This is a genomic window from Pseudomonas sp. ADAK13, assembly GCF_012935715.1.
Taxonomy (GTDB): Bacteria; Pseudomonadota; Gammaproteobacteria; order Pseudomonadales; family Pseudomonadaceae; genus Aquipseudomonas.
Window position 1 is genome coordinate 5,304,413 of the sequence record NZ_CP052860.1, and the last position, 227,421, is coordinate 5,531,833.

A 227,421-nucleotide genomic window follows, 5' to 3' on the forward strand; every position below is an offset into this window, starting at 1 on the left:
CGCCGGCATCCAGGGCTTCGCGCATGTCCATCAGGGTCAGGCGCAGTTGCCCGACTTCCTTGCTGCTGATGGATTGGGCCACCAGGCCGACGATAAAGGGTTCGAGGGTGTAGCGCAGTTGCAGGATGTCTTCGAGGCTGGCCTCGGCCACGCCGCTGTCCTGGGCCTGGGATTCGTTGAGGGTGGTTTCCAGCACCACCACGCCCTTGCCGGGCATGGAGCGCACCAGGCCGAGGGTTTCGAGCACGATCACCGCTTCGCGCAGGCTCGGGCGGCTGATGCCCAGTTGCTCCGCCAGTTCACGCTGGCCGGGCAGCATCTCGCCGCGCCGCCACTGACCCCTCGCCAGGGCGGCGCGCAGTTTTTCTACCACTGAATTGACGACGGTTGAGGTGCTGATCACGTCTACGTCTCCTTGAAGTTGCAAATACGGTAGTGAATCCAGCGAAGATCTATTGTGGGAGCTGGCTTGCCTGCTCCCACATTGGATTTGTGCTGTCTTAGAACTCCTGGTGCGCCGGCAGCACCGGTTTCTTGGCCTGAAAGGCATACCCGTGTTGCCCGTCCAGTACCTTGTTGGCGCGCTGGATATCGATGTCTTTTTCCCAACGGGCGATGGCCACGGTGGCGACGCAGTTGCCGATCAGGTTGGTCAGCGCCCGGCCAATCCCCATGAACCAGTCCACTGCCAGCACCAGTACCAGGCCCACCACCGGAATCGCCGGGATCGCGGTCAGTGTCGCCGCCAGGATCACCAGCGCCGAGCCGGGAATCCCGTGGGCGCCCTTGGAGGTGATCAGCGACACCAGCAGGATGGTCAGCAGGTCGGTCATCGACAGCGGCGTGCCGGTGGCGTTGGCGATAAACACGATGGCCAGGGTCAGGTAGATCGAGAAACCGTCGAGGTTGAACGAGTACCCCGTCGGAATCACCAGGCCCACGGTAGAGCTGCCGATGCCGAGGTGCTCCAGTTTACGCATGATCTGGGGCAACACTGCATCGGAGGACGCGGTGCCCATCACGATCAACAGTTCTTCGCGCAGGTACTTGAGCAGCGGCAGCATCCGCAGGCCCGACAGGCGCATCACCAGGCCGAGAATCACCGCGACGAACAGGAAGCAGGTGAGGTAGAACAGGCCCACCAGGCTGCCCAGGTGTTGCAGGGAGTCCAGGCCGTAGGTGCTGGTGGTGAAGGCGATCGCGCCGAACACGCCGATGGGCGCCAGGCGCACGATCATGCCCATGATGCGGAAGATCACGTGGCTCAGTTCGTTGATCAATCGCGAGATGCCGGAGGCGGCTTCGCCCACCAGGTTCAGCGCGCTGCCGAACAACACCGAGAACAACAGCACTTGCAGCACGTTGTTGTCCGCGAAGGCGCCGATCACCGAGTTGGGGATCAGGTCCATCAGGAACTGGCTGGTGCCCTTGATGTGCTGGCCTTTGTCGGCCAGTTCATTCAGGCCGGCAGACGACAGTTGTTCCAGGTGGATATTGGCGCCAGTGCCGATCCCGGTGCTGAAGGCCATGATCAGGCCAATCACCAGGGCCACGGTGGTCAGCGCTTCGAAGTAGATCACCGACTTGAGGCCGATGCGCCCGACTTTCTTCAAGTCGCCGGCGCCGGAAATACCGCTGACCACCACGCAGAACACGATCAGGCCAATCAGCATCTTGATCAGCTTGATAAAGCCGTCACCCAGGGGTTTGAGTTGCGAGGAGAATTCGGGGAGGGCGAGGCCGCAGATTATGCCGATCACCAGGCCAATCACGACTTGCAGGAAAATCGAACGCGAGCACCATCTGAGCATGGGAAGGATCTCTATTCGGTGCCCTGGTGGGTCCAGGGCTTAATTGTTGTGGTCTGACCGGTATGTCCAGTGCGAAGCCAGTCTACGCTCGGTTTTTTTCCAGCTGCAAGTAAATATTACCGGGATGGCGGGTACCGGTCTGACCAGTTGGTTCGCAAGGTCGGAGCTTGAGCGGTTGGCGGCCCGGAATTTTTTTCGCTTATTATCCCGGGCTCGGTTCACAAGGTGAGTTATGGATATTCCAGGATTGATAACGGACGCGGCGGGCATCACGAGCTGCACGTGGCGCACGGCGGCGCCGGAGTACCCGCATTACCACGACCACGAGTGGGGCGTGCCGGTGGCCGAGGACATTGCGCTGTACGAGAAGATTTGCCTCGAGGGCTTTCAGGCGGGCATGGCGTGGATCACCATCCTGCGCAAGCGCGAGGCGTTTCGCCGGGCGTTCGAGGGCTTTGATTTTCGCCGGGTGGCGCAGTACACCGAGCAGGACATCGAGCGACTGATGGCTGACCCGGGCATCGTGCGCAATCGCGCCAAAATTGTGTCCACCATCAATAACGCCCGGCGCGCGTGTGAACTGGTGGATGAAACCGGTTCGCTGGCGGCGTGGCTGTGGTCGTTTGAACCGTCCGCCGATGAGCGCCCGGCGCAGGTCGACCTGGCGTACTGGACGGCCAACCCCACGTCAGCTGCGTCAACACGTTTGTCCAAGGCCCTGAAGAAACGCGGCTGGAGCTACGTGGGCCCGACCACGATGTATGCGTTCATGCAGGCGATGGGCATGGTCAACGACCACCTTGAAGGGTGCGTCTGCCGGCCTCGAATCGAACACCTGCGCCACCACTTCAAACGACCCTGAGCCCCTGACTGTGCGCGGTTAAAACTGTGGGAGCTGGCTTGCCTGCGATGGCGGTGGATCAGCAAACACAACTGTGTCTGATACACCGCCATCGCAGGCAAGCCAGCTCCCACAGGAGGGTGCGGTGGCGCGGGTTAGTGGGGCAGCGGCGTGAGCACGTCGGCCTTGTCATCCATCACCATCACCACCAGCAATTTCGCCGGTTGGGTCTGGCTGGCATTGCTGGATTCAAAGTGCCGCGAGCCGGCGGGTTCATAGAACGATTGGCCGACCGTGTAGGTGATCGCCTTTTCATCGTTGACCCGCGAGGTGATTGCACCTTCCAGCACATAGGCCACGGCCGTGCCGGTGTGGCTATGGGGCACGGTGGCCTGGCTCGGGGCGTAGTCCACGGTGAGCATGATGGTTTTCTTGCCCGGAACGTTGGTCAGGGCGTGCTCTTGCAATACGTTGATTTTCTCCTGGTTGTACACCGGGTCGTGGGCAAAGGCGCTTAACGAGGCCAGCAGCAGGGTGGTGCCGAGCAGTACTTTCATGGCGATGCTTCCGGGAAGTGTTAGACCTCTTCACCCTACGCGCAGGCCATGGAGCGACCAATAACCAATCCGCCGGAAAATCCCTCAGCCAATCTCTTGCAGGATGTCGCGCACCTTGTCCAGCGCCGGGTCGATATCCAGGGTTTCAATGGCGCCGAAACCAATGATCAACCCGTCGCGTACCGGGGCGTCATGGAAGAACACACTCAACGGGTACAGGCCGACTTCGACCTTGCGGGCCAACTCCATCAGCAGTGGGATATTCACCGGCACCTTGCACAGCGCGGCCATATGGAACCCGGCCACGGTGGGCACCGTTTCGAACCACGGCGACAGGTCACCGGCCAGGCGCTTGAGAATGCGCTCCCGGCGTCCCGCGTACACGGTATGGCAGCGACGAATATGCTTGAGCAGATAACCTTCGCTGATGAACTTGGCCAGGGCCCACTGCGGCAGGGTGGAGCTGTGTTGGTCGGTGAGTTGCTTGGCCTTGAGCACCGCGCCAAAAATCGCCGGAGGCAGCACGGCGTAGCCCAGGCGCAGTTCCGGCAACAGGGTTTTCGAGAAGGTCCCGACGTAGGTGACCACCCCCCGGGTGTCCATGCTTTGCAGCGAGTCCGTAGGGCGACCCTCGTAGCGGAATTCGCTGTCGTAGTCGTCTTCGATGATGATCGCGCCCAGCTCGAACGCCCGCGCCAGCAAGGCCTCGCGACGCGCCAGGCTCATGGGCATGCCGAGGGGGAACTGGTGGGACGGCGTCACATAGATCAGCCGGGTGCCGTCGGGAATCCGTTCAACCTGGATGCCCTGTTCGTCGACCGGCACGCCGACTACCGTGGCGCCCACGGCGTTGAACATCAGCCGCGCCGGGGTGTAGCCGGGGTCTTCCATGGCTACGATGCTTCCCGGTTCGAGTACCACGCGGGCGATCAGGTCCAGCGCCTGCTGGGCGCCGTTGGTGACCACGATGTCGGCATCCCGGCATTTGACCCCGCGGGAAAACGCAATATGCCCGGCGATCGCATTGCGCAAGGCCGGCAAGCCCTCAGGCTGGCTGTAGTAACCGCTGTTCTGGGCGATGCGGCGCAAGGCGTCCTGGGTGCAGCGGCGCCATTCTTCCTGGGGGAACTGGCTGCGGGTGGTGGCGCCCCCGATAAACTCACAACGCAAGGTGCCGTCCCGGGTCGGGTGGCGCATGGGGGAGGGCAGTGATTGCCACTTGGCGAGGTTGGCGGCACAGGCCAGGTCTGTAGCGGTTTGCAAACGCTCGGAGCGCGGCGCCCGGGCGTTGACGAAGGTGCCACGGCCGATCTTGCCCACCAGCAGGCCTTCGTAGGTCAGCGTGGCGTAGGTGTCGGACACCGTCTTGCGTGACACGCCCAATTGCTCGGCCAACAGCCGGCTGGGTGGCAGCTGCGCGCCGGCCGCCAGTTGTCCCGACTCAATGGCCGCGCGCAGTTGCTGGTAAAGCTGTTCGGCCAGATCCTTGCGGCCGTTGATGACGACGTGCAGTTCCATGTTTCATCCAGAGGCGATCGATCCCTGGCAAGGTTACCCGTAACCGTCGCGGCCCGGTATCGCCAAAATGGTCCCCTCATAAACCGGTCATTTGGCTATAGGCCTTATGCCGCGCGGCCTTTAGGCTGGGCCGTCATTGCATTTGCCACTGGGGCCATACCGATGGAAGCTCGCCTGGATTACTACACCGCCTCGCCACAAGCGCTCAAGGGTATGCTGATGCTGGAAGCGGCGACCTTTGGCTTGTCCATCGAAAAGCCCTTGCTGGAGCTGATCAGGATCCGCGTTTCGCAGCTCAATCAATGCGGATTCTGCACGGACATGCACTCGATGGCGGCTCGTCAGCGCGGGGAGAGTGAGCGGCGGCTGTTCGCATTGTGCGTGTGGCGAGACTCGCCGTTTTTTAACCCGAGGGAGAAGGCTGCCCTGGCCTGGAGCGAGTCGGTGGCTACGCTGCCGACCTCCCGTGTGCCGGACGAATTATTCGCGGCGATGCGCGTGGAATTCAGCGAGCAGGAGCTGGTGGACCTGACCATGGCGGTGTCCAGTATCAGTGCCTGGAACCGCCTGGCCGTAGGGTTTCGCCAGCAACCGCCGAACGATTGATCAGGACAGGAAACCACCGTCCACGTTCAGCGAAATGCCCGTGGTGTAGCTTGATGCGTCACTGGCCAGGTACAGCACCGCGCCGGCCATTTCGCTCGGGTCGGCCACGCGCTTGAGGGGAATCTGGGCCAGGGCCATTTTCAGGATCGAGTCGTTTTTCACCAGCGCCGAGGCGAACTTGGTGTCGGTCAGGCCCGGCAGCAGCGCGTTGCAACGAATGCCGAACGGCGCGCATTCCTTGGCGAAGACCTTGGTCATGTTGATCACGGCGGCTTTGGTCACCGAGTAGATGCCCTGGAACACGCCCGGCGAAATCCCGTTGATCGACGCCACGTTGATGATGCTGCCGCCGCCGTTCTCGCGCATCAGCTTGCCGGCTTCCACCGACATGAAGAAGTAGCCGCGAATGTTCACGTCGACGGTCTTCTGGAACGCGCCGAGGTCGGTGTCCAGCACGTTGCAGAACTGCGGGTTGGTGGCGGCGTTGTTGACCAGGATATCCAGGCGGCCGAACTGTTCGCGGATCGCGGCAAACACGCTGGTGATCTGCTCCATTTCACCAATGTGGCAGGCAATGGCCGTGGCCTTGCCGCCGTCGGCGATGATCGCGTCGGCCACGTGCTGGCAGCCGTCGATCTTGCGGCTCGACACGATCACGTGGGCGCCTTGCTGGGCGAGCAACTTGGCGATGGCCTCACCGATACCGCGGCTGGCGCCGGAAACGAAAGCGATCTTGCCGTCGAGGTCGAACAGTTGAGTCTTGGACATGGTTTTTCCTTGAAGAGGGTCAGAGGGAAGACTGTTTGATGACATTCAGGCTCATCTGCTCCAGCAGCTTGTTCATGTGAATGAACTGTGCAAAGCGTTTGTCCTGGGTCTGGCCATGGAAGAAGCGGTAGTAGATCTGCTGCACGATGCCGGCCAGGCGGAACAGGCCGTAGGTGTAGTAGAAGTCGAAGTTGTCGATCCGGATCCCGGAGCGCTCGGCGTAGTAGTCGACGAACTGGCGGCGGGTGAGCATGCCGGGGGCGTTGCTCGGCTGGCGCCGCATCAGTTGTACCGGCGCCGGGTCGGCCGCTTCGATCCAGTAGGCGAGGGTGTTGCCCAGGTCCATCAGCGGGTCGCCGAGGGTGGTCAGTTCCCAGTCCAGCACACCGATGATCTGCATCGGGTTATGCGGGTCGAGGATCACGTTGTCGAAGCGGTAGTCGTTGTGGACGATGCTCGAGGTGGGGTGATCGGCCGGCATCTTGTCGTTGAGCCAGGCACGTACCGCTTCCCAGCTTGGCGCGTCGGGGGTCAGGGCTTTCTCGTAGCGGTCGCTCCAGCCGCGAATCTGCCGTTCCACGTAGCCGTCAGGCTTGCCCAGGTCGGCCAGGCCGCAGGCGGTGTAGTCCACCTGGTGCAGCTCGACGAACTTGTCGATAAAGCTTTTGCACAGGGCTTCGGTTTTCGTCGCATCCAGGCCCAGCTCGGGCGGCAGGTCGGAGCGCAGGATGATGCCGTTGACGCGCTCCATCACATAGAACTCGGCACCGATCACCGACTCGTCGGTGCAGTGCACGTAGGCCTTGGGGCAGTACGGGAACCCGTCCTTGAGCTGGTTGAGAATCCGGTATTCGCGGCCCATGTCGTGGGCGGACTTGGCCTTGTGGCCAAAGGGTGGGCGACGCAGCACGAATTCCTGGCCGGGGTATTCCAGCAGATACGTGAGGTTGGAGGCGCCTCCCGGGAACTGGCTGATCTTGACGCTGCCGCTCAAGCCCGGAATATGGGCCTTGAGGTAGGGATCGATGAGGCTGGCATCAAGTTCTTCGCCGGGGCGAATCTGGGTCGATTGGTCATTAAGCGCCATGCTTATCCCTTCTGCTTATTCTTAAGGCCTTGGACTATTGGCTAATCTAATGCGCGCAGCCGCCACGCCACAAGGTTGAGGCGGCTTAATAGGTTAGCGTGTTGGCCGATGATCAGCGGGCTTGATGTGCTCAGATCACCAGAATTGCACGCCCGCTGGGGTTGCAGGACAGGTTGGCACCGATCTCGACTTTTGCCAGGTCGATGCCCAGGCCGGCGAGCAGGTTGTTGACCAGCGGGTCGAGGAGTGGGCTGAGCACGCTGGAGATAATGCCGGTGAGGAGATTGAGTACGCCCGTCACCAGGCCGACCACCAGGTTCAGCACCAACCCCAAAAGCCCGCCCTGCGTGGGTGGATGGTTGATCAGTTGGATGCCACTGAGGGTGTTGCTCAAGCTGCCGACCACGTTGCTGGAACTGAAACTGAAGTAGGCGGGGGGCTGCTTCACCTCGGGTGGCGACGCGTAGGTGTGGTTGCGGGTGGTCTTGGCCACGCTGCTGTCGACTCTCAGGCTGATGCCGCCGACGGCATAGGGTTGCCGAGGGTCGCAGACGCCCTTGCTGCAGGTTTGTATGCCCAGGTCGAGCAATGGGAACTCGTCGACGCTTAGCGGGACGCTGGAGGAGAACAGGTTTTTCGGGTCGATCTGGCCGACCATCAACCGTACGGCAGAAGTAGTGCCCACCACCGACAACGATTTGTCCGCAGGCCCATTGCAGCGATAGCCAGTCACCTCGCTGCTGCCGCTGGCTGCTTCCAGGGCCACGTCGAGCTTGGTACCGATTTTTGCGTCCAGGGAGCTGCCCAATAACAGCCCCAGCAGGCCTGTCACCCCGCCTACCACATCGTTCAGCACGCCGACCACGGGCAAGTTCACCGAGATCAACGTCCTGACTTGCGCGGTCCTGACATAGATCGGCTGGGTGGCGATCAGCTTGGGATTGCCAATGGCGGAAACCTGCGCCGGTTCAATCACCTTGGTCTTGACCGTGATATTCAGCAGGCCCAATACATCGATCGGCAACTCCACCGCCACGGCGTTGTACTTGTTCGACAGTTGCACAAACCCCTGAATCAGATTGAACAGTTGCAGGTTGACGTCCAGGGCGCTCTTGTCGGTGCCGTTCTGGATGGTCAGCAAGTCGCCCAGGTGCAGGATCTTCGTGCCGGGGGCAATCAGCTTGATTGCCTCCAGGTTATTGATCACCACCTTGACCGCATCGCCCCCCAGCTTGAGCACATCAATCGCGGCCTGGATCAAATCGCCGACGCTGGCGTCGGTCTTGAGCAGTTCGTCGTAATTGCCCGCGCTGACGTTAAGCCGAATCGCCAGGGCGTCCAGGTAACCGAGCAGGTTGATATTGGCCTTGATCAAACCCTCCCAGCCCAATGCGTCGAGCTGCAACTTGCCCCCCAGCAGCCCACCGATCAAGGCGTTGAGCGCTGCGGACTTGGTGCTGTCCACGGTCAATAGCGTGCTGCGGATGGTCAGCACGGCCACCGGTGGCGCGGGTACTGCGGCCACGGCCACGGCGCGCAATTGGATCGTCGGGTCGAACGCTCCCGGGGAGAACAACATGAAGAGGCCGTTGGCGATGCTGGTGGCCACGCGATGAGTGGCGATGACCTGAATCGCATCGGCCTTGGAGGGGTTGGGGCTGAAGGCACGCATGAAGTCAGCCCCGGTCACCAGGGTGCCACAGGCGGTGCTGAGGGAACGGTTGTTGTCGATCGGGAAGTCATTGCGGGCCGCGCTTTGGATGGCGAATTGTGCGGCGTTGGTATTCGGCGTGATGCAAGCGCCGCCGCGAGTCACCACCTCCAGCGCTGCGGTGTCGGCCACGCGTTGCAACTTGCGCTTTTCCAGGTACAGCCGGCCGCTGTCGACCACCAGCAACAAGAATAACAGCGCGATCCCGAGGGTCATCGCGCCCATCAGTCCTATCGCGCCGCGTTGGCGCGTTGGGCCGGGTCCATGGCAAACCATCCTGCGTTCCTTCGCCGGTCCAGTACCGGCGTCCTGAGCATCCCCGCAGGCAGTGTAGTCAGGATTTGGATGATTGCTGGCTACTGGCCATTATTTTTTGGGCGGCAATATCACGGGCGTCAGCACGGGGCGGCCAGCAAAGTATTCCAGCAGGTTGTCCGCTACGCGCTGCACAGTGTCATGGGCCGCCTCCGGTGACAGGCCGGCGACGTGGGGCGTGAGCACGGTGTTGCTGAGGTGCTTGAGGGCGTCCGGTACTTTGGGTTCATCGTCGAACACATCCAGTGCCGCGCCGCCGATGCGGCGTTGCTCCAGGGCGGTAATCAGGTCGGCGGTGACCACCACGCTGCCGCGGCCAATGTTCACCAGGAAGCCGTTGGGCCCCAGCGCGTCGAGGGCCTGGCGGTCGATCAAATGGCGCGTGCTGGCGCCGCCCGGCGTGGCCAGGATCAGAAAGTCCGAGGCCCGCGCCAGTTCTACGGCGGTGGCGCAGTAGGTGTAGTCCACATCATCGCGGGGCTGGCGGTTGTGATAACTCACCTCCATGCCAAACCCCAGGGCCGCGCGTTTGGCGATCTCCAGGCCCACGGCGCCCAGCCCGAGAATGCCCAACTGTTTGCCGGCCAGGGAAGGGCGCATCACCTTGGGCCATTCGCTGCGCCGTATCGCCGCGTCTGCCCGGGGAATGTCACGCACCAGCGAGAGCAACAGGGCCATGGCATGGTCGGCCACCGACGGCGCATTCACGCCGGCGCCATTGGTGACCACAATGCCCCGGTTGCTGGCGGCTTGCAGGTCTACATGTTCATAACCGGCGCCGATCACACAGATGATCTCCAGCGCCGGCAGCGCGGCGATTTCCTCGGCGTACAGGCCCAATGGGCCACGGGTCAGCACGGCCTGGATCTGCCCACCATGGGTCTTGATCGCCTTGGCGCGTTCGGCGGGGGTTGGCGCGAGGATCACGTGAAAGCCGTTGCCTTCGATGATCGGCAGGTAGTCGTTGATGGTTTCAACCAGGACCAGAACGGTAACGGGCATGCGAGGGCTCTTCCTGAAGGGTTTGAGGGATTCAGTATGCGACATTTTGCCGGTATGAATCCTGCGTCAGGTGAAGAAAAATCCGACGCCCGCCGGGGATTAGTGCTCCGGCGGCGCGCTACAGAGGGGACGTTAGAAGCAGATATCTGCCGCCTTCACACGCTTCACAAACGCCCCAGCCAACGTGGCGTTGTGATGCTCAATAATCGCCTTGGCCGGTAACGCCGGCGTGTCCATGCACGTGTGGCCATCCTCCGGCAGTACCACCGAGAACCCCAGTTCGACGGCAACCCGGCATGTTGTGTCGATGCAGTACTGGGTTTTCATCCCGACGATCACCAGCTCATTCACCTGTGCCGCCGCCAGTTGTTGCGCCAGCCCGGTGTCGAGGAAACAGCTGGGTCGAGATTTGTCGAACACCGTGTCGCGGGCTTCATCGACCTCCAGTGCCGGCCATAGCTGCCAGGACGGGCTGCCCGACTCGATGGGTGAACCCGCCGGGCCGGTGTGACGCGCGGCGAAAATCGGTACACCGCCGAGGCGGGCTCGCTGAATCAATGAGTTGATGGTGTCGAGTACGCGTTGGCGCTCGTAGGGTTTTTCCGGGCCATCGTACAGACCTGTCTGCATGTCGATGACCAGCAGGGCGGGGCGCTTGGCTTCAGGCATGGTGTTGCTCCTTGTAGTTGCCAGACGGGCGGAGCAATAAAAAGGCCCCGTCCATTGCTGGCGGGGCCTTGGGTAAATCCGGGTGGCTTAGTTTGCGCGCCACTCACAGCTACCACACGACCCGCCATAAGCGGTCGTGGTGGTGGTGCGGGTGAGGGCCTGCTGAATAAGGTTCATGGGCCGATCATGCTGGCGTTGGCGTTTGGCTGTCAACGCGTCAGCCGAGGTTTTTTTCCGGGATCAGGAGATTTCTTGCGGCATCCAGAAATTCATCGGACAGGCTGTTGCCCTTGGTCGCACGAGCCAGGGTCAGGGCGCCGACCATCATCGTGTACTGGGCAATGGCAGCCTGCCGGTCACCTTCGGGTGTTCCGGTCGCCTGGGTCGCGGCCAGGATCCCCATGGACGCTTCAAAGCCCTGGATAAAGCTGCGCTGCAGCGCGCTGTCGGGCGCTTCGTGGCACATTTCCCCGGCAAACGCTGCCACCGGGCAACTGGACCCGGGATTGTCACGGTTTGTGGCCGTGAGGTACGGATCGATCAGCGCCAGGCGCGCAGTCTCGGGGTCAGGGCTTTGCTCGACCCTGGCCTGCCAGCGCAGGCCCGATTGTTCGAACGCCCGGCTGCAGGCTTCCGTGGCCAGCGCCTCGCGGGACTCGAAGTGCCCGTAGAAACCGCCATGGGTCAGGCCGGCCGCTGCCATCACGTCCGATACGCTGATGCCATGGATGCCCCGTTCACGAAACAGCCGCGTGGCAGCCTCGACGATGATTTCGCGATTGAGTTCGGCTTGTTTGCGGGACACGCGTGGCATCGAAGGCTCTCTGGATCAGGTTGTGGCAGGAATGGGCGGCATCATAAAACGTTTAGCTGGCGTACTGCGCAATCCCGTTGCCGAACGACCAGTTTTCCTTCTTGACCTCCACCAGGCTGATAAACACGTCTTCCAGGCGTACCGCCAGTTCACGGTTCAGACTGTCGGCGATGGTCTTGTACAGCAGTTTTTTCTGCTCGGTGCTGCGGCCTTCGTTCAGGGTGATCTGGATGATCACCAGGTTGTCGGTGCGCTGGATGCCCAGGTACTCCGGGTCATAGATGAAGTGGTGTTCATCGTGCTCGGTGAGGATCTGGAAGTTGTCGTGTTCAGGCACGCCGATCGCCGTGTGCATGGCGTTGTAGATCAGCACACCGACGCGTTTGGCGTAGGTGACGTCGGGGTTTTTCCGCAGGTCGATGCGCACGATTGGCATGGCAGTGATTCCAGTGAGAGACGTGGCCTAAAAATACATGACGACAGGCATTTATAAAATAGATTTCTTATGAAATGTAAAACGCAGGGCGTAAAAATCACCTTCAAGCCTCTGCACCTCACAACCATTCCTCAGCTAAGTCTTTGCTTATTCAAGCGAATCCCGGACAATCGCGCCCCTGTTTCGGTCTGGGCGCTGCCTGTCAGGTTTTTCTGACTCGTCCAGGCCGAGTGAATGCGGAGATCCGAACGGATGAATGATCAGGCCAATAGCGTCGACGAACGCTACGCAACGACACCTGCAACCCTCACAAGCTGGAGCCGCCAGGACACCACCTGGATGCTCGGCCTGTTCGGTACGGCCATCGGCGCCGGCACCTTGTTCCTGCCTATCAACGCGGGCCTTGGCGGTTTCTGGCCGCTGCTGATCCTGGCGGTGCTGGCGTTCCCGATGACGTTTTTCGCTCACCGTGGCCTGACCCGCTTTGTACTCTCGGGCCGTGAAGGTTCGGACATCACCGACGTGGTCGAGGAACATTTCGGCCTCAAGGCCGGTGCCGCGATCACCTTGCTGTACTTCTTCGCGATCTTCCCGATCCTGCTGATCTACAGCGTGGCGCTGACCAATACCGTCGGCAGCTTCATGGAGCATCAACTGCACATTGCGCCGCCGCCCCGGGCGATCCTGTCGCTGGTGCTGATCCTCGGCCTGCTGGCCGTGGTGCGTTGCGGCGAGCAGGTGATCGTCAAGGCCATGAGCCTGATGGTGTATCCGTTTATCGTTGCCTTGCTGTTCCTCGCCGTGTACCTGGTGCCGCACTGGAACGGTGGCATCCTCAGCACCGCCAGTACCGTGCCGGCGCCTTCGGCACTGCTGCACACCCTGTGGCTGGCGATTCCGGTGATGGTGTTCTCGTTCAACCACTCGCCGATCATCTCGGCCTTTGCGGTGGACCAGAAGCGCCAGTACGGGGAACACGCCGAGGAGCGCAGCTCGCAGATCCTGTCCCGGGCGCACATCCTGATGGTGGTGATGGTGCTGTTCTTCGTGTTCAGCTGCGTGTTGACCCTGTCGCCCGCACAATTGGCCGAAGCCAAGGCGCAGAACCTGTCGATCCTGTCGTACCTGGCCAATCACTTCAGCAACCCGACCATCGCGTTCGCCGCGCCGCTGATCGCCTTTGTCGCGATTGCCAAGTCGTTCCTGGGCCATTACATCGGCGCCAGTGAAGGCCTCAAGGGCCTGGTGCTCAAAAGTGGCCGTCGCCCGGCGGCCAAGACCCTGGACCGCATGACCGCCGCATTCATGCTGGTGGTGTGCTGGATTGTCGCCACCCTGAACCCGAGCATCCTCGGCATGATCGAGACCCTGGGCGGGCCGATCATTGCGTCGATCCTGTTCCTGATGCCGATGTACGCGATCCGCAAGGTACCGGCCATGGCCAAGTACCGTGGCCAGGCGTCCAACGTGTTTGTGACGGCGGTGGGCCTGGTGGCGATTACCGCGCTGATTTACTCGTTGGTGTCCTGACAGCACCCCGTTTCAATGCAATGATCACGGCCAATTCGCAGACTGCGGATTGGCCGTTTTTTTTGCCAGGGAATTAAGGATTGATCACCACGCCTGAGAGCAACACCGCGCCGAACCGCGCACAAGACTTGCTGGCCGGCCTGTCCATCGCCGGCCTGCTGCTGCCTGAGGCCGTGGCCTATTCCAGCATCGCTGCGTTGCCGCCCCAGGCGGGCGTGATCGCCTTGTTTGCCGGGTTGCTGTGCTACGGCCTGTTTGGCACCAGCCGTTTTGCGATTGTCTCTGCCACATCGTCTTCGGCCGCTGTTCTGGCGGCGGCGACCGCGACGTTGGCCGGGGATGATCCGACGCTGCGGCTAAGCCTGGCGATGGGCCTGGTGCTGGTGACCGGAGCCTTTTTCCTGCTGGCCGGGTTGCTCAAGCTGGGCGGCCTGACCTCGTTTATCGCCAAGCCGGTGCTGCGTGGCTTTGCCTTCGGCCTGGCGCTGACGATCATCCTCAAACAGTTGGCCAGCGTGGTCGGTGTACACCTGACCGACAACAACCTGATTCGCTTCCTGCCCCAGCTACTGGAACAACTGCCTCACTGGAACTGGGCAGCGGCTGCCGTGGCGGGTGTCGCCTTGCTGCTGCTGTGGCTGTGCGCGCGTGTCCAGCGCTTGCCGGGCGGGTTGCTGGTGGTGGTTCTCGGGATTGCCGCCGGCCAGTGGCTGGACTTGCAAGCCCATGGCGTGGCGTTGATCGGCGTGATCGACTTGCGTCTGGAACTGGCAAGCCTGCCGGTGTTGCCGTTTGCCGACTGGCTGCGCCTGGGCGAGCTGGCGTTTGCCATGGTGATGATTCTTTACGCCGAGTCCTACGGCTCCATCAGCTCGTTCGCCCTCAAGCATGGCGACCGGGTGTCCTCCAACCGCGACTTGCTGGCGCTGGGGGCGGCCAACCTGCTGTCCGGGTTGTTTCAGGGCATGCCCACCGGAGCCGGTTATTCGGCGACATCGGCCAATGAAGCGGCGGGCGCCAACTCCCGGCTGGCGGGAGCGGTGGCGGCGCTGGTGGTGTTGGCCATCGTGCTGACAGTGCTGCCGCTGGTGGCATTGACGCCGGAACCGGTACTCGCGGCCATCGTCATCTATGCCTTGGGCCGTGGCTTGAGCCTGCAACCCCTGGGCCGCTATTTCTCCTGGCGCCGCGACCGATTGCTGGTGATCTGCGCGGTGGCCGCGGTATTGGTGCTTGGGGTGCTGGACGGGCTGTTGGTGGCGGTGGGGATCAGCGTAGTGTTGATGCTGCGCCAGATGTCGTCGGCGGATGTCCGTGAGCTGGGGCGCATCGATGGCGGGCATGATTTTGTCGACCTGCAACATCATCCCGGCGCCGAACGGATTTCGGGCGTGCTGATCGTACGGCCCAGCGAAGCGCTGTTTTTCGCGAATGCCGAGCGCGTGCTGGGCGCCGTGTTGCATCTGATGCGGCGGGTGTCGTCGCCGGTTCATACCGTGGTGCTGAGCCTGGAGGAATCACCGGACCTGGACGGCACCAGTATCGAGGCGCTGCAGGCGTTTTTCGTGCAGGTGCAAGGCGAGGGCAAGTGCCTGGTGCTGGCCCGCGTGCGGCATGAGGCGCAGGAAGTGTTGCAGACGCTGCCTGAAGCGTGCGCGCCCCAAGTGCTGATCAGCGGGTTGAGTGTGGATGGCGCGGTGCAGTTGGCCTTGCAGCCAACTGCTTGAGTTCGAAACTAAAACGTCTCGGCGCTGATCCCCACTTGGGCGAGGTAGCCTTGCAGTGCCTCAAGGCCGTCGTCCGTGACGATCGCACCGACATAGCCATCCGGGCGCACCAGCACCCATTCGCCACGGTCGAGGTTGTAAGCGTCATTGAACTGTCGTTGATCATCCACCAGGTCGGCGCCTGGCCCGAAGCGATGGATATGCAGGCCAGGACCAGGCTTCAACGACCCGCGCTTCACCTCGTAGCCCAGCAACGTCCAATGCGTGCCCTGGAACAGGTTGAATAGCCGGGACGAATGACCCGCGGCGTCCCGGACCGTTGCATCGGGTGCCCGGTCGCCGGCGAGCAAGCGGCCGTCACGTTCTGCCGGTTGCAGCGCAAGGCTGGAGTGGGGATACCCGATATCGAGTTGGTGCACCTCGCGGCCACGACGCATGTCGCCGTTTTTCATCCCGTCCAGCAGCTTGGTCGACAGGCCGAGCATCGACGCAGCCACAGGCCGCCGCTCTTCCTCATAGGTGTCGAGCAATGCGTCGGGCGCACCGGCAATGACCGCTGCCAGCTTCCAGCCCAGGTTGTAGGCATCCTGCACGCTGGTATTGAGGCCCTGGCCCCCGGTTGGCGGGTGAATGTGCGCGGCGTCCCCGATGAGAAACACCTGCCCGACGCGATAGCGGTCGGCGAGCCGCGCATTCATCGTGTAGGCCGACGCCCAGGAGACGGACTGGATGTGAATGTCCTGCCGACCTGTGCGCTGCGCCACCATGGTCATGAGCCCTTCGGCACTGAGGTCAACGTCTGCGTCCAGTGGAATCGGCGCCTGTATCTGAAACAGCTCGGTCCCCGCCAATGGGCAGATTGCGATCTGCGTTGTCATGCACTCATTGCTGAACCGGTGCCAGTAGTCCCGTGACAGGCCGGTCATTGCAACGTCGGCCACGATGGCGCGAACGCCGAGGGTTTGCCCGGGAAACCCGATATCCAGCGTGCGCCGTACCACACTGCGGCCACCGTCTGCGCCAACGAGCCAACGCGCGTGAAGGGTGTGTTCGCCGTCATGGCCGGCCAGATGTGCGGTCACGCCCTGGCTGTCCTGCTCGAAGCCCACCAGCTCGCAGCCAAACTCCGGGCGGTGCCCCAGTTCCAGCAGGCGATCGCGCATCAGCCCTTCGGTCAGGAACTGCGCCAGCATCAAGGGCTGCTGATAGGGCTCCGCTGGCGTCGGCTCGGACTGCTCGACCACCTTGGCGTCTGTGTGGCTGCCGTCTGCGTTGTATCGCCGCTCGGGCGGGTAGACGTCGCCCGCGTCGATGATGCGGTCGAGAATGCCGAGGTCTTCGAAGATTTCCTGGGTCCGGGGTTGAATGCCCTTGCCCCGTGAGCCATGGAACGGCGAGGGCGCTTTTTCGATCAGCCGGAAGGACACCCCCCGTCGCGCCAGCTCGATCGCCAGGGTCAAACCGGCTGCACCCGCACCACAAATCAGAACGTCGACTGCGCATTGCTGTTTCATCTGGATCGCCTTTATATGTAATATGCACATATATTTGAGCAAGGAAAAATCCGTGTCAACAGAAAACGTGCAAAATACACCTATTGGTCGTCAGATTCGCGAGCTTCACGGGGCGCTGATTGAAATTGTCGGCGCGATGAACCGCCCCCAGCGCGACGAAGTGATGGTCCGCGAGGCCGGGATAGCCCTCGATCGGGCCCTGTTTCCGCTGGTGGTGCTGGTGGAGCGGTTGGGGCCGATCGGCGTTGTGGAGTTGGCCGACCGCGTGGGGCGCGACTACACCACGGTCAGCCGCCAAGTGGCGAAGCTGGAGAGCCTTGGCCTGGTCGACCGCCAGGAAAGCGCCAAGGACCGCCGGGTGCGCGAGTCGGTTATCACCCCAGAGGGCAAGGCGATGACGGATCGGGTGGATGAGGCGCGGACCCGCATGGGCATGGCTATCTTCGCCAACTGGGAGCAGCAGGATATTGATGACCTGGTGCGGCTGATGGGCAAGTTTGCCGCCGACCTCAACGACGATGCGCTGGTCACGCTCAGTCTGGAGAGCGAATAGAAAACCCGGGCAAAAAAATACCCCTCAATGAGGGGTATTCAGACGGCTTCCAGCGGTTACCGGCGGCGGAACAACGGCAGCGGTTCATCCGTTGCAGCCTGGTACGTCACCGAGAAATCCTTGAGGCTTTCCAGTGCTTCGTACGGGTCTTTGTCGGCGCGCAAGGCGAAGGCATCGAACCCGCAGCGGCGCAGGTAGAACAGTTGGTCGCGCAGCACGTCGCCAATTGCCCGCAACTCGGCCTTGTAACCGTAGCGGTCACGCAGCAGGCGGGCATTGGAGTAGTTGCGACCGTCGGTGAAGGCCGGGAAGTTCAGGGCGATCACCTGGAAATGCTCCACGTCATCACCGATCTCTTCGGCTTCTTCATCGGCATCCAGCCACACGCCCAGGCCGCCGTCGCGGGCTTTCAGGGCGTGAGCGTGCTCGCGCCACAGGGCCAGCGGCACGATCAGGTCGTCGCAGTTGGAGATGCCATCGAAACTCGCATCCTTGGGCAGCAGGTGCCAGGTTTCGTCGACGACTTCGTTGTTCTTAATGATTCGCTGCATAGACGCGCTCCTTGAACAGGTCAATGCCGATGCGCTGGTAGGTGTCGATGAAACGCTCATCTTCGGTGCGCTGTTCAACGTACACGTCGATCAGCTTGCCGATCACGTCAGGCATGGCTTCCTGGGCGAAGGACGGGCCGAGGATCTTGCCCAGGCTCGCATCGCGGCTGGCGCTGCCACCCAGGGACACTTGGTAGAATTCTTCGCCTTTCTTGTCCACGCCCAGGATGCCGATGTGGCCGACGTGGTGGTGACCACAGGCGTTCATGCAACCGGAGATGTTCAGGTCCAGCTCGCCGATGTCGAACAGGTAGTCCAGGTCGTCGAAACGGCGCTGGATGGATTCGGCAATCGGGATCGACTTGGCGTTGGCCAGGGAGCAGAAGTCGCCACCCGGGCAGCAGATGATGTCGGTCAGCAGGCCGATGTTCGGCGTGGCAAAACCCTGCTCGCGCAGCTCGCCCCACAGGTTGAACAGTTGAGACTGTTCAACGTCGGCGAGGATGATGTTCTGCTCGTGGGAGGTGCGCAGTTGGCCGAAGCTGTAGCGCTCGGCCAGGTCGGCGACGCCGTCCAGTTGCTTGTCGGTGATGTCACCCGGTGCAACACCGGTAGGTTTCAGCGACAGGGTCACGGCCACATAGCCCGGCTTTTTGTGGGCCAGGGTGTTGCGGGTGCGCCAGCGGGCGAAACCTGGGTGCTGCTGGTCGAGTTCGGCCAACTCGGCGTCCTGATTGCTCAGCGCCTTGTAGTCCGGGTCGACGAAATGCTTGGCGACGCGATGCACTTCGGCGTCGGTCAGGGTGGTCTGGCCGCCGCGCAGGTGTTCCATCTCGGCGTCGACTTTCTGGGCGAACACCTCAGGGGTCAGCGCTTTCACCAGGATCTTGATCCGGGCCTTGTACTTGTTGTCACGACGGCCATAGCGGTTGTACACCCGCAGGATCGCGTCGAGGTAGCTCAACAGGTCCTGCCACGGCAGGAATTCGTTGATGAAGGCACCGACCACCGGCGTACGGCCAAGGCCACCGCCGACGAGCACACGGAAGCCCAGTTCGCCAGCGGCGTTATGCACCGGCTCCAGGCCGATGTCGTGCACTTCGATGGCGGCGCGGTCCGAGGTCGAGCCATTGATGGCGATCTTGAACTTGCGCGGCAGGTAGGCGAATTCCGGGTGGAAGGTGGTCCATTGACGGACGATTTCACACCACGGGCGCGGGTCGATCAGTTCGTCAGCGGCAACGCCGGCGAATTGGTCGGTGGTCACGTTGCGCAGGCAGTTACCGCTGGTCTGAATGGCGTGCATCTGCACGGTGGCCAATTCAGCCAGGATGTCCGGCACGTCTTCCAGGGCCGGCCAGTTGAACTGGACGTTCTGGCGGGTACTGATGTGGGCGTAGCCTTTGTCGAAGTCGCGGGCAATCTTGGCCATCATGCGCGTCTGACGGGAAGTCAGTTGGCCATAAGGCACGGCAACCCGCAGCATCGGTGCAAAGCGCTGAACATAAAGGCCATTTTGCAGGCGCAGAGGGCGGAACTCTTCTTCGCTCAGTTCACCTGCCAGATAGCGTCGGGTCTGATCACGGAACTGCTTGACGCGGTCCTCGATGATGCGCTGATCGTATTCGTCGTATACGTACATATAGGTCCTGTTCTCGGCAAATCTGCGCGCACGGCCGCGCACTCCCAACGGAGCCGGCGCACGATACCAGTTTGCGTTTATGCGCAAAAGTGATGTTTGAGTATATGCAAATAACCAAAACGCCTAATGAGAACCGTTATCGCGATACCCACATTTGTCATGCGGGCAATCATGAACTTTACTGTGCTCGTGTCTTTGTGCAATCACCTATAAAACCGACAAGAGGCGATGCTATGAGCAATCCGACCAAAGCCCGAAAAAGTGACAGCAGTGTCGATGCCTGGGCCATTTTGTTCCTGATTATCCTGGTGGTTTCCACTGCCGTGTTCTGGGTCAGCCATCAATAAAGGGGTGTTACCCGAGCTGGATTGTCCGACAATCGGCAATTAACCGAGATTGACCGGCCCGATGCCATTATCATGGGCTGTCATTCCGAAGGGCTCAGGCAACGATGTTGAAGGTTCTCTGCAAGTGCTTGCTGGTGCTGAGCATGCCGTTCTGGGCCATTGCCCAGGCGACATCGGTGGTGTTTCTCAACCCTGGCAATTCGACCGAGACCTTCTGGGTCAGCTACGCGCAATTCATGCAGGCCGCCGCCAGGGACCTCGGCCTGGATTTGCGTGTGCGCTATTCCGAGCGCAACCCCGAGACTACCCTTTCCCAAGCCCGCGAGGCGCTGCAGGGCAGTCAGCGCCCGGACTACCTGGTGCTGGTCAACGAGCAATACATCGCCCCGCAGATCCTGCGCCTGTCCGAGGGCAGTGGGGTCAAGCTGCTGATCGTCAATAACGCGCTGACGGCCGATCAGACCCAATTGCTCGGCGCGGGCAAGTACCCCAACTGGATCGGCAGCATGGTCGCCGACGACGAGGAGGCGGGCTACCTGATGCTCACGCAGCTGTTGCGCCTGCATGGCCCTGTCGCCCCTGGCCAGACCCTCGACCTGATTGCGTTCTCCGGCGCCAAGACCACACCTGCCGCTCAACTGCGTGAACGGGGTTTGCAGCGCGCCCTGGCCGACAACCCGCAGGTGCGCCTGCGCCAGTTGGTGTATGGCGAGTGGAGCCGCCAGCGGGCCTTCGACCAGGCCACACAGCTCTTCAAACGTTACCCACAGACAGCGTTGGTGTGGTCGGCCAATGACGAAATGGCGTTGGGGGCGATGGACGCACTCAAGGAGGCCGGGCGAGCGCCGGGCAGGGAAGTGTTATTCAGCGCGGTCAACAGCTCGCCTGAAGCGTTGCAGGCGCGTCTTGACGGACGCCTGAGTGTGCTGGTGGCCGGGCACTTTACCCTCGGCGGTTGGGCGATGGTGGTGCTGCATGACGATGCCCGTGGGCTGGACATGGCGCAGTACGGCGGGCGTGAGCGCAGGCTCGGGCTCTTTCGAATGATTGACCCACCACACGCCACGCGCCTTTTGCAGTTGCAGGGGCGCGAGGACTACGGTGTGGATTTTCGTGCGCTGTCGGCCCAGGGCAAGCCAGCCACCTACCGTTACCCGTTCAGCCTGCAATTGCTGATGCACTGACCGGGCTCAAACCCCGGCCAGGTGCAGCACCAGCTTGACGATACCAAACAGGGTCAAGGCAAAGACGGCAGTGAACAGAACGCCCAGCACCACAAAGTGACTGGGCTTGCCGTGGGTAAAGTCGCGGGCGCGGTTTTTGCCGCTTTGCACGCCGAAGGCGGCGGCCATGACGCTGTGAAGCATCTGCCAGAACGTCGGTGGCTTTTGGTTGGCTGGATCGTCCATACATCCCCCGGTAAAGGTGTGTATGGACAGCATAGTCAATCCCGCGATCAGTTGTCGTAACCCAGGTTTGGCGCCAGCCAGCGCTCGGTCACACTCAAGTCCTGATCCTTGCGCGCGGTGTAGCTCGCCACCTGATCCTTGTCGATCTTGCCCACGGCAAAGTACTGCGCCTGCGGGTGGGCGAAGTACCAGCCGCTGACCGCCGCTGCCGGGAACATCGCGTAGTGCTCGGTGAGGAACACGCCGCTGCGGCCGGCCTGCATTTCGCGGGCTTCAGGGTCCAGAAGTTGGAACAACTGGGCCTTCTCGGTGTGATCCGGGCACGCCGGGTAGCCTGGAGCAGGGCGGATGCCGCTGTACTGTTCCTTGATCAGCGCTTCGTTATCCAGTTGCTCGTCCTTGGCGTAGCCCCAGTGCTCTTTACGCACCTGCTGGTGCAGCCACTCGGCGCAGGCTTCGGCCAGGCGGTCGGCCAGGGCCTTGACCATGATCGAGTTGTAGTCGTCGCCAGCGTCCTGGTAGGCCTTGGCGACTTCTTCGGCGCCGATGCCGGCGGTGGTGATGAAACCGCCGATGTAGTCGGTCACGCCGCTGTCCTTGGGCGCCACGAAGTCGGCCAGGGAGAAGTTGGGCTTGCCGTCGGTCTTGATGATCTGCTGGCGCAGGTGGTGCAGTTTGGCAATCGGCTGGCCATCGTCGTCGTAGACTTCCAGGTCATCGTCCTGCACCTGGTTGGTCGGCCAGAAACCGACCACGGCGCGGGCGCTGATGAGCTTTTCGTCGATCAGCTTCTTGAGCATTTCCTGGGCATCGGCGTACAGCGCGGTGGCGGCTTCACCGACCACTTCGTCTTCAAGGATGCGCGGGAATTTGCCGGCCAGGTCCCAGGAAATGAAGAACGGCGTCCAGTCGATGTACTCGGCCAGGACGTTAAGGTCGATATTGTCCAGCACTTTGGAACCGGTAAAGGTCGGCTTGACCGGCGTGTACGTGCTCCAGTCGAACTGCGGCTTCTTGGCAATCGCCGCCGGGTAGCTCAGTCGCTCGGTGCGGGCGCTGCGGTTGGAGGTGCGCTCGCGCACGTCGATGTATTCCAGGCGGGTTTTCTCGACAAAACCGGCCTTCAATTCCTTGGACAACAACTGGGTGGCCACGCCCACGGCGCGGGACGCGTCGGTGACGTAGATCACGGCGTCATTGCTGTACTTCGGTTCGATCTTCACCGCCGTGTGGGCCTTGGAGGTGGTGGCGCCACCGATCATCAGCGGCAGGTGGAAATCCTGGCGCTGCATCTCGCGGGCGACGTGCACCATCTCGTCAAGGGAAGGCGTGATCAGGCCGGACAGGCCGATGATGTCGCACTTCTGTTCCTTGGCCACTTGCAGGATCTTCTCGGCCGGCACCATTACGCCCAGGTCGACAATGTCGTAGCCGTTGCAACCCAGCACCACGCCGACGATGTTCTTGCCGATGTCGTGCACGTCGCCCTTGACGGTGGCCATCAGGATCTTGCCCTTGGCTTCCGGCTTGTCGCCTTTTTCCAGCTCGATGAAGGGGATCAAGTGGGCCACGGCCTGCTTCATCACCCGGGCGGATTTCACCACCTGGGGCAGGAACATTTTGCCGGCGCCGAACAGGTCGCCGACGATGTTCATGCCGGACATCAGCGGGCCTTCGATCACCTCGATCGGGCGCGCGAACGACTGCCGGGATTCTTCGGTGTCTTCGACGATGTGGGTGGTGATGCCCTTGACCAGCGCGTGTTCCAGGCGTTTGTTGACGTCCCAGCCACGCCACTCTTCGGTCTCGGCTTCCTTGACGCTGCCGTCGCCCTTGTACTTGTCGGCGATGGCGAGGAGGGCGTCGGTGCCTTCCGGCGTGCGGTTGAGCACCACGTCTTCCACGGCGTCGCGCAGCTCGACCGGGATCTGGTCGTAGATTTCCAGTTGGCCGGCGTTGACGATACCCATGCTCAGGCCATTGCGGATCGCATACAGCAGGAACACCGAGTGGATCGCCTCGCGCACCGGGTTGTTGCCCCGGAACGAGAACGACACGTTGGACACGCCGCCCGAGGTCAGTGCATACGGCAGCTCGTCGCGGATGTAGGCACAGGCGTTGATGAAGTCGACGGCGTAGTTGTTGTGCTCTTCGATACCGGTGGCCACCGCGAAGATGTTCGGGTCGAAGATGATGTCTTCCGGAGGGAAGCCGACTTCGTTCACCAGGATGTCGTAGGAGCGTTTGCAGATCTCTTTCTTGCGCGCCTCGGTGTCGGCCTGGCCGGCTTCGTCGAAGGCCATCACCACCACTGCAGCGCCGTAGCGCTTGCACAGCTTGGCGTGGTGAATGAACTGCTCGACGCCTTCCTTCATGCTGATGGAGTTGACGATGCCCTTGCCCTGGATGCATTTCAGGCCGGCTTCGATCACTTCCCACTTGGAGGAGTCGATCATGATCGGTACGCGGGAGATGTCCGGTTCGCCGGCAATCAGGTTGAGGAAGGTCACCATGGCCTTCTTCGAATCCAGCATGCCTTCGTCCATGTTGATGTCGATCACCTGGGCGCCGGCTTCCACCTGCTGCAGGGCGACTTCCAGGGCTTCGGTGTAGTTGTCTTCGCGGATCAGGCGGGCGAAGCGGGCGGAGCCGGTGATATTGGTGCGCTCGCCGACGTTGACGAACAACGAGCGGCGATCAATCGTGAACGGTTCCAGGCCCGACAGGCGGCACGCCTTGGGGATGTCCGGGATCGGACGCGGGGCGTAACCGGCCACGGCCTTGGCGATGGCTTCGATGTGGCCCGGCGTGGTACCGCAGCAGCCGCCGACGATGTTGAGGAAGCCGCTCTGGGCGAACTCTTCGATGACCTTGGCAGTTTGCGACGGCAGTTCGTCGTACTCGCCGAATTCGTTGGGCAGGCCGGCGTTCGGGTGCGCGGAAACGTGGGTGTTGGCCTTGTTCGACAACTCTTCCAGGTACGGGCGCAACTCGCTGGCGCCCAGGGCGCAGTTCAGGCCCACCGACAGCGGCTTGGCGTGGCTGACCGAGTTCCAGAAGGCTTCGGTGGTCTGGCCCGACAACGTACGGCCGGAGGCGTCGGTGATGGTGCCGGAGATCATGATCGGCAGTTCTACGTTCAGCGCCTCGAACACGCCCTGCACGGCGAAGATCGCAGCCTTGGCGTTGAGGGTGTCGAAGATGGTCTCGATCAGGATCAGGTCGGCGCCGCCCTCGATCAGGCCCTTGGTGGCCTCGGTGTAGTTTTCCACCAGCTCATCGAAGGTCACGTTGCGGTAGCCGGGGTTGTTCACGTCGGGCGACAGCGAGCAGGTGCGGCTGGTCGGGCCGAGCACGCCGGCGACGAAACGCGGCTTGGCCGGGTTTTCAAGGGTCTTGGCGTCGGCGATCTTGCGGGCCAGGCGTGCGCCTTCTACGTTTAACTCGTAGGCCAGCTCCTCCATGCCATAGTCGGCCATGGAAATGCGCGTGGCGTTGAAGGTGTTGGTTTCCAGGATGTCGGCGCCGGCATCCAGGTAGGCTTTTTCGATGCCGCCGATCACGTCCGGACGGGTGATCACCAGCAGGTCGTTATTGCCCTTGACATCGCTCGGCCAGTCAGCGAAGCGTTTGCCACGGTAGTCTTGCTCTTCCAGCTTATAGCTCTGGATCATCGTGCCCATGCCGCCGTCGAGGATCAGGATGCGTTCCTTGAGGGTTTGGTGGAGGGCTTGCAGACGAGCGCTACGATCGGGCATGGGACTACTCTGGTCAGGTATTACGGAGGGCGAAGATCATAGCAAACCTGTGCGCTTTTAGAGCATGCACCGGTTTTGCATGAATATCGCTCATGTTGTCGAGGATGTTACATCGGTAGAATCGCCGGGTTTTTCACTGTACGCATTGAATCGGGACCGGGAACATGTCACTTCGCCTTATCGCCAGCGCCGCGTTTGCGCTGTTCGCTCTCACCGCACAGGCAGAAGGTCCCGCCCCGGCGATCTCTTATACCCGTGATATCCAGCCAATCTTCACCGAGAAATGCGTGGCCTGCCACGCCTGTTATGACTCGGCCTGCCAGCTCAACCTGGGCAGTGCCGAAGGCGCGGCCCGCGGCGCCACCAAAGTGCCGGTGTACGACGGCGAGCGCAGCCAGGCCAGCCAACCTACGCGCCTGTTCTATGACGCCTTCGGCAAGGCCGCCTGGCAGCAGAAGGGCTTCTACTCGGTGCTGGATGCCCAGGGCAGCCAGGCCGCACTGATGGCACGGATGCTGGAGCTGGGGCATAACGCGCCGTTGCAGCCCAACGCCAAGCTGCCGGATGACATTGTGCTGGGCCTGAACCGCGAAAACACGTGCCCGATGCCGGGCGAATTCAATGCCTACGCCGGTTCGCACCCCAAAGAAGGCATGCCGCTGGCGGTCACCGGCCTGACCGACCAGCAGTACCAGACCTTGCAGCGCTGGCTGGCCTCCGGTGCGCCGATCGACGAACAAGGCCTGGCGCCGAGTGCCCAGGAAGCCCTGCAAGTACAGCAGTGGGAAAACCTGTTCAACTAGCCCGGCGCCCGGGAAAGCCTGGTAGCGCGCTGGTTGTTCGAGCACCTGTTTCTCGCCCACATCTACTTTGAAGGCGGCGAGCCGGGGCATTTCTTCCAGTGGGTACGCTCTCGTACGCCCAGTGGCCAGCCGATCGACCTGATCAACACCCGCCGTCCCAACGACGACCCCGGCACCCAGATTTACTACCGCCTGTGGCCAGTACAGGGCGTGATCGTGCACAAGACCCACATCACCTATCCGTTCAGCGCCGAGAAAATGGCCCGGATCAAGTCGCTGTTCTATACCGATGACTGGCAGGTGCACGCGTTGCCGGGTTACGGGCCGGGCCGCCGGGCCAACCCGTTCGAGACCTTCGAGGCGATTCCGGCCAAGGCGCGTTACCAGTTCATGCTGGATAACGCTGAATACTTCGTGCGCACCTTTATTCGCGGGCCGGTGTGCCGGGGCCAAATCGCCACGGACGTGATCCGTGACAACTTCTGGACCCTGTTCCAGGACCCAGACCACGACTTGTACATCACCGATGCCCGTTACCGCGGCCAGGCCACGCCGTTGCTGGCGATGCCGGGGCAGATTGATGATGTGGGCAGCGTGCTCAGCCTCTGGATCAAATACCGCGACAAGCGTAATGAGTACGAGGCGTTGCGCCGGGACAGCTATGCCGACGTGCCGCCGCCGAGTTGGTCGAGCCTGTGGGCCGGCAATGACAACGCGCTGCTGACGATCTTCCGCCACTTTGACAGTGCGTCGGTGACCAAGGGCTTGATCGGCGAAGTGCCGCAAACGATGTGGCTGTTCGACTATCCGTTGCTGGAGCGCACCTATTACCAGTTGGCGGTGAATTTCGATGTGTTCGGCAACGTCTCCCATCAGGCCCAGACGCGTCTGTATTTCGACCTGATCCGCAATGGCGCCGAGCAGAACTTCCTGCGGTTGATGCCGGCCGATTCCCGCGATGACTTCCTCGACGATTGGTACCAGAACAGCGGCAAGGTCAAGCTGTGGCTGGACTATGAGGCCATCGACGATGACAAGCCCACGGGCCTAAAGCTCGATGAAAAAGACCCCAAGCGTGACTTTGCCAACCAGTTGCTGGCCCGTTACGGCGACCTGAACGCCAGCCCGGACCCGATCAACCGCTGCGTCAGCGCCTATTGCTCGCGCCCTGGCATCGACCCGGCGTTGCAGGACGCCGAGCAGGCCCTCAGCCGCCTGACCAACCGCCCGGCGGCGGGGCTCAAGGTGATCGACCAGTTGCCGGAAGCCACGATGCTGCGCATCGAAACCCACAGCGGCAAACGCGAGGTCTACAGTCTGTTGCGCAACCGCGCCCACAGCAACGTGGCCTTCATGCTGGGTGAGGCTTATCGTTACCAGCCGGGCCTGGACACGGCGACCGTCTATCCCGGGGTGCTGAGCAGCTACCCGAACTTCATGTTCAACATTCCTGCGGAGCAAGTGCCGGAGTTTGTCGCCGCCCTGGAGAACGCCAAGGACGCCAATCGTTTCGAGAAGATTGTCGACCGCTGGGGCATCCGTCGCAGTCACCCGTTGTTCTGGCAGTATTTCCACGACCTGTCGCAGTACATCCGCGAAACCACACCGGTGGAAGAGGGTGTGCTGGACATGAACCGTTATGAAAACCTTTGATCGGGGGCGAAAGTCTTTTCCGACAAAATTACTAGGACTTTGTACCTCGGTAATAATTTGGCGTAAACTGCCGGCAAGCCTGTGAGGAGTTTCCATGACTGCCATAACCATTACCGACGCCGCCCACGATTACCTGGCTGACCTGCTGTCGAAGCAGAACACCCCGGGTATCGGCATCCGCGTCTTTATCACCCAGCCCGGCACCCAGTACGCCGAGACGTGCATTGCCTACTGCAAGCCGGGTGAAGAAAAACCTGAAGACACGGCGCTGGGGCTGAAAAGCTTCACGGCGTATATCGATGCGTTCAGTGAAGCGTTCCTTGACGATGCCGTGGTGGATTACGCCACTGATCGCATGGGTGGCCAACTGACCATCAAGGCGCCGAACGCCAAGGTGCCGAATGTTAATGCGGACAGCCCGATCAACGAGCGCATCAACTATTACCTGCAAACCGAGATCAACCCGGGGCTGGCCAGCCACGGCGGTCAGGTAAGCCTGATCGATGTGGTGGATGACGGGATCGCCGTGCTGAAGTTTGGTGGCGGTTGCCAGGGCTGCGGCCAGGCAGACGTGACCTTGCGTGAAGGCATCGAGCGCACCTTGCTGGAGCGCGTTCCAGAGCTTAAGGGCGTGCGTGATGTGACTGACCATACGCAGAAAGAAAACGCCTACTACTAAGTAAGGTGTTCACTGCGGACATAAAAAACGGCGCCCCGTGAGCGCCGTTTTTTTATGCTTGTTATTCAGTTTGTTACACAATCTTCTTAACGAAGAAGATCAAGTGTGGGAGCGGGCTTGCTCGCGAACGCGGTGGATCAGTCGACACCTATATTGACTGGCCCGACGCATTCGCGAGCAAGCCCGCTCCCACATTTGGTTCTATGCTCCTTCAGGGGCGGTAGAGGTGGGCATGGCCGGCGCGATACAGCGAGGACTCGCTGAAGCTGTCACTGGCCAGCACCCGGCCTACCAGAATCAGCGCCGTACGCCGAAAGCCCTTGGCCGCGACTTTCCCGGCAATATCGGCCAGGGTGCCGACAGCCCAATCCTGATCCGGCCAGGTCGCCCGATGCACCACGGCAATCGGGCAGTCCGCGCCATAGTGAGGCAACAACTCAGCCACGATCTTCTCCAGGTGATTCACGCCCAGGTGGATCGCCATCGTCGTGCCATGCTGCGCCAGGCTGGCGAACGCTTCACCTGCCGGCATTGCGGTCTTGTCGGCATAACGCGTCAGGATCACGCTTTGAGCGATGTCCGGCAGCGTCAGCTCAGCCTCCAGCAACGCCGCACAGGCCGCCACGGCCGTCACCCCGGGAATGATCTGGAACGCAATCCCCAGCTCGCGCAACACGCGAATCTGCTCGCCGATCGCCCCATACAGACTCGGATCCCCGGAATGCACCCGCGCCACATCCTGGCCTTTTCCGTGGGCGGTCTTGATCAGCTCGATGATCTGCTCCAGATGCAATTCAGCGCTGTTGACCACGACTTCCGCCTGATGGCCCTCAAGCACCGCCGCCGGAACCAGCGAACCGGCATAGATGATCACCGGGCAACTGCGAATCAGCCGCTGGCCCTTGACGGTAATCAGTTCCGGGTCGCCTGGACCTGCGCCGATGAAAAAGACAGTCATGGATATGTTCCTGTGAAAAAAGCACGCGAGCAGGGCTTCAGATGAAGAATGCTCATGATGGAAGCTGATGATTATCGGGAATTCAGCCGGCGCAAGCCAATGCAAAGGTGGCCTGGGCGGTTTTTTGGCGGGTGACCAATAAGGTGGCGGGGCGTCGGGACAGCTGTTCAGCCAACGCCAAGGCAGCACTTTCGGCGATGCCGTAGCAGCCGGTATGGGCAAATACAGTCTCTGACTTATGGCTCAATCGATCTTCGTAAGGCACCAGTTGCGCCGCACTGAAAAACGTCAAAGGCAGTTCCAGCGCCTGGGCGAGTGCGAGCAGCCCCGGCTCATCCTGCTTGCGATCAAGACTGGCCAGCGCGGTAATTCGCTGGCGCTCAATGCCACCCTCGGCAAGGGCGGCATTGAACAGGTCGAGCAGGGCGTCGACAGGACAACCCCGCTGGCAACCCAGGCCAACTGCCAGGATCATGCCGCGTACTGATCATCACGGTTACGGCGGAACAACCAGGCACTGATCAGGCCCAGCGCCAGCCAGAAGGCCACGTTGGTCAGTTGCGAGGCAATCTTGAACTGAGCTTCCAGGGCTTCCGGCGCCAGCATCGAGTGGACTTCCGGCTGTGGCGCGCCGATCACGTGGGGCACCGCCAGGATCGCCACGCCCAGCACTTTCAGCAGCCAGTTGCGACCAAACACGATCAGCGCGATACCGGCCGCGGTGGAGGCCGCAGTGCCGATCCACCAGATTTGCCGTTGTGCCAGGTCTGCCGCAGCGGTACCCGGCAGTTCAGGCGGCAAACCGAGGGTTGGCGCCAGCACGAACGTGGCGTAACCGGCCAGGCCCCAAAGCAGGCCTTGAGCCGTGCGGGTCGGGGCGCGCAGGGTGTACAGGCCGGCAAGCATCAGGGCAAAACCTACCGCGACCACCAAATTGCCGCCCGTGGTAGACAGCACGCGCTGCCAGCCGTCTTCCGGCTCCCAGGCTTCGGCGTCGTGGGTGTGAGCGGCAGCGCCGGCGTGTTCATGCACTTCGGTAGCGGCCGGGGCGTTTTCGTAGGTTTCCGCCTGCAAAATCAGCGGGGCGACCCAAAAGCTTTGCAGCAACGTCAGCAACAAGGCGGCCAGAAGACCGGTGAAACCTGCGGTTTGAGCGATACGCTTGATCATGTCGGCAGGTCTCAGTGGCACGGGAACGCAGCGCTGTGGCGGGTATCGTGGGCGGCGTTGTGCACCGCTTCGATGTGCGAGAAACCGGCGAAATACACCAGGCACGCGCCAAGAATCGACGCACCGATGGCGGCGGTCAGGCGTTGGCTCAAAGTGGCAGTGGTGCTGGCGGTAGAGGCAGTGCTGCTGATGATCGACATGGCGCGTCCCTTCTGGGTTTCAGGGTGACACGAGCGCATGAAAACCCCGCGAGCCAGGCACGCAGGGTTCCGAACAGCGCCCGCCCACCGCGGGTTTGTTATCTGATTTTTTCGGGCCGGTCTCCGGGCTTGCGAGGGGCCTGGGCCTTAAAACATCACCTTCCCATGCCGTACAGGCACAGTGGATTTGATGTTTCACTCGCTTACCGTTGCGGGGGCAGCACCGGACTCGTCACGCCCTTGAGTAAGGGCACATGACTCACCGGTTTCCCGTTTCACCCTGTGAAGGGCACCCGAAACAAGATGTGTAGGAGAGCATGGGCGGGCGATGGGCGTCAAATCGCCGGTTTACTGCCAGCGCTTGAACAGCACACTGGCATTCACGCCACCAAACCCGAACCCGTTGGAAATCGCGTATTCAATCGGCAGCGGCCGGGCCTGGCCACGCACCAGATTCAGCCCGGCGGCGGCCGGGTCCGGGTTGTCCAGGTTGAGGGTGGCCGGGGCTATCTGGTCACGCAGGGCAAGCACGGTGAAGATCGCTTCAATCCCGCCCGCAGCGCCCAACAGATGGCCGGTCGCCGATTTTGTGGCACTGATAGCGACACTCGAATCGGCGCCGAACAGCGTATTGATCGCCGCCAGCTCACCGTTGTCGCCGACAGGTGTGGAGGTGGCATGGGCGTTCAAATGCTGGATCTGTGCCGGGGTGATCCCCGCTTGGGCAATCGCCGCCTCCATTGCACGACGTGCGCCGGAGCCGTCTTCGGGCCCTGAAGTCATGTGATAGGCATCGGCACTGGTGCCGTATCCCACCAGCTCCGCAATCGGCGTCGCGCCCCGGGCCAGCGCATGCTCCAGTTCTTCGATCACCAGTAACCCGGCACCTTCGCCCATCACAAACCCGTCGCGGCCTTGATCAAATGGGCGGGAAGCGAGCGCCGGCGTGTCGTTGTAATCGCTGGACAGCGCCCGCGCCGCGGCAAAGCCGCCCAGGCTGACGCGGTGGATGCAAGCTTCGGCGCCGCCACACACGGCGATGTCGATTTCGCCGGCGCGGATCATGCGCGCGGCATCACCAATGGCTTGTACGCCGGCGGCGCACGCGGTGACGGGGGAGCCAAGCGGGCCTTTCAGCTGATGCTGGATCGACACATGCCCGGCGGCCATGTTGCCGAGGAATGACGGGATCGTGAACGGCGACAGGCGGCGCGGCCCTTTGCTGTCAGCGGTGCGCACCGCCTCGGCAATCGCCGGGAAACCACCGACGCCGGAAGCAATAATCGTCGCGGTGCGTTCTTGCTGGGATGCGGTTTGCGGCGCCCAGCCCGCCTGCGCCAGGGCTTCCTGCGCTGCGGCGAGGGCGAACACGATGAACCGATCCATCTTGCGTTGCTCTTTGGCGGGGATCACGCTGTCGGAGTCAAACCCGGCGTGCGGGTCCTGATCCCGGCCCAGCACCTGGCCGCCAATGCTGATTGCCAAGTCACCGACCAAGGCCTCGGGTAGCCTGCGGATCCCGGATTCACCTGCCAACAGGCGTTTCCAGGTCTGCTCCACGCCGGTTGCCAGCGGGGTGACTGCACCCATGCCGGTCACAACAATTCGCTTATTCATGATCGCTTAGCTCCGCCATTTCAGTTTGGTAGCAATGCTGCGACGAAACTATCATTATGAAAGTAACATCGAACAGCTTAAATTTTCGGGGCCGCCCCACAGAGGAACTGCAATGCAACGTAAGTCACTGGTAAATGCCGAATGCCCGGTAGCCCGTGGAGTGGAAAGGGTAGGCGAGTGGTGGAGCATCCTGATCATGCGCGATGCGCTGCAAGGCTTGCGGCGCTTTGACGAGTTCTCCCAGAGCCTGGAGATTGCCCCCAACATGCTCACGCGCCGGCTTAACAGCCTGGTGGATGCCGGCCTGCTGGAGCGCCGGCAATACAGCGAGCGGCCGCCGCGTTTCGAGTACGTGCCGACGCCGGTGGGCGAGGATTTCCGGGTGGTGATCATGGCGTTTATCGGCTGGGGCAACCGCCACTTCGCCACCGAAGGTGAAAGCCTGCAGTTGGTCGACCGGGAAACCCGGCGCCCAGTGGAAGTGGCGGTGGTGGAAGCCGGTAGCGGGGCGCGTGTGCCCGTTGAACAATGCAGCGTGCAAGCCGGGCCGGCAGCGAGCGAGGGCATGCTGGAGCGCCTGGCGCTGCTTCGCGCCAAGCGCTCGGACATTGACCCGTCCCCGCGCACTGCGTAGCCTTGCACGTTCGAGGTTCTTCGGCCCAGGCCGAAGCTAAGAAGGGAACGCGGTCGATGCCGCGGCTGCCCCCGCAACTGTAAAGGGTTTATCTGACTGCCACGCCACTGCCTGAACAAGGCGGGAAGGCGCAGCCAGCGCCGGCCACACCGTCGGCAAGCCCCAAGCCAGGAGACCTGCCTCGCAACCGATTTTCTACTTCAACCGGGCGGGGTGATCCGGTGGCGAATTCTGCTTCTGCGCACCCGCGCAGGGCCACTCGTCCCGTATGCCCGCCCCAAAGGGCATCCGATGAAAACACTGGCCAAACTCCCCGTCACCATCGTTACCGGCTTCCTCGGCTCGGGCAAGACCACCTTGCTGCGCCACATGCTGGACAACGCCCAGGGGCGCCGCATTGCGGTGATCGTCAACGAGTTCGGCGAGCTGGGCATTGACGGTGAAATCCTCAAGCAATGCTCCATCGGCTGCACCGAGGAAGAAGCCAACGGCCGCGTCTACGAGCTGGCCAACGGCTGCCTGTGCTGCACCGTCCAGGAAGAGTTCTTCCCGGTGATGCGCGAACTGGTGGCCCGTCGCGGCGACCTCGACCATATCCTCATCGAAACTTCAGGCCTGGCCCTGCCAAAACCGTTGGTCCAGGCGTTCCAGTGGCCGGAAATCCGCAGTGCCTGCACCGTTGACGCGGTGATCACCGTGGTCGACAGCCCGGCTGTGGCCGCTGGCACTTTCGCCGCTTTCCCGGACCAGGTTGACGCTCAGCGCAAACTCGACCCGAACCTGGACCACGAATCCCCACTGCACGAGCTGTTCGCCGACCAACTGGCCAGCGCCGACTTGGTGATCCTCAACAAGTGCGACCTGATCAGCCCTGAAGACCTGGCCCGTGTGCGCCTGGAAGTGGCTGAAGAGCTGCCGCCCGCGGTAAAAATCATCGAAGCCAGCAGCGGTCGCCTGCCGCTGGACGTGCTGATCGGCTTGGGCGCTGGCTCCGAAGAGCACATCGACGGTCGCCACAGCCACCATGATCATCACCACGAAGGTGAAGACGACCACGACCACGACGCCTTCGATTCGATCTCCATCGAACTGCCCCAGGCAGACGAAAGCCTGCTGCTCGACGCCCTGACCCAACTGGTGGTCCAGCACGGCATCCTGCGGGTCAAGGGTTTCGCGGCGATCCCGAACAAGCCGATGCGCCTGCTGATCCAGGGCGTGGGCACGCGTTTCGACAAGCACTTCGACCGCGCCTGGCGCGCCGATGAGCCGCGCGCCACGCACCTGGTGCTGATCGGCCAGGAACTGGACGCCGCCTTGCTCGAAGCGCAATTGCGCGCTGCCCTCAGCGTTTAAATCATGCACCTGCTCAGGACCCAGCCCGGCGGTTTCGTCTCGGATGACAACATTGCCGACCTTGGCCAAACCCCCGCCGAGCTGGTGATCCTGTGCAGCGGTGACTCCAGCCTGGCGCTGCTGGCAGAAGCGGCCCAGCAGTTGCCCGAGGATTACCCGAGCCTGCGCCTGGCCAACCCGATGCAGGTGCAGAACCACGCCTCGGTCGACTTGTACGTGGACGAGGTACTGCGCCACGCCAAGGTCATCCTGATTTCGCTGCACGGCGGTATCGGCTATTGGCGGTACGGTATCGAGCGCCTCGTTGAGCTGGCCGAGCGCGGTGTGCAGCTGATCCTGGTGCCGGGGGATGATCGCCCGGACCCGGAACTCAGTGGCCTGAGTACCGTGGGCGTGGAGGAGCGTGACCGGCTTTGGCACTTCCTGCGCCAGGGCGGCCTGGGCAATGCGCTGGATTTCTATCGTTGCCTGGCGGCCGGCTACCTGGGCCGCGATTACGCCTGGGACGAGCCACAAACCCTGCCGCGTACCGCGATTTATCACCCGCACAAAGCCAATGCCCGTCTCAACGATTGGCAAGCCGACTGGCAACCTGGTGTTCCGGTGGCGGCGGTGCTGTTCTACCGCTCCCATTTGCAGGCGGCCAATACCGGTTTTATCGATGTGTTTTGCCAGCGCTTGCAGGCGGCGGGCCTTAATCCGTTGCCGATGGCGGTGGCCAGTTTGAAAGAACCCGGCTGCCTGACGGTGGTCGAGGACCTGCTGGACGAAGTGCACGCCTCGGTGATTCTCAACACCACCGGCTTTGCCCAATCCAGCCCCGAAGCGCCGCACCTGCGGCCGTTTCGCCGCAACATCCCGGTGATCCAGGCGATTTGCGCCCAGGACAACGAGCCCGGCTGGCAGGCCAGCGAACAAGGCCTCGGCCCGCGCGACCTGGCGATGCACATTGCCTTGCCGGAACTGGACGGGCGCATCATCAGCCGGCCCATCAGCTTCAAGGACCTGGCCTGGCGCAGCGAGCGCAGTCAGTCGGATGTCGTGTGCTACCGCGCGCAGCCTGAGCGTATGGACTTTGTCGCCGAGCTTGCGCGGCGCTGGGTCGATCTGGCGCGGGTACCGAATGGCGAAAAGCGTATCGCGCTGATCCTCGCCAACTACCCGACCCGGGACGGACGTATCGGCAATGGTGTGGGGCTGGACACGCCGGCCGCCGCGCTGAATATCCTGCGGGCCTTGAAGATCGAAGGTTATCCGTTGCCGGACGTGCTGCCGGAGAGCGGCACGGCGTTGATTCAGGAGCTGTTGGGCGGCGTCAGCAATGACCTCGACAGCCTTGACCTGCGTCCCTGTCATCAAAGCCTCGCGCTCGATGACTATGAAGCGATGTTCAACCGCTTGCCCGAATCCAATCGCCAGGCGGTGTTGGCACGCTGGGGCACGCCCCATAACGACCCGATGTTCCGCGACGGCCGCATGATGATCGCCGGCCTGCGCTTTGGCCTGACCTTCGTTGGCATCCAGCCAGCCCGGGGTTATCAAGTGGACGCCAGCGCGGTTTATCACGATCCCGACCTGGTGCCGCCCCATGGCTACCTGGCGTTCTACTTCTGGTTGCGCCAGACCTACGGCGCCCACGGCGTGATCCACGTCGGCAAGCACGGCAACCTGGAGTGGCTGCCGGGCAAGGGCGTCGGGCTTTCGGAAAATTGCTGGCCTGACGCACTGCTGGGGCCGTTGCCGAACATCTCCCCGTTTATCGTCAACGACCCGGGCGAGGGCGCCCAGGCCAAGCGCCGTACACAGGCGGTGATCATCGACCACCTGATGCCGCCGCTGACGCGCGCCGAAACCTACGGGCCGCTGCGCGACCTGGAGCTGTTGGCCGACGAATATTATGAAGCCCAACTGCTCGACCCACGGCGCGCCCGCGAGCTGCAAAAAGATATCCTCAAGCTGGTGCGGGAAACCCGTATCGACCAAGAGTTGGCTCTCGACGAAAACCTCGACAACGATGCCGACGCCGCCATCTGGCTGCCACGCCTGGACACTTACCTGTGTGACTTGAAGGAGTCGCAGATTCGCGATGGCCTGCACATCTTCGGTGAGTCGCCCGAGGGCCGGTTGCGCATCGACACCTTGCTGGCGTTGCTGCGCATTCCGCGTGGCGATGGTCGTGGGCCGCAGTCGAGCCTGCTGCGGGTACTGGCCAAGGCCTTTGAGTTGGGCTTCGACCCGCTGGATTGTGCCCTGGCCGAGCCGTGGACCGGGCGTCGTCCCGAGGTGTTGCAGAAGATCGATACGCAATTGTGGCGCACCGCAGGCGACACCCGCGAACGCCTCGAACTGTACGCCGCCCGCCTGATCGAGCAGGCGCTGGAAGGGCCGGTGGAGCAGCTTGAAGAGCGCGGCTGGGAAGACGTCAAGTCGGTGATCGAGAGCTTGCGCATCGTCGTCGCGCCGCGCCTGGATGCTTGCGGCCCGGCGGAAATGCGTGGCTTGCTGGATGCCCTGAGCGGGCGTTTCGTGCCGGCTGGCCCCAGTGGCGCGCCGAGCCGGGGCCGTCTGGACGTACTGCCTACCGGGCGTAACTTTTTCTCGGTGGATGTGCGCAATCTGCCGACCACCACCGCGTGGCGCATCGGCTTCCAGTCGGCGAACCTGATTCTTGAGCGTCACCTGCAAGACCACGGCGACCACCTGCGCCAACTCGGCCTGTCGGTGTGGGGCACTGCCACCATGCGCACCGGCGGCGACGACATCGCCCAGGCCATGGCGCTGATGGGCGTGCGCCCGGTGTGGGCCACGGGCAGCCAGCGGGTGGATGACTTTGAAATCCTGCCGATCAGCCTGCTGGACCGGCCACGAGTGGATGTGACGTTGCGCGTGTCGGGGTTCTTCCGCGATGCGTTCGCCAACCTGATCCGCCTGTTCGACGCGGCGGTGCAAGCCGTGGCCGCGCTGGACGAGCCCGACGACCTGAACCCGCTGGCGGCCAAGGTGCGCAGCGAGCGTGAGGCCTTGCGCCTGTCGGGCCTGGACGAGGAGGCCGCCGCGAAACAGGCGGGCTGGCGGATCTTCGGCGCCAAGCCCGGTGCCTACGGTGCCGGTGTGCAGGGCGCAATCGACGGGCGCCTGTGGCAGAGCCGTGAAGACCTGGCCGAGGTTTACCTGAACTGGGGCGGCTACGCCTATGGCGGCTCCGATGACGGCACCGCCGCCCGCGAACAGTTTGCCCAGCGCTTGAGCCAGGTGCAGGCGGTGTTGCAGAACCAGGACAACCGCGAGCATGACTTGCTCGACTCTAATGATTACTACCAATTCCAGGGCGGTATGCTTGCCGCCGTGGAAACCCTGAGCGGCGACAAGGCCGCCAGCTATCATGGCGACCACAGCCAGCCGGACCTGCCGAAGGTCCGCACACTGAAGGAAGAGTTGAACCGGGTGATTCGTGCCCGGGCGGCCAACCCGAAGTGGATCGAAGGGGTGAAGCGCCACGGCTACAAAGGCGCGTTCGAGATGGCGGCCACCGTGGACAATCTGTTCGCGTTCGACGCCACCACCGCGCTGATCGACGATCATCAGTACGCGTTGCTGGCCGACGCCTATCTGCTCGACCCGGACACCCGGGCCTTTGTGCAGCAGCACAACCCGGATGCCCTGCGGGACATGACCGAGCGCATGCTCGAAGCCCAGCAGCGCGGCCTGTGGCAGGAGCCCGGGGCGTACCGTGAGGCGTTGGAAAACCTGTTGTTGGATATAGAAGAAGGCAGTTGATGACCGACCTCCCGCATTTCCCGCTGTCTGCCGTTGTCGGCGCCGATGACCTGAAACTGGCCCTGTGCCTGACCGCCATCGACCCGAAAATTGGCGGCGTGCTGATCGAAGGCCCGCGCGGCATGGCCAAGTCCACCCTGGCGCGCGGCCTGGCAGACCTGCTCGCCAGTGGTCAGTTCGTCACGCTGCCCTTGGGCGCTACCGAGGAACGGCTGGTGGGTACCCTCGATCTGGACGCGGCGCTCGGCGAGGGCCGCGCACAGTTTTCCCCGGGCGTGCTGGCCAAGGCTGACGGTGGCGTGCTCTATGTCGATGAAGTCAACTTGCTGCCCGACCATCTGGTGGACCTGCTGCTGGACGTGGCCGCCAGCGGCACCAACCTGATCGAGCGCGACGGGATTTCCCACCGGCATTCGGCGCGCTTTGTGTTGATCGGCACCATGAACCCGGAAGAGGGCGAGTTGCGCCCGCAATTGCTCGACCGGTTTGGTTTCAACGTGGCGCTGAGCGGGCACACCCAGCCCGCCGAGCGTGGGCAGATCATCCGTCGCCGCCTGGATTTCGACAACGATCCCCAGGGTTTCTGCGAGCAATGGGCCGATCAGCAGGCCGCGTTGCGCGAGCGCTGCACCCAGGCACGGGCGCTGTTGGAGAGCATCCCGCTGGATGACCAGGCGCTGGCGCAGATTACCGAGCGCTGCTTTGCCGCTGGTGTGGACGGCTTGCGCGCAGACCTGGTCTGGCTGCGTGGCGCCCGTGCCCATGCGGCTTGGCGGGGCGCTACGGCCATCAGCGAAGAAGATATCGAAGCCGTCGCGGAATTTGCCCTGCGCCATCGCCGCCAGGAGCAATCCCCGCCTGCAACGCCGCCCGCTGGCGGTCAATCACCCAAGCCCAATGATGCACCTGAAGGCCAGGGCCAATGGGGCGACATGCCCGCACCCGCACTGCCGACAGGCGCTCGCCGAGCCGTGCCCACCTGGCCAAAAAAGCCCTAGGCATTCGCCCCAAGCCTGATGCGGGGGCGGATGCGCGGCCCAAGGCGGGTCGACTGAACAAGGGCCGGCGAGGCCAGGCGCGCAGCGCGGCGCAAGGTTCGATCAACTGGCCGGGCACGCTGCTCGGCGGGCGACCGCAACGCCGTGAAGACCTGTTGTATCAACTGCGCAGCCGCACGCCCCATGAGCTGTGGCTGGTAATTGTCGATGCATCGGCCTCCACCCGGCGGCATCAGTCGTTGAGCGATGCCAAGGGGTTGCTGGCCCAGCTGTTTGACGATGCCTATCGGCAGCGGGCGCGCATGGCGTTGCTCACTGCGAGCGGGCAGTCGCCGAAATGGCAGGTGCAGGGATTAAAGGCAGCCAAGGGGCTCAATCACTGGCTTGATGGCCTCGGCGCAGGCGGCGGCACGCCATTGTTGGCAGCGCTGAACGAAGCGGGGCAGTGGTTGGCGGCCAGACACACGCGTTATCCGGCGGAGCAGCAGCGGTTGCTGGTGATCACCGATGGACGGCTGAAGGATGTGACGGGGCTGCCGCCACTGGGCTGCCCGGGCTTGCTGGTGGACATCGAGCGCGGCCCGATTCGGTTGGGGCGCGCGAGGCAGCTGGCTACGGAGTTACAGATTGATTATCGGCATATCGATAACCTGTAAGCGCCGGCACATTCGGCCAGAGATCCGCCACCAGGAACAAGCGTTCGGCCTCTTCCCACTCGCCTTCGCTGTTTTCCACCAGGCGCACCAGCAATTGAGCGGGCGCCATGGGGTCCAGTTCGGTTAGCCAGTGCTGCATCCGGGCCGCGTCCCAGGCTTCGTCCGCCGGGTAGTGTGCCGGCGCCAGCCACGCGTGGCGGGGCAGCGGTTGCCAGCGACCGGCGGGGCTTTGTTCGATAAACCTCGACCAGTCGCGCTGATGCAGCCAGCGCCCATTTAAATGCTGCGGATGCGCGCCCACCGGCGCGTGCGCCATGCCGGGCCAGGGGTAGAGCAAATACCCGCCCAGCCATAGATGGGCATCAAAGTCCTGGATATCCAGGGCCGCCAGCACTTCACGGCTCTCCGGCCGGGCGGAGATCGGCAGTTGATGCTGGGCCAGATGGGCCAGCTTGCGGTCCAGCCGGTCGTGGCAGCCCGGGCCCAGCCATTGGGCGGCGTCCCGGCCGTCGCCGTCCTGGGGGCCGAGGTAGAGTTTGATCGCCAGTTCCAGATGGTGCACGCCGTCTCGGTCACGCAGCAGCATGTCGAGCTCGCCCAGGGTATGCCCGGCCTGGCGGATCGGCAGGTTGGCCGCGAGCAATTCCACGCCCGGCGCATGCTGCACAGCAAATTGCCACAACCGTTCGTAATACAACCCCAGCCGCCGGGTGCGTGCCTGGCTCAGCCAGTGCAGCAGGGCGCTGCTGTCCCGGTCCAGTTGGCGCAGCCAGTGCTCCAGCAAATGCGGGGCCTGCACCCAGTCGCTGCCGGTCAGCGGGTGACGTTGCGGCCAGGGCGTTTGCGCGAGCATCGGCGGGGCGAGCATCACCCACGCGAGGTCGCGCACCTCGGGGTGACGCAGTTGGCGGGGCAAGTGCTGTAAATCAGGGAACAGGGTCATGGTCCGAGCATAGCCTTTTACAGCCGGGAAGGGGGCTGAGAACCGTTGTCGTCTGGGGTTTGCGGCGACAAAGGATTTTGTGTAACGCCGGCTTTCGCCCATAATCGTTCTTTTTTGCAGAACCCGAACCCCGCAGGAGCCCCATGGAGCAATTTCGCAATATCGGCATTATCGGTCGCCTGGGCAGTACCCAGGTGTTGGACACCGTCCGCCGGCTGAAAAAGTTTCTGCTCGAGCGCCACCTGCATGTGATCCTCGAAGACACCATCGCTGAAATCCTCCCGGGCCACGGCCTGCAAACCTCGTCGCGCAAAATGCTCGGTGAAGTCTGCGACATGGTGATCGTGGTGGGCGGCGACGGCAGCCTGCTGGGCGCCGCCCGTGCGCTGGCGCGGCATAACGTGCCGGTGCTGGGGATCAACCGTGGGAGCCTGGGGTTCCTCACCGATATTCGCCCCGACGAGCTGGAAGTCGAAGTGGCCAAGGTGCTGGACGGTCACTACCTGGTGGAAAACCGTTTCCTGCTGCAGGCTGAAGTGCGCCGCCACGGTGAAGCCATCGGCCAGGGCGATGCCCTCAACGACGTGGTGCTGCACCCTGGCAAATCGACGCGGATGATCGAGTTCGAGCTGTACATCGACGGCCAGTTCGTGTGCAGCCAGAAGGCCGACGGCCTGATCGTCGCCACACCGACCGGCTCTACCGCGTACGCGCTGTCTGCCGGCGGGCCGATCATGCATCCCAAGCTGGATGCCATTGTGATCGTGCCGATGTACCCCCATATGTTGTCCAGCAGACCGATTGTGGTCGACGGCAACAGTGAGTTGAAAATCGTGGTCTCCAAAGACATGCAGATCTACCCGCAAGTCTCCTGCGACGGGCAGAACCATTTCACCTGCGCCCCCGGTGACACCATCACCGTGAGCAAAAAGGCGCAGAAGCTGCGGTTGATCCATCCGCTGGACCACAACTACTACGAAGTGTGCCGGACCAAGCTGGGCTGGGGCAGCCGCTTGGGGGGTGGAGGCGACTGATGCTCGATCCCGCGCGTAGCTACGACCTGATTGGTGACGTGCACGGTTGCGCTCATACCCTTGAGCACTTGCTCGACCAATTGGGTTACCACAAGCAGGGCGGCACCTGGCGCCACCCGTCGCGAATGGCCGTGTTCCTCGGCGATATCATCGACCGCGGGCCGCGTATCCGCGAGGCGCTGCACATCGTCCACGACATGACCGAGGCCGGCCAGGCGCTGTGCATCATGGGTAACCATGAGTTCAACGCGCTGGGCTGGAGCACGCCGGCCACCCCGGGCAGCGGCAAGCAATTCGTGCGCGAGCACACGCCACGCCATGCGCGGTTGATCCAGGAAACCCTGACCCAGTTCGAACAGCACCCGGCGGACTGGCACGACTTCCTCGGCTGGTTCTACGAGATGCCGCTGTTTGTCGATGCCGGGCGGTTCCGCGTGGTGCACGCGTGCTGGGACAACTGCTTTATCGAACCCCTGCGCGCGCATTTCCCGGACGGCTGCATCGACCAGCACTTCCTGCAAGCCGCCGCCGTGCCCGGCAGTTTCGCCAGCAATGCCTTCGACCGCCTGCTGCGCGGCACCGACATGCGCCTGCCGGACGGCCTGACCCTGACCGGTGGCGACGGCCTGACGCGCTCGTTTTTCCGCACCAAATTCTGGGAAGACGACCCGAAGACCTACGGCGACATCGTGTTCCAGCCCGATGCGCTTCCGGAGCCGGTGGCCGCCACGCCACTCTCGTCCAGCGAGAAAAATTCCCTGCTGCGCTATGGCGTCGACGAACCGTTGCTGTTCGTCGGCCACTACTGGCGCAGCGGCAAACCGGCGCCGATCCGCCCGAACCTGGCCTGTCTGGACTACAGCGCAGTGCTGTACGGCAAGCTGGTGGCCTACCGGCTGGATCAGGAAACCCGCCTGGACCCGCGTAAATTCGTTTGGGTCGACGTCGAGCGCCCTGAGGTTATTTCATGAGTACCGTGGCTGTTTTACGTTTGCCGCTGGCGGTGGATTTGAGTGGTTTCGTCAAACTGCTGCAACGCATGCAAGTGCCCCATCGCGTGAGCGAGGAAGCCGGGGAACAGGTGTTGTGGGTGCCCGATGCCATCAGTGAAGACGTGAAGGTCTTGTACCAGCGTTTTCCTGCCGGGGACCCGGACCAGCAACTGGATATTCCGGACCAGGCACCGCCGGCCCGGCGCCCCGGGTTTGTCCAGCAGTTGCGCCACAGCCCGGTCACCGGGCTGGTGCTGCTGCTGAGCATCATTGTCGGTGCGGTCACGCTGTTGGGGGATAACCTGCAGGCGATGAGCTGGCTGACTTTCCTGCCGTTCAGCGTGGTCGGTGAGTACATCCGTTTTACGCCATTGACCGACAGCCTGGCGTCCGGGCAGTGGTGGCGTTTGGTCACGCCGATGCTGATCCACTTCGGCATCCTGCACCTGGCCATGAACGGCATGTGGTACTGGGAGCTGGGGCGGCGTATCGAGCTGCGCCAGGGCAGTGTCAACCTGCTGGGCCTGACGCTGTTGTTCAGCCTGGTGTCCAACTACGCTCAATATTATTTTGGTGGTCCCGGCCTGTTTGGCGGGTTGTCCGGCGTGCTGTACGGCTTGCTCGGGCATTGCTGGATCTATCAATTGTTGTCGCCCAATCCGGTGTATCGCCTGCCTCGCGGGGTGTTGGTGATGATGCTGGTGTGGCTGGTGCTCTGCCTGTCGGGCCTGGTCTCGATGATCGGCTTCGGCGAAATCGCCAACGCGGCCCACGTGGGCGGCCTGGTGATCGGGTGCCTGACCGGCTTGCTGGGTGGCTTGTACAGCCGCCGCAAAATGTCTCCTATTTAGTTAAGGAAGAGTCTTATGTCCTCTTTTGTCGAAATGATCGAAAACATCACCCCGGACATCTACGAGAGCCTCAAGCTCGCCGTGGAAATCGGCAAATGGTCCGATGGCCGCAAGCTCACCGCCGAGCAGCGTGAACTGTCGCTGCAGGCGGTGATCGCCTGGGAACTGCAGAACCTGCCGGAAGACCAGCGCACCGGCTACATGGGCCCGCAGGAATGCGCCTCGAAGTCGGCACCGGTGCCGAACATCCTGTTCAAGTCGGATGCCATCCATTGATTGAGATTGGCCGTGGTGCAGTCAGCAAAATGTCGGCGCAGTTGGGTGAGTCGACCGTTCAATACGCGTTTCGCCTCGGCGACACCGAGGTGCCGGTCAACCCGTTGATCGGCACCACCGTGCGCCTGGAATACCTCGGCGCGATTCATTGCACCCATTGCGGTCGCAAGACCAAGACCAGTTTCAGCCAGGGTTACTGCTACCCGTGCATGACCAAACTGGCCCAGTGCGACCTGTGCATCATGAGCCCCGAGCGCTGCCATTACGACGCTGGCACCTGCCGCGATCCGGCCTGGGGTGAAAAATTCTGCATGACCGACCACGTGGTGTACCTGGCGAATTCGTCGGGGATCAAGGTCGGCATCACGCGCGCCAGCCAGTTGCCAACCCGCTGGCTGGACCAGGGCGCCAGCCAGGCGCTGCCGATCATGCGTGTTGCCACGCGCCAGCAATCGGGTTTCGTCGAAGACCTGTTCCGCAGCCAGGTGGCCGACAAGACCAACTGGCGCGCGCTGCTCAAGGGCGATGCCCAGGCAGTCGACCTTGCGCAGGTGCGCGATGAACTGTTCGCCAGCTGTGCCGAAGGCTTGCTCGGTTTGCAGGAACGCTTTGGCCTGCAGGCCATCCAACCGGTGACCGACATCGAACCGATCGAAATCCGCTACCCGATCGAGCACTATCCGACCAAGATCGTCAGCTTCAACCTGGACAAGAACCCGATTGCCGAAGGCACGCTGATGGGGATCAAGGGCCAATACCTGATCTTCGACACCGGCGTGATCAACATTCGTAAATACACGGCCTACCAGCTCGCCGTGCATCAGTAGAAGGACGACAGACATGCGCACCGAACAGCCGAAGATGATTTACCTGAAGGACTATCAGGCGCCGGACTACCTGATCGACGAGACGCACCTGACCTTCGAGTTGTTCGAGGACCACAGCCTGGTCCACGCGCAACTGGTGATGCGCCGCAACCCCGAGCGCGGCGCCGGCTTGCCGCCGCTGGTGCTGGACGGGCAACAGCTTGAGCTGGTGTCGGTAAACCTGGCCGATCAGGAACTGACCGACGCAGACTATCAGTTGAGCGACAGCCACCTGACCGTGCACCCCACCAGCGCGACCTTCACCCTCGACACCACGGTGAAGATCCACCCGGAAACCAACACCGCCCTGGAAGGCCTGTACAAATCCGGCGGCATGTTCTGCACCCAGTGCGAGGCCGAAGGCTTCCGCAAGATCACCTATTACCTCGACCGCCCGGACGTGATGAGCGTCTTCACCACCACGGTGATCGCCGAACAACACAGCTACCCGGTGCTGCTGTCCAACGGCAACCCGATTGCGTCCGGCCCCGGCGAAGACGGCCGGCACTGGGCGACCTGGGAAGACCCGTTCAAGAAACCGGCTTACCTGTTCGCACTGGTGGCCGGTGATTTGTGGTGCGTTGAAGACACTTTCACCACCATGACCGAGCGCACCGTGGCGCTGCGCATTTATGTCGAGCCAGAAAATATCGACAAGTGCCAGCACGCCATGAACAGTCTGAAGAAGTCCATGCGCTGGGACGAAGAAGTCTATGGCCGTGAGTACGACCTCGACATTTTCATGATCGTCGCGGTCAACGACTTCAACATGGGCGCCATGGAGAACAAGGGCCTCAACATCTTCAACTCCAGCGCCGTGCTGGCCCGTGCCGAAACCGCCACCGACGCCGCTCACCAGCGTGTCGAGGCGATCGTCGCCCACGAATACTTCCACAACTGGTCGGGCAACCGCGTGACCTGCCGCGACTGGTTCCAGTTGTCGCTGAAGGAAGGCTTCACGGTGTTCCGTGATTCGCAATTCTCTGCCGACATGAACTCGGCGACGGTCAAGCGTATCCAGGACGTGGCCTACTTGCGCACGCACCAGTTCGCCGAAGACGCCGGTCCCATGGCTCACGCCGTACGTCCGGACGGCTTTATCGAAATCTCCAACTTCTACACCCTGACCGTGTACGAAAAGGGCTCGGAAGTCGTCCGCATGATCCAAACCCTGCTCGGCGCCGAAGGCTTCCGCAAGGGCAGCGACCTGTACTTCGAACGCCACGACGGCCAGGCCGTGACCTGCGATGACTTTATCAAGGCCATGGAAGACGCTAACGGCGCCGACCTGACCCAGTTCAAGCGCTGGTACAGCCAAGCCGGCACGCCACGCCTGGCGGTGAGCGAGTCCTACGACGCAGTCGCAAAAACCTACAGCCTGACCTTCCGTCAAAGCTGCCCGGAAACCCCGGATAAGGTGGAAAAACTGCCGTTCGTGATTCCGGTCGAACTGGGCCTGCTGGACGGGAAGGGCGCGGGTATCGCCCTGCGCCTGGCCGGCGAAGCGACGGCTGGCGCCACGTCCCGGGTGATCTCGGTGACCGAAGCTGAACAGACCTTCACCTTTGTCGACATCGCCGAACACCCGCTGCCTTCGCTGCTGCGTGGCTTCTCGGCACCGGTGAAGCTGAGCTTCCCGTACAACCGTGACCAACTGATGTTCCTGATGCAGCACGACAGCGATGGTTTCAATCGCTGGGACGCCGGCCAGCAACTGTCGGTGCAGGTGTTGCAGGAACTGATCGCCCAGCATCAGCGGGGTGAGGCGCTGGCGCTGGATCAGCGCCTGATCACCGCGCTGCGCACGGTGCTCAGCGACCAGAGCCTGGACCAGGCGATGGTTGCCGAGATGCTCTCGCTGCCGAGCGAGGCCTACCTGACTGAAATCAGCGAAGTCGCGGATGTCGACGCCATCCACGCGGCCCGCGAGTTTGCCCGCGAGCAACTGGCGGATCACCTGTTCGAAGGCCTGTGGCTGCGTTACCAGGCCAATCGCGACCTGTCGAAGAAAACCCCGTACGTGGCCGAGGCGGAACACTTTGCCCGTCGCGCCCTGCAGAACATCGCACTGTCGTACCTGATGCTCAGCGGCAAGCCTGAAGTACTGGCGGCGACCCTTGAGCAGTTTGACGCGTGCGACAACATGACCGAGCGCCTCACCGCCCTGGCGGTGTTGGTCAACTCGCCGTTCGAAGAAGAGAAGGCCAAGGCCCTGGCGGTGTTTGCCGAGAACTTCAAGGACAACCCGCTGGTCATGGACCAGTGGTTCAGCGTGCAGGCCGGCAGCGGTTTGCCGGGCGCGCTGGAGCGGGTCAAGACGTTGATGCAGCACCCGGCGTTCAACATCAAGAACCCGAACAAGGTGCGGGCATTGGTGGGCGCGTTTGCCGGGCAGAACCTGATCAACTTCCATGCGGCCGATGGCTCGGGTTACCGCTTCCTGGCGGACCTGGTGATCCAGTTGAACGGCTTCAACCCGCAGATTGCCTCGCGGCAGTTGGCGCCGTTGACCCGCTGGCGCAAGTACGACAGCGCCCGGCAGGCGCTGATGAAGGGTGAGCTGGAGCGGATTCGCGCTTCGGGCGAGCTGTCCAGTGATGTGTTTGAGGTGGTGAGCAAGAGCCTCGCGTAACTGAGGCGATTGTTTACTGAAGGCCGAACACCGTCCTGTGGTGAGGGTGCTTGCCTCTGGTGAGGGGACTTGCCTCTGGTGAGGGGACTTGCCTGTGGTGAGAGGGCTTGTCTGTGGTGAGGGGGCTTGCCTGTGGTGAGAGGGCTTGTCTGTGGTGAGGGGGCTTGTCCCCCGCTGGAGTGCGCAGCGCTCCCGCTTTTTTTGGGGGCCGCTACGCAGCCCAACGGGGAGCAAGCCCCTCACCACAACTGGCCTTAGATAACCGGCGGCCAGCGCAAGTCTTGGGCGTCATCACCGGCGTATCGCGGGAAGCGCTCGGCGATCATCTCGTGGGGCACACCCAGCGCAATCGCGCTGGCAGCGTCCAGGCGGGCCACTTGCTCGGCCGAAAGTTGCACCGTCAGCGCACCCAGGGTGCCATCCAGTTGCTCGCGGGTGCGCGGCCCCAGGATCGGGATCAGCGCGGTGGTCGAACGACGGGCTTTTTCCCGCAGCCAGGCGATGGCGATGTGAGTCGGCGTGGCATTCAGTTCGCCGGCAACCGCCAGCAGGGTGTCGAGCACGGCGGTTTCCCGTGCACTTTTCTCGGCGTGAACCAAAATCCCCAGCTTGCTGGCACGGGTATCGTCCTGGCTGTTGCGGTACTTGCCGGTGAGGAAGCCACCGCCCAGGGGCGACCATAACGTGGCGGCCAGGCCCAGCGCTTCGGCCATGGGCAGCAGCTCACGGTCGGCGGTGCGTTCGGCCAGGCTGTATTCCGTCTGGATCGCCACCAGCGGCGCAAAGCCGCGCACTTCGGCGAGCAGGTCGGCGCGGGCAATGCGCCAGGCCGGGAAGTTCGACAAGCCGGCGTAGTGGATCTTGCCGGCACGCACCAGGTCATCAAAGCCCCGCAGGATTTCTTCCATCGGCGTGACGTTGTCGCTGATATGGGCCCAGAACAGGTCAATGTGATCGGTGTTCAGGCGTTTCAGGCTTTCTTCGACGGCGCGCACCATGTTCTTGCGGTTATTGCCGAGCTTGAGGGTGCCTTCGTCTTGCGGCTGGGTGCGCAGGGTGTACTTGGTCGCGATCACCAGGCGGTCCCGTTCCGAGGCAATGAACTCGCCGAGCAGCACTTCCGATTGGCCGAACTGGTAGCCGTTGGCGGTATCCAGGAAATTACCGCCGGCTTCCAGGTAACCGTCGTAGATCCGCTTGGACTCTTCGCGCTCGGCGCCATGGCCCCAACCCGTGCCGAAGTTGGCGGTGCCCAAGGCCAGCTCTGAAACCCGCAGGCCGCTACGACGGCCGAAGACTTTATTGCGCATACGAGAACTCCTGACGCTGTGATTGATTTAAATGTTTATCAACATCTATTTAATATGATGTGAGTCATATTTTTCGTCAAGCGGCTTTTTTGCGGGCTGAAGGGAAGGGCGCTTGCTCCTGACACTTTCTGACAGAGGCCTCTGCTAAGCTGCGCGACTTTCCTTTTTCGAGCGTGATCAACGTGTCGCGTACCAGTCGTCTGCTGACCTTGTTGCAAGTCCTGCGGGGCAAAAAACGCCCGGTGACCGCCGCCGTGCTGGCAGCGGAGCTGGAGATATCCGAACGCACCCTGTACCGCGACATGGCCGAGCTGACCGCCCTGGGCGCGCCGATCTACGGCGAGGCGGGCGTGGGCTACGTGCTGCGTGCAGGGCTGTTCCTGCCGCCGCTGATGCTCAATGCCGACGAGACCGAGGCCATCGTGCTGGGCTTGCGGTATGTCGATCAGCGTGGCGACGAAGTGTTGAGCCAGGCGGCTGCCAACGCGCTGGCAAAGATTGCGGATGTGCTCGACCCGGCCGCGCAGGAAGCGTTGCGCAATCCCACGTTGCTGCCGGGCCCGCCAGGCTTCGGCTACCCGGAAAATCGCGTGCCGCTGAATGTGTTTCGCGAAGCCATTCGCGGCCAGGCCAAACTGCATATCGACTACGCGGATGCGAGCCAGACCGCCAGCCAACGCTTGATCTGGCCCCTGGCCCTGGGCTTTCTCAACGAAGTGCGGGTGATCGTCGCGTGGTGCGAGTTGCGCGGTGCCTATCGCACCTTCCGCACCGACCGTGTGGCCGCTGCGCGCCTGCAAGGCGAGCGTTATCCGGGGCGGCGCAGTGACTGGTTGCGGGGCTGGCGCAAGCTGATGGAACAGAACGAATCCGGGCCATTCACTCCTGACAAGAACTGACACAACGCTGCTTTAGCATGGCTCCATAAATCACTAACAAGGAGCTGTCACCATGTCCCAACCCATCCCTGAACTGGCCCCGGCGATCGCGACCTACATTGCCGCCGCGAATACCGGCGACACCTCGCTGGTGGTCGACTGCTTTGCCGAGGATGCCAACGTGTTCGACGAAGGTGAGCACCAGGTCGGTACCGCCGCCATTGCCCGCTGGATGGAAGACACCGGGCGCCGTTATCAGCCCAAGGTCCAGGTGCTCAATGTGCAGCACCGCACGGGCAAGGTGCTGGTCAGCAACCTGATCACCGGCAGCTTTCCCGGCAGCCCGCTGGAGCTGCGCTATACCTTCCGCCTCAATGAGCAGGGCAAGATTTCCCGATTGGACATTTCCCTGTAGCCGTCATGGCATACTGCCGGGCATGACTTTCGACTCGCCACTCGCCGCCTACCAGCACGCCATCACCGAACAGGGTTTCGTCCCCGACGACGCCCAGCGCGAGGCGGTGCAAGCCCTGCAAGACTGCCACCAGGCCCTGCACCACGGTGACAGGCCGATCACCGGCGTGTACTTGTGGGGCCCGGTCGGGCGCGGCAAGACCTGGCTGATGGACCAGTTCTACCAGAGCCTGCGGGTGCCTGCGCGGCGCCAGCATTTCCATCACTTCATGGGGTGGGTGCATCAGCGCTCGTTCCAGCTGACCGGTACCCACGACCCCTTGCAGGCCCTCGCTCGGGAACTGAGCCGGGAAGTGCGGGTGCTGTGTTTTGACGAGTTGTTCGTCAATGACATCGGTGACGCCATCATCCTTGGCCGGCTGTTCCAGGTGATGTTCGAGGAAGGCGTGGTGATGGTCTGCACGTCCAATCAACCTCCGGATCAACTGTATGCGGACGGTTTCAACCGTGATCGCTTCCTGCCGGGCATCGAGGCCATCAAGCAGCATATGCGCGTGGTGGCGGTTGACGGTGGGGAAGACCATCGCCTGCATCCAGGAACCGCGCTGCAGCGCTACTGGGTTGATCAGCCGGGTGCGCTGGCCGAGGTGTTTCGCCAGTTGAGCGACGGGCAGGCTGTCAGCAGTGCACCTGTTGCGGTCGGCTATCGCTCCATCGTCGCGGTGAAGTCCAGTGAAACGGTGCTGTGGTGCCGCTATGCCGACCTGTGCGAACAGCCCCTGGCCGCCATGGATTTCATGCTGCTGTGTGATCGTTTCAAGGCCATCTTGCTGGGGGAGGTGCCCAACCTCAGCGCGCAAAAGCGTCCGGGGCGCATTGCCCGCGGCACGGAAGACGCCGCCCAGCGGGTAGATGCCGGTGACCGGGAACTGCCGGAGCTGTCGGTGCATGATGACAGCGTCCGGCGCTTCATCGCCCTGGTAGACGAGTGCTACGACCGCAAGGTGCCGTTGTACATCGAGGCCAAGGTGCCATTGGAAAGCCTCTACACCGAGGGTTACCTGGAGTTTCCATTTCGCCGTACCCTGAGTCGCTTGCAGGAGATGCAACTGGCGCGCTTTGGTGAGCCTGACGCGCTTTCACGCGGGAAAATGTAGTTAATCTCCTTCAGCTAATGCCCGCTCCACGCTTACAATCGAGCCCTTTTATGGGGACCGAGTCCCTGTTGCACCGTTAATGAGGAAGGAAATGGACAGCGCAGACATCCTGGTGCTGCAAGCCAGCTACACCAATCCGGTTCACGCCGAGGCCATTGGCCTGTTGCTCAACCATTACGCAGAAGACCCGATGGGCGGCGGCCACAGCCTGCCGGCCGATCGCCTGGAACAATTGCCGGCGGAGCTGGCCAAGCGTGCGCATGCATTCAGCGTGCTGGCGTTTGTCGGCGGTGCGCCTGCCGGGCTGGTGAATTGCTTTGAAGGGTTTTCCACCTTTGCCTGCCGCCCGCTGGTCAATGTGCACGACGTGGTGGTGATGGATAAATTCCGTGGCCTGGGGTTGAGCCAGAAGATGCTGCAAAAGGTCGAGGAAATCGCTCGCCAGCGTGGCTGCTGCAAAATTACCCTTGAGGTGCTCGAAGGCAATGCGGTGGCACAGTCGGCTTATCGCAAGTTCGGTTTTGATGATTCGGTGTTTGACCCGGAGCATGGCCGGATGTTGTTTTGGAATAAGCCGCTTTAATTAATGTTTATTTAATTAAAGGCGAAAAAAAGGCGCCAGCAAGTGGCGCCAAGTTGACCTTAGCTATCAGAGCGGAATAGCACAGGGTATTACGGGTAAATCAGCTGTTTGGTGTGTTGGTAGTTTGATCGGCAGTTGCGGGCTTTGCAGTCTTGCCGTCAGCCATTGCTGTTTGCTGAGCGGCGCCGTGGACTTGTTCCTGGACGAAGGTGAAGTTGTTGTAAAACTCCTTCGAGCGCTCGGAACCGCCCTCTGCGAAGGCGGCTACGGAAGTCATGGTCATCAGGCCGGCAAGGATAACAGTCGAAATTTTCATGGCAGTGTCTCATTTAAGTGTGTTGGGTTCCGCGCGTTGTGGTCAGCGGCGGGATGGGGAGACTGTGGGCCAATCATATTAAGTAAGGGTTAACCTCGGGCTGACCGGAAGTTAACGATTTCGTTAACTTCCAATCTGTCGCAGCTATGAAATCAGAGCTTCCAATCAAGTGCAACGCTGATGGAACGCGGGTCTCCCCAATACACGCCATTGTAAAAGCCGACGCGCTCGTAATATTTTTTATCAAATAGGTTGTTGATATTAAGTGACGCCGACAAATGGTCGTCGAACTGGTAGCGGGACATCAAGTTGACCACGGTATAGGCCTGCTGGGTGATCCGTGTGCGCTCCCTGATCAGTGTTCCACTGGTGTCCCGGCCCACCGGGCGGTAGGCAAAGTCGTAGAAGTCGCTCTGCCAGTTCACCGCGCCGCCGACGGTGAGGGCGTGCCATTCGCCGGGCAGGCGATAGGCCGTGGAAACGCGTAGCAGGTTCATCGGCAGGTTGGTGTTGTTGCGCTGTTTCTCACCATTCAGGGAATGGGTGTAGGTGTAGCCGGCGGTCAGGTTCCAGTCGGGGCGCACCTCTCCGGAGACTTCTACCTCGAAGCCTTGCACTTTGTTGCCTTTGCCGCCGGATTTGTAAAACTGCTCGCCGGTCTCCGTGTCCGGTTGCGCGGTGCTGTCCAGTTCCGCGACGTTGTCTTGTTTGCTCCAGAAGTACGCGGCCGCCAGGTTCAGGCGTTCCTCCAGCAGGCTGCCCTTGAGGCCCACCTCGTAGTTGCTGCCCACCACCGGCTCCAGGTATTTCTTGCTGGCGTCGCGTTCGCTTTGCGGGTTGAAGATATCGGTGTAGCTGGCGTAGACGGTGTACTCCGGGGTCAGGTCGTAGAGCAGGCCGGCGTAAGGGGTCCACATGTCATTGTGGGTCTGGCTGGACTTTGTCGCGCCGAGGTACTGGTCGGTGTCCTTGTCATAGTTATACGTGGTGCTTTCGATCTCCCAACTGCCATAGCGACTGCCCAGTACGGCATGCAAGCGGTCGGTCAGGCTCAGGCGGGTGGCCAGGTAACCGGCCTTTTGCCGGGTGCTGCCTTGTTCGCCCTTGAGGCCGGTATTGGCGTCAGGGAATTTGCCGATCCCGCCCAGGTGCTTCCAGTCGTCGATGCTGGTGTAGCCCTTGGGCACCGGCCCGTCGCGCAGGTGTGGCGAAGAATCACGTTGCTCGGATTCGCCGTAACCCACCATCAACTCGTGTTCACGGCCCAGCAGGGAATAGGAACCCGCCAGGTTCACGTCCACCACGTCCATTTTCGAGGTGCCCAGCATGTGGCTGGTCCAGGCAGTCATGCCACTGCGGTCGGCGTTGGGAAAGCCTGAGCCGCCGTAGTAGACCTTGCCGTCGGTGTCGCTTTCGCGGTGGGTGTAGGCGGCCTTCAGGTGCCAGTCGCCGGCCAGCCGGTGGTCGAGGGTGGCGAAGGTGGTTTCATCTTTCAGCGGCCAGGAACTCCAGTTGGCCGCGATGTTGGCGGAGCGGGGCAACTTGGCTTTGCTGCCATCGCTGTTCCAGTAGGGCAAGGTGCCCCACGCGGTGCCCTGCACGTGTTTGTTCTGGTAATCGAAGCCCACCGCCAGCACCGTGTCGTCGGTGAGGTCGCCCTCGAGGATGCCGTAGCCGACTTCCCGTTGCAGCGCGTAGTTGTCGCGATAGGACTGGCTGTCGCGGTAGGCGAGCACCGTACGGCCCCGCAGGCGCCCATCAAACGCCAGGGGCCCGCCAACGTCCAGGTAGCTGTAGTAATCGTCATGGGAGGCACCACTGACACCCGCCTTGGCCTGCCACTGGGCGGTCGGGCGTTTGCGCACCATGTTCACGGTGGCCGAGGGATCGCCGGCGCCGGTCGTCAGGCCGGTGGCGCCGCGTACCACCTCGACCCGGTCATAGATGATGGTGTCGGCGTCGGACTTCATACGGCCGAAGGTGTTGAGCATGCCGTCAACCTGGAAATTGTTGATCTCGTAGCCGCGGGAGGAGTAGCTGACCCGGTCGGAGTCCAGGTGCTGTACCGCCACGCCGGTGGTCTGGCGCATGACCTCGGTCAGGGTGTTGAGGTTGAAATCATCCATCTGTTGGCGGGTGATCACCGAGACCGACTGCGGTGTTTCCTTGATGGACAGGTTCAACTTGGTGGCCGTGCTCATCGCGCCGGTGGTGTAGGCGCCGGTGTGCTCGGTGGTGGCGCCCAGGCCCTGGGCGGTGATGCTGGTGCTGCCCAGCTCCAGGGCTTTGGCCGGTGTGTGTGATTCCTGTTCGGGATCGTTTTCAGCCAGCAGGTCCGGGCTCAGCACCACGCTGAAAAGGCCCAGGGTCAAGGTCATGGAACGGGTAATAGGCGCAAACATCGCGGCGAACTCCTTGTCGTCTATGAAAAATGCCATTGGCTCAAAGACGAAAAGAGGCGAGGAAGTTTAGCGCTAAACGAGAATAACTATTATCTTGGCGTTGCTGGCAAGTCGGGTTTCACCGCGTTGCACGGATGAAACCCGGGGCTATTCAAGCTACTTGACGACCACGTTGGCGGCGTCCGTTTGCTTGGGCTTGATCAGGCTGAAGTCAATCAGGGGCTTTTGCTGGCGCGCATACGGATCGCCAATCAAACGCGGTCGAGGCTTGAAGCTGTCACTGACCAGGCTCTTGCTGTGGTCCAGTTCGTCAAAGCTCAACCCTGCCATGTCGGCCCAGGTATGAATCAGCTGCGAGCTGCTGTAAGGCCGCTGCAAGTCACCGGCAAAACTCCAGTCATGGCTTTCGCGCCACTTGGGCGAGGCGTAGGCCATGAACGGAATGGTGTACATCGGTGCTGTCGGCTTGGCTTCGTTGCGGCCCAGGGTGCTGTGGCCGGCCGAGTCGAACACGTCTTCACCGTGGTCGGAGAGGTACAGCAGGAAGCCGTTAGGGTCAGTCTTGGCGTAGTCCTTGATCAGGCTCGACACCACGAAATCGTTGTACAGCACCGCATTGTCGTAGCTGTTGTAGGTCGGCAACTGCGCGTCGCTGACCCCGTCAGGCACGCCCTGGCGATCGGTGAACTTGTCGAAGGTCGGCGGGTAGCGGTACTGGTAGCTCATGTGGGTGCCCAGCAGGTGCACCACGATGAATTTGCGTTCGGCGGTGTCAGACATCGCCTTGGCGAACGGCTCCAGCACGTCGCCGTCGTACTGGCGGGCGTTCTGGTTGCGGTTGTTGTTGAGGTACACCTGTTCGTCGGCCTGTTCGGAAAAGGTCGTGAGCATGGTGTTGCGCTTGGTCATGGTCTGCTGGTTGGTGATCCAGAAGGTCTTGTAGCCGGCCTGCTTCATCACGCTGACGATGGACGGAGTCTTGAGGTACAGGTCGGGGTTTTCTTCGTCGGCAAAGGTCAGCACCTGTTGCAGCGCTTCGATGGTGTAGGGGCGCGGGGTGATCACGTTGTCGAACACCGCCAGTTGGTCGCGCAGTTTGTCCAGTTCCGGCGTGGTGTTGCGCGGGTAGCCGTACAGGCTCATGCGCTGACGGTTGGTGGACTCACCAATCACCAGCACCAGGGTCGATGGCTGGCCGGCCATGCTGTCCTTGAGGTTGGTCAGGGGCGGGATCTTGCTGGCGCTGGTCAGCATGCCTTGCATGTTGTCCAGTTGTTCGGTGTAGCGGCGGTAGGCAACGATCATCTGCCATGGCACGGCCGGCTCGATGCGGGTTTCGAAGCGGTCGATGGCCAGTTCCATGGTCTCGCTCTTGGCGATCTGCTTGACCAACGGGTAACCGACGATGGCAATCACAATCGCCGTGGCCGCAAGCATCGCCTGGCCGCGTGGCAGGTACACCGGGCGTACGCGGGTCCACAGGAAAACGGCCATGGCAGTGTGGGCAATGAACGCCAACACGATCCACCAGGCAAAGTATTGAGTGGCGTATTCACCGGCTTCAGAGATGTTCGACTCGAACATGATGAAGATGACGCTTTGGGAGAATTCCTGCTGGTAGATGAAGAAATAACCCAGGCTGGCCATGGAGCAGGCCCACAGCACCACGCCAATCACCGCTGCCACCAGGCGCGCGCGACGGGGAAACAACAGCATCGGCGCCAGCCACAGGGCGCTCATGAAAAATGCCTGGCGGAAACCGCTGAAGCCGGAGGTGCCGGTCAGTTGGATCAGCAGTTGGGTAATACCCGAGAAGTACCAGAAGAACAGGAACATCCAGCCGAGGCCGGCCCAATCAAAACCTTTCGCAGACGTAGTGCTGCGTTTGAACATCGCCATCCAGCGCTCCAACCCGGTAAATGTCAGTCGACGCGCAGGGACGCACGCAACAGAGGGCCTGCGCACGTGGCGCGGCCCTATTCGGCGGGAGTATCGGGAGGGGGATGTGAAAACTTCGTGAGTTATTCCTGAACGGTTCGTTCAGCTCACGTTCAGCAAAGGGCGGGCTGGGTGCCGGACGGCTGATTGAGCTGCCCTTGCAAGTGCGAGCGCAGACGCATGACTTCCTGTTGCAGTTGGTCGCGCTCGTCTTTCAACTGGCGTAATTCATCGCGGCGGATGCTGACATAGAGGGTCTGTGGCGGGCGGGTCATGTGTGCAGTGCTCATTGCTTACCTCGCAAATGGCGGGTGTATCGCGCTGCCAGAGCGCTTGATTCGAGGCTCTCGGCAACAGTCGGTGCAATTCTGAATTCTTTTTTTAACGAAGGGAACTTTTTTATTTTTGATGGTCGTTGTGACTTTTTTCCCACTGAAGGCTAAAGCATGGCCACTTTTTGTCATGAAACTATGCCAATCCGCTCTGGACTAACCCTCATTAGCCTCATTGCGCTATAAACTGTGACACACATTTATTCGTAGTAAGGAGCATCAGCACATGCAACTGGGGATTATTGGACTAGGCCGCATGGGTGGCAACATTGCGCGGCGCCTGATGCTCAATGGGCATACCACCGTGGTTTACGACCGCAATGAAGCATTCGTAAAAGGGCTGGCAGGCGAGGGCGCCACCGGCGTTGCGGATCTGAAGGGCCTGGTGGCCGGGCTGCAAAAACCCCGGGCGATCTGGGTGATGCTGCCGGCGGGCGACCCGACCGAGCACACCATTGAAGAATTGAGCCAATTGCTGGAAGACGGTGACGTGATCATCGACGGCGGCAACACTTTCTATAAGGATGACATCCGCCGGGCCAAGACCTTGTCGGAAAAAGGCCTGCACTATGTCGACGTCGGCACGTCCGGCGGCGTCTGGGGCCTGGAGCGCGGCTACTGCATGATGATCGGTGGCGACGCCGAGACCGTTCAGCGCCTGGACCCGATCTTCGAAAGCCTGGCACCTGGCCTGGGCAACATCCCGCGCACCAAAGACCGTTCTGCCACAGCGGACAGCCGTGCCGAGCGTGGTTACATCCACGCGGGCCCAGCCGGTTCCGGGCACTTCGTCAAGATGATCCATAACGGTATCGAATACGGGATGATGCAGGCCTTCGCCGAAGGCTTCGACATCCTCAAGACCAAGAATTCGGAAAACCTGCCGGAAGACCAGCGGTTCGACCTCAACGTTGCCGATATCGCCGAAGTCTGGCGCCGTGGCAGCGTGGTGTCGTCCTGGCTGCTGGACCTGACCGCCGATGCACTGGCTACCGATCCGAAGCTCGACGGTTATTCCGGCTCGGTTGCCGACAGTGGCGAAGGCCGCTGGACCATCGAAGCCGCGATGGAGCAATCGGTGCCGGTACCGGTGCTGTCGAACTCGCTGTTCGCGCGTTTCCGCTCGCGCCAGCAAAGCACCTACGGTGACAAAATGCTTTCTGCCATGCGCTTCGGCTTTGGCGGCCATGTGGAGACTCCCAAAAAATGACCGCTAACGGCAAGAAACCCAAGGCCGAACCTGCTCCGCCCACCACACTGTTTCTGTTTGGTGCCCATGGTGATTTGGTCAAGCGCCTGCTGATGCCGGCGCTGTACAACCTCAGTCGCGACGGGCTGCTGGGCAACGGTTTGCGCATTGTGGGCGTTGATCACAACGCCATCAGCGACGCCGATTTCGCCAAGAAACTCGAGGACTTCATTCGCACCGAGGCCGCCAGCAAGGTCAAGGGTAATGCCGAGAATGCGCTGGACCCTGTGTTGTGGGACCAGTTGGCCAAAGGCATCAGCTACGTCGAGGGAGACTTCCTCGACGACAGCACCTACGCCGATATCGGCAAGAAGATTGCCGACAGCGGCACCGGCAACGCGGTGTTCTACCTCGCCACGGCGCCGCGCTTCTTCGCCGAAGTGGTGCAGCGCCTCGGCGCGGCCGGCTTGCTGGAAGAAACCCCGGAGGCGTTCCGCCGGGTGGTGATCGAGAAGCCGTTCGGCTCCGACCTCGCCACCGCCGAAGCGCTGAACGCCTGCCTGCTCAAGGTGATGAGCGAGAAGCAGATCTATCGCATCGACCATTACCTGGGCAAGGAAACCGTCCAGAACATCCTGATCAGCCGTTTTTCCAACGTGCTGTTCGAGGCGTTCTGGAACAACCACTACATCGACCACGTGCAGATTACCGCTGCCGAAACCGTTGGCGTGGAAACCCGGGGCAGCTTCTTCGAACACACCGGCACCTTGCGGGACATGGTGCCCAACCACCTGTTCCAGTTGCTGGCGATGATCGCCATGGAACCGCCGGCCGCCTTTGGCGCCGATGCGGTGCGGGGTGAGAAGGCCAAGGTGATCGGGGCCATACGGCCCTGGTCGCTGGAAGACGCACGCGCCAACTCGGTTCGCGGCCAGTACACCGCCGGTGAAGTCGCCGGCAAGCAACTGCCGGGGTACCGTGAAGAGGCCAACGTTGCGCCAGACAGCAGCACCGAGACCTTCGTCGCCCTCAAGGTACTGATCGACAACTGGCGCTGGGTCGGCGTGCCGTTCTACCTGCGCACCGGCAAACGGATGAGCATCCGCGACACTGAGATCATCATCTGCTTCAAGCCGGCGCCTTACGCGCAGTTCCGGGATACCGAGGTCGATGAACTCAAGCCGACGTACCTGAAGATCCAGATCCAGCCCAATGAAGGCATGTGGTTCGACCTGTTGGCGAAAAAGCCCGGGCCGACCCTGGACATGGCCAACGTCGAGTTGGGTTTTGCCTACAAGGACTTCTTCGAGATGCAGCCGTCGACGGGTTACGAAACCCTGATCTACGACTGCATGACCGGCGACCAGACCTTGTTCCAGCGCGCCGACAACATCGAAAACGGCTGGCGTGCGGTGCAACCATTCCTCGATGCGTGGAAGCAGGATGACGGTATCCAGGCCTACAAGGCGGGTGAAGATGGCCCGGCGGCGGCTGATGCGTTGCTGGCCCGCGATGGCCGAACGTGGCACAGCCTCGGATGAGTGACTTGCCGAGCCAACCCATCCGGTTTGTCCTGAGTGATATGGACGGCACGTTGCTGCATCCCGATCACAGCCTCAGCCAACGCACCATCGATACGGTTCGCGCCTTGCGCGCTGCCGGAGTGTTTTTCAGCCTGGCCAGCGGGCGGCCGCCGAAGGCCATGCGTCAGCAGGTCGAGGCGCTGGGTGTTGATGTGCCCATTGCCGGCTTTAATGGCGGCACGCTGGTCAACCCGGACGGCAGTATTCTGGTGGCGCATCACTTGCCGGCCGAAGCCGCGCTGGTGGCCTTGGCCTTGTTTACGCCGCAGCCGGACGTGGAAGTCTGGCTGTTTGCCGACGGTGACTGGCTGCGCCGTGATCCTGGCGGACCGATGGCGGTTCGCGAGGAACACGGCCTGGGCTACGGGCCGATCGTGGTGGAGAGTTTCGAGCCGTTTCTGGATCGGGTCGACAAAATTGTGGCAGCCAGCACCAACACCCCACTGCTGATGGAGCTTGAAGCGCAGTTGCAGCCGAGAGTCGAAGGATTGGCGCAGGTCTCACGCTCGCAGCCGGTATTTCTGGACGTGACGGCGATGAAGGCCAACAAGGGCGAAGCCTTGAAAACCCTGGCGGCGCACCTGGGTGTGCCGCTGGAGCAGACGGCAGTGATTGGTGATGGAGGCAACGATCCGGCGATGTTTCACGTGGCCGGGTTGTCGATTGCCATGGGCCAGGCCGAAGAAGTGGTCAAGCGCCAGGCCAGCGTCGTCACGGGCAGTAATGTCGATGACGGCGCGGCGGAAGCCATAGAGCGGTTTATTCTCTCGGCCTATTGATTGGCAAACACAGTAATAAGTAGTCAGCTATGCAAAGTTGCAACTTGCATGGCTGGCTGCGCATCCCTGTTATTTCCAGTCAATATACTGCGTCGTCGGGCGGCATACTTTCTTGTGCCGCCCAACGCCAGTTTCAGTTACTTGGGCATCGCCCAGGATTGCAACTGATAGCCATCTTTGTCGAGTTCGGCGCGGGCTTGCAACAGCAAGTTCTCAAGCTGCGCCGGATCGGAATAAGTGCTGGAAGACAGCTGCTTGCTGCCGATGCGGGTATTGGTGCGGTCGATGACGCTCAGGCTCAGGGCGCCGTTGCCGTCGTGCCAGGCCACACATTGAAAGGGCTGGAAGGCACGGTCTGCGATCAAAAGAGCTTCGTTGATGCGGAGCGGGGCGTTCATGGGGTCTTCTCTCTAAATGCCCATTCAAGTGAAGTCGTTGGTTGGGCGTGCCTGACGACTGGTTACTTGTACTGATGCACGATCACCGGGTACGGGTCACATGTTAGAAGAAGATTTTTCAACTTTCCCTGATTAATGTCATGTAAGGGGCTATTTTGAAAGCTTCATGAAAGTTACGCCGCGACAATTGACCGCAGGGCCGTAACGGAAAAGCGCGGTTTGCCCACGACTTATAGCGAATCGATACAAAGGCCGCGTCAAGATCTTGCTAGGGTTACCAACAGACTTTCCAAATAGCTGTTTTTAAATAACTTTAACGATTTTGACGCCAAGGAATAGTCATGATTGTTACACCTGCCCAGCGCCGCCTGCTTGTGGTCGATCCCTGTGATGACTGCCATCGGCTGTTGCCCGGTTTGCGCGCGGCGGGGTGGGACGTGGACAGCTGTGCCCTGGAGGCCGTGGGTGAGCGCTCCTGTGACGTGGGATTGTTGCGCCTGCAGCCGTTTCACCTGGAACGCCCCGAAGCGGTCAAGGAGCTGATCAGCCGCAGCGGCACCGAGTGGATTGCCGTGCTTAACCAGGAAGTGCTGCGGCTGCAGAATGTCGGCGATTTTGTCTGCGAATGGTTTTTCGATTTCCATACCCTGCCGTTTGATGTGTCACGGGTGCAGGTCACCCTGGGCCGCGCCTTCGGCATGGCGCGCCTACGGGGCAAAGGCAACAACGCGCCAGCCGGCCAGCCGGAACACGAACTGCTGGGCGACAGCCGCCCCATCCGCGAACTGCGCAAACTGCTCGCCAAACTGGCGCCCACTGAATCCCCGGTGTTGATTCGTGGCGACAGCGGCACCGGCAAGGAATTGGTCGCCCGCACCTTGCACCGCCAGTCCCAGCGCCATGCCAAGCCGTTTGTGGCGATCAATTGCGGGGCGATCCCTGAGCACCTGATCCAGTCCGAACTGTTTGGCCATGAGAAAGGCGCCTTTACCGGCGCCCATCAGCGCAAGGTCGGGCGGATCGAGGCGGCGCATGGCGGCACGTTGTTTCTCGATGAAATCGGCGACTTGCCCATGGAGCTGCAAGCCAACCTGCTGCGCTTTCTCCAGGAGAAACAGATCGAGCGCGTCGGCGGCAGCCAACCGATTCCCGTGGACGTACGGGTGCTGGCCGCCACCCACGTGGACCTGGAAGCTGCGGTTGAAAAGGGCACCTTTCGTGAAGACTTGTATTACCGGCTCAACGTCCTGCAAGTGGTGACCGCGCCGTTGCGCGAGCGCCATGGCGATGTGGCGATGCTGGCCAACCATTTCTCACACTTCTACAGCCAGGAAACCGGCCGCCGCCCGCGCAGCTTCAGCGAAGACGCGCTGGTGGCCATGGGCGAGCACGGCTGGCCGGGCAATGTGCGGGAATTGGCCAACCGCGTGCGGCGTGGCCTGGTACTGGCTGAAGGGCGGCAGATCGAGGCCGTTGATCTGGGACTGCAAAGCCAGCAGGCAATCGCGCTGCCGATGGCTACACTGGAAGATTACAAGCACCGCGCCGAACGTCAGGCGCTGTGCGATGTGCTCAACCGGCACAGCGACAACCTGAGTGTCGCGGCCCGTGTGCTGGGGGTTTCCCGGCCAACGTTCTACCGGTTGCTGCACAAACACCAGATCCGCTAGGGCGGGTAAACCGAAAAGCCCCGCAACGACCCTTATCGTTGCGGGGCTTTTCCCGTTGTCATGCCTTAAAAGTAATACGGGAACTTCAGGCTGAAGCTGAACGACGGTGCATCCGGTGTGATCCCGATCGCCAGGTTCGGCACGATCGTCAGGTTGTCGGATGCCGCAATCGTCATGCCGACGTTGAAGTAACCCGCGTTGGCGTCGCTGGAAACCACCGACTGCCAGTCGCCGCCATCCGGCTTGAGCTTGCTCCTGCGTTGCACCAGGTCGGACACCGAGAACGACATACTCATCTTCTCGTTCAACGCAAACGCCACGCCTGCGCCGATCTGGAAGCTGTCGCCCAACTGCACTTTGCCGGGGGTTTTCTGGCCAACCTGAGAGCTGATATCGCTGAACGAGTCCTCGAAGTTGTGGGTATACGACAGCGAGCCAAACAGTACCGCCGGGTCGAAAGTCTTGACCAGCGAGATCCCCGGCGTGATCGACCATACGCCGTTGCCGGTCGGCAGGCTTTCCGGTACGAAGAGGTTGGTATTGCTTGATGATTGGACCAGCTTGATGCCGAATGGGTCTTCGCCGGTGGGCGCCTTGACCCGCACCGACACCACCGCATCCGGCAGGTTGACGCTTTCGTCGAGGAACTTGTAGGCAATCCCGAAGTTGATGTCGCCGATAGTCGGGTCGCGGGTGACCGACTGTTCCGAGGTCGCCGTGCCGCTGCCGCCGTTGGCGCCGCCGGACTGGTAAGTCGACTCGCGGTACACCACCGGCACGTTCACGTCGAATTGCCAGCGGTTGTCGAGGTTGTAGCGGCCCGTGAGGTCGAGGGTCCAGTTATCCGACTTGATCCGGTCCAGGTTGATGTTGCCAAGGAAGATCGAGTCCAGTGCCAGAAAGCCGTTGAGGGTCAACTGGCGAGCGTCGTAGCGCGAATAGGTGACGCCGGTTTCAAAGCTGAACTTGCCGTTGCCAAAGAAGCCGCTGGCCTCGTTGTACAGGTTGCTCACGCTTTGCGCCGGGGCCGAATCATCCTTGAGGGATTGGCCGTAGGAGGCGCCACCGGCTGCACCGCCCGAGGCCGCAGCGGCGCCGGTACGCGGCGTGTTGCCGGCCACGGTAGTGCCGCCTTTCTGGAAGTCCGCCGGGGATTTGGCCAGGCGTTTGGGGGGCGGGGCCACCGGCTGCTCCTCAACCTGGCGCACCCGTTGTTCCAGCACCGCCAGTGCTTTTTGCTGCACTTCGTAGCGTTGCTTGAGCTCCAGCAATTCCTTTTTCAACGTGTCTATATCGGTGTCCGGCGCGGCATACAACATAGATGCGGGCAGGAGCGTGCTTAAACAAATTACGGCACGTAACGATAGCGATCGATGCATGAAATAAGCCGTCCCTTTCTATTGCACTAGTGTCGAGGCACAGCGTAGTTCAATAACCGTTAGCGCGTAGGCCCCTGAGTTGATTCAGGTTGAGGTTCTGCCCCAAATTGTTCAAACCGTTATTGCCCAGTACCACGTTGAGCTGCGTCATGTTGCTGACAAAGTTGCTGTTACCCTGCAAAACCGTGCCCTGCAGAACATTCCCGCCGCCAATCTGCTGCAAGGCATTGCCCTGGTTGTTGTTGGCCAGGATCGCCATTTGCAGCCCGCCATTGGCCGCCGAAACGGTAACCTGACCGGCACCGGTGCTGCCGGTAATCGGTTGGCCTGCCACCAGCGCTTGCCCGGATTGCACGACGTTGGCCGGTGACAAACCGTTCTGGTTCACGTTGATATTGACGTTGTTGCTGGCGGTGTTGCCGTCGCCGGCAGCGCGCACACTTTGTGTCACGCCCTGGCCAGAGCCCAGTCCGGCACCACCGACGACGGTGCCCGTGCCATTGGGCTGGTTGGGCGAGACTTTAGTGGGGCTGTCGGTGACCTGCACATAAAACTGCGGAGTGATGGTCGAGGCGTTGACGTTCATGCTGGCCGAGCCGGTGACGCTGTCGCCGGCGGCATTGGTCCAGGTACTGCTCATTACAATCCCGAAACTGATGATCCGGCCCGGCATCACATAGCGACCACGCAAGTCAGCCAGTTCCGAGTCCTTTATTTCAATCGGCTTGAACACCGATGACGCATAAGCGGGCATTGAGGCTGCCAGGCACATGACCGTCAGCCAACGGTAAGTGTTCATCGTTTGCTCCTGGAGCATCCTGCCCCTTATTGCGCTTCTAGAAGAAGTCGCTCTGGATAAAACCGAAATCCATCAATTCACTGTCCCGGACCGGACTGAATTCATTGATCCTGTTTTTCGCGGTCAGCGGGGTGGGCGGATCAAGCAGCACGTTGGTCTTGTCGTAGCCTTCGCCCAGTACGGCGAAGACGATGCCATTCCAGCCTTTGACGAAGTCATCACGGGCGTAACGCTTGTGGCCCAGCACCGGATCGCCGATGTAGACCCAGTCTTTGTCGGCGCGCTGCATCACCACGAAGTGCTTGTAGCCGCGGATCTCCAGCAGCACCACCACCGGGATTTTCACCGTGAGCAGGGTGTCTGCGTTAATCCGGTAACCCCGGGCGCGCATGCCGATGCTTTCCAGGTAGCGCTTCATGTCCAGCATGGAGAAGCCCTGGGTGCGTACCAGGTCCTGATCGGCGTTGACCAGCATGCCCTTGATGATGTGGTCTTCATCCACATCCATCCAGTAGGCCTGGCGCAGGATGGTGGCCAGGGCGGCGGCACCGCAGCTGAAATCGGTTTTCTGTTCCACCAGGTTGGCGAACTTGCGTTCACGGATGCTCTCGACCTTCTTGAAGATCACGCCACCGCCGGGCATGGCAGCAATCGCCATTTGCCCTGCCCAAGTCGGGCCGGTGAGCAGTAACAGGAAGGTGAGGGTGATGATCCGCATGATCGAATGGCCTGGAGGACACTGGAATAAAAAGGGGCCTTGTTGCCAAGGCCCCGTTGAATCAGAAGCGCACGCCAGAGGAGATCACAGTGGTGTTGCCTTGCTGATTGCCCACACCTGCAGAAATGTTGGCGCCCAGGTTGCCCGAAGAGCCATTAAGCGAGTTGTTGGCGCTGGCGTTGTTCACGACAGGCAGGTAGGTGTGGCTACCCCATGGGCCAGACTGAGTGGCCACGGTGTTCAGGTAGGCGTTGTCCACGCTGGTTTGCGTGGTGTTGCTCGATGCGGCAGCAGCAGCACCCTTGGCCGAGGAAATAGCCAGTTGGTTTTTCTGTTGGTTGAAGTTGCCTGCGGTCGCGTTCACGCCCAGGTTGCCGGAGCTGCCGTTGGCCGAGTTGTTGAGCGAAGCGTTGTTGTGGGTAGCCACTTGCACCGAGATGTTGTTGTGGTTGTCTTGGGTAATGGTACCCAGGGCAAACACGGCATCTGCGTCACCGGCCGCGATGGCGGTCTGGTTGTCTTGTTGGTTGCCATCACCGGCTGCGATGTTGGCCTGGGCGTTGCCGCTGCTGCCGTTCAACGAGTTGTTGGCCGATGCGTTGTTCTGGGTGCCCAGGTTGAGCACGCCATTGTGGTTGCTCGATTGCGCGTCGGAAACGGCGGCTACCACGGCAGTAGGTGGGTTGGCATGTGCGGCGGCAGCCATGATTGCAGCGAGAGCGAACGCCAGTGGTTTAAGAGCCATTGTAGTTTTCATGGTATTTCCCCTTGCTTCTAATTAGTTGGTTAAGTGTTGGTACGGTCCAGCTTCTAGCTCCAATGAATCATTGGATTTGCACATTCAGGGCGTTAGCCATGCGGTTCCCCACCCCGGCACTCTGATTCACCTGTACCACTCCACGGCTGCCGGTGAAGGCCTGGTCGCTTGTGACGACCTGGCGGCTGCCAGTGGTAGAGGTGAACCCTGAGTTTGGTGACAGCGCCACGTTCTGTTGCGACATGACGCTGTCGTCGATGCTTTGCGGGCCAGCATTCACGCTGATCCGCACCGCATTGATCATCTGGTTGTTGGCCCCGGCCGACTGGTTGACGCCCAGTACACCGTTGCCATTGCTGAAAGAGTTGCCCTGGATCGCCACCTTGGCGTTCTGGGAGCGGTCGGCAGGTGCGCCGCCGATGGTCTGGCTGATGGAGCCGCCAGCCTGGGTGTTGGTGCCGGCTGAAATCGCGCGGCTGTTGATTTGCTGCTGCTGATCACCGGCTGCCTGGTTGATCGAGATAATTCCGTTGTATTGGGTGCCGGAGTTGTCGATCACTGCGCTGTTGTCAGCCATGGCTGCTGAGCTGGCCAGGATCGCGAGGAACAACCAGGAATGGTTCATCTCACTGGCCTCCCATCATGGCGCCGATATTGTTCAAGGGAGCCATGCCACGGGAGATTGAGCCGTTGATCTGGCCGGAGAGGCTGGAACCGCCACCATGGCCGGCTGCTGCGCCTGCACCGAGGCCCACGCCGCCGCCGTTGTTGGTCAAGCCGGGAAGGTTGCCGCCAGGCAAAATGGCGCGAGTGATACTGGAGCCGCTGCTGATGTTCGCGTAGTCGTTATCGCTCAGCTCATTGGTGGCACGCAGAATCTGTGGCGCCGCATTGGCATTGACGGTGACGGGGTTGGGATCGACGCCGGCAGTGCGGCCCGCCATGTGGCCCTGGACGGTGCGCTGAATCACGATCACACCGTCGCCTGCCGCGAGCACTGGAAGGCTCATGCTGGTACTCAATACGCAGCTGATCAGCAGAAGGCTCAATGAGCCTGGATTAAGTGTCTTCACGACGGCGTTCCTTATTCTTGGCGCTGACCCTAAACAGCGCTGTCAGGAAGAGAGCAGGAGCTGTGCCGCTTTTGATTTTATGAACGGATTCAACACGTTATGAACGCAGCGAAGGCTGTGCAGGCAGGATGTGTTCCAGAAGTGAGACAACCGGCACGTGTGCAACCCGCTCGGCAGGTGTCTCAGGGATGAAACAGCGGGCGTCACAAACCCGGCAGTCCGCAGCCGGCTGTCAGCTCAGCCGGTGCAAGTGTTTCAAAAGTGGACAGTTAAAGGCGCAGGGTGCCAGGGGAGGAGGGCGCAGTCCCCTGGAGCGAAGGTCAGCTTTTCGGGGTTTTACGCGGAATGGAATTGAGCACGGGGTTGCCGTCCTGGTTCTGGGTCAGGTAGACCGGCAGCACCTTGGGCAGGGAGGGGACGAGGTTGGACACCTCGTTGATGTTGTAGATGCCGCCAATGCGAATCGCGCCGGTGCCGGCGTCGGCCAACATCACGGGTTTGCTCAGGTAGCGGTTGATCAGCGGCAACGCGTCGGCCAGGGCCAGGTTGTCGAGGATCAGTTTGCCGTCACGCCAGGCCAGGGCGGTGTCGCCCGGGGCAATCGGCTGGGCCTGGGGGCTGGCGTCACCGTGGCTGTAACTGGCCTGCATCCCGGGGGACAGGCGCAGGCCGCTGTGGACGTCGTCACTGGTCACCAGCACCGAGCCTTGCAGCAGCATGACCCGTACGTGGTCTTCGTATTTCCAGACGTTGAACTGGGTGCCGGTCACCCGAACCTGGCCGTCGCCGGCGTGCACGATAAACGGGTGTTGCGGGTCATGGCTGACGTTGAAAAACGCCTCGCCCTTTTTCAGGATGACCCGGCGCTGGTCCTTGTAATTGCTGTAGACCAGTTCGGTGCCCAGGTTCAGCTCCACCTGGCTGCCATCGTCCAGGATGACCTGGCGCAGGGTGTTTTCGGCTTCGTAATGTTTGTATGAGCTGGGCAGCCAACCGGCTTCCCAGCCGGTGAAGGCCGCCAGTGGCAACGCCACCAGGCAGATTGCTGCGGCCACCGCGTAATGGTTTAAACGGCTGCGAGGCTTCAACTGCACCACCACAGGCGCCGGCGCACTGCGTGGCAGGTGATCGGCAACGTCCCAGATTTCCAGCATGGCCGCATATTCGAAGGCGTGCAGTGGGTGCGCATCGTGCCACTGCTCGAAGGCCTGGCGCTCGACCGTCGTGCAGTCACCCGCATGCATGCGCATGCACCAGTGCGCAGCGGCATCGGTGATGGCGTCGTATTCGGCTTCTGAAAGGGACTTATCTGTCATTAACTCATCCTGATTTCGCACATTCTAACCTCCACAGCAGGACCGGGAGAACAGCCATCATGGCGAATGAACATCAATTGGAACTAATTCTCGTCTGCAAGGCCCTAAAAATCAGGACAGGTCACATTCTTTCCCTCAATGGAGTACGAAAATGTTGAAGAAAACGTTAGCCGCCCTCGTTGCAACCTCTGCCTTGCTCAGTGCCGGTGCTGCCTTGGCCGACAAGCCCGGTGCGGGCTGGATCACCATCGAAAAAGCCATCGAGACCGCCAAGACGAAGGCCGGTTATATCGAGATCTACAAAATCGAAGCCGACAACGATGGCTACTGGGAAGGGGAAGGGCGCAAGTCCGATGGCATCGTCTATGAGTTCCGCATCGACGGCGCCTCAGGCAACGTGTTGCGCGACCAGAAAGACTGATACGCGTTGATTGAACCTGCGCAGACCCGGTCCGGGCCTGCGCAGGACTGTGCTTCAGGGCGTTTGGTGCGCCATCGACGGTATCGGGTCCAGCTGACGTCCCAGGGTGGTAATCAGCAGGGTCAATGAGTCGGCGTTGTCTATCTGGGTATTGAAACGCCGGGTCAGGTTGGTTTTGAAAATCCCTCTCGCATTGCTCAAGTCCACGCCTCCGGTGGTCTGCAGAATCTGCTCCTTGATGTAGTCGTCGTCAGGATCTGTGCCTACGTCAGGGCCGATCACGCCCATGGCATCCATTGATTTGAACAAGTGCCCAATGGGCGTGCTCACCGAGTAGGCGTTTTCTTGCACGTCTTGCAGCCAGTCCCGCAGGTCGCGGCCGGTCTGGGTCTGGACTTCGATCAGGTCGGAAAACGGCGATACCGTATTGAGGTACACCGCGTCGACAGTGTTGCGCACGATGTGGGTCAGTTCGTGGATAAGCGTCGTGGCGCGAGCATGGACCGGTTGGTCGAAGTAGCCGATCAAGTGGCTGTCATACAGCGACGCAGGGGGATCGAAGAAGTTGTCGGAGAGGTAGATGCGTCGGTCCGGGTCGTCGTCGATGGTAAAGGCCCAATGCCGCTCGGGCTCGACGATATGCGCTCCGGAAACGAATCGCGTCGAGTTGAGTGAGTAAAGCGACGGTTCCAGGACCTCGTCCAGGATAGCGGTAACGGTTTCCAGCAGTTTTTTTGCGAGCGCCTCGGGAAACCGTGCGGGCCCCGTATCGGGGTCTGGCGCAATCCCAAAGAAGCGATTCACGAAGCGATGCACCCGCGTGACGGGTGGGTACTTGGGGTCCAGCAGCTTCAGGTTTTGTTGGCAGTTGTGCAGGTAAAACGTTGCCAGGTCCAGTGCCTCGACAATCGCCTGGGCCCTGTGTGGAGAGAGGCGCCGGATATTGGCCATGCCACGGGCTTCGATGTTCATGATCCTGCGGGCTGCTGCCCTGACTTCTCGCTGCTCGAGCATTCTGCTGAGCCCGGGGCCGAAGCGGCGGATGGGCGGACGGGTATCGACCCGCCATTTGCGTCCGGTATCCAGGCGCAAGCGAGGGCCTTTGGACTGTGCACTGAACAGCCGCCAGTGACTGCCCTGTTTTTCGGCGCGATAGACCTTGCCCGCGCAGGGAACGTAATGGTGGTTATTCTCCGAGGTGTAGACCCCGGAGGCGCCCGCACTCAATTGTTCCAGGCTGGGTTCGTGCACCTCATAGGCCTGCAGCCGGGTGCGTTCTTGAGCCGTTATGTCGATGCCTGGCCAGGCCGGGGCTGTATCCGTCGGCTCAGGTGCCGGCTGAGGGTCGTCTGGAGCCACAGGCGCCTGCATCAACTGGCGCAACGAGAGCATTTGCCCGACGCCCGCGATAAACGACTCCAACGCTTCACGCCATTGGTGTTGCTGCAAGGCTTCGGCGGAGGCTTTGAACAGCCGGTAGCTCTGCCATATCACGATCGGCAGCATCAGTTTGCCGGGCAGTAACCCGAGTGACTGTTGGAGGCCGCCGGTAAACAGCGCTTTTATGGTGTCCCAATTCGACTGGCCGTCGGGCTGATTTTGCTGGTCGAGCATGTGCACCATAAGGGCAGTGTTGTCCCGGTACAGCTGCTTGAGTGCATTGCCCATGATGGGCGTTGCCGCCAGGGTGATTTCAGACAGTTTCCCTGCGGTGGTGGCCCACAGGTTTTTATAGGTGGCTTGATCGCTGGCCGGCAGATGGCCAATGATCCAGTCCTGCAGCAGGCCGGGTATGTTGAGCCGAAGCAGCAAACTGGCCTCGTTTTCAAACTCCTGGAACGTCTGTTGCGGACTGTACGGCGTATACATCACTACCGGGTTCTTTCCGGCGGCACTGATCAAGTAGACCCCCAGCGTCTTTACGGCGCGGGCGCCCGCCGTCGCAATCAACTCCAACGGGCGGATACTCGCGGTCGCGCCCTCGACGGTAGCGCGGGCGGTGGCGTCCGGCATATCGAGTATCTGTTCGATCAGGCCCAATCCGGTGACCGAGAGCCGCTCCTGTAGCTTCAGTGCATGGGCATGTTGCAGCAGTTGCCAGGGCAACTGCCGGATAAACCGTTGCTCTCGCTCCCCGGCACCGGGGTTGCCTGGGGTGAGTTTTTCAGTCAGGTAAGCCTGGTTGTCTTGCTTGAGGGTCAAGCGGGCCAGTATCTGAAGTATGACCGTGGGCGTCAGGCCAACGGCCGCGGAGTCGACTTCAAAGGTGGCGGCCTGTTGTGTAACGTGATTCAGGGCGTAGTCCACCAGGTTCTGGCGCTGGCCGGCGAGCACCAGCTTGGGGGTGATGTACACGTTTTTCGGGGACACGGCGTAGGCCATCAACAAGCCGGTGAGTGTGTCGTGGACATACTGCGAGAGGGAGAAAAAATCATGCAGGTAGTCTTTGTCGTCGCTGAGGCTCTGGCGGTATTGCTCAAGGATTTCGATATGGCGCTGTTGCTCCTTGATCGGGGCCATCCCCAGCCAGGCGGGTAACGACTGTTGCGCCATCAGGGTTTGGGCGATTCGTGACGTGTGGTCCAGGTCGGTGGCGGGTAGCGTCTGTTCCAGCGCAGCAAAACGGCTCAACAAGGCACCGCTCGATAAGCTCAGCGCCAGGCAGTGGGCGCGTTGCCCGATGTAATGCTCAATCCACGACTGTTGGCGGTGTTGCGCCACGGCGTCGTTGATCTGCATGAAGCTGCCCAAGGCGTAAGACTGGTGGGGCTTGAACTGGCGGGGGTCGAGGTTCTGCAGAAGCATCATGCGCTGCTCGGGATCGGCGAGCCGGCGCTTGAGTTCGGTGTGCAGTTGAGCGATGTGGGTGAAACTTTCCAGGCCTCGCGCCGGGGTCCACAGAATCGCCCGGCCGGAATGGGAAGGGTCCAGGCCGCCACGTTCGGTGAGCACCAGGCAATGCGCCAATGGCACCCTTTGCTTCTGGTTCTGCGGTTCGACGGTCAGCGCGAAGGCGTCTGGAATGAAGCCGTTGAGCCCCTGGCGCCGGCGCCGATCAGGGCGCTGATGATCAAATACGGTATTGATCAGCGCCTCGTCACGGGCGTCGAGGCTGTTGTTCAGGCGCCTGAGCCGGGCCTCTCCCTGAATGGCCACTGACATGGCATGGGCCATGGGCGCCTTGAGGGTCTCCAAGTGCTCACGGGGCATGTTGGCGAGGTCGCGGCTGCGAAATTGGGTCAGTGCAGCGCCGAGAATGGCGTTGGCCCGGGTGATATCGAGCGAGGTCAGTTTTTTTGCAAGTCCCTTTCCCGGGGCATGGTAGAGGCCGTAGTCGGGGGTCTGGGGAATAGGCCCCAGGCCACGGGTCAGGCGCCCGATGAAATAGCTGCTGAGGCTTTGGCTTTCCAGGGGCGGTGCCACGGCTGCATCGCTTGCGGTACTGGCGTATCGGTTGACGTAAATTCCCTCCGGGTCGAGATCCGGCAGGCGGTGAAGGTTGAACTGCGCGGTCAATACTTCCCGGACCTTGCTCGCCAATGCAGGTTGCGCCCGGATCTGCACGGCCAGGGATTGCTCGATACTAGCCATCTGTTTTTGCAGCAGGGCAACGCGTTCGGCGGTGAGCGAGACCGGGCGCGTGGGGTCGGCGAGTACTGAGTGCGGGGTCCACCGTCCCTCGCTATCCAGGCCCGGAAGTTGGCTGTCAATCATGTAGCGCACGTCCAGCGAGTGATCCACCAGGGCCGCGGGATCGATGCCGGCTCGTGTGCGACGGTACAGGTCCAGGGCATAACCGAGGTTCTGCTGCTGTTTGGCGATGACCTCTTCGAACAATTGTTCAAACAGGTTGCCTTGCAGTTGTAGGCCAGAAAACCGGGGGGCCTTGAAGCCGATAAACAATGCGCGCTCTTGCAGGGACATCAGGTTATAGAGGTTATTGTCATACCCTGGCGCCTTGACCATGGCCTCGAGGGCCTTCATTAAATCCTCGTAGTTTCCGAGCACCTGCAGGCCCAATCCCGGTGTGTAGAAAAACGTAGTGGCGTTCCCGATCATCAACGTGCTGGCCAATGAAACTGTATTGGCGGGATGCTCCCAGATCTGCACTTTTTCGAAGCGCAGTGGGGTGATGTTGTTCCCGTTCAAGGTCTCTTCGGGCTCGTACAGCAGGGCCAGCGCCTGGCTTTGCGAGGCACTGATGATCGACTTTTGGCGCTTGAGCAGTATGTCCAGTCGGGCATTTGCCGCCATGGCCTGTGTGAAAAAGGCCCGGCGAGAAAGACTGGGTGATATTTCGGTGTTCCAGAACGTTTCCAGGGCGCTCTGCAGGAACGGAACCAGTTGCCCGGCCGCTTGCTGAATCGCGGTTTCCCAGCGTGGTGCGTCCGCCGGGTCTTTTGGGCGCCCGGGATGGAAAAATTCCCGGGTCTGCCCGACAGGCCAGTTTTGCTCGCGGTAAAACAACAACACGGCATCATTGATGTGCAGTGAATCAAGCCAGCGGGGCGTGTTGCCTTGCACGGGCTGGCGGGCGAAAAAGCTCACATGGGCGGCGCTGGCATCCAGTCCCGGGAACGCGGGTCGACACACCACGTTGAGCAACTGCGACAGCAAGGTGCCCAGCGTCGGGAGTTGTTTTAATTCGGCCAGCATCGCCTGGCGGTTTTTATCCTGATAGGCGTTGAGGGTTTTTTCCTGTTCCTCAAAAACACCCTCAAGGATGGCTTCGGTGGTCAGTACGGGGGTGTTGTCCGCTGCCCGTATGGCCTGTTGTTGCAAAGGCAGGAAACGCAGGAGTTGCGCGGCCTGCGCCGGATTTTTCAACCGTTCGCTCAACGCCGCCAAGGCTTGCGCACGGTTATCGAATTTTTCCAGGCCGCCGTAGGGGGTGTAGAGGAACGCGTGAGGGTAAACGGCGCTGGAACTCATCATGAAGCTGCCGGCCAGTTCGGCGGCGTTGGGTGTGTTTTTGTCGAGCCAGAGGCGTTGCGCAATCATCGGCGGCGATTGCTGGCGACGCGCGGTGTCGGTGGCGAAAAACACCTTGCCGAGAAACTCGTGGTCCTTGCGGTCGAGGCCCAGGCGGCGTTCACGCTCCAAGACGTTCCAGCCATCGCGCAGGGCTTCCGGGAAAAAATAGGGTAGGGAGCTGTGGCTCATGTGCCTGATCCTTGGACAAAGTGAGGGCGTCGACCCTACGCACCCGCGAGCGCCTCAGGGCGCTAGATATGTCTGGCGTTCCCTGTCGACAGCCATGGGGCAAACCCTGTCTAATCGTCAGACCGATTCTTTGTACGCTGTTGCCCTTTCCAATAATTAAACGGGAGCTTCAGATGTCTGCATCGCCCTTGGATGTCGAGTCTTCATCAGAGCGACTCACTTACGCCCAATTGACCGACCTGCTGCGCCAGGTCTTCGTGCGCCACGGCACATCGGCCGACGTGGCCCGGGTGCTTGCCGAGAACTGCGCCAGCGCCGAACGTGATGGCGCCCACAGCCACGGCGTGTTTCGCATTCCCGGTTATGTTTCCACCCTGGCCAGTGGCTGGGTCAACGGCAAGGCCGTGCCGGTGGTAGAGGACGTCGCCAGTGGTTTCATTCGCGTCGATGCCGCCAATGGCTTCGCCCAGCCCGCGCTGCAAGCCGCCCGCCCGCTGTTGGTGGAGAAGGCCCGAAGCGCCGGGATCGCCTTGCTGGCGATTCACAATTCCCATCACTTCGCGGCCCTTTGGCCGGATGTCGAGCCCTTCGCCGAAGAAGGCCTGGTGGCCTTGAGCGTGGTCAACAGCATGACCTGCGTAGTGCCCCACGGGGCAGACCGGCCGCTGTTCGGCACCAACCCCATTGCCTTCGCGGCGCCCCGTGCCGATGGCTTGCCGATCGTCTTTGACCTGGCCACCAGCGCCATCGCACACGGTGACGTCCAGATTGCCGCGCGCAAAGGCGAACGCCTGCCGCCGGGCATCGGCGTGGACAGCCTCGGCCAGCCGACCCAGGACCCCAAGGCCATTCTCGAAGGCGGCGCGCTGCTGCCGTTTGGCGGGCACAAGGGCTCGGCGTTGTCGATGATGGTCGAGTTACTGGCAGCGGCCCTCACGGGCGGCAATTTCTCGTTTGAGTTCAACTGGTCCGATCACCCGGGTGCCCGCACGCCGTGGACCGGCCAGTTGCTGATCGTGATCGACCCGAGCAAGACTGCCGGGCAAAGCTTCGCCGAGCGCAGCCAGGAGCTGGTGCGGCAGATGCATGCGGCAGGGTTACGGCGTTTGCCGGGGGATCGGCGCCATCGCACGCGGGCGAAGGCCCTGGCAGACGGGATCGAGCTGGATACGCAGGAATTGAAGCGGTTGCGGGTGCTGGCACAGGTGTGAAGCGCGCTGCGCCCGGGGAGGGCGCAGGCGTTGTGTCAGGTCAGTTGCGGCGACCCAGCAACAGGCCGACCACCAGGCCAAACCCGGCGGAAATCGCCACGGTCTGCCATGGATGGCCACCAATGTACGTCTCGGTGGCGTCTACCACCGGCTTGCTGCGCTCGCGCACATTGGACACCGAGTCCAGGGCCTGCTTGAGCTTGATAGCGACCTGTTCGCGCAGGGTTTCACCTTCTTCTCCCACCAGTGACGCACTGCTTTTGAGCAGCTTGTCCGATTCTTCGATCAGCGCGGTCAGCTCACTGAACGCTTGATCCTTGATTTGCTCTTCGACGGCTTGGGCGGCAGATTTGCGGGCCATTGGGTTAACTCCTTGCAGGTGAATGTGGCAATAAATGCGCTCGATGAAGAATGGAGTGTTTGAAGCTGGCAAAAGTTGCAGGTTTTTTTCCTGAGGTCAGCTTAGGTGAAATCCAGGCCAAGAAAATTCGACCTACAGTGTAAGATGTCACCTATTTGTGCAGCAGGTAATTCAACATGAGCTTCAATCTGGCCAACAAGCCCCTCGCCGAGCGCGCCGCGCTGGAAGATGAAAAGTCCCGTCTCTACGACCTGTGGCAAAGCAACCTGGGCAAGGCCAAGGGCGAAGCCGCCCGCCTGTTTGGCGAACGTGCCAAGCGCAAGGGCAAATGGGCCGAATGGGTGCGTGCGGAACTGGACGGCATGTCGCCGCCGGAGTTTTCGAACATGGTGCGCAGTGAAGTCAATCGGCTGATGGCGGCGAAGTAAAACACGCCTCGATCGCCTCACGCACCAGGCGCTGCAAGGGATCGAGCTGCGCCTGGGTGCGCCAGCCCAGCTCCACCGGGTAGCGCGGCAAGGTCAGTGGGCAGGGCAGCACCGTCAACCCGGTCAGCCGCGCGATGGCCTGGGCCGCGTGATCGGGGATGGTCGCCACCGCCTGGCTGCCCTTGAGCAGAAACGGTAGTGCGGCAAAGTGGGTGGTGGAAGCGCCTACGTGCCGGCTCAAGCTCTGCGCGGCCAGGCCCTCGTCGGTAATCCCGATAAATCCCCCAGACGATACCAACACATGTTCACGCCTCACGAACTCGTCGAGGTCGATGGCCTGTTGCCCCGGCGCCAGGCTGGCGGGGTCCACCAGGCACGCATAATGGCCTTCCCCGAGTACCTGGCGGCTCAGCCGGCGCTCGGCAAAACCGCCGGCGGTGATCGCAAGGTCCAGGCTGCGGTCGAGCAGGGCACCGGCGACGATCTGGCTGTGGGTCTGGCGGAAAATCAGCCGCAGCTTCGGCGCACGCCGGGCGATCTCATCGATCAGCCGGCGGCCGTAGGCAATTTCGAAATCATCCGACAACCCCAACACCACCGAACGGCCCTGATAATGGCTGCCGTGAGGGTCGACCATGGCCAGGCTCTGGCGGCAACGGTCGAGCGCTTCGCTGATCACCGGTTTCAACTGGTTGGCCCGCAAGGTTGGCGCCAGGCCCCGGCCGGTGCGCACGAACAATTGATCGCCATACACATCCCGCAGACGACGCAACGCCGCACTGATGGCCGACTGTGTCACCCCAAGGCGCAGGGCGGCGCGGCTGGCACTGGATTCGTCGTGCAGGGCTTCGAAGGTTTTCAGCAGGTTGAGATCGACGTTGGCGATATTCATCGGGTTCATAGTGCGTGGCTGGATATGTCTCGAATGTATAACGCCTCTAGACCAGCTGCAATTTTCTGCTGGCCACCACCAGCGCACTGATACTCAGGGCCGCTGCCGCGATCAGGTAAAAACTCGGCGCCAGTTGTGAGCCGGTCAGGGCGATCAGCCCGGTGGCGATTACCGGCGCAAAGCCACCAAATATCGTCACAGCCAGGTTGTAGCTGAGGGACATGCCGGTCACCCGGGTGCGTACCGGAAACACATCCGCCATGAGTGATGCCAGCGGTGCGAAGTAGACCGCCTTGATCAACGCCATCATGGACACCACCAGCAACAACGAGGTTGCGCTGGGTACTGTGTTGAGCCAGACGAATGCCGGAAAGATCGCGAGGATGTAGACGGCCGAAGCCCAGAGCATGATTTTGATCCGGCTGACATAACCGGTGATGAACCCGACCACCGGCGTGACCACGGTCAGGATGAGCCCACCTGACAGCGTGGCCAAAAAGCCTGTGGACTGGGGAATGTTCAAGGTGGTCGCGGCATAGGACGGCATGTACTTGATCATGAAGTTGGACGCCGTCGACACGATCAGCACGCCCATGGACACCAGCAGCAAGGTCTTCTGCGAGAACAGCACCTCCCGCAGCGGCCGGGAGCCCGGTTCACTTTCCTTGAAGTCGGGGGACTCATCCACCGTACGGCGGATGTACAGGCCCACCGGACCGAGGATCAAGCCAAAGAAAAACGGCACGCGCCAACCCCAGTCGAACATCTGCTGGTCGTTCAGGCTGGTGGTCAGAAAGTAGCCGAACAACGAGGCGATGACCACGCCAAATCCCTGGCTAGCAAACTGCAGGCTCGCGACAAAGTTGCGGGTCTTTTGCGGGGCATGTTCCATCATGAATGCGGTGGAACTGCCGAACTCACCGCCTGCCGAGAAGCCCTGGAGCAGACGGGCCAGCAGAATGCCTATCGGCGCGACAATCCCGATGGCGGCATAGCCGGGCATGACCGCGATCATCGCCGTGCCGATCAGCATCAGCATGATCGACAGCGTCAACGCTTTCTTGCGGCCCTGCCGGTCGGCATAGGAACCCAGTACGGCGGCGCCCAACGGACGGATCAGAAACGACAGCCCGAAGGTCGCAAAGGCCAGGAACAGCGAGACCGCCGGGTCTGCGGCCGGGAAAAATACCTTGCTGATGGTCAGCGCAAAATAGGCGTACACCGACAGGTCAAACCATTCAAGCGTGTTACCGATCAAGGCGGCGCCCACAGGCTTCCAGAGGGGCGTTGCGGTGGCGACCGCGGGTGAAACGGTGGGGGACGATAACGCTGTCATGCTTGACGCTCCTGATTTTATAAGGGGGTGAGCGGCAGATAAAAAGGGTCCGTCTGACCCTGATTTTTTATTGTGGTTGGGGTGGTGTGAGGTGACCCAGGTCCCAGAACAGCGAGGTCATGATTTGCAGCCCCTCAAGGGCTACCGAGCCCAACAGGTGTTCATCCGGAGCATGCTGTGAACAGCCGGGGTAGGAGTGCGGTATCCACAGCGTAGGCAGGCCCAATATGTCTGCGAAAATATCGTTGGGCAGGGTGCCCGCAAGGTTCGGTAACACGGCGACAGGCCGGTGGGTGGCTTCGGCAATCGACTGTCTGGCGAAGTGCACCCACGGGTTGTCAGGGTCCAGCCGGCTGGCAGGTGTACAACGATCCATCACGATATTGACCTGTTGAAAGCCCTCGGCATCCAGGTGCTGGCGCAGCAGGTGCTCCAGGTGTTGCCAGTCGGTACCCACCACGAAGCGCAGCTGGCAATGAGCGGTGGCGCTGGGCGGAATGGCATTCACCGGTTTGGATGGATTACCGGCGTTAAACGCCAGCACCTCCAGGGTGTTCCAGCCGAACAGTCGCTCACCCAAGGTCAAGCCGGGCTCGCCCCACTGCACGTCCAACGGACGGCCCAGCGAATGCTGATCAATGCCCAGTTCACGGATGGCTTCGCGCACCGACTCGGGGATGGCGCCCGGCACCAGCGTTCGACAGCGGATACGACCGTTCTGGTCCACCAGACTGGCCAATGCATTGGCCAGCACCACGGCGGGGTTGGACATCACGCCGCCCCAGTTCCCCGAGTGCAGGCCCTTGTCCCGTGCCTTGACGTTCAGGGAAAACAGCGCGGAACCCCGGGAGCCGAGAAATATCGTCGGGCGGCTGTCGTTCAAGCGCGGGCCGTCGGAGGCGATGAACACATCGGCTTGCAACAACGCCTGGTGCGTCGTGCACACCTCGCGCAGCCCGGGAGAGCCGCATTCTTCACCGGTTTCAAACAGCACTTTGACGTTGAAGCCCAAGCGTCCGTCCCGTTGTTTGATGACGTGTTCGAGGGCCGCCAGGTTGATGCTGTGCTGGCCTTTGTTATCTGCGGTCCCACGGCCGTACCAACGATCGCCTTCAACGGTCAGCGCCCAAGGGTTGAGGCCCTCGCGCCATTGCTCGTCATAGCCGAGTACTACGTCGCCATGCCCGTACGTCAGTACTGTCGGCAGGTCGTCCGCTTCATGACGTGATGCGAACAGCAAAGGCCCGGCGCCGGACGGGTTATCGAGCAGTTGGCATTCAAAACCCATACCTGCCAGCGCAGGCTGTATTTCCTGTTGCAGATACCGCGTCAGTTCGTGGGCTTGGCCGGGATTCTGGCTTTCGCTGCGAATGGCGATCCGGCGGCGCAGATCGGCTTCAAAATGGCCGTCGGCCAGGTACTGGCGAACATTCGCGAGCGCTTGTTGCTTGGACATGACAGTTCCGGTGCGTGCTTGGGTTCAATCCAATATAGAAGTCACGTATCGCTCTGTATATTGCTGTTTTTTGACGTTTGACTTCTAATAAATAGATGCCTGGGTAAAGGAATCAAACCGTGGACTATCGCTATTTTCTGGCCGTGATCGACTCGGGGTCGCTTGCTGCTGCCGGTGAACGCTTGCATATCGCGCCCAGCGCCGTCAGTCGCCAAATCTCCCTGTTGGAAGAAAGTATCGGGGTGCCGTTGTTCGAGCGACGGCCACGGGGCATGCAGCCGACGGCTGCCGGCAGCGCCTTGGCTGATCATGCACGACGTGCCTCGCTGGAGGAGCAAAGCCTGCTGTCGGAGTTGCGGGCGGGGGATTACCCGGGCGCGAAAGTGGTTCGGCTGGTGTCAACCGAGGGGCTTTCCCGTTACTTCCTGCCTCAGGTACTGATCCGGCATTACCAGCAACATCCGGCGTTCCAGTATGTGCTGGAGGTGATGTCGCCTCACGAATGTGCGGATAAAGTGAGGCGCGGCGAGGCGGATGTGGGGCTGGTCTTCAGTACCGAGCCTATCGACGGTGTCGAGGTCCTGCATTCAAGCCGCTCGCCGATCCGCGCCGTGATGCGTGTGGGGCATCCATTGGCGACGCTCAAGCAGGTGCCCCTTCGATCACTCTCACATTACCCGTTGGCACTGACGCCAAAGGGCTCCACTCAAAGGCTGTTGTTTGACCTCGTTTGCCAGATGGAAGGGCTGTCATTCAATCACGTGATGACGTGCAACTATTCGGGCGCCATCCATGAATTCGTTCGCAACACGGACACCATTGCGTTTGGCGGTGCGATCAGCCATCGGGCGAATGGAAGCGACGACCTGGTATCGGTTGCGTTGTCGAACCCTCAATTTTCAGACCGCGCAATCCAGGTGCTGACGATGCCCAAACGCGCATTACCGGCGGCGCTTGAGCTTTTTATCGAAACCCTTATCGGATCCCTGAAAGACGTTAACTGATGGGAGTGGATATTTATTTGGCTCATATCAGTTAGCAGTGAAGTGGGCTTTATTCATGAATGCTCCTGACTGGAGAATGGGTCACCCCATTGATTCGGAGTGATCGTGATGCCCATTTCTACCGTGGCTGCTTTGCAAATCGGTTCCTTGCCGGGAGGCAAGGCCGAGACCCTGGAACAGATCCTGTCTTACGAGGACGAAATCCTGCGCAGCGGTGCGCAATTGGTGGTGATGCCTGAAGCCTTGCTCGGCGGGTATCCCAAGGGTGAAGGCTTTGGCACACAGCTGGGTTATCGCCTGCCGGAAGGCCGCGAGGCCTTTGCCCGTTATTTTGCCAACGCGATTGATGTGCCGGGGGCGGAGACCGAGGCGTTGGCCGGGTTGTCGGTGCGTACCGGGGCGAGTTTGGTGCTGGGTGTGATCGAGCGCAGTGGCAGCACCCTGTATTGCACGGTGTTGTACATCGAACCGGTGGGCGGGTTGGTGGCCAAGCATCGCAAATTGATGCCTACCGGGACCGAGCGGCTGATTTGGGGCAAGGGCGACGGCTCGACATTGCCGGTGGTTGATACGGCGGTGGGGCGCATTGGTGGCGCGGTGTGCTGGGAGAACATGATGCCGTTGTTGCGCACGGCGATGTACGCCAAGGGCGTGCAGGTGTGGTGTGCGCCGACGGTGGACGAGCGGGAGATGTGGCAGGTGAGCATGCGGCATGTTGCGCATGAGGGGCGGTGTTTTGTGGTGAGTGCGTGTCAGGTGCAGGCGTCGCCCCAGGCGTTGGGCGTGGAGGTGGCGAACTGGCCTGGGGATAGGCCGTTGATTGCCGGTGGCAGCGTGATCGTCGGGCCCATGGGGGACATTCTTGCAGGGCCGTTGCTGGGTGGGGCGGGGTTGCTGGTGGCGCGGATTGATACCGATGATCTGGTGCGGGCGCGGTATGACTATGATGTGGTTGGGCATTATGCCCGGCCTGACATTTTTGAGTTGATCGTGGATGAGCGGGGTAAGCCGGGGGTGCGGTTTATTGCTGACTGAGTACATATCCGTTATTTGGGTAACGGCGGCTTATGGTTTCGCTCTTACAGCGACTCACTTTGGAAAAGCCCCAAAGTAAGCAAAGGGCTCTGCCCCGCCTGTCGGCACCTCGCCTAGGCTCGGTGTTCCCTCACTCCGGCGATGCTCCGCGGGCCGCCGCGATGGGCCATCCTTGGCCCAGCGCGGCTAAACCGGCGTCCTGCCGGTTTACCCGCTCCGCACCACCTGCGTTCGGCCTCGGGCTTATTGGGGCAGTCAGAGCCAGATCAAGATCAAAAGCAAGAGCACAGCGGCCTACAGGCCGGCTTGAGTGGTAGAAGCCAGATCAAAAGCGAAAGCCAAAGCCAAATCTGAAACTGATGCAGCTCTGCTTTTCTGTGGGAGCTGGCTTGCCTGCGATGGCATCACCTCGGTGTGTCTGATGTACCGAGTTGTCTGCATCGCAGGCAAGCCAGCTCCCACATTGGACCGTGCCCGCTGTAGATTTTGATCTTGACCCCCGGTGTCAGGGTAGTTGTCGCGTCCACCGCTTTTTGAACACATTTCGGGGGCGGCAAGAGTATGGTCATGCCTTTCTACTCAGATGAACGTAAAGCCGCACTGCTGAAAATGATGCTTCCGCCCCTGAGCCTTTCAGCAGCGGAGGTCGCTCGCCGCGAAGGTTGCAGCGATATGTCTCTCCATTATTGGCGCAAACAAGCTGCTGCCAGAGGAACGCAATTGTCCGACGCTAAACAACCCGCCGAAAATTGGTCAGCCGAATCCAAACTGACGGTCATCATAGAGACCGGTTCGCTGTCGGAACTGGAGATCGGTGAATATTGCCGAAGAAAAGGTATTTTTCCCGAGCAGATTACCGATTGGCGTAATGCGTTTATCGCCAGTAGCACCCAAAAACCAGCTGCGAAAACGGCGAGTTCAGGGCAGTCACGGGATGATAAAAAAAGGATCCGTGAGCTTGAGCGCGAACTACGCCGCAAGGATGCGGCGCTGGCCGAGACGGCGGCGTTACTGGTGCTGAGAAAAAGCTCAATGCCTACTGGGGAGCGACGACGAGGACAACTGACCTTGTTGCCAGAACGGTATTTACTCGTTGGTTGGCTCAATGAAGCCATCCTGGCGGGCGCCCGCAGGGCGCCTGCTTGTCAGGAGGTAGGCCTTTCACTGAGGACACTGCAACGCTGGAATTTGCCGGAAGAAATCTTGGCGGATGGGCGCACGACGACGCTCAGGCGGATGCCGAACAACGCACTCAGTGAGCTTGAACGGCAAAGTATCGTGACGCTGTGCAACAGCAAAACCTATGCGCATCTGCCGCCGAGCCAAATCGTGCCACAGCTGGCTGACGAGGGGCGTTACATGGCCTCGGAGGCGACATTTTATCGCGTACTGCACGCGGCAGGTCAGCAGCAACATCGCTCGCGTGCCAAGCGGCCGCATCGTCATGAGGCGCCCACGACTTATGCGGCGACCGCCGCCAATCAAGTGTGGTCATGGGACATCACTTACTTGCCGTCACCGGTTCGCGGAAAGTTTTACTACCTCTATCTGATCGAGGATATCTACAGCCGGAAGGCGGTGGGTTGGGAAGTTTACGAAGCAGAAAGCGGTGAAAAAGCAGCCGCGTTGCTGCAACGAAGCGTGACTCAGGAAAAGTGTTGGCTCCAGCCGTTGGTGCTTCACTCGGACAACGGTGCGCCGATGAAATCGTTAACGCTACTAACCAAGATGTACGACTTGGGCATCACGCCGTCTCGCGGTAGACCACGGGTCAGTAACGACAACCCGTACTCGGAATCGTTGTTCAGAACGCTGAAATACTGCCCGCAGTGGCCGCAGGACGGGTTTTCCAGCCTGGATGAGGCGCGTATCTGGGTAAGGAATTTTATGACCTGGTACAACACCGTGCACCGTCATAGTCGGATCCGCTTCGTGACACCCGCTCAACGTCACGAAGGGAAAGACCGGGAAATCTTGGCTCGCCGAGATGCGGTATACAGGCAAGCCAGAGAGAGAAGACCGGAAAGATGGTCAGGTGAGACACGCAACTGGAACCCTATCGGGACGGTGTATCTGAACCCTGAAAGGGAGCTGACAGTGGTAATAAAAGCCGCGTAGTACGACGATGAGCGCGACAACTACCTTGAAAAACGCCGTTGATGTTGCCTTTGCTTCACACCACTCAAGCCGGCCTGTAGGCCGCTGTGCTGTTGATCTGCTTTTGATCTTGATCTTAGGCGCCCCGTTAAACCACGCTGGCCGAACGCAGGTAGTACGGAGCGGGTAAACCGGCAGGACGCCGGTTTAGCCGCGACGGGGCAGGGACGCCCCGTCGCGGCGGCCCGCGGAGTAGTACCGGAGTGAGGGCACACCGAGCATTAGCGAGGTGCCGAGTGGTGGGGCAAGAGCCTTTTGGTTACTTTTGGGCTCCTTTCAAAAGTGACCCGCTGTAAGAGCGGAACCAATCGAAGCCATAACAAAAACAACGGATATACACCCAATACCCGACTCAGAAACCGCGCCCCCCCAGCCATTCCTCACGAGTAATCTCCCAAATATCCTTGGGGAAACGTCCAGCGACAAACCGCCCCTCATCGGTCCTGACCAACCGCATCCCCGTACGCTCGGAAATCCTGCGCGACGCAACGTTCGGCGTCGCCTTGGGCACCCGCATCACGGGCCGCCCCAGTACCTCAAACCAATAATCGGTCACCGCCGCACTGGCCTCGGCCATCAACCCCTGGCCCTGCCATTGCAAGCCCAGCCAAAAGCCCCGGTTGTTGTCCACCTCATCCATCAGGCTGACATTCCCAATCAAAACCTCTGGCGCGGTTTTCAGGCGGATCGACCAATGCCACTCCACACCGCGCGCCATGGCCGGCAGCGCAACGTGTTCCAGATAGCTGCGCGCACCGTCCGCCGGGTATGGCCAGGGCACCTGGGCATTGAGGTAACGCACCACTTCCCAATGGGGAAACTGCTGCTGCACGCCCTCGGCATCCTCCAGCGTCAGCGGCCGCAGAATCAGGCGTTCGGTATACAGCGTGGGTATCGCGTCCATGTGGCGAGGCTCTCCATGATCGTTACCAGGTGGCGGTGTTGGGCAGGTCCAGCGTGCCGCGATCCACGAAGCGCATGGTGCCGAACAGCCCACCCGCCAGTTTCCCGCGCAACACATAAGGCAGGTTATTCAAACTCTGGGTCTGGCTCAAGCCCAGGGTCTGACGCAGCACGGAAAACGCCGAAACACTCACCGGTACCGTCAGCACGGTCTCCGAAAAGCGTGGGATCGAACCACCCTGGTCACTCACCCCCGACGCCAGGGGCCGGCCATTGACCTCCAGGTCCAGGGCCACGCCGCTGTAGTCGATCGCGGTCTCGTTCGGGTTCTGCACCCGCAACTTGACCGCGAACCGCACCTCAAGGTCCTGGCTTTGCAGCGGCTCGATGCCCACCACGTTGATGTTCACCGGGTCGCGGTCGGGGAACAGCGCGCAGGCGCTCAGGCTGAGTAGCAGCAGTGACAGGACCATGAGCTTGCGCATAAAACGGGTTCTCCTATTTCGTGACGTCCGGGTCCTGCATCACCTTGAGGGTGGAGGCTTCCGGATCAAATTCATCTTCTTCCAGTTCTATGAACTCCTCAGGCAGGAAGATGTTCAGCACGATAGCGCAGAACGCACCCACGGTGATCGGCGACTCGAAGATGTTGTGCAGCGCCTTGGGCAGTTCGCGCAGCACTTCCGGCACGGCCGCCACCCCCAGGCCCATCCCCAGGGAGATGGCCACGATCAGCACGTTGCGCCGGTGCAGGCCGGCCTCGGCGAGGATTTTGATCCCGGCCACCGCGACGGTGCCGAACATGATCAGGGTCGCGCCGCCCAGTACCGGCTTGGGCATCAGCTGCAACACCGCGCCAATCATCGGGAACAGCCCCAGCAGTACCAGCAGGCCGGCAATGAAATACGCCACATACCGGCTGGCCACGCCGGTCAACTGGATCACGCCGTTGTTCTGGGCGAAGGTCACCATGGGCAGGCTGTTGAAAGTGGCGGCCATCACCGAGTTGAGGCCGTCAGCCAGCAAGCCGGACTTGATGCGCTTGATGTACAGCGGGCCCTTGACCGGCTGTTGGGAAATCATCGAGTTGGCCGTCAGGTCCCCGGCCGCTTCCAGGGGCGAGATCAGGAAGATCACCGCCACCGGGATAAACGCCACCCAGTCGAACGAGAAACCGTACTTGAACGGCACCGGCACGCTGATCAGTGGCAACTGGGGCAGGGCGGCCAGGTCGACGCGGCCCATCCACCAGGCCACCACAAAGCCCAGGGTCAGGCCGATCACGATCGAACCCAGGCGCAGGAACGGGTTGTTGAAGCGGTTGAGCACCACGATGGTCAGCAATACCAGGGCCGCCAGGCCCATGTTGCCGGCGGCACCCAGGTCGCTGGCGCCATAACCGCCGGCCATGTCGGTGACGGCCACCTTGATCAGCGACAGGCCCATCAAGGTGATGATGGTGCCGGTGACCACCGGGGTGATCAGTTTGCGCAGTTTGCCGATGAACTGGCTGAGCACCACTTCGATAAACGCCGCGAAGAAGCAGATGCCGAAGATCGTCGACAGGATTTCATCAGTGCCGCCACCCCGCGCCTTGACCATGAACCCGGCGCTCAGGATCACGCTGATAAACGAAAAACTGGTGCCTTGCAGGCACAGCAGGCCTGAACCCACCGGGCCGAACGTGCGGGCCTGCACAAAGGTGCCGAGCCCCGACACAAACAGCGCCATGCTCACCAGGTACGGCACTTCGCTTTCAAGGCCCAGCACGCCACCGACGATCAGCGTCGGGGTGATGATGCCGACAAAGCTGGCCAGTACATGTTGCAGGGCGGCAAAGATCGCCGCGCTGAAGTGCGGGCGGTCGTCGAGGCCGTAGATCAGGTCGGATTTATAACGGGGGCGAGGGGTTTGAGTGTCAGACAAAATACGGGCCCGGTAGGAAAAAGGAGGCGCAGGATGCCAGAAAGTGCCAGTTGTCAGAAGTGTGAAAAAATATTTCGAAACATCCCCCATTAAATCCTCAAGCCTGCCGATATCTCTTATAGGCCCACATACCTATTACAACAGTGGTGCCAACCGGTCAGAAAGGCGCGTTGACGCACACTGACCGTGTCGCGGCAGGGATGCTCGCAGCCACTACTTCTGAGAGCACCCCCTATGTCCCTCCGTCAGCTGAATATCGCCCCTCGAGCTTTCCTCGGTTTTGCGTTTATTGCGTTGCTTGTCATCGTCCTGGGGGTGTTTGCGGCCAACCGCATGACCCTGATCCGCCAGGCGTCGGTGGACATGGGCGCGAACCAACTGCCCAGCGTCGGCTATCTGGCCACCATGACCGAAAACGTCCTGCGCCTGCGGATATTGTCGTTTCGCGTCCTGGTGAATCGTGAGCCGGCAGCGCTGGAAGAGGCACAGACCCGTATGGGGGTGCTGGAAGGCAAGGTCAAGACCGCCCAGGCTGCCTACGCCGCGATGCCGGCCGGAGATGAAGAGGCTGCGCTGTACAAGACGTTCGCCCTCACGCTCGATAATTACCTCAAGGCTCAGGCTGAGATGGTGAGCTTCTCGCGGCAGAACAAAGTGGAAGAGATGCGCGCCTTGATCAACAGCCGCATCAAGGACGGTACCGACCAAATGGGCGAGCAGCTGAATAAGCTGATCGCCATCAATGCCGCAGATGCCAAGCAGGCCGGTGACGAGGCCGGGAAAAGTTATCAGGACGCCATCACCGGGATCATCGCTGTCTCGGTGATCGCAGCTTTGATGACCGTGTTGCTGGCATGGCTGCTGACCCGCAGCATCGTGACCCCGTTGCGCAAAGCCCTGGAAGTTGCCGAAACCATCGCTGGCGGTAACCTGAGCACAGTGATCGAGGACGACGGCAAGGACGAGCCCGCCCGCCTGATCGGAGCCTTGGCCGGGATGCAAGGCAACCTGCGCCAGACCATCCAGCACATCGCCGGCTCCGCCACGCAACTGGCCTCTGCAGCGGAAGAACTCAGCGCCGTCACCGAAGAAGCGTCCAAAGGCTTGCAACAACAGAACAACGAAATCGACCAGGCCGCCACGGCAGTGAATGAGATGACCGCCGCAGTGGAAGAAGTGGCGCGCAATGCGGTGTCCACCTCCGAGGCGTCCAGCCAGTCCAACCAGGCCGCACGGGAAGGGCGCGACCGGGTGGTGGAAACCGTGGGTGCGATTCAGACCATGACCCAGGACGTGCAAAACACAGCTGTACTGATTGAAGGCCTGGCCACTCAGGGCCGTGATATTGGCAAGGTGCTGGACGTGATTCGCGCAATTGCCGAACAGACCAACCTGCTGGCCCTCAACGCGGCGATTGAAGCGGCGCGTGCCGGTGAAGCCGGTCGTGGTTTCGCGGTGGTGGCGGACGAAGTACGGGCCCTGGCCCATCGCACTGCGCAGTCGACCCAGGAAATCGAAAAAATGGTCGCCGGCATCCAGAGCGGCACCGGTGAAGCCGTGCAGTCCATGCAGCAGAGCAACCAGCGCACTCAAAGCACCCTGGAAATGGCGCGGGCTGCCGGTGTGGCGCTGGAGCAGATCACCCAGTCCATCAGCCTGATCAACGAACGCAACCTGGTGATCGCCAGTGCCTCGGAAGAGCAGGCCCAGGTGTCCCGCGAGGTTGACCGCAACCTGGTGAACATCCGCGACCTGGCGACCCAGTCGGCAGCGGGTGCCAACCAGACCAGCGCCGCCAGTCACGAACTGTCGCGCCTGGCAGTGGATTTGAACGGGATGGTGGCGCGGTTCGTCATCTGACCTGAAATGCGATCAAAAATGTGGGAGCTGGCTTGCTGTGGTGAGCGGGCTTGCCCCGCGCTGGGCTGCGAAGCAGCCCCATCAATCTGGAGTGAAGCCCCCTCACCACAGCAAGCCCTCTCCCACATTGGTCCTGCGGCGTTTTCAGTCAGTGTTTCCAGGCGGCCGGGTTCACCAGGTTTTTCGGCTTTTCCCCCGCCAGCGCCGCCAGCAGATTGTCCACCGCACACCGCGCCATCGCTTCCCGCGTCTCGTGGGTGGCCGAACCGATATGCGGCGTGGCCACCACGTTGTTCAGGCGCAGCAACGGCGAGTCATGCTGCAGCGGTTCGCGTACGAACACATCCAGCCCCGCCGCGCGAATCGTGCGTTGTTGCAGCGCCTCGATCAGTGCCGCCTCGTCCACCACCTTGCCCCGGGAGATGTTGATAAAGATCGTCTCCGGGCCCATCAGGGCGAACTCTTTGGCGCCAATCAAACCTTCGGTTTCTGCGGTCAACGGCAACGTCAGGCAGACGAAGTCGGCTTGCTGGAGCAGGTCTGGCAGGCTGCGGTATTCGGCGCCGAAACGCTGTTCCACCGCAGGCTTTGGCGAGTGGCTGTGGTAGATCACCGGCATGCCAAAACCGAAGTGCCCGCGCTGGGCCAACGCTTCGCCAATGCGACCCATGCCGATAATGCCCAGGGTCTTGCCGTGCACGTCGCTGCCAAAATGCAGCGGGCCGATGTTCTGGTTCCAGTTGCCGGCGCGCACCATATTGGCCAACTCCACTACCCGGCGAGCGGTTGCCAGGATCAGCGCAAAGCCGGTATCGGCAGTGGTTTCGGTAAGCACGTCGGGGGTGTTGCTGAGCAGGATGCCACGCTCGGTCAGGTAGTCGATATCGTAGTTGTCGACACCGACCGACACGCTGGCCACGGCCTCAAGGTTCGGCGCCAGATCCAGCAGTTTGGCATCCAGGCGCAGGCTGGCACCGAGCAAGCCTTGGGCGGTCGGCAAGGCCTCCCGCAGTGTTGCCAGGCCGTTGTCATCCAGTGATTCGATCAGCGTGACCTCGGCCTGCTCATGCAGGCGGGCCATCAGGGGCGCAGAGAGTTTTTTGTAGAGCACGACAGACTTTTTCATCAGGTCTTTACCTTCAATTCAAGGGAATGCAGCGGGGCGCGTTCGCGGTCACTGGCGCCGGGCTTGAGAAAGATCGTCAACACCACCGACACCAGCAGCGCACCACTCATCAGCAGGTACGACGCGCCGGGCGAACCGGTGCTGCTATTGAGGTAACCCACCAGGTAGGAGCCGCCGAATGAACCGAGGGCGCCCATGCTGTTGATCAATGCCATGGCGCCGCCGGCGACGTTGGCCGGGAGGATCTCCGGGACGATCGCAAAAAACGGCCCGTATGGCGCATACATGCACGCTCCGGCGATCACCAGCAGGGTGTACGACCACCAGAAATGTTCGGCGCCGAGCACGTAGGACGCATAAAACGCGATGGAAGCGATCAGCAACGGTGGCCACACAAAGCGCTTACGTTTTTGCAGTTTGTCCGAACCCCAGGACACCACCAGCATGCCGATCACCGCCGCAAGATACGGCAGCGCCGACAGCCAGCCGGCCTCGACCATGTCCATCTTCAAGCCCGCCTTGAGGATCGACGGCAGCCACAGCACGAAGCCGTATACGCCAATGCTCCAGCAGAAAAACTGCAGCGCCAGGATGATCACCTTGGGCGAGCGGAAGGCTTCGGCGTAGTTCTTCACCGCCTTGATGCCCACCTGTTCTTCGGCGAGGGCGGTTTCCAGGTCTTTTTTGTGCTGGGCGCTCAGCCACTTGGCGTCGGCGGGTTTTTCGTCCGCCAGCTTCCACCAGATAAACGCCCACAGCACGGCCGGCAAGCCCTCGATGATGAACATCCAGCGCCAGCTGAAATGCTGCACCAGATAGCCCGACACCACCGACATCCACATCATGGTCACCGGGTTGCCGAGGATCAGGAAGGTGTTGGCCCGGGAGCGTTCCGCGCGGGTGAACCAGTGGCACAGGTACACCAGCATCGCCGGCATTACCGCGGCTTCGACCACCCCGAGCATGAAGCGGATCACGATCAGCATGTAGGCGTTGGAGACCATGCCGGTCAACGTGGCCAGGCCGCCCCAGAGAATCAGGCTGACGAAAATCAGTTTTTTAACGCTGCGCTTTTGCGCGTAGATCGCGCCCGGCACCTGGAAGAAGAAGTAGCCGAGGAAGAACAGCGCGCCGAGCAATGACGACATGCCGGGGGTGATCATCAGGTCTTCGGCCATCCCGGAGGCGGCGGCAAAGCCATAGTTGGCGCGGTCCAGGTACGCCAGGCTGTAGGTGATAAACACGATGGGCATGATGTACCACCAACGGCGGGTGGCGAGTTTCAACGGTTCCATAAAGTTGCTCCTGAGCTTGTTGTAGTTGTGGCAACAGGTAACGGGGTGATGCTGATTAGCCGGCTTTCTGGGTGTGGGGCAGATCGGTCCTGAACGGCAAGCCTTCCATGTCGCCACGGCTCTGCACCGCGCGGCTGCCGATCCAGTTGCCGCGCTGCACGGCCTCGACAAAACTGAGGTTTTCCAACAGCGCGCTGATCATGCCGACCGCAAACCCATCGCCGGCGCCTACGGTGTCGACCACCTTGGCCACCGGCAGGGCGGCGACGAAACCCTGGTCCAGCTGCGTACGGTAATACGCGCCATGGGGGCCGAGCTTGATGGCCACGGCTTCCACGCCCTGGTCCAGGTAAAACGCGGCGATGTCGGCCGGGTCTTCAAAACCGGTGAGCAAGCGGCCTTCGCTCAGGCCCGGCAACACCCAGTCCGCCAGGCAGGCGAGGGCGTTGATTTCGCGGATCATGCGTTGCTCATTGGCCCACAGGGACGGGCGCAGGTTCGGGTCGAAGGACACGCTGCGGCCAGCCTCGCGCATTTGCGTCATCAACTGGCGCGACAGCTCGCGGGTGGCGTCCGACAGCGCCGGCGGAATGCCGGTGGCGTGCAAGTGCCGGGCTTGCAACAGCTCGGGCTTGATCGCCTCCACCGACAAATGGCTGGCCGCCGAGCCACGGCGGAAGTATTCCACCTGCGGGTCATCGCCGGCTTCTTCACGGGACTTGAGCTGGAAACCGGTGGGGTGCAGCGGGTCCACCGCCACATGCCGACAGTCCAGGCCTTCGTTCTGCAGGGTGTCCACCACAAAACGCCCGAGGGAATCGGCGCCTACGCGGCTCAGCCACGCCACGTTGAAACCCAGGCGCGACAGGCCGATGGCGACGTTGCTGTCGGCCCCGGCAATACGCTTGTGAAACTGCGCAACCTGGGCCAGGTCGCCGGTCTGCTCGGCGACAAACATCGCCATGGTTTCGCCAAACGACAGAATATCGATCTCAGACATGTGCGTTCTCCACGCGGGGCTGGCCAAGGACGGCGAGGGCGGCGACTTGTTGCGCAGTGACCTGCACCAGGTCATCACCTTGCAGCGGAAATTCCACGGCCCGGGTAATACCTTGAGTCATGTGCTTCAGCAGTTGTTCCCACAGATGCAGGTCGGCGGCGCCCGGCGGCAGCGCCACCAGCTTGCCGTCGGCGCGTCGGGCCACGGCTTTGCAGTGCAGGTAATCCACATGCCGGCCCAACAGGCGTGCGGCGGTGGTCGCGGATTGGTCCTGCCATTGCCAGTTGCCGATATCGAAGGTCATTTTTACCGGTACTGCCAGGCGTTCGACTTCGTTGAAAAACCGCTGCATCGGCTCGATGCGCCCGCCGTGCAGGGTCTGATCGTTTTCCACCAGCAGCTTCACCGGATGGCGGTTGAGCAGGGCGCTCAAACTGTCCAGGTCGTTGGTGTCGGTGAAATAACCCAGGGAGACTTTCAGCCAGCGGGCGCCGAACGCCTGGGCGCGGTCGAGGGTGGCGGCGAGTTCGGCGTTGGGTTGGGAGCGGCCGGCAACCCAGAGTTCCAGGGGGGATGAAAACACGCATTCCAGGCCGTGATCCGCCGCGGCTTGGGCCAGTTCAGCGGGCTGTTCGGTGGTCAGCAGCTCTTCACGCCATTCGATGCGCCGGGCACCGGCAGCGGCCAGCAGCTCGACAAAACTCAGCTGGCCCTGTTGGCGCACGAGGTCGGCACCGTAGCTGGAAAGACTGATGGAAACGGGGTACTTGTGCATTGTTGTTTACCTCTGAAACCGGTTTCATTTTTATACGCAAAATAAATATGTGGGAGCTGGCTTGCCTGCGATGGCGGCGTGTCGGTCGACTACTGCTTCGCCTGAGAAACCGTCATCGCAGGCAAGCCAGCTCCCACAAGGGATTGGGTCGAGCCTCGGATAATCAATTGCGGCAGAAAATCCAGGGTGCGTGTCGGCGCTGTGTCCCCGCGCAACCGCTTGAGCAAACAGTCAAACGCACTGGCGCCGATAGCTTCGGTGGGCTGGGCGAGGGCCGTGATGCCGCTGCCCACCAACGGGTACCAGTCCAGGTCATCCAGGGCGATCAGCCCGACATCTTCAAACAGGTTGCAGCCCAGTTCTTTCAGCGCACGGGTGCACGCCAGTGCGGCGATGCCGTTGGCGCAAAACAGGGCTTTGGGGCCAGCTTGAGGCGTGGCGAGGAAGGCTTGCAGGCGGGTACTCAGGTGGCTGTCGATCTCCAGCACGGCGCCGCTTAACGCACTGCGTTGGCTGATTTCGGCGTTGAAACTGTCCAGGCGTTCCAGCCGTGAGCTGGTGCCATCGGGCGCTTCGCTGACCAATAACAGGTCGCGGTAACCTTGCTGTTCGAGGTGCTCCACGGCCATGCGCACCGCCACCGGGTTATCCAGCCCCACCAGGTCGCTGTGCAGTGGCTCGACCTTGCGGTCTACCAGCACCAGGGGCATTTCCCGTTGCAGTTCCAGCAACTGGTCAAGGTGATGGCCCAGGGTATTCACGATCAACCCTTCGATGTTGTAGGCGCGCAGGGCGGCCAGGTGCTGGCTTTCCTGTTCGTCATCGCGGTCGGTGTTGCACACCACCAGGCTGTAGCCGTGCTGGCGGCAGGCGGTTTCCACGCCATGCATCACGGCAATCGAATAGGGGTTGCGGATGTCGGCCACCAGCATGCCGATCAGGCGGGTGCGGCCACGTTTCAACCCACGGGCCATCTGGTTGGGGCGGTAGCCGAGTTCGTCGATGGCCTGCTCGATGCGCAGAGCAATGGCGTCGGAGAGCAGGGCGCGGTCGTCGCCGATAAAACGCGACACGCTGGCCTTGGACACGCCGGCACGCTCGGCCACATCAAGCATGGTCACACGGCTGCGCTGGGCGGCGGAAAATGAAGTCACGATGATGGGCCTTTCTTATTGGAGGTGTGAAACCGGTTTCAGAAGACACCAAGTCAGGCCATGCGTCAAGGTTGGCGTCCAGAATTGCTCGTCTGTCTGACGAAAATAAAACGACGAGCGGCGGGAGGTACCTGTTAGTTCTGACAGTATCCGGGCCCCTGAATCCGGCGTTTAATCGAATCCAGCTCGGCAACCGACAATGTGTTAATAGGAGCAGGCCATCATGCCCACTTCCGCCAAAGGTTCATCAGCCAACGTTTCTTCCGTGCCCCGGGACGATCAGGTCCTGGTCCTGGACCCATTTGACGAAATTGTGGGTGTTCCCGATTCGGACCCTGTCGGTTTGATTCCCCGGCCGTTTCTGGAGCGACCTTTGGAATGCCGTGTGCCAAGATGGTTGCCCGGGCCTACGATGTTTAGAAGCAACACCGTCCAGCTCATCTGGAAAATCTCCGGATTTGAAGCGGTGGCGGATTTCAAGGAGTTTGATCAAACGGAGTTTAATGCGACGCCGTTTCCGTATTCACTGTACGTGCCAACACTCTTCATGATCAGCGACTCGGTGGTGGAGGTCTTCTACCGGATCAAGGAAGCAGGTAGCCCTGATCAGAATTCGCCATCAAGAATCCTCACGGTGGACAGAACCCCGCCCACCTTTATTTCGCCCGATGATCATTTGGAGTTCGTCGATCCTGCTATCGCGGCGGGCGGCATTACCGAGGCCGTATTGGCTGCCAATGAATTTATCGAAATCCGGATTCCTCCCTACAACGATCGCGCGGCAGAGGATAGCGTTGCTTTTTACATGTCGCCGTTGAATCCCCCGGTTCCCCAGATTCCGGTTTACACCCAGGTGCTTGTGTCGATTTCCGATCCATTGATTCTGAGGGTACATCGCGACTTTTTCCGTGCGTTGCCCAATGGTCCGATCTTTATGACCTATCGGTTGTTCGATCGCACGGGTAACTTCAGTGGCTTGAGTGCCCCGACCCAGTTCCGGGTCAGCCTGGTCGGTTTGCCCAGTAATCTGCCGCCACCGCAGATCAGGCCACCGGCCTACAATGATCCTCTGCTCAATCGTGACGATGCCCGCGCAGGGATCGCAGTGCAAATCCCCAGTCAATACACAGACTTCATGCCCGGCGACGAGGTGCTGGTGATCTGGGCGGGGCGCCAGGTATTGCCTGCGGTGCCTGTCACGCGCTTTCCCTTCGATGTGGACATTCCCTGGAGTATTTTGCGCATACCAGGTCCGCTGGCTCGTGAGGAGGTTCCGGTCCACTACGAGATACGTCGGCCACTGCTACCTCCCGTTCCATCGCCGACGGCATTTTTCTGGACCGACTTCACCATTGCCGGCCAGGATCACGCCAATGCCCCCTTGTTGCTCAATGACACGCTAGCCCGGCTGCAAGTCTTTGGTAACGGTTCAGGGCTGACCAATGAGCTGGACATCCGCGACCGGGCCGCCGGTGCAAATGCATGGGTGCGACTCTTTGCAGACCCGCAACCCGGGCAGGTGCTCGAGCTTTACTGGAACGGTACCGGGCCGATTGCCCGGTATGTGGTTCAGCTTGGGGATTCGATCAATCGGTTGGTCCGGTTTGTTCCAGATGTATCGGGGGCCATTATTGTTGCTCAAGGCAATCACCCGACACTCCCGGTTTTTTACACCACCAGTAACGGTGTCAATGAACAGGTTGCCCCGAATACCCCGGTCAATGTGCATGTCGACCCTGTTGCACAAATGCCAGCACCGAGAATCGGTCATACGTTGCACGGCGCCGCTCAATTCATGACGTGTGAATCGCGCCCTGCCATCTGCCATGGTGTGCTGTGGGTCATCAGCCCTGATCCGCTGATGCGGGTCAACGACGAACTCGTTTTTGAGTGGCAAGGGTTTCGTACTACCAGCCTGGAAGATCCGATCGGGGGGACTGAGTTTGAAGACCGGTTGTTCCTGACGACCGACCACCTGCGTGACGGCGTGGTGATCACGGTGTTGCCTTGGGATACCAGGATTGCGCCCATGGTCAGGTATTGCTCGGCCAGCGGCCGCTATTACTTGCTTAGAGGGGGGGCCGTGGTGGGTGAATCGTTGACAGGGCTGGTCAGAATCGATCGGGTTACGCCAGGCGGCACGGTGTGTTTTCCCGGCGATACAGGCTTCTGTGACGGCAGCGACGAATAGTCATTCCTGTAACGAAAAGGATTGGCTGTGGGTTGGGAGTTCATAGGCTCGGTGTGTATTTTGTTTAATCAAAAGAGGAAATAGTACGCTGTTTGAAGTTGCTCACGTGCTGTATTTGTCATGTGAATTGTTGACTTTTCGTGCACTTATTACTGTGCGCGTGCGACGCGCTGTGCGTGCTTGGTGGTTTACCGAAGTTTGCGAGAATGTCCAGTTAGTTTAACTAAACTAGAGCGAGTAGATTAAAATGAAAAAGACAGGTTCGTTCGTGGAAAGTAAAGAAAGTGAGGAAAACGCCACTGTCCTTTCTGTTCCCATCACGCTTCTACCCGCAGTACCTGCGGGGTTGGTTAATCCGGCCCTGTATCCCGGGTTGCTTACCCGTGCCGCCGTTGACAGGAACCTTGAACTGCAGGTGCCATCATGGGTTCCAGTACCATCGGTGTTATTGCCTGCTGACGTTGATGAGTACGTGGATGATGTTGGGAACTTCGAATCCGGGTATATCAGAAATACAAGGGTTTTTGACGCAACTCCGTTTGTCGGTGTGGTTCCTGTCGCACTGTTGACACAGGGCACCCATACTTATAGTTATAAAGTGACCACCACTGGCGGCACCAATATCGCAGGTTCCGCTGCTGTTACATTTATTGTCGACCGGCTTGCACCTTATGACACGGCCGGGATTGCTCCTTTCCCCTTGACCACTCCGGCGGGTTGGCCTGGTGCACTGACGGAAGCTTTCCTTGCCGCCAGTGGCGATGAAGTGGAGTTTCCTATTCCGGATTATGACGCCTATGGCGCAGCGCCAGGCGATACTTGGGAGTTGAGCCTCAGCCTCAATGGGCCTGTTGTCGCAACGGGTGATGTATTTCCTGACCTTGCCGTGAAAGTCACTCGGGCATTGGCACAGGCGCACGAGGGTTTGTCCACCCTGTATTACAAATTTCGGGATGCGTCTGGCAACATCAGCCGACTATCGCTCGGGTTGCCGATTACCATTGCCCTGCGACCTGCCCCGGTTTTGGCCTCACCTGGCATTGTGGATGCGTTGACCCTCACCGGTGCAGGTGATCGTTTGATTGATCTGCCCGACACTGCCAAATCCTCCGGCATGTTTGTAATCATTCCGTCTTATGACGCAGACCGCGCTCAGGACAATTTTTATGTGCGGTTGACTACGCTGGTGGGCACTCAGGAAATTGGCCCGCTTGCCTTGAACGGCCATCCTCTGCCATTCAATTTTCATGTGGGTTTTGCCACGCTCCTGGCCTTGTATGGCGCCAGCACCGGGGCGATTGCATTGGAAGTAGGGTATTCGGTTGACCGCGGGGGCGTCCGGCATCCAGTCCCGGTGCCGAGCACCATCAGCCTGGATCTGGACAAGGCCGGTCCCGTGAACCCCGACGCCCCCGATTTGGTCAACCCGAGGCTGCCGCGGCCGGAACTGACTGGCGCGACATCGGGTTTAAACAATCAACTGGATGCCTCTGATGCCCTGCAGGATGCACCTGTCATCGTGACGCTGTGGTCGGATCCACCACTGCCGGATACAAAACCGTTCGATATCGTGTTGTTTTACGGTGGGGAGGAAGTAGACCGCGTGACGGTGAATCATCTCACGGCGAACCCTGGCGATGATATCGACATGAACGTGGCATGGCCATTCATTGCAAAGCACTCCAATGGTCGCATTCCGCTGCATTACGAGCTTGCCACTCCGGGTACCAATAATCGCGATGTCTCGCCCACCCAGCCGATTACGGTCGCTGCCAACGTCATTTCTTTCAACGCCCCAAGCATTGTCAATTCGGTAACGATCGCACCAGGGATTACGCTGATTGGTTGCACGGCGATGCCTGCGCCCACCTACATTGCACAAATCCGCGTACCGCCTCACCCGTTGATGACGGCGGGCATGATTATCCGCGTGAACTGGAACGCCTACAGTGATAACGCCGGCACCAGTCACTTGCCGGCTGTTTCCACGGTGTTCACTTATGGCCCCCTCACGGCAACCGAGACCGTCTCCGGTTTTAACGTACCGGTCGCACCGTATGACACGCGGGTCAAGCCAATCAATGCGGCCAACCCTTCGGAGGGGGCGGTAAGGATTACCTATTCGGTACCTGTTCCGGGGCCTTCTCCTGTTGATTCGGCGGAAGCTTATGTGATCGTCAATGCGGTTGTGGCTGGCCCAGCCTACTGCGACGGTTCTCCTTGGCCTTAGGGAAACCTTAGGTCTTCATGTCGGAAGAGGAGGGGCGATGCTTCTCCTCTTCTTCAGCATCCTACGTTTCATACTTTTTATTCAGCAATGATGTTCGGATAAGTCCTACATATTCGTTCTCCTTCTCTCCCTAATCTGCTGCTCCTGAAGGCCTGCCCCTCTCTCTTGGTGCCGGTCAATTCGTTCCCTTTGGGAAGGTTCTTTACGGGTATGCACGCAGAATGAACATCAACTTATTTTTTAAAAAACATCCGCTGACGGTGGCGCTGCAAGCACCTGCAATGGGTTTGCTCATGCTGGGGGCGTCAGTCGCTGAGGCCCGGAGCGGGTTGGTCGGGGGCGAAGAGCGCACTATTGGTCCAGGCTATATCATCGATAACTGGGTTCTTTCGGAAGACTCCCATTTGATCTCGAATGGCGCGACGTTGCGCCAGTCCCAGGTAGTGGGCTCGCGGATGACATTGAACGAGGGAACACAAGCGCAAGACATCCAGGCTTCCTCCGGCTCGCAAATCAATCTGACCGGCGCAACGGTCGAAGCTCGGGCAAATGCTGCCTACGCGATGCACTTGACCAGCAGCAATGCCGATATTCGCGACAGTACGATCATCAACAGAAATGGCCTGGGTATCAGTGCAGGGCGTAACTTTCTGACGTCCGATGGCTCGACCATGAACATTGTCGGCAGCTCGGTCAGCGGCTCTACCCTCGGCGCGATTGCCTCGGCATTCAGCCAGTTGAATTTTACCAACTCCCAGGTTGTTGCTACCGACGATACGGGGACAGGCATCCTTCTGTTGGGGGCGGACGCCTCCGCGGTCAGCAGTCAAATCGTGGGAGGTGAGAACGGTGTACGACTGCACTACGAATCCTCCGACTTGAACACCAGCAGCCTGGTATTGAACGGCTCCAGTGTCGAGGGTAGAAACGGCGCTGCGTTGCTGGTGAGTGGAGACGCGGGTTCCAGCACTGACGCGGATATCCAGGTACGCAATGGGTCGAACTTGATTAGCGGCAACGGCAATATTCTGGAAGTGATGGGCGGCTCAACGGCCAACATGAACGTCGACCGCAGCTCCCTGGTGGGCGACGTGGTGGTCGAAGGCGGCAGCACCGCCAAGCTGCAACTCAACAACGGCTCCTGGCTGACCGGCCAGTTGAAGAACGTGGCCGAGCTGAGCGTCAACTCGGCGTCCCATTGGATGCTGGTGGCTGACAGTGAGGTCGGCGACCTGATCATGGGCGGTGGTACCGTTAACTTTGGCGGCCCGGATGAGTTCTACCAACTGGATGTCAACAGCCTGTCGGGCGATGGCACCTTTGCCATGCACACCGACTTTTCCAACGGCCAGACCGATCTGCTGAACGTCAACGGCACCGCCACGGGTAATCACAGCCTGTTGCTGGCGGCGACGGGCTCGGACCTGGCCGCTGCCACTCCGATCATGGTGGTGCACACCGAAGGCGGTGATGCGCAGTTCTCCCTGGTGGGTGATACGGTGGATGTCGGGACCTATTCCTATGGCCTGCAAAAGCAGGACACCGACTGGTACCTGGACCCTAGCCGCCGTGGCACCAGTAACAGCACCAAAGCGGTCCTTGGGTTGTTCAACACTGCACCCACCGTGCTCTACGGCGAGATGTCCCTGCTGCGTACCCGTATGGGTGAAGTGCGTTTCAGCGACGGCCAGAGCAACGGTTTCTGGATGCGTGGTTACGGCAACAAGTATGAAGTGGCCGGCAAACGGGACGGGGGCGGCTACACCCAAAACCAGCGTGGCCTGACCCTCGGTGCCGATGCCCCCCTGTCCAGCGGTGACGGCCAGTGGATGGCCGGTGTCATGGCCGGTCACAGCACGTCCGACATCAGCCTCAATGCGTCTGGCAGCGGTAAGGTCAACAGCTACTACCTGGGGGGTTACGCCACGTGGCTCGACGACGAAAGCGGCCTGTACTTCGACGGTGTGGTCAAGCTCAACCGCCTGCACAACGACGTCAAGGTGACCATGAGCGACGGCAAGCGCGCCAAGGGCAACTATGCGCAAAACGCCGTGGGCGCATCCGCGGAAGTCGGTCGGCATATCAAGCTCGATGACGGCTACTTTGTCGAGCCGTACTCGCAACTGAGCGCCACCATCATCCAGGCGCAAAGCTATGAACTGGACAATGGCTTGCACGCCAAGGGCGACCGTTCCGCTTCGGTGGTCGGCAAGTTGGGTGTGACGGGCGGCAAGAACATCCAGCTGGAGAGCGGTGGGGTGCTGCAACCTTACCTGCGTACCGCGGTGGCACATGAGTTCAACCACAGCAACCAGGTGCGGGTGAACGGCCACAGTTTCAACAACGATGTGTTTGGTTCGCGCATCGAAGTGGCGGCGGGTGTGGCGATGTCGGTCTCGAAAAACGTCAAGCTGCACGCGGATCTGGAACACGCCCAAGGCAAGAAGGTTGATCAGCCGTGGGGTGTCAACGTAGGGGTGCGTTACGATTTCTAAGGCACTGGTTCATTAAAATGGGAAGCTTCAGCTTCCCTTTTTTCGCCATAAAAAAGGCAGATTCATCAATGCGATGAACCTGCCTTGTGTTTACCCTAACTCACGACAGTCAAGGCTGAAGGCAAAATGCCGAATAGGCATATGATCTCAACCGGCACCAGACCCGCGCCGAGTCGCGGCCGTAATACATGATGCCTTCTGGTAGAAAACCTCCACAACCGCCCTCCAGGCAGCACCAGTAACCATACTGATTGAGCGGGAAGCTTTGAACCGTCCCGTAGACGGTTGACATGTGGCTGAGCGCGCTCGCTCCCATGGCTATCGCGCCCGGCAGGGAGTTGCGCCAGGCGATTGCGCCGTTGTAGTCAGACTCGGCGTTTCTCACCCGCAAGTGCCACACGTTACTCACGCTGACGTTGTAGGACACCGTACTGCCCAGGTTGTCTCGAACATCAATTGTGGTGCTGCCATTGCGGTTCCCCGTGACTTTCCCGGCTTGGGTCACCGACGCAATACCCGAGTTTCTTGAACTGTAGGTATAAGGCAGCACACCGCCGGTGGGTGTGCGCGTTTGTGCATTGCCGGGATAGTCTTGAGCATTCCTGACCCAGCCTTGTGCCACGATGGCATAGCCATTGAGGTGCATGTTGGTTTGGTCGATGGTCAACGGCGGTGTCGCCGCACCCACGGTAAAGGTCCGTGTATTCGACTCCACATTGGCATACAGCGCTTTGACGTGAACCGAGTAGGTTCGTGTGGTCAAGCCACTCATCACGTAGCTCCAGTCTCCGCCGGGGCTTACGGTCAATGGTCCGCTTATGGGTGCACCGCCTTCCCACAACCGCACCTGCAAACCAGGCGTCGCCTTGCCGCTGACGGTGACGGAGGTGTTGGTGGTGGTGCCCTGATGCGGGACTTCGCCCCTGGAGTCACGGACGGTGATGGTAGGCGTCACCACGGACAGATTGTTGAAACGCCACAGGTTGGAAGTCGGCCGCGGGTTACCTTGGCGCCCCCGTGCCGTATAGCGACGCTCTCCCAGCGCAACCCCCGTCACCACCACAGACCAGGGTGATTGACCGGCAGGCACGCTGGTGATCAGTAAGTCGCCGTCATAGATATCGAACGGACTCTGAGGGACGGGACTGGCGGTGCCGGTGAGCGTCACGGTGCTCGTTGCTGCGGACCCACCGTTGGCAATGAGGTTGCCGACGGCATCCGCCGCACCCGTAATGGCGAGCGCCAACACGGTATTGCGCACGGTATAAAGGGTAACCGGGGCGCTGATTGCTTGAGCCTCGGTGGCGTGGGTGACATACCCCACTTTGAATTGAATCGAAATCTGCTCGCCATTCGGGCAAGTAGCCAGCCAGTCCAGAGGGGCGGGAATACTGACCCCGGCTGCCGCGTTGTGGGGGTGAGCAGCCCATATCACCAACGTAGCGGGGCTGGCCCCTGGACAATGGAGCGTCAGCCAGAGGTTCATTCCGGTATACACATAGGGCCATTGCGCCACCGTCAGCAGTGCCGACCCCGGCAGGGTAGGTACATCCAGGATCGAGGTGTGCGGCACATTGTGGATCAACGGACGAGGCAAAGAGGTGATCGTGCCGACCCTGACTGTCTGCACATGGGAGGGTGTGGCGCCTGGAATACCGGTGCGCACGACGGAGTAACTCAGTTGGATGGTGCTGTTGATACTGAGGGCCATGATCTTGTTGTCGATGGGGAACACCCGGGTTCCCGTGGCCAGGCCACTCAACGTGATGCGATGCACCGTAGCGTCCTGATAGACCCACTTCAAGGTGATCAGGTCGTCGCTGCGCATATCGTCATAGCGCACCGTGACTCTCACGTTATTTTCGACCGCCAGCGGTTCGACCGTTACGTTCGGGCCCGTGCCCGAGGCGCCCTGGAGCACTGGGTGCGGCAAGATACTGGGCAGTGTCTGAATATAGTAATGGCGCTCCCTGAACATCAGGGCCTCGGACTTGAATTGGCCGCGATCAAAACTGACCCAGAATCGAGTGGTCAACTGCGAACCGTCCCTTAGCCGGCGCAGTTCATTGACCGGCGTAGGAGGGCTGACGCCTTGGGTTTCACCTGCTGCGGTGACGAGCTCTGCACTATAGGTTTGTTCATAATAGCGCCGACCATCGGCATATTCGCCTTCGTAGTCCATCCACATCCGCTGGTCCCTTTGGCTGAAGTCCCAGCGGTCGATGACCGTACGCTCGTTGCCCGCCAGGCGGAATGTTTCGAGTATCGGGTTGTCGCCCACGCCCTCGATGGTGGGAGTGGGTGTATCAATGAGAGGTAGCAGATGCAGGACGAGGGGCTGCGACGGTATTTCCCGGGTGCGCCGCAGCAGGAAATACTGCACCGTGATATTCCGGCCAGCCGGATGAATATTGGCTCCGATCACCTCGGGCGGTACCCGGAACTCGACACGCATGTCGGCACTCCCGTCTTTGGTCTCGCTGTGGCTGCCAATAAACGCCAGGCCATTCCATTCGGCACGAATCCGGTCAGTGGGGAGCATTTGCGGGAAGTACACGACAATGGTCGCGCCCGCTGTCACGCGTTCCGGCATCAGTTGGTCAAGGTCCGGGTCGGCTTCACGCACGGTGGGTGGCAGCAGGTCGCCCAGGGGCCGGCCGACGGTGACCACCAGCACTTCAGAACGCAGTGGCTCGGCGCCAGGCCTGACGAGTGAGTAGCTCAGGCGGATCTCGTGATCCAGGTTGGCGTCGACATAGGACTTGTCCACCGTGAAGGCAACCGCGGCGCCTGCTGAAGCCTCATTCAACAGAATGCTGCCCCCGGTAGAACTCTCGGGGCCGCCAGCGCTGCCCTGCCATCGCCACACAAGCGTGTCCCCGGGGAGCGTGTTGACATACGGCAGGGTGACAATCGCCTGGCCAATTACATCATTGGGGTCAAGGTTGTCATCGAGGTCGACGCCTTGCATCAACGGCCGTGGCATGATCTCCACACGATCACCGAACTGCACAAACAGGTCTTCAGAGTCGCGAATCGTCAACGCATCGATCTCCGTCGGCCCGATCCTGCCGTCGTCCACCCGATAAAATACCCGGACATGGCCGAGGCCGACAAAGCGTTGGAACTCACTGTTGGGCACAATCCGAAACCGCGTAGGGGGCGGTGGCGCGCCGGCCAGCAGGGTCTGCTCATAAAACTCTACGCCGCCACCGGGTCGTATGGCCTCCATGCGCAGGGTCACGGGGAAGTTGGGGCTATAGGGCGTGTACTCCGGGAAGTCCACGGTAATGTAGGGGGCCGCCGGGTCGATCAAACCGACCTCGGCCTCCCTGATCGTCACGGCCGGCATATTCGCCTGGGTACCAAAGACCGTGACCGTCAACCCACGGGAGGTACCCAGGACGGTGCCCAGCGGGAATTGCACCTCATAGGTGATCAGCATCGAGCCATTGATCAGCTGTTTGATGATGTCATTGCGCACGACGGTAAACGCCGAGCGGTTGAGCACTGCCGGGAACGGCGGCAGTGTTTCCACCAGCGGTGAGCCGTCGAACTGGATGGCGTTCAGCGTTGCGACGATTTGGGCGCCTGCGGGAGTGCGGGTGCCGTTGGGCAGCACAGACGGTACTACCACCTCGAGTTCAAATATTTTCTCCCCTTGAGTATCGAAATTGACGTCAGTCGTGTCGACGCGTTCTACGAGGAAGTAGGGCCGTTCCAACAGGGTGGTGTCCAGATCGGCTTTCAGGTGAGAGGTTTGCGACCACTGCCGAATTTTTCCGGAAACGTTGTCCACTTCGTCGTAGGCCCGAAAGCGGATCGCGATCAGTCCGCTGCCGGCGCGCTCAATGATCCTTTCCGATACGAATACCTCAATGGGGGTTCGCCCCTCGGCCTGGTCTGCGTCAATCTGAAGCAGGACCGTCTGGTTGCCGTACTCCAGCTCGAGGGTGTCGCGCACGCGGATGTTGGGGTAGCGGTCAATGGGGAACAGCAAGCCCGAACTCGCCCGGTCGGGCTCCAGTACCGCGTCCGGGCCCTGCAGATCAGGTGGCAAGTGCAGTTTCAATTCGGAATGGTAAGGCAGTCCTGGGTCTGTATCGTCCCCACCGGGGCGCGTGTCTTTGATGAAGAATGTTTGCTCCACCGAAGTGCTTTCAGCGCCGCCCAATGCTCTGACTACACGTCCGAAGCAGGGAAAAACGAAACCGGTGGGCACCTCCTCATACGGAATTGCCAATTGGTAGCGCACCTGTGTTTCCTGGCCCGGGCGAATTTGGTCCTCGGCCTTGGGAAACCGTGTATCGCCCATGTAGTACTCAAACACATCATCCACATTGAGGTTAATCCATCGTTCAAAATTGATGATCAACCCATTTTCGATATGGGCGATGTTCAATCCCCGGTCCGCCCCCACGACAGACAGGATTGCACGGCTCGCATAGGGCGGCGGTGTAAGATCTACTGCCGTGGTCCCATTCGCGTCGGTGTTGGTGGAGGGCGGTAAAACGCTCAGGGAGGCGTCGGCGGGCGGACGTTCAGGCCGGTCGCTGCTGTCGTGATCAATGGGAGAGCTGGACATGGAGGTTCTCCTTGCAGAAAGGGCGCGCGCCGATGCGAAAGCACGCGAGGCAAGGAAAATCAAACACCCGGAGGAAACCGGCGGATAGCTGTGAGAAATGACAGTGCCGACGAGTGGTTGGTATCAGGTACAGGGAACCTGAAAAGAGGGACAGTCTATTGCTAAATAGAACTGCCCCTTCTGCCGGTTCTTGGTTGCCGATCTTTCAACACCTCTACGTTGTGCTTATTTTTATATCGTTAAGACCCAAGGTGACGGTATATCCGGGAATGTGCGCGGAAAACGTAATTGAGAAACTTCTGGTGTCTTTTCGGCTAAAGGCGACACTGATTTTTTGCATCCAGGCACCAGTGTCAGGTAACGGTATGTCAATGTCGTACGGTGATTCAGGACCCGCTCGCAGATTCGCAGGCCCATTGGTGAGAAATTCGATGGCGAGTTCGTACTGTCCTGGAGGTAGCTGAGAAGTCGAGAAGGTTTTAGATACTGTTAGACCTCTTTCGCGGTTCGATTTAAGCTCCCAGAATAGACCTCCGTTATAAGAACGATAACCAGGGAGGACGGCGTTTGTCTGGACCCAGCCATTCGAGGTTCGATCATCGAAGTTGGTGTGCTCTACAATCACGATTTGCTTCATCACGGTATACCGCGTCACCGGAAAACTCACCGCCTGCGCCTCGGTGCTGTTATTGGCATACCCCACTTTGAACTCGATCGACAACTGCGCCCCGTTCGGGCAGGTTTTCAGCCAGTTCAGCCAGGCTTGCGGCAGTGCCACGTCAAGCCCTGACGTCGAGTTATGGGGCTGAGCGGCCCAGGCGACATAAGTCGCCGGCGAAGCCCCAGGACACTGGAATGTCATCCAGAGCTTCATCCCCGAATACTGCAACTTCCAGGGTGCAACGGTCAGCCGACTGGCCGTTGTCAGGCCGCTGATATCCAGCGTCCCGTTGTTGGCCACGTTGTTGATCCGCGGATTATCCAAGCTCGCGGCAGAAATCGTGTTGACCCGTACCGTCTGCGTCGCAGAAGGAACAGGGTCAGTCACCCCGACGCGCACCACCGAGTAATTCAACAGCACCGTGCTGTTGACACTGCGGGCCAGTACCGTATTGCCGATGGTGAACACCCGCGTGCCGCTGTCATTGCCATTCAGCTCGGCGCTGTACACGTTGGCATCCGCATAGATCCAGCGCAGGGTGATCTTGTCGGTGCTGCGCATGCCGTCGTATTTCACGCTCACCTGGGCCGTATTTTCGAGCGCCAGGGGCTCCACCGTCACGCTCGGCCCGGTGCCCGAAGCGCCGCCGATAAACGGATGGGGCAGCGAGCTGGGAAACGCCTGGATGACGTAGTGACGCTCCCGGAACAGCACCGCGTTGGCCTTGTTGGTGCTGCGCTCAAAGCTGACCCAGGCCCTGATCCACAAGTCGGAACCGTCCCTGAGCCTGCGCAGATTAACCACCGGCGTCGGTGCCAGGATGCCGTTGGTCTCGGCGCTGGCGTTCACCAGGTCGGCCGTGTAGGTCGACTCGACGTAATTCCCGCCCGCCGCGAGTTGGCCGGAATATTCCAGCCAAATCCGTTGGGCGCGATGGATAAAGTGCCAGACGTTGATCGCCGTGCGTTCGTGGCCGACCAGCCGGGAGACGTCCAGCATCGACGTGCCGAACCCTTCGATGGTCGGAGTCGGCGTGGTGATCAGAGGCAGCAGGCGCACGGTCAGGATGCGTGACGGGATCTCCTGGGTACCGCCCCGGATCAGGAAGTACTGCACGTTGATGTCCCGTCCGCCGGCGGCAATATTGACCCCGACCACTTCGGCCGGCACGGTGTACTCGACACTCTTGCGGGTGTTGCCGTCCTTGGTTTCACTCCAGGTGCCGATACCCGCAATGCCGCTCCAGGTGGCGCGGATGCGGTCGGTGGGGAGCATCTGCGGGAAGCTCACGACGAGGGTTGCGCCGGCCGTCACCGCTTCGGGTGTCAATTGGTCAGGCGAGCGAGAGGCTTCTTTTATTTCGGGCCGGATCAGGTCACCCAGCGATGCCCCCACGGTGATGACCCGCACCTCGGAGCGCAGGGGTTCGGCGCCTGCCCGTTCCCGGGAATAGCTCAGGCGCATCTCGCCATCGCGGTTGGCGTCGATAAAGGCCTTGTCCACCGGGAATGACACGGGACTGCCTGCGGTGCTGGGATTGAGTTCGATGCTGCCCCCCGTGGAGCCGCCGACGGCACTGCCCAACAAGCGCCAGACAAGGACGTCGCCGTCCCGTGTGCCGGTATCGGGCAGGGTGACAATCACCTGGCCGATCACCGTGTCGGGGTCAAGGTTGTCGAGCAGGTCAAGCCCGCTCATATCGGGTTTGGGCAGCGTGGCCACCCGCGGACCAAATTGCACCAGCAGGTCGTCGGAGCGGCGGCCCGGCGGGCTGACCACGCCGTCCTCCACCAGGTAAAACACCCGAACATCGCCTAAGCCGACAAAGCGTTGGAAGTCGCTGTTGTTCACAATCCGAAAACGTGTCGGTGGTGGTGGAGCGCCCGCCAGCAGGGTTTGTTCATAGACTTCCACGCTGCCGCCGGGCCGCGTGGCCTCCATGCGCAGGGTCACGGGATAGTCTTCGCCGTAAGGGATGTACGCCGGAAAGTCCACGGTAATGTAGGGCCGGGCGGGGTCGACCAAGCCGCTTTCCGCCTCGCGGATGTCCACTGCCGGCATGCTGGATTCGGTACCAAATACGGTGACCGTCAACCGGCGTGAGGTGCCCAGGAAGTCGCCTGCCGCCGTACGCAGTTCATAGCTGATTTGCAGCGTGCCGTTGATCAGTTGTTTGATAAAGTCTTTGTTCACGTCGGTAAACGCGGAGCGACCCAGCCGGGCCGCGAAGGGTGGCAGCGCCTCTACCAACCTCGAACCGTCAACCCGAATGCCGCTCAACGTTACGTGAATCTGAGTGCCTGCGGGGGTCGTGGTGCCATTGGGAAGCCGGGTGGGCACAGTCACTTCCACCTCGAACGGGCCCGCGCTCTGGGTGTCGAAATTGACGTCGGTGATGTCCGCGCCATCCAGCAGAAAATACGGACGCTCCAGCAGGTTGGGGTCCAGGTCGGTTTCCAGATGCACGGCTTGGGACCACTGCTGCAGCTCGCCGGAATAGTTGAATACCTTGTCGTGTGCCCGGAAACGAATCGTCACCAGCCCGCTGCCGGCGGCCACCACGATGGATCCCGGCACCAATACCTCGATGGGCTTGCGCCCGGCCACATGGTCGGCATCCAGCGTCAGTGTCACCAGGCGGCCGTTCCAGTACAGCTCGATGACGTCCTCGAAGAAAATGTTCGGATAGCGCTCAATGGTACACAGCACCCCCAGACTGGCCCGGGCGGCATCCAGCACGGCACTGGGCCCTTGCAGGTCGGCGGGCAGGTGCAGGATCAGGGCCGAGTGATAGGGCAGGTCCGGGTCCATGTCGGCGCCGCCGGGCCGGGTGTCCTTGATGAAGATCGTCAAGGGGGCCGAGGTGCTTTCCCGGCCGGTGGGGCGCACGACTCGACCGTAGCAGGGGTAGACATCCCCCAAGGGCACGTGCTCACGGGGGATCGCCAGGTGGTGAAGGCGTTGCGTCTCCTCGCCGGTGCGAATTTCATCCTCGGCCTTGGCGAAACGTGTATCGCCCATGTAGTACTCGAAGAAATCGCCCGAACCGATCGCGGCCCAGGGCCAAAACGTGATGAACAGTAGGTGTTCGATATGACGTATGCCCAGCCCGATGTCTGCCAGGTCACCGGGTGGGAAAATGACCGCATTGGCCACGAAGGGCGCGGGATCGAGGTCTTCGGCGGTGGTCCCCACGGGATCCGTGGTGGAGGGGATGACAATCAGGTCGGTGCAGGACGACGGGACGGGCAGGTTACTGTCGTCGCGATCGGCGGGGGAGCTGGACATGGGCGTTCTCCTGGCGAGGAAAGGCGCGCCGTTATCGGGGCGCGCTGGCCAGGAAAATCAAACACCCGGAAGAAGCCGGCGGATAGCTGTGAGAAATGACAGTGCCGACGAGTGGTAGATTTCAGCCGGCACCGTCAGTTACATCCACGCACTCAGCCAGGTTGAACCGAATAACAACAAGGCCATGCAGCGGTTAAAGCACTGCATCGCCTTTGCCGAGCGAAACACGCGACCCGAGCCGGCCCCCAGCAATGCCCACACACCCAGGCAGGGCAGGGAAACAATAAAGAAGGCCAGGGACAGGTACACCACGTGACTCTGACGATCGCTGCCGTTGCCGGCAAAGACACTGACGACAGCCAACGCCATCATCCAGGTCTTGGGGTTGAGCAATTGCAGGCTGGCGGCGCCCGTCAGACCCAGGCGCTGTTGCGTGACGCCAGGGTCGATGGTCTCGGTCGGAGCGCTGAATATTTTCCACGACAGGTAGCTCAGCCAAAGGATGCCGGCCCATTGAAGGGTGGCCTGCACCTTGGGCAGTTGTGCCAGGGATTGGCCGAACCCCGAGCCAACCAGCAACACGATTCCCGCCGCCCCCGTACAGGCCCCGAGAATGATCGGCAAGGCAGCCTTGAGGCCATAGCGGGCACTGTTGCTCAGCACCAGGATGTTGGTGGGGCCGGGGGTGATGGAGGCGACAAAGGCGAACAACAGAAATGGCAGCAGGGTAGGGAACATGACAACGCGACTCCAATGAGCAGATCAATGGCGTCGATCTTCACAAGGGCGTGGTTATCTGTCTGGAAGATTTGAGCAGCGCTTGCGGTACGTAGCCGGTGTGAGGCCATAGGCTCGCACGAACCAGCGGCCCAGATGGCTTTGGTCGGAAAATCCCAGGCTTGTCGCTACGTCGGCTGGCTGTTCACCCCTGGCCAGCAAATGTCGGGCTCGGGCCAGACGCAGTTGTACCAGGTAAGCGTGAGGCGGCAATCCGAACGCGCTTTTGAAGGCGCGGGTCAGGCGGAAGCGGTCGACACCGGTGGCCAGTGCCAGTTCGTCCATGCCGATGTCCTGATGCAGGTGGGCGTGCAGGTATTCCCGGGCCTTGTGGGCCACCAGCGGCAAGCGTGGGTCTTCGCGATAGCGCTGGCGCCACTGCAACTGGCCGGTGAGGCGCTCCAGCAGTTGGTCGAGGGCGCTTTGGCGCACGATACGCAGTTCGCCGTGGTGCAGGCTATGGAAGGCGAGGCTGGTGGCCTGTGCCAGGCGTGGATCAGTGGTCAGCGTGCTGGCAACGCTCAGTTGACTGTTGAGCGGCGCTTCCTCGAACACGGCCGACACTTCGCGCTCGAGCCAATGCGGATCGAGGTACAGCATGCGGTAGGTGAAACCCTCGACGGTGGGGGCGTCGCCGTCATGGATTTCGCCCGGTTCCAACAAAAACACTTGCCCGGGTGTGCTGTGATGGCGGGCCCGGCGACAGTTGAATTGCTGCACGCCTTGCTCGGTAACGCCCACCAGGAAACTGTCGTGCCAGTGCGGGTCGTAGGCGTGGCCCTCGAAATGCGCGCGCAGGGTCTCGATGCCGGTGTCGGCGTCTTGAGCCAGGTCGATCCAGTTGTGGGCGGTCATAACGCACCGATAACGAATAGGTTGTCGCCAGTTAGCGCCGCAGCGCCGGGTGGCGTCTAGAAGGTTTGTGCAGCCTCAGCCGAACAACCCGGCGGCGACGTTGATCGAGAACCCCAGGATCGCGGTGTTGAACAGGAAGCCGATCAACGATTGCCCCAGCACCACCTTGCGCAGGCCGCGGGTGGCCACGCCGACGTCCGCGGTTTGCACCGCCACACCGATGGTGAACGAGAAGTACAGAAAGTCCCAGTAATTGGGTGTGCGCAAATCCTCGGCAAAGCGCAGCGCCGGCTCGGGGCCGTCCCAGGTGTAATACAGGCGCGCGTAATGCACGCTGAAAATCACCCCGATCAGCAGCCATGAACCGATCACCGTCAGGCCGGTAAACCCGTAGTGCAACAGGCGCTCGGTACTGCTCAGGTCCTTGCTGCCCACCAGTTCAAAGGTAATGGTCGCCAGGCTGGCAATCGCCGCTATGCACACCATGAACAGCACCAGGCTGGCGTTCTCGTCTTCGATCTCGGCGATACGCTTTACGTCGTCGGCGCGGGAATGGCTGGTGAGCCACAGCATCAGCACCAGGTAGGTCCAGACCCCGGCATTCCAGCCGATGAGGATTTTGCTGATGAGTGTATCGGCCGGAGCCAGGAGGCCCACCGCCAGGCCCAGGACGGCGGCGCAGGACAGGCGAGGGTGGGTGCGGGCGAGGAAGGGCATGGGAACTCGATGGGCCAGGGTTTGCATTACCTTAGCCCACCTGAGTCCTTTGTTCAGCTGTCTTTGTGGCGCTTCTTCACCAGCTTCATCACCACCACGAAGAACACCGGCACAAACACCACCGCCAGCGTCGCGGTAATCATCCCGCCGATCACCCCGGTGCCGATGGCCTGCTGGCTGGCCGAGCTGGCACCCGTGGCAATCGCCAACGGCACCACGCCGAGGATAAACGCCAGGGACGTCATGATGATCGGCCGCAGACGCAGGCGTGCCGCCTTGAGCGTTGCATCGATCAGGTCTTCGCCCTGGTCATACAGGTCCTTGGCAAACTCGATGATCAGGATCGCGTTCTTCGCCGACAGGCCAATAATCGTAATCAGGCCGACCTTGAAGAACACATCGTTGGGCATCCCGCGCAAACTCACGGCCAACACCGCACCGAGCACGCCAAGCGGCACCACCAGCAACACCGAGGTTGGAATCGACCAGCTCTCGTACAGCGCCGCCAGGCACAGGAACACGATCAGCAGCGACAAGCCGAGCAATAGCGGCGCCTGGGAACCGGACAAACGCTCCTGCAACGACAGGCCGGTCCACTCCTGGCCCAGGCCGGTGGGCAGTTGGCTGACCAGCCGCTGGATCTCCTCCATTGCCTCGCCGGTGCTGTGGCCGGGCGCCGACTCACCGGAAATCGCGATGGCCGGGTAACCGTTGTAGCGGGTCAACTGGGCCGGGCCCTGGATCCAGCGCGCTTCAACGAAGGCCGACAGCGGCACCATCTTCCCGGCGTTGTTACGCACATGGATCTTCATCAGGTCGGCCACCTGGCTGCGCTGATCGCCTTCGGCCTGCACCACCACCCGCTGCATGCGGCCCTGGTTGGGGAAGTCATTGATATAGGCCGACCCGATGGCCGAGGACAGCACATTGCCGATGTCGGCAAAGGAAATGCCCAGGGCGTTGGCTTGCTTGCGGTCCACTTCCAGTTGCACCTGAGGCGCCTCGGCCAGGGCGCTTTCACGCACGTTGGCCAGGATCGGGCTTTTCTCGGCGGCGGCCAGCAGTTCGGTACGGGCTTCCATCAGCGCGGCATGGCCGACGCCGCCACGGTCTTGCAGGCGGAACTCGAAACCGCTGGAGGTGCCCAGGCCATCCACCGGCGGCGGCAGGATCGCATAGGCAATCGCGTCCTTCAGCTCGCTGAAGGCCGCGTTGGCACGGTCTGCAATGGCGGCGGCGGAATCCTGGCTGCTGCGCTCCGACCAGTCCTTGAGCGTGGTAAACGCCAGTGCCGCGTTCTGCCCCGAACCGGAGAAGCTGAAGCCCATGATCATCGTGGTATCGCCCACGCCCGGCTCGCCGGCGTTGTGCGCCTCGATCTGCTCGGCCACCTGCACCGTGCGGTTCTTGCTCGCACCCGGCGGCAGCTGGATATCGGTGATGGTGTAACCCTGGTCTTCCACCGGCAGGAACGAGGAGGGCAGACGACTGAACAACACGCCCAGGCCGACCACCAGCACCAGGTAGATCAGCAGGTAGCGGCCGCTGCGCTTAAGGGCATACGCCACCCAGCCTTCATAGCGGTCGGTGAACTGCTCGAAGCGCCGGTTGAACCAGCCGAAGAACCCGCCTTTCTCATGGTGCTCGCCCTTGGCAATCGGCTTGAGCAAGGTGGCGCACAGCGCCGGGGTCAAGGTCAGGGCGAGGAACGCCGAGAACAGGATCGAGGTGGCCATCGACAGCGAGAACTGCTGGTAGATCACGCCCACCGAACCCGGCATGAACGCCATCGGCAGGAACACCGCCACCAGCACCAGCGTGATGCCGACAATCGCCCCGGTGATCTGGCCCATGGCTTTGCGCGTGGCTTCCTTGGGCGACAGGCCCTCGGTGACCATGATCCGCTCGACGTTCTCCACCACCACAATCGCATCGTCCACCAGGATGCCGATGGCCAACACCATGCCGAACATGGTCAGCACGTTGATCGAGAAGCCCAGCAACAGCATCGTCGCAAACGTGCCCATCAACGCGATCGGCACCACCAGCGTCGGGATCAACGTGTAGCGGATGTTCTGCAGGAACAGGAACATCACCGCAAACACCAGCAACATCGCCTCGCCCAGGGTGTACACCACCTTGGTGATCGAGACCTTCACGAACGGCGAAGTGTCGTACGGGATCTTGTATTCGACGTTGGCCGGAAAGTAGCGCGCCAGTTCGTCCATCTTCGCCCGCACCAGGGTCGCAGTGCTCAAGGCGTTGGCGCCGGGGGACAGCTGCACGCTGACGGCGGTGGACGGCTTGCCGTTCAGGCGGGTGGAGAACTGATATTCCTGGCTGCCGATTTCCACCCGCGCCACGTCACCGACACGCACGGTAGAACCGTCCGGATTGGCCTTGAGCACGATGTCGGCAAATTCGGCCGGCGTCGAGAGCTGGCCTTTCACCAGAATCGACGCGGTGATTTCCTGGGTCTTGGTGCCCGGCAAATCACCGATGCTGCCAGCCGACACCTGGGCGTTCTGCGCGGCGATGGCGGCATTGACGTCGGCCGGGGTCAGGTTGAAACCGATCAGCTTCTGCGGGTCGATCCAGATCCGCATCGCCCGCTCGGCGCCGTATAGCTGGGCCTTGCCCACACCGTCCAGGCGCTTGAGTTCGTTCATCACGTTGCGCGCCAGGTAATCGCTGAGCGCCACGTCATCCAGCTTGCCGTCGCTGGAGGTCAGGGTCACCAGCAGCAGGAAGCCGGCGGAGACTTTCTCCACCTGCAGGCCCTGCTGGGTCACCGCCTGAGGCAGGCGTGGCTCCACCGCCTTGAGACGGTTTTGCACGTCCACCTGGGCCATCTCCGGGTCGGTGCCCGGCTGGAAGGTTGCAGTAATGGTGGCCGAACCGAGGCTGCTCTGGGACTCGAAATACAGCAAGTGATCGGCGCCGTTAAGCTCCTGCTCGATCAGGCTGACCACACTTTCGTCCAGGGTCTGCGCCGAGGCGCCCGGGTACACCGCGTAGATCTCGACTTTCGGCGGCGCGACGTTGGGGTATTGCGCCACGGGCAACTGCGGGATGGCGAGGGCGCCAGCCAGCAGGATAAACAGGGCGACCACCCAGGCGAAGATCGGGCGGTCAATAAAGAACTGCGGCATTGTGAACTATCCCTTTGTTACTGGCCGGATGCCTGGGCGAGAGGCGCGGTGCTGTCGTCAACCTGGACTTTCTCGCCCGGGCGGGCGTGTTGCAGGCCTTCGACGACGATACGGTCACCGGCCTTGAGGCCGCTGGTCACGACCCAGCGGTCATTCACCACCGAACCCAGTTCCACCGGTTGCTGGCTCACGGTTTGCTCGGCGTCCAGCAGCAACACCATGGGAATCCCGGCACTGTCGCGGGTGATCGCCCGTTGCGGCACGCTGATGCCTTGCTGGTCGACGGCTTGCTCCAGGCGTACGCGGATAAAGCTGCCGGGCAGCAGGTCGAGGTCCGGGTTGGGGAACTCGCTGCGCAAGATGATCTGCCCGGTGCCCGGGTCGACGCTGATCTCGGCGAACAGCAGCTTGCCCGGCAACGGGTACAGGCTGCCGTCATCCTGAATCAGCGTGGCCTTGGCCTGGTCCTGGCCGACCTGCTTCAAGTGGCCGGCGCGGAAGGCCCGGCGCAGGTCATTCAGCTCGCGGGTGGATTGGGTCAGGTCGGCGTGGATCGGGTCCAGTTGCTGGATCAGCGCCATCGGCGTGGCTTCGTTCTGCCCCACCAGTGCGCCTTCGGTCACCAGCGCGCGGCCGATGCGCCCGGAAATCGGCGCGGTGACGGTGGCATAACCCAGGTTCAATTTGGCGCGCTGCACCGCGGCCCGGTTGGCGGCCACGTCGGCGGCGGTTTGCCGGGCGGCGGCGCGGGCGTTGTCGTATTCCTGGCCGCTGATGGCGTTGCCTTCCACCAATTGGCTGTAGCGCTGCTCTTGCAGGCGCGCCTGGAACGCATTGGCCTCGGCCTTGCGCAGGCTGGCCTGGGCGCTGTCGAGGTCGGCCTTGAACGGCGCAGGGTCAATCCGGAACAGCACATCGCCCTGTTTCACGTCGTGACCTTCCTTGAACACCCGCTGTAACACCACGCCGGCCACCCGGGCGCGCACTTCGGCGATGCGCGGCGCGGCAATCCGCCCGCTCAGCTCGCTGGTGATGGACAGGGGCTTGGCTTCAAGGGTTTCGATCCGCACCTTGGCCAATGGTGCCTCGGCGGCTTCGTCCGCGGACTTGCCACACGCGCTCAGCGCCAGTGTCAGGGCCAACAGGCAAAACGGCGCAAACAGATTCTTCGACATGCTCATATCCCAATATTGACTGGCGCATCCTACGGGCGCCCCCGCCACAGTGCTGTGAAGCTCTGTAGGTGGTGTGTGAAGAAATGTAAGGTGCAGCCCACAGATGCGCGGGGGCGTATATCCTTTATGGCTGCCGAACCTAGCACAATGACCTGTGCGACTCGAAAACGAATCATCTGGAAACACCCTTAATGCCCAACATTCTCCTGGTGGAAGACGACGCAGCGCTCTCCGAATTGATCGCCAGTTATCTGGAACGCAACGGCTACCACGTCAGTGTGCTCAGCCGGGGCGACCACGTGCGTGAGCGCGCGCGACTCAACCCACCGGACCTGGTCATCCTCGACCTGATGCTGCCGGGCCTCGACGGCCTGCAAGTCTGCCGGTTGCTGCGGGCCGATTCGGCCACGCTGCCGATCCTGATGCTCACCGCTCGTGACGACAGCCACGACCAGGTGCTGGGCCTGGAAATGGGCGCCGACGATTACGTCACCAAACCCTGTGAGCCCCGGGTGCTGCTCGCCCGTGTTCGGACCCTGCTGCGCCGCAGCAGCCTCACCGAACCCCAGGTGGCCAACGACCAGATCCTGATGGGCAACCTGTGCATCGACCTGTCGGAGCGCACCGTGACCTGGCGCGACCAGGCGGTGGAGCTGTCCAGCGGTGAATACAACCTGCTGGTGGTGCTGGCCCGGCATGCCGGCGAAGTGCTCAGCCGCGACCAGATCCTGCAACGCCTGCGGGGTATCGAATTCAACGGCACCGACCGCTCGGTGGACGTGGCGATTTCCAAGCTGCGGCGCAAGTTCGACGACCACGCCGGTGAAGCGCGCAAGATCAAGACCGTGTGGGGCAAGGGCTACCTGTTCAGCCGTTCCGAGTGGGAATGCTGAGCCATGTTTCGCGTCCTGATTCGCCTGTACCTGATCACCATCGTCACCTTTGCCGCCGCGATCTACCTGGTGCCGCGGGCGGTGATCCAGCTGTTTGAACACCGTTACATGAGCTACAACATCGAGCAGTCCCGAGGCATGCAGAGCCTGATCGTCAAGGAGTACCAACGGGTGCCGATGGAGCAGTGGGCCAACGTCACCGTGCGCCTGGCGGCGGATTTCGCGCCGCTCAAGGTGCAACTGCTGCGCATCCAGGACGCCAGCTACACCCCGGAAGAACAACGCCTGCTGGAAAAAGACCAGATGGTGATTCGCCTGGGCGAGTGGGGCTGGGCAGACGACGTCAGCTCGCCCCTGGACGACCAGTTGGTGGTCAAGGTCTCGGTACCGCCGGACCCGCTGGACATGAACCTGCTGTACTGGAGCATGAACGTGCTGATCGGCGCGGCGCTGCTGGCGTGTCTGCTGGTCTGGCTACGGCCCCACTGGCGCGACCTGGAACGCCTGAAAAGCACGGCGGCGCAACTCGGCCAGGGCAACCTTGCGGCCCGCACGAAGATTCCCTCCAGCTCCAACATCGGCAGCCTGGCGGCGGTGTTCGACACCATGGCCAATGACATCGAGCAACTGCTCAACCAGCAACGGGACTTGCTCAACGCGGTCTCCCATGAACTGCGCACGCCACTCACGCGCCTGGATTTCGGCCTGGCCCTGGCGCTGTCCGATGAGTTGCCGGCCGCCAGCCGCGAACGCCTGCAAGGCCTGGTGGCACATATTCGTGAACTGGACGAACTGGTGCTGGAGTTGCTGTCCTACAGCCGCCTGCAAAACCCGGCACAGACGCCGGAGCGGGTGGAAGTGGTGCTGGATGAGTTTATCGACAGCATCCTCGGCAGCGTCGACGATGAACTGGAAAACCCCGATATCGTCATGGATGTGGTGCTCGACTGCGCCGTGGAGCGCTTCACCCTGGACCCGCGCCTGACCGCCCGAGCCCTGCAAAACCTGCTGCGCAACGCCATGCGGTATTGCGAGCGACGAATTCAGGTGGGGGTGAAGGTGTGCCCCAAGGGCTGCGAGATTTGGGTGGACGATGACGGCATCGGCATTCCGGTTGACCAGCGGGAGCGGATTTTCGAGCCGTTCTACCGGCTGGATCGCAGCCGTGACCGGGCCACCGGCGGTTTTGGCCTGGGATTGGCCATCAGTCGGCGGGCGCTTGAAGCCCAGGGCGGAACATTGACAGCCCAGGGCTCGCCATTGGGCGGCGCACGGTTCCGGCTGTGGCTGCCGAGCTGAAGAACACCACAAAACCATTGTGGGAGCTGGCTTGCCTGCGATAGCGGTGGGTCAGCTTGCATCTTTGTTGACTGATACACCGCCATCGCAGGCAAGCCAGCTCCCACATTTGATCTTCACTGTTCTTCAGTCCTGTTTTTGGCCGATGCACAGCCTTACCCGCCGTCACACACCCTTGATATAGTTCGGCCCTTATCCCAGCTGCCAGTCAAGGATCACTGCCATGTCCGAATACCAAGCGTTTGTCGTCGAACTCAGCGGCAACGTCGCCCATGTGCAGCTCAACCGACCGGAAAAGATCAACGCCATGAACGCGGCGTTCTGGACCGAGATCATCGACATCTTCCAATGGGTCGAAGACACCGACGCCGTGCGTGCGGTGGTCATCAGCGGTGCCGGCAAGCATTTTTCTTCCGGCATCGACCTGATGATGCTGGCCTCGGTGGCCAATGAATTCGGCAAGGACGTAGGTCGCAACGCGCGCCTGCTGCGGCGCAAGATCCTCGAACTGCAAGCCTCGTTCAACGCCGTCGACAACTGCCGCAAGCCGGTACTCGCGGCGATCCACGGTTACTGCATCGGCGGTGCCATCGACCTGATCAGCGCCTGTGACATGCGCTACGCCGCCGAAGATGCGCAATTCTCCATCAAGGAAATCGACATCGGCATGGCCGCCGACGTCGGCACCCTGCAACGCCTGCCGCGCATCGTCGGTGACGGCATGCTCCGTGAGCTGGCTTACACCGGCCGCCAGTTCGGCGCAGAAGAGGCGCGCAGCATCGGCCTGGTGAATCGGGTGTACAGCGATCACGAGAGCCTGCTGGCCGGCGTGATGGACATCGCCCGGGAAATCGCCGCCAAATCCCCGATCGCGGTCACCGGCACCAAGGCGATGATCAGCTACATGCGTGACCACAGCATCAATGATGGTCTGGAATACGTTGCCACCTGGAACTCAGCTATGTTGCAATCCAACGACCTGCGCGTGGCCATCGCGGCCCATATGAGCAAGCAGAAACCCGAATTCGTGGATTGACTGAACATGACCCCAGGCTGGATTACCACAACGCTGCTGGACAACGACGCCCCGGGCGGCTGGGCCGTGGCCCGCAGCCGCGAAGGCTTTTTGCACGACCAGAACGGCCCGCTGTTCCCCCGGGAATGGCTCAAGCGCCAGGACCTGTCGGTGTTTGCCGAGCATGGCATCGGCCATCTGGACGGCGAACCGGTGTACCTGCTGGAACTCAACAGCCCCGCCGATGTGCCGGGCTGTGCCTGGCAGGGCCTGCGGGCGTTCATGCTGCAAGGCGATCATACCCTGTACAAAGTGCTGGGCTATGCCGCGCAAATCGGCACCTGGGCCCGGGAACACCGGTTTTGCGGCAGTTGTGGCCAGGCGATGGTGCAGGTGCCACGGGAGCGGGCGATGTTCTGCCAGGCCTGTGACCTGCGCAGCTACCCGCGTATCTCGCCGAGCATGATCGTGCTGGTGACCCGTGGCGACGAGATCCTGCTGGCCCGCTCGCCGCGCTTTGTCACGGGGGTCTACAGCACCCTGGCAGGGTTTGCCGAGCCGGGTGAGTCTGCCGAAGACTGCCTGATTCGCGAGGTGCGTGAAGAAGTGCAGGTGGAGGTCAAGAACATCCAGTACATGGGCAGCCAGTGCTGGCCGTTCCCGCACTCGATGATGCTGGGCTTTCACGCCGAGTACGCCGGTGGCGATATCGTGCCCCAGGCCGACGAGATCGAAGACGCGCAGTGGTTCAACATCCATGAGCTGCCGCCGTTGCCGGCGTCCCGCTCGATTGCGCGCTACCTGATCGACCTCTACCTGGCCCGTCGTTTAGGCCACGCTGAACCAGTGCTGCCAGGCTAGGCGCACCGTCAGGCCAAGCACCACGGTGATGAACACCGGGCGAATGAACTTGGCGCCGCCGCTGATTGCGCTGCGTGCGCCAAAGAATGCACCGCACATCACCGAAACGCCCATGCACAGGCCGACAATCCAGTCCACCGAACCATTGAAGATGAACACCGTCAGCGCCGCCGCGTTGCTGACGAAGTTCATGCTGCGCGCCACGCCGCTGGCTTTTACCAGGTCGATGGGGTGCAGCAGCATGGTACTCACGGTCCAGAACGCCCCGGTGCCCGGGCCGGCCACGCCGTCGTAGAAACCCAGGCCAAAGCCTTGGGTGGATTGCCATTTCTTCTTGATCGGCGCGTCGTTATCCAGCGCCGCCTTGGGCGTGCCGCCGAACAGCAAATACAAACCGCAGCCGAATACAATCACCGGGAGCATCTTGTTCAGGGTTTCGGCGGGCAGGTAATGGGCGACGACTGCGCCGGTGAGTGCGCCGATCAGCGTGCCGACGATGGCGTGCACCCACTGGCGTGGATGAAACAGCTTGCGGCGATAGAAGGTAAAGCTGGCGGTGGCCGAGCCGAAGGTGGAACTGAGTTTGTTGGTGCCCAGCACCAGGTGCGGCGGCATGCCGGCGGTCAGCAGGGCAGGCGTGGTCAGCAGGCCGCCACCGCCGGCGATGGCGTCGATGAAACCGGCGATGAAGGCAACAACGGCGAGGATCGCCAGGGTGGTGAGGTCAACGCTGAGTTCGAAGGGCATGGGCAAGACTTAGTCGGCAAGGCGCAGAAAGGGCTGCGCGAAAGGCCGGTATCTTACCCATAACCCTCAGGTGTGGGTATCAGGCGTGACGCTTCTCCCACCATTCCATGCCGGTGCGCCAGATGCAGATTCCCAGGAAGTACGCCGACATCAGCAACCACAGCCCCATCGTCAGCCGATTGGTGTACGGGAAGTCGATCACCAGCAGCAGGCTGCACAGCAACCAAATGGTCGTTACCGCAATATTGCTCGGCATGAAGCGCTTGACCCGGAACGGGTGCAGGAACTTCATCGGCGTGACCGTCAGCAACGCCAGGGCGATGACAGTCAACAGGGTGATCCAGGCAGCCGGCTGGATGATGTAGACGCACAGCGCAACCACGTTCCAGGCCGCCGGGAAGCCCTGGAAGTAATTGTCCTTGCTCTTCATATTCACGTTGCAGAAGCAGAACAGCGACGACACCAGGATCACCGACACCGTAAACAGTGGGGTGAAGTCCGGCAAGGCGATATAGCGATAGATAAACAATGCCGGGATAAAGACGTACGTCAGGTAATCAATCACCAGGTCCAGCACCGAGCCATCAAAGCTTGGCAGCACCGTCTGCACATTCACCCGTCGCGCGAGCGAGCCATCTACCCCGTCGACGATCAGGGCCAGCCCCAGCCACAGCAGGCAAGCCTTGGGCTGGTTGTCGAGCAGTGCCAGAGTGGCCAGGAAGGCCAGCACCACGCCGGTGGCGGTAAAACCATGGGCGCCCCAGGCCTTGAGACGGGCTACATGCAGGGTCGATATCACAGGGGCGTTCTCCAAATGGTGAAACAGGGCAGCCGACGGGGTGACACCGTCGAATCTGGCCAGAGTGTGCAAGTATCGACCGGGAAGGGTGGGATAAGGTTCACCACCCGGCGTAGGTTAAGCGTAGCAAGCGTAAGACGTTTCGGCATCAGCCTTGACGGAACACCAGTGCCTTTAATCCGCTTTGCGGATCGATATCGGGAAATTCCGGCGGGTTTTCCAGCCGCCGGTCAAAGCGCAGGCCAGGCGCTTCGCGGGTTACGCCGTCGATCAGGAAGTCTTCGCCGAAGGCCGGGTCATTCATGCACGCCAGCACCGTGCCCTGTGCCGTGAGCAAATCCGGCAGGCGGCGCAGCACCCGCTGGTAGTCCTTGGTCAGCAGGAAGCTGCCTTTCTGGAAGGAAGGCGGGTCGATGATCACCAGGTCATACGGGCCGCTGTGGGTGACTTTGGCCCAGGACTTGAACAGGTCGTGGCCGAGGAAGGTCACCTGGCTCAGGTCATGGCCATTCAGGCGGTGATTGTCGCGGCCACGGCTCAAGGCACCCCGGGCCATGTCCAGGTTCACCACGTGCTCGGCGCCGCCTTCGATGGCGGCGACGGAGAACCCGCAGGTGTAGGCAAACAGGTTCAGCACGCGCTGGCCTTGAGCCTGTTCCCGCACCCAGTTGCGCCCGTAGCGCATGTCGAGGAACAGCCCGCTGTTCTGCTTTTTGCCCAGGTCGATCAGGTAGCGCAGGCCGCCTTCGGTGATGGTCAGTTCGTCGACCGCCTCGCCCAACAGCCATTCGGTGGTGCTTTGCGGCAAGTAGCGGTGTTGCAGCGCCACGGTATGCGCGCCATAGGACGACCAATCGAACTGCACCAGCATCTGTTTTAACGCCTCAAGTCCCGAAGCTTCGGGTTCCTTGAACAGCGAGACCAGCACCACACCTTGCAGCCAGTCCACCGTCAGCTGTTCCAGGCCCGGCCAGCAGCGGCCACGCCCGTGAAACAGGCGCCGGGTCTCCGTGGGAACGGTGTGCAGGGCGGTCAGCAAATGGGCGTGCAGGGTAGCGAGTGCGTCTGGGGTCATCGGGCAACGTCGGTCATTGAGCGGGCGGCATTTTAAACACAATTGCGGGCTGTCCGGGAGTTGAAGCACAACGTGCTCTGAATCTGTCGATTGGCAGTGATTTGTGCTCAAAACGGTTCGCGCGACGGCTTACAACAGTCAAAAAATCCCCTGACACCGACATAAACTGGAAAAAAAGCCCGGAGGTGCCCATGAACGGTTTCGCGAGTGCAGTGAGTCAGACAGCGATGGACCAGGAAGAACTGGCCGAATGGCGCGATGCCCTGGCCTCCCTGGTGGCCAACGCCGGCGCGGCGCGGGCCCGGGAGATCCTCGACATGCTGGCGGACGCCGGCGGCGCGCCGCACATCGCCTGGAAGCCCCGGCATGGCACGCCTTACATCAATAGCATCGCCGTGGACCAGCAACCGCCGTTTCCCGGCGACCTGGCCACCGAAGAACGCCTGGCTTCAGTGGTGCGCTGGAACGCCCTGGCCATGGTGGTGCGCGCCAACCAGGCCTACGGCGAACTGGGAGGGCATATCGCCAGCTACGCCAGCGCAGCGGATTTGTTCGAAGTGGGCTTCAACCACTTTTTCCGCGCCCGCAGCGACGGTTTTGGCGGTGACCTGGTGTTCTACCAGCCACACTCCGCCCCCGGCATCTATGCCCGAGCCTTCCTTGAGGGCCGTCTGAGCGAGGCCGACCTGGCTCACTATCGCCAGGAAATCGGCGCCGGCAAGGCGGGCGCCCGGGGCCTGTCCAGCTATCCGCACCCGTGGTTGATGCCGGACTTCTGGCAGTTTCCCACCGGCTCCATGGGCATTGGCCCCATCAGCTCGATTTTCCAGGCGCGGTTCATGCGCTACTTGCAGCACCGTGGCTTGCAGGACACCACGGACCGCCACGTCTGGGGCGTGTTCGGCGACGGCGAGATGGACGAGCCGGAAAGCATGTCGGCCCTGACCCTGGCCGCCCGCGAAGGCCTGGACAACCTGACCTGGGTGGTCAACTGCAACCTGCAACGCCTCGACGGCCCGGTGCGCGGCAACGGGCGCATCATCGACGAGCTGGAAGCCTTGTTCGCCGGCGCCGGCTGGAACGTGATCAAACTGGTGTGGGGTTCGGACTGGGACGCCTTGCTGGCCAAGGATACCGATGGCGAACTGGCCCGCACCCTGTCGCAGACGGTGGACGGCCAATTCCAGACCTTCGCCGCCAAGGACGGTGCCTATAACCGTGAACACTTCTTCGGCCAAAGCGAGGCGCTGTCCAAACTGGTCGAAGGCATGAGCGACGAGCAGATCGACCGCCTCAAGCGCGGCGGCCATGACATGGTCAAGATTCACGCGGCCTATCACGCTGCACGCCGGGTCAGCGGCAAACCCACGGTGATCCTGGCCCAGACCAAAAAGGGTTTTGGCATGGGCGAGGCCGGGCAGGGCAAGATGACCACTCACCAGCAGAAGAAGCTCGACCGCGAGGCTTTGATCGCCTTCCGCAATCGCTTCCAGTTGCCGCTGACGGATGAGCAGACCGAGTCCCTGAGCTTCTACAAACCGGCGCCGGACAGCCTCGAAATGCGTTACCTGCACCAGCGCCGCGCCGACCTCGGCGGGTATGTACCGAGCCGTGGCCAGCAGGCGCCCGCCGTCAGCGTGCCGCCGGTGTCGGGCTACGGTGCGTTTGCCACCCACGCGGACGGCAAGGAAATGTCCACCACCATGGCCTTTGTGCGCATGCTCACCAATCTGCTCAAGGACAAGGCCCTCGGCCCACGCATCGTGCCCATCGTCGCCGACGAGGCGCGCACGTTTGGCATGGCCAACCTGTTCAAGCAGATCGGTATCTATTCCAGCGTGGGCCAGCGCTACGAGCCGGAAGACATTGGCTCGATTCTCAGCTACCGCGAGGCCACCGACGGGCAGATCCTGGAAGAAGGCATCAGCGAAGCCAGCGCCATCAGCTCCTGGGTGGCGGCGGCCACCAGTTATTCGGTGCATGGCCTGCGGATGCTGCCGTTTTACATCTACTACTCGATGTTCGGTTTCCAGCGCGTCGGCGACCTGATCTGGGCCGCTGCCGACCAGCGCGCCCGTGGCTTCCTGCTGGGCGCCACAGCCGGGCGCACCACCCTCGGTGGCGAAGGCTTGCAGCACCAGGATGGCAGCAGCCACCTGATGGCCGCCACGGTGCCTAATTGCCGCGCCTACGACCCGGCGTTTGCCGGCGAGTTTGCGGTCATCCTCGACCATGGCATGCGCCAGATGCTGGAGCACGACGTCGACGAGTTCTACTACGTGACCCTGATGAACGAAAACTACCCGCAGCCGAGCCTGCCGGAGGGTGTCGAAGGGGCGATCATCAAAGGCCTGTACCGGTTGAGCGGGCAGGTGGGCGGCAAGGTGCGCTTGCTCGGTGCCGGCACGCTGGTGCGTGAAGCCCTGGCGGCGGCGCAGTTGCTGGCAGACGATTGGAAGGTTGAAGCTGAAGTGTTCAGTGTCACCAGCTTCAGCGAACTGGCCCGGGACGCACGCGAGGTGGAACGCTGGAATCGCCTGCATCCGCAGCAGCCGGCGCGGCGTAGCCACCTGGCGGAGTGCTTGCCCAAGGGCGCGCCGGTGGTGGCGGTGTCTGACTACGTGCGGGCGGTGCCGCAAATGATTGGGTCATACGTGGATTCGGCTTATACCGTGCTGGGTACGGATGGTTTTGGTCGCAGCGATACCCGGGCGGCGTTGCGGGATTTCTTTGAGGTAGATCGCTATCACCTCGTGCTGGCGGCGCTGACGGCGTTGGTGGAGCAGGGGAGTCTGGACAGGCAGGTTTGCCAGCAGGCGATAGAGCGTTATGGGGTGCAGACCGATCGCGAGCCGTCCTGGACCTTCTGAGCGACAAAGATCTAAATGTGGGAGCGGGCTTGCTGTGGTGAGGGGGCTTGTCCCCCGTCGGGTTCACCACAGATTGATGGGGCTGCTTCGCAGCCCAACGCGGGGCAAGCCCGCTCGCCACAGCAAGCCCGCTCCCACACTGGTTCCGTGTGGTTGCCTAAATACTGGCTATCAACGGCGCCCCAAAAGACTCCCGCAGAAACCCCGGCGCGATGTACCGCTCGTAATGCGCCTCGGACAACAGGAAAAACTCCCGATCAATCGCATCCCGCAAATCCGCCAGATTGCGCTCGCGAAACTCCGGCAGCAGCGCCAAGCCATACGCATCCAGCTTGGAAATCACCCGCGCGCCCCGAGCGATCAACTGATACGCCCAGCAATACGGCGACTGGTGGGGCACAAACCGGATCTTGCGGTCCTCCAGTTGCTGGCGCAGGCGTTGCGGGTTCAGCACCTGCAGCTTGCTGGTCATCACCTGCACCAGCAGTTGTTCCAGGCGCAGCCACACCGCCTGTTTTTCCTCGGCGTTGTAGCCGTTCCACTGAATCACCTCATGGTGATAGCGCTTGCAGCCCCGGCACACCAGGTCTCCGTAAACGGTAGAGCACAGGCCGACGCAGGGTGTCTTGATGGTTTGATTGGGCATAAAAATAATGTGCAAAGTCTTGTAGAACACCGCGGACCCAATGTGGGAGCGGGCTTGCTGTGGCGAGCGGGCTTGCCCCGCGTTGGGCTGCGAAGCAGCCCCATCAATCTGTGGTGAACCCGACGGGGGACAAGCCCCCTCACCACAACAAGCCCGCTCCCACCTTTGATTTGCGTCGTGGATTAGTCCCAGCTCAGCGCGCCGCCAGTCTGGTACTCGATCACACGGGTCTCGAAGAAATTCTTCTCTTTCTTCAAGTCCATGATCTCGCTCATCCACGGGAACGGATTCGTCGTCCCTGGATACTCTTCCTTCAATCCAATCTGCGACAGACGACGGTTCGCGATGAACTTGAGGTAGTCCTCCATCATCGCTGCGTTCATGCCGAGTACACCGCGTGGCATGGTATCGCGCGCGTATTCAATCTCCAGCTGAGTCCCTTGCAGGATCATCTGGGTCGCTTCTTCCTTCATCTCGGCATCCCACAGGTGTGGGTTTTCGATTTTGATCTGGTTGATCACATCGATACCGAAGTTCAGGTGCATCGACTCATCGCGCAGGATGTACTGGAACTGCTCGGCCACGCCGGTCATTTTGTTGCGACGGCCCATGGACAGGATCTGGGTGAAGCCGCAGTAGAAGAAGATGCCTTCCAGGACGCAGTAGTAGGCGACCAGGTTACGCAGCAGCTCTTTGTCGGTCTCGACGGTGCCGGTTTCGAACTTCGGATCGGAGATCGAGCGGGTGTACTTCAAGCCCCAGGCGGCCTTTTTGGCGACCGATGGAATCTCGTGGTACATGTTGAAGATCTCGCCTTCATCCATGGCCAGGGATTCGATGCAGTACTGGTAGGCGTGGGTGTGGATCGCTTCTTCAAAGGCCTGGCGCAGGATGTACTGGCGGCACTCCGGGTTGGTGATCAGGCGGTACACGGCCAGGACCAGGTTGTTGGCAACCAGGGAGTCAGCAGTGGAGAAGAAGCCGAGGTTGCGCATGACGATGCGGCGTTCGTCGTCGGTCAGGCCTTCGGGGTTTTTCCACAGGGCGATGTCGGCGGTCATGTTGACCTCTTGCGGCATCCAGTGGTTGGCGCAGCCGTCGAGGTATTTCTGCCAGGCCCAGTCGTACTTGAACGGCACGAGTTGGTTGAGGTCGGCGCGGCAGTTGATCATGCGCTTTTCGTCAACGGCGACGCGGGCGGCGGAGCCTTCGAGCTCAGCGAGGCCTTCGGCGACGTCGAGTTTGTCGAGGGCGGCCTTGGCGCGGATGATCGCGGCGGAGTCGCTGGCGGTCACGTTGCGGGCTTCGAGGGCGGCGGCAGCGCCGGCGCCGTCAAGGCGGTCCATGTTGGCTTCGGTGGCGTGGCCGGCGTTGGCGCCTCGAATGACTACGTCACCGGTGTCTGGTTGATCTGCTTCATCCCAACTCAGCATTGAATTGCTCCTTCCTGGTCCGTTTGACGGCGTGACCGCGTTCAAAAATGTGCGTTTTGCAGGCTTCAAGGCATTGAAATACTGCGCATAGTGTGGTCGAGATACTGCGTTCCTGCACACTATGTAGTGGTTGTCTGTGTTTGTGGGCACACTATATGGTGTGTGTTAACGATGGTCAACGCGTAGGAAGGGTCTGATGGTCGCAGGGCCATGACCAAAACTCACACCCCCATGACTTTTAATGGTTACGGCCGCCGCCTGCGCCAGTGCTAAAAATTCGCCAACCAGCTCCCCATAACAAAAAAGAGCGTTTGCGAAATGAAAGCACTTGATCTGTACATCGGCGAAGGCTTCGAAGGCCCAGGCGTCAATGCTGCCCACATCAACATCCTCATCGGCCCGCGCAACGGCCCGGCCGGCCAGGCGTTCGCCACCAGCCTGGCGTCCCCAAGCCAGGGCCATTGCCCGTTCATGGTGATTGCCCAGCCGAACATCCCGGTCAAACCCATGACCCTCTACGTCAACAAGGCCGCCATCGGCAGCGACCTGCACGGCAATGCCACCTGGGGCGCGTCCCAGGCCGGGATCGCCAAGGCGGTGCTCGAAGCCTTGCTCGACGGCACCCTGCCGCCGGAAGCCGAAGACGAGTGGGCCATCGTCACCGCCAACTGGGTCAACCCGGCCTGCGATGACCTGGATGCGGTCTACCTCAACAACTACAACGCCTGCCGCACGGCGATCCGTGCCGCCCTGACCGGCCTGCCGCAGACCGCGCAACTGGCGGACGTGGTCAACCACATCAGCAACCCTTTCTACACGCCAAAAGCCTGAGGACATCCCCATGCAATACATTCGTTTGGGCAACTCCGGCCTGCAAGTCTCCCGCCTGTGCCTGGGCACCATGAACATGGGCACCCCGGACTGGAAACCGTGGATCTTCGATGAGAAACAAAGCGAGCCCATCGTCGCCCACGCCCTGGCCAACGGCGTCAACTTCATTGACCTGGCCGACTTCTACTCTGCCGGTGTCGGCGAGGAAGTGGTGGGGCGCATCCTCAAGCGCGTTGCGCGCCGTGAAGACATCGTGGTCACCACCAAGGTCGGCTATGGCACCCGCAGCGGCATCAATGCCAGCGGCCATTCACGCAAACACATCATGGACAGCATCGATGCGTCCCTGAGCCGCCTGGGCATGGATTACGTCGACGTGTTCATGCTGCATTACTTCGACGTGAACACCCCGGTGGAAGAAACCATGGGCGCCCTCAACGACATCGTGCGTTCCGGCAAGGCCCGCTACATCGGCGTGTCCACCATGCTCACCGGGCAACTGGCGAAAATCCTCATGGCCTGCGAGCGCAATGGCTGGGTCAAGCCGATCAACATGCAGCTGCAACTGAACTGCGCCTACCGCGAAGAAGAGCGCGAGATGATCCCGTTCTGCCGCGACCAGGGCCTGGGCGTCTCGGTGTTCAGCCCGCTGGCCCGTGGCCTGCTCACCGGTGAAGTGCAGTCGACCCGCAACCAGACCGACTTCTTCACCCAACAGATGTACAGCGACCAGGCGTCCTTCGACATCGCCCACTCGGTACAACGTGTGGCCCGTGCCCGTGGCGTGTCGAATGCGCAGATCGCCCAGGCGTGGGTCGCCAATCACCCGGGTGTGGACGTGATGCTGGTGGGCGCCGACACCACCGAGCAGTTTGACAGCGCGCTCGCCGCCCTCGACACCCAACTCGACGCCGAAGAACTGCACGAGCTGGAACGCAACTACACACCGTGCGACGTGATCAACGACTACACCGCCGGCAAACGCATTTTGCGCAGCGCCCGTCCGGGCCTGGATCGCTTTAACCTGATAGAGGCCGTGGCATGAACCCGCTGATTCGCACAGGCAATTTCATCGATGGCCAATGGTCCAGCGGTGGGCCGGTTTACCCGGTGCTCAACCCGGCCAATGGCGCACAGATCGCCGAAGTACAACGCGCTGGAGCCGAAGAAACCAACCTGGCCATTGCCGCCGCCAACCGTGCGTTGCCGGCCTGGCGCAAGCTCACTGCCAAGGAACGCAGCCAACGCCTCAAGCGCTGGAGCGACTTGATGCTGAGCAACCAGCAGGACCTGGCGCACCTGCTCAGCCTGGAGCAGGGCAAGCCGCTGGCCGAAGCCATGGGCGAAGTGGTCTACGCCGCGAGCTTCCTGGAGTGGTTCGCCGAAGAAGCCAAGCGTGCCTATGGCGACGTGATCCCGAGCCACAAGGCCGATGCGCGGATCATCGTGACCAAGGAAGCCATCGGCGTGGTCGCGGCGATCACCCCGTGGAACTTCCCGCTGGCCATGGTCACCCGCAAGGTTGGTCCGGCGCTGGCGGCGGGGTGCACGATGATCCTCAAGCCGTCTGAGGAAACCCCGTTGTCGGCTTTTGCCCTGGCGGTGTTGGCGGAGCAGGCCGGAATTCCCGCCGGCGTGTTCAACATCGTCTCCGGCGATGCCGTGGCCATCGGCGGCGCGTTGCAAGCCTCCAGCGTGGTACGCAAGTTGTCGTTCACCGGCTCCACCCGCACCGGCAAACTGCTGATGCGCCAGGCTGCGGACACGTTGAAAAAGGTCTCGCTGGAACTGGGGGGCAACGCGCCCTTTATCGTGTTTGACGATGCCGACCTGGACGCCGCCGTCAAAGGCGCCATGGCCTCCAAGTTCCGCAACACCGGCCAGACCTGCGTCTGCGTCAACCGCTTCTTTATCCAGGACGGTGTGTACGACGCGTTCACCCGCAAACTGGCTGAAGCGGTGTCCGCGATGCGCATCGGCAGCGCCCTGGACGGCGAAACCGAACAGGGTCCGCTGATCAACGCTGCCGCGTTGGCCAAGGTTGAAGCCCACGTCGGCGACGCCCTGGAGAAAGGCGCCAAGCTGCTGTGCGGCGGCCGTCGACACGCCTTGGGCGGCACCTTCTTTGAACCGACCATCCTCACCGAAGCCCACGGCGAGATGCTGATCGCCCAGGAAGAAACCTTCGGCCCGGTGGCGGCCTGCTTCCGCTTCACCGATGAAGCCGAAGTGCTGCAGCGGGCCAATGACACGCCATTCGGCTTGTCCGCCTACTTCTACAGCCGCGACATCGGCCGGGTATGGCGCATGGCCGAAGGCCTGGAAGCGGGCATGGTAGGGATCAACGAAGGGATCATCTCCACTGAAGTCGCGCCCTTTGGCGGGATCAAGGAATCGGGCCTGGGCCGTGAAGGTTCCAGGTACGGGCTGGAGGATTACCTAGAGATCAAATACCTGTTGATGGGCGGCCTCTAAATACGGCCAACCAAACAACACAAATCCCTGTGGGAGCTGGCTTGCCTGCGATAGCGGTCTGTCAGCCTCCCATGATCAACCTGACCCACCGCTATCGCAGGCAAGCCAGCTCCCACAAAAAAAGCCCACACACCATCACCCTCGGCTTGCCCGCTGTTACTCCGTCAAAAACAAAAATATGGAGAACACCATGTCCACTCAATCCATCAAAATCGACGACCTGCCCATCGGTCGCTTCCACCTTAAAATCGCCGGTCTGACCTTCGGCGCGCACTTCACCGACGGCTATATCCTTGGCCTGATCGGCATCGCCTTCACCTTGCTCAGCCCCCAGATGCAACTGGACGCCTTCTGGCAAGGCCTGATCGGCGCCTCGGCCCTGATCGGGTTGTTTTTGGGCAGCCTGTTTTTCGGCTGGATCTCCGACACCCTCGGCCGGCAGAAAATCTTTCTGGTCAGCTTCGTCCTGATTACCGTCGCCTCGGTGATGCAGTTCTATGCCGAAACCGCCATGGGCCTGTTCCTCTGTCGGGTGCTGATCGGCATTGGCCTGGGCGGCGATTTCAGCGTCGGCCACGCCATGCTCGCCGAGTTCTCGCCGAAGAAACATCGTGGCGTGCTGCTCGGCTCGTTCAGCGTGGTGTGGACCGTTGGCTACGTGGCCGCCACCTTCGTCGGCACCGCCATGCTCAGCCTCGGTGATGACGCCTGGCGCTGGATGCTGGCGTCGTCGGCGATTCCCGCCGGGCTGATTCTGATCGCCCGCATCGGCACCCCCGAATCGCCGCGGTGGCTGGTCAATCAAGGCCGGATTGCCGAGGCTCGTGCCATCGTCAAAAAGCACCTCGGCGAACATGTGGTACTCGACGAAGAACCCTCGACGCAAACCCGCTCGGGCTACGGCGTGCTGTTCAGCCGCGAATACCGCAAGCGCACCGCGTTCAATTGCCTGTTCTTCGTGTGCATCGTGATGCCGTACTTCGCGATCTACACCTTCCTGCCGTCGATCCTGCAGAAAATGGGCCTGGCTGAAGGTTTTGGTACGGAGCTGATGCTCAACCTGCTGCTGATCATCGGCGCCCTGATCGGTATCTGGTGCACCGTGAAATTCTCCCGGCGCGGGTTCCTGATCAACTCGTTCATCATCCTTGCGGCGGCGCTGTTCCTGCTGGCGGTGTTGCCGGGCAGCATGGCGTGGCTGATGGTGCTGACGTTTGGTGTATTCACCCTGGTGCTGTCGGCGGTGAGCAACCTGGTAGGCGTCTTCCCGGCGGAGAGCTTTCCGACTGAAGTGCGGGCCAGCGGGATTGGCCTGGCCACGGCCGTCAGCCGCCTGGGTTCGGCGGTGAGTACCTTCCTGCTGCCGGTGAGTGTGGCCGGGATCGGCCTGAGCCCGACCATGGGCATCCTCGCCGCAATCCTGGTGTTGGGCGCGATCATCTCCTGGGCCTGGGCGCCGGAAACCAAGGCGCTGACGTTGAGCCAGGCGTGCAAGGCCGAAGCCCCGGTGTCAGGGATTACTCACCCGGTTCAACCACTGCGTAAACAGGCACACCTTGGATAAGCCCTGCTTGTCACTCGCCACATCCAGCCAATAGCCATACGGGCCGATCACCTCCACCGGGGTGATCGGCAGCAGGCTGCCATTCGCCAGTTCGCGCTCGATCATCTGCCGGTCGATCACCGCCAGCCCACCGCCTGCCAGGGCGGTGTGGATCACCTGGTCCAGGGTGCTGAATTCCAGGCCCTGGTCCGCATCGATATCCTCACGGCCCATGGCCGCCAGCCAGTTTTCCCAGACCTTCAAGCGCTTGCCGTCGTGCAGGATGTGCAGCAGCGGAAAGCGCCGCAGGTCAGGCGGCTGACCGTCGCTGAACAGTTCCGGGCTGGCGACGGCGATGTGGCGCTCCATCACCAACAACTCACTGCTGCAATGGGGCGCCGGTTCCAGGCCGAAGCGGATCTGGCAGTCGATTTCCGCGAGGCTCGCGTGGTTGTTCTGGTGGGTGACGCTGAGGTTGATGTCGGGGTAACGCTCGCAAAACCGGCGCAGGTGGGCGGACAGCCAGCGGGTGGCCCAGGTCGGCGGCGCAACGATACGCAGGCGCTGGCGCAGGTTGGGCACGCGCACGGCTTGCAAGGCGCGTTCGATATGGTCGAAGGCGTCGCTCAGGTGCGGGGAAAGGGCGAAGCCGGCTTCGGTCAGGGACAGGCCCTGGGGCGTACGGATGAAGAGGGCGACGCCGAGGTAGTCTTCCAGTTGTTTGATCTGGCGGCTGACGGCGCCCTGGGTGACGTTGAGGCCCACGGCCGCCTGGCTGAAGCTGCGGTGGCGGGCGACTTCTTCGAAGACCCGGAGCATGTTGAGGGCGGGCAGTTGGCGCATGAAAGGGATTCCACACCTGTTGTTTTTATAGTGTTGGTACTGACGCTATCGCAGGCAAGCCAGCTCCCACATTTTGACCGCGGCACCGATCAAATGTGGGAGCTGGCTTGCCTGCGATGAGGTCAGTTAAAGCGCTAGAGAGCTTAAGTCAGAAGTAGTAGCCAATGTTCATATACAACTGATTCTCCCACTGGTTACTCCCCCCAGCCCCCAGACTCTCGGTATAGCTGCTCCCACCAATATACGGATCGTTCTTGCCGATCAACCACTCTGTCGCTACCCACAATTTGCTGACGGAAAACGACGTACCCAGAATCACCCGCTGCGAGGTCTTGAACTGATCCTCGGACTTGTCAAACGCACTGTAGTTGGCATACAGCTTCACGCCGCTGATCTGGTCAAACAGGTACTTGCCACCCACGTCATAGCTCAGGTCTGCCACATACAAATTGCCCCGGCTGGCCACGTTGAACGTGCCGTCATAACCGCCCAGCGTCACCACGCTATCGGTGCCCGGGTTACGCGGTGACATCTGCTGCCGTGCCGCCTGCAATTGCACGCCCCATGGCCCGTTCTTGCCCAGGTAGTGGATGGCCACGGCGTTGCGACGGCCATCGTTGTTGGTGTCCTTGTTTTCCAGGGTGGAGGTCAGGCCGGACAGCCCGACTTCCGACTTCCAGTTACCCAGGTCCATGGCCTTGGCCACCCGTACCACCACGGTGTTGCGTTCCTGGTTGTTGCTGCCGTCGCCCACGTAGCTGTCGGCTTCGGAGATCACGCTGGAATAGGTCACGCCCTTGCTCGTACCTTTGCCTTGCCACGCCGGGCGCAGGTAGTAACCGGCCTGGATGTTCCAGTCGCCGCTCTGCTGGATGTACTTGGCGCCGACCTGCTGCACATCTTCCAGGCCGATGACGTTGCCCAGGGTTTCGTAGAAGGTGCTGCCGAAGTACGGCTGCAGGCCAAACGGCACGGTGTTCAGGCCCACTTGCACCTGTTGGTCGGGGTTGAACTTGTAGCCGACCCAGGCGAACTTGGCGAACTGGATATCGCCGTAGTTCTTGGTGTACTGGTACGGGTACGAGCGCCCGTAGAACCGGTACTGCGCCTCGCCGATCCAGGTGTCGGAGTTGTACTTGGCGCTGAGAAACGCAGTGTCGAGGCCGAACTTCTGGATGCCGCGATCCGGGTCGTAGTCCCAACGGGCGCGCACGGCGCCACCGAGGTCCAGGTTGTCGGTGACTTGAATGGCCATGGCCGGTGCCGCAAGGGCGCCGAGCACAGGGACCAGAGCGATGTATCGAAGGGTTGGTCGCATGGTTTTGCTCTCGTTATTGGTTATTTTTTGGCAACAGCAGCCCCTTGCCGCAACGAACGCTGCGACGCGGGGTAAAGGGTTGACTCAGTGCGCTTGCGGTCGAATCAGCCGCAACGGCGGGCCGGCGGCGGGCAGCTCCGAGGCGCCGGGGGCGGCGGCCAGCAAGGTCTGGGTGTAGGTGTTTTGCGGCCGTAGCAGTACCTGTTCGGCGGTGCCGTATTCGACGACTTCGCCCTGGCGCATCACCGCGATGTAGTCGCTGATCTGCGCCGCCACCCGCAGGTCGTGGGTGATGAACAGGATGCTCAGGTTCAGCCGCTGCTGCAGTTTGGCCAACAGTTCCAGCACCTGTTTTTGCACCGACACATCCAGGGCCGACACGCTCTCATCGGCGATCAACACTTCCGGGCGCATCGCCAGGGCGCGGGCGATGCCGATGCGCTGGCGCTGGCCGCCGGAGAACTGCCGGGGCTTGCGCTTGAGGGCGTCGCGCTTGAGGCCCACCTGTTCCAGCAGGTCACCGGCTTCGGCCCACGCATCCTTGGCCGACAAACCTCGCAGTTGCGCAGCACGGGCGATGATGTCGCCCACCCTGTGCCGGGGATTGAGCGAGCCATACGGGTCCTGGAAAATCATCTGGATACGCCGCCGGTTCGCCGCCAGCGCCGAGCCGCGCAGGGCCAGGAAGTCAGTGTCGCCGACCCACACATGGCCGCTGTCGCTGTCCACCAGGCGGATCGCGGCTTTGACCAAGGTGCTTTTGCCCGAGCCCGACTCACCGACAATCGCCAGGGTCTTGCCCCGTGGCAGCTGCAGCGAGACATTGCGCAAGGCCGCCACCGAGCTGCCACCAACGGTGTAGGTCTTGGTCAGGTGCTCGATGCGCAGGGCCATCTCGCCGTCGGCACTCGGCGTGTGCAACTCCGGATGCAGCGCCGGCACGGCGGCGATCAGCTTGCGGGTGTAGGCGTGGGCCGGGGCATTCAGCACCTGGTCGCGCTCGCCGATTTCCACCAGCCGGCCGCCTTCCATCACCGCGATACGGTCGGCGATCTGCGCGACCACGCCGAAGTCATGGGTGATAAACAGAATGCCGTGCTGCCCGCGACCGCGCAGCTCACGCACCAGTTTCAGCACCTGGGCCTGAGTGGTCACGTCCAGCGCGGTGGTGGGTTCGTCGGCGATCAGCAAATCCGGGTTCATCGCCAGCGCCATGGCGATCACCACCCGCTGGCATTGGCCCCCCGACAATTGGTGGGGAAAGCTGTTGGCGATGCGCGGCGGGTCCGGCAGTTGGGTGGATTCCAGCAACGCCAACATGCGCTCGCGACGTTCAGCGGCCGGCATCTGCGGCGCGTGAATATCGAAGATTTCCTCAACTTGCTTGCCGATGCGGATCGCCGGGTTCAGCGCCGCCATGGGCTCCTGGAAAATCATCGCGATGCGGTTGCCTCGCAGCTGGCGCAACCTTTCCTCATCGAGGGTGCAAATATCATCGCCAAGAAAGTCGATTACGCCTTCGGTATGCCGCAAACCCTTGGCGTAATCGCCCATGATCGCCGCCGACAGCACCGATTTACCGGAGCCGGACTCACCGATCACGCAGAGGATTTCGCCCTTGCGCACCTCCAGGCTGATGCCTTGCACCGCATGGCTGCGGTCGGCGCCGGCGGGCAGTTCGATGGACAGGTTCTCTACCCGCAGCACTTGTGTGTGGTTCATGCTCAAGTCCTTGCGCCTTTCTGGGCGTGTTCATCCAGACCGTCCGCCAACAGGCTCAGGCCCAGCATCAGGGTGGAGATGGCGATGCACGGAAAGATCACCAGGTGCGGGAAGGCGATGGCCATGGCGCGGCCATCGTTGATCATGCCGCCCCAGTCGGGTGTCGGTGGCGGCAGGCCGAGGCCGAGGAAGCCCAGGGCGCCGATCATGATCGCGGTGTAGCCGATGCGCAGGCAGAAATCGACAATCAGCGGCCCGCCGCAGTTGGGCAGGATTTCCACCAGCATGATCCGCAGCGACCCTTCGCCCTGGGTGATGGCGCTGAGCACGTAGTCTCGCGAACGAATGTCGATGGTCAGGGCGCGCATGATCCGAAAGATCGCCGGCGCGCTGGTGAAGGTCACCGCAATCAGGATATTCAGGGCCGAAGCACCGAGGGCAATGATGATCACGATGTACAACACCAGCACCGGGAACGACAGCACCGTGTCCGCGACATACGACAGCACGCTGTCGACCCAGCCGTTGAAGTAACCGGCGCACAGGCCCATGGCGATGCCGACGGCAAAGGCGGTGAGGGTGGCAAGGATCGACCAGAACAACACGGTGCGAGTGCCCCAGATCAGCCGCGAGAGAATGTCCCGGCCTATCATGTCGGTGCCCAGCAGAAAGCTCTGGCCGTTGTCGCCGGCGGTCATTGGGGTGAGTAAGGGAGTGTAGCTTTCCAGCGGGTCATGGGGCGCGATCCACGGGGCGAACAGCGCGATCAGCACCCAGCCGCCCACCAGCAGCAAACCCAGCAAGGCCAACGGATGTTTGAAGGAATGCAGCAGGTTCATTGGGCACCTCCGCCGAGACTGCGCAGGGTGATGCGCGGGTTGAGCCAGGTGTAGGCCAGGTCCGAGAAGATCTTGGTGATGCCCACCACCACCGCACTGACCATCGCGCAGGCTTCGATCAGGTACACGTCATGGTTCAACGAGGCGGTGTAGAGCAGCGAGCCGAAGCCCTTGTAGGCGAAGAACACCTCCACCACGATCACGTTGGACAGCAACCACGGGATGTACAGCATGATCACCGTGACCGGCGCGATCAGCACATTGCGCAGGGCGTGACGCAGCACGATGCGTGAGGTCGACGCACCCTTGAGCCGCGCGGTACGGATGTACGGCGCCTGCATCACTTCCACCATCGAGGCCCGGGTGATCCGCGCCAGATAGCCGATGCCGAACAGGCACAGCACCATCAGTGGCAGCACCAATTGCACGGCGCTGAAGCCTTCGCTCATGCTGCTCACACCGGGCAGCCAGTTGAGCCAGAACACAAAGATCGCCGAGACGAATACCGCGCTGGCGAAGTCGGGAATCGAGGTGGTGACGATCGACAGGAACGACACCAGGCGGTCCAGCGCCGAGCCCTGGCGAATTCCGGCGAGCACGCCCAGGGTCAATGCCACCGGCACCATCACCAGCAAGGCCAGGCCGGCCAGGGTCAGGGTTTGCGCGAGGTTCGGCAGCAGCAGCTTGATCACCGATTCGCGAAAGTACACCGAGGTGCCCCAGTCACCGCTGACAAAGTCCTTGAGCCACACCAGGTAGCGCCACACAAAGGGTTGGTTGTAGCCATGTTCCACCAGCCACGCCGCACGCTGGTCGGCGGCGGAGTAGGGGCCGAGGACGTTGATGGCGACGTCTTCGATATTCAGTTCCAGGGCCAGGAACACGATCAGTGACACCGACAGCAGGGTCGCCACCAGCGCCAATAACTTGCGCATAAGAAAATGAGCCATGGGTGCATGCTCCGACTGTTCAAGGATGCCTGCCCGCGTACGGGCAGGGAGGAGGGCGCGCCTAACTCAAGCGCTCATCCACACACTGTCCATGGGGTAGAAGTCGGACGGGTGCACCTGGAAGCCCTGGACCTTTTTGCTCACGGCGGTGAACTTGTCGCCCCAGAACGGCTGCACGATCACGCACGCGTCCTGCAGGATGCGCTCGACGTTTTCCATCGCCGCCGCACGCTGTTTCGGGTCGATAATGCCCATGGCCTTGTCCAGCGCGGCATCGAACGCCGGGTCGCTGTAATGGCTTTCGTTCCAGGCACCACCGCCACGGTAGGCCAGCTCCAGGGACATCACACCGAGCGGGCGATGGGCCCAGTAGGTGAGGCTGAAGGCGGCCTTGTCCCAGATCGGCCAGTACTGCGCGGCGGGGATCACTTTGAGGTTGATGCGGATCCCGGCTTCCAGGCAGTTCTGCTGCAGGATCTGCGCGCAGTCCTGCTCATAACGGCCCTGGGTGTTGCCGACGATCAGGTCGATGTCGATGCCGTTCGGGAAACCGGCCTCGGCCAGCAGCTTCTTCGCCGCCGCCACGTCGCGGTTGCGCTTGGGCAGCGGGAAATATTCGGGGTGGGAGGGCGCCACATGGTGGTCTTCGCCAAGGGTGCCCATGCCGCGATAGGCGATCTTCAGCATCTGCGCGTTGTCGGCGCACAGCACCACGGCCTTGCGGATGCGCACGTCGGTGAACGGCTTCTGGTCGCAGGCCATGCGCATCACCACGGTTTGCGCGGATTTGCAGGTGAGCAACTGCGCGCCAGGCAAACGCTTGGCCAGGTCCAGTTCGGCCACGGTCACGCGGTACAGCACGTCCACTTGCCCGGCTTGCAGGGCGGCGAGGTGGGTGGACACATCGGTGCCCATGTCCACGTAGCGCAGCTCGTCGAGATTCGCCGGTTTGCCCCAGTAGTCGGCGCGCTTGGCGAAGGTTGCCTGCTTGTTGACGGCAAACGACACCAGCTTGAACGGCCCGGTGCCCAGCGGGTTTTTTGCCCAGTCGTCACCGGCCTTGAAGCTGCGGTGCACGATGGCGCAGGTGAAGGCGTTGAGCATTTCCGGGATCGCCAGGATCGGCCGCTTGAGCACCAGGCGGAACTGGAACTCGCTGACTTTCTCGAAGGCCTTGATGTCCTGGAACGCGGTGCGGTTCACCGACTTGGAGTCGGCGGCAATCCAGCGTTCGATGTTGTGCTGCACGTCGTCGACGTTGAAGGTGTCGCCGTTGCTCCACTTCACGTTCTGGCGCAGGTTGAAGGTCCAGGTGGCGAGGTCTTCCGACGGGCTCCAGCTCTCGGCGAGGTACGGGTGGGTGATGTTGTCGGCGTCGACCCAGGTCAGGTATTCCACCGAGTTGCGCAGCAGGTTCGAGGCTTCGATCCAGGTGATCAGCATCGGGTCCTGGATTTCCTGGATGGCGCAGGCAAACCGCAGGCTGCCGCCCTGGCGCGGCTCGGCGGCCTGGGCGTTGTTACCCAGCAGTGCGGAGCCGAGAAAGGTGCTGGCACTGGCGACGGTAATGCCCAGCAGCGCGGCCGTGCGCAGGAACTGGCGGCGATTGATTTCGCCGCTTTGGACTTGGGCACACAGATCATTTACGGCTGGATGCGGCGCGGCGCCGTCCAGGGTAGTCAACTCTTTCATAAGCCTCTCCGGTACTTGCGAATATGCGTTTTTGTTGAACCGCAAGGGTCAGTGGCAAGCGCCGCGAAGGCGCAGCCGGGACCTCTGTGAAGCCGGCAGAAGAACAAGGCGCAACGAAGTCGGGAGGGTGGCAATGGGATAGGACATAGGGCAGCTCTCATGTTGTTTTTATTAGAGATGCCCGCAGTTTTGTCATTTGCGCAAAGATCGACAAACGACAAATTCTGCGTTGGAACGTTCTATAAATGCATGTTACATGTCCTGATCGTTCCCACGCTCTGCGTGGGAATGCCGCCCCGGACGCTCCGCGTCCCCTTGCGCAACGGTGACGCAGAGCGTCACGGGATGCGTTCCCACGCTGAGCGTGGGAACGATCATCTAGCGCGACAACAGGCGCGGGTCGAACGGGTAATCGGAGAGCAGCTCGATGCCGTGTTCGTGGATGTAGATCTGTTCTTCCAGCTTCACCCCTTCGCCGCCGTCGTCATGGCCGATGTAGCTTTCCACGCAGATGGTCATGCCGGCTTCGAACACGCCGTCGTAGCCCAGGGCATCAATGTCTTCGCGGTGCACCACGTAGGGGTATTCACCGGTCATGCCCACCCCGTGCACGAGGGCGAAGTAACGGTTGTTTTTGTAATGCTCGGGAATCTTCCAGGCCAGTTCCGCGTACTCCTTGAAACTGCGCCCGGCCTTGAGCATTTCCATGTTGGTTTGCACCTGCTCGTAGGCCAGCTTGTACAGCTCCTGCTGCTTGGTGGTGGCGGCCTGTTCGCCGCAGAGAAAGGTTCGCGAGAAGTCCGCGTAGTAGCCGAAACGCCCAACCACATCGGTGTCCAGCGCCACCAGGTCGCCGGCTTCGATGGGCCGGGTGCTGCATTCCTGGAACCACGGGTTGGTGCGTGGGCCGGAGGACAACAGGCGGGTCTCGACGTAGTCCCCGTCGGTGGCGATCACGTGCTGGTGCAGGTGCGACCACAGCTCGTTCTCGCTGATGCCGGGGGTGAGTTTGCTTTCCATCAGGCGCACGCCGGCTTCGGTGGCGCGCAGGCTGGCGCGGATCATCTTCAGTTCGTTCGGCACCTTGATGCAGCGCGCGCGTTCCAGGGGTTCCTGGGCATCGAATATCTGATAGCCGAGCTTTTGCAATTCGAAGGCCGCGGCCGAGGTGGCGCTTTCAATGGCGATGCGTTTGCCGCCGCCACATTGGCGCACCAGCTCATCGATTTCGGCGGCCCAATCGGCGGTGACGTTGCCCAGGAAGCTTTCGCAGAAGTAATAGGAGATCGCCTTGGCCGGGCGCACTTCGTCGACGGTGTTGAGGGTTTCGGCCAAGTGCAGGCAGCCGCCGAATTCAAACACCACCACCGGGCCTTCTGCCGGGATAAACGCATAGCGGGCGGGGTTGCGCGCCGAGTACACCTGCATGTTGCGCGAGCCGGTGGCGTAGCGCATGTGGGTGGGGTCGAACAGCACGCAGGCGGCGTAGTCGCGTTTTTTCAGTTCGTTGCGTACCCGTTGCAGGCGGTCCAGCTGGATCTGCTGGATCTCGTCATAGGTAGGTTCGCAATCGACGGGGTTGCGGTTGGGGCCGGACAGACTCATGGGGTGTTCCTCGCAGGGCAAATACGGTTTTTTAGTTTTTTGAGGGGGTGAATCAGTCGAGCAACTGGTCGCTGCGGACCAGGTTGCGTTCGGCTTGCAGATGGGCTTCGGACAGGCGTCCGTAAAGCTGCTTGGTGCGCTGGGCACGGCCGATGATTCCGGGCTTTTCGGAGTAGGCGAAAATCGCCGTGTTGCGCTCGGTGGCACCTTCGACGCGGGTCACGCGGTGCACCGAGAAACGCCCTTTGAAAATCTGCAGGTCGCCGGGGTTGAGTTCCAGTTCCTGCACCCGCGAACGGTCTTCGCCACGTACTACTTTGCCCACGGCGCCGAGGTTTTCCTGGGTGCGCGAGCGAATCATCGGCGCGTACTCGAACAGGCCGCCGGCCTCGGGCTTCTGGGTCATCATGCTGACGATGAATTCGTTGGTATCGAAGTGCCAGGGCTGCTCGGTACCGTCGGGCATCACGTTGATCACCAATCCGGCGAACGGGTCGGCGTACTCGAAGATTTCCGGTTCGTTGAGGCAGGCGCCGATAAAGCGTTTCATCATCGGCGATACGTACAGCCGGTGAATGATGGCGTCCGGGGCGATCATGTCGCGGGTCACAAAACCGCTGGTGCGCTCCATGAACGTGCGGCGCGGGTCATCCTGGGGCAGGGAGGTGTCGTCTTCGGTGAAGTAGGCGTTGACCTTGCGCACCGAATAAAACGTCTTGCCCGACAGCGCCAAACCTTCCAGACGTGCCTGTTCCAGTGCCTCGGGGCGCAGGAAGTTCTTCAGCAGGCAGCAACCGTCTTCGGCCAGTTCGGCCCGCGCGTGATCGATCAGGGCCTGTAATTGAACATGGCCCGAATCATGTATGGGGTACAGCTCGGTATTAATAATGTCGCTGATATCGCCCACTTCAGCGTCAGCAAGTTGAAGGCTCATGCAAGACTCCCGGAACTATCAGTTGGTGTTTTCTGGCTGAACCGATAGTTGCTGAACGAGGTGCAAAGTGGAAATTACAAGTTGTGATCGAATCCATCGGGGAGGGCGATAGTTATGTCGGGCGAACTGGATGGCACGCTGCTTAAAGTGTTTGTGGCAATTATTGAATGCCAGGGTTTCTCGGCCGCCGCCGAGCGCCTGCACAAAACCCAATCCACGGTCAGCCAGAGCCTGCAACGCCTGGAAGACATCGTTGGCACGCCGCTGATCCGCCGCACCAGCCGCTCGGTGGGCCTGACCCCCAGTGGCGAAACCTTTTTGATCTACGCCCGGCAGATCCTCAAGCTGCACAGCGAGGCCCTCAGCGCCGCGCAATTGCCCAACGAGCAGGTATGCATCCACCTCGGCATGCCCGAGGACTACGCCGAATATTGCCTGGGCGGGATGCTCAAGGACTTCCAGGCGCAATTCGCCCAGGTACGCCCGGACGTGTGCTGCGAGATGTCCACGGCCCTGGTGGGGCGTTTGCAACGGGGTGAACTGGACCTGGTGCTGGGGGTGGAACACGCCGGTTTGCAAGCCGGGGAATACCTGTGCGACGAGCCGCTGGTGTGGGTGGCGGCGCCCAGCTGGAGCTGTGTGGGGCGCCAGTCGGTGCCGTTGGCGGTGTACGCCGAGGGCTGTGCGTTTCGTGCGAATGCCGTGCAGGCGCTGGCCCAGTCCGGGCGCTCGTGGCAGGTGGTGTACACCAGCCAGAGCCCTCGGGGCATTGCGATCGCGATTGAGCAGGGGTTGTCGGTGGGCGTGATGGCGCGGCGCCTGGTGCCGACGGACTGGCAGATTCTGGACGAGCGCCAGGGGTTCCCGCCGATCGCCCCGGCGCGCCTGATGTTCTGGCGCTCAGCCGGTTGCCAGGTGCCGGAGGTGGATGCGCTGGTGGAGATACTGCGCCGGCAGTTGGGGCACTCAGGGCACCTGGGCAGCCAGCGCCTCGGCGGTTTGTCGATGGGCCATGCGCTTCAGCAATAACAGGCTGGCCAGCACCCAGGCCACGATCCAGCCGTGGACCACGGCAAACTCGCCGGTCACTTGCAGCAGCCATCCGCACAGCGCATTGCCGGTGGCACTGGCCAGGCCGTAGCTGACCATGCTCAGGCTCACCACCTGCAGGCTCTGCACCGGGGTGAGTCGGGCGCCGACGTAGGCCGCCATCAAGCCCCAGCAGGGGAAATAAAACAGCGCGAACAGCCCGGCCGCCAGCCAGCTCAGCACCAGGCTGGGATGCCCGAGCAAGCCGAGCATGCTCAGACCAAACGCGCCGATACTCAGGGCCATCACCCGCAACGCGCCCCAGCGGTCTGCCAGTGTGCCCAGCAGCAAGCCGCCGACGACACCGCCGATGCCGATCAGCGTCCACATCGAACCGGTGACGGACGCGCCGGCCTGCAACTGCTCGCTGACAAACGCCGAGAGAAAATTCAGAAACGGCCCGCTGATCGCCCCGATAAACGCGCTGAGCAACACGATCTGCATCGCCACCGGTTGCGCCACACACAATTTCAGCCATTGGCGTAGCACCTGACTCAGCTTGGGTGCCTTGGTATCGCGCGGTGCTGGCTCCTTGACCGGGGCCAGTGCCCACAGGGTCAGCAGCGTGACCAGCAACGTCAAGCCGGCGCAGATCAACCAGAACTGCCGCAGGGACAACCCTTGCAACAGTGCGATCAACAGCCCGTTCAAGCACAGCGCAAACGCCGAGCCCGACGACGCCAGCCCCAGCACACGGCTGCGGTGCGTGGCCGGGATCACGTCCTGGGCCAGTGCCGAAATCGCGTTCCAGTTCGACACTGCACAGGCCGACACCAGCGCCAGGCACAGGGCAAACGGCAGCACCCACGGCGTGGCGACGGCCAGGGCCAGCAGGACGGGGCTGAGGACGATGGTCAGGCGCACCATATTGCGCGGGCTGATCCACGCCGCCGCCAGGCCGCTGGCAATCGAGGCGCCCATGTAGAACAGCTGCAACAATGCGGCAATCAACGCGGCCTGGCTGTAACTCAGGTCAAACCCCAGCCGGATCTGCGGCAACAACGCCGAGTACAGGAACACACTGAAACCGTGGGTAGTGGCGTTGCACGCGGTAAACACCAGTGCCAGCAAGCCAATACTTCGCCGGGGTGAAACGGGTGCGTTCGACATGGCGATGACTCGATAAGTTAATCGCGAAAGAGAAGGGCGAAGTAATAAGAAGTGCATCGGCAGACTAGCGTTTATAGCGCGGCGGCGACCAATGCTTAATTGTCTTAGTGTGCATGCGTTATACGCAGGCTATTTATGCGTGAGCGACGGTCTGCGTCGATAAACGACACCTTCAGTGCGTGGAGCGATTAATCGTCTGTCGGCGCGGGGCGCTACCGCTGACCCAATACAAAAAGGTATGTTGTGCAGGTTATTTCCCCTGTGCTCCCGAGTGTCGTCCATGAAACGCAAAATGCCCGGTCTCAACGCCCTTAAAGCTTTCGAAGTCGCCGGCAGTACCGGCAGTTTTACCCGGGCTGCCGAGCTGTTGAACGTGACGCAGAGTGCGGTCAGCCGGCAGGTGCGCCAGCTGGAAGAACAGTTGGGCGAGGCCCTGCTGGAGCGTCGGCATCATCACCTGGAATTGACCAGCGCCGGGCGGGTATTGCTGCGGGCGTTGCATCAGTCGTTCGACAAGATCGAGCTGACGGTGCGCAGTATCCAGCAGAAGTCCCACGCCAATCGGCTGCATATCAATGCGCCGCCGACGTTTACCAATCGCTGGTTGATGCCGCGTTTGGGGCGGTTGCGTGAGCAGCATCCGGAGTTGGAGTTGAGCATCACCACGCGGTTGCAGGACAGCCTGGCGGAGACCAGCACGCTGGATTGTGCGATTCGGTTTGGGGATGGGGAGTGGGATGGGTTGGACAGTTCGTTGTTGATTCAGGAGCGGCATATCGCGGTGTGTGCACCGTCGTTGTATGCCCGGGAGTGGAGTGACGGGATTGACCTGAATCGCATGACGTTACTGCATGTGTTGGCGCGGGAGGATCAGCGGTATTTGACGTGGAAGCATTGGCTGGATGCGGCGCGGATCAGTGGGGTTGATATCGAGGGTGGGTATGAGTTTGACCTGCTGGATCTGGCGATCCGGGCGGCGATTGATGGGTTGGGGATTACCATTGCGGATTGGCATATGGTGGCTTCGGAATTGGCCAGTGGGCAGTTGACGCAGGTGTTGAATGTGCATGTGGAGGGGCACCAGTCGTATTGGTTAGTGACCCGGCCGGAGCAGACTGACTCGCCGCAGTTGCAGGTGTTTGGGCAGTGGTTGCAGGAGGAGATCTGGTTGGCTCAGCGGCAGTTGGAGCCTTCTTTGGCGGCTGTTTGATTGTGTACATATCCGTTGTTGCGGTAACGGCGGCTTATGGTTTCGCTCTTACAGCGACTCACTTTGGAAAAGCCCCAAAGTAAGCAAAGGGCTCTGCCCCGCCTGTCGGCACCTCGCCCAGGCTCGGTGTTCCCTCACTCCGGCATTGCTCCGCGGGCCGCCGCGACGGGGCGTCCCTGCCCCGTCGCGGCTAAACCGGCGTCCTGCCGGTTTACCCGCTCCTCAATCCCTGCGTTCGGCCTCGGGCTTATTGGGGCAGTCAGAGCCAGATCAAGATCAAAAGCCAGAGCACAGCGGCCTACAGGCCGGCTTGAGTGGTAGAAGCCAGAGCAAAAGCCAAAGCGAAAGCCAAATCTGAAACTGATGCAGCTCTGCTTTTCTGTGGGAGCTGGCTTGCCTGCGATGCAGACAACTCGGTCTCTCAGGTACACCGAGGCGAGGCCATCGCAGGCAAGCCAGCTCCCACATTTGACCGTGCCCGCTCTGGCTTTTGATTTTGATCTTGCCTTTGCTTCACACCACTCAAGCCGGCCTGTAGGCCGCTGTGCTGTTGATCTGCTTTTGATCTTGATCTTAGGCGCCCCGTTAAACCACGCTGGCCGAACGCAGGTAGTACGGAGCGGGTAAACCGGCAGGACGCCGGTTTAGCCGCGACGGGGCAGGGACGCCCCGTCGCGGCGGCCCGCGCAGTAGTACCGGAGAGAGGGCACACCGAGCCTGAGCGAGGTGCCGAGTGGTGGGGCAAGAGCGTTTTGCTTACTTTTGCGCTGTTCAAAAGTGAGCCGCTGTAAGAGCGGAACCCATATCAGCCATCACCCAAATAACGGATATTCACTCACTCAATCAATCAACCCAACCCCAACCGCTCATGCCACTCGGCAATCGACTCCTTCGGATACTCATCAAACCGCAAATCCCCCGGCCGAACACTCACCTCAACCCAAGGCGCCTTCGACCCCAGCATCAAATGCGTATGCTCCGGCGGCACCGGCAACGGCGTATCAATCGCCGAAGCAAACGGATGAATCAACTCCGGCCACTCCGGACTGAACAACCACAACCCCGACCCACACTGCGAACAAAAATGCCGCTCGGCCGTGCTCGCATGCGCCCGGCTATCCCCCGGTCCCTTCATCCGCGCGTGATAAACCGAAATCAACTTGCGCCCCCGCACCTTCAAGCTTTTAGCGTCGCCCCCAAGGTTGATCGCATACCCGCCACCCCCCTGGGTCTTGCGACAAATCGAGCAGTGACACCGCTGATAGGGATACGGATGCGCACTCTCAAGACTGAACGTAACCGCGCCGCAATGGCAGGAACCTTCAAGCTGCATGACCTGATCTCCTTCGCAAAAGATGAACGTTAGCTTAGGCGCCCGGCAGCCGAGGCGGTTCCATCTCCGGCATCAAGGTCGCGATCAACGCACGAATGGTCCCCGGCAACGCCTCCAACTCCCGCACCAGGATGCTGCGCTCGCGCACGGCCCAGACCTCATCCAGCCTGACCGTCACCAACTGCATGGTCCGACTGTGCCGCACCGCCGCCGACTCGGGAATGATGCCGATCCCGACGCCAGCCTCGACCATCCGGCAGATCGCCTCGAAGCTCGACATCTGGATGCGCAACGACAAGTGTTTGCCCAGCCGTTCCACGTGCTCCCGCAGGAAACTCAGCAACGTGCTGCCGTCATGCAGGCCGATATGCTGATAGGCCAGGGTTTGCTCCAGCGTCACCGAAGGCAGGGCCGCCAGGGGATGCCCCACCGGCACCGTGAGCACCAGGTGGTCGGTGCTGAAATGCAACACCTGCAAGCCCGACGCCTCCACCGGGCCGGCGATGATGCCCATGTCGCTGGTGCCGTCGAGCACGCCGCGCACGATGTCACGGGACAACCGCTCCTGCAGGTCCACGGTCACGCCGGGCCGCTGGGACAGGAAGCCGGCCAGCACTTCAGGAAGAAACTCGGTCACCGCCGTGGTGTTGGCGAAGATGCGGATGTGCCCGGCCGAATCGATGCCGTATTGGGTGAACTCGCTTTTCAGGTAATCCACCTGGCGCATGATCAACCGCGCGTGGTGCAGCAGGCGTTCGCCCGCCGGGGTGATTTCCACGCCACGGCTGTCGCGGTACAGCAGGCGGGTGTCGAGTTGGCCTTCCAGGGCCTTGATCCGCGCGCTGGCGGCGGCGGGCGAGAGGAACGCGCGCTTGGCACCCTGGGTCAGGCTGGGGGATTCGGCGATATGGATAAACAGGCGTAAGTCCGCCAGATCAAAGTGCATGGAAGGCTCCGGGGCAGCGACGAAGAACCCATGTGGGAGCTGGCCTGCCTGCGATAGCGGTGGGCCAACCAAAGCAGTGTTGACTGACAGGGCGCTATCGCAGGCAAGCCAGCTCCCACATTGATCATCCGGGTTCTTGAGATCTTTTTATGGGCGATGGCGTTCAGCATAGCCGAACGCTGCTTTATTGAAATGCAAATTCTCAGAACGGCCACGGCCCAGCATGATCCGGTTCAGATTCCCTGCCCGAGGACATGTACCTGATGAGCGCCACAGACTGGATCGGCCGTAGCGAAACAGCCCACGACCACTTGAGCCACAACCTGCTCAAACGCATCGCCGCCACCTTTGGCGAAGCAGTGCCGGCGGACGGCGAGGCGGTGCCGCCCCTGTGGCAATGGTGTTTTTTCCAGGACCCGCTGCCCGAGTCCGCCCTGGGCGGTGACGGCCATCCAGCCCGTGGCGGCTTCCTGCCGCCGGCCGATAACCGCAATCGCATGTGGGCCGGTGGGCGTATCGAGTTCTTCCATGCATTGCGGGCGGGTGAGTCCGCCACCCGGGTGTCGACCATCACCCAGGTGGAAGAAAAAACCGGCCGCACCGGTTCGTTGCTGTTCGTCACCGTGCGCCACGACTATTCCCAGGACGGCCGCCTGGCCCTGCGCGAAGAACAGGACATCGTCTACCGCGAACCCACGCCGCCCAAGCAGGGCAGTGGTGATGTGCTGCCCGAAGGCGCCTGGCGCGAAGCGGTCGACCCGACGCCGACCCTGTTGTTTCGCTACAGCGCCGTGACCTTCAACGGCCACCGCATCCATTACGACTACCCCTATGTCACCGGCACCGAAGGGTATTCGGGGCTGGTGGTGCACGGGCCGCTGATCGCCACCCTGAGTCTGCGCGCCTTTTGCCGCGCAAACCCCGAGGCCACGTTGCGCCGTTTTTCGTATCGCGGCGTGCGCCCATTGATTGCCCCGCAACCCTTTGACGTCGGCGGGCGCATCACCGGGCCTGGTGTGGCTGAACTCTGGGCGGGCAACGCTGACGGCCTGGCCCAGCGCGCCGAACTGCATTTCGAATAAACCTCCAAGAACAACAGGCGGAGAGCCGTTAATGAACCCGAATGACAACGAAGAACTGAATGCCATCCGCGAAGGTGTGCGCGCCCTGTGCGCCGAATTCGACGCCGCCTACTGGCGCAAGGTCGACGAGGAAAAAGGCTTCCCCGAAGCCTTCGTCAAGGCCCTGACCGACGCCGGCTGGCTGTCGGCAATGATCCCGGAAGCCTACGGCGGCTCCGGCCTCGGGCTGGCGGAAGCCTCGGTGATTCTGGAAGAAGTGAACCGCTGCGGCGGCAACTCCGGCACCGTCCACGGCCAGATGTACAACATGTTCACCTTGCTGCGTCACGGCAGCGAAGCGCAGAAAAGCTTCTACCTGCCCAAGCTCGCCAACGGCGAACTGCGCCTGCAATCGATGGCCGTGACCGAGCCCACCACCGGCACCGACACCACCAAGATCAAGACCACTGCGGTCAAGCGTGGCGACAAGTACGTGATCAACGGCCAGAAGGTGTGGATCTCGCGGGTGCAGCATTCCGACCTGATGATCCTGCTGGCGCGCACCACGCCGCTGGCCGAGGTGAAGAAAAAATCCGAAGGCATGTCGATCTTCCTGGTCGACCTGCGGGAAGCCATCGGCAACGGCCTGACCGTGCAGCCCATCGCCAACATGGTCAATCACGAGACCAATGAGCTGTTCTTCGACAACCTGGAGTTGCCCCTCGACAGCCTGATTGGCGAGGAGGGCAAGGGCTTCCGCTACATCCTCGACGGGCTCAATGCCGAACGCACCCTGATCGCCGCCGAGTGCATTGGTGACGGTCGCTGGTTTATCGAGAAAGCCAGCGCCTATGCCCGCGACCGCGTGGTGTTTGGCCGGCCCATCGGGCAGAACCAGGGCGTGCAGTTCCCGATTGCCGAAGCGCATATCGAAATCGAAGCCGCCGACCTGATGCGCTGGCGTGCCTGTGAGGAATACGACAGCGGCGCCAATGCCGGGGCCAGTGCGAACATGGCCAAGTACCTGGCGGCCAAGGCGTCCTGGGAGGCCGCCAACGCCTGCCTGCAAACCCACGGCGGCTTCGGGTTTGCCTGCGAATACGACGTGGAGCGCAAGTTCCGCGAGACCCGCCTGTACCAGGTCGCGCCGATCTCCACCAACCTGATCCTGTCCTACGTGGCCGAGCATTTGCTCGAACTGCCACGCAGCTTCTGAGGCGCCGACCATGAGCCATACCCAAGCGCTGTGCCGGTTCCTCGCCGAGTTGGCGTACGAACAATTGCCGGACGAGGTGCTCGCCCGCACGGAAGACCTGTTCCTCGACTGGCTCGCCTCGGCGCTGGCCAGCAAGGACGCCCATCCGATCCCGTTGTTCGAGCGTTATGCGCGCACGATGGGCCCGGCCAATGGCCCGGCGCAGGTGATCGTCAACGGCGGCAGCAGCAGCGCCTATTTCGCTGCGCTGGTGAACGGCGCGTCGTCGCACCTGGTGGAGCAGGATGACCTGCACAACAGCTCGGTCTTGCACCCGGCGACGGTGGTGTTTCCGGCGGCATTCGCGGCCGCGCAAGACCTCGGCAAGTCGGGCCGCGAACTGCTGCTGGCGTCGGTGGCCGGTTACGAAGCCGGGATTCGCATCGGCGAATTCATGGGCCGTTCCCACTACCGGATCTTCCACACCACGGCCACCGTCGGCACCCTCGCGGCGGCTGTCGCGGTGGGCAAGCTGCTGGATTTCAACCAAGAGCAATTCATTAACCTGCTGGGCAGTGCCGGCACTCAGGCGGCCGGTTTGTGGGAGTTCCTGCGGGATGCCGCCGACTCCAAGCAACTGCACACCGCCAAGGCGGCGGCCGATGGTTTGCTGGCCGCCTATTTGACGGCGGACGGGCTGACGGGGGCGCGCAATATCCTGGAAGGCGACCAGGGCATGGCCGCCGGCATGTCCACCGACGCGGACCCCAGCAAACTGTCGGATCGCCTCGGCAGCCGCTGGGCGCTGCTGGAAACCTCGTTCAAGTTCCACGCCTCGTGCCGCCACACCCATCCGGCCGCCGATGCGTTGCTGGACCTGATGCAGCGTGAAGGCCTCAGCCATCACCACATCACCCACGTGGAAACCCGGGTTCACCAGGGCGCCATCGACGTGCTGGGCCGGGTAACGCTGCCGCAGACCGTGCACCAGGCCAAGTTCTCCATGGGCACCGTGCTGGGTCTGATTGCCGTGCATGGCAAGGCCGGGCTGACTGAGTTTCACGAGTTGGCGCTTAACGACGGGGCTGTGTCGGCGTTTCGCGACAAGGTCAGCATGACCCTCGACGCCGAGGTCGACGGTGCCTATCCCCAACGCTGGCTGGGCCGGGTGATCGTGACCACGGCCGATGGCCGTACCTTGCACGGCGCCATCGACGAACCCAAGGGCGACCCCGGCAACACCCTGAACCGTGCAGAACTGGCCGATAAGTTCCAGCGCCTGACCCAATTCAGCGGCGCCCGCACGCCCGCGCAAACCGCCGGGCTGATCGAAAAAGTCTGGGACCTGCGCAACGCGGTGTCCCTCGCTCACTGGCTTTAAGGAATCGTCATGACTGCTAATCAACGACCGCTGGACGGCATCACCGTCGTCAGCCTGGAACACGCGATTGCCGCGCCGTTCTGTACCCGCCAGTTGGCCGACCTTGGGGCCCGTGTGATCAAGATCGAACGCCCGGGCGCCGGTGACTTTGCCCGTGGCTACGACGAGCGCGTGCGCGGGCTGGCCTCGCATTTCGTGTGGACCAACCGCTCCAAGGAAAGCCTGACCCTGGACCTCAAGCACGATGAGGCCGGGGACATCCTGGAAACCCTGCTGGCCGACGCCGACGTGCTGGTGCAGAACCTCGCACCGGGTGCTGCGGCGCGCATGGGACTGTCATTCGAGGCGCTGCATGAACGCTTCCCGCGGCTGATCGTGTGCGACATCTCCGGCTATGGGGAGGGCGGGCCGTATGAGAAGAAAAAGGCCTACGACCTGCTGATCCAGAGCGAAGGCGGTTTCCTTTCGGTCACCGGTGGCCCGGGCGAGGACCAGATGGCCAAGGCCGGCTGTTCGATCGCCGACATTTCCGCCGGGATGTATGCCTACAGCGGCATCCTCTCGGCGTTGCTGCTGCGGGGCAAGACCGGGCAGGGCAGCCGCATCGACGTCAGCATGCTGGAAAGCCTGGTGGAGTGGATGGGCTACCCGATGTACTACGCCTTCGACGGCGCACCCCAGCCACCGCGGGCGGGTGCGGCACATTCGACGATCTACCCGTACGGACCATTTCCTACCGGCGACGGCGGCACGGTGATGCTCGGGTTGCAGAACGAACGCGAATGGGCGGCGTTCTGCGACAAGGTGCTGCTCACGCCTGGGTTGGCCACCGACGAGCGTTTCTCGGCCAACTTCAAGCGTTCGGAAAATCGCGACGTGCTGCGCCAGATCATCGTCGACAGCTTCGCGCAAATGAGCGCCGAAGGTGTGATCCAGCGCCTGGAAGACGCGCAAATCGCCAGTGCCCGGGTCAACGACATGCAAGGCGTGTGGGATCACCCGCAGCTCAAGGCCCGGGACAGCTGGCGCGAAGTCGACAGCCCGGCGGGCAAGTTGCCGTCGTTGCTGCCACCGGCGCGCAATGCCGCGTTTACCCCAAGGATGGACGCGGTGCCGGGGCTGGGACAGCACAGCCAGGGGATTCTCGACCAGTTGGGTTATTCCGCTGAAGCCATCGACAGCCTGCGTGCACGCGGCGTTATCTGATCAGGAATTGAACGATGCCAACCTCTCTTGTGCGCTCTGCGCTGTTCGTACCCGGCAGCCGACCGGAACGGTTTGCCAAGGCCCTGGCCAGTGGCGCCGATGCGGTGATTGTGGATTTTGAAGACGCGGTGGAAGAGCCGCTCAAGCGCCAGGCCCGGGACAACCTCGGGGTGTTTTTGCAGGCGACGCCGGCGGCGCGGGTGTGGGTGCGGATCAATGCGCCTGAGCATCCTGAGCATTTTGCCGATGTGGCGTTCTGTCAGGCCCATGCCGGGGTCGCGGGGGTGTTGCTGCCCAAGGTTGAAAGCGCGGCCCAGGTGGCCGTGGTGGCCGCCACGGGCAAGGCGATCTGGCCGATCATCGAGAGTGCACGTGGCTTGCTGGCGGTGGCGGAAATCGCCCATGCGCCGTCGGTGGAACGCCTGTCATTCGGCGGCCTGGACCTGGCGCTGGACCTGAACCTGAGCAGCAACTCCCCGGCCGCTCAATTTGCCCTGGACCAGGCGCGCCTGGCCTTGATCGTGCATTCCCGCGCCGCCGGGCTGGTGGCGCCGCTGGACGGTGTGCACCCGGCCATCGACGACCCCGAGGGCCTGCGCCGCTCGATTCGGCATGCCTATGAAATGGGCTTTGCCGGCGCGCTGTGTATCCATCCCAAACAGGTGGCGGTGATTCATCAGGCGTTGGCCCCCAGCGCCGAGGATCTGGCGTGGGCGAAACGGGTGGTGGAAGCCGGTGCCCATGGGGCAGGGGCCTATCAACTGGACGGGCAAATGGTCGACGCACCGGTGTTGTTGCGGGCCCAAAGATTGCTGGCTGCGCAACCGTAAACATGTGGGAACGGGCTTGTGTGGGAGCCGGGCTTGCCCGCGATGGGATCAACTCGGTTTGTATGAAGCACCGAGGTGCCTGCATCGCAGGCAAGCCAGCTCCCACACAAGCCAGCTCCTACAGTTGATCTAGGTTGTCAGCCAGGTCGGCGTTCGTCCACGCCGAACGCAGGTATCTAAAATTCGAAATTCTCTATACGCGTGACATCAGGCACCTTGCCCTCATCACACAACAATAAGAAGGTGATTTTCCATGCTCAAGCTTTCTCGGGCGCTGCTCTGCGCCGCCACCTTGTTTGCCGCGGGCCTGGCCCAGGCGGCCGACCCCATCGTGATCAAGTTCGCCCACGTCGTCGCTGAGAACACCCCGAAAGGCCAGGGCGCGTTGCTGTTCAAGAAGCTCGCTGAAGAACGCCTGCCTGGCCGGGTAAAAGTCGAGGTGTACCCCAACTCCTCGCTGTTCGGCGACGGCAAGGAAATGGAAGCGCTGCTGCTGGGGGACGTGCAGATGCTGGCGCCGTCCCTGGCCAAGTTTGAGCAATACACCAAGCAAGTACAGATCTACGACCTGCCGTTCCTGTTCAACGACCTGGCGGCGGTCGACCGCTTCCAGGCCGCCCAGGGCAAGGCGCTGCTGACCTCGATGCAAGACAAAAACATCCTCGGCCTGGCCTATTGGCACAACGGCCTCAAGCAACTGTCATCGAACAAGGCCCTGCATGAACCCAAGGATGCCCGTGGCCTGAAGTTCCGCGTGCAGGCTTCCAGCGTGCTCGAAGAACAGTTCAAGGCGATCCGCGCCAACCCGCGCAAGATGAGCTTTGCCGAGGTGTACCAGGGCTTGCAGACCGGCACCGTCAACGGCACCGAGAACACCTGGTCGAACTATGAAAGCCAGAAGGTCAACGAAGTGCAGAAGTACTTCACCGAGTCCAACCATGGCCTGATCGACTACATGGTGATCACCAACGCCAAGTTCTGGAACGGCCTGCCGCCGGACGTGCGCACCGCCCTGGACCAGATCATGGTGGAAGTCACCGTCGAGGTGAACAAACAGGCCGAAGCGCTGAACCAGTCGGCCAAGCAGAAGATCATCGACGCCAAGACCAGCGAAATCATCGAACTGACGCCCGAGCAACGCCAGCTCTGGCGCGAAGCCATGCGCCCGGTATGGCAGAAGTTCGAAGGTGAAATCGGTGCCGACCTGATCAAGGCGGCGGACGCGTCGAACCAGTAATCGATTGCTGAAAAAACCGACTCCTGTGGGAGCTGGCTTGCCCGCGATGGCGTCACCTCGGTGTTCCTGAAAGACCGAGTCGCGCGCATCGCAGGCAAGCCAGCTCCCACATTGATCCGGTTTCGTCAGTGACTTGTCGTGAATATCCCCGTCCAGTTTCGCGAGGTTTTGCCATGCAAACGCTAAGGCGCGTCTGGGAGCACCTGGAGGAAGGCTTTATCGCCATCCTGCTGGCCGCCATGACCCTGGTGACTTTTGTCTACGTCATGCTCAACAACATCTACACGCTGTTCTTTTCCCTTGCCGATAAATGGGCGTGGAGCAGCGGATTCTTCAACGCCCTGGGTGACCACACCATGGGCTGGGCCCAGGACATGACCTGGAGCGTGGCGCTGACCAAGGCCATGTTCGGCTGGCTGATTTTCTTCGGTATCTCCTACGGCGTACGTACCGCCGGCCACCTGGGGGTGGATGCGCTGGTCAAGCTGACGCCACGCCGGGTGCAGCGCGTGCTGGGCATGCTGGCCTGCCTGTGCTGCCTGGCCTACGCCGGGCTGTTCATGGTCGCCAGCTACAAGTGGCTGACGGCGGTGACGACCGCGCACATCGGCGCCGAAGACCTCGACAAGTTCGGCATCGATGTCAGCGACATCGTGGTGATCGTGCCGATTGGCTTTGCCCTGGTGTTCATCCGCTACCTCGAAATCTTCTACCGCATCTTCACTCACCGCCAAACCGGGCTGGGCCTGGCCGACGAAGCCGGTGAAGCCAGCAAGTTGGCCGGCAGCCATGAGGAGCGTCACTGATGGCCGTTCTGTGTCTGTTTTTGCTGCTGTTCGTGTTCATGTTTCTCGGCGTGCCCATCGCGATTTCCCTGGGGTTGTCGGGCGCGGTGTCGATCCTGATGTTCAGCCCGGACTCGGTGAGTTCGCTGGCGATCAAGCTGTTTGAAACCTCGGACGCCTACACCTTCCTGGCGATTCCGTTCTTCCTGCTGTCGGGTGCGTTCATGACCACCGGCGGCGTGGCGCAACGGCTGATCGACTTTGCCAACGCCTGCGTCGGGCACATCCGGGGCGGCCTGGCGATTGCCGCCGTGTTGGCCTGCATGCTGTTTGCCGCGCTGTCGGGGTCATCGCCTGCGACGGTGGCCGCGGTGGGGTCGATTGCCGTGGCGGGCATGGTGCGCTCAGGCTACCCGAAGGAATTCGGCGCCGGGATCATCTGCAACGCCGGTACCCTGGGCATCCTGATTCCGCCGTCGATTGTGATGGTGGTGTATTCGGCGGCCACCGAAACATCGGTAGGCAAGCTGTTCATGGCCGGGGTGATTCCGGGCCTGCTGCTGGGCTTGATGCTGATGGTCGCGATCTACATCGTCGCGCGCATCAAGAAGCTGCCGGCTCAGCCTCGGGCGACCTTCCGCGAGTGGCTGACCTGTGCCCGCCGGGCATTCTGGGGCTTGCTGCTGTTGGTGATCATCCTGGGCGGCATCTACAGCGGCATGTTTACGCCGACTGAAGCGGCGGCGGTGGCGGCGGTGTATTCGGCGTTTGTCGCGCTGTTCGTCTACAAGGACATGAAGATCAAGGACTGCCCCAAAGTCCTGCTGGAGTCCGGGCGCCTGGCGATCATGCTGATGTTTATCATCGCCAACGCCATGCTCTTTGCCCACGTGCTGACCACTGAACAAATCCCCCAGGAAATCACCGCGTGGGTGATCTCTGAAGGCCTGACGCCGATTGGCTTCCTGATCATGGTCAACGTGGTGCTGCTGGTGGCGGGCAGCTTTATGGAGCCGTCGGCGATCGTATTGATCCTGGCGCCGATCTTCTTCCCGATCGCGATGAAGCTGGGGATCGACCCGATTCACCTGGGGATCGTGATGGTGGTCAACATGGAGATTGGCCTGGTGCATCCGCCGGTGGGGTTGAACCTGTTTGTGACCTCGGCAGTGACCGGGCTGACCCTGGGGCAGACCATCCGCGCGGCGTTGCCGTGGCTGATGATCCTGCTGGTGTTCCTGATCATGGTCACCTACCTGCCGTTCATCTCGCTGGCCTTGCCGCACTGGCTGGGGATGTAAGCACCTAGGGCGTTCCGTGCGATCGTTCCCACGCTCTGCGTGGGAATGCATCCCGTGACGCTCCGCGTCACCACGGCGCAAGACTTGAACCTTGTATCGCCGTTTGGACGCAGAGCGTCCGAGGCGGCATTCCCACGCAGAGCGTGGGAACGATCATGTGCGCAGGGTTTTATTTATCCATCGCACTCAGGATCGCATGGGCCGCTTTCACCCGTTCGGCGTTCGGGTAGTTCTTGTTCGCCAGGATCACCACCCCCAGGCCTTTGCTCGGCACGTACGCCACGTAGGCGCCAAAGCCACCGGTGGCGCCAGTCTTGTTCACCAGCGTGTCGGCATGGGGCGCTTGCGGTGGTGTCAACCAGCTGACCTTGTGGGGCTGGAAGGCCATTTGCGCCGAGTTGCCTGCAGTTAGGGCGTCCAGCGTGATCGGGTAGGGGTACATCTCCCAGCCGAGGCCCTGGGTCATGCCATCAACCGTGTAATAGCCGGTGTGGGTCGCGGCAATTGCCTGTTGCAGCGGCTTTTCCAGCTTCGCCGGGTGCATGTTCACTTCAACGTACTGAATCAGGTCCGAGGTGCTGGTCTTGATGCCGTAGGCCTCGGCGTCTAGGGCGCCAGGACCGACACGCACCGGTTTGCCGGCCTTGTCGTAACCCTGGGCGTACAGGTTCATTTGCGCCTTGGGCACGGTGATGAAGGTGTGCTTGAGGCCGAGTTTCGGCAGCAGGGTGTGCTCCATCAGCCGGTCAAACGGCTGGCCCAGGCTTTGGGCGGCGAGGTGGCCGAACAGGCCGATGCTCGGGTTGGAGTACAGGCGTTGGGTGCCGGGGGCAAAATCCGGTTTCCAGTGCTGGTAGTAGCTGATCATCTTGCTGGCGTTATCGGACTCATCCGGGAATTGCAGCGGCAAGCCACCGGCGGTGTAGGTGCCGAGATTGAGCAGGCTGATGTGGTCAAACGTGTCGCCCCGCAGCGCCGGCAGGTACTGGCTGGCCGGGTCCGAGAGTTTCAGCTTGCCGTTGGCCAGCGCGTAGCCGGCGAGGGTGGCGGTGAAGGTCTTGCTCACCGAGCCGATTTCAAACAGGGTGTTTTCGGTGACCGGTTGTTTGCCGTCCTTGTTAGCGACGCCGTAGTTAAAGTATTGCGCCTTGCCGTCCTGGATCACCGCCACCGACAGGCCGGCAATGTCCTGCTGCTGCATCAGGGGTTCGATGGTGCTGTCCACGACCTGGCGCAGGTCTGTGGCCGCCATGCAGTTGCCCGCGCCGAGCAATAAGGCGAGTATGCTGACTCTTGCTGTTGTTGAAGATCGTTCGTGCATGATGATCCGGCTTCCATAAAGTGATGTGTTGATGACCAATACCTGCGCGGGCGCCGCAAATTTAGGCAGATTGTACGACTTCGACAAACGATGATATCTCGCAGCAGCCATTAGAAAAATTAAGGTCAAGCCATGCTCCGCTCCCATTTGCCCCTCAACGCGCTGCGGGCCTTCGAAGCCTCCGCGCGGCATTTGAGTTTTACCCGGGCGGCCATCGAGTTGTGCGTCACCCAGGCGGCGGTCAGTCACCAGGTGAAAAGCCTGGAGGCCCAGCTCAATATCACGCTGTTCAAACGCTTGCCTCGCGGCCTGATGCTCACCAGCGAAGGCGAAACCTTGTTGCCGGTGCTGCGGGAATCCTTTGACCGGATTGCTCAAACCTTAGGCCAGTTTGAAGCCGGGCATTACCGCGAAGTGTTGACGGTGGGTGCGGTGGGCACCTTTGCCGTAGGTTGGTTGTTGCCCAGGCTTGCGGATTTCCAGGCGCGCTACCCGTTTATCGACTTGCGGCTGTCCACCAACAACAACCGCGTTGACGTGGCTGCTGAAGGCCTGGATTACGCGATCCGCTTTGGCGCGGGCGCGTGGCACGGCACCGAGGCGTGCCAGTTGCTGGAAGCGCCGCTGACGGTGCTGTGCGTGCCACAGATTGCCCGCCAATTGCAGGCCCCGGCAGACCTGTTGAAACACACATTGCTGCGTTCTTACCGTGCTGATGAATGGACCCAGTGGTTCCAGGCCGCCGGGCTGCCGGCTGACACGCTGGTGCCGCGCAGCATTGTGTTTGACTCGTCCCTGGCAATGATGGAAGCCGCGCTTCAAGGTGCAGGTGTGGCGTTGGCCCCGGCGATGATGTTCAGCCGGCAACTGGCGACGGATGTGATTCGCCAGCCGTTCGAGGTGGGCATCACCACCGGCAGCTATTGGCTGACCCGGTTGCAGTCACGGGCCGAGACACCGGCGATGGCGGCATTCAAGGCGTGGTTGCGCGAAGTGGCAGCACCGGTGTAAATGATCGTTCTCATAAGGAGCCCTGATGCAAACTTCCGGCGTGGACATCCGTCAACTCAAGGCCTTCGTGGTAGTCGCCGAGGAGCTCAGCTTTGTGCGCGCGGCTACTCGCCTGCATGTCTCGCAACCGGCGCTGTCCCAGACCATCCGCCAGTTTGAAGCGCTGCTGGATGTGCAGCTGTTCCTGCGTAATACCCGCAACGTGACGCTGACCGAAGCCGGCCAGGCATTGCTGGTAGAGGCCCGGGAAATCGTCAATGGCGTGACCCGTCTGGTGCGCACTGCCCAGGAGCATGCACGCGGGGTGCGTGGCTCGTTGAATATCGGTTTCCTGATCGGCGCCGGCGTGGACCTGATGCCCCAGATCCTCAGTGTGTTTGCCAGGCGCTACCCGGAGATCGAGCTGGTGGTGCGCGAGTATGACTTCGGCTCGCCCCATGCCGGGATCGACGAAGGCATGGACGTCTCGGTGCTGCGCCCGCCACTGGGCCTGGCCGATATCGAGTTGCATACCCTGGTGACTGAACCGTGCGTGGCGTGCCTGGCGTCCAGCCACCGGTTGGCCGGGCAGAGCAGCGTGAGCATCTACGATGTACTGCAGGAGCCGATCATTGCCGCACCGGGTGCCGGCGTGTGGCGCAGTTTCTGGACCGCCGACGCTTACCGCGACGGGCAGCCGGCACGGATCGTCCATGAAGCCTCGACGGTGGAAACCGAGTTGCAGGCAGTAGCGTCCGAGCGCGGGATCAGCATCACCGCGTTGTCCACTGCACGCTTCTATGCGCGCCCTGGCCTGGCATTCCCGGTGATCAGCGATATGCCGATGTGTGAAGTGGCTGTGGCCTTGCCGCCACACCCGAGTGTGGCGGCGCGCAATTTTGCCGAACTGGCGATGGAAGTGGCGAGCAGCCGGCGTTAGTCAGGACAGGTCGTGCAGGGATTTGCGATTGGGCGCACTGACCTGCAGTTCGGAAAACTCCACCTCCAGCCCGCCACGCTCCGGTGTGCAGCAGTAAGGCCCGACCTGATAGGACGCGGCCACGGGGAACGGCGCCAGACGCACCAACGGCCAGCTCACGCCGTCTACCGACACCTGCACGCGCAGTACGCCCTTGGCCACCGTCACGCGAATCCAGAACGCTTCGGGGTCCCCCGGGAACACACCGGTGGCCCAGTCCGACACGCTATTGGTCAACACACTGCTCAGCAGCGTCACGCCGTCGGACAGCTCTGCGCCGATCTTCACCCAATGCGCTTCATCGACCCGCACCATCAGGCCGGCCTGGTCATACAGGTGGGTAAATTCGCTGTGGATTTTGACCTGGGCGGTAAAGTCGCCGTCGGTTTCGACAAACAGGAAATGCCCGTTGTCGCGCACAAAACCATAATGGGTTTCGCGCCAGAAATCGGTGCTGGCATCGGTGCGGACCTTGAGGCGTTCGCCTTCTCGGCTCCAGTGCCGGGGTTGATTGAGCCAGCTGGCCTGTTCAAACATCGGGAAGCTCCTTGAGGGTGACAAGACAAAACCCCGGCGTTCGGGGTTTTGTTGTTTGGCTGCAATCAGCGACTAGTGATCGAGCAATTTGCTGCTCGGCCCGGCGGTGCCATTGTTAAGGCGCGTGCGCAGCGAGAACCACCACCACAGCACACCGACGCCGAGTGTAACCCCGGTGGTGACGGCGCCGGTGTGGCTTTCTTCCGGCACGCTCAGGGTCAGGATCACCGCGATGGCCCACAGGCCGCCGAGGATGATCATGGGCAACAACCAGCGGCCCAGGCTGAATACACCGTCGGGCGCCCCGGGCATCCTGCCGTTTTTATAGGCCAGGTACGCGGCAATCAACGTCAGCAGGTAGGTGCAGTAGTAGGTCAGGCCGACCATCGAGTAGATCGCGGTGACAAACCCGCCGCTCGCCAGGTTCAGCAGTACGGCGATGGCGGTGATCAGCACAATGGCAGCGACCGGCGTACCGAAGTGCGGGTTGATCTTCGCCAGCACTTTGGAACCCGGCAGCATGTTGTCCCGGGACAGGGCGAAGGTCATGCGCGTGGCCACGGCCATATTGGCGATCAGGCAGGCGAGGATCGAGGCAAACGCGATCACGATCATGCCCATGCCGGCGGCGTTGCCCAGTTGCAGGCGCACGATGTTGATCACCGGGTTTTCGCTGTGGCTGAGCAACTCGCTGACCGAACCCGGGATCGCAATGCTCAGCAAGGCGAACACCACGAAGCCCAATACGCTGGACACCAGCACCGCGCGAATCATCGCCCGGGGCGCGGCGCGGCGTGGGTCTTTGGTTTCCTCCGACAGGTCGGCGGCGCCTTCCCAACCCAGCAGCACCGAGACCGGCAGCAGGGTGGCGAGGGCGAGGGTGGTAAAGCTGATGCCGGCGCCGCTCACCGGTTGCGCCGAGGTCAGGATCGCCACGCCCTGGGTGTGCTCGAAAAAGAAAAACACCCCGAAGAACAACGCAATCGCCAGTAGCACGGTGCCGATGATTTCGATGATTGCGCCGATGTCGTTGATCCGTGTGGCCAGGCGTATCCCGCAGATGTTCAGCAGGCCCACCACCAGGGTGGCACCGATGCTCAGGCCCTGGATCTGGCCTTGTGTCGGGTTGGCCCAGATCTCCGGTGCGAACACCGTGCCGATGGCCGCCGAGGTGGCTGCAGTACCCGCCACAAACGAGGTGAACGCGACCCAGCCGGTAAACCAGCCGAAGTGATTGCCCGCCAGCCGGCTGGACCATTGGTAGGCGTAGCCGGTGAGCGGAATGCGCCCGGCCAGGTGGCAGTAGACCATGACGATGCAGCACACCAGCGGGATCACCAGCAGCCACAGGAGAATGCCGATGCCGCCGACCCGGTTGAACGGGTCGGCGAACAGCGTGACCACCCCGGTGTTGATCGAGACCATGGAAAAGGCCAGGGCAAACGAAGTAAACGAACTCATGGTGCGGTGCATCTTTTGCTCGTAGCCGAGGCTCGCGAGGTCGGCGTCGTCGCTGGACAACGGTGCCTGGGCATTCGGCGGGGCGGTCACGGTGTTTTCGACGAATGTGCTCATGGCCGTTGCTCCTCGATGATGCCGATCACCTCGTCCAGCACGTCGAGGGCCTTGGCCAGCAACGGGCGTTCGATATCCAGCGGCGGCTTGACCTTGATCAGGTTGCCCAGCCCTGCGTAACGGCTTTCGCCAAACAATACGCCGCGCTCCACTCCAAGGCGATACACCTCCTGGGATTCTCGGCAGGCCGGTTCCTTGGTGGTGCGGTCCTTGACCAGTTCGATGGAAGCCATCAGCCCCGGGCAGCGCACGTCGCCAATCAACGGGTGACGGGTTTGCATGTCCTTGAGGCGGGCGGTGATGTAGTCGCCGGAGTCCCGCGCTTTTTCGCAGAGGTTGTCGGCGACGATGGCTTCCACCGTGGCGTAGCCGGCGGCCAGGGAGACCGGGAAGTGGCCGAAGGTCAGGGCTTCTTCGCCTTCGTCGAACCACTTGAGCTTGTCGTCGGCCAGGATCCCGGCCAGGGGGAAGCCGCCGCCGACGCCTTTGCCGAACACGATGATGTCGGGCAGCACATCGTAATAGTCGGCCGCAAACATGGTGCCCATGCGCCCGAAACCGGTTTGTACTTCATCAAAAATCAGCAGCACGCCGAGGCGGTCGCAGATCTCGCGTACGCCCTTGTAGTAGGAGCGCGGGAATTCGATGTGCCCGCCATTGCCCTGGATCGGTTCCATCATCACCGCCGCCACGCCACCGTCGACGCCCTTGAGGATGGTTTCTTCCAGCAGGCCGAGGCACAACTGCGACTCGGTTTCCGGGTCCATGCCCAGGCGGGTGCGGTAGGGGTTGGGATGGGGCACACGGGTGAAGCGCGGTTGAATCGGCAAAAACGGGTTGTTCGGATGGGGCCAACTGGCGCCGAGGGTGGCGAGGGAGCGGCCGTGGTAACCGTCTTGCAGCACCAGCAGGTTTTGCGCGCCGGGGCGGTTCTTGAAGGCCAGCTTCATCGCCATTTCACCGGCGAGGCTGCCATGCAGGGCGAAACCCATCTGGTTGAGGGCGCCGGGGGAGACTTCCCGTAGCTTCTTCACCAGCCGGGTGTGGGCGGGCGAACCAAAGTTGGGGCGGATGTGGGTCATTTCGCGCAATTGCGCGACGGCGGCTTCCACCACCCGAGGGTCATTCGCCCCCAAGTTGTTGGACCAGGCCTGGGCGGTACAATCGATGTATTCCTTGCCCTGGTCGTCCCATACCAGCGAGCCTCGGGCCTTGACCAGGTTGATCTTGGCGGGTGCGGTGTTCATCACTTCATTCATCTGCTTTATCTCTTTTGTTAGGGCGGCAGTGTTTGGGGATGTGTGCAGTTAGGGTTGTGACTCGCTGCATCGAGTTGCCCCGATGCTAGTCCCGGGGGCGGGAGGAATAGAAAGACCGATTGCAGTGGGATTATTTGGCGTGGCTTATTAATCAGGCGCTCCGTTAATAGAGCTTCTTGAAACAAAATGAAACATTTGTCGCGGGCAAGCCTCTACCGTAGCCCCATGACGAGTGCCTCTATGAAAACGCCGCGTCCCTCTTCGCGAATGCCCCACCTCACGCAACTGCGCAACTTGAAGATGGCGCGCTCCGCCCACGCTTATGTGCGGGGCAGTACGGTTCAGTTTTATGAGTGGCTGCACAGCCAGCATGGCCGGCGCTTGCCCCACGGGCCGGCGATCTGGATCTGTGGCGACTGCCACGCCGGCAACCTCGGGCCCACGGGCGACACCAAGGGCCGGATCGACATGCATATCCGTGACCTTGACCAGGCGGTGATCGGTAACCCGGCCCATGACCTGGTGCGCCTGGCGTTGTCTTTGGCGACTGCTGCGCGGGGTTCGGATTTGCCGGGGGTGACCACCGCCCGCATGCTCGAAGAGATGATGGTGGGGTATGCGCAGGCGTTTAAGGACAAGCCCGACGAAGCACCGCCGCGCCCGTCCCAGGTCAAGGCCGGGATGCGCAGTGCGGTGGAGCGCACCTGGAAAAATCTGGCCCGGGAGCGTATCGAAAGCACCCGGCCGACGATTCCGTTGGGCAAACATTTCTGGTCGTTGTCCCGGGCGGAAAAGTCAGCCCTGGAAACGTTGTGCGCCTCGGATGAAATCCACCGGCTGGTCACCTCCCTTAAAGGCCGGTCCAACGATGACCAGGTTGAGTTGCTGGACTCGGCGTATTGGGTCAAGGGTTGCAGCTCCCTTGGGTTATTGCGGTATGCGGTGTTGTTGGGGGTAGGGGATGGGGCTGATCAGGAGTATTGCCTGATCGATATCAAGGAAGCGGTTGGCGCTGCGGCGCCGCGTGCGGCCCGGGCGAAGATGCCTCGGGATAACGGCCGGCGGGTCGTGGAGGGCGCACGGCATTTGTCACCGGCGTTGGGAGAACGGATGCTGGCGACGCGGTTTCTGGACCACGGGTTTTTCATCCGTGAATTGCTGCCCCAGGACATGAAACTGGAACTGGATGAACTCAGCGAAATAGATGCGATGCACGCGGCCGGGTACCTGGCGCGGGTGGTCGGCGTCGCGCATGCACGGCAGATGGACCGGGATACGCGCAAGGACTGGATGGCGATGTTGCAGGAGAACCGCTCGAAGCGGCTGGATGCGCCTTCGTGGCTGTGGACCAGCGTGGTGCAGTTGGTGGGGAGCCACGAGGAAGGGTATTTGAATCATTGCCGGCGGTATGCGCTGGAGCACTGACCCGGGAAACATCTGAATCACTGTAGGAGCTGGCTTGCCTGCGATGGCATCACCGCGGTGTATCTGACACACCGAGGTGATGCCATCGCAGGCAAGCCAGCTCCTACATGAGCGGTTTCAGGCCAGGTATTTCTTGAACCAACCCAACGTCCGCTCCCACGCCAGATTCGCCGCCGCCTCGTCATACCTCGGCGTCGAATCATTGTGGAACCCATGATTGGCGCCCTTGTAGATAAACGCCTCATACGTCGTACCCGCCGCCTTCAACGCCTTCTCATACGCCGGCCAGCCCTCGTTGATTCGCGTATCCAGTTCACCGTAATGCAGCATGATCGGCGCCTTGATCCGTGGCACGTCCTTGTCTTGCGGCTGGCGCCCGTAAAACGACACCGCCGCGCCCAGTTCCGGATACGCCACCGCTGCCGCATTGGTCACGCCGCCGCCGTAGCAGAACCCGGTGATCCCCACCTTGCCGGTGCTGGCGTCGTGGTGCATCAGCCATTCGATGGCGGCGAAGAAGTCGTTCATCAGTTTCTCGGGGTCGACTTTCTGCTGCAGTTCCACGCCTTTCTCATCGTTGCCGGGATAGCCACCGACAGAGGTCAGGCCGTCTGGCGCCAGGGCAATAAACCCGGCCTTGGCCAGCCGGCGGGCGACGTCTTCGATGTATGGGTTCAGCCCACGGTTCTCGTGCACCACCACCACCGCCGGCACCTTGCCGGTGGCCTTGGCCGGGCGCACCAGGTAACCCCGGACGTTGCCGTTGCCCTTGGGTGACGGGTAGGTGATGTAGTCGGCGACGATCTCCGGGTCGGTGAATTTCACTTGCTCGGCCAAGGCATAGTTGGGGCTCAGGGCGGCGAGCAGGGCCGACGCCGTCAGCCCGCCAAAGGTGAACAGCGCCGCGCGGTCGAGAAATTCCCGGCGGTTGATCTTGCCGTGGGCGTAGCCGTCGTAAAGCTCCAGCAGTTCAGGGGCGAAGTCTTTGGCGGTCAGGCGAGTCATCGGTGGCGTCCTCGATTAGCGGTGGGACTGAATGTAGACCAGTATCAGGCTTCCCGGCCATGGGCCGCGGCGGCCAACCGCCCGGTGTCGACCCGCACGAACACCGAGTCGCCAATTGCCGTCAGCACGCCATCGGCGTACACCTCGCATACCACGCGGGTCTTGCGGCCGACCTCACCCTCGACTTTCGCGCGCAAGGTCAGCGGCACGCCCATCGGCGTGGGCTTGATAAATTTTATGCCCAGGTTACCGGTGACGCAGTCGATACGCGGCAGGGTCCCCGGTTCACGCTGTTCGGCCTGGTAGTGATAGGCCATGGCGGTCCAGTTCGAATGGCAGTCCACCAGCATCGCGATCAACCCGCCGTAGACCAGGTCTGGCCAGCCGCAGTATTGGGCGTCGGGCTGGTGCTCGGCGATCACGTGGATGCCGTCGGCGTCCCAGCGGCTCTTGATGTGCAGGCCGTGGGGGTTGCTGCTGCCGCAACCGTAACAGACGCCTTCGGGGGCGGTGGTGTCTTGCAGGGAAAGCGCGGGCATCGTGGCTCCTTGTTGTTTGAGTTCCGTCGGGGCACGAGCCTAATGCCAGGCGCGGGAATAAATCCAGCACCTACGCTGTTACTACTGCACAGCGTGTTCATTTCCAGTTGAGAACCCCATGAAACGTCGATTGCTAGCCGCCTTCCTTACCCTCGGCACCTTGTCCAGCGCGTATGCCGTGGAATACACCGACGTCAACCCGGCGGCGAGCACTATCAGCTTCACCTATGACCAGATGGGCCAGCAGGTGTACGGCACCTTCGGCACGTATTCGGCCACCCTGCGTTTCGATACGCAAAACCCCGCCGCCGCCAGCACCGTGCTGACCATCCAACTGCCGAGCATCAATGCCGGCAGCGACGACGCCAACACCGAACTGCCCAAGCCCGGCTGGTTCGACATGACCACCTACCCGTTGGGCACCTTCACCTCCACCCACATCACCGACCTGGGCGACAACCGCTACCTGTTCAGCGGCAACCTGACCCTCAAGGGCCAGACCAGGCCGGTGGAGGTCAAGGTGGCCCTGAAGGAGCAAAGCGGCATTGGCGTGTTCGACGGCGAATTCGTGCTCAAGCGCGACGACTTCAAGATCGGCGCGGGCGAGTGGGCCGACAGCGTGGTGTCGAACGAGATCCTCATCAAGTTCAAGATGGTTGCGCCTGAACGCTGAGAGCTGAGACTCTGGCGACTCTGAATAACCCCCGGTAACGTCATGGACGATATTGCTTACAGCGACAAACAACGCTGGCTGGCCCTGACCCGCATCAACACCCTGTCGGTGCTGTCCCAGATTGTGCAAATCGGCACCATCACGCCGTTGCTGTCGTTGTCCCTGGAACAGAAGGGCGTGGACCCGGCGAAAATCGGGGTGATCGTCAGCGCCTCGTGGATCGCGATCCTGCTGCTGTACAAGGTCGTGCCACGGTTGTTGGGGCACCGGGGATTGGTCAGGGCCAATCTGCTCAGCGTGGTCCTGACTGTGCTGGGGCTGATCGGCATGACGCTGACCAGCGAGCTGGCGCTGCTGTTCGCGTTGAACTTTGTGCTGGGCATCGGCTTGATCCTGCGCTGGATCGCTTGTGATACCTGGATCGTCTCCGTGGCCACCGACAGCGAACGCGGCCGGGCCATTGGCGTGCACGAAACCCTGATGGGCCTGGGAATTGCCGTCGGGCCCTTGCTGCTGGTGGTGTTCGGGGTCGACAGTGCGATTCCCTATTACGCCTGCGCGGCCATCGTGCTGCTGTCCGGCGGCCTTGCGTTGAGCTTGAAAGGGCACGATTCGCGGCCGAAAACACCGGCGGAGAAACGCCACGGCAAACTGTTCAGCGTGATCCCGGTGGCGTTGTGCGGCGCGTTTATCGCCGGGTTCTCGGAGACCTCATCGGTGTCCTTCCTCGGTGCCTACAGTCTCTCGACGGGCTATGTGCTGACGGCGGCGACGTTGCTGATCTCGGTATTCGGCATCGGCGGTACCGTGCTGCAACTGCCCATCGGCTGGATGGCGGACAGAAGCTCGTACAAGACCGGCCAGTTGGTCTGCGGCCTGGTGGTGCTGCTGGGCACCCTGGCGATTCCCTTCAGCCAATCGCTGCCGTGGTTGTCGACGCTGATCGTATTTGTGTGGGGCGGCGCGATTGGCGGCATGAACACCCTGGCGGTGATCGAGGCGGGAGACCGGGTGGCCGAGCATCAGGTGTCTACCGCGATGACTGCGATTGCGCTGTTCTACACCCTGGGCAGCGTGCTCGGGCCGATTGCCACGGGGGCGACGGTGTCTTACGTCAGCCCTCATGGCTTGATGATCAGTGTCGGCGTGGCCGGTGGACTGTTTATCGCGTTGCTGATGTTGAGGAAGACCGCCTAGCGCGCAAACTTTTTCGCGCCCGCCACACAGGCAATCACCGCGACCGTCACCACCAGCATGCCCAGGCTCACCTGCTCATGCAGCAGCGTGGCCGCCAGTGCCAGGCCAAAGAACGGTTGCAGCAACTGCAACTGGCCCACGGCGGCGATGCCGCCCTGGGCCAGCCCGCGATACCAGAACACAAACCCGATCAGCATGCTGAACAGCGATACATAGGCCAGGCAGAGCCAGGCGGGCAGACTGATGCCGGTGAAAGACTGCGGGGCGAAAATCGCCGTCAGTGGCGCGACGATCGGCAGCGAGATCACCAGTGCCCAGCAGATCACCTGCCAGCCGCCCAGGGTGCGCGAGAGTTTGGCGCCTTCGGCATAACCCAGGCCGCACACCACAATCGCGAGCAGCATCAGCACATCCCCGAGTGGCGCGGCGCTCAGGCCTTGGGACACGGCGTAGCCCACCACCAGCAGGCTGCCGAGGATCGAGAACAGCCAGAACACCGGCTTGGGCCGCTCGCCGCCACGCAACACGCCGAACACCGCAGTGGCCAATGGCAGCAGGCCGACAAACACGATGGAGTGGGCGCTGGTGACGTACTGCAAGGCCAATGCGGTGAGCAGCGGGAAGCCGATCACAACGCCCAGCGCGACGATTGCCAGGGGCAACAACTGCTGGCGGGCCGGGCGCTTTTCCTTGAACAGCCACAGCAGGCACAGGCCGAGCAGGGCGGCGATGGTGGCGCGGGCGACGGTCAGGAACACCGGATCAAATTCCAGCACCGCCAGGCGCGTGGCGGGCAGTGAACCGCTGAAGATCACCACGCCGATAAAGCCATTGATCCAGCCGCTGGCGTTGTGTTCCCGGGTGTTGAGGTGGGTGGTGCGTTCCATGGGCGTAGGGCTCGATGAAGGATAAGTTGCGTCCTTCGCATCCTATGATTCACCCTTAAGACAATCAAAGAATTGTCATGGATACATCGCCTATGCCTCGCGCCCGCTACAAGACCCTGGTGGATACCTTCGCCCGGGATATCCGCTCCGGCACACTGGCGGCGGGCACCCGCTTGCCGACCCACCGCCAGTTGGCCGCCAGCCACGGTCTGGCGCTGGTCACGGCCAGCCGGGTGTACACCGAGCTGGAGGCCATGGGCCTGGTCAGTGGCGAGACCGGGCGCGGGACCTTTGTACGGGAAATCGCGTTGTCGCCGGGGCAGGGCGTCGGTCAGATCGCGGTGGCCGCGGGCATGATCGACCTCAACTTCAATTACCCGTCGCTGCCGGGCCAGACTGACCTGCTGCGCACGGCGTTGCGCCAATTGGCGCTGTCCGGCGACCTGGCCGCACTGCTGCGCTATCAGCCTCATGCCGGCCGCCTGCATGAGCGGGCGGCGGTGGCGCGGCACCTGGCGAGCCGTGGCCTGACGGTGCAAGCCGAGCAGGTGCTGATTGTCAGCGGGGCCCAGCACGGGCTGGCAGTGACCATGATGTCGCTGTTGAAGCCCGGCGATGTGGTGGCGGTGGATGCGCTGACCTATTCCGGGTTCAAGGTACTGGCCGAGACACTGCACCTGGAAATCGTCGCGATCCCGGTAACCGCGACCGGCCCGGACCTGATCTTCCTCGAAAAACTCTGTGCCCGGCGCCCGGTACGTGCGGTGTACAGCATGCCGACCTTGCATAACCCGTTGGGTTGGGTGATGAGCATGGAGCAGCGCGAGCACCTGGTGGCGATTGCCCGCCGGCATGATTTGACCCTGATCGAGGACGCCGCCTACGCGTTTCTAGCCGAGGACGCTCCACCACCCTTGGCCGAACTGGCGCCGGAGCGCACGGTGTATGTGTCGGGGCTGTCCAAGAGTGTCGCCACCGGGCTGCGGGTGGGTTTCGTCGCCGCGCCCCAGCCGTGGATGGCGGCGCTGGAACGTACGGTCATGGCCACCACCTGGAACACCCCTGGAGTGATGACTGCCGTCGCGGCGGCGTGGCTCGACGACGGCACCGTGCAGCAACTGGAAGCGCAAAAACGCGAGGATGCCCGGGCGCGTCAGACGGTGGCCGGTGAGGTGTTGGCGGGGCTCAATGTGATCCGCCATCCGTCCTCGTATTTCTTGTGGCTGCCCTTGCCGGAAGACGCCCGCGCCGACCAGATCACCATGGCGCTGGCGCGGGAAAATATCTCGGTGTCCACCGCCGAGCCGTTTGCCGTCTCGGCCCACGTGCCCCATGCCTTGCGCGTGGCGCTGGGGTCGGTGGATCGGGAGGTACTGCGCGAGGCGCTGGTGAAAGTGCGCTGGGCGGTGGAGGCGTACTAGGCCGTTTGCCGACGCATCGTCAGCAGCAGTGTGCCGAACGCGATAAAGGTCGAGCCCACTACCCGGTCCACCCACTTGGAAAATGTTGGCCGCGCAAGCAAGCCCTTGGCCTGTGCGGCGAGCAGGGCGTACAGGGTCAGCGACAATGCCGACAGCGCCATGAAAATCAGGGTCAGCACCATGAATTGCGGGAGCAGTGCGCCGTGCTGGTTGATGAACTGCGGGAACAGTGCGGTAAAAAACAACACGGCCTTGGGGTTGGTGACGGCGGTCAGGAACGCCAGCTTGTAGAGTTTCCAGGGCGAAGGGGCGTTGACCCGCGTCGGTGCCTGGGAGTTGGCGGCCAGCAATGGGTTCTTCTTGAACAGGCTTTTGGCACCCAGATAAAACAGGTAGCCGGCACCGAGGATTTTTACCCCGTTGAACACCCATTCGGAGCTGAGGATCAACGCACCCAGCCCCAGCATCGCCGCGGCGGATACGCAGAACACGCCACTGACATTACCCAGCGAAGACCACAGCGTTGAGCGTGCGCCATAGGCCAGGCTGTTGTTCAGCGCCATCAGGATCGCCGGGCCCGGGCTGGCGATGGCAATGGCGGCGACGAGGGTGTAGGCGAGTAGAGAGTGAAAATCCATGTTCAGGCTCGGCGTCTGGTTAAAGCGCGATCCTACCCCTTTTTGAGTGTGGCCCGGGAGCCCCTGTGGTGAGGGAGCTTGCTCCCGCTGGAGTGCGCAGCGCTCCCAGGGTTTTGGGGCCGCTACGCAGCCCAGCGGGAGCAAGCTCCCTCGCCACAGCAAGCTCCCCTCACCACAGCAAGCTCCTTCCTCACAGGAAAATACCCGGCTGTTATCAGAACTTGTAGGCCTGGCGCCCGATCAGCAGCCACTTGCCTTTCTGTTTCTGCCAGACCTGGAAGTTCTCAATTTCGGTAGGCACCTCAACGCCACTGTTCACCGCCTGTGCGGAAAAGTGGTTGCGCACCAGGGCGGTGTCGCCATTGAGGGTGATGGTCTGTTTTTGCATTTCCAGGGTCTTGAAGCCGCTTCTGCCGGTTTCAATGTCAGCGATGAATTCCTGCTTGTTCTGGATCTTGCCGCTGGAGTGGCCGTAGGTGAGGTTGTTCGCAGTGAGGGCCTGCAGTTGCGGGATGTCCTTGTGCAGCATGGCCTGGGTCAGGTGATCGACCGCAACGGCTACATCCTTGTCACTCGCAACAGGGGCGGCGGCTGCGTAGCCGCTGAACAGGCACAGAAAACCAATCAGAACCTTGACGTTTTGCATGGGTGTTTCCTTGTTGTTGTGGGGTACTGGTACGACACAGGAGAGATTTTGTAGTCGTCGTACAACCATGCCGTATTTCAGGCCGTCAAGGAAAGTGAAATTTCTCGTAGGCCCGTATATAGGCGCTATCGAATACCGTTGGTTGTCGTATCACTGATGAAATGGTCGGCAGTACTTCCAGAGCAAATGGCACATGGCTATGCTGTGGCCGGAACACCCATATCCCCAAGACCCTGGGCGATGCAGTGGATGAATGCCAGCACCGCAACAGCCAATAAGGACAACCACACATGACACCGGATCAAAAGTACGCGGCCGCCATGGTGCGCCTGGGTTATCAACTCAACGAGTTCAAGATCGGCGGCAACTACACGCCGCTGTTAAGGGATGGCAATCACGTTTACATCAGCGGCCAGATCCCGCGGGTGGGTGATGCCATCGTGCTGCCGGGCAAGGTCGGTGAAAGCCTCAGCCTGGCCGACGCACAGATTGCGGCGGGCGTCAGCGCGTTGCGTTGCCTGGGGCTGCTCAAGCAGGCGCTGGGCTCGCTGGATCAGGTCAAGGCGATCCTGAAGATCAACGTGTACGTGCGCAGCGCGGAGGACTTTGACCAGCAAAGCGAAGTGGCCAACGGCGCGTCCGACCTGCTGAACGAGATTCTGGGCGCAGCCGGGGCCCACACGCGCACCTCGGTGGGCGTGCTGCAACTGCCCAAGGGCGCAGCGGTGGAAATCGACATGGTCGCCGTGGCACAGGGCTGACGCCGGGTGATCGCCGGGGCCTTTGCGGTACTGGTCCACTATGGGGTGTATCTGCTTCCCGGGCTGATCCTGTTTGGCCTGTGGTTTGTCCTCACGCCGAAAACGGTGCCGGGCGTGCGCATCGTTATCCTGCTGCTGGCATTCGTGCTGATGCGCGATGCGATGACGCCGCTGGGCCTGTGGGCACTGAGCCGCGAGGTGCAGATCCAGTTCACCGCCAACCCCTTGGTGCTGGCCGCGCTGGGCGGGTTATCCCTTGGGCTGATTGCGCTGCTCTCGCGCCTGGCGCCGGAGTTGTGGCAACTCACGGTGCTGTTCAAAGGCAAGCGTGCTGCGGGCCTGGCGGTGGGGCTGGTGGCGGGGTGTTTGATCGGCCTGCCATTGCGGCTTTACCAGGGCATCGAGCCGGCGGCAATCCCGGCTTACTGGACCTGGCTGCTGGGCATGCTGGTGCTTGCCTACTGCGCCAACGCGCTGGAAGAGGTGCTGTTTCGCGGCTTCCTGCAGGGCTATCTCGAACAGCACGTCACGCCCTTGCGCGCAGCGTTGATCAGCGCGTTGGCGTTCGCCGCGTGCCATTCATTCCTGGCGCTGAGCGTGACTCAATTGGGCTGGTCGGTGTTGGCGTTTACCCTGATTGAAGGGCTGGCCTGCGGGCTGGTGCGCCTGCGCTACGGCGTGGTGGCGGCGACGGCGACCCATGGCACGGCGATTTTGCTGATTGCCGTGCCGATGGTGTGAGCCGCTTCAGGCTTGCACATCAACGCCGATGTGCGCCTGCAGCCAGTCCTTGTACACCGCGATGTTGTCCGTCGACTGGTCGCCGTTTTTCGCGGTGACGGTCTTGCCTTCCAGGCGCCCGATGTCCAGCAGGTACTGCAGACCGTTGGCTACGTGGGTGGCGTCGCTTTTGCTGAGGGACTGCACATCGGGCAGTGTGACCGCGTTGTTTTCATCGTCGAAGGTAGCCCAGCTTGGATTGGCCCTGGCGGTGGCCACTGTTTGCGCGGTCGAGCGCACTTGCTCCTGATAACTGGCTTCCAGCTTGGCCTTGATCTCAGGCGTGGCGTTCGTGACCTCAATCCTCCCGGCCCTAAGCGTGCCGTTTTCCATGGACTGAGTCAGGCTCTTCTGGGCCAGTGCGATAAGGCTGGTGCTTCCGATCATGATGCGGCTCCCTGGTTGGTAACGGGAGCACAGCAAGAGTCAGGCCATGTGCTGCAAGCCTTGTGCTGCGGGGCGACCGAGGGCGGAGAGGGGGCAGGGGTTGCCGAGTCCGGCAAGGCATTGCCTATTTCGACCGTTCATACGCCGCGGTCATCACCTGCCACGTCTGTGCATCCGCCGGAATCAAATGCTCGATGCGCAGGGACGTCACGGTGATGTCCTGCGGCATGCCGAAGGTGGTGAAGGTCGACATGAAGTTCAACTCACCTTCCCGGGAGTGGAGGCGTGTCAGCACCAGTGGCGGCAGTTCATTGGCCAAGGCCCCGGGGCTCTGCGGGGCCGGCAGGCTGTCCAGAATCCTGGCAAGTTCCGGGTTGCCCAACGCCTCTCGGGATGCCCGTTGCCAGGCGACGGTGCGGATTTCTTCAGCGTTGGCCAGATGATCACCCAGGCCGCCAGGCTGCAGCAGGGTGACCAGCAAATTCAAACCCTCAGCTGCGTCCGGCTTGATCCCCACCAGATCGAACAGCACCTGGGTACTGGCATTGGCGGCGAGCACTTCCCAATGGCTGCCCAGCACGATGGCCGGTGCAGGATTGTTCGCGTGCAGCACATGGTTGATGGCCTCGCGAATGGCTTCCATCGACGGTGACGCGAGCGGGGTCGCCTCATAGCGGGGGGCGAAGCCGGCGGCCAGGAACACGCTGTTGCACTGCTCCAGCGGGGCCTCCAGGGCCATCAACAGATTATGCAGCGTGCCCGGGCTGGGCTTGGCACGGCCGGTCTCGATACAGCTCAAGTGGCGCTGGGAAACCCCGGTGATCAGCGCCAGTTCCAGCTGGCTCAATCTGGCTTGCCGACGCAGCGCGCGCAGTTGCGAACCAGCGGTGGTGTCGGGGTTTGCGCGGGGGAAAGGTGGGCTGCTCATGGGCTGACTCTGGCCGTGCGGGTCGGTGATGTCGATGACCTGTGAGGTCATTGAGAAGGGACGGACGTTATCACTAATGTGCAGCTTCCCGAACCGTTGTCTCCAAGGAGGAGAACATGCACAGACCCTGGATCGCCCTTGTCGGGTTGTTGGCGTTTGCCCTGTACACCGTGATTACGATGCTGATGGCCGAGCACTCGCTCATGGCGTTCGGGCTTGAATTGATGTCCAGGCCGGACACCGCCCAGGTGGTGATTGACCTGTACCTGATGGCGCTGATGGCGTGCGTGTGGATGTACCGGGATGCGCGGGCCAGAGGCAAATCGTTGGTGTCGGTGTTGCCTTATTGGTTGATAACGGCGGTTTTTGTGTCCGTGGGGCCGCTGTTGTACCTCGTGGTCAACGGGTTCCGCCGCTGTTCGGGGAGCCGATGATGACGGTGTATGCCCTGTGCGTGTTGGTCCTGTTCATCAAGATGTTGGCGATCTCTTGCTATCAAGGCTATTTCCGCCTCAGGCACCTTGCGTTCATCAACAGTGAGGATGCCGGCTTCTTCAAGCGGGCAGCAAATTCGCAGGAACTGCCGCAGGTCAGCCGAGGTGCCAGAGCCTGGGCGAATGACCTGGAGAATATTCCGTTGTTCTTTGTCCTGGGTGGGTTGTGCGTCGCATTGGAGGCGACCAGCGTTGCCACGAGCTGGCTGTTCTGCACGTTCACCGTCGCGCGGGTGATGCATACGCTGATGTACCTGAGTGGCCGCCAGCCCTTGCGTACGGTCGCTTACTGCGTGGGAGTGGCTTGCCTGTGCGGGCTGGCTGGTGTGCTCGGCCTTAGCCTCACCGAGTAACCTGTGGCGAGGGAGCAAGCTCCCTCGCCACAGTGTTCTGCGTTGTTATTTAGATCGTGGACAACGCCTGCGCCAGATCCGCCCGCAGATCCTCCACATCCTCAACCCCCACCGACAACCGCACCAACCCGTCACCAATCCCCAACTGCGCCCGGGTCGCCGCCGGGATGCTCGCGTGGGTCATGATTGCCGGGTGTTCGATCAGGCTTTCCACACCGCCGAGGCTTTCGGCCAGGGCAAAAATCTTCACGTTTTCCAGGAAGCGTGTCGCACCCGCCAGGTCGCTTTTCAGGTCCACCGAAATCATCCCGCCAAACCCGCGCATCTGCCGGCGCGCCAGTTCATGTTGCGGGTGCGAGGCCAGCCCCGGGTAGTAAACCCGCGCCACCTGCGGCTGTTGCTCCAGCCACGTCGCCAGTTCCAGTGCGTTGCTGCAATGGCGCTCCATGCGCAGCGCCAGGGTCTTCACCCCGCGCAGGGTCAGGAAGGCGTCGAACGGCCCGGCAATCGCCCCCACGGAGTTTTGCAGGAAGCCCAGGCGCTCGGCCAACTCGGGATTCTGGCCCACCACTGCAATGCCGCCGATCACGTCGGAGTGGCCGTTGAGGTACTTGGTGGTGGAGTGCACCACGATGTCGAATCCCAGCTCCAGCGGGCGCTGGATCCAGGGGCTGGCGAAGGTGTTGTCGGCCACGCAGATGATGCCGCGGGCCTTGCACACCCGGGCGATAGCGGCGAGGTCGGCCAGGCTCAGCAGCGGGTTGCTTGGGGTTTCGACCCAGACCATCCGCGTGTCGTCCTGCAACGCCGCTTCGAAGGCCGACAGGTCGGTCAGGTCGACGAAGCTGAAGCGATGCCCGGCGCTGCGTTGGCGCACTTTGTCGAACAGGCGGAAGGTGCCGCCGTACAGGTCGTTGCCGGAGACCACGTGGGCGCCGGCGTCGAGCAGTTCCAGCACGGTGGAGATCGCCGCCAGCCCGGAGGCAAACGCGAAGGCCTGGGTGCCACCTTCAAGGTCGGCCACGCAGCGTTCCAGGGCAAAGCGCGTCGGGTTGTGGGAGCGCCCGTAGTCAAAGCCTTTGTGAACGCCGGGGCTGTCCTGCAGGTAGGTGGAGTTGGCGTAGATCGGCGGCATCAGCGCCCCGGTGGTCGGGTCCGGGGATTGCCCGGCATGGATCACGCGGGTGGCGAAGGCGCTTTTATCGTGCTGGGTCATGCAAGGGATCTCCGTAAGTGATTAAGCAGGTCGACGCGGGTGATCAGGCCGTGAAAGCCCGACGCGTCGGCAATGATTGCGACCAATCCGCGATCCAGTTCGGCCTGCAATTGCGCAAGGCTGGCGCTGGGCGCAAGGGTGTGAAGGGCGTTGGTCATGGCGCTGGCCACGGTCATGGAGAAATGCGCGGCGTCCTGATGCAGGCCGAGCAACACGTCCGATTCGTCGAGCACGCCCACCAGTTGCTGGCCGTCCACCAGCACCGGCAGTTGCGAGACGTCCGCCAGGCGCATGCGCTGGAAGGCGGTGAGCAGGCTGTCGTCAGGGCCGACGCTGATCACGCGGCCGTCTTCGAACCGCCGGGCGATCAGGTCGCGCAGGTCTCCGTAGTGTTTGTATTGCAGCAGGCCGGCGTCGTTCATCCATTGGTCGTTGTAGACCTTCGACAAGTAGCGCGTGCCGGTGTCGCAAACGAAGGTCACGACGCGCTTGGGTTCGGTCTGTTCGCGGCAATAACGCAGGGCTGCGGCGAGGAGGGTGCCAGTGGAGGAACCGCCGAGAATGCCTTCGGCCCGCAGCAGTTGGCGGGCGTGGTCGAAGCTTTCTTCGTCGCTGATGGAATAGGCGTGGCGCACGCTGGAGAGGTCGGCGATCGAGGGGATGAAATCTTCGCCGATGCCTTCCACCGCCCACGAGCCGGGTTCGGTCATGGTGCCGCTGCGGCTGTATTCCGCCATCACCGACCCCACGGGGTCGGCCAGCACCATGGCCAGGTCGGGTTGCACGCGCTTGAAGAACCGGGTCAGGCCGGTGAGGGTGCCGGCCGAGCCGACGCCGACCACTATGGCGTCCAGGTCATGTTGGGTCTGGGCCCAGATTTCCGGCGCGGTGCTGGTTTCGTGGGCCAGGGGATTGGCCGGGTTGTTGAACTGGTCGGCGAAGAAGGAATCGGGAATGTCCTTGGCCAGGCGGGCGGCGACGTCCTGGTAATACTCGGGGTGGCCCTTGCCGACATCGGAGCGGGTGATGTGCACCTCGGCGCCCATGGCTTTCAGGTGCAAGACCTTTTCGGTAGACATCTTGTCCGGCACCACCAGCACCACCCGATACCCCTTGGCGCGGCCTACCAGCGCCAGGCCGAGGCCGGTATTGCCGGCGGTGGCTTCAATGATGGTGCCACCGGGGCGCAGGCGGCCGTCGCGTTCGGCGGCGTCGATCATGGCCAGGCCGATGCGGTCCTTGATGGAGCCGCCGGGGTTCTGGGATTCAAGCTTGAGGAACAGCGTGCACGGGCCGGTATCGAAACGGCTGACCCGCACCAGCGGGGTATTGCCGATCAGTTCGAGCACGGCGGGGCGAGAAGCGGTAGGCATGTCGTCACCTGGCTACGGAAGGGGCGTATGGGATGGACAGCAGCTTTTACAGCATGGTTTCGAACATAGGCCGGTATCGAGCCGCTCGCAACCGGGCGGCCGCCTGAATGTCTTTTTTTGGCGCATTGCTGCTTCATCACGGAGCACGGTGGAGGGCAGCCAACCCGCCTGTTTTTTGCCGAGACCACGTGTTCATTGGCTTGCAGCGAATTGGCCCAGCGCTTGCTAAAAGAAATCCAAACTTGGATACAAGATGGAATCCCCAATGCGCAACGAACAACTCGGCTGGACCCTGGGTGAATGGCAGGCCGCTTACCGCAGCCAGGCGCTGACCCCCGATATTCTGTTGACCCTGGCAAGCACCTTTCCCGACCAGGACACCGCCTGGATCAGCCGGGTGCAGCCGCAGCAGTTGAGTGCACAGTTGGCGCAACTGGCCGAGCGGCTTGCGGCGGTCGACGGCGATATCGACAAGCTGCCGCTGTATGGCGTGCCGTTCGCCATCAAGGACAACATCGACGCGGCAGGTTGGGAGACCACGGCTGCGTGCCCTGAATTTGCCTACACCGCGCAGGCAGATGCGTCGGTGGTGGCCCGGCTGCGGGCGGCGGGGGCGATCCTGATGGGCAAGACCAATCTTGATCAGTTCGCCACGGGACTGGTGGGTACACGCTCACCCTACGGAGCAGTCGGCAACAGCTTCAACCCGGACTATGTCAGCGGTGGCTCCAGCTCGGGTTCGGCCTCGGTGGTTGCCCGTGGCCTGGTGGCGTTCTCCCTGGGCACCGACACCGCAGGTTCCGGGCGGGTACCGGCGGGCTTCAACAATATTGTCGGGTTGAAGCCGACCAAGGGGCGCCTGTCCAACACCGGATTGGTGCCGGCCTGTCGCACGGTGGACTGCATTTCGGTGTTTGCGTTGACCGTCGAAGATGCCGAACGGGTTGCCGGTGTGGCCGCAGCGTATGACGCCAGCGATGCGTATTCCCGCGTCAATCCCAACACCGCGCCGGTCGCTGTGGGTGCCACGATCAAGCTGGCGGTGCCGGCCGACCTGGAATTTTTTGGCGATGCGCAGAACCAGGCGGTGTTTGAACAGGCACTGCTCAGGTTCAAGGCCCTCGGCGCCGACATCACCCCAGTGGATTTCAGCCCGTTTCAGCAGCTCGCCGAGCAACTGTATTTCGGTTCCTGGGTGGCGGAGCGTACGGTCGCGCTGGAAGGCATGCTCGCCAGCCACCCCGCAGCGATCAACCCGGTGGTGCGTGGCATCGTTGAAAACGGCTTCAAGTACAGCGCCTGCGATGCCTATAAGGCCGAATACCTGCGGGCCGAACTGAGCCGGCGTATCAACGACACCCTCATCGGTTTCGACGCCTTGCTGGTGCCGACCTCGCCGACGATTCGTACCCTGGCGGAAATGGCCGTGGAGCCGGTGCTCTACAACTCGCAGTTTGGCTTCTACACCAACTTCACCAACCTGGCGGACCTCTCGGCGCTGGCCGTTCCCGCCGGGCTGCGCAGCAATGGCCTGCCATGCGGCATCACCCTGATCGCGCCTGCCTGGCATGACGCGGCGCTGACCCATCTGGGCAAACGCTGGCAGGCCGGCCTCGACCTGCCGTTGGGGGCGACCGAACGCTATCTGCCGCCACCCGCAGTTGCACGACAGGCGCCCGGCAGTGTGCGGGTGGCAGTGGTGGGCGCGCACCTCACCGGGATGCCGCTGAACTTCCAGTTGACCAGCCGCAATGCAGTGCTGGTGGAACAAACCCTGACAGCAAGCCAGTACCGCCTGCATGCGCTGCCGGGCAGCGTGCCGCCCAAGCCCGGGTTGGTCAAGGATGACTCGGGCGGCTCGATCATCGTTGAGTTGTGGGACATGCCTGTCGCGCGCTTTGGCGAGTTTGTCGCCGAGATTCCGGCCCCGCTGGGCATCGGCAATTTGACCCTGGCCGACGGGCGCAGCGTGAAGGGGTTTATCTGTGAACCCTGGGCCCTGGCAGGCGCCACCGACATCACCGAGTTCGGCGGCTGGCGCGCCTACATGGCGAGCAGGGCGTAGGCATGCAGCTCTCGACTACGAGAACCTCCAGCGAGCGGCCGGACAGCCTGGCGGAGCAGGTCTACCAGCGGCTGAAGGCTGACATCTTCGACTTTCGGCTGCTGCCGGGTGATCGCTTCAGCGAAGGCGAGATAGCCGAGCGCATGCAGGCCAGCCGCACGCCGGTGCGCCAGGCGCTTTACCGACTGCAGCGGGAAGGGTACCTGGAGGTGTTCTTCAGGAGTGGCTGGCAGGTGCGGCCGTTCGATTTCAACTACTTCGAAGAGCTGTACGACGTTCGGATCGTGCTGGAGTTAGCCGCCGTCAGCCGCTTGTGTGGCATGGCGCAGCAGGGGCTTGAAGGGCTTGAGGCGATTTGGCAGGTGGACGAAAGTGCACGGCTGGATGACGCCCAGGCCGTCTCGGCACTGGATGAGGCGTTTCATTGCGGGCTGGTACAGGCCACGGGCAACGCCGAAATGGCGCGGATGCATGTCGAGATCACCGAGAAAATCCGCATTATTCGGCGGCTGGATTTCACCCGGCAATCGCGTATTGTCGCGACGTATGAGGAGCACGGGTTGATTCTTGGGGCGATCCTGCAGCGGCAAAGCGATCAGGCGCAGCAACTGCTCAAGGCCCATATTGAGGCCAGCAAGCAAGAGGTGCGCAAGATCACATTGCACCGGTTGGCGGTGGCGAGAGGCACCCTTTGATTTTGGTGCATTCCCCTTGTGGTTAGGGGGCTTGTCCTGTGGTTAGGAGCTCGTACTGTAGTGAGGAAGCTTGTCCTGTGGCGAGGGGGCTTGTCCCCCGTTGGGCTGCGAAGCGGCCCCAAGAAGAGCGGAGCGCTGCGCACTCCAACGGGGGACAAGCCCCCTCGCCACAGGTTATTCCGGGATATTCCAGGTTATTCGAGCGTGGCCAAGACTTGCTGCAATTGATTGACCACCGACTCACTCGCCTCCAGCATCGGCGCGCGCAACTCACTGCCAATCAACCCCTCCATCGCCAGCGCGGCCTTCACCGGCGCAGGGTTGGGCTCCACGAACATCGTGTGAATCAACGGCAGCAGCTCGAAAAACGTCTGACGAGCCGCCATCAATTGGTTATCACGAACCTGTCGATGCAGCCTCACAAACGCTTCGGTACGCACATGCGCCGACGCGGCAATCGCGCCGGTCGCTCCCAGGCACAACGCGTTGAATATCTGCACGTCCTCGCCACACAACACATCGACCTTCCCGCTGGCCAACAGCGCCAGGGTGTTGGCCAGGTTGCCGCCGCAATCCTTGATCGCGACGATTCGCTCATGGGCGACAATGTTCAGCAGCGTCGCCTGTTCGAACGCAATGCCGGTGCGGTAGGGAATGTCATACAGGATAATCGGCACACTGGACGCATCGGCCACGCTGCGGAAGAACGCCTCAAGGCCCGCCTGGGACGGGCGGATGTAGCTCGGCGGCGGCACCAGTAAACCGGCCACCGGGCGCTTTAGAATCTGGGCCTGGAACTGCAACAGCTCAATCTGGTTATACCCCGCCAGGCCCATCACCACGTGCTGCGGCGGCACCAGCTCCAGTACGGCATCCAGCACCGCCAGTTGCTCCTGGCGACTCAGCGATGCGGCTTCGCCGGTGGTGGTGCAGACCATGATCCCGGCCACGCCCTTTTCCAGCAGATGGCAGACCAGGCGGCGCAAGCCGATGAAGTCGATGGCGCCGTTATGAAACGGTGTGACGACGGGAACCCAGATACCTTGAAACGATGACATGCGCTTTCTCCTGATGGTTGACCGATTTCGTCACCGTCAGAAGGGCAGAGGGAGGTAAGCAAGAGGAGGGGGCCTTCGCGCTCAATGTCCTGTCAGCTCATCTGACGGGACAGCGCGCCCCGGTCACATGAGCGACTGTTTCTTCGATTTGAGGGCGTGCGCAACGCAACCTTGCGCCTTGGCAATCAAGCCAATGACGGAAAAGTTGAAGGTCGTTGCAGACATTGAGGACACACCCTGAAGAAGACGCTTATCTTTATGGATTATTACAGGGTGTGTCAACTCGCAGAGATCAGTCGCGTTTCAGCCAGTGGCGCACAAAACGCAGTATTTCCCCCGACAGCTCTGCATCTTCCGGCGTGCCCATGAAACCGCCGTGGGGCATGGCTTCAAAAATGTGCAGCTCCACCGGGACGTCGGCCCGTCGCAGCGCCCGATGCAGGCGCACGGCGTTGGAGAGGAACAGGTCCCGGGTGCCGCTTTGCACGAACGTCGGCGGGAAACCCTGCGTGAAATCCCCGAACAGCGGCGACAGGTAGGGGTGAGCCAAATCGGCGCCAGCGGCGTACAGCAGGTTGACGCTCATCAGCGGGTTAGGCAGCACCAGGTCGACGGTGCGGTTGACCTGGAAGCTGTCGCCCGATTCGGTCAGGTCCACTTCGGGCGACAGCAATACCAGCGCCGCCGGCAGCGGCAAGCCTTCGTCGCGGGCTCGCAGCACGGTGGCGGCGGCCAGGTTGCCGCCCGCTGATCGGCCGCCGATCACGATCTTGTCCGGTGCGTGATGCGACAGTACATACCGGTAGGTCGCCATGCAGTCATCCAGTGCCGCCGGGTACGGATGATCGGGTGGCATGCGGTAGTCCACGCCGTAGCAGGTCATGCCGTGCAGGTCGGCGTGTTTGCCGGCAGCGAGACGGGCGTTTTCGCCGCCGCCGAACACCAGCGCACCGCCGTGCAGGTCGATGTAGGCGAACTCGGCCCCGTCGGCTGGCGTGGCCCGGTACACCGTGGCGCTTTCCAGCGTGAGCGTCTCTATACGGGCACGCAGGTTCGCGACCTGCCCCGCCTGTGACGCAGCGTACTGTTGGGCGACAGCGGCCTGCATGCGGCGCCAGCCGTCGTGGTCGTCGGCGGCGGGCAGGGTGTACAGGCTGTTCAACGGCACGCCATCTTCATTCACCAGGCGCTGTAATGCCGCCTGGGCTTCGGGGCTGATGGACTGGGGAACCGGGATGATTCGGAGGTCGATTTTTACGCCGTTACTCATGATCTGCACCGTTGGGGGAAGCGGGAGGCGCGCCGATACGCGAGCGCATTTTTGTCGTTACCGGTACTACACTGCAAGTCCAAACCTCCCTTCAGGGGAATCGTCATGATGAGCAAAAACACGATTTGCCTTTGGTACGACGGCGACGCACTGGATGCGGCGAACTTCTACGCCAGGACCTTCCCGGACAGTGCCGTAACGGCAGTTCATCACGCCCCCGGGGATTATCCGGCGGGCAAGCAGGGCGACGTTTTGACCGTGGAATTCACGGTGATGGGCATCCCGTGTCTCGGGCTGAACGGCGGCTCTGGCGTGAAGCACAATGAGGCGTTTTCGTTCCAGGTGGCCACCGACGACCAGGCGGAAACTGATCGCCTCTGGCACGCGATTGTCAGCCATGGCGGCCAGGAAAACGTCTGCGGCTGGTGCCAGGACAAATGGGGCATCTCGTGGCAGATCACCCCGAGGGTGTTGTCGGCGGCGATCACCAACCCCGACCGGGCAGCCGCCAAGCGGGCGTTTGATGCCATGATGGGGATGACCAGGATCGATATTGCAGTGATTGAAGCGACGCAGTGACTCGACCGACTGAATCAATCGGTCGGCAGTGCATGGGCGCCCACTGCCGTGTGGTCAACCAGGCGAACACTGTTGCGTCCGCCACGCTTGGATTCATACAGCGCCGCATCGCCTTGCTCGATCAACGCCGCCAGGCTCGCGGGCGGCGTGTCGAACAGGCTGGCGCCGATGCTCAGGGTCACCGCTTCGGGCGTGACGAATGCTTGGGAGGCGACGTGGTGAAACTGTTCTCGCAGGGCGCTGCCCAGCGCGATGATTCGCTCGCTCGAGGTGTTTTTAAGGAGGATCACAAACTCGTCACCGCCCAGCCTCGCCGCCAGCGCATCATCGGGTACCTGCGCACGGATCATCTCGCTCAGCGCCACCAGCAGCCGGTCGCCGGCCGTATGGCCGTACAGGTCGTTAATCAGTTTGAAGTTGTCGATGTCGATCACCAGCAGCGCGCCTGGCCGGGCGTACGAAACCTCGTTCAGAAGGCTCGGTGCCCGCAGCTCCAGGGCGCGGCGATTGTACAAGGCCGTCAAGGGATCGCGGGCGGCCAGCCGTGCAATTTGCTCTTCACGCCGGTAGCGCTCGGTGCCGGTCATCGACAGCGCAATCAGCATGATCGCCATCGCACCCTCCACCAGCGACACCTGAATGATCTCGCCACGAAACGCCGTCAGGTCGATCAGCGTACCCGGCACGACCGCCGACAGCGCCTTGGCCAGATAAAACAGCCCGTGGGCCAGCAGCACATAACGCAGTTGTACCGCGCCCACACTGAGCGAGCGGCCATGGGGGCGCAGCAGGAAACTTGCGCGCAGGGTCGGCAGCGCGACCAGCAGCGAATTGGCCAGCAGCATGGCTTTGGACCACGACTGTCCTTCCGGCAACAGCAGCATGCCAAACCAGGCGACGAAGATCAGGTACCAGCCGCGAGACAGCCGCACCTGAGTGAAACGCGCGACGCCCAGCAGGAAAAGCCAGTGCGCGGTGATCAGCAGCCCGTTGGCGAACCAGATGCCAATCAACAGCAGACCGCTGGCTCGCAGCAAGGCCAAGGTACTGCCCACGCTGATGATGGCGAAACCAGCGGTCCAGTACAGCAGCGAAGGCTCGCGGACATTGCGCCACTCGACTGCCAGGTACAACGCGGCGGCACCTGCGAGGGCGATGGTGAGGACCAGAATGGTAATGGGGTCGAGCGCCATGGACGGACTGGCCTGCCTGAAGTGCGGTGAGACGACGATTGTAAGCGTTTGGGTGGCTTTTTCGCAGCGCTCACCGCTGGCTGTATTGATCAACTTTCGCGTTTTTTAAAGGCTCGTATCAACCTGCAACTCGCGGAATGGAATGATCGGCCTGGGCGGCGTCGATCCATCCAGTGCCTTGCGCCAGTAGCCTACGTCATGCCACTGGCCATGCTTGAATCCCACCTCAGGGTACGTGCCGATATGCGTGAACCCCAACGCCTCATGCAACGCTACGCTCCCGGCGTTCGGCTGGGCGATCCCGGCATAAGCGGCGTGGTAGCCCTGGCGCATAAGCAGGGGTAACAGCCGCTCGTACAGTGCCCGGCCGATTCCGATGCGGTGCGCCACCGGATCGATATAAACCGTAACATCGACCGACCAGAGATAGGCTTCCCGGGCCCGATGCTGGCTGGCATAGGCGTAGCCCACGACCTGTCCATCCCGTTCGGCCACAAGGTAAGGGTAGAGATTCAGCGTGGTACTGATCCGCTGGGCCATCTCCTCGACGCTTGGCGCTTCCTGCTCGAAAGAGATCGCGGTGCGCTCCACCATCGGTGCGTAAATCGCCTGGATGGCTGGGGCATCTGCGGTGGCTGCTACCCTGATATTTCCTGCGAAGCTCATCGTTCATCCTCTTGTTCAGGCCCTGCGCGCCATCAGCAATACCGTCGCCGCCGCCGACAACAACCCGGCGCAGCAGCGGTTGAAAATCCGCTTGCCGCGAGGCAGCGCAAACCAGCGGCGCATATGCAAACCCATGTAGGCGTAGGCGCTGATGGCGATCCACTCCAGCGCCAGGAACATCGCACCCAGCAGGGCGAATTGCGGGGTGATCGGCTGGCCCGGGTCGACGAATTGCGGCAGGAAGGCGGTGAAAATCAGGATCGCCTTGGGATTGCCGGCGGCCACCAGGAACTCCTGCCGCGCCAGTGCCCACAACCCCGCCCTGGCCACCGTCGATTCAACTTCCGCCTGCGGGTTGGCACGCCACAATTGATACGCCAGATAAAACAGATACGCCGCGCCCAGGATCTTGATCCCGTAGAACAACAACTCCGAGGTTTGCAGCACCACCGCCAGCCCGGCGGAGGCGAGGGCGATCATCCCGGCGAAGGCCAACAAACGCCCGATGCCCGCCAGGCACGAAGTGCGGTAGCCGTAGCGGGTGGAATTGCTCACGGAAAGCAGGTTGTTCGGGCCGGGCGCCATGTTCAGGGCGAAACAGGCGGGGAGGAACAGGGTGAGAGTGGCGACGTCCATGTGGGCTCCGGCGGGCGGTGGCAGGTAAGATCACGAGGATAAGGGGTTTAAGGGGGGCAGCACAATTTGAGGTGCCGGATTGCATCACGTAACCTTGCGCACCCATGGATCCGTCCCCATGAGCAGGGAGTTGGCAATGCAAGGAACAGCGTTCCAGATAGTCCGAATAGATCAAATCCACGAAATAGTCTCGCCCACCGTAGAGTCCCTGTTGCAGCCGCTGGGTTTCGAGGTTCAAGGCCCGTTGACTTGGATTCGCAGCGCTGATGCCCCCATTCGCCAGGTCTTTCGCCTTGCGCAGTGGAAAGGCGGCAAGCTGGCACCGTCATGGGGGCTGTCGTTGGATTTTGTCCCGCATCTCTGCGGAAATGACTTCAAATGGCACAGAACGCCCAAGTCAGCGCGACCTGACCTGATATTCGATGTGCGAGATCGTGCGCTTGATATTTCCTACAGTTATGGACCTGAAACCATAGCGAAGTGCGCACCCGATATCCTCAGGGCGGCCATTGCAGATGCTGAGTCGTTCTGGAGCGCGGCTCGTTCGATAGCCGACTTGCCTGGCGCCTTCGAGCGGGTCAGGCAGCATCTGTCGAAAGGGGGGCTGGGTTTCTACAACTACACACAGCACCCTCTTGCATATGCCTTTGTGTTGGCCATGAATGGCAAGCCTGATGCCGCGGAGGAGGAGTTTCAACGCTATTCACTGCGCGTTTCAGCGACCGCCCAAAAGAAGCTTCGCCAGTTATTCATTGATGCTGGCGGTTACCCTGGTTAGATATAAGCCCGCAAGGTCGCGCTGCTTTCGACTCGTGCCGGAATTAAAATAAATAGAGTGTGCAAGAAGTGAAAGAGTCCTCATTTGGCAGCAAGTTTAAAAAAGCAATGGCTTTGATGATTGTACTTTTGTTGCTTGGGCTATGTTTTTTTTATATGTCCAAGGGGGCTCGCATTGCGAGACAAACAGTTTTAATGCCGTGGATTCCAGAGTTGGGTACCTATATAGCGTTTGCCTCTCTTGTTGGGCTCGTGTTTGCGGGCAGAACATTCTACTCTCGCCCTGACGGGAAAGGCCTGAAACGTCTCGCAGAGTCGTTCTTTGGTGGCTTTTGCCTTAGTTTTTTCCTTTCTCTGAATGTTTATCAAGTCTGTGTTTACCTATTGCCTGGTGACCTTGTTCAGTATGAAGCGGCGTATGAGTTGAGATTTCCAGGCCCTTCCCTTGGAAGGACTAACCGTTGTGAGGCAGGTTTGGGATTTAAGGATCTAAACACCGATCGCTGGATTGTGCTGTGCACTGATAATCTGGAATTGTCGGAACGAAGAAAAAAAGGCATGAATGCCCTGTGGGTGACTGCTCACTCAAACAAACTGGGCTCTTATATCGTAAGGTATGAATTTATCTATAAATAAACTAACCCCGCTTGGCCCGTTGCTGAGTTGAAGCAGCCATACCCTGGCCCTGGTGTTGAACGGTTGCTCGAATGTTCCGGTCCCCACCCCTCCATCGCACTGAGAGGTTCCATTACGCGTTCGCCACCATCTGCTCGAACTGCCGGGTCAGCTTTTCAAACCGCAATGCATCACAGGCCGGGCAGAGGAAAGGCATTCGTCGTCCGGTGAACATCGAAGTGTGGCCATCGCACTGCTTACAGCGCAGATGTGTCGTGATAGACGCCGTAAGAGGCTCTACAAGTTGATGGTTTAACCGACTTGCAAGAAAAGCCACCTGAGCCCGGTCAAACTGATTGGTCAGGCTCAAATGGCGCAAGTGCGAGCAACGAGCCAGGCTGGTGATATCGTCGAGTTCAAACTTTACAAACGCCAACGAGAGGCTGGTGAGTGTGGGTATGCGGGACACCGGTTCGATTGAGCTGAGGTGCAGAGGTGACGACCCGCCACCCAGGTTACCCGTCAAGCGCAGTTCGCTCAGCTCACCCAGCGCCTCGATGCCGTCGAGTCGACGCAGTTTCGGGAAGTCTCCCACTGACAGATCGGTCAACGCATTCAGGTTGAAAACAGGGTCCAGCGCTTCGATCCTTGTCGCCCGCTCAAGCTTCAATTTGCGTGTGTGGGTCAAGGTATCGAGTCCCTCGAGCGAGGAGAGCTTGAGGTTGTAGAGGCGCAGGTCCGTAGCGGTGCACCGGGACAGCACCGTTGGCCATACCTTTGCTGAAACGTTCCGAAGGTCAAGCTCATCGTTTTCAGCGAGTTGCTGTTCGGGGAACGGTTGATCCAGGCAAACAATCATAGTGCTCCTTCTGTGCAGTTTGGTCCGTGAACGAGGAACTCCTCAATCTCCCGACTACCCCGCAAGTGCACCACCGGAACCTGCGGCCCTGCCGCCAGGCGCACCGCCTCGATTCCCGGCCGGTAGCTGCGATCAAACGTCCACACAAACTTCAGGAAGGTCAGGAACGCCCGGTCGATTCTATCGGTACAGCCTGCCGCCATGTCCGGGCGCGGGCGTTTCAGGGCGCTGCGCAGGATCACCCGGGTGAAGCAGGTGAGCCGAGGCGTATCGAGCCAGATGATCAGGTCGGCACGGGGCAGGCGCAGGTCGAAGGTACGCCGGGCGTAGTTGCCTTCGCACACCCAGGTATCCGTTGCGACCGCTTCACGCACCCGCGTGCGGAACTGCTCGGCGTCGGGCTCGACCCAGCCGGGGGACCAGAACAGGCGGTCCAGGTGCACCACGGGCAGGCCCAGGCGTTCGCCGAGAGTGCGGGCGAGGGTGGATTTTCCGCTGCCGGCATTGCCGAGAATCACGATGCGTTGCATGAGGACGTCCTGTCGCGGAAAAGCCGGCAATTGTGCAGCTTTTAAATGACCGGTTAAAGACTTATGAGGTAGGTTTATTGCCCGGAACGGACCCTGTCGATCAAGGAAGTGCTTTATATGCAAACCACCTTTTCCCAAATCAGCGAACGGCTGAACAATCGTCGATTTATCGTAGCGGGCAACACCCACGGGCTGTCGGGTACGGGCACTGTGTTTGAGTACCACGTCGATGCAAACGCCATCTGGGGCACGTACCAGGGCGGCCGGATCCGCATGGGTAATCAAGTCGGGCGCGCCACCGGCACGGATACCATCGAGTTGCTGTATCAGTGCCTCACCACCGAGGGCGAGATTCTGGCCGGATGGTCACGGGGCACGGTAGGCGTGGATGACGCCGGACGTACCACGTTGGCCTTCGTGTGGGGCTGGTTGTCGGGTGCGGAGGGCGGTGGGGAGTCGAGCTATGTTGAGCTAAGCAGCCATACGGTTTAACGCTTACTTGAACCGCTCAACCAGGTAATCGACAAAGCAACGCACCCGCGCCGGCGTGTGGGTGCCACCGAGGAACACGGCATGAATCTCTTCCCCGTCGCCGGGGTTGAAGGCCTCCAGCAGTGGCACCAGTCGGCCCGCCTTGATCGCGTCTTCAACGGTCTCGGCGCAGACCCGCGCGATGCCGATGCCTTCGGCCGGCACCCGCATCCAGGTGCCGACCGGGTTCGCCGCCTTTCGCGATCCGGTGTTCGTGCCGCCGCCGCGCTCATTGGTCGAGAAAACCTTCAACATCGTGCACTGGAGCGAAATGCCTGCCGGCGGTCACTTTGCGGCCTGGGAGCAGCCGGCGTTGATGCTGGCGGATTTTAGAGCCTTTATCGCTACTGTTTCGGCTTGAGCATCAGGTCCAGGTTTTGCACGGCAGCCCCCGCGGCGCCTTTGCCGAGGTTGTCGAAGACCGCCGCCAGCAAGACCTGGCCCGTCTCGTGGTTTTCACGCACGATCAAACGCAAGTCATCCGTGCCGTTCAGCGCTTGAGGGTCCAGGTAGGTCAGCTCGTTGGCGGCCTGCATCGACAGCACCTCGACGTGATTGGCGTCGCGGTAATGCTGTGTCAGGCAGTCGTGCAACAGCAACCCATCCACCCCCGGCGCCAACAGCCGCCGTTGCAGCGGGACGGTCAGTACGATCCCCTGGCGGAACGCCCCGTAGGACGGCACAAACACGGGGCGCTCCGTCAGGCCGCTTTGCCGTTGAATCTCCGGGACATGCTTGTGCGCCAACCCCAGGCCATACACCAGGAAGGCGGGTGCCTGTGAGGCGTCGGCGCCCTCATGCTCCTGCACCCCGGCGCGGCCTTTGCCGGAATAACCCGACACGGCATGAATCGTCGTCGGGTAGTCCTTGGGCAGCAGCCCGGCTTCAAGCAAGGGGCGCAACAGCCCGATCGCACCGGTGGGATAGCAACCGGGGTTGCTGACGCGCTGCGCCGTGGCGATGCGTTGAGCCTGTTGCGGGTTCATCTCGGCAAAACCGTAGGTCCAGTCGGGATGAGTACGGTGCGCGGAACTCGCGTCGATCACCCGCACGGCAGGGTTTTCGATGCTTGCCACCGCATCCCGCGCGGCGTCATCGGGCAAGCACAGGATCGCGATGTCACAGGCGTTGATCATCTCGGCGCGATGCTGCGGGTCTTTGCGGTGTTCGGCGCTGAGGCTGACCAGTTGCAGGTCGGTGCGGCCGCGCAGGCGTTGGTGGATCTGCAATCCGGTGGTGCCTTGGTCGCCATCGATAAATACAAGGGGAGTTGCCATGGAATGCGCTCGGTAGGAAATCAGATGTCCCAATCTTCAATGAGCGGATAGGATAGGAAAAGTTGAATTTCATAACGATGAGATTCAGTTTTTCTGAATAAGGATTGACCCATGCGCGAAATCAGCCTCGACCGCCTGCGCACGTTGGTGGCGATTGCCGACCTCGGTTCCTTCGCCGAAGCGGCGCGCATGCTGAACCTGGCGCCCCCCACGGTCAGCTTGCACATTGCCGACCTGGAAGCCCGGGTAGGCGGGCAGTTATTGTCGCGTACCCGTGGGCGCGTGCAGCCTTCGGCGATTGGCGAAACCCTGGTGGAGCGCGCGCGTCGATTGTTGGCGGATGCGGAACAGGCGCTGGAGGACGTGGAGCGCCAGGTGCAAGGCCTGGCCGGGCGTGTGCGCCTGGGCGCGTCCACCGGGGCCATCGCCCAGTTGCTGCCGCAAGCCCTGGAGACCTTGAGCCAGCACCATCCCGCCATCGATGTGCAGGTCGCGGTGCTCACCTCCCAGGACACCTTGAAGAAGCTCGCCGAGGGTGCTTTGGAGATCGGCCTGGTGGCGCTGCCGCAGGCACCGGTGAAGGGCTTGCGCATCGAGCCCTGGCGGCGCGACCCGGTCATGGCTTTTTTGCCGGCGCGCCGGGAATGCCCGGAGGTGGTAACACCCGCCTGGCTGGCCGCCCAGCCGCTGATTCTGAATGACAACACCACCCGGCTTTCGCGCCTGACCGCCGAGTGGTTTGCCAGTGAAGGATTGCAGCCCACACCGCGCATTCAACTGAACTACAACGATGCGATCAAAAGCCTGGTGGCCGCCGGTTATGGCGCGACGTTGTTGCCCCATGAAGCGTCCACCCCGTTGACCGACAGCCGGATTGTGATGCGGCCATTGCAGCCGTTGTTGTGGCGCCAACTGGGGATTGCTCACCGTGCCGGGGACATCGAGCGGCCGACGCAGCATGTGCTGGAGGTGTTGTGGGGGTTGAGTGCCGGTCACACGGATTGACAGGACCCGACTGTGGAGTTTTATTTCTATGAGCGTGATGCCAAATTAGTGGCGACTTCCCGATTCCCCTTCTAAGCCCTTTACCGACTCAACTATGGATGGGTCGGTACGATGGAGTTTTATTCTGCTAAGGGTTCTAGCGACAACGAAGGACAGGGTTTCACAGCAATTCCGAGTTTCCACAGTACAACGGTGGGCTCTCCCGGCAATCAAGGCTTCCTGATTTGGCGACAGACCATCGAACTCCTGTTTGATGCAACCGCTCTAGAACCTCATGATTTTTCAGCCTCAATGACGGTTTACCATTTCAACCGCTTTCTGTTTTGCAGTGGTCGCCTGGATGGCGCCCGCTACTGTCGGGACCGGGCACGATTGAAATGGTGCGACCTCGATCACTACCTGCTTCATCTGCCCTTGCACAAAGGCCTGGTGTGCGGCGACGGTTTGCGGGTGCGCCGGCTGGATGTGGTGGTGCTTGATCTGTCGCAACCGGCGGGTTTTTCCATGGCGCAGGGCGAGGGCGTGAGCCTCTTGATTCCGCGTACGGCGTTGTCGCCCTTGCTGTATGACACGGGGCAACTGCATGGGCTGGTGCTGCGCCGGGAGAGTGCGTCCGGCGTGCTGTTGGCCCAACTCTTATCATCACTGATGGTCGTCGCGCCGAGGCTTTCGCTGGATGAAGCGCTCAGGCTCACCTTGCCCATGCTCGGCATGGTTGCGGCGTGCCTGGGCAGGGACGTGGCCCGCACTGCCGCTGCGCCACGCTCCGGCCCCGCCCATCTAGGCCGCAGGGTACGCCTTTACATCGAGCAGAATCTGCAGCGCGAAGACCTCTCCCCCGGCGCGCTTGCCAAGGAGCTGGGTGTTTCGCGCAGTCAGCTCTATCGGGAGTTCGAAAAATTTGGCGGTGTGCGCCACTACCTCCTCCAACGTCGCCTGCGCCGCTGCTTGTTCGCGCTGTGCGACCCGGGCAACGCCACCCGGCGCATATCTGACCTCGCCTACGACCACGGCTTCGCCGATGAAGCGCATTTCAGCCGGCTGTTTCGCAAGGCCTTCGGTCTGTCGCCACGGGCTGCCAAAACCGCCATGCAGCGCGGCGATCTGCCGGATTTTTCTCCCTTGGTGCCACACGCTGGCGACGTGCCCGGGCTCGCGAAGTGGGTCCGTGAATTGATCAGCAGCTGAATCCGCCAGAGGCCGTTTAACCGAACGGCCTTTTTTTGGGACGCGCATCCAGGTTTTCGGGACGCACGTTCACAGACAGCACCGGGACTCCGGGCCTAACCTCGACTCACCAACTAACCCATCAGCAAGTGGCGTTGCCAGGCACAGCACGCTGCATTGGCACTGACATCTGACAAGGAGTGTCTCACGTGGCGAACCAATCTCTGCACCTTCTCATCCAGAGCATCGCCGGTGCCGTCGCCGAGGCGCAGGACAAGATCCAGCGTTTCCAGGTGTCCACGGTGCGCCAGTATTTCGATGAAGATAACCGGCCGGTCAGTATCGAGGTCCGGTTGCCATCCACTTCCCCCGGCGCACTGGAAGGTGAGGAACGCGTGGTCTCCGTGCCGTTGCTTTCCCTCGTAGGCTCGCGACTGCTCGCCGTGAAGGACATGGAAATCTCCTTCGAGGTTGGTCTCAACGCGGATGAGAGTGGCGCACTGAGCCCCGTGCAAAGCGAAGCGCCTGACTCAGGCGATGCCGATTCCCCATGGCCGACTGAATCCCATAAGCCTTTGAGCGTCGATCTTGGCGCTCGCCGTAATGGGGAAGGCGGGCCACTCGCGCGCGTCACCCTCAGAGTCGAAACCCAACCCTCGTCCGAGGGGATGGCTCGGCTGGTTCAAAACCTCGATAAATTGATCTGAGTACAAATGGAGATGACTTATGCCTAACTTCTCGATGGGTGACCAATTCCGCGGCCTTCCCATGGGTGACTTGATCGGCGGTCCCCTGACCGCCGCTTGCGATGCCCAAGTACGCCTGGCCAATGCCACCGCTGATTTCATCAAGGTGATTGGCTTTCTGCCGCCCGCGACCGACGACGATCCCAACGCGGTCGGTGGCGTGCGAACAGTGATGTTCCGTTTCGATCGGCCTTCACAGGCCAACCCGGGCACGGGCGGGCTCAACCCGATGGAAACGGTGGAGCTGGAAGTGCCGCTTCTGGCCGTGGTGAAGGTGCCGAACTTGTCCATTAACAAGGTCGACATCAGCTTCGACATGGAGGTAAAAAACTCCGAGCAATCCCGCGAGTCCAGCGACTCCGCAGCGGCGTTGTCGGCCGAGGCGAAGATTGGCTGGGGCCCGTTCAGCGCCAAGGTGAACATCTCGGGCTCGGTGTCTTCTCACAAGGAAAACACCCGATCAAGCGACCAGTCGGCCAAGTATCACGTCGAGGTGCATGCCAGTGACGACGGCATGCCTGAAGGCCTGGCCCGGGTGCTCGACATGATCGCCCAGTCCGTCGCGCCCAAGGCGATCACCCAGGCGCCAGCGTAAGCCGGCATCGTTAGTGCTTAACAGCCAGCGGCTATAGGGGATTAACCCGGCGCTGGTCGTCAGGCTTTTCCGGAAAGGAGACCCATGATGTTCGACCTGACGGACGTGGGATACGTAAAGCGCATCGTGGTCGGCAGTACCGATCCGGAAAAGCTGACTCCCGAAGCGGTGGTGCAGGCACAAGCCGCGCTGCTCAATCGCTGCCTGACCGAAACCCCCAAGGGGCGGATTGTCGGCATCGAAAAGAATTTCACGCTGCTCAATATTGGCGAGCACCAGGTGGTGTTGCAGGCACTTATCTACCACCTGGGTTTTGCCCGCAAGCCGTATTGGCTGCCCGATGACGAAGGGCAGTCGTGATGACCCGCCTGGAGGAGTTTATCCGGGCATTGGGCGGCGAAATGCACCTGGCGCAGGTGGCCTCCAGTCGATTGTGGCCGGGTACTTACGTGGCAGGCATGGAGGTGGTTGTGGCCGCCACGGTGGAGCGGGTTGCATCCGGGGCGCTGGCGCTGCGGATCGGGCGTGCACCGCGGGGCAAGGCAACCGCTCATGAACTGTGTATCGAGGTGCCGGGCGATGCGGCTGAAGCGATCACCGTTCGCCTCGATGGCAATCTGCTTGGACGCTATGGAGGGCGTGACGATGACGAAGCGCACTGACCGCTCGATGTTGTTGACCCTGTCTGAACAGGAGGCGAAGACGCTGCGAGAGATCATCAAGCCAAACGTCGAGCCGCCATCGGACATGTCGATGCGCAAGCGCGTGTTATGCGGGTTGGGTGTTGCCTTCCTGTGCGCGGTGGCAGTGCTCGGGATGCTCAGGCCCGATCTGGCGATGGCGATTGTGCAGCTGGCGAGTCGTTTGCTGGCGTTGTGGTTCTAGACAGTCACTTAACAAGGAGAGTCAAAATGAAAAAAACAGCATCCCTGTTCGCTGGCGCGATGTTGCTGGCAGTCATCCTGCCGGCTTCTGCCGATGAACAATTGGCGGGGACCATCCTCGACGGTAACAACTATGTTCGAGTTGCCCTGACGCTCCCCAGCGCCACACCGTCTGCCCCGGCTGGAGATCTGCGCGTTGCAGGCAGCTGGGCGTGCAATCTCACGCTCAATTTCGTCACGACGGATGAGCAGAAAGTAGATCTCTACGCCTTGGGGGGGCCGGCAAAGGGCCGTTGTGCGCCACTGGAAAATGGTTATCTGCACAGACGCGCCGCTGGCAGTGCTGTCGTCATTGAGTTGTTTAAACGCGGCGAAGAGAGCCCCCTCTACACCGTCAAGCTCGATCCCCCGGGCAAGTAACGACAACGCCCGCTTCCTGAGTTTCACCTTCAGAACACACTGACGCAAGGCACGTTCCCCGTCGCCTGACGGGAAACGTGTGCCTGCAGCAAGGAGCAAACCATGTGCATTAGCAATACAGTCGGCGACAGCGGCAAGAATATTCCGGCAGATGTACGCAGCCTTCAGTTTCTGCTCAACCTCAACAGCGGCCAACATGGCCTGGTCTGCAACCTCGCCACCGATGGGGCGTGGGGGAGCGGCTCCCGTGGGGCGCTGAAGACTTTCCAGCAAGGTGCAGGGGTTACTCCGGGGGCTCTGGTAGCACCGTGTGACCAGACAATGGCGGCGCTGCGCAAGGGGCTGCCATCAGGCCTGACGGTGGAAAAGTTGCGCATCATCATGACCACCGCCAGCGCCTTGCGCGTTGCCGAGTTTTTCCAGCCGATTGTCGATGTGCTCAATCGCTACAAGATCAATACGCCGCTGCGCATTGCACATTTCCTGGCGCAGATCGCCCACGAAAGTGGCTGCCTGGTTTACACCGAAGAAATCGCTTCGGGTGCTGCTTACGAAGGGCGCAAAGACCTTGGCAATACGAAGCCAGGCGATGGAAAGCTGTTCAAGGGCAGGGGCCTGATCCAGCTCACGGGCCGTGCCAACTATCGCCAGTACGGCCTGGCCTGCCACCGGGATTTCGAGGGCACTGATGCGCCTGGGCTGGTGGGCACAGACCCCGACCTGTCGGTAGACGTTGCGGGCTGGTTCTGGTCCAGCAGGAACCTCAACGACCAGGCCGATGCCGACAATGTGAAGGAGGTCACGCGACTCATCAACGGCGGCGCCAATGGCCTTGCCGAGCGGATGGCCTATCTCGAGCGAGCCAAATGGCTGCTGATGAATTGATCGTATTTTTACGGCTTTCCTGCGCTGCGAGGCGCGGGAGAAGGGCGCAACCGCGCCATCCCCTTTAAAAGGGGAATAGATGTGAACGCAACCTCTCTCAATGTTCGCAACCTCATGCAAGGAGCAAGACCATGAGCACAACCCTGCTTTGCTGGTGCCGTGATGACAGCCAGCTAACCGCCGCCGCGCGTAATTTTCGCGCTGACTATCGCTACAGCGGCTGCCGCCGCGCCGCCCTGCCGCAGACACTCGGGCGCCTGCGCAATGGCGATGTCCTGGTCATCACCGCGCACGGCTCCCCGCAAGCCTTCGGCGAAGAAGGGGTCAACTTCACCGACTTCACCCCTCGTCAGTTCGCCGACGCATTGCTGGCCAACCCGCCGGGAGGGTGGAGCGGCAGCTTGTACTTCGATATCTGTAACGGTTATGCCTTCGCCCAGAACGTACGCCCGCTGATTCGCGCCGGGCTGCCAAACCTGCGCCTGTTCGGATGCGAAGGTGATACCGATATGGCTGTCGACTTGAGCCGTCATCGTGAGGCCACGGCGTAAGCCAACAACCCTGCCGTGTTCCATTGGAACACGGCAGGACCATGGTCCAGGTACCTGGCGATGTTGTACACATCCGGCAAGACGGTTAGCCTTGCGCCCCGATGTCATCAGCCATTTCAAGGAAGGAAGCGCGTGTGAAGGTTTTTCAAGGAGTGATCGGGCTATCGCTATTGAGCTTGCTGTTCGGCTGCAGCACTGGGCCGGTGCAAACGCTGAAGTTCAATGTGCCCCACGGTTTTTACGGCACCTACCTCAAGCAGAAGGTCGGGCATCACGGGCAGTTGACCTGCAACGTGACCACTGAAAAAAACAATCTCGGTGAGGAATGGGTGTCTTCGGTCATTCTCGGGGCGGGTGAAGATGATGCCCAGGACAATATCCTGTTTCTCTCCAGCTACCCGCTAGGTACTGACGATCAAAGGGCTTTCCAGCTGCGGCTGTTCAACAAGGCACAGCGGGTCACTGATAGCCTGGTGATGACCACTGCCGATCACAACGGGGTCTACTCCCTGCGCCTGGCTTGGGCCGACGATGGCTCCATCAGTTACCAGGTCGCCAGTGGCGGGACATGGTCCGAAAAGAAAACCGTGACGCAACCCGGCTTTACCGTGCGGCACGTCAGCGTGCAAGCCTCGGGTATGAAGGGCACTGCTGTCTGCGAACTGGGCGGCTGATCGTTGAGAATCTTCGCGTTCATCTTCGCCTTGCTTATTACCACTTCCGCCCAGGCCAAAGACGGTATCTCGTTTGCCGACGATCCGCTGGGTTGGTCATGCCTGAGGTTCTCCACCTTCACCTTGCTGACGTCGGAACTGACGACGCGCCCAGGCAGCTTTCTTTCGGCCAAGAATGACGCGTTGGCGTTTGTAGGGTCCGACGGCGAGATTCGTGGCGCGTATTTCGAACAGGCGCTACTGAGTTTTCGCAGCACGGGCGGTAACGATGATGTCAGTGATGCGCAGTTTGCCGAGGCGGTGGCGGTGATCCAGTGATGCATACGATCAGCCTATGAATACCTTCTTGAATCAGGAATTTACAGAAACCTGAATACCATTGAAATTAGCGGCTTTGAGCCGCCAATCCGGGTTTTCAGGGAGTCTTCACCATGCCATTCACCCACACGCAACTCCCCATGACCGTCGACGGCGTGCCGTTGAACATCGCCACAATCCACCGTGCGGGCAGCCTGGCGCCGATTGTGTTCCTGCATGGCTTTGGCTCGACCAAGGAAGATTACGCCGACATCACCCTGCAGGCGGCTTTCGACGGGCATCCCTTTATTGCCTATGACGCCCCCGGTTGCGGTGAAAGCCAGTGCAGCGACCTGTCGAAAATTTCCATCCCGTTCCTGCTGCAGACCGCCGTGCAGGTGCTTGAGCATTTTGACATCGACCGCTTCCACCTGGTGGGCCACTCCATGGGCGGGCTTACCGCGCTGATGTTGGCGCACCGGTTTCCGGGCCGGGTGCTGAGCTTTGTCGATATCGAAGGCAATATAGGCCCGGAAGACTGCTTCCTCAGCCGGCAGATCGTCGACTACCCGGTAGAGGATCCCGAGGCATTTTTCAGCGCCTTCATCGAGCGCACGCGCCAGGCACCGGCCTACGCCAGCGCGCTGTATTCGGCGAGCCTGAGGCACAAGGTACGCGCCGGTGCGGTGCGGGGGATTTTCCAGTCGATGGTAGAGCTGTCCGACAATGGCGACCTGATGGGCAAGTTCCTCGGCCTGGAATGCCCGCGGATGTTCATGTACGGCGAGCAGAATGCTCACCTGTCGTACCTGGCGCATATCCAGGCGCAAGGTGTGCGACTGGCGCCGATTGCCCAGTGCGGGCACTTCCCGATGTACTCCAACCCGATCGCGATGTGGCAACAGATTGCGGACTTTCAGCGCGGTTGATCTCCACCGCCAGCGATCGGCCAGGCCCGAAAGCACAAGACTTACGCCTCGAAACCCGGATAATGGCGGCCATATTTTGCTCGCTATTCTGGTAATCCCGCATGGAAATCAAGGTCAATTTTCTCGACAACCTTCGACTTGAAGCCAAGTTCGACGACTTCACCGTGGTGGCCGACCAGCCTATTCGCTACAAGGGCGACGGCTCGGCCCCTGGTCCGTTCGATTACTTCCTGGCGTCGTCGGCGTTGTGTGCGGCTTACTTTGTGAAGTTGTACTGCGAAACCCGCAACATCCCCACCGACAACATTCGCCTGTCCCAGAACAACATTGTCGATCCGGAAAACCGCTACAACCAGATCTTCAAGATCCAGGTGGAGTTGCCGGCGGACATCTCCGACAAGGACCGCCAGGGCATCCTGCGGTCCATCGACCGTTGCACCGTGAAAAAAGTGGTGCAGGCCGGGCCGGAGTTTGTGATCGAGGAAGTCGAAAACCTGGATGCCGATGCCCAGGCGTTGTTGATGCCGAGCGCGGCGTCCGATGCGGGCACTTACATCGCGGGCAAGGACCTGCCGCTGGAAACCACCATCGCCAACATGTCGGCCATTCTGGCGGGCCTGGGCATGAAGATCGAAATCGCGTCGTGGCGCAATATCGTGCCCAACGTGTGGTCGCTGCATATCCGCGATGCGCACTCGCCGATGTGCTTTACCAACGGTAAAGGCGCGACCAAAGAGGGCGCGCTGGCGTCGGCGTTGGGCGAGTTTATCGAACGGCTGAACTGCAACTTCTTCTACAACGACCAGTTCTGGGGCGAAGACATCGCCAACGCGGCGTTTGTGCATTACCCGGACGAGCGCTGGTTCAAGCCCGGCCGTAAAGACGAACTGCCGCCGGAAATCCTCGACGCGCACTGCCTGCATATCTACAACCGTGACGGCGAGCTGCGTGGTTCGCACCTGTACGACACCAATTCCGGCAACGAAGAGCGCGGCATTGTTTCGCTGCCGTTCGTGCGCCAGTCCGATGGCGAGGTGGTGTATTTCCCGTCCAACCTGATCGAGAACCTGTACCTCAGCAACGGCATGAGCGCTGGCAACACCCTGGCTGAAGCCCAGGTGCAGTGCCTGTCGGAGATCTTCGAGCGCGCGGTAAAACGCGAAATCATCGAGGGTGAATTCGCGCTGCCGGATGTGCCCCAGGAAGTGCTGGCGAAATTCCCTGGCATCCTGGCCGGTATCCAGGGCCTGGAAGCCCAGGGCTTCCCGGTACTGGTGAAGGATGCGTCGCTGGGCGGTGAATTCCCGGTGATGTGCGTGACCTTGATGAACCCGCGCACCGGCGGTGTATTCGCCTCGTTTGGCGCACACCCGAGCCTGGAAGTGGCGCTGGAGCGTAGCCTGACCGAGCTGCTGCAAGGCCGCAGCTTCGAGGGCCTGAACGACTTGCCGCAGCCGACGTTTGAAGGCCACGCGGTGACCGAGCCGAACAACTTTGTCGAGCACTTCATCGACTCCAGCGGTGTGGTGTCGTGGCGCTTCTTCAGTTCCCGGTCGGATTACGAGTTCGTCGAATGGGACTTCTCCGGTCAGGGTGAAAACTCCAACGCTGAAGAGGCCGCGACGTTGTTCGGCATCCTCGAAGGCATGGGCAAGGAAGTCTACATGGCGGTGTACGAACACATCGGCGCAACCGCCTGCCGCATTCTGGTGCCGGACTATTCGGAGATCTATCCGATCGACGATCTGATCTGGGACAACACCAACAAGGCGCTGTTTTTCCGCGAAGACATCCTCAACCTGCACCGCCTCGACGAAACCGAGTTGAAGGGCCTGGTTGAGCGTCTGGTGGAAAGTGAGCTGGACGACTACACCGACATCACCACATTGATCGGCATCGAGTTTGACGACAATACGGCGTGGGGGCAGTTGACCATTCTGGAACTGAAGCTGCTGATTTACCTGGCCTTGCAGCAGTTCGAAGAAGCCAAGGAGCTGGTGGAAATGTTCCAGCAGTACAACGACAACACCGTCGAGCGTGGCTTGTTCTACCAGGCCGTGAATGCGGTGCTGGAGATGGAACTGGACGAAGACCTTGAACTGGCGGACTACGAAGTGAACTTCCGCCGGATGTTCGGCAACGAGCGGATGGACGCGGCGATCGGGTCGGTGAACGGCAGTGTGCGGTTCTACGGGTTGACGCCGACGAGCATGAAGCTGGAAGGGCTGGATCGGCACCTGCGGTTGATTGACAGCTACAAGAAGCTGCATTCGGCGCGGGCCAATACTGCGCGCTGACCTGCTAGTGAAGAACCCCTGTGGGAGCTGGCTTGCCTGCGATGCAGGCAACTCGGTGTATCTGGTATACCCAGTTGATGCTATCGCAGGCAAGCCAGCTCCCACAGGGTTTAGCGTTGTCCTGACGCGCTATAAAGTCCAACCCAACCCCAGCGCCTTGTGCAACGACGCAAAGTCCTTGAGCAGCGCCGCGTCCCCGGAAATCCGGCTTTCCTGCGCCTGGTACCGCGTACGCTCCGCGTCCAGCCAGTCCAGCGTACTCGCCGTGCCTGCTTTATAACGCTGGCGCGTCAGGTCCGCAGCCCGCACCGCCGACGATTCCACATTCCTCAGCAACACCACGTTCTGCCGCTGGTTGCCATACCGGGCCAATGCCACATCCGCGTCACGCAACGCACTCAGCACCACGCTTTTGTAATGGGCCAGGGCCTCGTCGCGCCCGGCTTCCGCGCCTTTGACGCTGGCCGCCACCCGGCCGAAATCCAGTGCGTTCCAGGTCAGCCGCGGCAACAACAGCCAGGTGCCGCTGTCCTTGCGCGCGAGGTGCCCGGGATCGGCCGCCGAGAATGAGAGGTCGCCCATCAGGCTGAGTTTGGGAAACCAGTCGGCGGTCTTCTCGCCGATCTGCGCGTTGCTGGACGCCAGCTGGCGCTCGGCCACGCGGATATCCGGGCGGGCTTTCAATATGGCTGCCGGGTCGGCAAATGGCACCTGGCTCGGGATAGCGGGCAGGGCGCGGGGCGTATTGAGGCTCGCATCCAGCTCGCCCGGCTCCAGGCCGCACAGCAAATTGAGTTGATCCACGGCTTCGACAATGGAGGCTTGCAGCGGCAGACGCTGGGCACGGGTGTTTTCCGCCTGGGTCAGTACCTGTTCCAGCTGCAACTGCGAGGCCACGCCACGGCTGCGCCGCTGCTGGGTCAGGTCCAGCGCCTGCTGCTCAATGTCGACACTGGCGTCCACCAGCGCCAGTCGCGCCTGTTGGTCGCGCAGGTCGGCATAGGTCTGTACCACCTCGGCGGCCAGTTGCACCTGGGCATCGGCCAACTGCGCCTGTGACGCGTCGTTTTCTGCCTGCGCCGCCTCGATCGCACGACGGGTGCCGCCAAACAGGTCGGCCTCCCAGCTGGCATCAAAGCCGGCGAGGTAAAGACTCAGTGGCCCGCGTCCGCCGCCACTGCTGCCACCCAGCGCCGAGGTGTCGGGTGAGCGCAGTTTGAGCATCGCCGCATCGCCGGTGATTTTGGGCATGGCGTTGGCGTTGGCGCCACTCAGGCTGGCGCGTGATTGCTTGAGCCGGGCCTGGGCGGTCGCCATGTCCGGGCTGTTTTGCAGCGCCTGGGCCACCAGTTGGTTGAGTTGCGGGTCGCCCAGGGTTTGCCACCATTGGGCGACACCCGGCGTACTCGACTCGCTGCCGGCGTGAGGCAAGCGTCCGGCCGCCAGGGTTTTTGGCGCGGCATCCGGCGCGCCGTGGTAGTCCGGCCCCACGGTGCAGGCCGCCAGCAGGCCGACGGTGAAGAGCAGGGGAAGAGAGCGATAAATCATGTTCGTTGGCCTGCCTGCGCCGCGCGCTTTTTCAGGATGAAGATCAGGGGAAGGCACGCCAGCATGGCGAGTCCCAGCACGTAGAACGCGTCGTTGTAGGCCATCACCGCCGCTTGCTGGGCGATGTCGTTGGCCAGGTGACTGAGCGACTGCAGCGACGCCGTGGAAGGGTCGCCGGTTTGCGCCAGGTAGCTGGCGGTGTCGCTCGCCATCTGGTCCTGGGTCAGTTGGGTGTTGGCCTGGATGCCTTCGCGCAGCCTGTCGTCATGAAAGTGGCTGCGCCGATCCATCAGTACGCCCAGCAGCGCCAGCCCCAGGGTGCCACCGAGGTTGCGTGACATGTTGTAGAGCCCGGCCGCGTCACCGGCATCTCGCGCCTCCACCGAGCGCATGGACAGTTGGCTGAGGGGCATCATCACCAGGATCTGCCCGAAGCCCCGCAGAATCTGCGACCAGTAGAAATCATGGCCGACACTCTGGGCGGTGAGTTGGGTGTCGAGAAAACAGCTGGCCCAATACATCAACAGACCCACGCCGACCATCATCCGCAGGTCCAGGCGGCCAAGCATTCTCGGCAGGATCGGCATCAGCAGGAACGCCGGGATGCCCGACAGCAGCATGATCGAACCCGACTGCTGCGCGTTATAGCCCGACAGGATGCCGAGGAACTGCGGCACCAGATAGGCCGTGCCGTACAACCCGGCGCCCACGGCCGTAGCAATCAGCAGCACGCTGCCAAAGCTGCGGTTGAGCACCAGTTGCAGGCGCAGGATCGGCGTACTCGACCGGACCTGCCCAACGGCAATCAGGAAGAAACCGACGACCATCGTGATGCTCAGCCAGATGATCAATTGCGAATCAAACCAGTGTTCACGCTGGCCTTCTTCCAGCACCACGGTGAGCGAGCTCAGGCCCATCGCCAGGCCGAGGATGCCGAGCCAGTCGGCCTTGATGAACTGTTGAAGGTTCATGCGCTCGCTTGGCAAGCCGGTGATCAGCAGGGTGATCAAGGTAATGCTGACGGGCAGGTTGATAAAGAAACACCAGCGCCAGTTGATGTTTTCCGTGAGCCAGCCACCGATCACCGGGCCCAGCAGCGGGCCGAGAATCACCGTCATGCCGAACATCGTGGTGCCGATTGCGAGCTGGTGAGCGGGCAGGCGGGTACGCACGATGGTCTGGGCGGTCGGGATCATCGCGCCGCCGGCAAAACCCTGACCGATGCGCCCGGCGATCATCGCGCCGAGGCTTGAAGACAACCCGCAGAACATCGAGAAAAACGTGAACATCAATGCGGTGCCGATCAGGAACCGGCGCAGGCCGAACACCCGGGTCAACCAGGCGGCGAGGGGAATCATCACGATTTCCGACATCAGGTAACCGGTGGCGATCCACGTGCCTTCGGTGCCGGTTGCGCCGATCTGGCCCTGGATTTGCGGAAGCGCCGAGTTGGTGATCGAGATGTCCAGGGTCGCGAGTAACGCGCCGAGCGAGCCGGCGGCGACCGCGATCCAGTCCGTCAGCGAGGCGTTGCGCGGTTTTTCCGCGGGCACCTCGGCCAGGATTGCTTCAGCCATGGTCGGCATCTGCCTTGTGGGTACGGGTGTCGACTTCCACGGTGGCGGACAAGCCGGGCACGAGGGCCTGGCGAATGTCGTCATCCGGCAGGTCCAGGGAAATCCGCACGGGCACCCGCTGCACGATCTTGGTGAAGTTACCGGTGGCGTTCGATGGCGGCAGCAGCGCGAATTGCGCACCGGTGCCGGGTGACAGGCTGTCGATATGGCCTTGTATGTCATGGCCCGGCAGCGCGTCCACGTGCACGGTGACGGTCTGCCCGGCGCGCATCTCGCCGATCTGGGTTTCCTTGTAGTTGGCGGTCAGGTAGATCGCGCTCACCGGCACCACGGTCAGCAGGCGTGTGCCTGGCTGCACGTATTGCCCGACACGCACGCCACGGTCGGCCACGCGGCCGTCGAGGGGGCTGCGGATGACTGCGTCGTCCACATCCAGCTGGCTTTGCGCTTCGCTGGCCTTGGCCACGCCGAGTTGCGCCTGGGCCTGCTTGAGCTGGGCTTCCAGGGTGCCGTAGCGGGTCTGGCTGGAGCGCAACGCCGCCTGCTTGGCGGCCACGGTGCTGCGGGCTTGCGCCAGCTGATTGTTGAGTTGCGCGAGACGTTCTTCCGGTTCGGCCCCGGAACGCGCCAGCGGTGCATAACGCGCGACTTCGGTTTGCGCGTGTTGGGCGTCGGCCTGGGCGCCTTGCAGTTGGGCGCGGGCTTCGGCGATGGTCGAGTCCTGTTGCACGAGGTCGGCCTGGGCCTTGGCAAAGTCGGCCTCGCGGGCGGCAATCGTCGCCGAGGCTTCGTCACTGACTGCCTGGTATTTGCGAGCGTCCAGGCGTACCAGCACGTCGCCGCGCTTGACGTTCTGGTTATCGGCCACCAGCACGTCGGCGACGTAACCGTTGATTTTCGGCGCCACGCTGATGCTGTCGGCTTGCAGATAGGCGTCGTCGGTGGTCTCGATAAAGCGCCCGGCGAGCCACCACCAGGCGCCCCACGCCAGCCCGGCCAACAGCGCCACGCCGGCGAGTGACAGTAGAATCCGTCGGGCTTTGCCACGTTGGCCGTTGACGGTGGTTTCAGGAATGACCTGAGAAGAGGGAGGTGCAGCAGACATCAAGTCACTCCAGTTTTATATCAGTTGGAATAAATTCGTTTTTTCGCGAATTTTTGTCAACTGGTATATTTTGGTTACGTTAAAAAAATGGAGTTGCACATGGCACGACACAAACCAGCCGCCGAAGGGGGTTATCAGCGGGGTGAAGAAACCCGCGCACGTATTGTCGAGGCGGCCGTCGGGGTATTTGGCGAGCGTGGCTACGACGGCGCGTCCACCCGGGACATCGCGAACGCGGCCGGGGTCAATGCGCCGGCGATCCAGTATTACTTCGATGGCAAGGAAGGCGTGTACCTGGCGTGCGTGGAGCACTTGATCACGCTGCTGTGGCGAAAAATGGCGCCCACCGTTGAAGCGGCAGAAAGCGCATTGGCCGGTGAGGGCGCTAACGATCAGGCGCTGATCGAAGCCTCATTGGGCATTCTCGGTGCGGTGGTTTCAACGATCCAGGACAGCCCGCAAACCACGGCGTGGCGGGCGTTTCTTGACCGTCACCAGGCGGGACTCTGCCCTGAAAGCGCGACCATGGCGTTCGAAGAACGCTTCAAGGCGCGCATTGCCAATGTCATCCGGCTGCTGATCGCGCGATTGTCGGGCCTTGCCGTCGAGGACGATCGCACGGTGATTCATTCGATGGCGCTGTTCACCCAAGGGCTGGCCTTTCGGGTACAGAAACCCAAGCTGCTCTCGGCCCTGAACTGGACCGAAGTGAACCAGAAGGAAATGGAACTGGTGCGCGACGTGGTGCTGACACAGGCACGGTTTACCCTGGAAGGGCTGGTCCGGCACCGGGACCGACGCTGACCTCAGCGCTTGCTGAACGCCAGACGGGCCGCAAACAGCACAAAGATCAGGCCGGTGGTGCGGTCCATCCACTGGATCACTTTTTCGCGCCGCAGCACGCCGGCCAGTGGCTGCGTGGCACCGATCAACACCAGCGCCCAGATCAGGCTGATGACCACGTGGATGCTCACCAGCCCGAATGTCCATCCCACCATAGAGTGGCCTTGGGGGATGAACTGCGGCAGGAAAGACACGTAGAAAATCCCGATCTTGGGATTCAGGACGTTGCCCAGCATGCCTTTCAGGAACCAGTTGGCGCCGGGTTTTCCGTCGGCCTCGACAGACGCTAATGAGCGACGCGGGCGCACCAGCATGTTCAGGCCCAGCCACGCCAGGTAGGCCGCGCCGCAATACTTCAAGACGTTGAAGGCCACCTCGGACACGGCAATCAGAGCGCCCAGCCCAAAGGCCACTGCCGCGCCCCACAGCAAACAGCCGGCGTTGATGCCCAAGGTGGCGCGCAACGCCTGTTGTTTGCCTTCGACCGTCGCGGTGCGCAACACCAGGGCCGTGTCCAGCCCGGGTGTGAGGGTCAACAGCGTCGCGGCGAAGGTGAAGGCGAGCAGGTTATCGGCGATGGACATGGGCGGGGCACGTTGAGGTGAGCGTGGATGCACATTAGCACATGCCCGGTGCGGCACCGTTCGTCCGTCATGTGGCGAATCGGTTGAACGCATGTCCGGCTCTGTCGGACAGACACCTATGAGCGGGCGAAACGCGTGCCGTTTTTATACCTGTCGCACATCCATCACTCAGGGGAAAAACATGACAGTTCTGGTAACCGGAGCAGGCACAGGGTTTGGCTTTGAAGTGGCCCTCAGACTCGCCGACAAAGGCCTGGATGTGATCGCCGGCGTGGAAATCGTGGCGCAGATACATGCGCTGGAACAAGAAGCCAGACGCCGGGGTGTGAGCCTTCGAATAGAAAAACTCGACGTGACCGACGAAGGCGACCGGCGCAAGGCCGCGGAGTGGGAGGTGGAGGTGCTGTTGAACAATGCCGGCATTTCTGAAGGCGGCTCGACACTGGATATTCCTGCCGAAAATCTTCGACGCCAGTATGAGGTCAATGTAATTGGCCCCTTGATGCTGACCCAACTGATCGCCAAGAAGATGGTCCTGAAGCAGCAGGGCAAGATCGTCTTCATGTCCTCGGTGGCAGGCCTGACCGCTGACCCGTTTGCCGGGGCATACGCCTCGTCGAAACATGCCGTGGAAGCGATTGCCGAGGCGATGAGCCAGGAACTCAAGGAGTTTGGTATTGAAGTGGCAACCGTTAACCCAGGGCCTTTTCTGACTGGTTTTAATGATCGCATGTTCGAGACCTGGAAAAGTTGGCAGGACGACGCCTCCAAGCGTCTGTTCGACTACAGCAAGCTCGCGTTTCCACACGAGCAGTACGACCCCGAGCCGGTATTTGAGACCACCATCGCCGTGATCACTGGCGCCATCGACAATTACCGCAATGTCGAGCCGAAAGAGATCATCGATCAGCAGCGCAAACAACTCGATGCGGCCTGGACCCGCAAGAGCCGCGAGGGCCTGGGTAAGCGCTCGGCGCTGGTGCAGAAGGCGTATGACATCAAGCCAGGGACGCCGGTCTGAAACTAGACCGCAGTCACCATCCAGGCTAGAAACTCGCGAAGGCGCGTCGAAAACGTTTCGTCGCACGCGGGTTTTTTAGCCTGGGACAGGAAAAAATCCGCTTGAGGCTGCAAAGACGGGTAACGCTGGACGAATAGCTCTACATGCTCGTCCAGCGTTTGCGGCCACCTCAATTCGTGTTGCGGGCGGAGCACGTGGGTTGCACGCACGAGCTTGCGCGAAGCCTCCCGTTGCAGGCGGCACGACGCGGCATCACTGGTCGCGTTATCAATCAACGTGGCGTAGCGGGTAAGCGTCGCTTCGAAGTCTGCGTTCACCGCCTTGGCAATCGCAAGCGATGGCCGGAACGGTTCGAAGCGTTCTGTCAGGTCGTTGCCCCATAAACAACGGCAGTGATGCTTGAGCCAATAACCCCAGCTGAACCTGTTTTCCGGTGCCAGCACTTCAGTTCGCCAGCCGATATCGAAATCAATCTTTATGACTTCCGGATGCCGCGCCTCCAACGCAACGCGAACGGCCTCCAGTGTTTGCATCTCCTGCGCAGCGGGAGGATCACGCAGTACAAGCGTAAGGTCCAGGTCCGATACGCCGGGTCTGGCATCACCCCTGGCGATGCTTCCATACAGGTAAATCCCATCCAGCAAAGGCCCTGACTGCGCAAGTGAAGCGCAAGCATCGTCCAGCAATGCCTGGAACTGCGGCTGTAGTCGGACCGTGGGCGCGGGGAGGATAAAGCCGTCAGCGTCGATTCCGCCTGCAACGGTTTGTGCCATGAAGCCATCCGTGGTTTGGGTCTGTAAGTGCACTGTAACAGAGCGCTCAGCTGCTGTTTTTTGGGCGACTGCCCGTCAGTATGATTCGCACAGCCATTACCACGCCAACCAGCACCGTTGCCAAGCCCATGGCCTCCAGCACCGTTGGCAATCGAGCCTTGAACCACAATCCCAACAGTGTGGCGAACAGCGATTCCAGGGCAATCAGTTGCCCGGACAGCGCCATGGGCAGGCGCCGGGAGGCGGTGTTCCAGGCCCATGCCCCAATCACCGAAGACATCAACGCGATGCCCAGGCCCCAGGCATACAGGTTGCCGGCCAGGGAAAAGCTGAAACCCAGAGTTGGCAGCTGGAGCAAGCCGAGCATCTGCACAACGGGCAACACGCACAGCGTGCCTATTCCGGCGCCGACCATCATCAGTCCGGTCCAGGCCGTCAGTGATTGCGACAGAACCCGCTGATTCACCACGCTGAAGAACAGCCACAACGCCACCGCTCCGATGGAAAACAAAAGGCCCAGCGGCCATGAACTGCCGCTTGCGGTAGGTTGATGCAGGCTGCTGACGTTCGACAGCAAAAGTCCTACCGTCAGTAAAGCCAGGGGTGTCGACTTTCCACCAACAGCATCCGGCAATCGAAATCCAGGTGGCGACTACCACGCGCCCCCTGACCGAATTCGACGGGCACTTCGACGTCGCGCTGCAGAGCACCCGGCGTGCCAGTGGGATGCACCGGTTGGTATTCACCGCCGCAGATGAAGTGTTCCCGGTGTGCAGTCCGCACTATCTGGCTGCCGGGCAAGCGCTAAGCGTCGATGAACTGACCCAGTGCACGCTTTTACATCACCGCGCGACACCGCCTCACTTGATGGAATGGGACAGCTGGCTGCTTGCTGTTGGCCATGCATTGGAAGGCAATGCGAAGGGTGCCGTGTTCGACAGTTACCCTCTGATGCTTCAGGCCGCCGTCGAAGGGCACGGCATTGCGATGGGGTGGCAGCGCACTGCCGGCCGGCTTATTGACAACGGAACCCTGGTGCGACCCTGTGCCGAAAGTGTTGCCTTGCCGGATGCCCTGTCGGTGTTCCGGCAACAGGGCGCCGGAGACACTGCCGAAGTTCGCGCGCTGGTTGAGTGGTTGGCAGAGGAGCTTCGCTGAATACAACGCACAGTAGGACGCAGCACTCGCCGCCTGTGTCAGAATATGGCGCTTAGCCACTTAGGGAACTCAAGGATGAAAACGCTGTGTGCTGCGCTGTTGTTGATGGTTGTGTCCGGCCTGGCCCTGGCCGATAACGTGCAGGTCGGATTCCAGGAAATCGTAATTCCCGACGCAGAACACGGCAGGCCGTTGCAGGTGGCGGTGTGGTACCCGACCCATGCCGCCGGCACGCCGCAACTGATCGCCGACAATCCGGTTTTTGTCGGTGCGCCGGCCTTGAAAGACGCCGCGCCTGCCGCCGGCGAGCATCCGCTGGTGGTGATTTCCCACGGTATCTTCGGTAACTGGATCAACCAGTCGTGGCTCGCCAGTGCGTTGGCCGGGCAGGGTTATATCGTCGCCTCGCCCAACCACCCCGGCACCACCAGCAAGGACCGCACGCAGCCCGCCGCCTCCGAGCTCTGGAAGCGGCCCCTCGATATCCATCGGGTGATTGATGCCGTGATCGCCCAGCCCAAACGCTTTGGCGCGGTGGCCCCGCACAAGATCGCCGTAGTGGGGCACTCGCTCGGTGGCTGGACCGCTCTGGAAGTCGGCGGTGCCCGGTTTGATCCGCAGCGCTTTACCGAGGACTGCAAGGTGCATTCCGAGATTGCGCCGTGCAAGGCGTATGAACTGATTGAGGCCGGCCGTACCGAGCAGGCAAAGCAACGCCTGGCCGAGGACGTGAGCGACCCGCGCGTGGCGGCCATTGTTTCCCTGGACCTGGGCTTCGCCCGTGGCTTCAGTGACGACAGCCTCGCGGCGCTGCATCGGCCCACGCTGGTGATTGCGGCGGGCACGCCGTCGCCGGAGTTGCCGGCAAAACTGGAGTCGGCTGACTTGGCCAAACGCCTGCCGCAGAAGACTTCACGCTACGTGGAAATCAGCGACGCCACCCACTTCACTTTCCTGCCCATCTGCAAGCCAGGCGCGGTGGAGCGGATTGAACAGAGCGACCCCGGCGAAGGCTTCATCTGCCTGGATGCCAAGGGCGCCCGTCCCAAACCGCAGATCCAGCAGCAGGTCCTCACGTTGATCAGTGAGTTTCTGCAGCAGTCCCTGCACTAGCCTTCAGATGTCCTTGGACAACACCAGGTTCGCGCCCTTGCGGCTCAGGAACCACAGGTAGACCAGCCCGATGACTACCCAGGCAATCCCGAGTTTCTGTGCCTGCAAGCCCATGTTGAACATGATCGCGAAGGTGATGACAAACCCCAGCACTGGTGTGATCAGGTGCCGCCACACATTGCGCGACTTCATGCGCCGCCAGAAGTAGTTGATCACGGTGATGTGCAGGATCATGAAGCCGCTGAGGGCGCCGAAGTTCACCAGCGAGGTGAGGGTGTCCACGGTGTCGATGAAGAAGTAGCAGATGATCAGCGACAGCACGCCCACCAGGTAAATGCTCAGGTAGGGTGTGCTGTACTTCGGATGGACCTTCGCCAGGATTCCCGGCAGCTTGCCATCCCGGGCCATGCCGAACAGCAACCGCGAGACTGCGGCCTGTGAGGTGATGGACACCGCCACACCCCACGCCAACGCCGTGGCAATCGCCGTCAGTGACGCCAGCCAGTTGCCTCCGGCGATCGCGGCGATTTCATAAAACGCCGAGTCGGCGGACGTGAAGCCCATGCCCGCTGCAAGGTCGGTGGCCAGCCAGGTTTGCGCCACAAAGATCGCGCCCATCACCAGCAAACTGATCAACGCCGCCCGGCCCACACTGCGCCCGGCATCGCCCTTGGTTTCTTCCGCCAGCGTTGAGATTGCGTCAAAGCCCAGGAACGACAGCACCGCGATTGAAACGCCCTGCATCAGCAACCCCACGTTGAATCCACCGGGGTTATACAGCGGCGCCAGCGTCAGGTGGCCATTGCCGGCGCCACCGTGCAGGGCCTTCCAGGCACACACCAGGAAAATCCCCAGCACCACCAGTTGCGCCAGCAGGAAGACGATGTTCATGCGTGCGGTGAACGTCATGCCGCGCAGGTTGACCAGCGTGGCGCTGATCAGGAACGCCAGGATAAACACCGTTTTTGGAATCTCGGGGTACAAGTGGTTCAGCGCAATCGCCGCGTAGATGTACAGCAGCGGCGGAATCAGCAAGTAGTCGAGCAACAGCAACCAGCCGGCAATAAAACCGACACCGGGATTCAACCCGCGCTGGGCATAGGAATACACCGAGCCCGCAATCGGAAACGCCCGCGCCATGCTGCCGTAGCTCAAGGCGGTGAACAGCATCGCGACCATGCCGATGATGTAGGCCAGCGGCACCATGCCGGGCGCCTCGCTGTTCACGTAGCCATACACACCGAAGGGCGCGATGGGGATCATGAAGATCATCCCGTAGATCACCAGATCCGTGAGGGACAAGCTGCGCTTCAATTCTTGTTTATAGCCAAACTCTTCAATTGCCATGATGGGGTACTTCCGTATGAAGTAAGGCGAATGCGCAGCCGCCAAAGCGGCCGAACATGTTCTTGAACCCGGCAGGTTAAAAGACGCCCAGGCGGTTTTTTTTATAGTTGTAAGACCGGTCCAGCCAACAGCAGCAGTTACAGCAGGGGTGCCAAATAGTCGGTCCATGACTCAAGTGCTTCGGGTGTGCGCAGCAAGTCGTTGCGCACCTCAAGCAGTACCGCGTCGATGCCGCGCCGGTCGCCATGGAACGGCACCGTCATGTCGCCCAGCACATCGATTTCATAAGGTTGATTGGCCGCGACGTTCAGGCCGTGAGCGGCCAGGCCATCGAGCATGCCTTGGGCGTAGGTGGCGGCCCGGGCATACAACACACCGGCTTCCAGGCGGCGTGGCTGGCCGTGGTAAACCGGGGTGAAGCTGTGAACCGCGACGATGCGCACTTCGCGGCCCGCGGCCAGGCGGGCGTCGATCAGTTCATCCAGGCGCTGGTGAAAGGGCGTGAACAAGGTCTGCTGGCGGTACCGGCGAACGCTCTCGGGCAGCTCCCGGTTGCCCGGTACGTCGTAGATCTCACTGCGCGGCGGAATGCTGTCCGGGGCTTCCAGCGGGCGGTTGAGGTCGATCAAAAGCCGCGAATAGGCCGCCGAGATCAACGTTGCACCGAGGGCTTTTGACAGCCGCTCCGCCAGTTTCAGCGCGCCGATGTCCCAGGCGATGTGTTCCTTTGCCGCCTCGGGGCTCAACCCCAGGGCATTCAACTGATCCGGGATATAGGAGCTGGCGTGTTCGCACACCAGAATCACCGGGTGTTCGGAATCTTCCCGGCTGACCCGGTACACGGGCTTCTTGTACAGGCCGTGTTCGGCGGTTTCAGTAGAGGCGGGCATAGTGATCACACAATTCGGCAGGCGTCAGTTTCTCGGTGGAGTTGAGCTCTTCGGCTTTCAGCGCGAAGTAGGCCTCCATCATCAAGGGCGGCAGTTGTTCCAGCAGTTGCGGGTTATTGCGCAGACTGGCCAGTGCATCGGCGAGGGTGCCGGGCAGGGCGCGGATGTTGCGTGCCTGGCGTTGTGCTTCGCTCATGGACTCCGGGTCTTCATCGGAGGAACTGTCCAGCGTGAGCTTTTGCTGGATGCCGAGCCGGCCGGCGATCAGCACGGTGGCCATGCTCAGGTGCGGCGAGGCGGTTGCATCCAGCGGACGGAATTCCAGGTTGTATTGCTTGGCCGGGGACTTGCCGCCGAGGGTGATCGTCGGGCAGATCCGCAGTGACGCTTCGCGATTGCGCTGGCCGAGGTTGGCGTAGGACGCACTCCAGTGATGCGGCTTCAGACGCAGATAGGAAATCGGCGTGGGCGCGCTGAAGGCGCACAACGCCGGCAGGAATTTCAACACGCCTGCGGCCCATTGCCGGCCTGTTTCGGACAGCCCGTTGCTGCTTTGCCCGTCGTACATCACCGCATTGCCGGCCGGGTCCTGCAGGCTGATATGCAGGTGCACACCGTTGCTCACACCGTCGGCTTCCAGCTTGGGCGAGAAGCTGATATCCAGGCCCATCTGCCGGGCGATTTCCCGGGTGATCTCCCGCACATTCACCGCACGATCCGCAGCGGCCACGCCTTGAGTGGGGCGGCAGGTGACTTCGTATTGCGCCTTGCCGTATTCGGGCAAAAACATCTCCGGTTCGACACCGGCAGCTTTCAACGCACTCAACAGCCAGCCACCAAATGACGCGGCGTGATGCTGGGCCGAGAGGGAAAAGGCATGGTGCGCGTTATTCGGGTCTTTGTAGCCCAGGTTGAACTCGTGCTCGAACGCCGCCGTGACTTCAAGCCCCAGCTCGTCGCGATACCGCTGGATCTCGTTACGCAGCAGCGTGCGTGGGCAGGCGGCCCAGGGCTGGCCATCGGTCTCACAAATGTCGGCGTGAATAAAGTCCAGCGCGGGTGCAGTGGCGTCCGGGCCGTTGGGCACCTGCACGCGGGTAGTCATGTCGGGGATCAGGCGCAAATCGCCGCAGGAGCCCCACGGATTATTCTCGGCCACCCGGTCTTGCGGCGTCAGTGCGCTGTTGGCCGGTACCCAGCCCACACCGGCCTGCTGATAACTCTCAAGCTCGTCAGCGGGAAACGAGCGTCCGCGCGTCACGCCAATCAGGTCGGTGGTGACGATGGTGGTCATGGGCGTTGGCTGGATCAAGCTCACGGGCGCCACTCCTGCAAACGGTTGATCACGGTTTGAGTGTCGGTGATCCAGCAATAACCCTTGATCGCTTCCAGGCAGGCGTGATGACGCTCCGGGGTGTAGGTCGCGCAGGCGTCTTCAATCAACGTCACCAGATAGCCCCGGTCCGCCGCGTCACGCACCGCCATGTCCACGCATTGGTCGGTGACGATGCCGGCGATGATCAGGTGCCGGGTTTCCAGGTTGCGCAGCACGTAGTCGATGTTGGTGGAGTTGAAGACCCCGGACGACGTCTTGGGCAACACGATTTCATTCTCCACCGGCGTCAGCTCGTCAATCACGCCGGCCTGATAGCTGCCCTTGGGCAGATGCATGTCCGACAGCTTGTGATCCAGAGAACGATCACGGCCATCCGCCGTCAGGCTTTCGATGATGGTGTGCAGCACGTTCTGTTTGGCTTCACGCACCGCATTCAACAGCTTGACCTGATTGGGAATTACCGTGTCCCGGGCGCGGTTCAGGAAGTACGCCGCCTGCGGTCCCTGCAAGTGCGGGTCGAGCGCCGGGTCGAGCCAGGCGCGTTGCATGTCCACCAGCAGCAAGGCGGTAGTGTCCCGCGTGAAGGGAATGTCGCGGGGCGAATGATGGGGGAGCGTGAACATGGTTATTTTTCCTCCAAAAGGTGAGCGGCGAATTCCGTGCGAAGGGCGTCGATCCCTTCCAGGCGGGCATCCAGGCCATTGCTGTGTTGGGTGAGGGTGGCGATCAGGGCCTCCACCTGTGCGAGGGCGGGCACCATGGTGTCGAAGGCCGACACCGACTCCACCGGGGAACTGATGATCAGGTCGGCCAATTCCCGCAGCGGCGAGGCGTAGATATCAGTGAACAACACCACCCGCGCGCCCCGGGCCTTGGCGGCGGCGGCCACGCGCTTGGCCTGGGTTTGGTAGCGGCGATAGTCGAAGAGCAGCACCAGGTCCTGGCGCTGGATGTCATGGATTCGGTCGGGCAACTGGGCGTTGTCTTCGAGGGCATGACAACCCGGGCGCAACAGGCGCAAGTGATTCACCAGATAGCCGGCGAGAAAACTGCTGAGCCGGCCGCCGAAGCCGAACACTTGATGTTTGGTATCCAGCACCCATTCGGTCAGCACCCGCACGTCTTCGGGTTGGGTCAGGGCCTGGGTGTCCTGAAGGGCGCGATTGCAGTCATCCAGGTAGGTGGTCCAGGCGTCATCCTGCGACGAGTGCGCCCGGGGTTGCAGCAGGGTGATCGGCGAGCGCAGGCGGTGGTCCATTTCGCTGAGCAGCGCGTCCTGGAATTCGGCGTAGCCCCCGAAACCGAGCTTCTTCACCAGCCGCATGATGGTCGGGTCGCTGACCCCGGCGTGTTCCGCCAGGCGCGCCATGGAACCGAGGCCGCTGCGCGGATAATGATCGAGCAGGGCACGGATCACCTTGCGCTCGGAAGGCGTAGGGCTGAGTGCGGCGTCGGTGAGTTTGTCGCGTAGGTTGGTCATATCTCGCCTTGTTGTTTTTGCTACGGCTTGGCGAGAATGAGTGTATTGGTAGTAAATGCTACATGTAAAGGCAGATTTCGGCTGTTTGTAGGAAACACTACAGAGGTATGGCTTTACCTGTGGCCAGGGATCACTTCCCCACCCGCCCCGGAATCGCTACCCGACTCGTCGCCTTCACCTCCCGCAACGCCAAACTCGACTGGATCGACGCAATCCCCAACTGCCGCCGCAACACGCTCTCCACAAAATCACTGTAAGCATCCAGATCCTCCGCCAGTACCTGCAGCAGATAATCCGCATCGCCGGTGATCTTGTGGCAGGACTGCACCTCGGGCAGTTCCTTGATCACCGCTTCAAAATCCTCCGGCGTATGGTCGGAATGCACCGCAAACCGCACATGCACAAACGCCATGATTTCCAGGCCTAGGATCTTGCGATCCAGGTTGGCCTGGTAGTCCTTGATCACGCCTTCTTCCTCCAGACGTTTACGCCGACGCCAGCATGGGGTGAGGCTGAGGGACAGCCGCTCACTGAGTTCGGCGTTGGAAATACTCGCGTCTTCCTGCAGCAACGCGAGGATGGCGAGGTCGGTGTCGTCAAGTGCGACCTGTTTGGTTTTATTTTTCTTCATGGCAGCTCTTTGGGGTAAAAATGCCCGATTACGCTAGCATCGGCGCACGTAAAAGCAAAGAAAGCCCACCGCAGCCAGAACAAAATAATCACCTGTCTTTTACGGGTGGATGTTTTTCATGCTGACTGTTTTTAGCGACTCTCATCGTTTGCACCATGGCACCGAACTCAAGGATGGCGTGCTCAAGCCGTCCTTTGAACAACCCAGCCGCGCCGACACGGTGCGTGACCGGGTCAAGCACGTGGGGCTGGGCGATATCATCGTGCCGCGCACGTTCGACCGGGCTTGTTACGTCAACGCCCACAGCGAACGCTACGTGTCCTTCCTCGAAACCGCCTGGGCCGAATGGACCGCGATCGGCCGTGCCCATGATGCGTTGCCGCTGGTGTGGCCGGTGCGTGATTTGGCCAATGACCAGGTGCCGGCATTCATCGACGGCAAACTCGGCTTTTTCGCGATGGACGCCGGTTCGCCGATCACCCGCACCACTTGGGAAGCGGTGAAGACCAGCGCCGACATCGCGCTCACCGGCCTGGCGGTCATTGACGAGGGCCACAGCAGTGCTTTCGCCCTGTGCCGGCCACCGGGCCACCATGCGGCGCGGGAATACATGGGCGGTTATTGCTACCTGAATAACGCGGCCATCGCCGCGCAACAGGCGATCACCCAAGGGGCCAGGCGTGTCGCGGTGCTGGACGTGGACTTCCACCACGGCAATGGCACGCAGAACATTTTCTACGACCGCAGCGACGTGATGTTCGTCTCGCTGCATGGCGATCCGTCCGTGTCGTATCCCTACTATTCGGGCTTCAGGGACGAGCGTGGCGCCGGGGCAGGCGAGGGGTTCAACCTGAATTACCCGCTGGCGAAAAACACCGGTTGGGCCACCTATAAAGAAGCGTTGCTCGACGCCTGCAATCAACTCAGAAAGTTCTCGCCGCAAGTGCTGGTGATTTCCCTCGGCGTCGACACTTTCAAGGACGACCCCATCAGCCATTTCCTCCTCGAAAGCCGCGACTTCCTGGGCATCGGCGAGATCATCGCCAGCGTCGGCGTGCCCACGCTGTTTGTGATGGAGGGCGGCTACATGGTCGATGAAATCGGCATCAACGCCGTCAATGTGCTGCATGGTTTCGAGAACAAACACGCCTGATCCCGACGCCATTCCAACAATAAAAGCCGCCTGACTTTTTTCTGCCAAAACTCAAAAACATAACAAGAGGTTTTGTGATGAAAACAACCGCGCCCGGGCTTATTGAAAAGCCCGCTTTGCAACGCACCCTCAACAACCGACACATTCAACTGATGGCCATGGGCGGTGCGATTGGCACCGGCCTGTTCATGGGCTCGGGCAAGATCATTGCGCTGTCCGGCACCTCGATCATCCTGATCTACATGATCATCGGGCTGTTTGTGTATTTCGTGATGCGCGCCATGGGCGAGCTGCTGTTATCCAACCTGAACTTCAAAAGCTTCGCCGACTTCGCCGGTGCGTACCTGGGGCCGCGTGCGGCGTTTTTTCTCGGCTGGTCGTATTGGCTGAGCTGGAGCGTTGCGGTGGTGGGGGATGCGGTGGTGGTCGGCGGTTTTTTCCAGTACTGGTTCCCGGACGTGCCGGCCTGGATCCCGGCGATTGCGATGCTGCTGACCCTGTTTGCCTTGAATGTGCTCACGGTGCGGCTGTTTGGTGAGGTGGAGTTCTGGTTTGCGATCATCAAGATCATCGCCGTGGTGACCTTGATCGGCGTGAGCGTGGTGCTGATTGCCAGTTCGTTTGTGTCACCCACCGGCGTCACGGCCTCCCTGAACCATTTGCTGGATAAACAGGCGGCGTTTCCCAATGGGTTGTTCGGCTTCTTTGCCGGGTTCCAGATGGCGATCTTCTCGTTCGCCGGTACGGAACTGATCGGCACGGCGGCAGCAGAAACCCGCTCGCCGGAGAAGACGTTGCCCAAGGCGATCAACTCGATTCCGCTGCGGATCATCCTGTTTTACGTGCTGGCCCTGGCGTGCATCATCGCCGTGACGTCGTGGCAGCAGGTGTCGCCCAGCAAAAGTCCGTTTGTCGAGCTGTTCCTGGTGGCCGGGTTTCCCGCTGCCGCCGGGATCGTGAATTTCGTGGTGCTGACCTCGGCGGCCTCGTCGGCCAACAGCGGGGTGTTCTCGGCCAGCCGCATGTTGTTTGGCCTGGCGGACCTGGGAGATGCGCCGGGGATCTTTCGGCGACTGTCGAACAATAGCGTGCCGTTTATCAGCCTGGCGTTTACCACCTTCCTGATGCTGCTCGGCTTGTTGCTGCTGTTTATAGTCCCGGAAGTGATGACCGCCTTTACCATCGTCTCAACCGTGTCGGCGATTTTGGTGATCTTTACCTGGTCGACGATCCTGGCGTCCTACATCGCCTATCGGAAAAAGTGCCCGCAGCTACATGAAAAATCGCTCTACAAAATGCCCGGTGGTGTGCCGATGGCCTGGGTTTCACTTGGGTTCCTGGCGTTTGTACTTTGCCTACTGGCACTTCGCCCAGACACTCGCCTGGCACTCTGCGTGATGCCGGCCTGGTTTGTGTGGCTGGCAGTTGCCTACCATTTCTCGCATTTTCGCAGCCGACTCCAGCCTGATCAGCGCACGGCGACATAGCAGTCGTCATACAACTCAACGGCAATCAGCCCTCAAAAAAGGCCGGCTTGTACGGCCTTTATGTGACGGTTTTTTCATCGCTACATGACAAAAATTTCACATTCTGCGCCCTAGGCCCCATGCCACAATCCGCAGCGTTTGCAGGGCCGCAACGGTATTCGCTCGAAGGACAGTAAAAAAATAATGTTCATAGGGGCGCAGTAAATGAAACTCTCTACATTAGCTTTGGCCATCACCGCGGCTGTCCTCGCACAACAAGCCTGCGCAGATGATTTTGGTCTTGGCTCACTCGGCACAGGTAACGGTCACAGTGGCTTTCTTGAAGACAGCCACTCATCGATCAGTTCGCGCACCATGTACTACAACGCCGACGTTCACTCCGGCACCGCGAATGACCTGCGCGAAGCGGCTCAAGTACTGCGTTTCGACTACAAATCCGGTTACACCCAAGGCACCGTAGGCATCGGGTTCGACGTGATGGCGTTCGGCGCCTTGCGCCTGGACGGTGGCGATGGCCACGCCGCGGGCAATGGCCTGTCGGGTAACGGCAACAGTTTCTTTCCGGTCAAGAACAACGGCACCGAGCCTGCTGACAGCTTCGGTCGCGCAGCCGGCAACGTTAAATTCCGTATTTCCCAGACTGAATTGCACGTAGGCGGTGGCCTGGCCCCGATCCTGCCGATCCTGGTGTCCAACGACAGCCGTGCCGCGCCGCAAACCTTTGACGGCGGCATCCTGACCTCCAAGGACATTCCCAACGTCACCTTCACCGGCGGCGAGTTGAACAAGGCTGAAGGTCGTGCATCGAGTAACTCAACTGGCCTGAGCGTCGCCGGCGCCACGCGTGACAGCGACAGCTTCCGGTTCGGCGGCGTTGACTACCAGCCGTTTGGTTCTTCCGATAACGCCATCGCTAAAAACCTGACGTTGCAGTACTACTACGCTGACCTGGAAGACTTCTACAAACAGAACTACTTCGGCCTGGTGCACGTACTGCCGTTGGGCAATGACCAATCGTTCAAGACCGACCTGCGCTATTTCGACAGCACCAGCGACGGCAAAAACGGTTCGGCCGGCTACGCCTTCAACAACAACGGCGGTTATGCCAAGCACGCCGGTGAAGTCGACAACAAAACCTACAGTGCTGCATTCACCTACCAGTTGGGCGGCAGCCAGTTGATGCTCGGCCACATTGGCGTGAGTGACGACGGTGGCTTCGTGTGGGTCAACCAGGGCAGCATCGCCGACCCTACTGCACAAGGCGCGGCCGGCTCCGACTTCTACCTGTTCACGGATGCGGTGGTTGGCCAGTTCTCCCGTGCGGGCGAGCAAGTCAATTTCGGTCAGTACCTGTATGACTTCAGAACCCTGGTGCCAGGCCTGAAAGCCTCCGTTGCTTACCTCAACGGCAGCGACATCAAGGCCAAGGTTGCTGGTGGCAGCGATCAGTCGGAACGCGAAACCGATTTCCGTCTTGATTACGTCGTGCAAGAGGGCCCGCTGAAAGGCTTCGGTACTACCTTCCGTACCGGTAGCTACCACGGCCACAACACCGGCACGGCCGACCAGGATCAAACCCGCCTGATCTTCAACTACACCTACGCGCTGTTTTAATCAGTCGCGGGTAAATGCTCCAAATGAAGGCCGCCTGTTAGGCGGCCTTTTTTTGGGCAGGACTTTTTCAGCGGCTTGCCGGCAGAGCAGGGCGCTATAGTTGTTTTTACACAACGCTGCGTTTAATCATGCCCGGCAATTCCTAACCTATAAGTCAAGAAAAGGACCGTTCCCATGAAAGTCAGTGCACGCAACGTATTCAAAGGCCAGGTCAGCCAGGTCCAGGAAGGCGCGGTCAACGCTGAAGTCGTGTTGACCCTGCCAGGCGGCGAGCAGTTGGTAGCCGTGGTGACCCTGGAAAGCATCCGCAACCTCGGCATCGCCGTGGGCAAGGAAGCGGTCGCGCTGATCAAGGCGCCGTGGGTGATGTTGATGACTGAGTCCAGCGACATCCGCCTCTCGGCCCGCAACTGCCTGGAAGGCAAAGTGCTGAGCGTGAATGACGGCGCGGTAAATGCTGAGGTTGTGATCGAATTGGCGGGCGGCTCGAAGGTGTTTTCCATCGTGACCCGCGATGCGGTGGCCGAGTTGGGCCTGAAGCCGGGCGTGAGTGCCACGGCGGTGATCAAGGCGTCCCATATCATTTTGGGTGTGCCGGCCTGATAAGCCGCCGCGCCTGCGACTACGAACGCATCGCCAGGCGTCTTTTTGCCTTGTAGCAGTCGTTGATCTCAATCGCCTTCTGGTAATACTCCGTGCGCCTTGCGCGGTCGTAGTCTCCCAGCAGTCGATACGTTTCAGCCTGAAAATCGCGACTGCTGCCCCATTGCATCGCCATGCCTTGGGGCATTTCGTTTTTGCACTCGAGCTTCACAACCGGTTGTGGAAAGTACGCCTCATACAGGGGCGCGCTGGCTTCAATCGCCAGCAGCGCAGTTTTGTACTGGGGTGTATCGGTGAATTCCCAACAAAAGGAGGATATTCCCAGTGCCGGCGGTGCGAAGCCTTGAGCCAGGCTTCTTTCCATCAGCGGGCAAGCCTTTTCCTTGATCACGTCGGTCGGCGAAAGCAAGAGGATGTAGATCATCGCGAGGCGATGCTGCGCCACCGGGTGATCAAGCGCTGCTGCTTGCTCAAGCAGGGCAACGGCTGGCTTGAGTAACTCGCCGGCTTCCTGCATCAGCACCATCGCCCGTTCTCTTTCCTGCGCACTTGCCGTGGGAAAGTTGGCGGGCACCGCTTCCATCTTGGCGTTCGCTTGTTGCAGGTACGGGAGGGCCTGTTGATACAGGCTCTCGCCGCGAGGGTCGATAGGCAGTGCGCTGGCAATGCACAGCTGCGACAGCAGGCAGCCGAGGAACAGGGCGCTCCAGCGATAAACAAACATAGACGGGCTTCCATGCGGCGTAAGTATTGAGTGGCAAGTAGATCGCGCCGCAGAATGACAGGGAAACGGTAGGCAGATCAAACCGCGTTTCCCTCGCCGCAATGGATTGCTTCAAGGCGCCAGCCGCGTGAACACATAATCATGGTTCTTCACCAACGCCTGATGGCAGGCAAAGCACGTCTCATGCTGCGCCTGGTCCGCCGGCTTGCCGTTGATGAACCGCCCAAACCCCCAGCCTCCCGTCGCTGCGTATTTCTTTGAGTCCTTGACCATGAACTGCACGGTGGTTGCCGCGCCGGGAATCGAGGCGGTCTTGGACTCGGGCGACTGCACATGTTTCCAGGCCAGTTTGGCCAGCACGGTGCCGTCAGGGAAGGGCAACGTGCCGTCGCGATAAGCCTTGAGCGCGACCTGGTTGCCCAGCACCACCCGCAGTTCATTCAGCGGGTCGGCTTCCTGGGCCGGGGCGATCAGCTCCCATTGGCGGTAGCCGTCGGGAATCGTCACGCCGTAGATCGGCGAAGGCTCGCTCGTGCCACCAGGGCCCCCAAAAGCGACCCCGGTAGCGGTGGCCACAACGGCGGCTGTCGCAGCGATGAGTGCAGCAAGGTGCAGGCGCTTCATCACAAGTGGTCCGCATCAATCACAGCCTTGGCAAAGGCTTGGGGCGCTTCCTGCGGCAGGTTGTGGCCAATGCCGCCGGTGATCAGCCGGTACTCGTACTTGCCGGTAAAGCGCTTGGCGTAGTCTTCCGCCGCCGGGTGCGGTGCGCCGTTGGCGTCGCCTTCCATCGTGATGGTGGGCACGCTGATGGACGGGGCGGTGGCGAGTTTCTGTTCCAGCGCAGCATATCTCTTCTCGCCCTGGACCAGGCCCAGGCGCCAGCGGTAGTTGAAGATCGACACAGCGACGTGGTCGGGGTTGTCCAGGCCTTTGGCGCTGCGGTCGAAGGTGGCGTCGTCAAACGCCCATTTCGGCGAGGCGATCTGCCAGATCAGCTTGGCGAAGTCGTGGGTGTTTTTTGCATAACCGGCGGCGCCGCGATCGGTGGCGAAGTAGAACTGGTACCACCACTGCAACTCAGCCTTGGGCGGCAAGGGGTTCTTGCCGGCGGCCTGGTTGCCGATCAGGTAGCCGCTGACCGACACCAGCGCCTTGACCCGCTCAGGCCACAACGCCGAGACGATGTCGGCGGTGCGGGCGCCCCAGTCGTAGCCGCCGAGCACGGCCTGCTTGATGTTCAGTGCGTCCATGAAGTCGATCAGGTCGACCGCAAGTGCGGCCGGCTGGCCGTTGCGCAGGGTCTTTGCCGAGAGGAAACGGGTGTCGCCGTAGCCACGGGCGTAAGGCACCAGCACGCGGTAGCCCTGGGCGGCCAGCAGCGGCGCTACCTCGGAATAGCTGTCAATGTCGTAGGGCCAGCCGTGCAGCAGGATCACCACCGGGCCATCGGCCGGGCCGACCTCGGCGTAGGCCACCTCCAGCAAGCCGGCCTTCACATGCTTCAACGGGCCGAGCGCGGCGTGGGCACTGGCGCTGGCAACCGCAGGTGCTGGCGTGTCCTGTGCATGGGCTACGCCGAAGGCACCGAACTGCAACAGCGCAAAGGCCAGCAGCGACGCGCCCATCAGGCGGCGGGGTGGGGTGTTCAACTGTGTGTGCATGGTGAGTCTCCGGCGGCGGGTTGTGTGCCTGGCTCACAGTTGAACGTAGTTGTGTATCCCGTCTGTTTCGAGAAAACGGTTGGGTTAAAGGTTTTGTATCGCAGGGGTGTTTGGACACACTGCGATACACGGCTCAGAGGGGCCGGGTGGCCACGTACACCAGGCTCGGCGCCTGCCCCGGCACATCATCCAGTTCGCCGATGTGCTGCATGCCGATTTTCTCCAGCACCTTGATTGACGCTGTATGCGCCGGACGCACCACGCCGTACACCTGCGGCTGGTCCAGTTCGACAAAACCAAATTGCAACGCAGCCCTGGCAAGCTCTGTTGCAAAGCCCTGGCCCCAGGCGCTGACGGCAAAGCGGTAGCCCAGGTTGATTCGCTCAACGTCGTTGTAGGGGTACAAGGTGATGCCCCCAAAGCCGATCACGCACTCCGGCGCCTCTTGTGTAGCAATCGCCCATTGGCCAAAGCCATGTTCTGCCCAGTGTTTCAGCCAGCGATCCAGGGCGGCCCTGGCTTGACCCGGGTCGGTCAAGGGGCCGGACGGGTTGTAGCGGTTGGTCTCGGGATCGCCATAGATGGCGAATACACTGGCCGCATCGTCGACCGTGACGGGCCTGAGCATCAGGCGTGGGGTGGTGATTGGGCAGGTATTCATGGATGGCGTTTGATCCTTGGGGCGAGACAGAAGGTGTTCACCTATATTTATCCTGCTTTCGGCGCTCTAGCACGCTCGATTCAGTTGTTAGGGCTACTGGCAGGATGCCACAATGGCACTTTGTCGCAGCAGTATGATCAGGCGGACCAAATGAATGGCCTTGGGCGTGGGCAGGACCAGGATTGCTTCATCGAGGAGCAGGTACGAACAGATCGATTGCATCAGCTGTTTCGCCAGTCATTTTCGGCGGTTTTCGGCAGTTATATGGCGGCCGCCATGTTGTGCTGGCTGTGCTGGGAGCGTTTTGATCACCGGGTAATGCTGGTCTGGCTGGTGGTGCTGGCGGGGACCTCACTGCTGCGGGTCTGGATGTTCATGGCCTGGTTTCGCTGCCCCAACAGTGATCGCACCCCTGCGCGCTGGGAGCGGCGCTACTGGGTGACGCTGATGTTGTCTGCCGGCGTGTGGGGGCTTGGCGCACTGGCGCTGATGCCCACTGATGACCGACTCTCCCAGGCCTTGGTGATGTTGTTCACGGTGGGCATGTCGGTCAGCGCCGTCTCCTGTTATTCGGCCTATCGCTATATGACCCTGGTCTCCATGGGCCTGGTGTTGCTGCCGTGCACCGTGTGGCTGCTGTTTCAACCGTCGTCGATGCAAGTCGGCATGGCGCTGGCGGTGCTGGTGTTCTCCTCGTTTGTCGGTGGCGCCACGCGCAAGCTGTCCGACGCCCTGGAAAAGGCCTTTCGCCTGACCCGGCAAATGGAACGTGCCCACAATATTTCTACCCGCGCCGCACAAACCGACGAGCTCACCGGCCTGATGAACCGCCGGGCGTTCTTCGAGCATGCGCAGTTGCTCTACGAACAGTGCCGGCATAATCAGCAGCCGTTGTGCGCGCTGATGATGGACATGGACCACTTCAAGGACATCAATGACACCTACGGCCACCAGGCCGGGGACCAAGTGCTGCGGCAGATCGGCGGGGTGATCAGCGCGTCGTTTCGCCAGGCCGACGTGTACGGGCGGCTGGGCGGCGAGGAGTTTGCGGTGCTGTTGCCGGACACGTCCCTGGAGACCGGGCGGGACATCGCGGAGCAGTTGATCAAGGCGATTGCCGGGCTGGCCAGCGAGCCGGTTCATGGGCTCACTGCCAGCCTTGGCGTGGCCTGGGCCCGCGCGGTGGATCAAGACCTGCACGGGTTGATGAACACCGCCGACAAGGCCCTGTACCGCGCCAAAGCCCTCGGTCGCAATCAGGTGGCCGTGGCCGAGTAGGGCTCAGCCCTTGAACAACGCCCTGGCCAGCACCTGTGAAACCTGGTCGGCCGAGTAGGGTTTGGGCAGGAACACCAGGCCTTCGTAGCCGCTTTCCGCCAGTTCCTCGCTGTAGCCGGAAGTCAGCACCACCGGCAGGCCGGGCCTGCGCCGGCGCAGTTCCCTGGCCAGTGCCACGCCAGTGATGCCGGGCATCACCACATCGGAAAACACCGCGTCGAACCCCATTGCATCCGCGCCGGCCAGCTCCAGCGCCTGTTCGGCGTTGGTCGCCCAGGTGGTCTGGTACCCCAGGTCCTGGAGAATCTGGTTGGCAAAGCGGCCCACTTCGAGGTTGTCTTCCACCACCAGAATGTGGCGCTGAGCGCTTTCTGCGACCAGCCCGCAAACCTCCTGCGCGGGGTTTTCAACGCCTTCTTCAGGCACCACCTGCGGCAGGTACAGGGTGAACACCGTGCCCTGGCCAACCTTGCTGGCCACATCGACGTTACCGCCCGATTGCTTGGCGAAGCCAAACACCTGGGACAGCCCGAGGCCCGTGCCCTTGCCGACTTCCTTGGTGGTGAAGAAGGGTTCGAAGATGCGCTCGAAAGTGTCGCCGGGAATCCCGCTGCCGGTGTCGGTAAGTGAAATCGCGATAAACGCCTGGCGCGAACCGGCGTCACCCCGGATGCTCGGCAGCGCTTGGTCGGCAACCACGCTCAGGGTCAGGGTGCCCTGGCCGTTCATGGCGTCCCGGGCGTTGAGGGCGATGTTGATCAACGCGGTTTCAAACTGGCTGGAGTCGGCGCGGATGTAACACGGCAGCCCGGGCAACTCGACCCGCACCTTGATCCGCGCGCCAGTGACGGTTTCGAGCATCTCGCCAATGTTGTTCACCCGCTGCCCGGCATCGAACACTTCCGGGTTCAGTGGCTGGCGGCGCGCAAACGCGAGCAACTGGCTGGTCAATTTGCCGGCCCGCTCCACCGTGTCGCTGACGGCGCTCATGTAGCGCTGGCGACGCTCTTCGGACAAGGCAGGCATGCGCAGGAAGTCGACGGAGGAGCGAATGATGGTCAGCAGGTTGTTGAAGTCGTGCGCCACGCCGCCGGTCAACTGGCCGATGGCTTCGAGTTTTTGCGATTGGCGCAAGGCGGCTTCGGTCTGGGTCAGCAGGGTGGTTCGTTCGTTGACGCGCTGCTCCAGGCTCGCATTCAACTCGGCCAGCCGACGGGACAGTACGACGGTGGCGGTGGTTTCGGTCACGGTGTCGAGCATGCCGACCACGTTGCCTTGCACGTCGCGAATCGGG

The 227,421-nt window shown here is 61.6% G+C and carries 203 protein-coding genes, 4 pseudogenes and 2 riboswitches (2 of these 209 only partly in view); of the genes and pseudogenes, 97 read left to right on the forward strand and 110 right to left on the reverse strand.

Translation table 11 applies throughout. The annotated features are described in order from the left end of the window. Positions 1–403, reverse strand: the 5' portion of a protein-coding gene (locus HKK54_RS24520; RefSeq protein WP_169388116.1) for a FadR/GntR family transcriptional regulator. 302 nt of this gene lie to the left of the window's left edge; 403 of the gene's 705 nt are visible here — the first part of the coding sequence; it begins with the start codon at positions 401–403; its stop codon lies off the left edge, out of view. 97 nt (positions 404–500) lie between these two features. Beyond that, positions 501–1,811, reverse strand: a complete 1,311-nt coding sequence (locus HKK54_RS24525) for a C4-dicarboxylate transporter DctA (protein ID WP_010173045.1) — start codon at positions 1,809–1,811, stop codon at positions 501–503. Between the two features lie 232 nt (positions 1,812–2,043). Between HKK54_RS24525 and HKK54_RS24530 the strand changes: the two genes are divergently transcribed. After that, entirely contained in the window at positions 2,044–2,673 is a 630-nt protein-coding gene (locus tag HKK54_RS24530; RefSeq protein WP_169388117.1) for a DNA-3-methyladenine glycosylase I, read from the forward strand. A gap of 134 nt (positions 2,674–2,807) precedes the next feature. On the opposite strand, the gene HKK54_RS24535 is transcribed toward HKK54_RS24530, so the two are convergent. Continuing rightward, on the reverse strand, positions 2,808–3,209 hold the full coding sequence (locus HKK54_RS24535; protein WP_169388118.1) for a cupin domain-containing protein: 402 nt from the start codon (positions 3,207–3,209) through the stop codon (positions 2,808–2,810). Between the two features lie 84 nt (positions 3,210–3,293). Beyond that, positions 3,294–4,727 (reverse strand): MocR-like pyridoxine biosynthesis transcription factor PdxR, encoded by a 1,434-nt coding sequence (gene pdxR / locus HKK54_RS24540; protein WP_169388119.1) that lies wholly within the window; start codon positions 4,725–4,727, stop codon positions 3,294–3,296. Between the two features lie 162 nt (positions 4,728–4,889). Here pdxR and HKK54_RS24545 point away from each other — a divergent pair, with 162 nt between their 5' ends. Next, the gene (locus tag HKK54_RS24545; RefSeq protein ID WP_010173037.1) at positions 4,890–5,333 is read left to right on the forward strand and encodes a carboxymuconolactone decarboxylase family protein; all 444 of its coding nucleotides are present in this window, start codon (positions 4,890–4,892) and stop codon (positions 5,331–5,333) included. Here the strand turns inward: HKK54_RS24545 and HKK54_RS24550 are convergent, their stop codons facing one another. The 7 genes from HKK54_RS24550 to HKK54_RS24580 all read right to left on the reverse strand — a co-directional run bounded on the left by HKK54_RS24550 (position 5,334) and on the right by HKK54_RS24580 (position 12,135). Further along, positions 5,334–6,101 carry an SDR family oxidoreductase gene (locus tag HKK54_RS24550; protein ID WP_010173034.1) on the reverse strand — a complete coding sequence of 256 codons (768 nt, stop codon included), beginning with the start codon at positions 6,099–6,101 and terminating at the stop codon, positions 5,334–5,336. Between the two features lie 19 nt (positions 6,102–6,120). Further along, the gene (locus HKK54_RS24555) at positions 6,121–7,188 is read right to left on the reverse strand and encodes a phosphotransferase family protein (protein WP_169388120.1); all 1,068 of its coding nucleotides are present in this window, start codon (positions 7,186–7,188) and stop codon (positions 6,121–6,123) included. Positions 7,189–7,318: 130 nt separating this feature from the next. Beyond that, positions 7,319–9,175, reverse strand: coding sequence for a pilus assembly protein TadG-related protein (locus HKK54_RS24560; RefSeq protein WP_169388121.1), 1,857 nt, complete (start codon positions 9,173–9,175; stop codon positions 7,319–7,321). A 90-nt stretch (positions 9,176–9,265) separates the two neighbouring features. Continuing rightward, a complete protein-coding gene (locus HKK54_RS24565) occupies positions 9,266–10,216 on the reverse strand; it encodes a 2-hydroxyacid dehydrogenase (RefSeq protein WP_010173028.1) in 951 nt (316 codons plus the stop codon). A 132-nt stretch (positions 10,217–10,348) separates the two neighbouring features. Continuing rightward, positions 10,349–10,885, reverse strand: coding sequence for a cysteine hydrolase family protein (locus HKK54_RS24570; RefSeq protein WP_169388122.1), 537 nt, complete (start codon positions 10,883–10,885; stop codon positions 10,349–10,351). Between the two features lie 217 nt (positions 10,886–11,102). Further along, entirely contained in the window at positions 11,103–11,699 is a 597-nt protein-coding gene (locus tag HKK54_RS24575) for a TetR/AcrR family transcriptional regulator (protein WP_010173024.1), read from the reverse strand. A 52-nt stretch (positions 11,700–11,751) separates the two neighbouring features. Further along, on the reverse strand, positions 11,752–12,135 hold the full coding sequence (locus tag HKK54_RS24580) for a tautomerase family protein (RefSeq protein ID WP_169388123.1): 384 nt from the start codon (positions 12,133–12,135) through the stop codon (positions 11,752–11,754). 252 nt (positions 12,136–12,387) lie between these two features. Between HKK54_RS24580 and HKK54_RS24585 the strand changes: the two genes are divergently transcribed. Together HKK54_RS24585 and HKK54_RS24590 are read left to right on the forward strand one after the other, a co-directional pair. After that, a complete protein-coding gene (locus tag HKK54_RS24585) occupies positions 12,388–13,665 on the forward strand; it encodes a serine/threonine transporter (protein ID WP_169388124.1) in 1,278 nt (425 codons plus the stop codon). A gap of 80 nt (positions 13,666–13,745) precedes the next feature. Then, complete coding sequence (locus HKK54_RS24590; protein WP_169388125.1) at positions 13,746–15,392, forward strand: SulP family inorganic anion transporter; 1,647 nt, start codon at positions 13,746–13,748, stop codon at positions 15,390–15,392. Positions 15,393–15,400: 8 nt separating this feature from the next. Here the strand turns inward: HKK54_RS24590 and HKK54_RS24595 are convergent, their stop codons facing one another. Next, positions 15,401–16,906 (reverse strand): FAD-dependent oxidoreductase, encoded by a 1,506-nt coding sequence (locus HKK54_RS24595; protein ID WP_169388126.1) that lies wholly within the window; start codon positions 16,904–16,906, stop codon positions 15,401–15,403. 52 nt (positions 16,907–16,958) lie between these two features. Here HKK54_RS24595 and HKK54_RS24600 point away from each other — a divergent pair, with 52 nt between their 5' ends. Next, positions 16,959–17,459: a MarR family winged helix-turn-helix transcriptional regulator gene (locus tag HKK54_RS24600; protein WP_237150983.1), complete on the forward strand. Its 501-nt coding sequence runs from the start codon at positions 16,959–16,961 to the stop codon at positions 17,457–17,459. 56 nt (positions 17,460–17,515) lie between these two features. Here HKK54_RS24600 and HKK54_RS24605 read toward each other — a convergent pair whose 3' ends face one another. Both HKK54_RS24605 and HKK54_RS24610 read right to left on the reverse strand, forming a co-directional pair. Continuing rightward, positions 17,516–18,010: a DUF934 domain-containing protein gene (locus HKK54_RS24605; protein WP_010173013.1), complete on the reverse strand. Its 495-nt coding sequence runs from the start codon at positions 18,008–18,010 to the stop codon at positions 17,516–17,518. Continuing rightward, a complete protein-coding gene (locus HKK54_RS24610; RefSeq protein WP_169388128.1) occupies positions 17,994–19,652 on the reverse strand; it encodes a nitrite/sulfite reductase in 1,659 nt (552 codons plus the stop codon). The genes HKK54_RS24605 and HKK54_RS24610 overlap by 17 nt, the downstream gene beginning before the upstream one ends. A 451-nt stretch (positions 19,653–20,103) precedes the next feature. On the opposite strand from HKK54_RS24610, the gene HKK54_RS24615 reads away from it, so the two are divergent. Continuing rightward, complete coding sequence (locus tag HKK54_RS24615; RefSeq protein ID WP_010173009.1) at positions 20,104–21,183, forward strand: ABC transporter substrate-binding protein; 1,080 nt, start codon at positions 20,104–20,106, stop codon at positions 21,181–21,183. A gap of 6 nt (positions 21,184–21,189) precedes the next feature. Here the strand turns inward: HKK54_RS24615 and HKK54_RS24620 are convergent, their stop codons facing one another. Together HKK54_RS24620 and metH are read right to left on the reverse strand one after the other, a co-directional pair. Beyond that, a complete protein-coding gene (locus HKK54_RS24620) occupies positions 21,190–21,408 on the reverse strand; it encodes a DUF2970 domain-containing protein (protein WP_010173007.1) in 219 nt (72 codons plus the stop codon). Between the two features lie 47 nt (positions 21,409–21,455). Next, complete coding sequence (gene metH / locus HKK54_RS24625) at positions 21,456–25,166, reverse strand: methionine synthase (RefSeq protein ID WP_169388129.1); 3,711 nt, start codon at positions 25,164–25,166, stop codon at positions 21,456–21,458. Positions 25,167–25,330: 164 nt separating this feature from the next. Between metH and HKK54_RS24630 the strand changes: the two are divergent. After that, positions 25,331–27,622 (forward strand): annotated as a pseudogene (locus HKK54_RS24630) (fatty acid cis/trans isomerase). A 94-nt stretch (positions 27,623–27,716) separates the two neighbouring features. After that, positions 27,717–28,301, forward strand: coding sequence for a Fe-S biogenesis protein NfuA (gene nfuA, locus HKK54_RS24635; RefSeq protein ID WP_003210817.1), 585 nt, complete (start codon positions 27,717–27,719; stop codon positions 28,299–28,301). A 211-nt stretch (positions 28,302–28,512) separates the two neighbouring features. Here nfuA and cobM read toward each other — a convergent pair whose 3' ends face one another. From cobM to fabF, 5 genes are all read right to left on the reverse strand, one after another. Beyond that, positions 28,513–29,259 (reverse strand): precorrin-4 C(11)-methyltransferase, encoded by a 747-nt coding sequence (cobM, locus tag HKK54_RS24640; protein WP_169388130.1) that lies wholly within the window; start codon positions 29,257–29,259, stop codon positions 28,513–28,515. Positions 29,260–29,341: 82 nt separating this feature from the next. Further along, entirely contained in the window at positions 29,342–29,734 is a 393-nt protein-coding gene (locus tag HKK54_RS24645; protein ID WP_169388131.1) for a cobalamin biosynthesis protein, read from the reverse strand. Beyond that, a complete protein-coding gene (locus tag HKK54_RS24650; RefSeq protein WP_169388132.1) occupies positions 29,731–30,429 on the reverse strand; it encodes a CbtA family protein in 699 nt (232 codons plus the stop codon). The genes HKK54_RS24645 and HKK54_RS24650 overlap by 4 nt, the downstream gene beginning before the upstream one ends. Before the next feature lie 11 nt (positions 30,430–30,440). Beyond that, positions 30,441–30,629 (reverse strand): CbtB domain-containing protein, encoded by a 189-nt coding sequence (locus HKK54_RS24655; RefSeq protein WP_003217883.1) that lies wholly within the window; start codon positions 30,627–30,629, stop codon positions 30,441–30,443. Between the two features lie 97 nt (positions 30,630–30,726). Further along, positions 30,727–30,941: riboswitch (cobalamin riboswitch) on the reverse strand. A 36-nt stretch (positions 30,942–30,977) separates the two neighbouring features. After that, on the reverse strand, positions 30,978–32,246 hold the full coding sequence (gene fabF, locus HKK54_RS24660) for a beta-ketoacyl-ACP synthase II (RefSeq protein ID WP_169388133.1): 1,269 nt from the start codon (positions 32,244–32,246) through the stop codon (positions 30,978–30,980). Between the two features lie 112 nt (positions 32,247–32,358). Between fabF and HKK54_RS24665 the strand changes: the two genes are divergently transcribed. The 5 genes from HKK54_RS24665 (at position 32,359) to HKK54_RS24685 (ending at position 39,664) form a co-directional block, all read left to right on the forward strand. Further along, positions 32,359–32,880, forward strand: coding sequence for a winged helix-turn-helix transcriptional regulator (locus HKK54_RS24665; protein ID WP_169388134.1), 522 nt, complete (start codon positions 32,359–32,361; stop codon positions 32,878–32,880). Beyond that, positions 32,877–33,078: riboswitch (cobalamin riboswitch) on the forward strand. (Overlaps the previous gene by 4 nt.) A 93-nt stretch (positions 33,079–33,171) precedes the next feature. Beyond that, complete coding sequence (cobW, locus tag HKK54_RS24670) at positions 33,172–34,233, forward strand: cobalamin biosynthesis protein CobW (protein WP_169388135.1); 1,062 nt, start codon at positions 33,172–33,174, stop codon at positions 34,231–34,233. Positions 34,234–34,236: 3 nt separating this feature from the next. After that, the gene (cobN, locus tag HKK54_RS24675; RefSeq protein ID WP_169388136.1) at positions 34,237–38,010 is read left to right on the forward strand and encodes a cobaltochelatase subunit CobN; all 3,774 of its coding nucleotides are present in this window, start codon (positions 34,237–34,239) and stop codon (positions 38,008–38,010) included. Continuing rightward, positions 38,010–39,008, forward strand: coding sequence for an ATP-binding protein (locus HKK54_RS24680; protein WP_010172977.1), 999 nt, complete (start codon positions 38,010–38,012; stop codon positions 39,006–39,008). Before cobN ends, HKK54_RS24680 begins: the two co-directional genes overlap by 1 nt. Next, positions 38,933–39,664: a VWA domain-containing protein gene (locus HKK54_RS24685; RefSeq protein WP_010172975.1), complete on the forward strand. Its 732-nt coding sequence runs from the start codon at positions 38,933–38,935 to the stop codon at positions 39,662–39,664. Before HKK54_RS24680 ends, HKK54_RS24685 begins: the two co-directional genes overlap by 76 nt. Here the strand turns inward: HKK54_RS24685 and HKK54_RS24690 are convergent. Continuing rightward, on the reverse strand, positions 39,621–40,607 hold the full coding sequence (locus HKK54_RS24690; RefSeq protein WP_169388137.1) for a DUF1853 family protein: 987 nt from the start codon (positions 40,605–40,607) through the stop codon (positions 39,621–39,623). The genes HKK54_RS24685 and HKK54_RS24690 overlap by 44 nt on opposite strands. A 143-nt stretch (positions 40,608–40,750) precedes the next feature. Between HKK54_RS24690 and HKK54_RS24695 the strand changes: the two genes are divergently transcribed. The 6 genes from HKK54_RS24695 to pepN are packed head-to-tail and all read left to right on the forward strand — an operon-like array spanning position 40,751 to position 47,258. Further along, positions 40,751–41,641 carry an NAD(+) kinase gene (locus HKK54_RS24695; protein ID WP_003217892.1) on the forward strand — a complete coding sequence of 297 codons (891 nt, stop codon included), beginning with the start codon at positions 40,751–40,753 and terminating at the stop codon, positions 41,639–41,641. Beyond that, positions 41,638–42,612, forward strand: a complete 975-nt coding sequence (locus HKK54_RS24700; protein WP_169389343.1) for a metallophosphoesterase — start codon at positions 41,638–41,640, stop codon at positions 42,610–42,612. Before HKK54_RS24695 ends, HKK54_RS24700 begins: the two co-directional genes overlap by 4 nt. After that, positions 42,609–43,484 (forward strand): rhomboid family intramembrane serine protease, encoded by an 876-nt coding sequence (locus HKK54_RS24705; protein WP_169388138.1) that lies wholly within the window; start codon positions 42,609–42,611, stop codon positions 43,482–43,484. Before HKK54_RS24700 ends, HKK54_RS24705 begins: the two co-directional genes overlap by 4 nt. A 15-nt stretch (positions 43,485–43,499) precedes the next feature. Then, on the forward strand, positions 43,500–43,760 hold the full coding sequence (locus HKK54_RS24710) for a YeaC family protein (protein ID WP_003217900.1): 261 nt from the start codon (positions 43,500–43,502) through the stop codon (positions 43,758–43,760). Further along, positions 43,757–44,587: a DUF2797 domain-containing protein gene (locus tag HKK54_RS24715; RefSeq protein WP_178121040.1), complete on the forward strand. Its 831-nt coding sequence runs from the start codon at positions 43,757–43,759 to the stop codon at positions 44,585–44,587. Before HKK54_RS24710 ends, HKK54_RS24715 begins: the two co-directional genes overlap by 4 nt. A gap of 13 nt (positions 44,588–44,600) precedes the next feature. Next, entirely contained in the window at positions 44,601–47,258 is a 2,658-nt protein-coding gene (pepN, locus tag HKK54_RS24720; RefSeq protein ID WP_169388140.1) for an aminopeptidase N, read from the forward strand. A gap of 254 nt (positions 47,259–47,512) precedes the next feature. Here pepN and HKK54_RS24725 read toward each other — a convergent pair whose 3' ends face one another. Beyond that, positions 47,513–48,568, reverse strand: a complete 1,056-nt coding sequence (locus HKK54_RS24725) for an aldo/keto reductase (RefSeq protein ID WP_169388141.1) — start codon at positions 48,566–48,568, stop codon at positions 47,513–47,515. Positions 48,569–48,750: 182 nt separating this feature from the next. Here HKK54_RS24725 and HKK54_RS24730 point away from each other — a divergent pair, with 182 nt between their 5' ends. From HKK54_RS24730 to HKK54_RS24745, 4 genes are all read left to right on the forward strand, one after another. Continuing rightward, positions 48,751–49,467 carry a helix-turn-helix transcriptional regulator gene (locus tag HKK54_RS24730; protein ID WP_029616002.1) on the forward strand — a complete coding sequence of 239 codons (717 nt, stop codon included), beginning with the start codon at positions 48,751–48,753 and terminating at the stop codon, positions 49,465–49,467. A 52-nt stretch (positions 49,468–49,519) separates the two neighbouring features. Beyond that, positions 49,520–49,861, forward strand: a complete 342-nt coding sequence (locus HKK54_RS24735) for a nuclear transport factor 2 family protein (protein ID WP_010172953.1) — start codon at positions 49,520–49,522, stop codon at positions 49,859–49,861. Positions 49,862–49,883: 22 nt separating this feature from the next. Beyond that, positions 49,884–51,017, forward strand: a complete 1,134-nt coding sequence (gene zapE / locus HKK54_RS24740; RefSeq protein WP_010172951.1) for a cell division protein ZapE — start codon at positions 49,884–49,886, stop codon at positions 51,015–51,017. A gap of 91 nt (positions 51,018–51,108) precedes the next feature. Further along, positions 51,109–51,600 carry a GNAT family N-acetyltransferase gene (locus HKK54_RS24745; RefSeq protein WP_169388142.1) on the forward strand — a complete coding sequence of 164 codons (492 nt, stop codon included), beginning with the start codon at positions 51,109–51,111 and terminating at the stop codon, positions 51,598–51,600. 100 nt (positions 51,601–51,700) lie between these two features. Here the strand turns inward: HKK54_RS24745 and HKK54_RS24750 are convergent, their stop codons facing one another. From HKK54_RS24750 to HKK54_RS24765, 4 genes are all read right to left on the reverse strand, one after another. After that, on the reverse strand, positions 51,701–51,916 hold the full coding sequence (locus HKK54_RS24750; protein WP_010172949.1) for a hypothetical protein: 216 nt from the start codon (positions 51,914–51,916) through the stop codon (positions 51,701–51,703). A 152-nt stretch (positions 51,917–52,068) separates the two neighbouring features. After that, on the reverse strand, positions 52,069–54,318 hold the full coding sequence (locus HKK54_RS24755) for a TonB-dependent siderophore receptor (RefSeq protein WP_010172948.1): 2,250 nt from the start codon (positions 54,316–54,318) through the stop codon (positions 52,069–52,071). Positions 54,319–54,474: 156 nt separating this feature from the next. Continuing rightward, complete coding sequence (locus HKK54_RS24760; RefSeq protein WP_010172947.1) at positions 54,475–56,217, reverse strand: phosphoethanolamine transferase CptA; 1,743 nt, start codon at positions 56,215–56,217, stop codon at positions 54,475–54,477. A gap of 152 nt (positions 56,218–56,369) precedes the next feature. After that, the gene (locus tag HKK54_RS24765; protein WP_158000316.1) at positions 56,370–56,546 is read right to left on the reverse strand and encodes a DUF6026 family protein; all 177 of its coding nucleotides are present in this window, start codon (positions 56,544–56,546) and stop codon (positions 56,370–56,372) included. 244 nt (positions 56,547–56,790) lie between these two features. Between HKK54_RS24765 and gnd the strand changes: the two genes are divergently transcribed. From gnd to HKK54_RS24780, 3 genes are read left to right on the forward strand one after another with little or no spacing between them, the layout of a single operon-like run. Beyond that, complete coding sequence (gnd, locus tag HKK54_RS24770; protein ID WP_272903154.1) at positions 56,791–57,798, forward strand: phosphogluconate dehydrogenase (NAD(+)-dependent, decarboxylating); 1,008 nt, start codon at positions 56,791–56,793, stop codon at positions 57,796–57,798. Further along, on the forward strand, positions 57,795–59,318 hold the full coding sequence (gene zwf / locus HKK54_RS24775; protein ID WP_169388143.1) for a glucose-6-phosphate dehydrogenase: 1,524 nt from the start codon (positions 57,795–57,797) through the stop codon (positions 59,316–59,318). Before gnd ends, zwf begins: the two co-directional genes overlap by 4 nt. Then, positions 59,315–60,139, forward strand: a complete 825-nt coding sequence (locus tag HKK54_RS24780; RefSeq protein ID WP_169388144.1) for an HAD family hydrolase — start codon at positions 59,315–59,317, stop codon at positions 60,137–60,139. The genes zwf and HKK54_RS24780 overlap by 4 nt, the downstream gene beginning before the upstream one ends. A gap of 137 nt (positions 60,140–60,276) precedes the next feature. On the opposite strand, the gene HKK54_RS24785 is transcribed toward HKK54_RS24780, so the two are convergent. Next, complete coding sequence (locus HKK54_RS24785) at positions 60,277–60,537, reverse strand: hypothetical protein (RefSeq protein WP_010172941.1); 261 nt, start codon at positions 60,535–60,537, stop codon at positions 60,277–60,279. A gap of 341 nt (positions 60,538–60,878) precedes the next feature. Between HKK54_RS24785 and HKK54_RS24790 the strand changes: the two genes are divergently transcribed. Continuing rightward, complete coding sequence (locus HKK54_RS24790; RefSeq protein WP_010172939.1) at positions 60,879–62,207, forward strand: sigma-54 dependent transcriptional regulator; 1,329 nt, start codon at positions 60,879–60,881, stop codon at positions 62,205–62,207. Positions 62,208–62,272: 65 nt separating this feature from the next. Here HKK54_RS24790 and HKK54_RS24795 read toward each other — a convergent pair whose 3' ends face one another. From HKK54_RS24795 to HKK54_RS24820, 6 genes are all read right to left on the reverse strand, one after another. Next, complete coding sequence (locus HKK54_RS24795) at positions 62,273–63,586, reverse strand: autotransporter domain-containing protein (RefSeq protein ID WP_010172936.1); 1,314 nt, start codon at positions 63,584–63,586, stop codon at positions 62,273–62,275. A 49-nt stretch (positions 63,587–63,635) separates the two neighbouring features. Next, positions 63,636–64,385, reverse strand: coding sequence for a hypothetical protein (locus HKK54_RS24800; RefSeq protein WP_010172934.1), 750 nt, complete (start codon positions 64,383–64,385; stop codon positions 63,636–63,638). A gap of 37 nt (positions 64,386–64,422) precedes the next feature. Next, positions 64,423–65,103, reverse strand: coding sequence for a C39 family peptidase (locus HKK54_RS24805; RefSeq protein ID WP_169388145.1), 681 nt, complete (start codon positions 65,101–65,103; stop codon positions 64,423–64,425). Between the two features lie 61 nt (positions 65,104–65,164). After that, positions 65,165–65,848, reverse strand: coding sequence for a hypothetical protein (locus HKK54_RS24810; protein WP_010172929.1), 684 nt, complete (start codon positions 65,846–65,848; stop codon positions 65,165–65,167). Positions 65,849–65,927: 79 nt separating this feature from the next. After that, positions 65,928–66,485 carry an adhesin gene (locus HKK54_RS24815; protein WP_169388146.1) on the reverse strand — a complete coding sequence of 186 codons (558 nt, stop codon included), beginning with the start codon at positions 66,483–66,485 and terminating at the stop codon, positions 65,928–65,930. 1 nt (position 66,486) lies between these two features. Further along, the gene (locus HKK54_RS24820) at positions 66,487–66,933 is read right to left on the reverse strand and encodes a hypothetical protein (protein ID WP_169388147.1); all 447 of its coding nucleotides are present in this window, start codon (positions 66,931–66,933) and stop codon (positions 66,487–66,489) included. Here HKK54_RS24820 and HKK54_RS24825 point away from each other — a divergent pair. Then, on the forward strand, positions 66,869–67,036 hold the full coding sequence (locus tag HKK54_RS24825) for a hypothetical protein (protein WP_169385832.1): 168 nt from the start codon (positions 66,869–66,871) through the stop codon (positions 67,034–67,036). The two genes, HKK54_RS24820 and HKK54_RS24825, sit on opposite strands and share 65 nt — an antisense overlap. 217 nt (positions 67,037–67,253) lie before the next feature. Here the strand turns inward: HKK54_RS24825 and HKK54_RS24830 are convergent, their stop codons facing one another. Further along, positions 67,254–68,249, reverse strand: coding sequence for a FecR family protein (locus HKK54_RS24830; RefSeq protein WP_169388148.1), 996 nt, complete (start codon positions 68,247–68,249; stop codon positions 67,254–67,256). A 151-nt stretch (positions 68,250–68,400) separates the two neighbouring features. Here HKK54_RS24830 and HKK54_RS24835 point away from each other — a divergent pair, with 151 nt between their 5' ends. Next, entirely contained in the window at positions 68,401–68,670 is a 270-nt protein-coding gene (locus HKK54_RS24835) for a PepSY domain-containing protein (protein WP_010172920.1), read from the forward strand. 54 nt (positions 68,671–68,724) lie between these two features. Here the strand turns inward: HKK54_RS24835 and HKK54_RS24840 are convergent, their stop codons facing one another. After that, positions 68,725–73,833: a dermonecrotic toxin domain-containing protein gene (locus tag HKK54_RS24840; RefSeq protein WP_169388149.1), complete on the reverse strand. Its 5,109-nt coding sequence runs from the start codon at positions 73,831–73,833 to the stop codon at positions 68,725–68,727. Between the two features lie 173 nt (positions 73,834–74,006). On the opposite strand from HKK54_RS24840, the gene HKK54_RS24845 reads away from it, so the two are divergent. Next, positions 74,007–75,044, forward strand: coding sequence for an Ldh family oxidoreductase (locus tag HKK54_RS24845; protein ID WP_169388150.1), 1,038 nt, complete (start codon positions 74,007–74,009; stop codon positions 75,042–75,044). Between the two features lie 40 nt (positions 75,045–75,084). Here HKK54_RS24845 and HKK54_RS24850 read toward each other — a convergent pair whose 3' ends face one another. Then, complete coding sequence (locus HKK54_RS24850) at positions 75,085–75,405, reverse strand: DUF883 family protein (RefSeq protein ID WP_010172915.1); 321 nt, start codon at positions 75,403–75,405, stop codon at positions 75,085–75,087. Positions 75,406–75,581: 176 nt separating this feature from the next. Between HKK54_RS24850 and HKK54_RS24855 the strand changes: the two genes are divergently transcribed. After that, on the forward strand, positions 75,582–75,833 hold the full coding sequence (locus tag HKK54_RS24855; RefSeq protein WP_003217960.1) for a hypothetical protein: 252 nt from the start codon (positions 75,582–75,584) through the stop codon (positions 75,831–75,833). Here HKK54_RS24855 and HKK54_RS24860 read toward each other — a convergent pair. From HKK54_RS24860 to HKK54_RS24870, 3 genes are all read right to left on the reverse strand, one after another. Beyond that, on the reverse strand, positions 75,808–76,725 hold the full coding sequence (locus HKK54_RS24860) for a LysR family transcriptional regulator (RefSeq protein ID WP_178120996.1): 918 nt from the start codon (positions 76,723–76,725) through the stop codon (positions 75,808–75,810). The two genes, HKK54_RS24855 and HKK54_RS24860, sit on opposite strands and share 26 nt — an antisense overlap. A gap of 46 nt (positions 76,726–76,771) precedes the next feature. Then, positions 76,772–78,061, reverse strand: a complete 1,290-nt coding sequence (locus HKK54_RS24865) for an MFS transporter (RefSeq protein ID WP_169388152.1) — start codon at positions 78,059–78,061, stop codon at positions 76,772–76,774. 67 nt (positions 78,062–78,128) lie between these two features. Then, positions 78,129–79,517 (reverse strand): M20 family metallopeptidase, encoded by a 1,389-nt coding sequence (locus HKK54_RS24870; protein WP_169388153.1) that lies wholly within the window; start codon positions 79,515–79,517, stop codon positions 78,129–78,131. Between the two features lie 119 nt (positions 79,518–79,636). Here HKK54_RS24870 and HKK54_RS24875 point away from each other — a divergent pair, with 119 nt between their 5' ends. The 3 genes from HKK54_RS24875 (at position 79,637) to HKK54_RS24885 (ending at position 83,674) form a co-directional block, all read left to right on the forward strand. Then, complete coding sequence (locus tag HKK54_RS24875; RefSeq protein ID WP_010172904.1) at positions 79,637–80,521, forward strand: LysR family transcriptional regulator; 885 nt, start codon at positions 79,637–79,639, stop codon at positions 80,519–80,521. 108 nt (positions 80,522–80,629) lie between these two features. Further along, the gene (locus tag HKK54_RS24880) at positions 80,630–81,556 is read left to right on the forward strand and encodes a carbon-nitrogen hydrolase family protein (protein ID WP_169388154.1); all 927 of its coding nucleotides are present in this window, start codon (positions 80,630–80,632) and stop codon (positions 81,554–81,556) included. Positions 81,557–82,123: 567 nt separating this feature from the next. Further along, positions 82,124–83,674, forward strand: coding sequence for an IS3 family transposase (locus HKK54_RS24885; RefSeq protein ID WP_169385884.1), 1,551 nt, complete (start codon positions 82,124–82,126; stop codon positions 83,672–83,674). A gap of 391 nt (positions 83,675–84,065) precedes the next feature. Here HKK54_RS24885 and HKK54_RS24890 read toward each other — a convergent pair whose 3' ends face one another. The 3 genes from HKK54_RS24890 to HKK54_RS24900 are packed head-to-tail and all read right to left on the reverse strand — an operon-like array spanning position 84,066 to position 86,542. After that, complete coding sequence (locus HKK54_RS24890) at positions 84,066–84,617, reverse strand: GNAT family N-acetyltransferase (protein WP_169388155.1); 552 nt, start codon at positions 84,615–84,617, stop codon at positions 84,066–84,068. A 22-nt stretch (positions 84,618–84,639) separates the two neighbouring features. Further along, positions 84,640–85,101, reverse strand: coding sequence for an LEA type 2 family protein (locus tag HKK54_RS24895; protein ID WP_010165547.1), 462 nt, complete (start codon positions 85,099–85,101; stop codon positions 84,640–84,642). Positions 85,102–85,114: 13 nt separating this feature from the next. Continuing rightward, a complete protein-coding gene (locus HKK54_RS24900) occupies positions 85,115–86,542 on the reverse strand; it encodes a nucleobase:cation symporter-2 family protein (RefSeq protein ID WP_169388156.1) in 1,428 nt (475 codons plus the stop codon). Between the two features lie 234 nt (positions 86,543–86,776). Here HKK54_RS24900 and HKK54_RS24905 point away from each other — a divergent pair, with 234 nt between their 5' ends. Then, positions 86,777–88,402: a methyl-accepting chemotaxis protein gene (locus HKK54_RS24905; protein ID WP_010165551.1), complete on the forward strand. Its 1,626-nt coding sequence runs from the start codon at positions 86,777–86,779 to the stop codon at positions 88,400–88,402. 148 nt (positions 88,403–88,550) lie between these two features. Here the strand turns inward: HKK54_RS24905 and HKK54_RS24910 are convergent, their stop codons facing one another. The 5 genes from HKK54_RS24910 to HKK54_RS24930 all read right to left on the reverse strand — a co-directional run bounded on the left by HKK54_RS24910 (position 88,551) and on the right by HKK54_RS24930 (position 93,752). Next, complete coding sequence (locus tag HKK54_RS24910; protein WP_169388157.1) at positions 88,551–89,528, reverse strand: 2-hydroxyacid dehydrogenase; 978 nt, start codon at positions 89,526–89,528, stop codon at positions 88,551–88,553. Beyond that, a complete protein-coding gene (locus HKK54_RS24915; protein WP_010165554.1) occupies positions 89,528–90,823 on the reverse strand; it encodes an MFS transporter in 1,296 nt (431 codons plus the stop codon). Before HKK54_RS24915 ends, HKK54_RS24910 begins: the two co-directional genes overlap by 1 nt. 55 nt (positions 90,824–90,878) lie before the next feature. Beyond that, a complete protein-coding gene (locus HKK54_RS24920; protein WP_169388158.1) occupies positions 90,879–91,823 on the reverse strand; it encodes a sugar kinase in 945 nt (314 codons plus the stop codon). After that, positions 91,816–92,598, reverse strand: coding sequence for a sugar phosphate isomerase/epimerase family protein (locus HKK54_RS24925; RefSeq protein ID WP_169388159.1), 783 nt, complete (start codon positions 92,596–92,598; stop codon positions 91,816–91,818). Before HKK54_RS24925 ends, HKK54_RS24920 begins: the two co-directional genes overlap by 8 nt. An 89-nt stretch (positions 92,599–92,687) precedes the next feature. Beyond that, on the reverse strand, positions 92,688–93,752 hold the full coding sequence (locus tag HKK54_RS24930) for a LacI family DNA-binding transcriptional regulator (RefSeq protein WP_169388160.1): 1,065 nt from the start codon (positions 93,750–93,752) through the stop codon (positions 92,688–92,690). A 223-nt stretch (positions 93,753–93,975) separates the two neighbouring features. Between HKK54_RS24930 and HKK54_RS24935 the strand changes: the two genes are divergently transcribed. From HKK54_RS24935 to HKK54_RS24945, 3 genes are all read left to right on the forward strand, one after another. Next, entirely contained in the window at positions 93,976–95,943 is a 1,968-nt protein-coding gene (locus HKK54_RS24935) for a hypothetical protein (RefSeq protein ID WP_169388161.1), read from the forward strand. A 247-nt stretch (positions 95,944–96,190) separates the two neighbouring features. Beyond that, positions 96,191–98,173 (forward strand): hypothetical protein, encoded by a 1,983-nt coding sequence (locus HKK54_RS24940; protein ID WP_169388162.1) that lies wholly within the window; start codon positions 96,191–96,193, stop codon positions 98,171–98,173. Positions 98,174–98,394: 221 nt separating this feature from the next. Then, on the forward strand, positions 98,395–100,668 hold the full coding sequence (locus HKK54_RS24945; protein ID WP_010165562.1) for an autotransporter outer membrane beta-barrel domain-containing protein: 2,274 nt from the start codon (positions 98,395–98,397) through the stop codon (positions 100,666–100,668). A 109-nt stretch (positions 100,669–100,777) separates the two neighbouring features. Here HKK54_RS24945 and HKK54_RS24950 read toward each other — a convergent pair whose 3' ends face one another. From HKK54_RS24950 to HKK54_RS24980, 7 genes are all read right to left on the reverse strand, one after another. Continuing rightward, positions 100,778–105,253 carry an Ig-like domain-containing protein gene (locus tag HKK54_RS24950; protein ID WP_237150984.1) on the reverse strand — a complete coding sequence of 1,492 codons (4,476 nt, stop codon included), beginning with the start codon at positions 105,251–105,253 and terminating at the stop codon, positions 100,778–100,780. Between the two features lie 214 nt (positions 105,254–105,467). After that, positions 105,468–109,202, reverse strand: coding sequence for a hypothetical protein (locus tag HKK54_RS24955; RefSeq protein WP_169388163.1), 3,735 nt, complete (start codon positions 109,200–109,202; stop codon positions 105,468–105,470). Positions 109,203–109,340: 138 nt separating this feature from the next. Further along, complete coding sequence (locus tag HKK54_RS24960) at positions 109,341–109,940, reverse strand: LysE family translocator (RefSeq protein WP_169388164.1); 600 nt, start codon at positions 109,938–109,940, stop codon at positions 109,341–109,343. A gap of 54 nt (positions 109,941–109,994) precedes the next feature. Next, positions 109,995–110,834 (reverse strand): AraC family transcriptional regulator, encoded by an 840-nt coding sequence (locus HKK54_RS24965; protein ID WP_169388165.1) that lies wholly within the window; start codon positions 110,832–110,834, stop codon positions 109,995–109,997. 75 nt (positions 110,835–110,909) lie between these two features. After that, the gene (locus tag HKK54_RS24970) at positions 110,910–111,551 is read right to left on the reverse strand and encodes a DUF1345 domain-containing protein (RefSeq protein ID WP_169388166.1); all 642 of its coding nucleotides are present in this window, start codon (positions 111,549–111,551) and stop codon (positions 110,910–110,912) included. Positions 111,552–111,604: 53 nt separating this feature from the next. Beyond that, the gene (locus HKK54_RS24975; protein ID WP_169388167.1) at positions 111,605–114,703 is read right to left on the reverse strand and encodes an efflux RND transporter permease subunit; all 3,099 of its coding nucleotides are present in this window, start codon (positions 114,701–114,703) and stop codon (positions 111,605–111,607) included. Between the two features lie 17 nt (positions 114,704–114,720). Continuing rightward, a complete protein-coding gene (locus HKK54_RS24980) occupies positions 114,721–115,878 on the reverse strand; it encodes an efflux RND transporter periplasmic adaptor subunit (protein WP_169388168.1) in 1,158 nt (385 codons plus the stop codon). Between the two features lie 191 nt (positions 115,879–116,069). On the opposite strand from HKK54_RS24980, the gene HKK54_RS24985 reads away from it, so the two are divergent. From HKK54_RS24985 to nudC, 4 genes are all read left to right on the forward strand, one after another. Next, on the forward strand, positions 116,070–116,771 hold the full coding sequence (locus tag HKK54_RS24985; RefSeq protein WP_010165572.1) for a response regulator transcription factor: 702 nt from the start codon (positions 116,070–116,072) through the stop codon (positions 116,769–116,771). Between the two features lie 3 nt (positions 116,772–116,774). Continuing rightward, on the forward strand, positions 116,775–118,070 hold the full coding sequence (locus HKK54_RS24990; protein WP_169388169.1) for an ATP-binding protein: 1,296 nt from the start codon (positions 116,775–116,777) through the stop codon (positions 118,068–118,070). A gap of 223 nt (positions 118,071–118,293) precedes the next feature. Beyond that, a complete protein-coding gene (locus tag HKK54_RS24995) occupies positions 118,294–119,106 on the forward strand; it encodes a crotonase/enoyl-CoA hydratase family protein (protein WP_010165577.1) in 813 nt (270 codons plus the stop codon). A gap of 6 nt (positions 119,107–119,112) precedes the next feature. Then, positions 119,113–119,946, forward strand: coding sequence for an NAD(+) diphosphatase (nudC, locus tag HKK54_RS25000; RefSeq protein WP_169388170.1), 834 nt, complete (start codon positions 119,113–119,115; stop codon positions 119,944–119,946). Here nudC and HKK54_RS25005 read toward each other — a convergent pair. The 3 genes from HKK54_RS25005 to HKK54_RS25015 all read right to left on the reverse strand — a co-directional run bounded on the left by HKK54_RS25005 (position 119,914) and on the right by HKK54_RS25015 (position 122,567). Then, complete coding sequence (locus HKK54_RS25005; RefSeq protein WP_169388171.1) at positions 119,914–120,693, reverse strand: TSUP family transporter; 780 nt, start codon at positions 120,691–120,693, stop codon at positions 119,914–119,916. The two genes, nudC and HKK54_RS25005, sit on opposite strands and share 33 nt — an antisense overlap. A 79-nt stretch (positions 120,694–120,772) precedes the next feature. Continuing rightward, complete coding sequence (gene pcsA, locus HKK54_RS25010) at positions 120,773–121,492, reverse strand: phosphatidylcholine synthase (RefSeq protein ID WP_169388172.1); 720 nt, start codon at positions 121,490–121,492, stop codon at positions 120,773–120,775. 148 nt (positions 121,493–121,640) lie between these two features. Beyond that, complete coding sequence (locus HKK54_RS25015; RefSeq protein ID WP_169388173.1) at positions 121,641–122,567, reverse strand: class I SAM-dependent methyltransferase; 927 nt, start codon at positions 122,565–122,567, stop codon at positions 121,641–121,643. A 191-nt stretch (positions 122,568–122,758) separates the two neighbouring features. On the opposite strand from HKK54_RS25015, the gene mdeB reads away from it, so the two are divergent. Continuing rightward, positions 122,759–125,437, forward strand: a complete 2,679-nt coding sequence (gene mdeB, locus HKK54_RS25020) for an alpha-ketoglutarate dehydrogenase (protein WP_169388174.1) — start codon at positions 122,759–122,761, stop codon at positions 125,435–125,437. Between the two features lie 157 nt (positions 125,438–125,594). Here mdeB and HKK54_RS25025 read toward each other — a convergent pair whose 3' ends face one another. After that, positions 125,595–126,083: a DUF1289 domain-containing protein gene (locus HKK54_RS25025; protein ID WP_169388175.1), complete on the reverse strand. Its 489-nt coding sequence runs from the start codon at positions 126,081–126,083 to the stop codon at positions 125,595–125,597. 182 nt (positions 126,084–126,265) lie between these two features. Next, positions 126,266–127,516, reverse strand: coding sequence for a ribonucleotide-diphosphate reductase subunit beta (locus tag HKK54_RS25030; protein WP_008432895.1), 1,251 nt, complete (start codon positions 127,514–127,516; stop codon positions 126,266–126,268). A gap of 318 nt (positions 127,517–127,834) precedes the next feature. Between HKK54_RS25030 and fae the strand changes: the two genes are divergently transcribed. The 4 genes from fae (at position 127,835) to HKK54_RS25050 (ending at position 132,386) form a co-directional block, all read left to right on the forward strand. Beyond that, positions 127,835–128,347, forward strand: a complete 513-nt coding sequence (gene fae, locus HKK54_RS25035; RefSeq protein ID WP_010169776.1) for a formaldehyde-activating enzyme — start codon at positions 127,835–127,837, stop codon at positions 128,345–128,347. A 10-nt stretch (positions 128,348–128,357) separates the two neighbouring features. Next, on the forward strand, positions 128,358–129,392 hold the full coding sequence (locus HKK54_RS25040; protein WP_169388176.1) for an aldo/keto reductase: 1,035 nt from the start codon (positions 128,358–128,360) through the stop codon (positions 129,390–129,392). Then, positions 129,389–130,822 (forward strand): NAD-dependent succinate-semialdehyde dehydrogenase, encoded by a 1,434-nt coding sequence (locus HKK54_RS25045; protein ID WP_169388177.1) that lies wholly within the window; start codon positions 129,389–129,391, stop codon positions 130,820–130,822. Before HKK54_RS25040 ends, HKK54_RS25045 begins: the two co-directional genes overlap by 4 nt. Before the next feature lie 190 nt (positions 130,823–131,012). After that, a complete protein-coding gene (locus HKK54_RS25050; protein WP_169388178.1) occupies positions 131,013–132,386 on the forward strand; it encodes an MFS transporter in 1,374 nt (457 codons plus the stop codon). On the opposite strand, the gene HKK54_RS25055 is transcribed toward HKK54_RS25050, so the two are convergent. The 8 genes from HKK54_RS25055 to HKK54_RS25090 form a co-directional block, all read right to left on the reverse strand. Then, positions 132,333–133,208, reverse strand: a complete 876-nt coding sequence (locus tag HKK54_RS25055; RefSeq protein ID WP_169388179.1) for a LysR substrate-binding domain-containing protein — start codon at positions 133,206–133,208, stop codon at positions 132,333–132,335. The two genes, HKK54_RS25050 and HKK54_RS25055, sit on opposite strands and share 54 nt — an antisense overlap. A gap of 148 nt (positions 133,209–133,356) precedes the next feature. Continuing rightward, the gene (locus tag HKK54_RS25060; protein ID WP_029615849.1) at positions 133,357–134,526 is read right to left on the reverse strand and encodes a hypothetical protein; all 1,170 of its coding nucleotides are present in this window, start codon (positions 134,524–134,526) and stop codon (positions 133,357–133,359) included. Between the two features lie 84 nt (positions 134,527–134,610). Beyond that, positions 134,611–136,248 (reverse strand): dipeptide ABC transporter ATP-binding protein, encoded by a 1,638-nt coding sequence (locus tag HKK54_RS25065; RefSeq protein ID WP_169388180.1) that lies wholly within the window; start codon positions 136,246–136,248, stop codon positions 134,611–134,613. Positions 136,249–136,250: 2 nt separating this feature from the next. After that, positions 136,251–137,087 (reverse strand): ABC transporter permease, encoded by an 837-nt coding sequence (locus HKK54_RS25070; protein ID WP_169388181.1) that lies wholly within the window; start codon positions 137,085–137,087, stop codon positions 136,251–136,253. After that, positions 137,084–138,037 (reverse strand): ABC transporter permease, encoded by a 954-nt coding sequence (locus HKK54_RS25075; protein ID WP_029615848.1) that lies wholly within the window; start codon positions 138,035–138,037, stop codon positions 137,084–137,086. Before HKK54_RS25075 ends, HKK54_RS25070 begins: the two co-directional genes overlap by 4 nt. Positions 138,038–138,103: 66 nt before the next feature. Next, on the reverse strand, positions 138,104–139,729 hold the full coding sequence (locus HKK54_RS25080; protein WP_169388182.1) for an ABC transporter substrate-binding protein: 1,626 nt from the start codon (positions 139,727–139,729) through the stop codon (positions 138,104–138,106). A gap of 378 nt (positions 139,730–140,107) precedes the next feature. After that, complete coding sequence (locus HKK54_RS25085; RefSeq protein ID WP_169388183.1) at positions 140,108–141,334, reverse strand: M24 family metallopeptidase; 1,227 nt, start codon at positions 141,332–141,334, stop codon at positions 140,108–140,110. A gap of 52 nt (positions 141,335–141,386) precedes the next feature. After that, entirely contained in the window at positions 141,387–142,268 is an 882-nt protein-coding gene (locus HKK54_RS25090; protein ID WP_169388184.1) for a HalD/BesD family halogenase, read from the reverse strand. Positions 142,269–142,382: 114 nt separating this feature from the next. On the opposite strand from HKK54_RS25090, the gene HKK54_RS25095 reads away from it, so the two are divergent. Then, a complete protein-coding gene (locus tag HKK54_RS25095) occupies positions 142,383–143,297 on the forward strand; it encodes a LysR family transcriptional regulator (RefSeq protein ID WP_169388185.1) in 915 nt (304 codons plus the stop codon). On the opposite strand, the gene HKK54_RS25100 is transcribed toward HKK54_RS25095, so the two are convergent. Further along, on the reverse strand, positions 143,235–144,467 hold the full coding sequence (locus tag HKK54_RS25100; protein WP_169388186.1) for an MFS transporter: 1,233 nt from the start codon (positions 144,465–144,467) through the stop codon (positions 143,235–143,237). The two genes, HKK54_RS25095 and HKK54_RS25100, sit on opposite strands and share 63 nt — an antisense overlap. Positions 144,468–144,747: 280 nt before the next feature. Between HKK54_RS25100 and HKK54_RS25105 the strand changes: the two genes are divergently transcribed. Continuing rightward, complete coding sequence (locus HKK54_RS25105) at positions 144,748–145,677, forward strand: LysR substrate-binding domain-containing protein (protein WP_169388187.1); 930 nt, start codon at positions 144,748–144,750, stop codon at positions 145,675–145,677. A gap of 847 nt (positions 145,678–146,524) precedes the next feature. Here the strand turns inward: HKK54_RS25105 and HKK54_RS25110 are convergent. Both HKK54_RS25110 and HKK54_RS25115 read right to left on the reverse strand, forming a co-directional pair. After that, entirely contained in the window at positions 146,525–147,010 is a 486-nt protein-coding gene (locus HKK54_RS25110; protein ID WP_169388188.1) for a GFA family protein, read from the reverse strand. Positions 147,011–147,044: 34 nt separating this feature from the next. Continuing rightward, on the reverse strand, positions 147,045–147,956 hold the full coding sequence (locus HKK54_RS25115) for a LysR family transcriptional regulator (protein ID WP_169388189.1): 912 nt from the start codon (positions 147,954–147,956) through the stop codon (positions 147,045–147,047). Positions 147,957–148,219: 263 nt separating this feature from the next. Between HKK54_RS25115 and HKK54_RS25120 the strand changes: the two genes are divergently transcribed. The 8 genes from HKK54_RS25120 to dctM all read left to right on the forward strand — a co-directional run bounded on the left by HKK54_RS25120 (position 148,220) and on the right by dctM (position 156,952). Next, complete coding sequence (locus HKK54_RS25120) at positions 148,220–149,038, forward strand: FAS1-like dehydratase domain-containing protein (protein WP_010169759.1); 819 nt, start codon at positions 148,220–148,222, stop codon at positions 149,036–149,038. A gap of 31 nt (positions 149,039–149,069) precedes the next feature. After that, on the forward strand, positions 149,070–150,233 hold the full coding sequence (locus HKK54_RS25125; RefSeq protein WP_169388190.1) for an acyl-CoA dehydrogenase family protein: 1,164 nt from the start codon (positions 149,070–149,072) through the stop codon (positions 150,231–150,233). Between the two features lie 10 nt (positions 150,234–150,243). After that, positions 150,244–151,593, forward strand: a complete 1,350-nt coding sequence (locus HKK54_RS25130) for an MmgE/PrpD family protein (RefSeq protein WP_169388191.1) — start codon at positions 150,244–150,246, stop codon at positions 151,591–151,593. Between the two features lie 9 nt (positions 151,594–151,602). Beyond that, on the forward strand, positions 151,603–152,799 hold the full coding sequence (locus HKK54_RS25135; protein ID WP_169388192.1) for a CaiB/BaiF CoA transferase family protein: 1,197 nt from the start codon (positions 151,603–151,605) through the stop codon (positions 152,797–152,799). Positions 152,800–152,813: 14 nt separating this feature from the next. Next, entirely contained in the window at positions 152,814–153,629 is an 816-nt protein-coding gene (locus HKK54_RS25140) for an HpcH/HpaI aldolase/citrate lyase family protein (protein ID WP_010169755.1), read from the forward strand. Between the two features lie 253 nt (positions 153,630–153,882). Further along, the gene (locus HKK54_RS25145; RefSeq protein ID WP_169388193.1) at positions 153,883–154,866 is read left to right on the forward strand and encodes a TRAP transporter substrate-binding protein; all 984 of its coding nucleotides are present in this window, start codon (positions 153,883–153,885) and stop codon (positions 154,864–154,866) included. 173 nt (positions 154,867–155,039) lie between these two features. Next, entirely contained in the window at positions 155,040–155,672 is a 633-nt protein-coding gene (locus HKK54_RS25150) for a TRAP transporter small permease (protein WP_010169753.1), read from the forward strand. After that, positions 155,672–156,952 carry a C4-dicarboxylate TRAP transporter large permease protein DctM gene (dctM, locus tag HKK54_RS25155; protein ID WP_010169752.1) on the forward strand — a complete coding sequence of 427 codons (1,281 nt, stop codon included), beginning with the start codon at positions 155,672–155,674 and terminating at the stop codon, positions 156,950–156,952. Before HKK54_RS25150 ends, dctM begins: the two co-directional genes overlap by 1 nt. A 169-nt stretch (positions 156,953–157,121) precedes the next feature. On the opposite strand, the gene ampC is transcribed toward dctM, so the two are convergent. Next, positions 157,122–158,273, reverse strand: coding sequence for a class C beta-lactamase (gene ampC, locus HKK54_RS25160; RefSeq protein WP_169388194.1), 1,152 nt, complete (start codon positions 158,271–158,273; stop codon positions 157,122–157,124). Positions 158,274–158,405: 132 nt separating this feature from the next. Between ampC and HKK54_RS25165 the strand changes: the two genes are divergently transcribed. Beyond that, positions 158,406–159,284 carry a LysR family transcriptional regulator gene (locus HKK54_RS25165; RefSeq protein WP_169388195.1) on the forward strand — a complete coding sequence of 293 codons (879 nt, stop codon included), beginning with the start codon at positions 158,406–158,408 and terminating at the stop codon, positions 159,282–159,284. A gap of 25 nt (positions 159,285–159,309) precedes the next feature. After that, the gene (locus HKK54_RS25170) at positions 159,310–160,203 is read left to right on the forward strand and encodes a LysR family transcriptional regulator (protein WP_169388196.1); all 894 of its coding nucleotides are present in this window, start codon (positions 159,310–159,312) and stop codon (positions 160,201–160,203) included. Here the strand turns inward: HKK54_RS25170 and HKK54_RS25175 are convergent, their stop codons facing one another. From HKK54_RS25175 to HKK54_RS25185, 3 genes are all read right to left on the reverse strand, one after another. Next, a complete protein-coding gene (locus HKK54_RS25175; protein WP_169388197.1) occupies positions 160,204–160,779 on the reverse strand; it encodes a DUF1349 domain-containing protein in 576 nt (191 codons plus the stop codon). 72 nt (positions 160,780–160,851) lie between these two features. Further along, positions 160,852–162,354, reverse strand: a complete 1,503-nt coding sequence (locus HKK54_RS25180) for an APC family permease (protein ID WP_010169747.1) — start codon at positions 162,352–162,354, stop codon at positions 160,852–160,854. Further along, complete coding sequence (locus tag HKK54_RS25185; RefSeq protein ID WP_010169746.1) at positions 162,351–163,613, reverse strand: aspartate aminotransferase family protein; 1,263 nt, start codon at positions 163,611–163,613, stop codon at positions 162,351–162,353. Before HKK54_RS25185 ends, HKK54_RS25180 begins: the two co-directional genes overlap by 4 nt. Before the next feature lie 240 nt (positions 163,614–163,853). Here HKK54_RS25185 and HKK54_RS25190 point away from each other — a divergent pair, with 240 nt between their 5' ends. After that, positions 163,854–165,038, forward strand: coding sequence for a DUF2252 family protein (locus tag HKK54_RS25190; protein ID WP_169388198.1), 1,185 nt, complete (start codon positions 163,854–163,856; stop codon positions 165,036–165,038). A 117-nt stretch (positions 165,039–165,155) separates the two neighbouring features. Here the strand turns inward: HKK54_RS25190 and yghX are convergent, their stop codons facing one another. After that, complete coding sequence (gene yghX, locus HKK54_RS25195; RefSeq protein WP_169388199.1) at positions 165,156–166,043, reverse strand: YghX family hydrolase; 888 nt, start codon at positions 166,041–166,043, stop codon at positions 165,156–165,158. Positions 166,044–166,087: 44 nt separating this feature from the next. Then, positions 166,088–166,582 carry a PaaI family thioesterase gene (locus HKK54_RS25200; RefSeq protein ID WP_010169743.1) on the reverse strand — a complete coding sequence of 165 codons (495 nt, stop codon included), beginning with the start codon at positions 166,580–166,582 and terminating at the stop codon, positions 166,088–166,090. Positions 166,583–166,700: 118 nt separating this feature from the next. Here HKK54_RS25200 and HKK54_RS25205 point away from each other — a divergent pair, with 118 nt between their 5' ends. Continuing rightward, positions 166,701–167,255, forward strand: coding sequence for a YceI family protein (locus HKK54_RS25205; protein WP_169388200.1), 555 nt, complete (start codon positions 166,701–166,703; stop codon positions 167,253–167,255). Between the two features lie 42 nt (positions 167,256–167,297). Further along, a complete protein-coding gene (locus tag HKK54_RS25210; RefSeq protein ID WP_169388201.1) occupies positions 167,298–168,452 on the forward strand; it encodes an MFS transporter in 1,155 nt (384 codons plus the stop codon). Here the strand turns inward: HKK54_RS25210 and HKK54_RS25215 are convergent. Continuing rightward, a complete protein-coding gene (locus HKK54_RS25215; RefSeq protein WP_169388202.1) occupies positions 168,449–169,339 on the reverse strand; it encodes a DMT family transporter in 891 nt (296 codons plus the stop codon). The genes HKK54_RS25210 and HKK54_RS25215 overlap by 4 nt on opposite strands. 92 nt (positions 169,340–169,431) lie before the next feature. Here HKK54_RS25215 and HKK54_RS25220 point away from each other — a divergent pair, with 92 nt between their 5' ends. Beyond that, entirely contained in the window at positions 169,432–170,760 is a 1,329-nt protein-coding gene (locus HKK54_RS25220) for an aminotransferase-like domain-containing protein (protein WP_169389345.1), read from the forward strand. Here HKK54_RS25220 and HKK54_RS25225 read toward each other — a convergent pair. Continuing rightward, complete coding sequence (locus tag HKK54_RS25225; RefSeq protein WP_169388203.1) at positions 170,757–171,398, reverse strand: LysE family translocator; 642 nt, start codon at positions 171,396–171,398, stop codon at positions 170,757–170,759. The two genes, HKK54_RS25220 and HKK54_RS25225, sit on opposite strands and share 4 nt — an antisense overlap. A 214-nt stretch (positions 171,399–171,612) precedes the next feature. After that, positions 171,613–172,044: a nuclear transport factor 2 family protein gene (locus HKK54_RS25230; protein ID WP_169388204.1), complete on the reverse strand. Its 432-nt coding sequence runs from the start codon at positions 172,042–172,044 to the stop codon at positions 171,613–171,615. Between the two features lie 290 nt (positions 172,045–172,334). Here HKK54_RS25230 and HKK54_RS25235 point away from each other — a divergent pair, with 290 nt between their 5' ends. Continuing rightward, positions 172,335–172,805, forward strand: coding sequence for a RidA family protein (locus HKK54_RS25235; RefSeq protein WP_169388205.1), 471 nt, complete (start codon positions 172,335–172,337; stop codon positions 172,803–172,805). Positions 172,806–172,811: 6 nt separating this feature from the next. Next, a complete protein-coding gene (locus HKK54_RS25240; RefSeq protein ID WP_169388206.1) occupies positions 172,812–173,546 on the forward strand; it encodes a CPBP family intramembrane glutamic endopeptidase in 735 nt (244 codons plus the stop codon). Between the two features lie 6 nt (positions 173,547–173,552). On the opposite strand, the gene HKK54_RS25245 is transcribed toward HKK54_RS25240, so the two are convergent. Then, the gene (locus tag HKK54_RS25245) at positions 173,553–173,972 is read right to left on the reverse strand and encodes a hypothetical protein (protein ID WP_237150985.1); all 420 of its coding nucleotides are present in this window, start codon (positions 173,970–173,972) and stop codon (positions 173,553–173,555) included. A 124-nt stretch (positions 173,973–174,096) separates the two neighbouring features. Further along, positions 174,097–174,900, reverse strand: coding sequence for an MmyB family transcriptional regulator (locus tag HKK54_RS25250; protein ID WP_169388207.1), 804 nt, complete (start codon positions 174,898–174,900; stop codon positions 174,097–174,099). Between the two features lie 116 nt (positions 174,901–175,016). Between HKK54_RS25250 and HKK54_RS25255 the strand changes: the two genes are divergently transcribed. Together HKK54_RS25255 and HKK54_RS25260 are read left to right on the forward strand one after the other, a co-directional pair. Then, positions 175,017–175,334, forward strand: coding sequence for a DUF2834 domain-containing protein (locus tag HKK54_RS25255; RefSeq protein WP_169388208.1), 318 nt, complete (start codon positions 175,017–175,019; stop codon positions 175,332–175,334). Beyond that, a complete protein-coding gene (locus HKK54_RS25260; RefSeq protein ID WP_169388209.1) occupies positions 175,334–175,747 on the forward strand; it encodes an MAPEG family protein in 414 nt (137 codons plus the stop codon). Before HKK54_RS25255 ends, HKK54_RS25260 begins: the two co-directional genes overlap by 1 nt. Positions 175,748–175,796: 49 nt before the next feature. Here the strand turns inward: HKK54_RS25260 and HKK54_RS25265 are convergent, their stop codons facing one another. Continuing rightward, complete coding sequence (locus HKK54_RS25265; protein WP_169388210.1) at positions 175,797–176,963, reverse strand: cystathionine gamma-synthase; 1,167 nt, start codon at positions 176,961–176,963, stop codon at positions 175,797–175,799. After that, positions 176,960–178,336: a pyridoxal-phosphate dependent enzyme gene (locus tag HKK54_RS25270; protein WP_010169729.1), complete on the reverse strand. Its 1,377-nt coding sequence runs from the start codon at positions 178,334–178,336 to the stop codon at positions 176,960–176,962. Before HKK54_RS25270 ends, HKK54_RS25265 begins: the two co-directional genes overlap by 4 nt. A gap of 265 nt (positions 178,337–178,601) precedes the next feature. Between HKK54_RS25270 and atzF the strand changes: the two genes are divergently transcribed. Together atzF and HKK54_RS25280 are read left to right on the forward strand one after the other, a co-directional pair. Further along, a complete protein-coding gene (gene atzF, locus HKK54_RS25275) occupies positions 178,602–180,401 on the forward strand; it encodes an allophanate hydrolase (protein ID WP_169388211.1) in 1,800 nt (599 codons plus the stop codon). 2 nt (positions 180,402–180,403) lie between these two features. Beyond that, positions 180,404–181,096 (forward strand): GntR family transcriptional regulator, encoded by a 693-nt coding sequence (locus HKK54_RS25280; protein WP_169388212.1) that lies wholly within the window; start codon positions 180,404–180,406, stop codon positions 181,094–181,096. A gap of 194 nt (positions 181,097–181,290) precedes the next feature. On the opposite strand, the gene dapA is transcribed toward HKK54_RS25280, so the two are convergent. Both dapA and HKK54_RS25290 read right to left on the reverse strand, forming a co-directional pair. Then, the gene (gene dapA / locus HKK54_RS25285) at positions 181,291–182,154 is read right to left on the reverse strand and encodes a 4-hydroxy-tetrahydrodipicolinate synthase (protein ID WP_169388213.1); all 864 of its coding nucleotides are present in this window, start codon (positions 182,152–182,154) and stop codon (positions 181,291–181,293) included. A 292-nt stretch (positions 182,155–182,446) separates the two neighbouring features. Beyond that, on the reverse strand, positions 182,447–183,424 hold the full coding sequence (locus HKK54_RS25290; protein ID WP_169388214.1) for an alpha/beta hydrolase: 978 nt from the start codon (positions 183,422–183,424) through the stop codon (positions 182,447–182,449). A gap of 105 nt (positions 183,425–183,529) precedes the next feature. Here HKK54_RS25290 and HKK54_RS25295 point away from each other — a divergent pair, with 105 nt between their 5' ends. Continuing rightward, positions 183,530–184,003: a VOC family protein gene (locus HKK54_RS25295; protein ID WP_029615843.1), complete on the forward strand. Its 474-nt coding sequence runs from the start codon at positions 183,530–183,532 to the stop codon at positions 184,001–184,003. A 14-nt stretch (positions 184,004–184,017) separates the two neighbouring features. Here HKK54_RS25295 and HKK54_RS25300 read toward each other — a convergent pair whose 3' ends face one another. The 3 genes from HKK54_RS25300 to HKK54_RS25310 all read right to left on the reverse strand — a co-directional run bounded on the left by HKK54_RS25300 (position 184,018) and on the right by HKK54_RS25310 (position 186,498). Further along, entirely contained in the window at positions 184,018–185,196 is a 1,179-nt protein-coding gene (locus HKK54_RS25300; RefSeq protein WP_169388215.1) for a GGDEF domain-containing protein, read from the reverse strand. 105 nt (positions 185,197–185,301) lie between these two features. Next, entirely contained in the window at positions 185,302–185,862 is a 561-nt protein-coding gene (locus HKK54_RS25305) for an arsinothricin resistance N-acetyltransferase ArsN1 family B (RefSeq protein WP_169388216.1), read from the reverse strand. A gap of 15 nt (positions 185,863–185,877) precedes the next feature. Next, positions 185,878–186,498 carry a LysE family translocator gene (locus HKK54_RS25310; protein ID WP_169388217.1) on the reverse strand — a complete coding sequence of 207 codons (621 nt, stop codon included), beginning with the start codon at positions 186,496–186,498 and terminating at the stop codon, positions 185,878–185,880. A 118-nt stretch (positions 186,499–186,616) separates the two neighbouring features. Here HKK54_RS25310 and HKK54_RS25315 point away from each other — a divergent pair, with 118 nt between their 5' ends. Continuing rightward, positions 186,617–187,276: a hypothetical protein gene (locus HKK54_RS25315; protein WP_169388218.1), complete on the forward strand. Its 660-nt coding sequence runs from the start codon at positions 186,617–186,619 to the stop codon at positions 187,274–187,276. Between the two features lie 59 nt (positions 187,277–187,335). Continuing rightward, on the forward strand, positions 187,336–187,911 hold the full coding sequence (locus tag HKK54_RS25320) for a hypothetical protein (RefSeq protein ID WP_237150986.1): 576 nt from the start codon (positions 187,336–187,338) through the stop codon (positions 187,909–187,911). Positions 187,912–188,023: 112 nt separating this feature from the next. Here the strand turns inward: HKK54_RS25320 and HKK54_RS25325 are convergent, their stop codons facing one another. Then, positions 188,024–188,749: a leucine-rich repeat domain-containing protein gene (locus HKK54_RS25325; RefSeq protein WP_169388219.1), complete on the reverse strand. Its 726-nt coding sequence runs from the start codon at positions 188,747–188,749 to the stop codon at positions 188,024–188,026. Continuing rightward, positions 188,746–189,279 (reverse strand): AAA family ATPase, encoded by a 534-nt coding sequence (locus tag HKK54_RS25330; RefSeq protein WP_169388220.1) that lies wholly within the window; start codon positions 189,277–189,279, stop codon positions 188,746–188,748. The genes HKK54_RS25325 and HKK54_RS25330 overlap by 4 nt, the downstream gene beginning before the upstream one ends. A 117-nt stretch (positions 189,280–189,396) precedes the next feature. On the opposite strand from HKK54_RS25330, the gene HKK54_RS25335 reads away from it, so the two are divergent. Continuing rightward, the gene (locus HKK54_RS25335) at positions 189,397–189,771 is read left to right on the forward strand and encodes a hypothetical protein (protein WP_169388221.1); all 375 of its coding nucleotides are present in this window, start codon (positions 189,397–189,399) and stop codon (positions 189,769–189,771) included. Between the two features lie 3 nt (positions 189,772–189,774). Here the strand turns inward: HKK54_RS25335 and HKK54_RS25340 are convergent. Then, positions 189,775–189,963 (reverse strand): annotated as a pseudogene (locus tag HKK54_RS25340) (LysR family transcriptional regulator); the annotation flags it as partial. Here HKK54_RS25340 and HKK54_RS25345 point away from each other — a divergent pair. Further along, positions 189,953–190,171: an alpha/beta fold hydrolase gene (locus tag HKK54_RS25345; RefSeq protein ID WP_237150987.1), complete on the forward strand. Its 219-nt coding sequence runs from the start codon at positions 189,953–189,955 to the stop codon at positions 190,169–190,171. The pseudogene HKK54_RS25340 and the gene HKK54_RS25345 overlap by 11 nt on opposite strands. On the opposite strand, the gene argC is transcribed toward HKK54_RS25345, so the two are convergent. Beyond that, positions 190,155–191,087 carry an N-acetyl-gamma-glutamyl-phosphate reductase gene (argC, locus tag HKK54_RS25350; protein ID WP_169388222.1) on the reverse strand — a complete coding sequence of 311 codons (933 nt, stop codon included), beginning with the start codon at positions 191,085–191,087 and terminating at the stop codon, positions 190,155–190,157. The two genes, HKK54_RS25345 and argC, sit on opposite strands and share 17 nt — an antisense overlap. Positions 191,088–191,198: 111 nt before the next feature. On the opposite strand from argC, the gene HKK54_RS25355 reads away from it, so the two are divergent. The 14 genes from HKK54_RS25355 (at position 191,199) to HKK54_RS25420 (ending at position 201,537) form a co-directional block, all read left to right on the forward strand. Next, complete coding sequence (locus HKK54_RS25355; protein ID WP_169388223.1) at positions 191,199–192,092, forward strand: LysR family transcriptional regulator; 894 nt, start codon at positions 191,199–191,201, stop codon at positions 192,090–192,092. 111 nt (positions 192,093–192,203) lie between these two features. Further along, the gene (locus HKK54_RS25360; RefSeq protein WP_237150988.1) at positions 192,204–193,280 is read left to right on the forward strand and encodes a helix-turn-helix domain-containing protein; all 1,077 of its coding nucleotides are present in this window, start codon (positions 192,204–192,206) and stop codon (positions 193,278–193,280) included. Between the two features lie 188 nt (positions 193,281–193,468). Beyond that, positions 193,469–193,966: a DUF2589 domain-containing protein gene (locus HKK54_RS25365; protein ID WP_008436324.1), complete on the forward strand. Its 498-nt coding sequence runs from the start codon at positions 193,469–193,471 to the stop codon at positions 193,964–193,966. A 19-nt stretch (positions 193,967–193,985) separates the two neighbouring features. Further along, positions 193,986–194,600, forward strand: coding sequence for a DUF2589 domain-containing protein (locus HKK54_RS25370; protein WP_010169710.1), 615 nt, complete (start codon positions 193,986–193,988; stop codon positions 194,598–194,600). A gap of 87 nt (positions 194,601–194,687) precedes the next feature. Continuing rightward, entirely contained in the window at positions 194,688–194,960 is a 273-nt protein-coding gene (locus HKK54_RS25375) for a hypothetical protein (protein ID WP_008436326.1), read from the forward strand. Next, the gene (locus HKK54_RS25380) at positions 194,960–195,262 is read left to right on the forward strand and encodes a hypothetical protein (protein ID WP_010169709.1); all 303 of its coding nucleotides are present in this window, start codon (positions 194,960–194,962) and stop codon (positions 195,260–195,262) included. Before HKK54_RS25375 ends, HKK54_RS25380 begins: the two co-directional genes overlap by 1 nt. Beyond that, a complete protein-coding gene (locus tag HKK54_RS25385; RefSeq protein WP_010169708.1) occupies positions 195,246–195,485 on the forward strand; it encodes a hypothetical protein in 240 nt (79 codons plus the stop codon). The genes HKK54_RS25380 and HKK54_RS25385 overlap by 17 nt, the downstream gene beginning before the upstream one ends. 26 nt (positions 195,486–195,511) lie before the next feature. Continuing rightward, positions 195,512–195,904, forward strand: a complete 393-nt coding sequence (locus tag HKK54_RS25390) for a hypothetical protein (RefSeq protein WP_010169707.1) — start codon at positions 195,512–195,514, stop codon at positions 195,902–195,904. Between the two features lie 102 nt (positions 195,905–196,006). Then, entirely contained in the window at positions 196,007–196,789 is a 783-nt protein-coding gene (locus tag HKK54_RS25395; RefSeq protein ID WP_010169706.1) for a glycoside hydrolase family 19 protein, read from the forward strand. 131 nt (positions 196,790–196,920) lie between these two features. After that, positions 196,921–197,340 (forward strand): hypothetical protein, encoded by a 420-nt coding sequence (locus HKK54_RS25400; RefSeq protein WP_010169705.1) that lies wholly within the window; start codon positions 196,921–196,923, stop codon positions 197,338–197,340. Between the two features lie 134 nt (positions 197,341–197,474). After that, the gene (locus HKK54_RS25405) at positions 197,475–198,014 is read left to right on the forward strand and encodes a hypothetical protein (RefSeq protein WP_237150989.1); all 540 of its coding nucleotides are present in this window, start codon (positions 197,475–197,477) and stop codon (positions 198,012–198,014) included. A gap of 3 nt (positions 198,015–198,017) precedes the next feature. After that, positions 198,018–198,332, forward strand: coding sequence for a DUF2388 domain-containing protein (locus HKK54_RS25410; protein WP_010169703.1), 315 nt, complete (start codon positions 198,018–198,020; stop codon positions 198,330–198,332). A gap of 113 nt (positions 198,333–198,445) precedes the next feature. After that, on the forward strand, positions 198,446–199,240 hold the full coding sequence (locus tag HKK54_RS25415) for an alpha/beta fold hydrolase (protein WP_169388224.1): 795 nt from the start codon (positions 198,446–198,448) through the stop codon (positions 199,238–199,240). Positions 199,241–199,341: 101 nt separating this feature from the next. Beyond that, entirely contained in the window at positions 199,342–201,537 is a 2,196-nt protein-coding gene (locus HKK54_RS25420) for an OsmC domain/YcaO domain-containing protein (protein WP_169388225.1), read from the forward strand. Positions 201,538–201,666: 129 nt separating this feature from the next. On the opposite strand, the gene HKK54_RS25425 is transcribed toward HKK54_RS25420, so the two are convergent. From HKK54_RS25425 to HKK54_RS25435, 3 genes are read right to left on the reverse strand one after another with little or no spacing between them, the layout of a single operon-like run. Next, positions 201,667–203,085 (reverse strand): efflux transporter outer membrane subunit, encoded by a 1,419-nt coding sequence (locus tag HKK54_RS25425; protein ID WP_010169700.1) that lies wholly within the window; start codon positions 203,083–203,085, stop codon positions 201,667–201,669. Next, positions 203,082–204,662 (reverse strand): DHA2 family efflux MFS transporter permease subunit, encoded by a 1,581-nt coding sequence (locus HKK54_RS25430; RefSeq protein WP_010169699.1) that lies wholly within the window; start codon positions 204,660–204,662, stop codon positions 203,082–203,084. The genes HKK54_RS25425 and HKK54_RS25430 overlap by 4 nt, the downstream gene beginning before the upstream one ends. Next, the gene (locus HKK54_RS25435) at positions 204,655–205,767 is read right to left on the reverse strand and encodes an HlyD family secretion protein (RefSeq protein ID WP_169388226.1); all 1,113 of its coding nucleotides are present in this window, start codon (positions 205,765–205,767) and stop codon (positions 204,655–204,657) included. The genes HKK54_RS25430 and HKK54_RS25435 overlap by 8 nt, the downstream gene beginning before the upstream one ends. A 99-nt stretch (positions 205,768–205,866) precedes the next feature. Here HKK54_RS25435 and HKK54_RS25440 point away from each other — a divergent pair, with 99 nt between their 5' ends. Beyond that, the gene (locus HKK54_RS25440; RefSeq protein WP_010169697.1) at positions 205,867–206,571 is read left to right on the forward strand and encodes a CerR family C-terminal domain-containing protein; all 705 of its coding nucleotides are present in this window, start codon (positions 205,867–205,869) and stop codon (positions 206,569–206,571) included. 2 nt (positions 206,572–206,573) lie between these two features. On the opposite strand, the gene HKK54_RS25445 is transcribed toward HKK54_RS25440, so the two are convergent. Then, a complete protein-coding gene (locus tag HKK54_RS25445) occupies positions 206,574–207,194 on the reverse strand; it encodes a LysE family translocator (protein ID WP_169388227.1) in 621 nt (206 codons plus the stop codon). Between the two features lie 118 nt (positions 207,195–207,312). Here HKK54_RS25445 and HKK54_RS25450 point away from each other — a divergent pair, with 118 nt between their 5' ends. Continuing rightward, positions 207,313–208,215, forward strand: coding sequence for an SDR family oxidoreductase (locus tag HKK54_RS25450; RefSeq protein WP_237150991.1), 903 nt, complete (start codon positions 207,313–207,315; stop codon positions 208,213–208,215). Between the two features lie 2 nt (positions 208,216–208,217). Here HKK54_RS25450 and HKK54_RS25455 read toward each other — a convergent pair whose 3' ends face one another. Both HKK54_RS25455 and HKK54_RS25460 read right to left on the reverse strand, forming a co-directional pair. Continuing rightward, on the reverse strand, positions 208,218–208,988 hold the full coding sequence (locus tag HKK54_RS25455; protein ID WP_169388228.1) for a nucleotidyltransferase domain-containing protein: 771 nt from the start codon (positions 208,986–208,988) through the stop codon (positions 208,218–208,220). A gap of 46 nt (positions 208,989–209,034) precedes the next feature. Further along, a pseudogene (locus HKK54_RS25460) lies at positions 209,035–209,592 on the reverse strand (DMT family transporter); the annotation flags it as partial. On the opposite strand from HKK54_RS25460, the pseudogene HKK54_RS25465 reads away from it, so the two are divergent. Both HKK54_RS25465 and HKK54_RS25470 read left to right on the forward strand, forming a co-directional pair. Next, positions 209,586–210,146, forward strand: a pseudogene (locus HKK54_RS25465) (LysR substrate-binding domain-containing protein); the annotation flags it as partial. The pseudogenes HKK54_RS25460 and HKK54_RS25465 sit on opposite strands and share 7 nt — an antisense overlap. 75 nt (positions 210,147–210,221) lie before the next feature. Next, positions 210,222–211,259 (forward strand): alpha/beta hydrolase family protein, encoded by a 1,038-nt coding sequence (locus tag HKK54_RS25470; protein ID WP_169388230.1) that lies wholly within the window; start codon positions 210,222–210,224, stop codon positions 211,257–211,259. A gap of 3 nt (positions 211,260–211,262) precedes the next feature. On the opposite strand, the gene HKK54_RS25475 is transcribed toward HKK54_RS25470, so the two are convergent. The 6 genes from HKK54_RS25475 to HKK54_RS25500 form a co-directional block, all read right to left on the reverse strand. Next, entirely contained in the window at positions 211,263–212,606 is a 1,344-nt protein-coding gene (locus HKK54_RS25475; protein ID WP_169388231.1) for an APC family permease, read from the reverse strand. Positions 212,607–212,743: 137 nt separating this feature from the next. Further along, complete coding sequence (locus HKK54_RS25480; RefSeq protein ID WP_169388232.1) at positions 212,744–213,496, reverse strand: N-formylglutamate amidohydrolase; 753 nt, start codon at positions 213,494–213,496, stop codon at positions 212,744–212,746. Then, entirely contained in the window at positions 213,480–214,814 is a 1,335-nt protein-coding gene (locus HKK54_RS25485; protein WP_272902970.1) for a glutamine synthetase family protein, read from the reverse strand. The genes HKK54_RS25480 and HKK54_RS25485 overlap by 17 nt, the downstream gene beginning before the upstream one ends. Then, positions 214,811–215,455: an isochorismatase family cysteine hydrolase gene (locus HKK54_RS25490; protein WP_169388233.1), complete on the reverse strand. Its 645-nt coding sequence runs from the start codon at positions 215,453–215,455 to the stop codon at positions 214,811–214,813. The genes HKK54_RS25485 and HKK54_RS25490 overlap by 4 nt, the downstream gene beginning before the upstream one ends. 2 nt (positions 215,456–215,457) lie before the next feature. Further along, entirely contained in the window at positions 215,458–216,312 is an 855-nt protein-coding gene (locus HKK54_RS25495; RefSeq protein ID WP_169388234.1) for a MurR/RpiR family transcriptional regulator, read from the reverse strand. Positions 216,313–216,442: 130 nt separating this feature from the next. After that, the gene (locus HKK54_RS25500) at positions 216,443–216,943 is read right to left on the reverse strand and encodes an Lrp/AsnC family transcriptional regulator (RefSeq protein WP_169388235.1); all 501 of its coding nucleotides are present in this window, start codon (positions 216,941–216,943) and stop codon (positions 216,443–216,445) included. A 118-nt stretch (positions 216,944–217,061) separates the two neighbouring features. Here HKK54_RS25500 and HKK54_RS25505 point away from each other — a divergent pair, with 118 nt between their 5' ends. The 4 genes from HKK54_RS25505 to HKK54_RS25520 all read left to right on the forward strand — a co-directional run bounded on the left by HKK54_RS25505 (position 217,062) and on the right by HKK54_RS25520 (position 221,800). Next, a complete protein-coding gene (locus tag HKK54_RS25505) occupies positions 217,062–218,096 on the forward strand; it encodes a histone deacetylase family protein (protein WP_169388236.1) in 1,035 nt (344 codons plus the stop codon). A gap of 77 nt (positions 218,097–218,173) precedes the next feature. Further along, positions 218,174–219,583: an amino acid permease gene (locus HKK54_RS25510; RefSeq protein ID WP_169388237.1), complete on the forward strand. Its 1,410-nt coding sequence runs from the start codon at positions 218,174–218,176 to the stop codon at positions 219,581–219,583. 204 nt (positions 219,584–219,787) lie between these two features. Continuing rightward, positions 219,788–221,197, forward strand: coding sequence for an OprD family outer membrane porin (locus tag HKK54_RS25515; RefSeq protein WP_029615841.1), 1,410 nt, complete (start codon positions 219,788–219,790; stop codon positions 221,195–221,197). Between the two features lie 174 nt (positions 221,198–221,371). Further along, on the forward strand, positions 221,372–221,800 hold the full coding sequence (locus tag HKK54_RS25520; RefSeq protein WP_010169682.1) for a TOBE domain-containing protein: 429 nt from the start codon (positions 221,372–221,374) through the stop codon (positions 221,798–221,800). 19 nt (positions 221,801–221,819) lie between these two features. On the opposite strand, the gene HKK54_RS25525 is transcribed toward HKK54_RS25520, so the two are convergent. The 4 genes from HKK54_RS25525 to HKK54_RS25540 all read right to left on the reverse strand — a co-directional run bounded on the left by HKK54_RS25525 (position 221,820) and on the right by HKK54_RS25540 (position 224,849). Further along, complete coding sequence (locus tag HKK54_RS25525) at positions 221,820–222,524, reverse strand: hypothetical protein (RefSeq protein ID WP_169388238.1); 705 nt, start codon at positions 222,522–222,524, stop codon at positions 221,820–221,822. A gap of 111 nt (positions 222,525–222,635) precedes the next feature. Then, positions 222,636–223,148, reverse strand: coding sequence for a cytochrome P460 family protein (locus tag HKK54_RS25530; RefSeq protein WP_169388239.1), 513 nt, complete (start codon positions 223,146–223,148; stop codon positions 222,636–222,638). Continuing rightward, positions 223,148–224,188: an alpha/beta fold hydrolase gene (locus tag HKK54_RS25535; RefSeq protein WP_169388240.1), complete on the reverse strand. Its 1,041-nt coding sequence runs from the start codon at positions 224,186–224,188 to the stop codon at positions 223,148–223,150. The genes HKK54_RS25530 and HKK54_RS25535 overlap by 1 nt, the downstream gene beginning before the upstream one ends. A 133-nt stretch (positions 224,189–224,321) precedes the next feature. Continuing rightward, complete coding sequence (locus tag HKK54_RS25540) at positions 224,322–224,849, reverse strand: GNAT family N-acetyltransferase (protein WP_169388241.1); 528 nt, start codon at positions 224,847–224,849, stop codon at positions 224,322–224,324. A gap of 150 nt (positions 224,850–224,999) precedes the next feature. On the opposite strand from HKK54_RS25540, the gene HKK54_RS25545 reads away from it, so the two are divergent. Continuing rightward, a complete protein-coding gene (locus HKK54_RS25545) occupies positions 225,000–226,127 on the forward strand; it encodes a sensor domain-containing diguanylate cyclase (RefSeq protein ID WP_032881879.1) in 1,128 nt (375 codons plus the stop codon). A 3-nt stretch (positions 226,128–226,130) separates the two neighbouring features. Here the strand turns inward: HKK54_RS25545 and HKK54_RS25550 are convergent, their stop codons facing one another. Continuing rightward, a protein-coding gene (locus HKK54_RS25550) for an ATP-binding protein (RefSeq protein WP_169388242.1) crosses the window boundary here: on the reverse strand, positions 226,131–227,421 show its 3' portion. Its footprint extends 386 nt past the window's final position; only the last 1,291 of its 1,677 coding nucleotides appear in the window; its start codon lies beyond the right edge, outside the window; it ends in the stop codon at positions 226,131–226,133.

What these genes read in the sequence shown, in the direction of transcription:
- HKK54_RS24525 (WP_010173045.1), bottom strand. Translation starts at nt 1,811, where the DNA reads ATGCTCAGATGGTGCTCGCGTTCGATTTTCCTGCAAGTCGTGATTGGC.
- HKK54_RS24530 (WP_169388117.1), top strand. Translation starts at nt 2,044, where the DNA reads ATGGATATTCCAGGATTGATAACGGACGCGGCGGGCATCACGAGCTGC.
- HKK54_RS24535 (WP_169388118.1), bottom strand. Translation starts at nt 3,209, where the DNA reads ATGAAAGTACTGCTCGGCACCACCCTGCTGCTGGCCTCGTTAAGCGCC.
- pdxR (WP_169388119.1), bottom strand. Translation starts at nt 4,727, where the DNA reads ATGGAACTGCACGTCGTCATCAACGGCCGCAAGGATCTGGCCGAACAG.
- HKK54_RS24545 (WP_010173037.1), top strand. Translation starts at nt 4,890, where the DNA reads ATGGAAGCTCGCCTGGATTACTACACCGCCTCGCCACAAGCGCTCAAG.
- HKK54_RS24550 (WP_010173034.1), bottom strand. Translation starts at nt 6,101, where the DNA reads ATGTCCAAGACTCAACTGTTCGACCTCGACGGCAAGATCGCTTTCGTT.
- HKK54_RS24555 (WP_169388120.1), bottom strand. Translation starts at nt 7,188, where the DNA reads ATGGCGCTTAATGACCAATCGACCCAGATTCGCCCCGGCGAAGAACTT.
- HKK54_RS24560 (WP_169388121.1), bottom strand. Translation starts at nt 9,175, where the DNA reads ATGGTTTGCCATGGACCCGGCCCAACGCGCCAACGCGGCGCGATAGGA.
- HKK54_RS24565 (WP_010173028.1), bottom strand. Translation starts at nt 10,216, where the DNA reads ATGCCCGTTACCGTTCTGGTCCTGGTTGAAACCATCAACGACTACCTG.
- HKK54_RS24570 (WP_169388122.1), bottom strand. Translation starts at nt 10,885, where the DNA reads ATGCCTGAAGCCAAGCGCCCCGCCCTGCTGGTCATCGACATGCAGACA.
- HKK54_RS24575 (WP_010173024.1), bottom strand. Translation starts at nt 11,699, where the DNA reads ATGCCACGCGTGTCCCGCAAACAAGCCGAACTCAATCGCGAAATCATC.
- HKK54_RS24580 (WP_169388123.1), bottom strand. Translation starts at nt 12,135, where the DNA reads ATGCCAATCGTGCGCATCGACCTGCGGAAAAACCCCGACGTCACCTAC.
- HKK54_RS24585 (WP_169388124.1), top strand. Translation starts at nt 12,388, where the DNA reads ATGAATGATCAGGCCAATAGCGTCGACGAACGCTACGCAACGACACCT.
- HKK54_RS24595 (WP_169388126.1), bottom strand. Translation starts at nt 16,906, where the DNA reads ATGAAACAGCAATGCGCAGTCGACGTTCTGATTTGTGGTGCGGGTGCA.
- HKK54_RS24605 (WP_010173013.1), bottom strand. Translation starts at nt 18,010, where the DNA reads ATGCAGCGAATCATTAAGAACAACGAAGTCGTCGACGAAACCTGGCAC.
- HKK54_RS24610 (WP_169388128.1), bottom strand. Translation starts at nt 19,652, where the DNA reads ATGTACGTATACGACGAATACGATCAGCGCATCATCGAGGACCGCGTC.
- HKK54_RS24615 (WP_010173009.1), top strand. Translation starts at nt 20,104, where the DNA reads ATGTTGAAGGTTCTCTGCAAGTGCTTGCTGGTGCTGAGCATGCCGTTC.
- HKK54_RS24620 (WP_010173007.1), bottom strand. Translation starts at nt 21,408, where the DNA reads ATGGACGATCCAGCCAACCAAAAGCCACCGACGTTCTGGCAGATGCTT.
- metH (WP_169388129.1), bottom strand. Translation starts at nt 25,166, where the DNA reads ATGCCCGATCGTAGCGCTCGTCTGCAAGCCCTCCACCAAACCCTCAAG.
- nfuA (WP_003210817.1), top strand. Translation starts at nt 27,717, where the DNA reads ATGACTGCCATAACCATTACCGACGCCGCCCACGATTACCTGGCTGAC.
- cobM (WP_169388130.1), bottom strand. Translation starts at nt 29,259, where the DNA reads ATGACTGTCTTTTTCATCGGCGCAGGTCCAGGCGACCCGGAACTGATT.
- HKK54_RS24645 (WP_169388131.1), bottom strand. Translation starts at nt 29,734, where the DNA reads ATGATCCTGGCAGTTGGCCTGGGTTGCCAGCGGGGTTGTCCTGTCGAC.
- HKK54_RS24650 (WP_169388132.1), bottom strand. Translation starts at nt 30,429, where the DNA reads ATGATCAAGCGTATCGCTCAAACCGCAGGTTTCACCGGTCTTCTGGCC.
- HKK54_RS24655 (WP_003217883.1), bottom strand. Translation starts at nt 30,629, where the DNA reads ATGTCGATCATCAGCAGCACTGCCTCTACCGCCAGCACCACTGCCACT.
- fabF (WP_169388133.1), bottom strand. Translation starts at nt 32,246, where the DNA reads ATGAATAAGCGAATTGTTGTGACCGGCATGGGTGCAGTCACCCCGCTG.
- HKK54_RS24665 (WP_169388134.1), top strand. Translation starts at nt 32,359, where the DNA reads ATGCAACGTAAGTCACTGGTAAATGCCGAATGCCCGGTAGCCCGTGGA.
- cobW (WP_169388135.1), top strand. Translation starts at nt 33,172, where the DNA reads ATGAAAACACTGGCCAAACTCCCCGTCACCATCGTTACCGGCTTCCTC.
- cobN (WP_169388136.1), top strand. Translation starts at nt 34,237, where the DNA reads ATGCACCTGCTCAGGACCCAGCCCGGCGGTTTCGTCTCGGATGACAAC.
- HKK54_RS24680 (WP_010172977.1), top strand. Translation starts at nt 38,010, where the DNA reads ATGACCGACCTCCCGCATTTCCCGCTGTCTGCCGTTGTCGGCGCCGAT.
- HKK54_RS24685 (WP_010172975.1), top strand. Translation starts at nt 38,933, where the DNA reads ATGGGGCGACATGCCCGCACCCGCACTGCCGACAGGCGCTCGCCGAGC.
- HKK54_RS24690 (WP_169388137.1), bottom strand. Translation starts at nt 40,607, where the DNA reads ATGACCCTGTTCCCTGATTTACAGCACTTGCCCCGCCAACTGCGTCAC.
- HKK54_RS24695 (WP_003217892.1), top strand. Translation starts at nt 40,751, where the DNA reads ATGGAGCAATTTCGCAATATCGGCATTATCGGTCGCCTGGGCAGTACC.
- HKK54_RS24705 (WP_169388138.1), top strand. Translation starts at nt 42,609, where the DNA reads ATGAGTACCGTGGCTGTTTTACGTTTGCCGCTGGCGGTGGATTTGAGT.
- HKK54_RS24710 (WP_003217900.1), top strand. Translation starts at nt 43,500, where the DNA reads ATGTCCTCTTTTGTCGAAATGATCGAAAACATCACCCCGGACATCTAC.
- pepN (WP_169388140.1), top strand. Translation starts at nt 44,601, where the DNA reads ATGCGCACCGAACAGCCGAAGATGATTTACCTGAAGGACTATCAGGCG.
- HKK54_RS24725 (WP_169388141.1), bottom strand. Translation starts at nt 48,568, where the DNA reads ATGCGCAATAAAGTCTTCGGCCGTCGTAGCGGCCTGCGGGTTTCAGAG.
- HKK54_RS24735 (WP_010172953.1), top strand. Translation starts at nt 49,520, where the DNA reads ATGTCCCAACCCATCCCTGAACTGGCCCCGGCGATCGCGACCTACATT.
- zapE (WP_010172951.1), top strand. Translation starts at nt 49,884, where the DNA reads ATGACTTTCGACTCGCCACTCGCCGCCTACCAGCACGCCATCACCGAA.
- HKK54_RS24745 (WP_169388142.1), top strand. Translation starts at nt 51,109, where the DNA reads ATGGACAGCGCAGACATCCTGGTGCTGCAAGCCAGCTACACCAATCCG.
- HKK54_RS24750 (WP_010172949.1), bottom strand. Translation starts at nt 51,916, where the DNA reads ATGAAAATTTCGACTGTTATCCTTGCCGGCCTGATGACCATGACTTCC.
- HKK54_RS24755 (WP_010172948.1), bottom strand. Translation starts at nt 54,318, where the DNA reads ATGTTTGCGCCTATTACCCGTTCCATGACCTTGACCCTGGGCCTTTTC.
- HKK54_RS24760 (WP_010172947.1), bottom strand. Translation starts at nt 56,217, where the DNA reads ATGGCGATGTTCAAACGCAGCACTACGTCTGCGAAAGGTTTTGATTGG.
- HKK54_RS24765 (WP_158000316.1), bottom strand. Translation starts at nt 56,546, where the DNA reads ATGAGCACTGCACACATGACCCGCCCGCCACAGACCCTCTATGTCAGC.
- zwf (WP_169388143.1), top strand. Translation starts at nt 57,795, where the DNA reads ATGACCGCTAACGGCAAGAAACCCAAGGCCGAACCTGCTCCGCCCACC.
- HKK54_RS24780 (WP_169388144.1), top strand. Translation starts at nt 59,315, where the DNA reads ATGAGTGACTTGCCGAGCCAACCCATCCGGTTTGTCCTGAGTGATATG.
- HKK54_RS24785 (WP_010172941.1), bottom strand. Translation starts at nt 60,537, where the DNA reads ATGAACGCCCCGCTCCGCATCAACGAAGCTCTTTTGATCGCAGACCGT.
- HKK54_RS24790 (WP_010172939.1), top strand. Translation starts at nt 60,879, where the DNA reads ATGATTGTTACACCTGCCCAGCGCCGCCTGCTTGTGGTCGATCCCTGT.
- HKK54_RS24795 (WP_010172936.1), bottom strand. Translation starts at nt 63,586, where the DNA reads ATGCATCGATCGCTATCGTTACGTGCCGTAATTTGTTTAAGCACGCTC.
- HKK54_RS24800 (WP_010172934.1), bottom strand. Translation starts at nt 64,385, where the DNA reads ATGAACACTTACCGTTGGCTGACGGTCATGTGCCTGGCAGCCTCAATG.
- HKK54_RS24805 (WP_169388145.1), bottom strand. Translation starts at nt 65,103, where the DNA reads ATGCGGATCATCACCCTCACCTTCCTGTTACTGCTCACCGGCCCGACT.
- HKK54_RS24810 (WP_010172929.1), bottom strand. Translation starts at nt 65,848, where the DNA reads ATGGCTCTTAAACCACTGGCGTTCGCTCTCGCTGCAATCATGGCTGCC.
- HKK54_RS24815 (WP_169388146.1), bottom strand. Translation starts at nt 66,485, where the DNA reads ATGAACCATTCCTGGTTGTTCCTCGCGATCCTGGCCAGCTCAGCAGCC.
- HKK54_RS24825 (WP_169385832.1), top strand. Translation starts at nt 66,869, where the DNA reads ATGCTGGTACTCAATACGCAGCTGATCAGCAGAAGGCTCAATGAGCCT.
- HKK54_RS24830 (WP_169388148.1), bottom strand. Translation starts at nt 68,249, where the DNA reads ATGACAGATAAGTCCCTTTCAGAAGCCGAATACGACGCCATCACCGAT.
- HKK54_RS24835 (WP_010172920.1), top strand. Translation starts at nt 68,401, where the DNA reads ATGTTGAAGAAAACGTTAGCCGCCCTCGTTGCAACCTCTGCCTTGCTC.
- HKK54_RS24840 (WP_169388149.1), bottom strand. Translation starts at nt 73,833, where the DNA reads ATGAGCCACAGCTCCCTACCCTATTTTTTCCCGGAAGCCCTGCGCGAT.
- HKK54_RS24845 (WP_169388150.1), top strand. Translation starts at nt 74,007, where the DNA reads ATGTCTGCATCGCCCTTGGATGTCGAGTCTTCATCAGAGCGACTCACT.
- HKK54_RS24850 (WP_010172915.1), bottom strand. Translation starts at nt 75,405, where the DNA reads ATGGCCCGCAAATCTGCCGCCCAAGCCGTCGAAGAGCAAATCAAGGAT.
- HKK54_RS24855 (WP_003217960.1), top strand. Translation starts at nt 75,582, where the DNA reads ATGAGCTTCAATCTGGCCAACAAGCCCCTCGCCGAGCGCGCCGCGCTG.
- HKK54_RS24860 (WP_178120996.1), bottom strand. Translation starts at nt 76,725, where the DNA reads ATGAATATCGCCAACGTCGATCTCAACCTGCTGAAAACCTTCGAAGCC.
- HKK54_RS24865 (WP_169388152.1), bottom strand. Translation starts at nt 78,061, where the DNA reads ATGACAGCGTTATCGTCCCCCACCGTTTCACCCGCGGTCGCCACCGCA.
- HKK54_RS24870 (WP_169388153.1), bottom strand. Translation starts at nt 79,517, where the DNA reads ATGTCCAAGCAACAAGCGCTCGCGAATGTTCGCCAGTACCTGGCCGAC.
- HKK54_RS24880 (WP_169388154.1), top strand. Translation starts at nt 80,630, where the DNA reads ATGCCCATTTCTACCGTGGCTGCTTTGCAAATCGGTTCCTTGCCGGGA.
- HKK54_RS24885 (WP_169385884.1), top strand. Translation starts at nt 82,124, where the DNA reads ATGCCTTTCTACTCAGATGAACGTAAAGCCGCACTGCTGAAAATGATG.
- HKK54_RS24890 (WP_169388155.1), bottom strand. Translation starts at nt 84,617, where the DNA reads ATGGACGCGATACCCACGCTGTATACCGAACGCCTGATTCTGCGGCCG.
- HKK54_RS24895 (WP_010165547.1), bottom strand. Translation starts at nt 85,101, where the DNA reads ATGCGCAAGCTCATGGTCCTGTCACTGCTGCTACTCAGCCTGAGCGCC.
- HKK54_RS24905 (WP_010165551.1), top strand. Translation starts at nt 86,777, where the DNA reads ATGTCCCTCCGTCAGCTGAATATCGCCCCTCGAGCTTTCCTCGGTTTT.
- HKK54_RS24910 (WP_169388157.1), bottom strand. Translation starts at nt 89,528, where the DNA reads ATGAAAAAGTCTGTCGTGCTCTACAAAAAACTCTCTGCGCCCCTGATG.
- HKK54_RS24915 (WP_010165554.1), bottom strand. Translation starts at nt 90,823, where the DNA reads ATGGAACCGTTGAAACTCGCCACCCGCCGTTGGTGGTACATCATGCCC.
- HKK54_RS24920 (WP_169388158.1), bottom strand. Translation starts at nt 91,823, where the DNA reads ATGTCTGAGATCGATATTCTGTCGTTTGGCGAAACCATGGCGATGTTT.
- HKK54_RS24925 (WP_169388159.1), bottom strand. Translation starts at nt 92,598, where the DNA reads ATGCACAAGTACCCCGTTTCCATCAGTCTTTCCAGCTACGGTGCCGAC.
- HKK54_RS24935 (WP_169388161.1), top strand. Translation starts at nt 93,976, where the DNA reads ATGCCCACTTCCGCCAAAGGTTCATCAGCCAACGTTTCTTCCGTGCCC.
- HKK54_RS24940 (WP_169388162.1), top strand. Translation starts at nt 96,191, where the DNA reads ATGAAAAAGACAGGTTCGTTCGTGGAAAGTAAAGAAAGTGAGGAAAAC.
- HKK54_RS24945 (WP_010165562.1), top strand. Translation starts at nt 98,395, where the DNA reads ATGAACATCAACTTATTTTTTAAAAAACATCCGCTGACGGTGGCGCTG.
- HKK54_RS24950 (WP_237150984.1), bottom strand. Translation starts at nt 105,253, where the DNA reads ATGTCCAGCTCTCCCATTGATCACGACAGCAGCGACCGGCCTGAACGT.
- HKK54_RS24955 (WP_169388163.1), bottom strand. Translation starts at nt 109,202, where the DNA reads ATGTCCAGCTCCCCCGCCGATCGCGACGACAGTAACCTGCCCGTCCCG.
- HKK54_RS24960 (WP_169388164.1), bottom strand. Translation starts at nt 109,940, where the DNA reads ATGTTCCCTACCCTGCTGCCATTTCTGTTGTTCGCCTTTGTCGCCTCC.
- HKK54_RS24965 (WP_169388165.1), bottom strand. Translation starts at nt 110,834, where the DNA reads ATGACCGCCCACAACTGGATCGACCTGGCTCAAGACGCCGACACCGGC.
- HKK54_RS24970 (WP_169388166.1), bottom strand. Translation starts at nt 111,551, where the DNA reads ATGCCCTTCCTCGCCCGCACCCACCCTCGCCTGTCCTGCGCCGCCGTC.
- HKK54_RS24975 (WP_169388167.1), bottom strand. Translation starts at nt 114,703, where the DNA reads ATGCCGCAGTTCTTTATTGACCGCCCGATCTTCGCCTGGGTGGTCGCC.
- HKK54_RS24980 (WP_169388168.1), bottom strand. Translation starts at nt 115,878, where the DNA reads ATGTCGAAGAATCTGTTTGCGCCGTTTTGCCTGTTGGCCCTGACACTG.
- HKK54_RS24985 (WP_010165572.1), top strand. Translation starts at nt 116,070, where the DNA reads ATGCCCAACATTCTCCTGGTGGAAGACGACGCAGCGCTCTCCGAATTG.
- HKK54_RS24990 (WP_169388169.1), top strand. Translation starts at nt 116,775, where the DNA reads ATGTTTCGCGTCCTGATTCGCCTGTACCTGATCACCATCGTCACCTTT.
- HKK54_RS24995 (WP_010165577.1), top strand. Translation starts at nt 118,294, where the DNA reads ATGTCCGAATACCAAGCGTTTGTCGTCGAACTCAGCGGCAACGTCGCC.
- nudC (WP_169388170.1), top strand. Translation starts at nt 119,113, where the DNA reads ATGACCCCAGGCTGGATTACCACAACGCTGCTGGACAACGACGCCCCG.
- HKK54_RS25005 (WP_169388171.1), bottom strand. Translation starts at nt 120,693, where the DNA reads ATGCCCTTCGAACTCAGCGTTGACCTCACCACCCTGGCGATCCTCGCC.
- HKK54_RS25015 (WP_169388173.1), bottom strand. Translation starts at nt 122,567, where the DNA reads ATGACCCCAGACGCACTCGCTACCCTGCACGCCCATTTGCTGACCGCC.
- mdeB (WP_169388174.1), top strand. Translation starts at nt 122,759, where the DNA reads ATGAACGGTTTCGCGAGTGCAGTGAGTCAGACAGCGATGGACCAGGAA.
- HKK54_RS25025 (WP_169388175.1), bottom strand. Translation starts at nt 126,083, where the DNA reads ATGCCCAATCAAACCATCAAGACACCCTGCGTCGGCCTGTGCTCTACC.
- HKK54_RS25030 (WP_008432895.1), bottom strand. Translation starts at nt 127,516, where the DNA reads ATGCTGAGTTGGGATGAAGCAGATCAACCAGACACCGGTGACGTAGTC.
- fae (WP_010169776.1), top strand. Translation starts at nt 127,835, where the DNA reads ATGAAAGCACTTGATCTGTACATCGGCGAAGGCTTCGAAGGCCCAGGC.
- HKK54_RS25040 (WP_169388176.1), top strand. Translation starts at nt 128,358, where the DNA reads ATGCAATACATTCGTTTGGGCAACTCCGGCCTGCAAGTCTCCCGCCTG.
- HKK54_RS25045 (WP_169388177.1), top strand. Translation starts at nt 129,389, where the DNA reads ATGAACCCGCTGATTCGCACAGGCAATTTCATCGATGGCCAATGGTCC.
- HKK54_RS25050 (WP_169388178.1), top strand. Translation starts at nt 131,013, where the DNA reads ATGTCCACTCAATCCATCAAAATCGACGACCTGCCCATCGGTCGCTTC.
- HKK54_RS25055 (WP_169388179.1), bottom strand. Translation starts at nt 133,208, where the DNA reads ATGCGCCAACTGCCCGCCCTCAACATGCTCCGGGTCTTCGAAGAAGTC.
- HKK54_RS25060 (WP_029615849.1), bottom strand. Translation starts at nt 134,526, where the DNA reads ATGCGACCAACCCTTCGATACATCGCTCTGGTCCCTGTGCTCGGCGCC.
- HKK54_RS25065 (WP_169388180.1), bottom strand. Translation starts at nt 136,248, where the DNA reads ATGAACCACACACAAGTGCTGCGGGTAGAGAACCTGTCCATCGAACTG.
- HKK54_RS25070 (WP_169388181.1), bottom strand. Translation starts at nt 137,087, where the DNA reads ATGAACCTGCTGCATTCCTTCAAACATCCGTTGGCCTTGCTGGGTTTG.
- HKK54_RS25075 (WP_029615848.1), bottom strand. Translation starts at nt 138,037, where the DNA reads ATGGCTCATTTTCTTATGCGCAAGTTATTGGCGCTGGTGGCGACCCTG.
- HKK54_RS25080 (WP_169388182.1), bottom strand. Translation starts at nt 139,729, where the DNA reads ATGAAAGAGTTGACTACCCTGGACGGCGCCGCGCCGCATCCAGCCGTA.
- HKK54_RS25085 (WP_169388183.1), bottom strand. Translation starts at nt 141,334, where the DNA reads ATGAGTCTGTCCGGCCCCAACCGCAACCCCGTCGATTGCGAACCTACC.
- HKK54_RS25090 (WP_169388184.1), bottom strand. Translation starts at nt 142,268, where the DNA reads ATGAGCCTTCAACTTGCTGACGCTGAAGTGGGCGATATCAGCGACATT.
- HKK54_RS25095 (WP_169388185.1), top strand. Translation starts at nt 142,383, where the DNA reads ATGTCGGGCGAACTGGATGGCACGCTGCTTAAAGTGTTTGTGGCAATT.
- HKK54_RS25100 (WP_169388186.1), bottom strand. Translation starts at nt 144,467, where the DNA reads ATGTCGAACGCACCCGTTTCACCCCGGCGAAGTATTGGCTTGCTGGCA.
- HKK54_RS25105 (WP_169388187.1), top strand. Translation starts at nt 144,748, where the DNA reads ATGAAACGCAAAATGCCCGGTCTCAACGCCCTTAAAGCTTTCGAAGTC.
- HKK54_RS25110 (WP_169388188.1), bottom strand. Translation starts at nt 147,010, where the DNA reads ATGCAGCTTGAAGGTTCCTGCCATTGCGGCGCGGTTACGTTCAGTCTT.
- HKK54_RS25115 (WP_169388189.1), bottom strand. Translation starts at nt 147,956, where the DNA reads ATGCACTTTGATCTGGCGGACTTACGCCTGTTTATCCATATCGCCGAA.
- HKK54_RS25120 (WP_010169759.1), top strand. Translation starts at nt 148,220, where the DNA reads ATGAGCGCCACAGACTGGATCGGCCGTAGCGAAACAGCCCACGACCAC.
- HKK54_RS25125 (WP_169388190.1), top strand. Translation starts at nt 149,070, where the DNA reads ATGAACCCGAATGACAACGAAGAACTGAATGCCATCCGCGAAGGTGTG.
- HKK54_RS25130 (WP_169388191.1), top strand. Translation starts at nt 150,244, where the DNA reads ATGAGCCATACCCAAGCGCTGTGCCGGTTCCTCGCCGAGTTGGCGTAC.
- HKK54_RS25135 (WP_169388192.1), top strand. Translation starts at nt 151,603, where the DNA reads ATGACTGCTAATCAACGACCGCTGGACGGCATCACCGTCGTCAGCCTG.
- HKK54_RS25140 (WP_010169755.1), top strand. Translation starts at nt 152,814, where the DNA reads ATGCCAACCTCTCTTGTGCGCTCTGCGCTGTTCGTACCCGGCAGCCGA.
- HKK54_RS25145 (WP_169388193.1), top strand. Translation starts at nt 153,883, where the DNA reads ATGCTCAAGCTTTCTCGGGCGCTGCTCTGCGCCGCCACCTTGTTTGCC.
- HKK54_RS25150 (WP_010169753.1), top strand. Translation starts at nt 155,040, where the DNA reads ATGCAAACGCTAAGGCGCGTCTGGGAGCACCTGGAGGAAGGCTTTATC.
- dctM (WP_010169752.1), top strand. Translation starts at nt 155,672, where the DNA reads ATGGCCGTTCTGTGTCTGTTTTTGCTGCTGTTCGTGTTCATGTTTCTC.
- ampC (WP_169388194.1), bottom strand. Translation starts at nt 158,273, where the DNA reads ATGCACGAACGATCTTCAACAACAGCAAGAGTCAGCATACTCGCCTTA.
- HKK54_RS25165 (WP_169388195.1), top strand. Translation starts at nt 158,406, where the DNA reads ATGCTCCGCTCCCATTTGCCCCTCAACGCGCTGCGGGCCTTCGAAGCC.
- HKK54_RS25170 (WP_169388196.1), top strand. Translation starts at nt 159,310, where the DNA reads ATGCAAACTTCCGGCGTGGACATCCGTCAACTCAAGGCCTTCGTGGTA.
- HKK54_RS25175 (WP_169388197.1), bottom strand. Translation starts at nt 160,779, where the DNA reads ATGTTTGAACAGGCCAGCTGGCTCAATCAACCCCGGCACTGGAGCCGA.
- HKK54_RS25180 (WP_010169747.1), bottom strand. Translation starts at nt 162,354, where the DNA reads ATGAGCACATTCGTCGAAAACACCGTGACCGCCCCGCCGAATGCCCAG.
- HKK54_RS25185 (WP_010169746.1), bottom strand. Translation starts at nt 163,613, where the DNA reads ATGAATGAAGTGATGAACACCGCACCCGCCAAGATCAACCTGGTCAAG.
- HKK54_RS25190 (WP_169388198.1), top strand. Translation starts at nt 163,854, where the DNA reads ATGAAAACGCCGCGTCCCTCTTCGCGAATGCCCCACCTCACGCAACTG.
- yghX (WP_169388199.1), bottom strand. Translation starts at nt 166,043, where the DNA reads ATGACTCGCCTGACCGCCAAAGACTTCGCCCCTGAACTGCTGGAGCTT.
- HKK54_RS25200 (WP_010169743.1), bottom strand. Translation starts at nt 166,582, where the DNA reads ATGCCCGCGCTTTCCCTGCAAGACACCACCGCCCCCGAAGGCGTCTGT.
- HKK54_RS25205 (WP_169388200.1), top strand. Translation starts at nt 166,701, where the DNA reads ATGAAACGTCGATTGCTAGCCGCCTTCCTTACCCTCGGCACCTTGTCC.
- HKK54_RS25210 (WP_169388201.1), top strand. Translation starts at nt 167,298, where the DNA reads ATGGACGATATTGCTTACAGCGACAAACAACGCTGGCTGGCCCTGACC.
- HKK54_RS25215 (WP_169388202.1), bottom strand. Translation starts at nt 169,339, where the DNA reads ATGGAACGCACCACCCACCTCAACACCCGGGAACACAACGCCAGCGGC.
- HKK54_RS25220 (WP_169389345.1), top strand. Translation starts at nt 169,432, where the DNA reads ATGCCTCGCGCCCGCTACAAGACCCTGGTGGATACCTTCGCCCGGGAT.
- HKK54_RS25225 (WP_169388203.1), bottom strand. Translation starts at nt 171,398, where the DNA reads ATGGATTTTCACTCTCTACTCGCCTACACCCTCGTCGCCGCCATTGCC.
- HKK54_RS25230 (WP_169388204.1), bottom strand. Translation starts at nt 172,044, where the DNA reads ATGCAAAACGTCAAGGTTCTGATTGGTTTTCTGTGCCTGTTCAGCGGC.
- HKK54_RS25235 (WP_169388205.1), top strand. Translation starts at nt 172,335, where the DNA reads ATGACACCGGATCAAAAGTACGCGGCCGCCATGGTGCGCCTGGGTTAT.
- HKK54_RS25245 (WP_237150985.1), bottom strand. Translation starts at nt 173,972, where the DNA reads ATGATCGGAAGCACCAGCCTTATCGCACTGGCCCAGAAGAGCCTGACT.
- HKK54_RS25250 (WP_169388207.1), bottom strand. Translation starts at nt 174,900, where the DNA reads ATGAGCAGCCCACCTTTCCCCCGCGCAAACCCCGACACCACCGCTGGT.
- HKK54_RS25255 (WP_169388208.1), top strand. Translation starts at nt 175,017, where the DNA reads ATGCACAGACCCTGGATCGCCCTTGTCGGGTTGTTGGCGTTTGCCCTG.
- HKK54_RS25260 (WP_169388209.1), top strand. Translation starts at nt 175,334, where the DNA reads ATGACGGTGTATGCCCTGTGCGTGTTGGTCCTGTTCATCAAGATGTTG.
- HKK54_RS25265 (WP_169388210.1), bottom strand. Translation starts at nt 176,963, where the DNA reads ATGACCCAGCACGATAAAAGCGCCTTCGCCACCCGCGTGATCCATGCC.
- HKK54_RS25270 (WP_010169729.1), bottom strand. Translation starts at nt 178,336, where the DNA reads ATGCCTACCGCTTCTCGCCCCGCCGTGCTCGAACTGATCGGCAATACC.
- atzF (WP_169388211.1), top strand. Translation starts at nt 178,602, where the DNA reads ATGCGCAACGAACAACTCGGCTGGACCCTGGGTGAATGGCAGGCCGCT.
- HKK54_RS25280 (WP_169388212.1), top strand. Translation starts at nt 180,404, where the DNA reads ATGCAGCTCTCGACTACGAGAACCTCCAGCGAGCGGCCGGACAGCCTG.
- dapA (WP_169388213.1), bottom strand. Translation starts at nt 182,154, where the DNA reads ATGTCATCGTTTCAAGGTATCTGGGTTCCCGTCGTCACACCGTTTCAT.
- HKK54_RS25290 (WP_169388214.1), bottom strand. Translation starts at nt 183,424, where the DNA reads ATGAGTAACGGCGTAAAAATCGACCTCCGAATCATCCCGGTTCCCCAG.
- HKK54_RS25295 (WP_029615843.1), top strand. Translation starts at nt 183,530, where the DNA reads ATGATGAGCAAAAACACGATTTGCCTTTGGTACGACGGCGACGCACTG.
- HKK54_RS25300 (WP_169388215.1), bottom strand. Translation starts at nt 185,196, where the DNA reads ATGGCGCTCGACCCCATTACCATTCTGGTCCTCACCATCGCCCTCGCA.
- HKK54_RS25305 (WP_169388216.1), bottom strand. Translation starts at nt 185,862, where the DNA reads ATGAGCTTCGCAGGAAATATCAGGGTAGCAGCCACCGCAGATGCCCCA.
- HKK54_RS25310 (WP_169388217.1), bottom strand. Translation starts at nt 186,498, where the DNA reads ATGGACGTCGCCACTCTCACCCTGTTCCTCCCCGCCTGTTTCGCCCTG.
- HKK54_RS25315 (WP_169388218.1), top strand. Translation starts at nt 186,617, where the DNA reads ATGAGCAGGGAGTTGGCAATGCAAGGAACAGCGTTCCAGATAGTCCGA.
- HKK54_RS25325 (WP_169388219.1), bottom strand. Translation starts at nt 188,749, where the DNA reads ATGATTGTTTGCCTGGATCAACCGTTCCCCGAACAGCAACTCGCTGAA.
- HKK54_RS25330 (WP_169388220.1), bottom strand. Translation starts at nt 189,279, where the DNA reads ATGCAACGCATCGTGATTCTCGGCAATGCCGGCAGCGGAAAATCCACC.
- HKK54_RS25335 (WP_169388221.1), top strand. Translation starts at nt 189,397, where the DNA reads ATGCAAACCACCTTTTCCCAAATCAGCGAACGGCTGAACAATCGTCGA.
- HKK54_RS25345 (WP_237150987.1), top strand. Translation starts at nt 189,953, where the DNA reads ATGCCGATGCCTTCGGCCGGCACCCGCATCCAGGTGCCGACCGGGTTC.
- argC (WP_169388222.1), bottom strand. Translation starts at nt 191,087, where the DNA reads ATGGCAACTCCCCTTGTATTTATCGATGGCGACCAAGGCACCACCGGA.
- HKK54_RS25355 (WP_169388223.1), top strand. Translation starts at nt 191,199, where the DNA reads ATGCGCGAAATCAGCCTCGACCGCCTGCGCACGTTGGTGGCGATTGCC.
- HKK54_RS25360 (WP_237150988.1), top strand. Translation starts at nt 192,204, where the DNA reads ATGGAGTTTTATTCTGCTAAGGGTTCTAGCGACAACGAAGGACAGGGT.
- HKK54_RS25370 (WP_010169710.1), top strand. Translation starts at nt 193,986, where the DNA reads ATGCCTAACTTCTCGATGGGTGACCAATTCCGCGGCCTTCCCATGGGT.
- HKK54_RS25375 (WP_008436326.1), top strand. Translation starts at nt 194,688, where the DNA reads ATGTTCGACCTGACGGACGTGGGATACGTAAAGCGCATCGTGGTCGGC.
- HKK54_RS25380 (WP_010169709.1), top strand. Translation starts at nt 194,960, where the DNA reads ATGACCCGCCTGGAGGAGTTTATCCGGGCATTGGGCGGCGAAATGCAC.
- HKK54_RS25385 (WP_010169708.1), top strand. Translation starts at nt 195,246, where the DNA reads ATGACGAAGCGCACTGACCGCTCGATGTTGTTGACCCTGTCTGAACAG.
- HKK54_RS25390 (WP_010169707.1), top strand. Translation starts at nt 195,512, where the DNA reads ATGAAAAAAACAGCATCCCTGTTCGCTGGCGCGATGTTGCTGGCAGTC.
- HKK54_RS25395 (WP_010169706.1), top strand. Translation starts at nt 196,007, where the DNA reads ATGTGCATTAGCAATACAGTCGGCGACAGCGGCAAGAATATTCCGGCA.
- HKK54_RS25400 (WP_010169705.1), top strand. Translation starts at nt 196,921, where the DNA reads ATGAGCACAACCCTGCTTTGCTGGTGCCGTGATGACAGCCAGCTAACC.
- HKK54_RS25415 (WP_169388224.1), top strand. Translation starts at nt 198,446, where the DNA reads ATGCCATTCACCCACACGCAACTCCCCATGACCGTCGACGGCGTGCCG.
- HKK54_RS25420 (WP_169388225.1), top strand. Translation starts at nt 199,342, where the DNA reads ATGGAAATCAAGGTCAATTTTCTCGACAACCTTCGACTTGAAGCCAAG.
- HKK54_RS25425 (WP_010169700.1), bottom strand. Translation starts at nt 203,085, where the DNA reads ATGATTTATCGCTCTCTTCCCCTGCTCTTCACCGTCGGCCTGCTGGCG.
- HKK54_RS25430 (WP_010169699.1), bottom strand. Translation starts at nt 204,662, where the DNA reads ATGGCTGAAGCAATCCTGGCCGAGGTGCCCGCGGAAAAACCGCGCAAC.
- HKK54_RS25435 (WP_169388226.1), bottom strand. Translation starts at nt 205,767, where the DNA reads ATGTCTGCTGCACCTCCCTCTTCTCAGGTCATTCCTGAAACCACCGTC.
- HKK54_RS25440 (WP_010169697.1), top strand. Translation starts at nt 205,867, where the DNA reads ATGGCACGACACAAACCAGCCGCCGAAGGGGGTTATCAGCGGGGTGAA.
- HKK54_RS25445 (WP_169388227.1), bottom strand. Translation starts at nt 207,194, where the DNA reads ATGTCCATCGCCGATAACCTGCTCGCCTTCACCTTCGCCGCGACGCTG.
- HKK54_RS25450 (WP_237150991.1), top strand. Translation starts at nt 207,313, where the DNA reads ATGAGCGGGCGAAACGCGTGCCGTTTTTATACCTGTCGCACATCCATC.
- HKK54_RS25455 (WP_169388228.1), bottom strand. Translation starts at nt 208,988, where the DNA reads ATGGCACAAACCGTTGCAGGCGGAATCGACGCTGACGGCTTTATCCTC.
- HKK54_RS25470 (WP_169388230.1), top strand. Translation starts at nt 210,222, where the DNA reads ATGAAAACGCTGTGTGCTGCGCTGTTGTTGATGGTTGTGTCCGGCCTG.
- HKK54_RS25475 (WP_169388231.1), bottom strand. Translation starts at nt 212,606, where the DNA reads ATGGCAATTGAAGAGTTTGGCTATAAACAAGAATTGAAGCGCAGCTTG.
- HKK54_RS25480 (WP_169388232.1), bottom strand. Translation starts at nt 213,496, where the DNA reads ATGCCCGCCTCTACTGAAACCGCCGAACACGGCCTGTACAAGAAGCCC.
- HKK54_RS25490 (WP_169388233.1), bottom strand. Translation starts at nt 215,455, where the DNA reads ATGTTCACGCTCCCCCATCATTCGCCCCGCGACATTCCCTTCACGCGG.
- HKK54_RS25495 (WP_169388234.1), bottom strand. Translation starts at nt 216,312, where the DNA reads ATGACCAACCTACGCGACAAACTCACCGACGCCGCACTCAGCCCTACG.
- HKK54_RS25500 (WP_169388235.1), bottom strand. Translation starts at nt 216,943, where the DNA reads ATGAAGAAAAATAAAACCAAACAGGTCGCACTTGACGACACCGACCTC.
- HKK54_RS25505 (WP_169388236.1), top strand. Translation starts at nt 217,062, where the DNA reads ATGCTGACTGTTTTTAGCGACTCTCATCGTTTGCACCATGGCACCGAA.
- HKK54_RS25510 (WP_169388237.1), top strand. Translation starts at nt 218,174, where the DNA reads ATGAAAACAACCGCGCCCGGGCTTATTGAAAAGCCCGCTTTGCAACGC.
- HKK54_RS25515 (WP_029615841.1), top strand. Translation starts at nt 219,788, where the DNA reads ATGAAACTCTCTACATTAGCTTTGGCCATCACCGCGGCTGTCCTCGCA.
- HKK54_RS25520 (WP_010169682.1), top strand. Translation starts at nt 221,372, where the DNA reads ATGAAAGTCAGTGCACGCAACGTATTCAAAGGCCAGGTCAGCCAGGTC.
- HKK54_RS25525 (WP_169388238.1), bottom strand. Translation starts at nt 222,524, where the DNA reads ATGTTTGTTTATCGCTGGAGCGCCCTGTTCCTCGGCTGCCTGCTGTCG.
- HKK54_RS25530 (WP_169388239.1), bottom strand. Translation starts at nt 223,148, where the DNA reads ATGAAGCGCCTGCACCTTGCTGCACTCATCGCTGCGACAGCCGCCGTT.
- HKK54_RS25535 (WP_169388240.1), bottom strand. Translation starts at nt 224,188, where the DNA reads ATGCACACACAGTTGAACACCCCACCCCGCCGCCTGATGGGCGCGTCG.
- HKK54_RS25540 (WP_169388241.1), bottom strand. Translation starts at nt 224,849, where the DNA reads ATGAATACCTGCCCAATCACCACCCCACGCCTGATGCTCAGGCCCGTC.
- HKK54_RS25545 (WP_032881879.1), top strand. Translation starts at nt 225,000, where the DNA reads ATGAATGGCCTTGGGCGTGGGCAGGACCAGGATTGCTTCATCGAGGAG.